Source organism: Variovorax sp. EL159 (assembly GCF_900100965.1).
Lineage (GTDB): Bacteria > Pseudomonadota > Gammaproteobacteria > Burkholderiales > Burkholderiaceae_C > Variovorax.
Genome location: NZ_FMUJ01000003.1, coordinates 674,270 through 875,325, shown reverse-complemented (window position 1 = coordinate 875,325; position 201,056 = coordinate 674,270). Strand labels below are relative to the sequence as shown.

Genomic DNA, 201,056 nt, shown 5'->3' with positions numbered 1-201,056 from the left:
TGTTTAAACTTGGTGCCCAGAAGAGGACTCGAACCTCCACGATGTTACTCGCTAGTACCTGAAACTAGTGCGTCTACCAATTCCGCCATCTGGGCCCACATAACTGCAGAAGCAGGTATGTTTTGAATTTCAGGAAAGAAGGAGATCATATCAAAAATAATGTCACTTCCAGCGGCTTGCTGGATGAAATCGAAGGCACTGTTCAAGGACATCGCGACGGACACGGCTTCGTGCAGCGCGATGACGGCGAGGCAGACATCTACCTGCCGCCGAACGAGATGCGGGCAGTGCTGCACAAGGACCGCGTCAAGGCACGCGTCGTGCGGCAAGACCGCCGCGGTCGTCCCGAAGGGCGCGTGGTCGAGATCGTCGAGCGCCCCGAGCAGCCCATCATCGGCCGCCTGTTGCACGAAGGTGGCATCTGGCTCGTTGCACCCGAAGACAAGCGCTACGGCCAGGACGTCCTGATTCCCAAGGGCGCGACCGGCCCCGCGAAGGTGGGGCAGGTTGTCGTTGTGCAGCTGACCGAACCCCCTGCGCTGTTTGGTCAGCCCGTGGGCCGCGTGAAAGAAGTGCTGGGCGAGATCGACGACCCCGGTATGGAAATCGAGATCGCCGTGCGCAAGTACGGCGTGCCGCATGAGTTTTCCGCGGAATGCCTGGCCGAGGCCAAGGCGCTTCCCGAGAAGGTCCGTCCCGCCGACAAGAAGGGGCGCGTCGACCTGACCGATATTCCGCTCGTCACCATCGACGGCGAAGACGCGCGCGACTTCGACGACGCCGTGTACTGCGAGCCTGCGAAGGTGGGTCGCGGCAAGGGTTGGCGCCTGCTGGTGGCCATCGCCGACGTCAGCGCCTACGTGAAGACAGGTTCGGGCATCGACATCGACGCCTACGACCGCGCCACCAGCGTCTACTTTCCGCGGCGCGTCATTCCGATGCTGCCCGAGAAGCTGTCGAACGGCCTGTGCTCGCTCAACCCCGAAGTCGAGCGCCTGTGCATGGTGTGCGACATGCTCGTCGCGGCCGATGGCGAGGTCTACGCCTACCAGTTCTATCCGGCCGTGATGTTCAGCCACGCGCGCTTCACGTACACCGAAGTGGCCGCGATCCTCGGCAACACGCGCGGGCCCGAAGCTGCCAAGCGCAAGGACCGCGTGAAGGACCTGCTGAACCTCGCCGACGTCTACAAGGCCCTGCTCAAGCAGCGAGGCAAGCGCGGTGCGGTCGACTTCGAAACCACCGAGACGCAGATCATCTGCGACGACGCCGGCCGCATCGAGAAGATCGTGCCGCGCACGCGCAACGAGGCGCACCGCCTGATCGAAGAAGCGATGCTCGCGGCCAACGTCTGCAGCGCCGACTTCATCGCCGAAGGCAAGCACCCGGGCCTGTACCGTGTGCACGAAGGTCCGACGCCCGAGAAGAAAGAAATCCTGCGCGGCTACCTCAAGGCCATGGGCGTGGGCCTGAGCATCACCGACGACCCCAAGCCGGGCGAGTTCCAGGCGATTGCCGAAGCCACGAAGGAGCGGCCCGACGCGCAGCAGATCCACACCATGCTGCTGCGCTCGATGCAGCAGGCGATCTACACGCCGATCAACAGCGGTCACTTCGGCCTGGCCTACGAGGCCTACACGCACTTCACCAGCCCGATCCGGCGCTATCCCGACTTGCTGGTGCATCGCGTGATCAAGGCGATCCTTACCAAGACGCGCTACCAGCTGCCGATGCTGCCGACGCCGGGCGAGGCGCACGCCAAGCTGGCCAAGCGGCTGGCCTCGCGCGTGAAGGCGCCCACGACCAAGCCGCAGAAGGCGACGGTCGCGCCCACCAAGGAAGTGCTGGCCTGGGAAGCCGCGGGCCTGCATTGCAGTGCCAACGAGCGCCGCGCCGACGAAGCCAGCCGCGACGTCGAGGCCTGGCTCAAGTGCAAGTACATGCGCGAGCACCTGGGCGAAGAGTACGGCGGCGTGGTCACCGCGGCCACGACCTTCGGCATCTTCGTCACGCTCGACGCGATGTACGTCGAGGGCCTGGTGCACATCACCGAACTCGGCGGCGAATACTTCAAGTTCGACGAGATGCGCCAGGAGCTGCGCGGCGAGCGCACCGGCATCCGCTACGCCATCGGAACGCGGGTGCGGGTGCAGGTGAGCCGCGTCGACCTGGACGGTCGCAAGATTGACTTTCGCCTTGTGCGCGAAGGCGAAGACCTGACGACCCGGGCCATGAAGGACAAGGGCGCCGTATCGTCCGGTGTGCCGGTGAAGGCGTCGGCCAAGCGCAGTTCGCGCCACAAGGCCGAGGCAAACAGCGAGCAGCGTTCGGACCGTGGTGCGGTCACCGCTGCGGCGGGGCCGCAGTCGGCCATGCAGGCCTTCAAATCGGCAGTCAAAAAGGCGGCCAACAAGATGAAGGGGCGCAAGCCCCGCCGCGGATGACCTGCAGGCATCACCTCACAAACGACAGACAAGCCACAGACAAGCAAGAAGGAGACATTGAGCATGAGTGCTGAGAGCAACAAAGGGCGCATCGCCATCGTCACGGGCGCGGGTTCGGGCATCGGCCGCGCAGCGGCATTGGCGCTGCTGGGCGATGGCTGGAGCGTGGCCCTGGCGGGCCGCCGCCTGGAGCCGCTGGAGCAGGTGGCCGAAGAATCGGGCGCCGGCGCGCGAGCCTTCGCCGTGCCTACCGACGTGGCGAATGCCGAGTCGGTGCAGGCGCTGTTCGCGGCCACGGTGGAGCGCTTCGGCCGCGTCGACCTGCTGTTCAACAACGCCGGCGTGGGCAACCCGCCCGGCCCGTTCGAAGACTGGACGCCCGAGCAGTGGAAGGGCGTGGTCGACATCAACCTGAGCGGCATGTTCTTCTGCATCCAGCAGGCGTTCCGCACGATGAAGGCGCAAACACCGATGGGCGGCCGCATCATCAACAACGGCTCCATCTCGGCCACCACGCCGCGGCCGAATTCGGCGGCCTACACGTCGACCAAGCATGCAGTCGAGGGCCTGACCAAGACGGCATCGCTCGACGGCCGCAAGTACGACATCGCCGTGGGGCAGGTCGATGTGGGCAATGCCATGACCGAACTGGCCTCGCGCATGGCCAAGGGCGTGCCGCAGGCCAATGGCGAACTGGCGATCGAGCCGCTGATCGACGTCAAGATCGTGGGGCAATCGGTGCTCTACATGGCGAACCTGCCGCTCGAAGCCAACGTGCTGTTCCACACCATCATGGCGACGAAGATGCCCTTCGTCGGGCGCGGCTAAAAGCCTCAGGCGGGCGCGCGGCGGGCCAGCGTGCCGGCCGTCAGCGGGGCCGCGTCGGCGGGCCATGTGTCGGCGATGTGGCCGTGCCGCCAGACGGCTTCTTGCGCCGCCTCGAAGGCCGACTGGCGGGCTGCCAGTGCGGCACCGATCATGCCGGCCAGCACGTCGCCCGTGCCGGCCGTGGCGAGCCGGGCATTGCCGGTCAGGTTGATGGCGGCGGGCCCATCGCCCGCGTCGGCAATCACGGTGCCCGAGCCTTTGAGCACGGCCACGACGCCGAAGCGCGAGGCAAGCTTGCGGGCTGCGGCCAGCCTGTCAGCCTGGACATCTGCGGCGGTGCAGCCCAGCAGCCGGGCGGCTTCCAGCGGATGCGGTGTGATCACCGTGGGGCGCCCGCGCTTCCCGCGCGATGCCAGTTGCGTTTGCAGCGCGCTGTCGGTCGCAATGGCATTGAGGGCGTCGGCATCGAGCACCAGGGTTGCTGCCGTTGCCAGCGCACGCGGCAGCAATTCGCGCACTGCGCTTCCTCCGCCGCAGCCGCAAACGGCGGTCGTGCCGGACAGGTCCAGCGTGCGGGCGTCGCGCAGCATCAATTCGGGCTGCGAGGTGTCGACCGGCGCAGCGCTCGGGTCGAGCAGCCCGACGAACACGCGACCCGCGCCGGCGTGCAGCGCCGCCGAGCCTGCGAGCAACGCGGCACCCGCCATGCCGGGGGCGCCACCGATCACCACCACGTCGCCGTAGATGCCCTTGTGCGATGCGTGCGCGCGCGGTTGCGTTCTTGGCGAGCCGGCAAGGCGCGCAACGGGCTGGTCGGTGAAGGCGCTGCAACCCAGGTCGTCGAACCAGACGGTGCCGGCCGCGTCGCGTCCTTGTGCCGTGAAGAGACCAGGCTTCAGGGTGAGAAAGGTGAGGCAGGCGCGGATCGGCTGCGCTTCTGCGGCAAGCGATTCGTCTGCGGGTGAAAGAACGCCCGTGTCCGCGTTCAATCCTGATGGCACATCGACACTCAGCACTGGTTGGGTTGTGGTCCGCATCTGCCGCAGCCATTCGGCCATCGTGCCTTCGGGCGGTCTGGACGCACCGATGCCGAGCAGCGCATCGATGGCTAGTTCGTACGTAGTGGGAGGCGTGGGTGCAAAGAAAGCGCCTGCATCGCGGGCACGCTGCAGCGAGGCCTTGGCATCCGGTGGCAGCCGGGCTTCATCGCCCACAAAAGTGACGACAGGAAAGAAGCCCCGGTGCCGCAGCTGCGCAGCCGCCTCGAACCCGTCGCCACCGTTGTTGCCCGGCCCGCAGGCGATCCAGATCGTGCGCGCATGCGGCGCGATGGCCATGGCAAGCCGCGCCACCGCCAAGCCCGCGCGCTGCATCAAGGTGTGGGCGGGCAGGGCGGCTGCGGCCGCTTGCTCGATGCGCCGCGTGGCTGCGATGTCGAACAGATCGGCGACGGTGGCGGACGTGATGCGTTGCATCGATCCATTGTGCCGCCGGGGCCGGTGCATGGGTGTTGCCACGCCACCTATCATCGCCCGATGAAATTCAAGGGCCTTGGCTGGCTGCTGCTCCTGCTGCTGGCGTGGTTTGTCTTCTTCGTGATCGCGACCTTGGCGTGGACGGCCGGCGTGGGTTGGGCGCTTGGCGTGCTGGGTGTCGTGTGGGGCACTTTCCTGCTGGCCGACGTGAAGCAGTGGGTGCCCTTGCGGGATCTGGCCTGGGCCGCAGGCGTCGGGTTCGGCCTGAGTGTCGTGCGTTGGCTCGAGGTGCCGATCGACAGCGTGTCCGGCATGGCGCGCTGGCTGGTGCTGGGCGGCTACGCGCTGTGCCTGGCATTCTTTGCGCTGATCGCGCCCGCGTTGCTGGGGCTGCTGGCCCAAAGGTTCAGGCCGCCAGCGGAGCCCGAGCCGCCGGCCGGTTTGCCAGTCGAAGCGCCGGCCAGTCCTGAAATGCTGCGCCGGTGGGACCCTAAAGACTGAGCCGCTCGACGCCCAGGCCTTCGAGGTCGACGCCCGGGTCTTGCCCGCCGATCAGGTCGCCAATCACGCGGGCGCTGCCACACGACAACGCCCAGCCGCTCGAGCCGTGGCCGAGGTTGAGCCATACGCCCGGGATGCCGCTGGGCCCCAGCACGGGCGGGCCGTCGGGCAGCATCGGCCGTGCGCCTTTCCATTGCTGCACGCCCGATTGCAGCGTGGCCGCACCCGGGAACCAGTCGTGCAGCACCTTGTAGAGCGTCTGCACGGCGGCGGGATTCATCGTGTCGAGCGAGCCGCCGATTTCTGCGCTGCCAGCCACGCGTACGCGTTGCCCGAGGCGCGAAATGGCGACCTTGTAGCGTTCGTCCATCACAGCGCTGCGCGGCGCGTTGAGCGGTTCGCGAATGGGGGCGCTGACGGAATGGCCGTAGATCGGCGCCATCGGAATGCGCAAACCCAGCGGCCGCAGCAGCGTGGCCGAAGCAAGGCCGGCGCACACGACGATCGCGTCGAAGCGGATGGCGTCTGAGCCGCTCGCCAGCGACAGCGAGGTGGGCGCCGCGCGGCTCAGCGGTGCGATGTCGCAGTTGAAGTGAAACTGCGCGCCGAGCGCCTCGGCCTCCCACTTCAGAAGCAATGCGAACTGGCGGCAGTTCGCGACTTCGTCTTCCGGCAGGTGGATGGCGCCGGCCAGTGGCGTGTCGGGGTTGAGGGCGGGCTCGATCAGCCGGGCCTCGTCGGCGTCGATTTCCTTGAACACGCTACCCGCAGCGCGCAATACGTCCAGGCCGGGCTGGATCAGCTTTTTCTCGCGCTTGGAGCGCAGCAGCACCAGGTAGCCGTCGCTGCGCTCGTAGCTCAGCTCGCGTGCTTCGGTCACCTCGTGCAGCCGGGTGCGGCTGTAGAAGGCCAGGCGCTGCATGCGGGCGCGGTTGGCCAGGTAGGTCTCGAGCTTGCAGTCCTTCTGCCAGCGCGACATCCAGCCGATGTCTCGTGTATTCAGCGGCCAGCGCAGCTTGATCGCGCCATGCGAGGAGAGCAGCGAGCGCAGCACCTTGCCGCGCATGCCGGGCGCAGCCCATGGCGTGACGTATCCGGGTGCGACCACGCCGGCGTTGGCGAAGCTGGCTTCTTCTGCGGCGGCGCCACGGCGCTCGAATACGGTCACTTCATGGCCGTCGGAAACCAGTTCCCAGGCGGTGGTGACGCCGATGATGCCGGCGCCCACGATCGCGATTTTCATTGAATGTTCTAGATAAAAGAGGCAGCTGACGCCCGCGGAATGGGCGTATGCAGCTATTGATTTTGCAGCGTGCGTTCGGCTTGCAGCGCAATCGCGAGCACGGCGTCGTCGTGCAGCGCGGCATGCCACAGCATCAGGCCGACCGGCAGTTCGCCGGGGTCATGGCAGGGCAGCGAGATGGCGCAGCCGTCGAGCATGTTGATGATCGACGGATTGCGCAGCAGCAGCGCGTTGACGCGGAAAAATTCTTCGTCGCGCTCGGCACCGGGGGCCACGCTCGCGATGGAGGGGGCGGTGATGGGCACGGTGGGCGACAGCACGGTGTCGAAGGGCGCTAGCGCTTTCTCCATGCGGGCGATCCAGTCGCGGCGGGCATGGATAAGGTCGATGTACTCGTGCGCCTTCATGCTGGCGCCGCGCAGGATGCGCTGGGCCACGCGCGGGTCGTAACCGGCGCCGCTGCGTTCCAGCAGCAACCGGTGCCATGCGTGCGACTCGGCGGCCGAGAAGCCGCCGGTGGCGTTGATGGACTGCAGGTCGGCCAGCTCGGGCAACTCGATTTCCTCGATGCGGGCGCCTGCGGCGGACAGCGCTTTCAGCGAACGCTCGAACGCGGCGGCCACGGTGGGCTCGATGCCGTCGAAGAAAACGTTCTTCACGACGGCCAGCCTGTAGGCGCCGATCGAGGCGGAGTCGGCCGTCACGGTCCGCGCGGCCAGGATTTCATGCGCGGTGACGGCGTCGCGCACCGAGCGCGTCATGGCGCAGACCGTGTCGAGCGTGGTCGACAGCGGCAGCGCGCCGGTGGACGGAACCAGGCGCGCAGTGTTCTTGAAGCCAACGATGCCGTTCAGCGCCGCGGGAATGCGGATCGAGCCGCCCGTATCGGAGCCAAGGCCGATGAACGCCGCGCCGCTGGCGACCGAGATCGCCGCGCCGGACGACGAGCCGCCCGGAATGCGCGGCGTGGTGGGGTCGCTCACGTTGGCGGGCGTGCCGTAGTGCGGGTTGACGCCAACGCCCGAAAACGCGAATTCGCTCATGTTGGTGCGGCCGGTCAGCGCGCCGCCCGCGGCGCGCAGCCGTGCGACCGCGACCGCATCGGCCTTGGCCGCCGGCGCATGGGACAGCACCACCGAGGCGGCGGGTGTCGGCTGGCCCGCCACGTCGAACAGGTCCTTGGAGGTGAAGGCCAGCCCGGCGAGCCTGCTTTCCGGCGCCGCCCCGACGGCCGCCTGGCGGGCCTCGTCGAACAGGGTTCGGGTGAAAACGTGGGCGCAGGCCGCGGACCCGGAGATGTCGATGGCGCGCTCTATTTCGGTGCGTGCATCGGAGCCGCCTGCCAGAAGCGCGAGACGGGTGGCGTGAAGGTCGTTCATGGGTGGCTGCTGCTGCCGCGTGGACGGCTCGGGTTCAGGAATGAGGGTGTCGGCCGTGCTATACTCTTTGGGTTTCGCTGGTCGAGCGACGGCTCCCGTTGCATCCAGTCAAACACATCCGCAAACCGGCCCAATCAAGGTGTTGTGACTCTATTCAAAAGAGCGCAAAACGGGCTGGATTTTAGACCCAACCTTTGGAGTAATTTCAATGTCTACCACCATGCGCGAAATGCTGGAAGCCGGTGTCCATTTCGGTCACCAAACCCGCTTCTGGAACCCCAAGATGGCTCCGTACATCTTCGGTCACCGCAACAAGATTCACATCATCAACCTGGAAAAGTCGCTCCCGATGTTCCAGGACGCGATGAAGTACGCCAAGCAGCTCACGGCCAACCGCGGCACGATCCTGATGGTCGGCACGAAGCGCCAGGCTCGTGAAATCGTGGCGGCTGAAGCCCGTCGCGCCGGCGTGCCTTTCGTCGACACCCGCTGGCTCGGCGGCATGCTGACCAACTTCAAGACCGTCAAGACCTCGATCAAGCGTCTGAAGGACATGAAGGCCCAGCAAGAAGCCGGTCTCGACAGCCTGAGCAAGAAAGAGCAGCTGACGTTCTCGCGCGAAATCGCGAAGCTCGAAAAGGACATCGGCGGCATCCAGGACATGGCTGCGCTGCCGGACGCCATCTTCGTGATCGACGTGGGCTTCCACAAGATCGCCGTGGCCGAAGCCAAGAAGCTCGGCATTCCGCTGATCGGCGTGGTTGACTCCAACCACTCGCCCGAAGGCATCGACTACGTGATCCCTGGCAACGACGACTCGTCGAAGGCTGTCACGCTGTACGCCCGCGGCATCGCCGACGCCATCATCGAAGGCCGCAACAGCGCCGGTGGTGACGTGGTCAAGGCCATCGCCGAAGGCAGCGACGAATTCGTCGAAGTCGAAGAAGGCGCTTCGGCCTGATTGGCGCGCCCGCGAGCCTGAAGAAGGGGCTTTGGTGCCCCTTTTTTTTAACCTGATTTTTGGATTTACGGAGATACACAAATGGCTGCAATCACCGCAAGCATGGTCGGCGAACTGCGCGCGAAGACCGACGCGCCCATGATGGAATGCAAGAAGGCCCTGACGGAGGCTGACGGCAACATGGAAAAGGCCGAAGAGCTGCTGCGCATCAAGCTCGGCAACAAGGCTGGCAAGGCATCGGGCCGCATCACCGCTGAAGGCGTGGTCACGGCTTTTGTCGACGGCGCTGCCGGCGGCATGATCGAAATCAACTGCGAAACCGACTTCGTCACCAAGAACGACAGCTTCCTGGCCATGGCCAATGCTGCCGCGATGCTGGTTGCCAAGAACAACCCTGCCGACATCGCTGCACTGGGCGCGCTGGCCTACGAGCAAGACGGTTTCGGCCCCACGCTCGAAGACGTGCGCAAGGGCCTGATCGGCAAGATCGGCGAGAACATGAGCTTCCGCCGCTTCAAGCACTTCACGGGCAACGGCAAGCTGGCTTCGTACCTGCACGGCACGCGCATCGGCGTGATGGTCGAGTTCGAAGGCGACGACACGTCGGCCAAGGACGTGGCAATGCACATTGCCGCCATGAAGCCGGTCGCGATCCAGGCATCGGACGTGCCCGCCGACCTGATCGAAAAAGAGCGCGCAGTTGCAGCCGGCAAAGCGGAAGAAGACCGCAAGACGGCCGAAGCCGAAGGCAAGAAGCCGCAGCCGGCCGACATCGTTGCCAAGCGCATCGAAGGCGGCGTGCAGAAGTACCTCAAGGAAGTCTCGCTGCACAACCAGCCGTTCGTGAAGAACGACAAGCAGACCGTCGAGCAGATGCTCAAGGCCGCCAACACCTCGATCAAGGGCTTCACCCTGTACGTGGTCGGCGAAGGCATCGAGAAGAAGGTCGACGACTTCGCTGCCGAAGTGGCTGCGCAAGTCGCTGCCGCCAAGGCTGCTGCCTGATCCAGCAGCCACATAAGCGGCGGTGCGCGAACGCGTGCCGCCGCTTTTTCACCGCTACGTTTTACACTCGCCCCCGCCAACTCAAGGAAATTGCCCATGTCTGATCCCCGCCCAGCCCACAAGCGAATCTTGTTGAAGCTGTCGGGAGAGGCATTGATGGGCGACGACGCCTTCGGCATCAACCGCGCCACCATCGTCCGCATGGTCGAGGAGATCGCGGAAGTGGTGAACATGGGGGTCGAGGTGGCCGTGGTCATCGGCGGCGGCAACATCTTCCGCGGTGTCGCGGGTGGTTCCGTCGGCATGGACCGTGCCACAGCCGACTACATGGGCATGCTGGCCACCGTGATGAATGCGCTGGCACTGGCCGACGCCATGGACAAGCAGGGGCTGGTGGCTCGCGTGATGTCCGCCATCGCCATCGAGCAGGTGGTCGAGCCCTATGTACGCCCCAAGGCCCTGCAGTACCTCGAAGAGGGCAAGGTCGTGGTGTTCGCGGCCGGCACCGGCAACCCGTTCTTCACCACCGACACGGCCGCTGCGCTGCGCGGTGCCGAAATCGGTGCCGAGCTGGTGCTCAAGGCCACCAAGGTCGACGGCGTCTACACCGCCGATCCCAAGACCAACCCCCAAGCAACGCGCTACGCCACGCTGACTTTCGACGAGGCGATCGCGCAAAATCTCGGCATCATGGACGCCACGGCCTTTGCGCTGTGCCGCGACCAGAAGCTGCCGATCAAGGTGTTCTCGATCTTCAAGAACGGTGCGCTCAAGCGCGTCGTGATGGGCGAGGACGAAGGCACGCTGGTGCATGCCTAGGAGTTTTTGAGATGACCATTGCAGACATCCGCAGTGCGACCGACGCGAAGATGAACCAGTCGCTCGCCGCATTCCAGAACAACCTCACTAAGATCCGTACGGGCCGTGCCAACTCGGCGCTGCTCGATTCGATCCACGTCGACTACTACGGCTCGCAGGTTCCGCTGAGCCAGGTGGCGAACGTGTCGGTGCTCGATTCGCGCACCATCAGCGTCCAGCCCTGGGAAAAGGGCATGGGCGCCAAGATCGAGAAGGCCATCCGCGAGAGCGACCTGGGCCTCAACCCGGCGTCGATGGGTGACCTGATCCGCGTGCCGCTGCCCGCCATGAGCGAAGAGCGCCGCAAGGAAATGACCAAGCTGGTCCGCAACGAAGGCGAAAGCGCCAAGATCGCCACGCGCAACCTGCGCCGCGACGCGAACGAATCGGTCAAGAAACTGGTCAAGGAAAAGCTGGCGTCCGAGGACGACCAGAAGCGCGCCGAAGCCGAGATCCAGAAGGTCACCGACCGCCACATCGCGGAAATCGATCGGCTGGTCACGGCCAAGGAAGCGGAGATCATGGCCGTTTGAGGCCTGCCATGGCCTCGTCATCGCCGCGCATTCCTCACCACGTTGCCATCGTCATGGACGGTAACGGCCGTTGGGCGACGCGGCGATTTCTGCCTCGCGTGGCGGGGCACAAGCAGGGTGTCGAATCGCTGCGGCGCTGCGTCAAGGCCTGCGCCGATCGCGGCGTGGGTGTGCTCACGGTCTTTGCGTTCTCGTCCGAGAACTGGAATCGTCCGGTCGAAGAGGTTTCGGGCCTGATGGAGCTCATGGTCGGCGCGCTCGGCCGCGAGGTGCCCCGGCTGAGCAGTGATGGCGTGCGGCTTCATTTCGTCGGCGAGCGGGCCGGCCTGTCGCCCAAGATGGTGAAGGGCCTGGTCGATGCCGAGGCGGCCACCGCGCACAACACGCGCATGGTGCTCAACGTCTGCTTCAACTACGGCGGCCGATGGGACATCGCGCAGGCCGCAGCCAAGCTGGCGGCCCAGGGTGAGGCGATCACCGAAGTCAGTCTCGACCGCGCCACGGCCCTGGCTCACGTGCCCGACCCCGATCTGTTCATCCGCACTGGCGGCGAGCAGCGGTTGTCCAATTTTCTGCTCTGGCAGAGCGCCTATGCCGAGCTTTTCTTCAGTGACAAGTTATGGCCTGAATTCGACGAGGCCGCGTTGGACGAGGCCATCGCCGCATTCCAGGCCCGCGAACGCCGCTTTGGCCAAACCTCGGCACAGGTCGCGGCCGTGACGGCCTGACCGATGGCCTGACAACCTCCCGCATGCTCAAACAACGCATCCTCACGGCGATCGTGCTGCTCGCGATCCTGTTGCCAGCGCTGTTCTATCGAAACCATATCCCCTTCGCCTGCGTGATGCTCGTGCTGATCGGCGCGGCGGCGTGGGAGTGGGGGCGCCTGAACGGCTATGGCCAGGGGGTGTCGCTCTTTCTGGGTGCCGAGACTGTGCTGCTGTGCGGGCTCTCGTGGTGGCTGGGCCTGCTCGAGCAGCCCTTGGTCCTGATGTGGACGCTGGCCAGCGCGGCTTGGGTGCTCGGCGGTGCGGCGCTTCTGCGCGTGGCGGCGCCGGGTTGGCCGCGCATTCCTCGCGGGCTGCGGCTGGTCGGCGGCCTGTTGGCGTTGTGGGTCGCATGGCTTGCCGCCGTGCAGGCGCGCATGGTCGGCATCAATTTCCTGTTGTCGATCCTGGTGCTGGTGTGGGTGGCCGATGTGTTCGCCTATTTCGCCGGCCGCGCCTTCGGCCTCAAGTTCACGCGGGCCAAGCTGGCGCCCGCGATCAGCCCGGGCAAGAGCTGGGAAGGCGTGTGGGGCGGCATGATCGGCGTGGTGGTGCTGGCTTTTGCCTGGGTCTGGGCCGACAAGGCTGCCGGTGCGACGGTTGCCAGCCTCTACACCCGCCTGAACGAACGCGGCTGGTGGCTGTTGCTGCTCGGTGCCATTTTTCTCGCTGCGATGAGTGTCGTGGGCGACCTCGTCGAATCCCTGATCAAGCGCAGCGCCGGCGCAAAGGACAGCAGCCGCCTGCTGCCCGGCCACGGCGGCGTGCTCGACCGGGTGGATGCTCTCTTGCCGGCGCTCCCCATTGCCATGATGCTGGCCTTCCTGTGAATACTCCCAAACAACGCGTGACGGTGCTCGGTTCGACCGGTTCGGTCGGTGTCAGCACGCTCGACGTCATTGCGCGGCACCCCGAGCGTTTCGAGGTGTTTGCGCTGTCCGCCGCTACGAAGGTGGACGAGCTGCTGGCTCAGTGCGCACAGTTCTCGCCGCGCTTTGCCGTGATGGCGAGCGCGCCGCATGCGGCGCTCCTTGCCGAAAAGATCAAGCAAAACGGGCTGAAGACGCGCGTTTTGACTGAGGTTGATGCTATTGAAAAGATAGCTTCCCATGAAGAGGTCGACGCCGTCATGGCCGCCATCGTCGGTGCGGCAGGGCTGGGCCCTTGTCTGGCAGCGGCGCGGGCAGGCAAGCGGCTGCTGCTGGCGAACAAGGAGGCCCTGGTTGTCGGTGGCGAACTTTTCATGCGCACGGTCCGCGAGGGCGGTGCCACGCTGCTGCCCATCGACAGCGAGCATTCGGCCATCTTCCAGTCGTTGCCTGAAGACTCTTCCACATGGTCGCGACGCATCGACAAGATCATCCTGACTGCCTCGGGTGGGCCGTTTCGCACGCGTGCACCCGAAACCTTGGGAGCGGTCACGCCCGAGCAGGCCTGCGCGCATCCGAACTGGGTCATGGGGCGCAAGATCTCGGTCGACTCGGCCACGATGATGAACAAGGCGCTCGAAGTGATCGAGGCGCGACACCTGTTTGGCGTCGCCCCTGAACAGATCGAAGTCGTCATTCATCCGCAGAGCGTGGTGCATTCGATGGTGCAGTTCACCGACGCCTCGGTCATTGCCCAGCTCGGCACCCCCGACATGCGGGTGCCGATCGCGGTGGGCCTGGCCTGGCCCGAGCGCATCGAGAGCGGTGCGGCACGTCTCGATTTCCGCCAGATGGCGTCCCTGAGCTTTGACGCGCCCGACGCTGCGCTCTTTCCAGGGCTGGGCCTGGCATGGCACGCGTTGCGTGCCGCACCGGGCACGACTGCCGTCCTGAACGCCGCCAACGAGGTCGCTGTCGAGGCTTTCCTGGACCGGCGCCTGCGTTTCGATCGCATTCATGCGGTGAACATGGAAACTTTGGAGACGGTCTCCCCCTCCAAGCCGGCATCGCTGGCCGACCTGCTGGCGCTCGATGCCAGCGCCCGCGCCGCGGCCAATGCCGCGGCACTGCGTTTCGCAGCCTGACTGACCTCCTACCAGCTCTCGAAGGTTCCTGATGCTCACTGTCATAGCCTTTGTGGTCGCGCTCGGTGTGCTGATCGCCGTGCACGAATACGGCCACTACCGTGTCGCGGTGGCATGCGGCGTCAAGGTCGAGCGTTTCTCTGTCGGCTTCGGTAAAACGCTGTTCCGCTGGCAGCCCAAACGCCAGCATCCGGGGCAGCAGACCGAGTTCGTCATCGGTGCATTTCCCCTGGGTGGCTATGTCAAGATGCTCGACGAGCGCGAAGGTCCGGTTGCGCCGGAAGAGCGCCATCGGGCCTTCAATACCCAGCCGTTGCGCTCGCGCGCGGCCATCGTCGCTGCCGGGCCGATTGCCAACCTGCTGCTCGCCGTGGTGCTTTACACGGCGGTCAACTGGATCGGCGTGCAGGAGCCTGTTGCCAAGCTGGCGCGGCCAGTGGCAGCTTCGCTCGCCGAAGCTGCGGGTTTGCGTGGTGGCGAGCAGATTACCCGGGCGGGCTTCGACGGCGATCTGTCGCCCGTCCAGTCTTTCGAGGACCTGCGCTGGCGCATGACGCGTGGCGCGCTCGACGGTCGTGACCTGACGCTCGAAGTGGCAGGCGAGGGCGGTCGCCCTGCGCACCAGTTGGTGCTGCCGTTGAGCCGCGTCGAGACCCGGGATGCCGATCCGCAGATGTTCCGCAAGATCGGCGTGCTTGCGCCGCTGACCCGGCCGGAGATCGGCGAGGTCATGGCGGACAGTGCGGCCGCGCGTGCGGGTCTTCGCAATGGCGACCTGGTGCGTGCAATCGGCAGCACCGCCATCATCGATGGCCAGCAGTTGCGCGAGGTGATTCGTGCGTCGATCGAGGGTGCTCAACCGCGGACGCAAGCCTGGCAGATCGAGCGCGGCGGCCGGCCGCTTGCGCTGGACGTGACGCCCGAAGTGCGGGAAGAAAACGGCGTCAAGGTCGGCCGGGTCGGTGCCTATGTGGGTGCTCCGCCTGAAATGGTGACGGTGCGGCAGGGCCTCGTCGACGGCGTCTGGCGCGGCGTGGTTCGTACCTGGGAGGTGTCTGCCCTCACGGTGCGGATGATGGCCAAGATGGTCATCGGCGAGGCTTCGATCAAGAACCTGAGCGGTCCGCTCACGATCGCGGACTATGCCGGCAAGTCGGCCAGCCTCGGTTTCACCCAGTATCTTGTCTTTCTTGCGCTCATCAGCGTGAGTCTGGGCGTGCTCAATCTCATGCCGCTGCCGGTCCTCGATGGGGGACACCTGATGTATTATCTTTGGGAGGGCCTGACCGGCAAAAGCGTCTCCGACGCCTGGATGGAACGGCTTCAGCGCGGCGGTGTCGCCTTGCTGCTGGTCATGATGTCGGTCGCACTCTTCAACGACGTCACGCGGCTCTTTGGTTAACTTTCTGCCGGCCCTTTCCGTGCCGGCTCAATTCACAGATGAACAAAAACTTCAGTCGCTTTCGCCTGCGTAGCGTTGCCGCGGTGGTTGCCAGCGCATTGGCAGCCACGGCAGCCTGGGCCGTCGAGCCCTTCACGGTACGCGACATTCGCGTCGAAGGCTTGCAGCGCGTCGAGGCCGGCACGATCTTCGCGTCGCTGCCCTTGCGCGTCGGCGATACCTACAGCGACGAGCGCGGTTCCGCCGCCATCCGCGCGCTGTTCGATCTGGGGTTGTTCAAGGATGTGCGCATCGACGTGAACGGCAACGTGCTGGTGGTGATCGTCGAAGAGCGACCCACCATCGCCGACGTCGATTTCGTGGGCACCAAGGAATTCGACAAGGCCGCGCTGCAAAAGGCGCTGCGCGAGATCGGTCTGACTGACGGGCGTCCATTCGACAAGGCGCTGGCCGATCGCGCCGAGCAGGAGCTCAAGCGCCAGTACGTGAGCCGCAGCCTCTACAACGCGCAGGTCGTGACCACCGTGACGCCCATCGAGCGCAACCGTGTCAACCTGACCTTCACCGTCACCGAAGGCGACTCGGCGCGCATCCGCGAAGTCCACGTGGTCGGCAACAAGGCCTTCAGCGAATCGACGCTGCTCAACCTGTTCGACCAGGACAGCGGCGGCTACCTGAGCTGGTACACCAAGTCCAACCAGTATTCGCGCGCCAAGCTCAACGCCGACCTTGAAACGCTGCGCTCGTACTACATCACGCGCGGCTACCTCGAATTCCGCATCGATTCGACCCAGGTCGCCATTTCTCCGGACCGCAAGGACCTGACGGTGACGGTCAACATCACCGAAGGCGAGAAGTTCGTGGTGGCCGGCGTCAAGCTCGACGGCAACTATCTCGGCCGCGACGACGAATTCAAGTCGCTGATCACGATCAAGCCAGGCGAGCCCTACAACGGCGAGCAGGTCACCGACACCACCAAGGCCTTCAACGACTATTTCAGCTCTTTCGGCTATGCGTTTGCCAAGGTGCAGGCGCGTCCCGAGATCGACCGCGTCAACAACCGCGTCACGCTGACGCTGCAGGCCGAGCCTTCGCGTCGCGTCTATGTGCGCCGTGTTTCCGTTGGTGGCAACAACAAGACGCGCGACGAAGTGATTCGCCGGGAGTTCCGGCAGTTCGAAGCGTCGTGGTACGACGGCGACAAGATCAAGCTGTCGCGCGATCGCGTGGACCGCCTTGGTTTCTTCACCGAAGTGAACGTCGAGACGCAGGAAGTGCCGGGCACACCCGACCAGGTGGATCTGGTCATCAACGTGACCGAAAAGCCGACCGGCAGCCTTCAGTTGGGTGCGGGTTACTCGAGCTCTGACAAGGTCGCCCTGACCTTCGGCATCTCGCAGGAGAACGTGTTCGGCTCGGGCAATTCCTTGGGCGTGCAGGTCAACACCAGCAAGTACAACCGGACGCTGTCGCTTAGCACGACCGATCCTTATTTCACCAAGGACGGCATCTCGCGCACGATCAGCGTCTATCACACGACGACCCGTCCGTACTCGACCAACATCGATGGCGACTACAAGCTGGTCAACCAGGGCGCGTCCATCCGCTTTGGTGTGCCGTTCAGCGAAGTCGATACGATCTTCTTCGGCGTCGGGCTTGAGCGGTATGCATTTAATCCGAACAAGTCAACGGCATTCGCCGGGCTCACAACACCGCGGTCTTACCTCAATTACTTTGGATGCCAGCTCAATACGGCCCCAATTCCCAACGGATTTCTTCCTTCAACGCCTGCCGGCTGGGCTGTGACCGGTTGCACGACTGACAGCGTCTGGGGTTTGCCGTTGACTGTGGGTTGGGGGCGCGACAGCCGCGACAGCGCGCTGGTCCCGACCAGTGGGGTGTTGCAGCGTGCCAATCTGGAGTTGGGGATTGGTGGCGACATGAAGTACATCAAGACCAACTACCAGTATCAGCAGTTCTTCCCAATCAACAAGCAGTACACCGTTGCAATCAATGGTGAGGTCGGTTACGCCAAGGCCCTTGGAGGCAAGGTTTTTCCGATCTTCAAGAACTTCTATGCCGGTGGTTTGGGGTCGGTTCGCGGCTTTGAACAGAACTCGCTGGGCCCACGCGATGTGCCGCTTTTTGGTCAAACCGAAGGGGCATCTTTGGGCGGTACCAAGAAAGCTATCTTCAGTGCCCAGCTCAGTACGCCGTTCCCGGGCGCTGGCAACGATCGCACGCTGCGCTTGTACAGTTTCTTTGACGTCGGCAATGTGTTCGGTTCGCGCGCTTCAGGCCTTACGGATGAACAGTGGAAGGCGCAGAAGAAGTTGCGAGCCTCGGTGGGTGTCGGTATCAGCTGGATTTCGCCTCTCGGCCCACTGAGCCTGGCTTACGCCTTCCCTGTCATGTACCAAAAGGAAGTGACGGACCCTGCCACGGGCTTCGTCTTGATCCCGAAGGATAGAATTCAGCGCCTCCAATTCCAGATCGGAACGTCTTTCTAAATGAAGCATTTGATTCGCGCCGCAGCAGGCGCGTTGTTGGTTCCCGCTTTCCTGCTCGCTGCTGTGCCTGCCCAGGCACAGACGCAGGAGACTTTCCGCATCGGCTTCGTGAATCCGGATCGCGTGCTGCGTGAAGCCCAGCCGGCCAAGGCTGCCCAGGCCAAGCTCGAAGCCGAGTTTCTCAAACGCGAGAAGGATCTGACGGCGCAAGGCGACGCACTGAAAACCGCTTCGGAGAAATTCGAGCGCGAGGCTTCGACCCTGACTGAAAGTCAGCGTGTTTCGCGTCAGCGTGCACTCGTCGACCAGGACCGCGATTTCCAGCGCAAGCGCCGTGAGTTCCAGGAAGACCTCAATGCCCGCAAGAACGAGGAACTCCAGCAGGTCTACGAGCGCGCCAACCGCGTGGTGAAGCAAGTGGCCGAAGCTGAAAAGTACGATGCCATCCTGCAAGAAGCGATCTACATCAACCCGAAGCACGACATCACCGACAAGGTGATCAAGGCGCTGAACGCGTCGGTCGGCTCTCCTGCGCCTGCGGCCGGCAAGTAACGCCGCGAACCGGCGTGTCGCTGCAGCTAGGAGCCATCGTTGACGCCCTCGGGGGCGAGCTTCACGGAGATGCCACGCTGTCCATCGAGCGACTTTCGCCGCTCCAGAATGCACAACCCGATGCGCTCAGTTTCCTGAGCCATCCCAAATACCAGCAGGAACTGGCGGCCTCGAAGGCCGCCTGTGTGATCGTCTCGCCTGCCATGCGCGAGGCGGCTGCTGCGCGTGGTGCGTTCATCGTCACGCCGGACCCCTATTTCTACTTCGCACGCCTGACGCAGCTCTGGAAGGCGCATCACGCGCGTCCGGACACCGATCGCATCCATCCCTCTGCGGTGATTCATGCCGAGGCACAGGTGGACCCGACGGCGCGCATCGGTGCGTTGTGCGTGGTGGAGCGGGGCGCGCGCATCGGCGCGGGGACCGTGCTCAAGTCGCGCGTGACGGTCAGCGAAGACTGCTCGCTTGGCGAGCGTTGCCTGTTGCACCCGGGCGTGGTCATCGGGGCCGATGGCTTCGGACTCGCGCTGCATGAAGGTCAGTGGGTCAAGATCGAGCAGCTGGGGGCGGTGCGCATCGGCAACGACGTCGAGATCGGTGCCAACACCTGCATCGACCGCGGCGCGCTCGACGACACGGTGATCGAAGACGGCGTGAAGCTCGACAACCTGATCCAGATCGGCCACAACGTGCGCATCGGCAAGAATACCGCCATGGCCGGCTGCGTGGGCGTGGCCGGCAGCGCGACCATCGGTGCCAACTGCACCTTCGGCGGTGGCGCCATCGTGCTGGGCCATCTGACGGTGGCCGATGGCGTGCACGTGTCCGCCGCCACCACGGTAACCCGTTCGATTCACAAGGCCGGCCAGTACACCGGTATGTTTCCCATCGATGACAATGCGAGCTGGGAAAAGAATGCGGCAACGCTCAAGCAGTTGCACAGCCTGCGCGAACGACTGAAGGCGCTGGAGAAAGCTCCCCCGAAAAAATGACGACGATGCAGGAACAGAACATCATGACGACGACGCTCGATATCCATCAAATTCTCAAGTTGCTGCCGCATCGCTACCCGTTCCTTCTGGTGGACCGGGTGCTCGACATGGAAAAGGGCAAGCGCATCACGGCATTGAAGAACGTGACGATGAACGAGCCTTTCTTCAATGGCCACTTCCCGCACCGCCCGGTGATGCCGGGTGTGCTGATGCTGGAAGCCATGGCGCAGGCGGCCGCGCTGCTGTCGTTCCATTCGCTGGACATCGTGCCGGACGACAACACCGTCTACTACTTTGCGGCCATCGACGGTGCGCGCTTCAAGCGGCCGGTGGAGCCGGGCGACCAGCTCACGCTCGAGGTCGAGATCGAGCGCATGAAGGCCGGCATCTCGAAGTTCAAGGGCTGGGCCCGGGTCGGCAGCGAGCTCGCCTGCGAGGCCACGCTGATGTGTGCCATGCGCCAGATCAACTGATCCGGCCGCAGTCAGTCACTTGCAAGGCATGACCCAGGTTCATTCGACAGCACTCGTCGACCCCAAGGCCGAGCTCGACGCCTCGGTGTCGGTCGGGCCCTATACCGTGATCGGTCCGCATGTGCGGATCGGCGCGGGCACCACCATCGGCGCGCATTGCGTGATCGAAGGGCGGACCACCATCGGCCGCGACAACCGGATCTTTCAGTTCTCGTCGCTTGGCGCCGTGCCGCAGGACAAGAAGTACGCGGGCGAGCCGACCGAACTGGTCATCGGCGACCGCAATGTCATTCGCGAGTTCTGCACTTTCAATCTCGGCGTGCCGGGGGCGGGCGGCGTGACGCGCGTGGGCCATGACAACTGGATCATGGCCTACACCCACATCGCGCACGACTGCCGTGTCGACAACCACACTACGCTGGCCAACCAGACGACGCTGGCTGGCCATGTGCACCTGGCCGACTGGGTCACGATCGGCGGGCTGACGGGCATTCACCAGTTCGTCTCGATCGGGGCCCACGCCATGGTCGGCTTCGCCAGCGCGGTGTCGCAAGACGTTCCGCCGTTCATGCTGGTCGACGGCAATCCGCTGGCGGTGCGCGGCTTCAACATCGTGGGGCTGCGCCGGCGCGACTTCTCGGCCCAGCGGCTCGCAGCGGTAAAGCAGATGCATCGCCTGCTGTATCGCCAGGGCAAGACGCTCGAAGAGGCGCGCGCGGGCATCGCCGCACTGGCCACCGAAATGCCGGAAGCCGCAGGCGATGTCGCGTTGATGGAATCCTTCATCGCCAGCTCGACGCGCGGCATTGCGCGCTGACGTGACCGCGATGCAGAAGGACGCTCAGCGACGCTTCGCGCTGGTCGCGGGCGAAGCCTCTGGCGACCTGCTCGCGGGCCTGCTGCTCGATGGCCTTCAGGCGCGATGGCCCAACCTTCAGACCGCCGGCATTGGCGGCCCTCGCATGCTGGCGCATGGCTTCCAGAGCTGGTGGCCGCAGGAAAAGCTCGCGGTTCGCGGCTACATCGAGGTGCTGCGCCACTACGCCGAGATCGCCGGCATCCGGCGTCAGCTCAAGGCCCGGCTGCTGCTGGAGCGCCCCGAGCTGTTCATCGGCGTCGATGCGCCCGATTTCAACCTCGATCTTGAGGCCGGGCTGCGCAGCCAGGGCATCAAGACCGTGCATTTCATCTGCCCGTCGATCTGGGCCTGGCGCCCCAGGCGCATTGAAAAGGTGAGGGCGGCGGCCGACCATGTGCTGTGCATCTTCCCGTTCGAGCCCGAACTGCTCGAAAAGCAGGGCGTTGCCGCGAGCTATGTGGGCCACCCGATTGCCAACGTGATCCCGATGGTTCCCGACCGTGCCGCAGCACGCGCCGCCATCGGCCTGGCGCCCGACGCACAGGTCGTCGCCTTGCTGCCCGGGAGCCGCCGCTCCGAGATCCGCTACCTGGCCGACCGCTTCTTCGCCGCCGCCGCGCTGATGCAGAAGGCACGGCCCGAACTCCAGTTCGTGGCCCCCATCATCCCGAGCCTGCGCACCGAGGTCGAGGCCTTGCTCCAGGCCAGTGGCATGGCAGGACGTGTGAAGCTGCTCGATGGCCAGTCGCATGCCGCACTGGCCGCCTGCGACGTCACGTTGATCGCCAGTGGCACGGCCACGCTCGAAGCCGCGCTGTTCAAGCGGCCGATGGTCATTGCGTACAACATGAATGCGCTCTCGTGGCGCCTCATGCAGCGCAAGCAGTTGCAACCCTGGGTCGGCCTGCCCAACATCCTGTGCCGCGAATTCGTGGTGCCCGAGTTGCTGCAGGAAGCCGCCACGCCGGAGGCGCTGGCCCAGTCCACGCTGGCCTGGCTTGACGCGCCGGAGAAGACGCGGGCACTGCAACAAAGATTTTCCGAGCTGCACTCGCAATTGCAGCGCGATACGCCGACACTTTGCGCCGATGCGATCCAGAAAGTTCTTGAAGGCTGAGCAGGCCCCGCTGGTGTGGGACGCGCCAGGCCTGCTTGCGGGCGTCGACGAAGCAGGACGCGGCCCGCTGGCCGGCCCGGTGGTGGCTGCGGCCGTGATCCTCGACGACCTGCGACCGATTCGCGGTCTGGCCGACTCCAAGACCCTCACGGCCCTGCAGCGCGAGCGCTTGTACGACCAGATCCTGGCCAAGGCGCTGTGCTGCTCGATCGCGCAGGCGAGCGTCGAGGAAATCGACACCCACAACATCCTGCAGGCCACGATGCTCGCGATGCGCCGTGCGGTTGAAGGGCTGCGCCTGAAGCCGGCGAAGGTGCTGGTCGACGGCAATCGCCTGCCGACGCTCGACGTGCTCGCTGAGGCCATCGTCAAGGGCGACTCGCTGGTCAAGGCGATTTCCGCGGCGTCGATCCTGGCCAAGGTGCACCGCGACCGGTTGTGCGAACAATTGCATGCCGAATACCCGGACTACGGTTTTGCCAGCCACAAGGGCTACGGTACGCGGGAGCACCTGGAGGCACTGCAGCGCCACGGGGCCTGTGTGCATCACCGCAAGTCGTTCAGCCCGGTGGCTGCAGCGCTGGCTCGAACGGCCGCTGCGGCGAGCGTTGCAGTGCCAGCCGGAGCAGGATCGCAAGCCATGGTCATCAGCGTCGCCGAGCCCGTGCGGCTCGACCTGCGCGCCGCACCCTGAATCAGCCATGACATCCGACACTGGCGCGAGCCACATCAGCTCGCGCGACAACCCGCTCCTCAAGGACTTGCGCAAGCTAGCCCAGGACCCGGGCGCGTACCGCAAGCTGGGCCGCATCTGGCTCGAGGGCGATCACCTGTGCCGAGCGGCGCTTGCCCGCGGCGTGAAGCCCGCAATCGCGGTGTTTTCGGAATCCTTCTGGCCGCAAGCGCCCGCCGAATGGTCGAGTGGTGCTATCAAAACGGTAGTGGTCGGCGACGATCTGCTGCGGGGCGTCAGCGGGCTGGAGTCGCCAGCGCCGATGGGTTTCGTGCTCGATCTGGTGGCGCGGCCCGAATTGCTCCCGGACGCGCCGAGCGTGGTGCTCGACCGCCTGCAGGACGCCGGCAACGCGGGTTCCATCCTGCGCAGCGCGGCCGCCTTCGGCTTTACCCAGGTGATCGCGCTCAAGGGCACGGCCGCGCTGTGGGCGCCCAAGGTGCTGCGCGCCGGCATGGGGGCCCACTTCGGCCTGCGGCTGATCGAAGGGGTGGAGGCAGACCTGCTCGACAGCCTGAAGGTGCCGCTCGTCGCGACCAGCTCCCATCGTGGCGAATGGCTGCACAAGGCCCGTCTGCCGCATCCTTGCGCTTGGCTGATGGGTCACGAGGGGCAGGGCGTTTCGCCCGCGCTCGAAGCTCGGGCGACCCATCACATCCGCATCGCCCAGCCTGGCGGCGAGGAGTCGCTGAACGTGGCTGCGGCCGCCGCCATCTGTCTTCACGCGAGCGGAGCAGCCCTCCAGGCCGGATAGGGCTTCAGTCCGGGCTACAATCGGGGGCTTACTCGCAAATAGCGTCGCCCGGCCGCCTTTAACGCCAAAATCCCCTTAAGCAGCAGTCCGCAGGCAACGCGCCTGGGGCTCCGGGCGACCGTAACCATCCGGAGAACCCAGTGCTTTTGTCTCTCAAGGGAAGTTTCCCGCCCGCCATCCTGGCGCTCGCAGACGGCACGGTCTTTCAAGGCAATTCGATCGGGGCCGCCGGCTCCACGACCGGTGAAGTGGTGTTCAACACCGCCATGACCGGTTACCAGGAAATCCTCACCGACCCGAGCTACTGCCAGCAGATCGTGACCCTCACGTATCCGCACATCGGCAACTACGGCGTCAACGGTGAAGACATCGAAGCCGACAAGATCCATGCCGCGGGCCTGATCATCAAGGACCTGCCTCTCGTCGCCTCCAACTTCCGCAAGACCGCCACGCTGAGCGAATACCTCGTGGCCGGCAAGACGGTGGCCATCGCGAACATCGACACCCGCAAGCTTACGCGCCATCTGCGAACCCATGGCGCGCAGAACGGCTGCATCCTGGGCCTGGCCGAAGGCGAAGCCGTCACGCAGGCGCTGATCGACAAGGCCATCGCCGCAGCCAAGGCCGCGCCGAGCATGGCCGGCCTCGACCTCGCCAAGGTGGTGTCGGTCACGCAGACCTACGAATGGACCGAGACCGAGTGGAAGCTCGGCGCGGGCTACGGCGTGCAGATCACGCCGCGCTTTCACGTCGTGGCCTTCGACTACGGCGTCAAGAAGAACATCCTGCGCATGATCGCGCAGCGCGGCGCGCGCATCACCGTGGTGCCAGCGCAGACGCCCGCGGCCGACGTGCTCAAGCTCAAGCCCGATGGCATCTTCCTGGCCAACGGCCCCGGCGACCCGGAGCCTTGCGACTACGCCATCAGCGCCGTCAAGGAACTGATCGAGACCGGCATTCCCACCTTCGGCATCTGCCTGGGCCACCAGATCATGGCGCTGGCTTCCGGCGCCAAGACCTTCAAGATGAAGTTCGGCCACCACGGCGCGAACCATCCGGTGAAGGACCTGGACAACGGCCGCGTGAGCATCACCAGCCAGAACCACGGCTTTGCGGTCGACGAGAAGTCGCTGCCGGCCAACCTGCGCCCCACGCACATCAGCCTGTTCGACAACACGCTGCAGGGCCTGGCGCGCACCGACAAGCCCGCGTTCTGCTTCCAGGGCCACCCGGAAGCCTCGCCGGGCCCGCACGACATCGGCTACCTGTTCGACCGTTTCACGGCACTCATGGAAAAGAACAAGACGGAAAAGACGGAGAGCAAGAATGCCTAAGCGCACAGACCTCAAATCGATCCTCATCATCGGCGCCGGCCCGATCATCATCGGCCAGGCCTGCGAGTTCGACTACTCCGGCGTGCAAGCCTGCAAGGCGCTGCGCGAAGAGGGCTACAAGGTCATCCTGATCAACAGCAACCCCGCGACGATCATGACCGACCCGGCCACGGCCGACGTCACCTACATCGAGCCGATCACCTGGCAGACCGTCGAGAAGATCATCGCCAAGGAACGCCCCGACGCGATCCTGCCGACCATGGGCGGCCAGACCGCGCTGAATTGCGCGCTCGATCTCTGGCGCAACGGCGTGCTCGACAAGTACACGGGCGCTTCCACCAACAAGCCGGTCGAGCTGATCGGTGCCACGCCCGAAGCCATCGACAAGGCCGAAGACCGCCTGAAGTTCAAGGACGCGATGACCAAGATCGGTCTTGGTTCTGCGCGTTCCGGCATCGCCCACTCGATGGACGAAGCCTGGGCTGTACAGCGCTCGGTCGGCTTCCCCACGGTGATCCGCCCCAGCTTCACGCTCGGCGGCACCGGCGGCGGCATCGCCTACAACCCCGAAGAGTTCGAGACCATCTGCAAGCGCGGCATCGAAGCCTCGCCCACCAACGAGCTGCTGATCGAAGAATCGCTGCTCGGCTGGAAAGAGTACGAGATGGAAGTCGTGCGCGACAAGGCCGACAACTGCATCATCGTCTGCTCGATCGAAAACCTCGACCCGATGGGCGTGCACACCGGCGACTCGATCACCGTGGCGCCGGCTCAGACGCTGAGCGACAAGGAATACCAGATCCTGCGCAACGCCTCGCTGGCCGTGCTGCGCGAGATCGGCGTCGACACCGGCGGCTCGAACGTTCAGTTCTCCATCAACCCGAAGGACGGCCGCATGGTCGTCATCGAGATGAACCCGCGCGTGTCGCGTTCGTCGGCGCTGGCCTCCAAGGCCACCGGCTTCCCGATCGCCAAGGTCGCGGCCAAGCTGGCCGTGGGCTACACGCTCGACGAGCTGCGCAACGAAATCACCGGCGGCGCCACGCCGGCGTCGTTCGAACCGTCGATCGACTACGTGGTCACCAAGATCCCGCGTTTCGCCTTCGAAAAATTCCCGCAGGCCGACTCGCGTCTCACGACGCAGATGAAGTCGGTGGGCGAGGTGATGGCCATGGGCCGCACCTTCCAGGAATCGTTCCAGAAGGCCCTGCGCGGCCTCGAAGTGGGCGTCGACGGCCTGAACGAGAAGACGCAAGACCGCGAAGTGCTCGAAAAGGAACTGGGCGAGCCCGGTCCCGAGCGCATCTGGTACGTGGGCGACGCCTTCGCCATGGGCCTGAGCGTCGATGAAGTGTTCGCGCTGACCAAGATCGACCCGTGGTTCCTGGTGCAGATCGAAGAGATCGTGAAGATCGAACTCGAGCTGGAAACCAAGTCGCTGGACGACATCGACAAGGACACGCTGCTTGCGCTGAAGAAGAAGGGCTTCTCCGACCGCCGCCTGGCGCGCCAGCTGAAGACCACCGACACCGCGATCCGCGAAAAGCGCCGCGCCCTCGGCGTGCGCCCGGTCTACAAGCGCGTGGACACCTGCGCGGCCGAGTTCGCGACCAACACCGCCTACATGTACTCGACCTACGAGGACGAGTGCGAAGCCGATCCGACGGACAAGAAGAAGATCATGGTGCTCGGCGGCGGTCCCAACCGCATCGGCCAGGGCATCGAGTTCGACTACTGCTGCGTGCACGCCGCACTCGCGATGCGCGAAGACGGCTACGAGACCATCATGGTCAACTGCAACCCCGAGACCGTGTCGACCGACTACGACACCTCCGACCGCCTGTACTTCGAGCCGCTGACGCTCGAAGACGTGCTGGAGATCGTCGACAAGGAAAAGCCGCTCGGCGTGATCGTGCAGTACGGTGGCCAGACGCCGCTGAAGCTCGCGCTCGACCTTGAAGCCAACGGCGTGCCGATCATCGGCACCACGCCCGACATGATCGACGCGGCCGAAGACCGCGAGCGCTTCCAGAAGCTGCTGCATGAGCTGGGCCTGCGCCAGCCGCCGAACGCCACCGCGCGCACCGAGCCCGAAGCGCTCGAAAAGGCTGCGGCCCTCGGTTATCCGCTGGTGGTGCGCCCGAGCTACGTGCTGGGCGGCCGCGCGATGGAGATCGTGCACGAACAACGCGACCTCGAGCGCTACATGCGCGAAGCGGTCAAGGTGAGCAACGACTCGCCCGTGCTGCTCGACCGCTTCCTGAACGACGCTGTCGAGTGCGATGTCGACTGCATCCGCGACGGCGAAGGCGCCACGCTGATCGGTGGCGTGATGGAGCACATCGAACAGGCCGGCGTGCACTCGGGCGACTCCGCCTGCTCGCTGCCGCCTTACAGCCTGAGCGCTGAAACCATCACCGAACTGAAGCGCCAGAGCGCCGCCATGGCCAAGGCCCTGAACGTGGTCGGCCTGATGAACGTGCAGTTCGCCATCCAGCAGAAAGAAGGCAAGGACGTCATCTACGTGCTCGAAGTGAACCCGCGTGCATCGCGCACCGTGCCTTACGTGAGCAAGGCCACTGGCATCCAGCTCGCCAAGGTGGCGGCTCGCTGCATGGCCGGCCAGTCGCTGGCATCGCAGGGCGTGACGAAGGAAGTCACGCCGCCGTACTTCAGCGTGAAGGAGGCCGTGTTCCCGTTCGTCAAGTTCCCGGGCGTGGACACCATCCTCGGCCCCGAGATGAAGTCGACCGGCGAAGTGATGGGCGTGGGCAAGACCTTCGGCGAAGCCTTCGTGAAGTCGCAACTGGGTGCCGGTACGCACCTGCCGAAGTCGGGCAAGGTCTTCATCTCGGTGAAGAACAACGACAAGGCACGCGCGGTCGAAGTGGCGCGTGGCCTCGTCAAGCTGGGCTTTGAAGTGATCGCGACCAAGGGCACCGCTGCCGCCATCAGCGCGGCAGGCATCGAGTGCGCGACGGTGAACAAGGTGACCGAAGGCCGCCCGCACATCGTGGACATGATCAAGAACAACGAGATTGCCCTGGTCATCAACACGGTGGAAGAGCGCCGCAACGCCATCACCGATTCGCGGCAGATCCGTACCTCGGCGCTGCTGGCCCGCGTGACGACGTTCACCACGATCTTCGGCGCCGAAGCCGCGGTCGAGGGCATGGGCTTCATGGACGAACTGGGCGTGATCTCGGTGCAGGAGATGCACGCGCAACTGGCTGCCGCCTGAGCGCCGTCATGGAAACCCAGCTCGTCGAACTGGACCTGCGCGACTGGAACGCGGCCACGCCCAACGAGGCGTGGATCGCGGAACTGGAAGCGGGCAAGGTGCTGTACTTTCCACGGCTGGGCTTCGAGCTGCTGTCCGAAGAGCGCAGCCTGCTGACGCCCAGCCTGCTGTCGCCCGACGTGCGCAACATCAGCCTCGATGCCAACGGCAAGCTCAAGGGCGCCGTGGGCGACGAGGCAGTGCAGCGCACTGCGGCCGCGATGGTGGGGCGGTTTCGCACCCAGGCGCAGCAGCTGATCCATGGCCTGCTGCCGCACTACACGCCGGCTTTGCGCCTCGCGCCCACGAGCTACCGGCCCGCGCAGGTCGAGACGCGCGTGCAGTCGTGGCGCGCGGACGATCGGCGCCTGCACGTCGATGCGTTTCCGTCGCGGCCGAACTATGGCGAGCGCATCCTGCGCGTGTTCACCAACGTCAATCCTGAAGGCGCACCGCGCGTGTGGCGCGTGGGCGAGCCCTTCGAGGACATCGCCAAGCGCTTCCTGCCGCGGGCCAAGCCCTATGCGCGCTGGCAGGCGAAGCTGCTGCAGGCGCTGCATGTGACCAAGTCGTTCCGCAGCGAGTACGACCACCTGATGCTGCAGCTGCACGACGGCATGAAGTCGGACATGGCGTACCAGGAAAGCTCACCGCAAGAGACGGCGAAATTCCCGCCCGGATCGGTGTGGGTGTGCTTCTCGGACCAGACCTCGCACGCCGTGATGGCGGGCCAATACATGCTCGAGCAGACCCTTCATCTGGCGGCGTCGAAGCAATACAATCCCGACTCGAGCCCGCTCGCCATCCTGAGCCGGCTGACCGGACGCACACTCGTCTGATCCTGTCCCTCATCGACCGCCGAACGGCAGCGTTCGGCGGTTTCGCTTTATGGAGAACCAACAACATGGCCACCATTCCCATCACCAAGCGCGGCGCTGAAAAACTGCGTGCGGAATTGCATCAGCTCAAGACGGTGGAGCGCCCCTGGGTCATCAACGCGATCTCGGAAGCACGTGCCCAGGGCGACCTGAGCGAGAACGCCGAGTACGAAGTCGCGAAAGACCGCCAGGGCTTCATCGAAGGCCGCATTCAGGAAGTCGAAGGCAAGCTGTCGGCCGCGCAGATCATCGATCCGAGCGAACTCGATGCCGGCGGCAAGGTCGTCTTCGGTTCGACCGTCGAACTTGAAGAAGAAGAGAGCGGCGAAGCAGTGAAGTACCAGATCGTCGGCGAAGACGAAGCCGACCTGAAGCTGGGCCTCATCAACATCTCCAGCCCGATCGCGCGTGCGCTCATCGGCAAGGAAGAGGGCGACACGGCCGAGGTGCAGGCGCCAGGCGGCCTGAAGCGCTACGAGATCGTGGCCGTCCGCTACCTCTGAGTGGGCATTCGATGAAAGACCGCATTGCGTTGATGCTGGCCGCCTTCTGGTGGGGCAGCCTCACCACTGTCGGCTTTCTGGTGGTGCCGATGCTGTTTGCCAGGCTCGGCAACCCTTCGGTGGCCGGCAACTTCGCCGGACAGCTGTTCGAGGCGCAAAGCTGGGTCGCGATTGCCTGCGGACTGATCCTGCTGATCCACTTCCGCAGCAAGGCCGACGAGCGCATGGATGGCCCCGCGTTGACGGCCATCTTCCTGATCCTGGGTGCGCTGCTGATGGCACTGCTTCAGCAATACGCCGTGGCACCCCGCATCCTGGCGCGGGAAAATCTCAAGCTGTGGCACCCCGTGGGCACGGGCATGTACTTTGTGCAGTGGGTGTGCGCCGGGGTGCTGCTCTGGCGCATGGGCGCTCGCCCATCGCACTGAGCGGTCGTGGCGGCGGCCTTGGAGGCCGCCAGCCAGGTCATTCTTTCCAGAACTTCGCGACCCAGCGCGCCGGCCGGATATAGCGGAAGGCGCGATTGCGTCGACCCGCCAGGGCATCGGGCGGGTTGCACTCGCCGTGGAACACCATGATGCGTGCGTCTTCGGGCACGAAGGGCTCTTCCCAGTAGTTGGTCGGCCAGGTCGGGATGCCGTGGTACTTGAAGCTCGGGCACCAGGCTTCGGGCCAATAGGCCAGCTTGCCCTGGTTATGGAGTACATCCGAGAGGTAGGCCTGCTCGTTGCGGTACTCGGCCTGGACCTTGTCCATGTTGGCGCGAAAGTACGCCAGCACGTCGGCATGGGCGCCCAGCTCGAAGCGGTAGACCGACGAGTTGCCCGTGATCCGGCCGCGCCGCCAGGGGCGGGCGTAGTCGTGAATGATCAGGAACTCGCCGGGCTGTTCGAAGAAGGCGTCCAGGCTGCCCACGATGACCACGTCGACGTCCAGGAACAGGGCGGTGCCGCGCAGGCCGTGGAGGTCCTGCTCGAAGGTCGTGAGCTTTTTCCAGGCCCCGTCGCGCTGGCCGGGAGCCAGCTGGAGGTTCAGCGGCGGAATCGGCAGGCAGGTCACCTCGGGGCGAATGCCGTTGCTGTCGTCCGTCAGGCACACGAACTTGAAGTCGCCGCTGAGGTTGCGGCGCACCATCGCGTAGAGGCGGTTGACGTATTCGGGGCCATACTTCGTGCCCCATTTCATGCAGAGGATATGGCGCTGCGCGCCTTGCGCTGCCGCCAAGTTCAGTCTGCCTGGTTGCGTTTCTTGGCCGACAGCGGCCGCTTGGCCTTGGCGCGCTTGATGGTGCCGCCCGGCGTGAGACGCTGGTTGCCGAGCACGCGCAAGGTCTTGATTTCGGGGCGTTGGCCGCCGCGCTTGCTGTACTTCAGGACCTTGACGTCGCGCGGGCCGGGCATGCGGTCTTCATCGACCACGCGCTCCTTTTCGGGCTTGGGACGCCAGAGCACCAGCAGCTTGCCGATGTGCTGGATCGGGGCGGCGTCGAGTTCGTCTGCCAGCGTTTGCAGCATGGCATCGCGGGCGAGGCGATCATCGGAGAACACGCGCACCTTGATCAGGCCGTGGGCCTTGAGGGCGGCGTCCGCCTCTTTTTTCACGGCAGGGGTGAGCCCGTCTCCACCGACCATGACGATCGGATCCAGGTGGTGAGCTTCGGCGCGGTGCACCTTGCGCTCGGCAGGGGTAAGTTGAATGGCGGGCATCCCCGTATTATCGAGGGTAGATAAGCACCCCATGAGCACTAAAGCAAAAAGCAAAAAAGTCAACAAAGCCTGGCTTCACGATCACATCAATGATCCGTACGTGAAATTGGCCACGCGAGAGGGGTATCGCGCACGCGCCGCCTACAAGCTCAAGGAGATCGACGAGTCGCTCGGATTGATCAAACCGGGCCAACTCGTGGTCGACCTGGGCTCCACGCCCGGGGCCTGGAGCCAGTACCTGCGGCGGCGCATGTCGCCCGACGGCGCCGCGGCCGGCGCCCTGAACGGCACGATCATCGCGCTGGACATCCTGCCGATGGAGCCCATCGAGGGGGTGACCTTCCTGCAGGGGGATTTTCGTGAGGCGGAGCTGCTGGAGCAGGTCCTGGGCGTGCTGGCGGGCCGCAAGGCCGATCTTGTGGTGTCGGACATGGCACCCAACCTGTCGGGCATCCATTCGGCCGATGCGGCCCGCGTGGCGCACCTGATCGAGCTTGCCATCGACTTTGCCCAGCACCACCTGAAGCCCGATGGCGCCCTGGTGGCCAAGCTTTTTCATGGCAGCGGCTACGACGAGCTGGTCAAGCTGTTCAAGGCAAATTTCCGCACCGTGAAGCCTTTCAAACCCAAGGCGTCACGGGACAAATCGTCCGAGACCTTCCTGGTCGGCATGGGCCTGAAGGCAACGGATACGCCTTGATACCTTGCCGTGGGGCGTGCGCTCAGGGCGCAAACCCCTGTCAGCCTATGGCTGCTTTAGGGAAATGCCCGCTTTTCGCAGCTTGAAAAGCCTAAAATGGGGCGCAATTGCGTACCCACAGCGCGTATTTCACATTCCCGTCACGCGCTTTCGACTGGAGCTTCGTTTGAACAATCAGTGGTTTTCCAAAGTTGCCGTATGGCTCGTCATTGCCATGGTGTTGTTCACTGTGTTCAAGCAGTTCGACACCCGCGGTGGCGTCGGCTCGGGAGCAGTCAGCTACTCCGAGTTCCTTGACCAGGTCCGGAACAACCAGATCAAGAGCGCCGTCATTCCCGAGGGCGCCGGCGGCGGCGAGATCATCGCCGTCACCAATGACGATCGCAAGATCCGCACGACCGCCACGGTGCTTGACCGCGGCCTTGTGGGCGACCTGATCGACCACAACGTCAAGTTCGACGTCAAGCCGCGTGAAGAGGGCTCGCTCCTCATGACGCTGCTGGTGAGCTGGGGCCCGATGCTGCTGCTGATCGGCGTCTGGATCTACTTCATGCGCCAGATGCAGGGCGGCGGCAAGGGCGGGGCGTTCAGCTTCGGCAAGAGCAAGGCCCGCATGATGGACGAGAACAACAACACGGTGACCTTCGCCGACGTCGCAGGCTGCGACGAGGCGAAAGAAGAAGTCCGTGAAGTCGTCGACTTCCTGAAAGACCCGCAGCGCTTCCAGAAACTCGGTGGCCGCATTCCGCGCGGTCTGCTGCTGGTCGGCCCGCCCGGCACCGGCAAGACGCTGCTGGCCAAGTCGATTGCCGGCGAAGCCAAGGTGCCTTTCTTCTCGATCTCCGGTTCCGACTTCGTTGAAATGTTCGTCGGCGTGGGCGCTGCCCGTGTCCGCGACATGTTCGAGAACGCCAAGAAGAACGCTCCCTGCATCATCTTCATCGACGAAATCGATGCGGTGGGTCGCCAGCGTGGCGCCGGCCTCGGCGGCGGCAACGACGAACGCGAGCAAACGCTCAACCAGATGCTGGTCGAGATGGACGGCTTCGAAACCAACCTCGGCGTGATCGTGGTGGCTGCCACCAACCGTCCCGACATCCTGGACGCCGCGCTGCTGCGCCCCGGTCGTTTCGACCGTCAGGTGTACGTCACGTTGCCCGACATCCGCGGCCGCGAACAGATCCTCGGCGTGCACATGCGCAAGGTCCCGCTGGGCCAGGACGTGAACCCGAGCGTCATCGCCCGCGGCACGCCCGGCATGTCCGGTGCCGACTTGGCCAACCTCTGCAACGAAGCTGCCCTGATGGCCGCACGCCGCAATGCACGCGTGGTCGAAATGCAGGACTTCGAGAAGGCCAAGGACAAGATCTTCATGGGCCCCGAGCGCAAGAGCATGGTCATGCCCGAGGAAGAGCGTCGCAACACGGCTTACCACGAGTCGGGCCACGCCCTCATCGGCAAGCTGCTGCCCAAGTGCGACCCGGTCCACAAGGTCACGATCATCCCGCGTGGCCGCGCCCTTGGCGTGACCATGAGCCTGCCGGCGCAAGACCGTTACAGCTACGACCGCGAATACATGCTGAACCAGATCAGCATGCTGTTCGGTGGCCGCATCGCCGAAGAAGTGTTCATGCACCAGATGACCACCGGCGCCAGCAACGACTTCGAGCGCGCGACCTCCATCGCTCGCGACATGGTCACGCGCTACGGCATGACCGATGCGCTGGGCCCGATGGTCTATGCCGAGAATGAAGGTGAAGTGTTCCTGGGCCGCTCGGTCACCAAGACCACGAACATGAGCGAGCAGACCATGGAAAAGGTCGACGGCGAAGTGCGCCGCATCATCGACGAGCAGTACGCCCTGGCGCGCCGCCTGATCGAAGAGAACAGCGACAAGATGCACGCGATGGCCAAAGCGCTGCTCGAGTGGGAAACCATCGACAGCGAACAGCTCGACGACATCATGGCCGGCCGCGCACCGCGTCCGCCCAAGGACTGGACGCCGCGCATTCCGCCTTCGGGCAGCGGCGGCAGCGGTGGCACGCCGGCAGTCAATCCCGACCCGGCGCCTACTGCGGCCTGAGGTGGGCTTGGCATCTAGCAGCAACGGGGCCTCTGGCCCCGTTTTCCATGGCGCAACCCCGAAGAAGGGGGCGGTCTGGCAGACCTCGCGCTTCGCAATCGATCTCGCGCAACCGCGCGTGATGGGGATCGTCAACGTCACGCCCGACTCCTTTTCCGATGGTGGCGCGCATGCGTCCACCAGCACCGCGCTGAAGCATTGCGAACAGCTGCTGAAAGAGGGGGCGGACATCCTCGACATCGGCGGTGAATCGACCCGCCCCGGCAGCCCGGCCGTGCCACTCGATGCCGAGTTGGCGCGCGTGCTGCCTGTGGTGCGCGAGGCCGTGAAGCTGAACGTGCCGCTCTCCATCGACACCTACAAGCCCGAAGTCATGCGCGCGGTGCTCGACCTGGGCGCGGACATCGTCAACGACATCTGGGCCCTGCGCCAGCCGGGTGCGCTGGAAGCCGTCGCCGCGCATCCTTCATGCGGCATCTGCCTGATGCACATGCACCGCGATCCACAGACCATGCAGGCCGCGCCCATGGATGGCGACGTGATCCCCGCAGTGCTGTCGTTCTGGGCCGAGCAGGTGGCGCGGCTTCGTGCATTGCGCATCGACCCCTCGCGCGTCACGCTCGATCCGGGCGTTGGCTTCGGCAAGACCGTGGCGCAGAATTTCGCGTTGCTGGCACGGCAGGGCGCGCTGCTCGAAGGTGGCTATCCGTTGCTGTTGGGCTGGTCGCGCAAGTCGTCCATCGGTGCCGTCACCGGGATCGGCGTGGCGCATGAGCGGATCGTGCCCAGCGTGGCTGCGGCGCTGCTGGCCGTCGAGCGTGGCGCGGCCGTCGTGCGCGTGCACGATGTGCACGACACGGTCGCAGCCATCGCGGTATGGCATGCCATGAGAGCGCAGGAATCACAACAACCACAAGAACATACCCAATCACCATGACCCGTAAATATTTCGGCACCGACGGCATCCGCGGCACTGTTGGCCAGGCGCCCATCACCCCTGACTTCGTGCTGCGCCTGGCGCATGCTGTCGGCCGCGTGCTCAAGAAAACCCAGCCTCGCCCCACGGTGCTCATCGGCAAGGACACCCGCATCTCCGGCTACATGCTCGAATCGGCGCTCGAATCGGGCTTCAATTCGGCGGGTGTCGACGTGGTGCTGCTGGGTCCGCTGCCCACGCCTGGCGTGGCCTACCTCACGCGCGCCCAGCGCGCGAGCCTCGGCGTGGTGATCAGCGCGAGCCACAACGCCTTCCCGGACAACGGCATCAAGTTCTTCAGTGCGCAGGGCACCAAGCTCGACGACGCATGGGAGCTGGCCGTCGAGGCCGCGCTCGAAGAAGCGCCGGTGTGGGCTGCCTCCGCCGATCTCGGCAAGGCCCGCCGCCTCAACGACGCGTCCGGCCGCTACATCGAGTTCTGCAAGAGCACCTTCGCGAACGACCTGACGCTGCGGGACATGAAGCTGGTGGTTGATGCAGCACACGGCGCGGCCTACCAGGTGGCGCCCAACGTGTTCCATGAACTGGGGGCCGAGGTCACCAGCATCGGTTGCGCGCCCGACGGGCTCAACATCAACAAGGGCTTCGGCGCCACGCATCCCGAGGCGCTGGTTGCCGCAGTGACTGCGCAGAAGGCCGACTACGGCATCGCGCTCGACGGCGACGCCGACCGCCTGCAATTGGTCGACGCGAGCGGGCGCCTGTTCAACGGCGACGAGCTGCTCTACCTGATGGTGGCTGAGCGCATCGCGCGTGGCGAAAAGCCCGTGGGCGTGGTCGGTACGCTGATGACCAACAAGGCCGTTGAAGTGGCGTTGCGCGGGCAGGGCATCGAGTTCGTGCGCGCCAAGGTCGGTGATCGCTATGTGCTCGAAGAACTCGACAAGCGCGGCTGGCTGCTCGGTGGCGAAGGCTCGGGGCATTTGCTCGCGCTCGACCGCCACACCACGGGCGACGGCATCGTGAGCGCGCTGCAGGTGCTGCAGGCTTGCGTGCGCAGCGGCAAGACGGTGGCGCAGTTGCTCGAAGGCGTCACGCTGTTCCCGCAGACGCTGATCAACGTGCGCCTCGCGCCGGACCAGGACTGGAAGAGCAACAAGGCGCTCGCCAGCGAAACGCAGCGCATCGAGGCCGAGCTCGGCGATGCGGGCCGCGTGCTGATCCGTGCGAGCGGCACCGAGCCGCTGGTGCGCGTGATGGTCGAGGCGCGCGATGCGGAGCAGTCCAGGTCGTGCGCGAAGCGTCTGGCGGCTACGCTGGAGGTGGCGCCGTGAGCATCGAAACCCTGGTCGCGAACTACCGCGACGCTGCGCAAGCCGCGGCCGTGGTCGACCTGCTCGACAGCTATGCGAGCGACCCTGCGGGCGGTGGCACACCACTCGACGCGGCCGTGCGCGAGCAACTGCCCGCTGCGCTGGCAGCGCGCCCGCAAGCCTTCAGCGTGCGGGCCTTCGACGGCGGCACGCCCGTGGGCCTCATCAACTGCATCGAAGGCTTTTCGACCTTCGCCTGCCAGCCGCTGGTGAATGTGCACGATGTGGTCGTGCTGGCCAGCCATCGCGGGCAGCGCGTGGCGCAGAAGATGTTTGCCGAAGTGGTGCAGGAAGCGCGCAGGCGCGGCGCCTGCAAGCTCACGCTCGAAGTGCTGTCGGGCAATGCGCCGGCGCTGCGCACTTACGAGCGCGAAGGCTTCACCAGCTACCAGCTCGACCCGGCCTTCGGGCACGCGGTTTTCCTGCAGAAGAAGCTCTGAAAGCAAAAAGGGCCGAGGCGAGTGCATCGCCGTCAGCCCTTGCCCCAACCCTCTCCGCGAGGGAGCGGAGGTAAGACAGATCAGAAGCGGGTGACAGGCATGTCGGCTTCGGTCTTGTCGGCCGAGTAACGGCCCAGTTCCCACTTCGCGATGGCATTGCGGTGCACTTCGTCCGGGCCGTCCGCAAAGCGCAGCGTGCGCGCGTGGGCGTAGGCGTTGGCCAGCGGGAAGTCGTCGCACATGCCGCCGCCGCCGTGCACTTGCATGGCCCAGTCGATCACCTGGCAGGCCATGCTCGGTGCCACCACCTTGATCATCGCGATCTCGTTCTTGGCGACCTTGTTGCCGGCCACGTCCATCAGCCATGCGGCCTTGAGCGTGAGCAGGCGGGCCATGTCGATCTTGCAGCGGGCTTCGGCGATGCGCTCCTGCGTCACGGTCTGCGACGCGACGGTCTTGCCGAAGGCCACGCGCGAAGAGGCGCGCTTGCACATCAGCTCCAACGCGCGCTCGGCCAGGCCGATCAGGCGCATGCAATGGTGGATGCGTCCGGGGCCAAGGCGGCCCTGGGCGATCTCGAAGCCGCGGCCTTCGCCGAGCAGGATGTTGCCCACCGGCACGCGCACGTTCTCGAAGTACATCTCGACGTGGCCGTGCGGCGCGTCGTCGTAGCCCATCACGTTCAGCGGGCGCACGATGCGGATGCCCTTGGCGTCCGCCGGCACGATGATCATGCTCTGCTGCGAATGGCGGGGTGCATCGGGGTCGGACTTGCCCATCGTGATGTACACCGCGCAGCGCGGGTCGGCCGCACCGGAGATCCACCACTTGTGGCCGTTGATCACGTACTCGTCGCCCTGGCGTTCGATGCGCGTCGAGATGTTGGTGGCGTCGCTGGAGGCCACTTCGGGTTCGGTCATCGCGAAGGCCGAGCGGATCTGGCCTTCGAGCAGCGGCTTGAGCCAGCGTGCCTTGATCTCTTCGGAGCCGTAGCGCGCGATGGTTTCCATGTTGCCGGTGTCGGGCGCCGAGCAATTGAAGGCTTCGCTCGCCCACGGCACCGCACCCATGATCTCGGCCAGCGGTGCGTATTCCTGGTTGGTCAAGCCTGCACCGGCGTAGCCGGAGGCCGAGGCGCTGTCGACCGGCAGGAACAGGTTCCACAGGCCCTGGGCCTTGGCCTTTTCCTTGACCTTCTCGACCGTCTTCAGTGCGGTCCAGCGCTTGCCGGCAGCCGTGTTGGCAGCCAGCTCGGCGCTGTACTCGGCTTCGGCCGGGTAGATGTTTTCATCCATGAACGCCTTGACGCGTTTCTGCAGATCTTTGGTTTTGGCCGAGTATTCGAAATCCATCTTCGTCTCCTGGTGGGTGTTGGGGCTGGTTACGCCTTTTGGGCAAACTGCCAGGCCATTTCGGCCATCGGACGCGCGCCGCGGGCAGAAGCCACGGCTTGTTCGCTCGATGCGGTACCGGCCTCGACCCGCTTGGCAATGCCTTGCAGGATCGCGGCCATGCGGAACAGGTTGTAGGCCTGGTAGAAATTCCAGTCGGGCGCCAGCGCCTCGGGTGTGCTGATGCGGGTGCGTTCGCAATAGCGGCGGATGTATTCGCTCTCGGTGGGGATGCCCAGCGAGGCGACGTCCACGCCCCCGATGCCGCGTCCCGTGGTGGGCGGCATGTGCCACGACATGCAGTGGTAGCTGAAGTCGGCCAGCGGATGGCCCAGCGTGGACAGCTCCCAGTCGAGCACCGCGATGATGCGCGGCTCGGTGGCGTGGAACATCACGTTGTCCAGGCGGTAGTCGCCATGGACGATCGACACCTTGGTTTCGTCGCGTGCGCTGGCCGGCATGTGAGCAGGCAGCCAGTCGATCAGCCGCTCCATGGCCTCGATGGGCTGCGACAGCTCGCCGGCACCATCGGCCGAGGCCTTGTACTGCTTGCTCCAGCGACCGATCTGGCGCTCGAAGTAATTACCGGGCTTACCGTAGTCGGCCAGGCCGCGGGCAGCGAAGTCGACCGTGTGCAGCGCCGCGATCACGCGGTTCATTTCGTCGTAATGGGCGGCGCGCTCGGCGTTGCTCATGCCGGGCAGCGACTGGTCCCACAGCACGCGGCCCTGCATGAACTCCATCACGTAGAAGGCGCGGCCGATGATGCTTTCGTCTTCGCACAGGCAGTGCATGCGCGGCACAGGCACGTCGGTGCCGGCCAGGCCGCTCATGACCTTGAATTCGCGTTCGACCGCATGGGCCGAAGGCAGCAGCTTGGCGACCGGGCCCGGCTTGGCACGCATCACATAGCTCTGCGAGGGCGTCACGAGCTTGTAGGTCGGGTTCGATTGCCCGCCCTTGAACATCTCGACCGTGAGCGGCCCCTTGAAACCGTCGAGGTTCTTTTCGAGCCAGGCTGCGAGCGCATCGACGTCGAAAGCGTGCTGTTGTGAAACGGCGCGGGTGCCGATGAAGTTGGAGAAGTCCTGGCTCATTTCAGCTTTCTAGCTTTCTGCTTCCGACACGCGCATCAAAGCCGCGCGATCCAAAACGACGAGGCCGCCCGGCTCGATCCGGATCGTGCCCTCGCGCTCCATGGTCTTGAGTTCCTGGTTGACCCGCTGGCGCGAGGCGCCCAGCAGCTGCGCGAGCTCTTCCTGCGCCAGTTGCAGGCCGATGCGCATCTGGCTGCCGTCTTCCAGGTTGGGCACGCCGTAGCTGCGCACCAGGTGAATGAGCTGCTTGGCCAGCCGCGCCCGCAGGGGCAGGGTGTTGAGGTCTTCCACCAGCCCGAACAACGTGCGGATGCGGCGTGCCTGCAGCCGCATCAGTGCTTCGTACAGCTCCACGTGCGAGGCGAGGATCTTCTGGAAGTCGGCCCGCGCCACGCAAAGAATCGTGCTGTCGCCGTGCGAGTAGGTGTCGTGCGTACGCCGGTCCCCGTCGAACATCGCCACGTCGCCGAACCAGATGCCCGGCTCCACGTAGGTCAGCGTCACCTGCTTGCCCGAGACGGCCGTCGAGCTGACGCGCACCGCGCCCTTGGCGCAGGCAATCCAGTGTTCGGGCGGGTCGCCGCGGGCAGCGATCAGGTCGCCGTCCTTGTAGCGTTTGACGAAAGCACATCGGAGGATGTCGTGCCGTAGCGATGGAGATAGGGAAGAAAACCAGCGACCACTGTTGATCGCTTCACGTTCTTCGATGGTAAGAATGGGGTCGTCCATTGGTCTGTCCTCTCGGCGACTGAAAAGCTGATGGGTGTCACGGGAGCGACGCCGTTTGGCGTTACTCGTACTGCGGCGGTTTCTTGTCGAGGAACGCGGCGATGCCGATGCCCGCGTTCGCATGGTGCAGGTTGCGCACGAAATGGTCGCGCTCCTGCGAAAGCTGCGAGGCCAGCGTGGCGCCCCGTGCCTCGCTCAGCAACTCCTTGATGCTGGCCAGCGAGTTCGGCGCGCGTGCGTTGAGCCTGGCAGCCAGCGCCAGTGCGCCCGCCAATGCCTGGCCGTTTTCCGTCAGCTCGTTCACCAGCCCGAGCGCGTGCAGGCGCGGTGCGCCGATGCGCTCGCCGTTCATCAGCCATTCGCTGGCCAGCTGGCGCGGCAGTTGCTGCCCCAGGTGCCAGCTGAGGCCACCGTCGGGCGACAGCGCCACGTTGCTGTACGAAGCCGCAAAGACCGCGTCGCGCGCGGCCACCACGAAGTCGCAGGCCAGCGCGAGCGAGAAGCCCGCGCCCGCCGCCGCGCCTTCGACTGCCGCAATGATCGGCTTGGGAAAGGTGCGGATCGAGTCGATCCAGTTGTGCAGGCCCTCGATGCTCTCGGCTTGCACCGAGCGGTCGAGCTCGCGGTTGGCCAGCAGCCGCTGCAGCGAGCCGCCGGCGCAGAACCATGCGCCTTCGCCCACGATGACGACACTGCGGATCTCGGCGCTGCCCTCGGCGCCGTTCAGCGCCTCGATGCCCGCGGCGTAGATCTCGGGGCCCAGCGCATTGCGCTGGGTCGGGTTGGCGATGGTCAGCACCATGGTGCTGCCTTCGCTGGTGCTCTTGAGTTCGGCGGTCATCGCTGTGTCGCGTTTCCTGTCGGTCGGTCGGTTGTTTGTCTGTTTATTCTTCTTCGTGCAGCAGGCTCAGGCCCAGCGCGCCGCGGCGGCGCAGCCACGGGCTGGGGCGATAGCGCGGATCGCCATACACGGTCTGCAGGTTGAACAGCACTTCGAGCATGTTGGTCGGGCCGTAGAGGTTGCCCATGGCGAGCGGGCCGCGCGGGTAGCCCAGGCCCAGCTGCACAGCCGTTTCAAGATCGGCCGGCGAGCACACGCGCTGCTGGCACATGTCGGTGGCGATGTTGACGATGGTGCCGATCACGCGCTGCGTGACGAAGCCGCCGCTGTCGCGGATCACGCTCACAGCCTTGCCGTCGCGCGCGAAGAGGGCGTGCGCAGCATCGCGGATGTCGCGGCGCGTGGCCGGGTTGGTGGCGAGCACGCGGCGCTTGGTGGCGGCGTCGTCGATGAGCATGTCGATGCCGATGGTGCGCGTGGCGTCCAGGCGCTCGACGGCGGCGACGGTGGTCACGTCGAAGCCCAGCGGTGCGACCAGGATCAGCGAATGCGGCGCGGCCGTGGCGCCGCTGTCGATCTGCGCGCCCAGCGTGTTCACGAGGCGCAGCAGTTCGGCGCGACGCGCGGCGCGCGGCGATACCCAGACCGATGCGGCCCCTTCCACCACGGGTACAGGCGCCTCGGGCGTCTGCTGCATCACGCCGTCGTTGTAGCGGTAGAAGCCTTCGTTGGTCTTGCGGCCCAGTGCGCCAGCTGCCAGGCGCTGCGCGGTGATCACGCTCGGGCGGAAGCGGGGCTCCTCGAAGTACTGGTGGTAGATCGACTCCATCACCGGATGCGAAACGTCGAGCGCCGTCAGGTCCATCAGCTCGAACGGGCCAAGGCGAAAGCCCGCCTGGTCTTTCAGGATGCGGTCGATGGTCGCGAAATCGGCCACGCCCTCGCCGACGATGCGCAACGCTTCGGTGCCGTAGCCGCGGCCGGCATGGTTGACGATGAAGCCGGGCGTGTCTTGCGCCTGCACGGCGCTGTGGCCCATCTGGGCGGCGTAGCCGGCGAGCTGCTTGCAGACCTCGGGCGCAGTCTTGAAGCCCGCGACCACCTCGACCACCTTCATGAGCGGCACGGGGTTGAAGAAGTGAAAGCCCGCGATGCGTTCCGGGTGCGCCAAGCCGGCCGCGATGGCCGTGACCGAAAGCGAGGAGGTGTTGGTGACCAGCGTGGCCGTCGGGGCCACCACGGTTTCGAGTTCGCGGAACAGCTTGCGCTTGACCTCAAGGTCTTCGACCACGGCCTCGATCACCAGATCGCAGCCGGTCAGGGCCTGGATGGAATCGACCGCCTTGACGCGGGCGATCTGGGCATCGCGCACGGCGGCGTCGATCTTGCCCTTCTCGTGCAGCTTGTTCCATTGGGCGACGAGGGCTTCGCGGCCGCGCTCGGCGGCGCCTGCAAAGCTGTCGAGCAGCAGCACCTCGCTGCCCGCCTGGGCGGCGATCTGGGCGATGCCGCGACCCATGGCGCCGGCGCCGATCACGCCGATTCGGGTGTAGTTCACTGTCATTGGATGAAGATTTTCGCTGGTTGGGTGGTATCCGTGGCTGCCGCGCGGGCGGGGAGCGAAGCGCGGCTGCAGGCTCCGATTTTGCAATTTCGCGCGGTCAGGGCGTGACGGGTCTTACGCGGGGGCGCGATTCGTGGCCGGCCGGTGGCTGCGGTCGATGGCCGTGCTCAGGGCAATGGCGACCAGCATCAGTGCAAAGCCGACCCAGTTCATCCAGGCGGCCGCGTCGTTGGCCAGCAGCCAGCCGCCGAGCGCCGCGCCCACCGCCTGGCCGGTATAGATGCCCGAGCTGTTCAGCGCGACGGAGCCCGGCGCAAGGGTGGGCGCCAGGCCCACGAGGCGCGCCTGCTGGGCCGAATTGGTGGCAAAGCAGCCCAGGCCCCAGGGCACGAGCACCACGGCCAGCCAGGCCAGCGTGGAGGCCATCGGCCACAGCAGCAGGCTCAGCGCGATCAGCATGGTTGTGACCAGCACCATGCGCCCGGCACCGATCCGGTCGATGAAACGGCTGACCACCATGTTGCCGACCAGCCCGCAGGCGCCGAACAACGCCCACATCACGCTCAGCGTGGTGGCGTCGGCACCGAAGCCCTGCTTGAGGATCGGGCCGAAATAGCTGAAGAGCACGAACTGGCCGGCCCCTTGCAGCGCCGTGACCGAGACGATGCCCATCAACACCGGGCTGCGGAGCACGCGCGACCATGCGGCGGCCGTCAGCGCGGCCGGGCGAATGCCCTGGGGAAGAGTGAGCCAGACCGAGGCCGCGCTCACGACGCTCAGCGCCGCGATCGCCAGGAAGGCCATCCGCCAGCCCAGGTGGCCACCGATGAGCGCTCCGATGGGCAAGCCCAGCACCGAGGCCATCGACCAGCCCAGAAAGACGAAGGTTACGGCGCGTCCGCGCTGTTCGGGCGGCACCAGCATGCCGGCGCAGGCGGCGGCCTGGGGCGTGAAGATCGCGGGCGCGATCACGGTGAGCATGCGTACCGGCAGCAGGGCGGCAAAGCTCGGCATCAGCGCCGAGAGTGCGTGCCCGGCGGCATACCAGAGCAGGGTGAGGGCCAGCAACTGGCGGCGGTCCCAGCCCGCGACGGCCGCGGCCAGCAGCGGGGCGCCGATGCACATCACCGCGGCGGCGGCTGTGATCAGTTGGCCCGCAGTCGCGACGTTGACGGCGAGCGATGTGCTGATTTCATTGAGCGTGCCGGGCACGACCATCACGCCCGTGCCGATCACGAAATTGCCGGCCAGCAGCGCCCAGAGGGCGCCCCGCGGCGCAGGCCGGGTCACTGAGTGCCCTCAGCCTTCGGCTGCGGTATTCGCCTTGGGGCGGCCCGGCGGCTCATAGGTTCACCGGCGAACCTGCAGCGCGCCTGGATTCACGATGTTCGTGGGGTTGCCGTTGATGTAGCTCACGACGTTGTCGAAAGCCTGGCCGAAATAGCTCTCGTAGCTTTCCTGCTCGACGTAGCCGATGTGCGGCGTGCAGATGCAGTTTTCGAGGCGCAGAAGGGCGTGGCCCTGCAGCGGCGGTTCGCTTTCGAACACGTCGATGGCCGCCAGCCCCGGGCGTCCACGGTTGAGCGCGGCCAGCAGGGCGTCGGCTTCGACCAGTTCGGCACGCGAGGTGTTGACGAACAGTGCCGTCGGCTTCATGCGCGAGAGGTCTTCCAGTGTGACGAGACCGTGGGTTTCTTCGTTGAGCCGCAGATGCACCGACAGCACGTCGGCCTGGGCAAAGAACTCGTGGCGGTTCTGCGCCACCTGGAAGCCGTCGGATCGGGCCTTGGCGCAGCTCGCCTCGCGACCCCAGATCACGACCTGCATGCCAAAAGCCTGCCCGTAGCGCGCGACCAGTTGGCCGATGCGGCCATAGCCCCAGATGCAGAGCGTCTTGCCCTTGAGGACCGACCCAAGCCCGAAGTTGGGCGGCATCGAGGCCGACTTGAGCCCCGACTGCTGCCACGCACCGTGCTTGAGGTTGCTGATGTACTGCGGCAGCCGGCGCATGGCGGCCATGATCAGCGCCCATGTGAGCTCGGCAGGTGCCTGCGGAGAGCCGGTGCCTTCGGCCACCGCCACGCCACGCTCGGTACAGGCCGTGACGTCGATGTGGCCGCCGACCCGCCCCGTCTGCGAAATGAGCTTGAGCTTGGGCAGCTTCTCGATGAGCTGGCGCGAGATCTGCGTGCGCTCGCGGATCAGCACGATCACGTCGGCATCCTTGAGGCGAACCGACAGTTGCCCGATGCCCTTCACCGTGTTGGTATAGACCTTGGCCGCGTACGCGTCCAGCTTGGCGGCGCAGCGCAATTTGCGCACGGCGTCCTGGTAATCGTCGAGGATCACAATGTTCATGGCGTGCCATTGTGCCTCGCAGCATTGGGATGTCGCCGCCGTGAACGTTTGGATACCCACCCCTGAGGGCGTTCACAGGGGCGTCGGGGCTCAGTGCAGGTGTGCGGAACGAGGTGCCGGGACCATGCTTTCCGCAGCCTCGAGCGCAGCAAGGCGGTCGAGTTCAGCGCACACGTCGGCCATCCGGCCCGAGATCACGACACGGTTGTTGGCGCGTTGCTGGCCGTGCCCATCGATCAGGCGAACCACACGCAGCGGTCGTGCCGGTGCGCTTGCTTGCGTCGTGGACGCCGAGCCATTGCCCGATCGGGCGGTGCAGGCGGGACGGACCGCAACGTAGCGCAGCCCGGCGGAAGCTTCGGCGTGGTCGAGCTTGTCGAGCCGGTGAGGGCGGCGGGCCGGGATCAGCCGGCTGGCGAGCGATTGCAGCGGCATCCAGAAATCAGCGATGGCGAGGAGGGCGATTCCCATGTGAACTCCAAAAAAGTATGAGGTTGAACACAGGCAGGATTTCTTGAATCGGCCGCGACAGGGTGATGGCGACTCTGCGCCATACGCCCGCCACCTGTTGCGGCCGGATGAGGTGCTGCTGCAAGCAGGCCGTGGGGCCTACATCAGCATGGTGTTGCGGATGAGGCCGACCGCCAGGCCCTCGATTTCGAAGGGCTCGCCGGGCTGGACGATGATGGTCGGGTAGTCGGGGTTTTCGGCGTGCAGCTCGATCACCTGCTTGTTGCGCTTCAGGCGCTTGACCGTGACTTCGTCACCCAGGCGGGCGACCACGATCTGTCCGTTGCGCGCTTCCTTGGTGGCTTGCACGGCGAGCAGGTCGCCGTCCATGATGCCGGCGTCGCGCATCGACATGCCGCGCACTTTCAGCAGGTAGTCGGGCTGGCGTTGGAACAGCGTGTTTTCGACGTAATAGGTCTGGTCGACGTGTTCTTGCGCCAGGATCGGCGAGCCGGCTGCGACGCGACCGATGAGCGGCAGCGCCAGTTGCGCCATGCCAGGCAGCGAGAGCGAGAACTGGCCGCCTTCGCGGTGGCGCGTTTCGTTGAGCGAACGCAGTGCGTCGCCCTTGAGGCGGATGCCGCGCGAGGTGCCGCTGACGAGTTCGATGACGCCCTTGCGGGCCAGCGCTTGCAGGTGCTCTTCGGCGGCGTTGGCCGACTTGAACCCCAGCTCGTTGGCGATTTCGGCGCGCGTTGGCGGCGCTCCGGTGCGAGCGATGGCGCTCTGGATCAAGTCCAGGATCTGCTGCTGGCGGGCTGTAAGCTTCACGGCGAACTGCATATGTGGTTCCTTGCGGCACTGGCTATTTATCCAGTGCCTGTATTTTTAACCAGTTTTTAGAAGTTGACAAGCCATGGCCAATGCCCCTTTGCCCGAGTTGCGTCGCGTGGTGGTTCTGGGCACCGGCGGAACCATTGCCGGGCGGGCTGCCAGCAGTGACGACAACATCGGCTACACCGCCGGACAGGTGGGTGTGTCCGACCTGTTGGGAGGCATCGAAGCGCCCGAAGGCGTGACGCTGGTGGCGGAGCAGGTGGCACAGGTCGACAGCAAGGACATGTCGTTCGACATCTGGCAGAAGCTCGCGCAGCGCTGCGTGCATTGGCTGGCACAGCCGGATGTAGTGGGCTTGGTGATCACGCATGGCACCGACACGCTGGAGGAGACGGCGTTCTTCCTGCATTCGGTGCTCGCGGCGGCCAAGCCTGTGGTGCTGACCTGCGCGATGCGTCCCGCCACAGCGCTGGCGCCCGACGGGCCGCAGAACCTGCGCGACGCGATGGCTGTGGCGGCCGCGGATGGTGCCCATGGCGTGACGGTGGTTTGCGCGGGCACGATCCACAGTGGCGTGGACATTCAGAAAGTGCACACCTACCGGCTGGATGCCTTTGCGTCGGGCGATGCGGGGCCGATCGGCTATGTGGAAGAGGGGGCGGTGCGCCTCGTCAGGGCATGGCCGGAGGGAGCGGCGAAGGCCTCGAAAGCCCTGGAGGTGGCTGCGGCCCGATGGCCGCGTGTCGAGATCGTCATGAGCCACGCCGGCGCAAGCGGCGCGATCGTCGACGCACTGCTGCTCGCGGGGGGCGCTGAGCCTGTGTGTGGACTGGTTCTGGCCGCGACCGGGAACGGCACGCTGCACCATGCGCTGGAGACGGCGGCGCTCAAGGCGCAAGACGAAGGGGTTGCCGTGCTGCGCGCCACGCGCTGCGCCAACGGGCGCATCCTGCCGAGGCCGGACGACCGGCTGCGCGATGCGGGCGCGCTCACGCCAGTCAAGGCGCGCGTGGCGCTGATGCTGGAATTGCTCGGCGTGTGAAGTAGCCGCCCCGGTGAAGGGCGGCTGCGTGAATCAGCTGCTCAACGCTGCGAGTGCGCGTTGCGTGATTTCGTCGACCGTGCCCACGCCCTTGATGGCGCGGTACTTCGGCGCTGCGCCCGGGTCGGTTTGGGCCCAGGCCGAGTAGTAGTCGACCAGGGGACGCGTTTGCTGGCTGTAGACGTCGAGCCGCTTGCGCACGGTTTCTTCCTTGTCGTCCTCGCGCTGGATCAGCTCTTCACCGGTCACGTCGTCCTTGCCCTCGACCTTGGGCGGATTGAACTTGACGTGGTAGGTGCGGCCCGAAGCAGGGTGCGAGCGGCGACCGCTCATGCGCTCGATGATGTCGCCGAAGGGCACGTCGATTTCAAGCACGTAGTCGAGCTTGACGCCTGCTGCCTTCATGGCATCGGCCTGGGGAATGGTGCGCGGGAAACCGTCAAACAGGAAGCCGCCGGCACAGTCGGCCTGCGCGATGCGTTCCTTCACGAGATTGATGATCAGGTCGTCGCTGACCAGGGCGCCGGCGTCCATGACGGCCTTGGCTTGGAGCCCCAGCGGCGTGCCGGCCTTGACGGCGGCGCGCAGCATGTCGCCGGTCGAGATTTGAGGGATGCTGTATTTCTGGCAGATGAAGGCCGCTTGCGTGCCTTTGCCCGCTCCGGGCGCGCCCAGCAAAATTAGTCTCATGGTGTCCTCGGACGGTTCTTAGATTTTGTGTCGCGCCAAGCGTCGGCCCCATGGCTGGGCAAGGCGGAGTTGCGTCGAGGATAGCACGCGTCCCGATGGGGATTTTCCCGCGTCTTCACTCGGGCGACACCCTGCCTCAGGGCTTGGGCTGCGCCGCAAAGACCGCGCGCACGCGTGCCAGGTCTTCGGGGGTATCGATGCCCGGTCCGGGCGCGACGTCGCTCACATGCACGGCGATGCGATGCCCGTGCCACAGCGCACGCAGCTGTTCAAGTGCTTCTGTCGCCTCGACGGGCGACGGCGGCAGCGACGGAAACTTGCGCACGAAGCCCGCGCGGTAGCCGTAGATGCCGATGTGGCGCAGGGGCGCCGGCGAAGGCAGCACGGTTGGTGCCGCACCCTGGCTGGAGCCGTCGCGCCACCACGGGATCGGTGCACGGCTGAAGTAGAGAGCGTGGCCCTGTGCATCGAGAACGGCCTTCACCACGTTCGGGTTCATGAAGTCGTCGACCGAATCGATTTCGTGGGCCGCGGTGCTCATGGCGGCCTGCGGATGCGCCGCCAGCTCCGACGCCACGGCGTCGATCAGCGCGGGGTCGATCAGCGGTTCGTCGCCTTGTACGTTGACGACGATGTCGTCGCCGTCAAGGCCCAGTTGCTCGCAGGCTTCGGCCAGCCGGTCGGTGCCGCTGGGGTGGTCCTGGCGCGTCAGGATGGCTTCGACGCCATGCGCCTTGCACGCCGAGATGATGGACGGATCGTCCCCGGCGACGACCACGCGCACCGCACCTGATTCGCTGGCGCGCTGGGCAACGCGCACCACCATGGGCACGCCGGCGATGTCGGCAAGGGGTTTGTTGGGCAGCCGTGTCGACGCCAGGCGCGCCGGCACGAGAACGGTGAAGCTCACAGCCCCAGCTCGTCGTCGGACAGCGTGCGGGCTTCGTTCTCGAGCAGCACCGGGATGCCGTCGCGCACCGGATAGGCCAGGCGCGCGCTGCGCGAGCAGAGCTCCTGCTTCTCCGGGTTCCAGGTCAGCGGGCCCTTGGTGACGGGGCAGACGAGCAGTTCAAGCAGCTTGGTATCCATCGAGCGATGATAGCTTTGCGTCGAGCGCGGTGAAGAATTCGGAAGAGGGTGCGAAGTGCAGCGGCACGGCCAATGCGTCGGGTGCCTGCCGCCACAGCTTGACCGCGTCTTTTTCCGTGCAGACGAGGGTGTACGCGGTGCCGGAGGGGCGCTGCCAGCCGTCGAAATTGTCGTGGTCGGGCAGGGCGATGGTCTCCGCGAGCGTGAGGCCGCGTGCGCGCAGCATCTCGAAGAACGCCTCGGGCCGCGCAATGGCTGCCAGGGCGATCACTGGCTTGCTCGCCAGGGCCTCCAGGGGAATGCGCTTTCCGTCACGGGTCACGGCCTCGGCCGCAAGGCTGCGGGTGGCGGTGTAGCCACCGGCGAAGGCAGGGCGTTCGCCACTGTGCAGGATCAGGTCGCAGCGGCGCGGCCAGGCTTCGCGCAACGGGCCGGCGGGCAGTCGCCAGCCATTGCCGATGCCGCGATCGTCGAACACGCAGATCTCGATGTCGCGCCCCAGGGCGAGATGCTGAAGGCCGTCGTCGCTGACGATGACCTGCGTGGCCGGATACCGGGCCAGCAGGGCGCGCGCTGCTTCGATACGTCGCCGGGCGACGAACACGGCTGCATTGGTCGCATGGCGGATCAGCGCAGGTTCGTCGCCGACATCGCGTGGGTCGCTGTCATCGCGCACCTCGCGGCAGTCGTCGGTCTGGCGGCCGTAGCCGCGCGACACCACGCCCACGCGTACACCCCGAGCCTGAAGGTGCCGCACGACCGCCATCACCACCGGCGTCTTGCCCGCGCCGCCCGCAATCACGTTGCCTACGACGATCAAGGGCACCGAGACGCGTTCGGTCCGAAGCAACCCCAGGCGATAGAGCCATCCCCGCAGCGCGAAGAGCGCAGCGTAGAGCAGCGACAACGGCCACAACAGGCAGGCAAGCAGACCGCGATGCAGCCAGGCGTCTTGCAGCCGCGAGGCCGAAGGGCCGGTGTTGCTGTTGCGGTCTTCCGAAGGCACTCAGTGCCCGGCTTGCGCCGTCGACTGGGCGGCGAAGGTGATCTGCATCAGGCCGGCACGCCGGGCCGCTTCCATCACCGTGACGACGGCCTGGTGCGGGCTGCTTGCGTCGGCGCTGATGATGACCACGCTGTCCTTGCCGCCGGTGGCTGCGGCGGCGAGTGCAGCGGCCACGGTTTCCACGTTGCGATCGGCCACCGCGGCCTTGTTGACCGAGTAACGGCCATCGGCCGAGACCGTCACGATGACTTCCTTCGGATAGTCGCGCTGCGCGTCGACGTCCGCCGTCGGCAGCCGCAGCTGCATCTCGGTGAACTTGCTGTAGGTGGTCGACAGCATCAGGAAGATCAGGATGACCAGCAGCACGTCGATGAACGGGATCAGGTTGATCTCCGGCTCGTCGCGCGCACCGTGGCGAAACTGCATGCGGGCGCGGGTCATTTGCGCAGTGCGTTCAGATGGCGCGCGAAGCGTTCACCCGACAGTTCGAGGTTCAGCAGATATTCGTCGACGCGGCTGCGAAAGTAGCGCCAGAAGATCAGCGTGGGAATCGCCACGATCAGTCCGAAGGCCGTGTTGTAGAGCGCGATCGAGATGCCGTGCGCCAGCTGCGCCGGGTTGCCCGAACCCACGGCACCGCTGCCTGGCGATTGCGAACCGAAGATTTCGATCATGCCGATCACGGTGCCCAGCAGGCCGAGCAGCGGCGCGGCGGACGCAATGGTGGCCAGTGCCGGCAGGTAGCGCTCCAGCCTGTGCGCGACCGTGCGGCCCGAGGCTTCCATGGCGGCGCGCAGGTCGTCTTCGGTGCAGCGGGGGTTGGCGTTGAGCGCCCGCAGGCCGGCGGCCAGCACCTGGCCGAGCATCGAGTTGCTTTCCAGCTTCGTCACGACATCGGGGCCGGGAATGGCGCCTCGCGACACAGTGATGGTTTCGTCCAGCAGCTTCGGTGGCAGTACCCTCACGGTCTTGAGACTTGTGAAACGTTCTATAACCAGCGCGAGCGCGATGACTGAACAGGCGAGCAATGGCCAGATGGGCCAACCCGCGGCAACAATGATGGAAAACAAGAAAATCCTCCGGCCCATAGACTGCAAATGCGCGGCGATTATCCACTGAGCCCACCATCGCCACGCGGCTTGTTTTGGTGTCGGCAAGGACGCACAGATTCTGTGGATAACTTTGTGATTAACCTGCTGCACAACGCGTCCGAACCCGCATGGGACGGGCTTTTTGCTAGATCGACTGAATTTTGAGCAGCACTTTTTTCAATGAAATCAATGGCTTGCACGAGAAACCGTGCACCTGTCCCGCTCCAGGGGCCGGAAACGGGCAAATTGCCGCCCGTTGTGGAAGAGTGGCATTGCGCCGAGCGTGCATTCCGTGAACTTGCGTGATGCGAATTCCGCGCCCGGGCCGCGCATCTGGGCCGTCGGCGCGTTGTGCCGCGCGGTTGCCGATGCGCTCGACGCGCGCTTCAATCCTGTCGCCGTGCGCGGCGAGATCTCTGGTTTCTCGCGGGCGGCAAGTGGACATTGTTACTTCTCGCTCAAGGACGAGTCTGGCCAATTGCGATGCGCGATGTTCCGTCGTGCCGCCGGCCTGCTCGACTTTTCGCCGCGCGACGGCGATCAGGTCGAGGTGCGCGGGCGCCTCGCCGTCTACGAGCCGCGCGGTGATCTGCAGCTCGTGGTCGAGAGCTTGCGGCGTGCGGGGCAGGGCGCCCTGTTCGAGCAGTTCATGCAACGCAAGGCGCGGCTGGAGGCAGAGGGGCTGTTCGATTCGGCGCGCAAGCGGGCGTTGCCGACCATGCCGCGTGCCGTGGGCGTCGTCACTTCGTTGGGTGCAGCGGCGCTGCACGACGTGGTCACGGCGCTGCGGCGGCGCGTGCCGCACATTCCGGTGGTGTTGGCCCCGGCGGCTGTGCAGGGCGCCAATGCGCCGGCCGAACTGGTGCGCGCCTTGCAATCCCTCTATGCGCTCGAGCCCGCGGTCGATGTGATTCTGCTGGTGCGCGGTGGCGGTTCCATCGAAGACCTCTGGGCCTTCAACGACGAGACGCTGGCGCGCACCATCGTGCAGAGCCCGGTGCCGCTGATCAGCGGCGTGGGGCACGAAACCGATTTCACCATCGCCGACTTCTGCGCCGACCTGCGTGCACCGACGCCGACCGCTGCGGCGGAGCTTGTCAGCGCGCCGCGCGACGTGTGGCTCGGCGCGCTCGACCTGCTCGAAGAACGGCTTGGCGATGCGCTGGGCGGTCGCCTCGATGCGTTGGGGCAGCGCCTCGACCAAGCCGCGGGGCGCCTCGGCCGGCCCTCGAGCCTCGTCGCGCGGCAACAGCTTCGGCTGGCACACCACGCGCAGCGGCTTCAGTACGCGGTGCTGTCGAGGCGGGAGCGACTGGCACAAACACCGCGTTCGATCGCGGCAGACTTTCCTTTGAAGTTCGAGCGAGCGCTGATGCAACGACGCGAACGGCTGGAGCGCGTGGCCCTGCGTCTGCGCCTGCTCGACCCATCCCTGGTCTTGCAGCGGGGGTATGCGTGGCTGACCGATACAGAGGGGCACGCGATCGTCAGCGCAGGGCAACTATCGGCGGGTGACGCTGTCGTCGCGCGGCTTGCGGATGGCGAAGTCGACCTGACCGTCACGCCCGGCGAAGCAACGGGAACGCGTCCGACGCGCCCTCAATAATTACTTCCTAGAATCCTTCATTCCCCACAACCAACCCACGAGAAAAAACCATGGAACATGTGCTCCCACCCCTGCCGTACGCCCTCGACGCGCTGGCGCCCGAGTATTCGAAGGAAACCCTCGAATACCACTACGGCAAGCACCACAACGCCTATGTCGTGAACCTGAACAACCTGCAAAAGGGCACCGAGTTCGAAGCCCTGACGCTGGAAGAGATCATCAAGAAGTCCAGCGGCGGCATCTACAACAACGCCGCGCAAATCTGTAACCACACCTTCTTCTGGAACTGCATGAAGCCGCAAGGCGGCGGCGCTCCTACCGGTGCGCTGGCCAAGGCCATCGATGCCAAGTGGGGCACTTTTGACGCCTTCAAGGAAGCGTTCGTGAAGTCGGCCGTGGGCAACTTCGGCTCGGGCTGGACCTGGCTGGTGAAGAAGCCTGACGGTTCGGTGGACATCGTGAACACCGGCGCCGCCGGCACGCCGCTGACCACCGCCGACACCGCGCTGCTGACCGTCGACGTCTGGGAGCACGCCTACTACATCGACTACCGCAACCTGCGCCCGAAGTTCGTCGAGACCTTCCTGGCCAAGCTGGTCAACTGGGACTTCGTCGCCAAGAACTTCGGCTGAAGCCGCGCTTCTCCATAGAAAAAGCCGACCCTCGGGTCGGCTTTTTTGTGGGCTTCAGCCAGCAGGACTTCAGCGTTTGGTGGCTGAGAACAACTCGCCGCCGAGCTTGGCGCCCTTCTTGATACTCTTCTTGGCGAACCAGCCCTGGTTCATTTCGAGCACGTAGCGCACGGGCTCGAGAGAGCAATGCGAGTTCTCGGTCATGGGCTGCATGTCGACGAGGTTGACGATGCGGCCATCGTCGGCCACGAATGCGGCAGTCAACGGCAAGATCGTGTTGCGCATCCAGAAGCATTGCGTTGCTGGTTGCTCGAACACGAAGATCATGCCTTCGGCCTGCGGCATCTCCTTGCGGAACATCAGGCCGATTTCTCGCTGCTGGGGTGTTTGCGCAATCTGCACGTCGATCTTGTACAGGCCGGCCGACAACTGCGTGCGTGCCAGATCGGTTTGGGGTTGCTGTTGGGCATGCGCCGGCATCACGAAGGACGCGGACAACAGGAGCAGGGCGGCGAGACGCTGAAACATCGGATAACTCTTTCAGGGCGGGGTCAGGGCCCGGCCCGTAACCAATAAAAATGCCCGCTGAAGCGGGCATTGCCGGTGAGCTGGAAAGCTTACACCTTCTTGGCAGCGGCCGTGTGGGCCTTGGCGACGTGGCGAACCTTGTGCTTCTTGGCTGCGTGCTTCTTCGAAGCGTGCTTGGCAACCTTGGGAGCGGCAGCAGGAGCAGCCGTGGTCGGTTCTGCTTGTTGAGCGAAGGCACCGGCAGCGAAGAGACCGGCGATCAGGGCTGCGAGCAGCTTGTTCATGAAAAATCCTTTGATGTCGTTGATTTGGATGGCCCTCCCCAGCGGAAGGTAGACATTCAACGGAGGTCGCTTCTGGCGGTTGACAACAAAGCAGCGACTGCCGACGAAAAAAAAGAGCGCTCCGTGGAGCGCTCTTTTTTGCGGGGGGGCAGGCCGACTTACTTGGCGGTCGGCATGTCGGGCGTGCCGCCTTGGGTCGACTTGCGCTTCACGCTGCCGTCCTTGTTGCGACGACGTTGGTCGCGGGTGCTGGCGCGCTTTTCGCCAGAAGCCGCAGCCTTGTCGGCACCGATGGCGCCGCCTTCGGGGGTCTTGGCTTCATCGCCAGCAGGACCAGCAACCTTGCCAGCGGGCTTGGCAGCCTTCTTGGCTTCAGCGCGTTCTTGCGACTTGCTGTTCGTGGCGTTCCCTTGTTCGGGCGACGTACCAGCCGGGTTTTGGGCGTAAGCGCCAGCGGCGAACAGGCCAGCGATCATGACTGCGAGAATTTTGCTCATTGATGATTCCTCTATCGAGAATTGGTTGGAAACGCCTCCCGGCGAGCAGAAGGTCAGCCACTAACGAGGCCATTGGCCCTATGGTTGACAAACGCCAGCTGATGGGTTGCGTCTAAAATGTACAGCGATTTGTTCATGGGCTGTACAGCGATTCCCCCTCGTGTCTGAATTCGCTGACAGTCGCCAAGATTACGCCACCCCCGGAGCCATTTCCCCCATGTCCAGCTACCAGCACATCAAAGTTCCGGCCGAGGGCCAGAAGATCACTGTCAACGCAGACAACTCGCTCAATGTGCCGGACCAGCCGATCATTCCGTTCATCGAAGGCGATGGAACCGGCCTGGACATCACCCCCGTGATGCTGAAGGTGGTGGACGCAGCCGTGGCCAAGGCCTACGGCGGCAAGAAGAAGATTCACTGGATGGAGGTTTTCGCCGGCGAGAAGTCGACCAAGGTCTACGGCCCCGACGTCTGGCTCCCCGAAGAAACGCTGCACGCCGTGCGCGACTACGTGATCTCCATCAAGGGCCCGCTGACCACGCCCGTTGGCGGCGGCATCCGCTCGCTGAACGTTGCGCTGCGCCAGGAGCTCGACCTGTACGTCTGCCTGCGTCCCATCCAGTACTTCGAAGGCGTGCCCAGCCCGGTGCGCGAGCCACACAAGACCAACATGGTCATCTTCCGCGAGAACTCGGAAGACATCTATGCCGGCATCGAGTTCGAAGCCGAGAGCGACAAGGCCAAGAAGCTCATCAAGTTCCTGCAAGACGAACTGGGTGTCAAGAAGATCCGCTTTCCCAATACCTCGGGCATCGGCGTCAAGCCGGTGTCGATCGAAGGCACCGAGCGCCTTGTGCGCAAGGCGCTGCAATACGCCATCGACAACGACAAGCCCAGCGTGACCATCGTGCACAAGGGCAACATCATGAAGTTCACCGAAGGTGGCTTCCGTGACTGGGCCTACAACCTCGCTGCCAAGGAGTTCGGTGCCGAGCTGATCGACGGCGGCCCGTGGATGAAGTTCAAGAGCCCGAAGACGGGCAAGGAAATCACTGTCAAGGACAGCATCGCCGATGCGTTCCTGCAGCAGATCCTGTTGCGTCCCGCCGAGTACAGCGTCATCGCCACGCTGAACCTCAATGGCGACTACGTGTCCGACGCATTGGCCGCGCAGGTCGGCGGCATCGGCATCGCACCGGGCGCGAACCTGAGCGACACCGTCGCCATGTTCGAGGCCACCCATGGCACCGCGCCCAAGTACGCCGGCAAGGACTACGTGAACCCCGGCTCCGAAATCCTCTCGGCTGAGATGATGCTGCGCCACATGGGCTGGACCGAAGCGGCCGACCTGATCATCAGCGCGATGGAGAAGTCGATTGCCAGCAAGAAGGTCACCTATGACTTCGCGCGCCTCATGGAAGGCGCAACGCAGGTGAGCTGCTCTGGCTTCGGTCAGGTCATGATCGATCACATGTAATTGCAGTCACTGACGCCTTCTGGCGTCGAGCATCAAAGCCCTTGAAGTTCCGAGAGGAATTCAAGGGCTTTTTTCTTGGCTGCCATCGCCCTCTTATTGAGTTGAATTACTACTTTAGTAAAAGACAAAACAGGCTGCATTGGGCAAATTGCACGCTTCAATCGCCTGCTTTTTAGGGGTAACTATTGGTAGAAACTGTGCTTGTCGCATGCCCGTGCATGGCCCCCAGAATCGCGCATTCATAAAGCACGGGGAGTGTTGGAGTGGGCAAGAAAATCGCAGAGAGTGGCGCGATGTGGGTGGGCGTCGCATGCAATGCCATTGAACAAATGGCATTGCATGCCGAGCTCTGGATCGCCCCATGACGATCTCCCGACGGGCGTTGTTCGGCAAGCTTGATCTCACTCTGTTTCGCGGCATCGAATCCGCGACAGCCTTTGCCAGATTGCGTGGCAATCCATACGTCGAATTGACTCACTGGATTCATCAGCTCTGGCAACTCAGCGACAGCGATCTGCATCGCGTCTGCCGCCATTACCAGATCGATTCGCAGGTCATCGAAAAAGACCTGACTGCCGCTCTGTCCGGATTGCCCTCAGGTGCCACGTCATTGGTCGATTTTTCGCATCACGTCGAGTTGGCGATCGAGCGCGCCTGGGTGTTGTCCAGCCTTGAATTCAACGACCGTTGCGTGCGCGGTGCCTGGTTGCTTGCTGCCCTGGTGCAGACGCCCGACCTGCGACGCGTATTGCTCGGCATCTCACCTGCATTCCAGCGGATTCCCGCAGATCAACTGACGGATGCCATCGCCGCGATCATTGCCGGATCTCCCGAAGACCAGGAAGGGCCGCACGCCGGTTCAGGCCTGCCGTCCGCCTTGCCAGGAGAAGCCAGTGGTGCCATCGCCGATCAGCCCGATCGCAAGTCAGCGCTGGCCAGGTACTGCACCGATCTGACGGAGCGTGCGCGCGATGGGCAGATCGATCCAGTGATCGGGCGTGAACACGAAATTCGCACGATGGTCGACATCCTGTTGCGCAGGCGGCAGAACAACCCCTTGCTCACCGGCGAGGCTGGCGTGGGCAAGACCGCCGTGGTCGAAGGGCTCGCCCTGGCAATTGCCAATGGCGAAGTGCCACCAAGTCTCAAAGAGGCGCGCTTGCTGAGTCTCGACGTGGGGGCGTTGCTGGCCGGAGCCAGCATGCGGGGCGAGTTCGAGTCGCGCCTGAAGTCACTTCTCGAAGAAGCGGGCAAGTCGATCCAGCCAGTCATTCTCTTCATCGACGAAGTGCACACCTTGGTCGGCGCGGGTGGACAGGCAGGTACGGGCGATGCCGCAAATTTGCTCAAGCCGGCTCTTGCCCGAGGCACCTTGCGGACCGTGGGAGCAACCACGTGGAGCGAATACAAGCGCCATATCGAGAAAGATCCCGCACTGACCCGGCGCTTCCAGACACTGCAGGTCATGGAGCCCGAAGAGGCTTCCGCCATTGAGATGGTGCGCGGCCTAGTGGCAACATTTGCCAAGCATCACGGCGTGACCGTTCTGGACGAAGCCGTGCAGGCCGCTGTCACGCTGTCGCATCGATACATTCCTGCGCGCCAGTTGCCAGACAAGGCCATCAGCCTGCTCGATACAGCCTGTGCGCGCGTCGCGATGTCGCTGCATACGCCACCTCCCGTGGTCGAGCAACTGCGCCGGCAAATCGCGGCACTCGACGTGGAGCTCGAGCTGCTGAATCAAGAGCGATGGGTTGCCCAGGGCCACGATGTCAGGTCGAAACGCATCGAGACCGCAACCGAGCGACGCGAGAACGCAAGCAACGAACTTGCAGCGCAAGAGATCCGATGGCATGAAGAACTCGCGATGGTTCGCCAGATTCATGCAACAAGAACAGAGGAGGGGGGGCAGAGAGGAGAGGCGGGCTGCGTCGAAGGCACATTGCCTTCGACGCAGCTGATCGCCCTCGAGCAAGGTCTTCTTGCGCGCCAGCAAGATGCGCCGCTGATTTTTCCTCAAGTCGACGAAGCCGTGGTGGCGGCCATCGTTGCGGACTGGACTGGCATTCCCGTCGGCCGCATGATGAAAGACGAGGTCGCGGCAGTCTTCAGTCTGCAAGCCACGCTCGATGAGCGCGTCATTGGCCAGAGCCACGCACTTGCTGCGATTGCGGAGCGTGTCCAGATCGCACGCGCCGGTCTTGCCGACCCGAACAAGCCCGTAGGCGTATTCCTGCTGGTGGGCCCTTCGGGCGTAGGCAAGACCGAAACCGCACTGGCACTTGCGGAGGCCATGTATGGCGGTGAACAGAACCTCATCACCATCAACATGAGCGAATTTCAGGAGCCGCACACCGTCTCGACACTGAAAGGCTCACCGCCCGGCTATGTCGGCTATGGCGAGGGTGGCGTCTTGACGGAGGCGGTGCGCCGCAAGCCTTACAGCGTGATCCTGCTCGACGAGATCGAAAAGGCCCATCCGGATGTCCACGAAGTTTTCTATCAGGTGTTCGACAAGGGCTGGATGGAGGATGGCGAGGGTCGTCACATCGACTTTCGCAACACCACGATTCTGTTGACGAGCAATACAGGTTCGGAGCTCATCGCGAGCCTTTGCGAAGACCCGGTGCTGACGCCTGAAGTCGAAGTCCTGCGCGAAGAATTGCAACCGCTCTTGCGAAAGGTTTTTCCTGCGGCATTCCTGGGGCGTCTGTCGGTCGTTCCCTATCTCCCACTGGGTGAGGGCGCATTGAGTCGCATCGTTGCATTGCATCTGGATCGCGTGGTCGACCGCATGAAGACGCAACACGGCATCGAACTGGTCTACATGCCCGCGCTGGCGGCCGACATCATCAAGCGAACCGGCAGGCACGAAACAGGCGTTCGTCGCCTGATCGGCTTCATCGAACAGAACCTGTTGCCTGTTCTGTCGCGCCAGTGGCTCGACGCCTTGCAGCAACGACGAAGGATCACCCGGATGTCCGTCGATGCAAGAAACCAAGGCGTCGCGAGCCAGGATTTGCAAGGAGGAGACGCCATCGTCTGCGACACCGAATACGCCTGATCCCCCGGGTCGTCACGCTTGGCCAGTCCTGGCGCTGAGGTTCGACTCTTGTTCCGCCGCTTTTTTCAGCAGGGAGTTTTCATGAGCACCAACAACAATAGCAGTCAGAAGTTCATTGCCCGCAATCGGGCGCCACGCGTGCAGATCGAGTACGACGTGGAAATCTATGGCTCGGAGAAAAAGATCGAGTTGCCCTTCGTCATGGGTGTGCTGGCCGATCTTTCCGGCAAGCCGACCCAGGCCTTGCCACCCGTCGCCGAGCGCAAGTTCCTCGACATCGATATCGACAACTTCGACGAACGCATGAAGGCGATCCAGCCGCGTGTCGCGTTCGCGGTGCCCAACACCTTGAGTGGGCAGGGGCAACTCATGGTCGACATCACGTTCGAGAGCATCGAAGACTTCTCGCCGGCCGCCGTGGCCCGCAAGGTCGAGCCGCTGAGTCGTTTGCTCGAAGCCCGCACCCAATTGGCAAATCTCCAGACCTACATGGATGGCAAGGCTGGTGCCGAAGGTCTGGTCAACAAGCTCCTGCAAGACCCTGCGCTCATGAAGTCGCTCGCACAGTCCCCCAAGCCCCGCGCCGTTGCCGGCAGCGAGGCCCCCATTGCCGATTCGGCCGCCTGAAACCCGTCGCAAGGAACCTGTCCATGAACACCACCAGCGATCCAGTGCGCTACGCGCCAGAGTCGGCGCAGTACACCAACCCTTCCGATTTCGCGTCCCTTTTGGACAAGGAGTTCAAGCCCAAGACCGACGAAGCCCGCGATGCCGTCGAGGCAGCTGTACGTACGCTGGCCGAGCAGGCGCTCGTCAATGCAGCGACCATGACGGACGATGCCTACAGCAGCATCGAGGCCATCATTGCGGAGATCGACCGCAAGTTGTCCGAGCAGATCAATCTCGTGCTGCACAAGGACGATTTCCAGAAGGTCGAGTCGGCATGGCGCGGCATGCATCATCTGGTCTACAACACGGAGACGGACGAGAAGCTCAAGATCCGCTTCATGGATGTGTCCAAGGACGAGGTGCGCCGCACCTTGCGCCGCCACAAGGGCATCGCGTGGGATCAAAGCCCCATCTTCAAGCGCATCTACGAAGAAGAGTACGGCCAGTTGGGCGGCGAGCCTTATGGCTGCCTGGTGGCCGACTACTACTTCGATCACACGCCACCTGACGTCGAGCTGCTCGGGGCCATCGCCAAGATCTCAGCGGCTTCGCATGCGCCCTTCATCGCGGGCTCCGCACCGTCGCTGCTCGGCATGGAGTCGTGGCAGGAACTCGCGAATCCGCGCGACCTTGCCAAGATCACATCGAACCTCGAGCACGCGCCGTGGAACTCGCTGCGCAGCACCGAAGACTCGCGCTACGTGGGGCTGGCAATGCCGCGCTTCCTCTCGCGTCTGCCTTATGGGGCAAAGACCAACCCGGTCGACGAGTTCGACTTCGAGGAAGAAACCGACGGCGCAGACCACCGGAACTACGTGTGGAGCAACGCGGCGTACGCCATGGCCGTCAATATCAACCGCAGCTTCAAGCTCTACGGCTGGTGCACCATGATCCGCGGCGTGGAGTCGGGCGGCACGGTCGAAAACCTTCCGTGCCACACCTTCCCGACCGACGACGGCGGCTTCGACATGAAGTGCCCGACCGAGATCGCAATTTCAGATCGCCGCGAGGCCGAGCTGGCCAAGGCCGGCTTGATTCCCCTGGTGCATCGCAAGAACACGGACCATGCCGCCTTCATTGGCGCCCAGTCGGTGCAGAAGCCGCAGGAGTACATGGACCCGGACGCCACGGCCAATGCCAATCTGTCGGCCCGCCTGCCATACCTGTTCGCGAGCACCCGTTTTGCGCACTACCTCAAGTGCATCGTGCGCGACAAGATCGGCTCGTTCAAGGAGCGGGACGACATGCAGCGTTGGCTCAACGAATGGATCATGCATTACGTCGATGCAGACCCCGCCAACTCATCGCAGGAAACCAAGGCTCGCAGGCCATTGGCCGCGGCCGAGGTCGTGGTGGAAGACGTCGAAGGCAATCCGGGCTACTACAGCGCCAAGTTCTTCCTTCGCCCGCACTTCCAGCTCGAAGGCCTGACTGTTTCGTTGCGGCTGGTGGCAAAGCTGCCGTCTCTCAAGGAAGCAGCCTGACCGGCAGCGCAGTGAGCTGCTCAAGGAAGTGGCGCGCAGACGCCACCTGAAGAAGTCGTTCGAAGCGCCAGAAAGAGCGCTCGAACATCTGTCACACATCGAAAAACCAAGTTCAGGGAATCAACATGGCTCAAGACATTTTTTTGAAGATCAACGGCATTGAAGGTGAATCGCAGGACACCGATCACAAAAACGAGATCGAGGTCCTCGCCTTCAACTGGAAAGCCTTCCAGGAATCCACCATGCACGCCGGCTCGGGCGGTGGCGCAGGCAAGGCCACGGTGGAAGACCTCGAGTTCGACCATTTCGTCGACCGGTCGAGCCCCAACCTGATGAAGTACTGCCTGACCGGCAAGCATGTTCAGGAAGCGAAGCTCACAGTCCGTAAGGCGGGTGGCAATCCGCTCGAGTACCTGAAGTTCACGTTCACTGACGTGATCATCACTTCCATCCAGCCCTTCGGCTCGAACTCCGACGAGATGCGGGTCAAGGAGCGCGTGCGCCTCTCGTTCTCGAAGATCAAGCAGGAGTACTCGGTGCAGAACGCGCAGGGCGGCAGCGGTGGTGCGGTGACCGCCGGCTACGACATCAAGGGCAACAAGGAGTCCTGACTTCACCGGCCCCAGGGCCGTGCGATGCGCGAAGGCGCGTCGCATGGCATGGGGTGCGCTTGTCCATAGCAAACATCACTCTTGCTCACCATGGCCTTCGATGTGTCCGGTCTTCGATGGACTGCCGTCTTGCGACGCATTTTTTCATCTCGCGCGGCACGCTGCCTTCTGCTCATGTGGGCCGTCGCGCAGTCTTCGCATGCGCAGTTCTCGTACCCAAGAGAGCAGACCAAACTCGAGATCACCGTTACTGCGGATGCCAGTGTCAATCCGGACGACAAGGGCAGGGCGGCGCCCATCCTCGTGCGTATCTATGAGCTCAAGTCCGAGGGTGTTTTTGAATCGGCCGATTACTTCTCGCTTTCCAGTAACGACAAGGCATTGATCGGCAGCGATCTGCTCGTTCGCGACGAGTTCATTCTCCGGCCGGGCGATGTCAAGACCATTCGCCGCAAGTCGCATCCCGACCTTGCTGCAATCGGCGTGGTCGCGGGCTATCGCGATCTGGCACAAGCCGATTGGCGCGCGATCCAGGAGATCGACCCCGCTCCCGAGGTCGCCTGGTACCGCTCGGTGATGCCGGCCAACAAGGTCAGGCTGCAGGTTGATCTGCAGGCCAAGGGCATCCAGCTCACCCCTCTCAAATAACCCACGGCGCGCAAGCAAACGATCGATTTCATGAGCTGGTACAACAAAGTCGCCTGGAGTGAAGGGCTCTTCCTGCGTCCTCAACTGTTTCAACAGCAGGAGCGTTACCTCGAGCACCTCGCGCACAAACGCGCCGCGTCGCTCAGCCCCTTCTATTGGGGCTTCAATCACTACAGCATCGATGTGGAGTCCTTGTCCCTGGGCAAGCTCGTGCTTGCCAGTGCCGCAGGCATCTTCTCCGACGGCACTCCTTTCGACGCGCCGGGCCAGACCCTGCCGCCTGCGCCACTCACGATCCTGCCGGAGCACCTCGACCAGGTCATTCATCTCGCAGTGCCCATCCGCACGCCCAACGGCGAAGAAACGACTTTCGAAGATGTGCCCGCAGCCATGGCATCGCTCGCCCGCTTCTCGGTGTTCGACACCGAACTGCGCGATGCAAACTCCGTCGGGCAGGGGCCGAAGACTGTGCAGCTCTCCCGCTTGCGCTTGCGCCTGCTGCCGCAGCGCGAGCTCACCGATGCCTGGATCGGCCTTCCGCTCGCCAAGGTCACGGTGTTGCGTTCCGATGGCAGCATTGCCATCGACCCTCATCTGATTCCGCCCGTTGCCGGCTACGGTGCCAGCCCGCTGCTGACGGACTGGATCACCAACCTGCACGGGCTCTGCCGGCTGCGCGCCCAATCCTTGGCGGGGCGACTGAGCGGCAACGATGGCAAGTCGAGCGAGTCGGCCGAAGTGTCCGACTTTCTGCTGCTTCAGATTCTCAATCGCTACGAGCCTCTGCTGGAGCATTGGCTGCGCGTGCGGGAAACTTCGCCAGAAGCGCTCTACACCGCATTGCGCACCTTGAGCGGCGAGCTTGCGACGTTCGTGCGCGCCAGCACGCGCCGACCTCCGTCGCATCCGGCCTACCAGCACCTCGATCCATACCTGTCCTTCAGGGAGTTGATGGCCGACGTGCAGGCATTGCTCAATGACGTGCTGGTGCGCAGTGCCCAGAGCATTCCCCTGGCCCAACGTGCCAATGGCGTGCGTGTGGCAAGCGTCGAGCCTTCTGAGCTGCAAGGCTTCTCCAGTCTGGTATTCGCCGTGGCCTCTCATACGCCGCCCGATGAGCTGGCTCATCAATTTCCGGCGCGCTGCAAGGTGGGGCCGAGCGATCGACTCGCCGAACTCATCCGCTCGCATCTGCCCGGTATTCCGCTGCAGACGCTGCCCGTGCCGCCGCGCCAGATTCCATTCAATGCGGGCTTCGTCTACTTCCAGATCGATCCGCGTGGCCCTCTGTGGGAGCACATGGTGAAGCACGGGGGGCTTGCATTGCATGTGGCGGGAGAGTTCCCCGGCCTGCGCATGGAGCTCTGGGGCGTACGCGAAAAGTGATTCGCCAGAGCCGCCCACGACCGCGTTCATTCCCGACCCGAACGGCTTTGCGTGCATGGCTCGACCGGTCCGTCTTTCACCGCGTTCCACCCATTCATCTTCATAGCGCTTTCATGCTTCACAAAGAAGAATTCGTCGATGCGCCTGACGGCCCTCGCAGCCCGGAGTCTCACGGTGAGCCGCAGGACGATCGCTTTGCGCCAGAGGATTCGACGCATGGCTTTCGGCTGGCGTCGGAGCCTTCCGTGCAAGAACGCCTGGCGGCGATCACCGCCGCGCAGAACCCTTTGCTCCACGCGGCCCAGCCTCTCTTGCGCGCATTGGCTGACATGCCTGCAACGCTCAGCGATGCAGGGGTGCAAGTACTCCATCGGCTGCTGGAGCGTGAGGTGGCGAGCTTTCAGTCGATCTGCAGCAGTGCGCAGATCCGGCACGAGCACGTGGTGGCCGCGAGTTATTCGCTGTGCACCGCGCTCGACGAGGCTGCCAACAGCACCACGTGGGGCGGTGGCAAGGGCGGAGAGGCCGGTATTTGGGCGGGACAGCAATTGGCCGCCAAGTTCCATGGCGACACGAAGGGGGGCGACAAGTTCTTCCTGCTGGTCGGCCGGCTGGCTGCCAGCCCGCAAGAGCACACGGATCTGCTCGAACTGATGTACCAGATCCTCGGGCTGGGTTTCGAAGGCCGCTTCAGCGCGGCAGCCAATGGGCGACGGCAACTGGAGACGGTTCGCCATCGGCTGTTCACCCTGTTGGGCACGGCGCGTGGCGATGTGCCGCACGAGCTTTCCCCGCACTGGCGGGGCGTGGGGGCCGGCAAATTCCGCATTCTGCGCAGCGTGCCGGTGTGGGTGACGGGGTCGTTGCTGGCGCTGATCCTGTTTGGCCTGTTCGCCTGGTACAAGTACCAGCTTCTTCGGATGAGCGCCGATGTGGAGCAACGCATTGCGGCCATCGGCCAGATGCGGCCACCGCCGGTGCCGCCCGTCAAGCCCTTGCGCCTGAAGGAGCTGCTGGCGCCGGAGATCGCCCGGGGCACGGTCAGCGTGGAAGAAGACGAGCGCCGCAGCGCCGTCACCTTCAAGGGGGACGACATGTTCGTGCCGGGCCAGGCGCGCTTGAACGCGAAGATCCTGCCCGTGCTGGGCAAGGTGGCTGACGAGATCAACCAGGTCTCGGGTTCCGTTCAGGTCATCGGCCATTCGGACAACCAACCCATCAAGACCCGTGAGTTTCCCAACAACCAGGTCCTGAGCGAGAAGCGCGCTGCAGCGGCGGCCGCCGTGCTGCTCGACAAGGGCGTGGAGCCTTCACGCGTACGCACCGAGGGGCGTGGCGACACGGTGCCGATCGCCGACAGCGCGACTGCCGCCGGGCGGGCCCGAAATCGCCGGGTCGACATCGTCGTCACGCAGGGCGAGGGCAGCGGTTCCGAACAGGTGTCGCAGCCTGTCGCGGGGCGCTAGAGGCAGGTCAGGGAGCTCTCATGCAATATTTCAAACAGTTCATCGCGTTCCTTTTCTCGAGGCAGATGTTGGCCTTCCTGGCCATGGTGCTGCTGGCATTGGCGATCTGGTTCATCGGCCCGTTGCTTGCGTTGGACGGCGCGCGGCCGCTGGCATCGGCCGGTGTGCGGGTCACGTTCATCGTGCTATTGCTGGTGCTTGGCATTCTCTGGTTGGTCTCGGGGCCGTACAGCCTGGTGGGGGTCGCCGCGCTGTGCTTGCTGGTGTGGCATGCGGGGCCGTTGCTGGCGATAGGCGCCGCCAAACCCCTGGCGCCGATCTGGGTCCGGGCGACGATCATTTGCGCGGTCCTTCTGGTGTATGCGCTGTATTGGCTCTACCGCTTGTGGCAGGCCCTGCGCAACAACGACGATCTGCTCGCCAGGTTCCTGAGTTTCGGACGGGAGTCGGGCAAGGACGAAACGGGCAAGGAAGAACTCAAGACCCTTTCGGCCGCGGTCCAGCGCGCCCTGGCACAGCTGAAGGGATTGCGTGGTCGTGGTGGCCTGCGTCGCATCTTCGAGGGCAAGCGCTACCTCTACGAGTTGCCCTGGTACATGATCCTGGGCAGCCCCGGCGCAGGCAAGACGACGGCATTGCTCAATGCCGGACTGCAGTTCCCGCTGGCGCGCCAGATGGGCAACGCATCGAAGAGCATGGTCTTCAGGTCGGAGGGCGGCACGCTGCACACCGATTGGTGGTTCACCAACGAGGCGGTGCTGATCGACACCGCTGGCCGCTATACCACCCAGGAAAGTGATCCCGTCACCGACCCCATCGAGTGGCGTGGCTTTCTCGGCCTGCTGCGCAAGCACCGCACGCGCGCGCCGCTCAATGGCGTGATCGTTGCGCTCAATGCCGCAGAGCTTCTGACCATGGCCGACGCGGAGCGCTCCGAGCATGCGAGCATGGTGCGTGACCGGCTGGCCGATCTGCGCCAGGAACTGGGCATCCGCTTTCCTGTGTACGTCATCGTCACCAAGATGGACCTGCTGCGTGGGTTCAACGAGTACTTCCAGTCGCTGACCAGCGAAGGACGAACCCAGGCGTGGGGATTCACGTTGCCGTTCCAGGGCATGAAGAGCAATCGCGCCGCCGCACAGGAGCGTGAAGCCCTGCGCACGCAAGTCGAGGCCCAGCTTGCTTTGCTCAAGGACCGGCTCGCCGCCGGTTTGCGTTCGCGATTGAACGAAGAGTTCGACGTCGACCGTCGCAAGCGCCTGTTCGCGTTGCCGCAAGAACTGGCTGGTCTTGCCGTGCCCCTTGTTCCGATGCTCGATGAGATATTTCTTGCCTCGCGTTTCGACAGCACGCAATTGCACGACACATTGCGCGGCGTCTACTTCACGAGCGGCGCTCAGACCGATGCGGACCTGCCAGCCGATCCGGGCACCTTGTTCCAGCGGCTGCAGCGCAGCCTCGGCCTGTCCTCAGGCGGCGGCAGTATTGCGGCAGCGGGCGATGGCGTACCACCGAGAACGGCGCCCAATCGCGGGCAGCAGGGGTTCTTCATCCAGGACCTGATGACGAAGGTCATCATCCCCGAGGCGCATCTGGTGCGGCCCAATTTGCGCTGGGAATTCCGGTTCCGGCTGCTGCGCCTGACGGGGCATGCGTTGGCCGTGGTGATCTTCCTGTGGCTGGCCGGTGCGCTGGCAATGAGCTTCGGCAACAACCGCCAGTACCTGAGCACCGTGGGCCAGCGCACCGATGTGCTCGCTGGCCAGGTGCGGGCGCTGTTCGCAAGCTTCAAATCGTCTGGCGTGCCCGAGGTTCTCAACGGTGCGCGGGAACTACCCGGTTATTCCGGGCTGGATATCGACAACCCGCCCGGTAGCTTTCTCTACGGCCTGTACACGGTGCCTCCCGTGTTGCACGTGACGCAGGAGACCTACGCCCACCTGCAGGACCACACCTTGCTGCCGACCATCCTGCGGCGGATGGAAACCGTGCTGACGCAAAGCATGAAGGAAGGCGATGCGAAGACGGCCTACGAGACGTTGCGCGTCTACAAGCTCCTGCACGACAAGGCGCGCTATCTGAACGGCGGCGCGCGCGACGTGCGCAACTGGGTGCTGAAGGATTGGGAGAAGGCCGACAGCGCCGCGGCCTTCGGTGGACGCGCATCGATGGTCGGGCATGTGACGGAACTGTTCTCCGGCGAGCGGCCGGTGCAGTCGGCCGCACTGCCCAACGATGCGCTGGTGCGCTCGGTGCAAGACTTCCTGAACGGCAACACCTCTACGCAACGTGTCTACGAACGCGCCAAGGCGGCCATGCTGCCCGAAGCGCCTCAGGAGTTCACGCTGGTGCGTGCCGTCGGACCGCAGGCCGGAACCGTGTTCTCGCGTGTGGGGGGATTGCCGCTCGAGAAGGGCGTGCCTGGTCTTTTCACTTACGACGGTTATCACGAGGTCTTCAACAAGCGCTTGCCCGAATTCGTGGGGCGTGCGCTCGACGACGACGCGTGGGTCATGGGGCGCGGTGTGGCGGCTGTCGGGTTTGCTGGCGATGCCCCAGCCGCCAGCCGGTTGGTGGACGAGGCGGCTCGCAAGCTGCAGAACGATCCCTTGCTCGACGATGTTCGACGCCAGTACCTCGCCGAGTACGCCCAGCACTGGGAGTCGTTTCTCGAATCGATTCGTACCGTCAGCGGCAGTGAAACCACGGGCGCGAGTCTGGGGTTCGACCTCAGCGTGCTGCGGCAGTTCGCCGCGCCCGATTCACCGCTGGCACGGCTGGCACGTGCCGCAGCGCGCGAGACTACCTTGTCGCGTCCGCTGGTCGTGCGTACCCAGGAAGAAAAGGGCTTTCTCGACAAGGCCAGCGACGAGCTCAACAAGCAGACGAGTGCGCTTGGCCGCAACCTCGGCATCCGGGCGGAAGAGCGGCTCGAGAAGCAAATCGTCGACAACCGCTTCGCGGCCCTGCGCGAGGTGGTCACGGGGCAGCCCGACATCGGTGCCGACAACGTGGGGGCGGCCGGTGCCAAGCCGGGGCTCGAATCGATCTCGGGGCTCATCAACGAGTTCTACACGGTGCTGGTCGTGGCCGACACGGCGCTCGCGGCCGGAAGCCTGCCGCCAGGGGGCACGGAGGTCGGTGCACGCCTGAAACTGGAGGCCGGCAAACTCCCGGCGCCATTTCGCGAGGTGTTGACAGCGCTGGCCACGAGCGGCGGCGACAAGGTCGTGCTCGGCTCAACGGGCATCTTGCGCAGCCAGGCGCAATTGCAGCTCGACCGCATCATGGGCCTGATGGCGATGCAGGTCAGCGAGCCTTGCAAGCGAGGCGTGGAAGGACGCTATCCGCTGGCGTCGGTGGCCCAAGACGCGTCTATCGAAGACTTCACGCTGGTGTTCTCCGTGGGCGGGGCTGCTGACGAGTTCTTCAACAAGCACTTGGCGTCGTACGTCGACACGAGCGTCCGTCCCTGGCGCTACAAGGACCCGAACACAGTCCATGCGATGGCAAGCATGGAGGGCGCTGCCCCCGGGGTGAACGCTGTTGCACCAGCGCCGGCATCCGCGCCTGTGGCGAAGGGGCCGACCTTGCTTGGCGAGTTGCTCAAGCTGCTGGCCCAGAACGGCCCCAACCTCGACGCCTTCTATCGGGCACAGCAGATCCGGGACTTGTTCTTTCGCGATGCAGGCGGCAAGAAGCTGGCCTGGAAGATGGACCTGCGAGTGCTGGAGCTCGAACCCAGCATCACCGATCTGATCATCGACATCGATGGCCAGGGCCAGCGCTACGTTCACGGCCCGGTGCAGGCCTTCAACATCAACTGGCCGGGGCCGCGCGGTGGTGCGATGGCTGAAATTACGGCCAACCCGCGCATCTCGGGCCCGACCTCGACCTTTCTGGCGAACGGGCCATGGGCATTGTTCCGCTTGCTCGAGCGAGGCCGCATCGTGAACACGGCGACACCGGGACGCCTGAGCGTCGAGTACAGCTTCGATGGCCGAAAGGCCCTCATCGACATCAATTCTGGCAGCCAGCCCAATCCGCTCAGCAGCGATGTGCTCAAGGGCTTTCGCTGCCCCGGTCGGGCGGCCTGACGCCATGTGGGAGCAACTGCGCTCGCCCTGGCGCGCTTCGCCACCCGCCATCTGGGGCAAGCTGCCAGGTCATGCGGACTTCGTGCGCAGCGGCATGCGTCACGGCGAGTCGGAGGCATGGATGCCCTGGCTCGCGCAGCAAAGCCGAAACGCCGGTGCTGATGCCACCGTGCGGGCGGTCGCGATCCCCGTGGCCTTCGTGCTGCCTCCAGGAACGCTGGAATTCGCGCGCCAGCGTTTCGTGCTGGGGGTCATCGCGCCATCCATCGACAAGGTAGGACGGCACCATCCTTTGGTGATCTACCAACAGGCGCACCCGCGTTGGGTGCAGGCCCATTTCAGGGGACAGCTCCAGCAGCCGCTGGATTGGCAGTTCTGGCTGGCACGCGCCGTGGCGCGCCACACGCGTGCGCGTGGGGCATCCGATCTTCGGGCGCTCGAACACACTGTGCGGGCGCTGTGGCGCGAGCAGATGCAGCCGCAGCCAACGGATGGCATCCCAAGGGGCGCGACCGAGGTGCAACACTGGCGGATGCAGGCAGCGCTCGATCATTGGGCGGGTGAGGCGCCGCTCAACGATCCGGCCGTGCAGTTGCATGGCGTTCGCTATCTTCCCTGGGCTGATTGGCCCGAGCGCCTGGATGGGCCGCGTGCGGAAAGCGCGTTCTGGCAGCAAGACGCTCAAGGGCGTTTCATCGGTGCGGCCAATAAGCTGCAAAAGCTCTGGGGAGGCGGGTCTTGACCGCCGAGGGCTTGCGCCCTGGCAGCGACACGGTGACTCCGTTGTGCCTCCGGCTCACCCACAGCGGCGGTGAGGTTCGCGACGGCACCATGCGGATTCCTGCCATCGGTGCGGGCATGGCCGATGCGCTCCAGCTGTGCGGCGAACGCCAGAGCGACGCGCAGTGGCGCGTCGCCAACATGTGTCGTATCGCATGGAACGACAGGACCAAAGCCTGGCAACTGACGAACAACAGCCAGACGTTGATGTGCGTGCGCAATGGCGAGCGTGTCAGGGGTGGGACTGCTGTTTCCATTGCGGTCGGCGACACACTCGAGTTGGGGCTGCTGCGCTTCGTGGTGACCTCGAAGAAGGGCGAGGCGGCTCATGGCCGGCCTGCCAAACCGAGTACGACGCCAGGCCGTGTTCCGATGGATGGCGCGTCTCGAATCCCAACGCTAGAGCTGTCGGCCGAGCACGATCCGCCTTCCTTCGACTTGCGCGACCTGGCCGTCAGCACCGACGACCACGCCAGTTCCGAATCCCGAACAGATGCCCTGGACGATCCTTTCGGTGTGCTGGGCATGGCAAGCGCAAAGTCTCGTTCCACCGCGGATGTTCTGGCCGAGTTGCTCGGCGAGATTCCGAAATCGGCGAGTGCGCCTTTGGCCCCGCCAGCTCCGCGCGCTTTCCCGGAACAGGGCCATTCCGCAGGCCTGATCGATGAACTGCATGACGAGTTTGTCCGCGTCGTCCAGGACCCGGGCCAACTCGCAGGCCGAACCGACTGGGACGGCTTTCTGGCATTCGGTGCCGAGCCCGCGCCCACATTGGACGAGCTGAGCAAGCAGGCCGAGACCTATCCCTTGCTTCGCGACATCCTGCAGCCTCGCGAGGGCATCGACCGGATCATTGATGGCTTCGAGCCGCTCGCACGGTCGGCGGTGCTCGATACCGAGCAGCCCGAAGATGTCCTGAGCTTGTTCGCGCCAGAACTGGCGCGCGACACAAAAACCGCATTGCCGAGCCTGACGCGACGGGAGCACCACGCGCTTTCTCCAGACAGCCACATTCACATGGGCGGGGCCCGACCCAGCGACGAAGACAAAGACGGCGAGGCCGCGGCTCGATGAAGCCAGACACGAGGGGCGATCTGCAGTCCATGCTCGGACGGCTGCGCCAGGCGCCATGGAAGTTCGGTTTTCTTGCGCTGCTGAGGCGCTTTGGCGCTTCGCACCCGCAGCAACCGTCCATCGGACTCGCCAGCCGACCGCAGCAGGAGCCGTTCCGTCTGGGGCAAGCGGCGGCACTGGTTTTCGCCCCACGCGAAATTGCCGACGTCGTCTTGCCCGGGGAGGTTGCCCCGCGGGTTCTGGGAAGTCCCAATCCGAGAACCGGCAACAACCCCGCGCTTCCATTGGTTCGGGTCTTCGGCCTGGGGCTGCTCGGGCCGAACGGTCCGCTTCCCTTGCACTACACGGAACTGGTGCGCGAGCGGGCGGAGAACCACAACGACAGCACGCTCGCCAACTTCCTGGACCTGTTCCATCACCGCTATCTCACCCACATGTACCGGGCGTGGGCCCAGAGCCAAGCTGCGGCGGGGCTCGATCGCGCCGAGGACGAGGCCTTCAGCCGCTACATCGCTCGCCTGACCGGACACGACCCGCTGGAAATCCGCGATTCCGTGTTGCCTGCGCACGCCCGCCTGGCAGCCTCCACGCATCTGGGGCGAGAGGCTCGCAACCCGGACGGATTGGCCGCGACCCTGGCGCGCTTCTTTGCGGTGCCCGTGCAGTTGCAGGAGTTCGTGCTGCACTGGATTCGCATCGATGAAGAAGACCAGAGCCATCTGGGCCAGGCGCGCACCTCCAGCGTCATGGGAGTCGGGGCCATCGCGGGGGAGGTTGTGGCCGATCGGCAGAACAAGTTTCGGCTCGTGCTCGGGCCGCTCAGTCTCGACCAGTACCTGCGCTTCACGCCGCAAGGGCGCGACCTGCCGTTGCTGATCGAATGGGTTCGCGGCTTTGTCGGCTACGAGTTCGTGTGGGAGGTCGAGCTGCGCGTGCGCAACGACAGCACGCCGCCGGCCCGGCTCGATGACACCGAAAAGCTGGGCTGGTCCACCTGGCTGGGGGGCTCCGAGGGCGCGGTTCAGCATTCCAGCCCGTCGGATCGTACCTCCGCGCACGCCGTCGACTACACCGTCGGAATGGTGTTCGAGCCCGAGCAATACATCGGTTCGCGCTATCGCAACGACGCTTGATCTGCTCTGTTGAGCCCATCTATTCATGACCCTCGCTTTCACTCCCTCCGTGCCATCCGTTTCGCCAGCTCCTTATTCCACCGACCTGAACGAGATGGGGCCAGATCGGCTGCAGCCTATCAGCGTTGCCGAGCCCTGTGGCCCCAGCCTCGAATACGACGCCGAATACGCAGTGCTGCTTTCCCGCATGTCTCCGCGCGGCGACGCGCAATATGGCCAGTTCGTCGGCACCCCGGAAATGCCCAACTGGGCAGAGATCGAGCGAGACTGCCGGCGCCTGTTGCTGCGAACCCGCGACATCAACCTGCTTGTCTGGCTGTGCAGGGCCCGCACCAGACTTGCGCAGGCAGCGGGGCTGGCCCAGTCCCTGGCGTTGCTGGCCGACGTACTGCAGACCTGGCCTGACGCGGTTCATCCGCAGCTGGTGGTCGAGGGAGAGCGCGATCCGGCCGTGCGCGCCAATGCCCTGGCGGCGCTGGCCGATCCCGAAGGCTTGCTGGGCGACGTGCGCGAGATCGTCGTGGCCGCCAATGCGGCCAGGCACCTGACCGTGCGCGAGGTCGAGCGTGCATGGACGGTGCCTCGTCCTGCCGATGCACCCAGCCCCGAATCGGTGGCGCAGCAACTGGCCGAACTGCACTGCGAGGCAGAGAGCGACGCGACCGCTGCGGTGCGCCTGCTGGCGGAGGCGTCGCAGTCCGCACAATGGATCGGCGGCTGGGCTGCGAGTCACCTCGGGCACGATGCGCCTCCGCTGCAGGCGCTCCTGCGATTGTTGAAACCGTTCGATCCGGTCGTGCCGATCATCGTGGCCGGGGCTGATTCGGCGGGTGAAGCGACCCGAGGCCTGCTTCCTGCGAGGTCGGCCGGCACTACCACGCGCGACGACATTCAAAGAAGCATTCGCACTGCGCGCGAGTGGTTCGAAGACCACGAGCCGAGCAGCCCGGTAGCAGTGCTACTCAGGCAGGCGGAGCGCATGGTCGGCAAGCGCTTCGCAGAAGTCGCCGATGCGATTCCCCTGGACCTGTTGCGCAAATGGGATGCCGAGGGAGAGCTGTCGCGATGACGGAAGCCCACCTCGGCTTCCTGATCGTCTGTCTTGTTGTCGGTGTCCTGGGGGCAGTGCTGGGTGCCTGGGCCTATTCGCACAGCCGTCAAGCGGAACTCGAGGCACAGAGCCATGCCTTCGAGCTGGCCCGGGAGAAGGCGAATCGGGATTGGCAACAGGCCTTGCTGTGCGTGCCGCAATGGATCCAGCAAAACATCCGGCTCGAGCTTGAAATCGTGGTGCGGCAACAAGCCGAGCGCTGGAAGGAGCAGCTTCGCGAGCAGCAACGCTGGCAGTCCGAGCAGGACGAGCTGAGGCAGGCGGAGTGGCGCGCACTGCTGTCTGGCTCGCCGCAGCGGCCGGGCAAGGCGCCAGTGCCCGTTGTTGCCACTGCACCAAAGCGGTCAGCTCCGATGCCCGAGCGTGCGTTCGTTCCAAGGCCGATACCGGCGCCACCGCCGTCTCACTCGCCGGAGCCGTCGGAGACCCCACGGCCTCAGCCCGTGCCGGTATACATGACGCAGGTCCCGGAGCGCGAACTCAGCGACGAAGAAATCGACGCCTTGCCACCCGATTTACCGACGCCGAACAGGCTCTCGGGTCGAAAATTGCCGGCACCCAAAGGGCCGGTCCTGCGCAATATCTGAAAAGACCGGCAGCCTGCCGGTTTTTTTATGCCAACTGGGCTGGCGCACACGACGCAAGCCCCTTGATTTGTCGAATACGCGCCACCAAGTCTGCTGGCGTCGGCACGGTGCTTGCACGCTCTATAGAATCTTTTTCATGGCAACGAGAATTCCCAAGACCCCCAGCACCCCTCCGGCGCAGAAACCGGGCGGGGATGACGGAGATTCGGTCGTCCTGGAGCGCCGGCCGCAGAAAACTGCGCCGCCCCAGATGTACCAGGTGGTGATGCTGAACGACGACTACACGCCGATGGAGTTCGTGATCGTCGTGCTGCAGGAATATTTCAGCAAAGACCGCGAAACCGCGACCCAGATCATGCTCAAGATTCACCTCGATGGCCGAGGCGTCTGTGGGGTTTATTCCCGCGACATGGCGGCCACCAAGGTCAACCAGGTGATGGAGGCTGCGCAGCAGGCCGGGCATCCGCTGCAATGTGTCAGCGAGCCTGTTGCATGAACCAGTTGAATTGCGCAAGCTCCAACCCATCTGAGAACTTATTTACAGCAAGGCAAAAGGAAATCACATGATTGCCCAGGAACTGGAAGTCAGCTTGCACATGGCCTTTGTCGAGGCCCGGCAGCAGCGCCACGAGTTCATCACCGTGGAGCATCTGTTGCTCGCTTTGCTGGACAACCCGAGCGCCGCGGAAGTTCTGCGCGCCTGCTCGGCGAACGTCGACGACCTGCGGGCGTCGCTCACCAACTTCATCAAGGACAACACGCCGCAGGTGGCGGGTTCCGACGATGTCGACACCCAGCCCACGCTGGGTTTCCAGCGCGTGATCCAGCGCGCCATCATGCATGTGCAGTCCACCGGCAACGGCAAGAAGGAAGTCACCGGCGCCAACGTGCTGGTCGCGATCTTCGGCGAGAAGGACTCGCACGCGGTGTACTACCTCCACCAGCAGGGCGTGACCCGCCTCGACGTGGTGAACTTCATCGCCCACGGCATCAAGAAGAGCGATCCGCCGGAAGCCGTCAAGGGCAGCGGTGAAGCCCCCTCGGGCGAAGGCGAAGAGGGCGGTGGCGAGCGCAACGAGAAGACTTCGCCGCTCGAGCAGTTCACGCAGAACCTCAACCAGCTCGCCAAGGACGGCAAGATCGATCCGCTGATCGGCCGTGAATACGAGGTCGAGCGCGTCATCCAGATCCTGTGCCGCCGGCGCAAGAACAACCCGCTGCTCGTGGGCGAAGCCGGTGTCGGCAAGACCGCGATCGCCGAGGGCCTGGCCTGGCGCATCACGCAGAACGACGTGCCCGAGATCCTCGCCGAGGCGCAGGTCTACTCGCTCGATATGGGCGCATTGCTGGCCGGCACCAAGTACCGCGGCGATTTCGAGCAGCGCCTGAAGGGTGTGCTCAAGTCGCTCAAGGACAAGCCGAACGCGATTTTGTTCATCGACGAAATCCACACGCTGATCGGCGCGGGCGCTGCCTCGGGCGGCACGCTCGATGCGTCGAACCTGCTCAAGCCGGCGCTCTCGAGCGGCCAGCTCAAGTGCATCGGCGCGACCACCTTCACCGAGTACCGCGGCATCTTCGAAAAAGACGCGGCCCTGTCGCGTCGCTTCCAGAAGGTCGACGTGGTCGAGCCGACGGTGCAGGAAACCGTCGACATCCTGAAGGGCCTGAAGTCGCGCTTCGAGGAACACCATGGCGTGAAGTACGCCGTGGCTGCCCTGCAGGCCGCCGCCGAGCTGAGCGCCAAGTACATCAATGACCGCCATCTGCCCGACAAGGCGATCGACGTCATCGACGAAGCCGGTGCCGCCCAGCGCATCCTGCCGCCGAGCAAGCGCAAGAAGACCATCAGCAAGGCCGAGGTCGAGGACATCGTCGCGAAGATCGCGCGCATTCCCCCGGCCAACGTCAGCAACGACGACCGCGGCAAGCTGCAGACCATCGAGCGCGACCTCAAGAGCGTGGTGTTCGGCCAGGACAAGGCACTCGAAGTGCTGGCCTCCGCGGTCAAGATGGCGCGTTCGGGCCTGGGCAAGGGCGACAAGCCGATCGGCTCGTTCCTGTTCTCCGGCCCCACGGGCGTCGGCAAGACCGAAGCCGCGAAGCAGCTCGCCTACATCATGGGCATCGAGCTGATCCGCTTCGACATGTCGGAGTACATGGAGCGTCACGCGGTGAGCCGCCTGATCGGCGCGCCTCCGGGCTACGTCGGTTTCGACCAGGGCGGTCTGCTGACCGAGGCCGTCACGAAGAAGCCGCACTCGGTGCTGCTGCTCGACGAAATCGAGAAGGCGCACCCGGACATCTTCAACGTGTTGCTGCAGGTGATGGACCATGGCACGCTGACCGACAACAACGGGCGCAAGGCCGACTTCCGCAACGTCATCATCATCATGACGACGAATGCGGGTGCCGAGACCATGAACAAGGCGACCATCGGCTTCACCAACCCGCGCCAGGCGGGCGACGAAATGGGCGACATCAAGCGTCTGTTCTCGCCTGAATTCCGCAACCGGCTGGATGCCATCGTCAACTTCAAGGCGCTCGATGAAAACATCATCCTGCGCGTGGTCGACAAGTTCCTGCTGCAGCTCGAAACGCAACTGGCCGAGAAGAAGGTCGAAGTCACCTTCAGCGACAAGCTGCGCAAGCACCTGGCCAAGAAGGGCTTCGATCCGCTGATGGGCGCACGGCCGATGCAGCGCCTGATCCAGGACACGATCCGTCGTGCACTGGCCGACGAGCTGCTGTTCGGTCGCCTGACCGACGGTGGCCGCCTCGAAGTCGACCTCGACGACAAGGACGAAGTGCTGCTGGACATCCAGCCTCTTCCCAAGAAGGAAGGCAAGTCCAAGCCAGAGGCTGAAGAAGCAGCCGCAGGTTGAGAAACCGGGCATTCCGTGGCCGATGAGGCCGCGGAACCGCCTCCAAAGGCCGGTAGCATCGCGCTGCCGGCCTTTTTCTTTGGGCCGGTCGAAACCACACAGCGTTCTTCGCCTTGATCCTCCCCGAACTCAGTCACGAATGGAAAACCGGCCTCTCCCTGGCGTGGAGCGGCTACATCGCCGTGCTGTCGGTCTGGATCGTGATGCAAAAGCGCGCGCCGGTGTCCACCATGAGCTGGATCCTGTCGCTGGCGCTGCTGCCGTTCGCGGGCTTCGTCATCTATTACTTCCTCGGGCCGCAGCGCTTGCGCAAGCAGCGGCTCAAGCGGCTGCGCAACCGCGCCAGCGCCTACGCCCAGGCTGACCTTGCGCGGCTGCGCGATGTGGCGCAAAGCGCGCCACCGGCCCTGCAGCAGATGGCGCGGCTGGGCACTGCGACCTGCGGGCTGCCGGTATCGAGCGCGGTCGGCGTCGAGCTGCTGTCGGGCGGAGCGCGCACCTTCGACGCGATCTTCGAGGCCGTACGCGCGGCGCGCAACCACATTCACCTCGAGTACTACATCTTCGAGCCCGACAAGATCGGCACTGCGCTGCGCGACCTGCTGATCGAGCGTGCGAAAGAGGGCGTGACCGTGCGCCTGCTGATCGACGCACTGGGCTCCAAGCGCATCGGCCGCGAGTTCATGGCGCCGATGCACGCCGCCGGCGTGAAGGTCGCGCTCTTTCACGACACCAAGATCGGCCGCCGCCTTAGGCCCGTGACCAACTACCGCACCCACCGCAAGATCGTGGTGTGCGACGGCCGCGTGGGCTTCACCGGCGGCGTGAACATCACCGACGAGGAAGACAAGCGCACCAACCCCGAGGCCTACCACGACGTGCACCTGCGCATCGAAGGCAGCGCGGTGCGCTGGCTGCAGACCACTTTTCTCGAAGACTGGACCTACGCCACCGGCGAAGACTCGCGCGGCATGGACGACACCATGGACGCCATGCTGCCGCAGCTGGAGGCCGGCGACATCCCCGTGCAGATCGTCACCAGCGGTCCCGACAACACGCTCGAGGCCATCCACCGCATGCACGTCGAGGCGATCCATTCGGCCACGACCCGCGCCTGGCTCACCACGCCGTACTTCGTGCCTGGCGAGCCTGCGCTGATGGCGCTGACCAGTGCCGCGCTGCGCGGTGTCGACGTGCGCCTGCTGGTGCCGCGCCGCAGCGACTCGGCCGTGGTGAGCGCCGCCGCGCGCTCTTACTTCGACGAGCTGATCGCTGCCGGCGTGAAGGTCTGGGAGTACAAGGCGCGCATGCTGCACTCCAAGACCTTGGTGGTCGACGACCATTGCGCGATGATCGGCACCGCGAATTTCGACAACCGCAGCTTCCGGCTCAACTTCGAGGTCTGCGCCGTGGTCTATGGTCCGGCCTTGGCCCGGCCGCTGGCGGCGCAGTTCGAGACCGACCTGCACAGTTCCGGCGCCGTGCGTGCCCATCGGCCCCAAAGTTTCTGGCGCCGCCTCGGCGATTCCGTTGCGCGCCTGTTTTCACCCTTGCTCTGAATGAACCACACCTTTCTCTGGCACGACTACGAAACCTTCGGCGCCGTGCCGCGCCGCGACCGGCCCTCGCAGTTCGCCGCCATCCGCACCGACGCCGAGTTGAACGAAGTCGGCGAGCCGCTCATGGTCTATTGCAAGCCCGCGCCAGACTACCTGCCCAGCCCCGAAGCCTGCCTCATCACCGGCATCACGCCGCAGGTGTGCCTGGAGCGCGGCATTCCCGAGCACGCGTTCGCCGCGCAGATCGAGCAGGCCTTCTCGCAGCCCGGCACCATCGGCGTGGGCTACAACACCATCCGCTTCGACGACGAGGTCACGCGCTTCATGTTCTGGCGCAACCTGATCGACCCCTATGCGCGCGAGTGGCAGAACGACTGCGGCCGCTGGGACCTGCTCGACGTGGTGCGCCTCACGTATGCGCTGCGCCCCGACGGCATCGAATGGCCGAAGAAGGAAGACGGCAAGCCCAGCTTCAAGCTCGAAGACCTGGCGCGCGCCAACGGCCTCTTGCACGAGTCGGCGCACGATGCGCTGTCGGACGTGCGGGCCACCATCGCGCTGGCCCGGCTCATCCGCGACAAGCAGCCCAAGCTGTTCGATTTCGCCTTCGGCCTGCACCGCAAGGACCGCGTGGCCAGCGAACTCGGCCTGCCCGCGACGCGCGAAACCGCCAAGCCCTTCCTGCACGTCTCGGGCATGTTCCCGGCCGAGCGCGGCTGCCTGGCCGTGATGTGGCCGCTCGCGAGCCATCCGACCAACAAGAACGAACTGCTCGCCTGGGATTTGTCTCACGACCCGAGCGAGCTGCGCGACATCGATGCCGACACGCTGCGCCTTCGCATGTTCACCCGCACCGCCGATCTGCCTGAAGGCATGGTGCGGTTGCCCGTGAAGGGCATTCACCTCAACAAGTCGCCGATGGTGGTGGGCAACCTGCGCACGCTGGCACCGGCCATGGCCGAGCGCTGGGGCGTCGATCTCGACACGGCCATGCGCCATGCCGCCATCGCACGCGACCTGCCCGACATGAGCGCCATCTGGTCGAAGGTGTATGCACGGCCGAAAGAGGCCACGCCCGACGTCGACGAAGACCTCTACGGCGGCTTCGTCGGCAACGCCGACCGGCGCCGCCTGAACCAGCTGCGCGCGTTGTCGCCGGAAGAACTCGCCAAGGACCGCACCGGCTTCGACGACGGCCGGCTCGACGAGATCCTGTTCCGCTACCGCGCGCGCAACTGGCCCGAGCTGCTGAGCGAGGACGAAACCGAGCGCTGGGAAGCCCTGCGCGTCGCAAAGCTCTTCAAGGGCGAGGGCGGGGCGCGCACCATCGAGATGCTGTTCAGCGAGGTCGACGCGCTCTCCGAGAACGCCGACGAGCGCGGGGAAGAGATCCTCGGCGCGCTCTACGAATACGCCGAGGCCATCGCGCCCGAGGCCTGACAGGCGCACCCCATGAGCCTGACGATCAACGCCGAACTCTCGAAGGGCCTTGAAAGCTACGGGCTCTTCATTTCGGAAGGCTCGCTGCTGCCGATGCCGTTCCGCTTCGAGACGCCGCTGCGCGTCTGGCATGCCGTGCAGATGCACGGCCGGTGCGCCGTGGGCGCGTATTCGAGCATCTCGCCCGGCGCGCTGCTCGTCGACGTGCACATGGGGCGCTATTGCTCCATCGGCGATGGCGTGCAGACCCTGTCGGACCATCCCGCCGACTGGTTCACGACACACATGCTGGCCTATGCGCCGAATTTTCCGGAACCCTACCGGCACCAGTCCGTCGGCCAGTTTCCGTCGCATTCGCCGGTGACCATCGGCAATGACGTGTGGATCGGCTCGCGGGTGAGCCTCAAGAGCGGCATCACCATCGGCGACGGTGCAGTGATCGGCGCGGGCGCGGTGGTGACGCGCGACGTGGCGCCCTTCACCGTCGTGGGCGGCGTGCCGGCCCGGGTGATCCGCCAGCGCTTTCCCGATGCGCTCGTCGAACGAATCCGCGCCTGCCCCTGGTGGGACTGGGACCTGCGCACGCTGGCGCTCGACTGGCAGCATCCGGAGGTGGCGCAGTCGACGCTGGAGGCGGCAGTTGCCGCGGGCAGCCTGTCGCGCTGGAATCCCGGCTGGCGCCTGCTCGATCGCGGTGAGCCGCCCGCCGAGGGGCAACCCGCGCCGCTGATCTTTCTGCCTGGTTGACGACGACGCACGGAGGTTTTTTCGCATGAAGACAACAGGCATCCCGTCTCTTGCCCGCACCGCGTGGGCGGCTGCCTTGGTGGCCGTGGCGCTGGCCGGATGCGGTGCCTTGCCGCCATCGGCGCCCGGTGGTGCCAAGGCCTGCGCCAGCGGCTTCGAACCCTTCGAGCGCGACACGCTGTTTTTCGGCCGGGCCATTCCCTCGGGTGGTCAGGTGTCGGATGCCGAGTGGACGGCGTTCCTCGATGCCACTGTGACGCCGGCCTTTCCGCAGGGCCTGACGGTGATCGATGCCGCCGGCCAGTGGCGCGGCGTGTCGGGCGAGGTGGTACGCGAGCGCTCCAAGCTGGTCGTGCTGCTGCATTCGCGCAGCGAGAAGGACGACGCCGCCATCGCGACCATCGTCGGGACCTACCGTCAGCGCTTCGCGCAGGAAGCCGTGTTGCAGGAAAGACAGGCCGTCTGTGTCCGCTTCTGAGGCTTCGCCGCAAGATCGCGACATCGTCCGCCAGTTGAACGCGGCCGACACGCAGGCCTATCGCGCCGTGATGCTCGATGCCTACGCCACGCACCCCAGCGCCTTCACCTCCACGGTGGAAGAACGCGCTGCCTTGCCGCTGAGCTGGTGGATGCAGCGCCTGGGAGCCGACGACGGCGGCGAGAGCATCGTCTACGGTGCCTTCGACGACTGCGGCGCGCTGGTCGGCGCGGCTGGCCTGAGTTTCGAGACGCGGCAGCGAACGAGCCACAAGGCCACGCTGTTCGGCATGTCGGTGACGGCCTCGGCGCGCCGTGCCGGTTTTGGCAGGCGACTGGTGCTGGCCTTGCTCGACCACGCACGCGCGCGCGGTCACCTGAGGCTCGTGCAACTCACCGTCACCGAAGGCAATGAAGCGGCGCAGAAACTCTATGAGGACTGCGGCTTTCGCGTCTTCGGCACCGAGCCTCTGGCCATCGCGGTCGGCGATGCCTTGCTGGCGAAGGTCCACATGTGGTGCGACCTCGAAGCACCCGGATCTTGATCCGGAGAGTTCAGGCCGGTTGCGTATCGACGGCCGGCAACCCACTCAGGTCTTCCGACCATGCCAGTGCCGAGCGGCACCATATCCGTCGGCGTGGAGGCAGCAGCGCGCGCTGCGCCAGGGGGCCGATGCGCAGCGAATAGCTGGTCGGGGCATCGCTGTCCGCGCTGGCGTGGATCGGTGTGCCGCAGTTCCCGCAGAAGCTCTGCCGCCGGCGCGCACCGCTGTCCGCCGTCTTCACATAGGTTCTCGGCATGCCGCTCAGGAGGCGGAAGCTGGAGGCCGGCACCGTCACCGACACGCGATAGGCGGTGCCCGAGAGCACCTGGCAGTCGGTGCAGTTGCACAGCCCGACCTTTTCCGGGTCGACTTCGGCTTCGTACCTGATCTCGCCGCAGTGACAGGCGCCTTGGACTTTCATGCGAACTCCTGGTGAGGTGACGCAGGCATCGTAGGAAGGGCTGCCCCGGGGCGCAATGGCTGCCGACCGACGCAGTGCCTTCGGTGCCGGCCATTTCCCCCTGGCCGCGCGGCTCGCGGCGAGGCCACGTATGCTCCCCGGATGGACGCCAATTCCGCCGCGCTCGCCGACTTCGCCACACGCCACCGCACGCTCTTCGTGCTCACCGGCGCAGGGTGCAGCACCGATTCGGGCATCCCCGACTACCGCGACGTCGATGGCGAATGGAAGCGCCCGTCGCCCGTCACTTACCAGGCCTTCATGGGTGAGGAGTCCACGCGCCGACGCTACTGGGCGCGCAGCCTGATCGGCTGGCCGACCATGGCCGGCGCCCGTCCGGGCGCGGCGCATCGCGCGCTGGCGCGACTCGGGGACGCAGGCCGCGTGGGCATGCTGCTGACGCAGAACGTCGATGGGTTGCACGAGGCAGCCGGTAGCCGGGGCGCCATCGATCTGCACGGCCGCATCGACACCGTACGGTGCATGGGCTGCGAACGGCGCACATCGCGCGCGGAGCTGCAGATCGAATTGCGGCAACGCAACCCGCGCTGGGCCGAGCTGGAGGCCCGCGTCGCTCCGGACGGCGATGCAGACCTGGAAGGCCGTGATTTCTCCACCTTCGACGTGCCCGCCTGCCCGCATTGCGGCGGCCTGCTCAAGCCGGATGTCGTGTTCTTCGGCGAGAGCGTCCCGAAGGAGCGCGTTACCGCCGCCTTCGCGGCGATGGAACAGGCCGATGCGGTGCTCGTGGCCGGTTCGTCGCTGATGGTGTATTCGGGCTTCCGCTTCGTGCAGGCGGCCGCTGCGGCAGGCAAGCCCGTGGCGGCGGTGAACCTGGGCCGCACGCGGGCCGACGCGCTGCTTTCGCTGAAGATCGAGCGCCCGGTGGGCGAGGCGTTGTCCGAACTCGCGCAGCAGCTGGCGCCCGAGCCGCAACCCGACGCTGCCTAGCTCCGGCTCGGCGCGCCGCGCAAGGCCAGGGGCTGGATGAACGCATCCACCGTCGCGGTGTATGCGCCTGGAAGCCCCAGTTCGGCGTTGATCTGCGCGTGCGACAGGTCTTGCGGCGCCACTTCCGCACGACCGCCGGTGGCGGCGATCCGCGCAGCGAACGCCCGGGCCTGGGTGCACGAGCCGTCGCGGCGCTGGGTCGAGCACACCAGCAGCATCGGCGGTGCGCCACGCGCGAGCGTGGCGGTGGGCGACACAGTGCGCCAGTAGGCGGGATCATTGCCGAAGACGCGGTCGTAGAAGGGCATGTGGCGACGCTGCATCAGCGCGGCTGTGTCCAGCGCGGCGCTGTCGAGTGCCACGGCGCCCAGCCATGGGCGGGCGCCTTGCTGCCGCGCGATGTCGGGCGAGGCGCTGAGCAGCGCGACGAGGTGCGCGCCGGCCGAATGGCCCATGAGCACGAAGCGGCCGGCATCGCCGCCCCAGGAAGGCGCGCTGGCCTGTGCGGTGGCCACCGCTCGCGCCACGTCCTGCGCCTGCTGCATCACATCGACCTGTGGCACGAAGCGGTAGCCCACCGACACGAGGATGAAGCCCTGGTCGCGCACCCAGTGTTCGACCTTCTGGCTCACCACCGAGGCGGCCTCCTTGCTGCCGAACATCCAGGCCCCGCCGTGGACCATCACGAGCACCGGGGCGCCTTGCGCATTGGGCGGCAGGTAGACGTCCATGCGCTGCCGAGCATCCGGACCGTAGGGCTGGTTGGCCAGCAGCCGCACACCACCGGGTGTCGCGGTCGCCTCGGCAGGCTGCTGCGCCATGACCGGCGAGAAGGCCAGCACGAGCAACCATGTCGCGCAGATTCGTGCAAGACGTTTCATGAGAGTGCTCCCGATGAACCGATGAGATTCGGGATTTTCACGCGGCAGCCCTTTCGGCGGGCTGACCGCTTCACTCAGTCAGCCGGCGTGCCTCGGCGCCATCCAGCTCGTCGAGGCCCCCCGACCCGCGAGATGCAGGCTGGCGGTGGCGGCGGGCGTCTCGGCCAGCAACCGCCCCTTGCGGAACACCTTGAGTCGCACGGCACGCAAACGGATCGCCTCGACCGGATCGCGCGCCTGCAGCAGCACGAAGCTGGCGTCGCAGCCGGCCGCGATGCCGTAGTTTTCCAGGTGCATCACGCGCGCGGCATTCGTCGTCACTGCCTCGAAGCACTGGCGGATGCCGGCCTGGCTGGTCATCTGCGCCACGTGCAGGCCCATGTGCGCCACCTCGAGCATGTCGCCCGAGCCCATGCCGTACCACGGGTCCATCACGCAGTCGTGGCCGAAGGCGACGTTCACGCCGGCGGCCATCAGCTCGGGCACGCGGGTCATGCCGCGCCGCTTGGGGTAGCTGTCGTGGCGGCCCTGCAGCGTGATGTTGATGAGCGGGTTCGAGATCACCGCCACGCCGCTCTGCGCGATCAGCGGCAACAGCTTGCTCACGTAGTAGTTGTCCATCGAGTGCATCGAGGTGCAGTGCGAGCCGGTCACGCGGCCCTGCATGCCCAGCCGCTGCGCTTCGAAAGCCAGCGTTTCGATGTGGCGCGAGAGCGGGTCGTCCGACTCGTCGCAGTGCATGTCGACCAGCTTGCCGCGCTCGGCCGCCATTTCGCACAGCAGCTTCACGCTCGCGGCGCCATCGGCCATGGTGCGCTCGAAATGCGGAATGCCGCCGACCACGTCCACGCCCTTGTCGAGCGCGCGCTCGATGTTCTCCACGCCGCCTGGCGAGCGCAGCACGCCATCTTGCGGAAAGGCGACGAGCTGCAGGTCGAGGTAGGGCGCGACCTGGCGCTTGACTTCGAGCAGCGCGTCGACAGCGAGCAGGCTCGCGTCGCTGGTGTCCACGTGCGAGCGCACCGCCAGCAGCCCCTTGGCCACGGCCCAGTCGCAGTACGCCAGCGCGCGTTCGATCAGCGCATCGGCCGTGAGCAGCGGCTTCAGCTCGCCCCACAACGCGATGCCTTCGAGCAGCGTGCCGCTTTCATTGACGCGCGGCAGGCCGTAGCTCAGCGTGGCGTCCATGTGGAAGTGCGGGTCGACGAAATGCGGCGCGAGCAGCAGGCCTTGTGCATCAAGCTTCTCGTGCGCCGGTGCATCGAGGCCTTCGGTGACTTCGGCGATGCGGCCGTCCTGCACGGCAATCGACATGCCGGTGCGGCCGTCGGGAAGGGTGGCGTTGGTGATGAGAAGGTCGAGCATCGTGTGGAGGTCTCTGGAGGACGGATGGGTGGGCGGTATTTTCCGCCGCGATGCCGCTGGAATGCGGGGCGGGCCGTGAAAATCCCGCGATGGCAAAGAAACCCGCGACCAAGACCGAGGCCGGCGGCGGCATGCCCGATCTCAGCGAGCGCGCCGACGGCCCTGCGCTGATCGCGTTGTGGGGCGACGATGACGCGGGCAACGAATTCCGCCTCGGCACGCGCGAATACGACTGGCACAGCCACTTGCGTGGACAGGTCTTCTGCGTTGAAAGCGGCCTCGTGCATGTGCGTACCGCGCACGGTTCGTGGTTGCTGCCGCCACACCGCGCGGGTTGGCTGCCGCCCGGCGAGGCGCACAAGGTCAGCATCAGCGGCGCGATGAGTGGCTGGAGCGTGCTGATCACCCCCCAAGCCAGCCGTGAGCTGCCCACGTGCCCCTGCGTCATCGGCATCAGCGAGCTGATGCGGGCGCTGGTGCGTCGCGCGGTCACCTGGACCGGGCAGGCGCAACTGGATGCCGAGCAGGAGCGAATGATCGCCGTGCTGCTCGACGAAATGCGCCGCGCGCCGCACGAGCCGCTGCACCTGCCGATGCCCATCGACCGCCGCCTGCTGCGCATCGCAACGGCCATCTACGCGCAGCCCGAGGACTGCCGCACGATGGACGAATGGGCACGATGGGCAGGTCTCTCCGCGCGCACATTGAGCCGCCTGTTCCTGGCCGAAACGTCCGTGAGCTTCGCGCAATGGCGCCAGCAGGCGCGGCTGGTGCATGCGCTGGAGCGGCTCGCGCGCGGCGAGGCGGTGGCCGACATTGCCGATGCGCTGGGCTATGCGACGCCGAGCAACTTCATCGCGATGTTCAGGCGCAGCTTCGGGGAGTCGCCGGCGCGGTACTTTGCGAACCGGGCTGCGCTGCGTTGAGTCTGAACGGTCAGCGCGCCCAGGTGTTGTTGCGGGTGTGAACGTAGATGTGAACGTTCTCGCTGCGGTCCCTGGCGATGCCGACCTCGCCCCAGGGGAAAGACGCGGGCGTGGCCGCGATGCCGATGGACCGGAGCCAGCGTGCGTGCACGCGTTGGCGGTCGTCGGCACTGTTGTAGAAATCGTCGCCGCTCAGGTTGCGAAGGCGCGGCGGGGTGAGGGTGATGAAGGCGCTGACCAGCAGGTCGTTTTCGAAGCGCAGCGTCAACTCTGCCGTCATGTTGTCGACGGTGCCGGTGGCACTAGCGAAGACGCAGCTGACCGGCCTGCCTTCGATGTTCGCGGCCTGGCATGTTTTCGAGAAGAGCGCGGGAAGGTCTTCGGCCTTGGTGTCGGCATCGATGGCGATGCCGAAGGCCGTGATGCGGCCATCCGCGGGAGCGATGCTGAAGACGGCGCTGGTCATCAGGAGCGGGCAGCGTTGCTTATCAACAGAGATTCCGTTCAACGAGTGCGCTGCGCCCGATACCGGTACTGCCCGGCCGCCGGCCCGACCTCGATCGTCACCCGCCGCAGCTTGTCGTCATGCCCTGAAGAGGCCTTGGCCGTGACCACAACGCCGCGCGGGGAGGCGCGGCAAGTGAGATCCGACAACGCGATCTCCGCATGGTCGTTGTCCAACTCGGCAATGGCGACGGTGTGCTCGGCCTGCAGGCTGCCGTTGGCATCGCGCCCCATCCACTGCACGTAGAGGAACGACTGCGCGAACTGCTCGGCATGCACCACGCGGTAGGTGCCCTGGTGGTCCTTGCCCCAGGTGCCGCACAGCTGCACCCAGTTGACCGTGTCCGGCGTCTTGAAGGTCTCGTAGCTGTAGTCGGCGCCCAGCGCCTGCGCGTTCGCGCCGCACAGCGCCAGCCATGCGGCCAGCAGGGCGCCGCGCGTGGGGAAGAGCGTTGTCTTCATCAGCGTTCTCCCTTGCGGTAGGGCTTCATCAGTGCCTGCGGATAGCTGGCCTTGCGCGCGACCAGCACCAGCGCCAGGATCGACAGCAGGTACGGCAGCATCAGGTAAAGCTGGTAGGGCAGCACGGCATCGCCCGATTGCTGCAGCCGCAGCTGCAGCGCGTCGAAGAATGCGAAGAGCAGGGCGCCCAACAAGGCCTTGCCGGGCCGCCACGAGGCAAACACCACCAGCGCCACGCAGATCCAGCCGCGCCCGTTCACCATGTTGAAGAAGAAGGCGTTGAAGGCCGACAGCGTGAGGAACGAGCCCGCCATGCCCATCAGCGCCGAGCCCGCGACGATGGCGCCGGTGCGCGTGGCCGCGACCGACACGCCCTGGCTTTCCGCGGCCTGCGGGTTCTCGCCGGCCATGCGCAGCGCAAGGCCCAGCGGCGTGCGGTAGAGCACCCAGCCAACCACCGGCACCAGCAGCAGCGCGAAGAGCGTGAGCGCGGTCTGCGCGCTCAGGATCGGGATGGGCAGCCAGTCCATCGGCGCGAAGGGCGTGATGGTCGGCGGCGTGTTGACCTTCGGAAAGCTCACGCGGTAGCCGAAGTAGCTGAGCGCGGTCGCAAGCAGGGTGATGCCCAGGCCCGACACGTGCTGCGACAGCGCAAGGCCCACGGTCAGGAAGGCATGCAGCAGCCCGAACACCATGCCCGTGAGCGCGGCCACGCCGACGCCCACCCACAGCGGCGCGCCGGCGTACACCGCGAGCCAGCCGGTGAAGGCGCCCGCGACCATGATCCCTTCGATGCCCAGGTTGAGCACGCCCGCGCGTTCGCACAGCAGCACGCCGAGCGTGCCGAGGATCAGCGGCGTGGCGATGCGCAGCACGGCGACCCAGAAGGCCGGGTTGGCAAGGATGTCGAGAAGGTCGGTCATGGGGTGTCTCTCCCTCTCCCGTCGGGAGAGGGTTGGGGTGGGGGCAGGCGGCGCTCGAAGTGGAGGCCGATGCCCCCATCCCAGCCTTCCCCCGGGAGGGGAAGGAGCAAGGCAGAAGAAGTCAGCGCTGCCGTCATTTCTTCATCCTCACCCGGTACTGCGTCAGCAAGGTCGCCACCAGCACCGCGATCAGCGACGCGGCCACGATCACGTCGGCGATGTACGTCGGCACGCCGACCGCGCGGCTCATGGTGTCCGCGCCGACCAGCACGCCGGCCACGAACACGCCAGCGGCGATCACCCCCAGTGGATGCAGCCCCGCGAGCATCGCGATCACGATGCCGGTGTAGCCGTAGCCCGGCGACATGTCGAGCGTGACGTAGCTGGTGCGGCCGGCCACCTCGATGGCGCCGGCCAGCCCGGCCAAGGCGCCCGAGAGCAGCGCCACCATGACCACGGTGCGCGTCACCGGCACGCCGGCAAAGGCGGCGGCGCGCGCGTTGGCGCCCACGGCGCGGATGTCGAAGCCCAGCACCGTGTATTTGAAGAGCGCCCAGACCATCACCGCGAGCGACACGGCCCACAGCAGCCCGGTGTGCACGCGGGTCTGCGCGATCAGCTTGCCGAGTTCGAGGTCGGACTGCAGCGACACGCTCTGCGGCCAGCCCATCGCGGTCGGGTCTTTCATCGGCCCGTCGAGCAGCGCGGACACGCCCAGCAGCACGATGAAGTTGATGAGCAGCGTGGTCACCACCTCGTCGACGCCGAGCTTGTTCTTCATCAGCGCCGGGCCCAGCAGCATCAGCGCGCCAGCCACCGCTGCCGCCAGCATCATCAGCGGGAACAGCAGCCAGGGCGACAGCTCGAAGCCCGTGCCGCCATGCATGCCGCCCACCGCCACGGCCGCCAGCGCGCCCGCGTAGAGCTGGCCTTCGGCCCCGATGTTGAACAGCCGCGCTTTAAAGGCGACCGTGGCCGCCAGGCCGGTAAGGATCAGCGGGATCGCGCGCGTCAGCGTTTCGCTCCACGCGAACACCGAGCCGAAGCCGCCCTGCAGCAGCAGCGCATAGGTGCGGCCGACCGGCGCGCCGGCCCACAGCACCAGCAGCGCGCTCACCACCATGGTGAAGACGACCGCGCCGATCGGTGCGAGCACCAGCGCGGCGCGCGAGGTCTCGTGGCGTCGTTCGAGCCGCATCATGACGAGGCTCCCGTGCGTTGCGGGGCGGCAGCAGTCGCGCCGGCCATGGCCAGGCCGATGGCTTCGCGTGTCCAGGCCGCGGCGGGGCGTGCTTCGCCCAGGTGGCCGCCATGCATCACGGCCACGCGGTCGCCCAGCGTGAGCACTTCGTCGAGGTCGTCGGAAATCACCAGCACCGCCGCGCCGGCATCGCGCGCGGCAATGAGCTGCTGCTGCACATAGGCGACCGCGCCGATGTCGAGGCCCCAGGTCGGTTGGTGCGCCACGATCAGGCGCGGCGCGCGTGTCGGGTACTTCTTGTTGTCGCTGCCCTTGGCCTCGTCGGGCTGCTCGGGCGCCAGCAATGCGCGCCCCAGAATCAATTTCTGCATGTTCCCGCCAGAGAGCGAGCGGGCCGGCGCCATCAGGCCGGCACCGCGCACGTCGAATGCTTTTTCGATGCGCCGGGCGTGCAGGCGCGCGGCCGCGCGCTTCACGATGAACGACCAGCGTGAGAAGACCGGGCTGCGCAGCCGCTCCGACACCGCGTTCTCCCACACCGGCAGGTCGCCGACCACGCCGACCGCGTGCCGGTCTTCCGGAATTCGCGCCACGCCGCGCTGCACCAGCCGCGCAGGCGAGGGCGGCAGTGCCCGACCCATCAACTGCGCGGAGCCCGAACTGGCCCGGCGCGTGCCGCACAGCAGCTCGGCCAGCGCCACCTGCCCGTTGCCCGACACGCCCGCGATGGCGGTGATTTCGCCCGCGCGCAGCGTCAGCGACACCTCGCGCAGCCGGTCCTGGCCGCCGTCCTTGCTGGCCGCGGTGCTCACATGGTCCAGCACGCAAATCGCATCGCCCACCGACTTCGCGGGCCGACGCTGCGGCGCCTCGACCGCATGGCCCACCATCCACAGCGCCAGCTGCGCCTGCGTGGTGTCGGCCGTGCGCGCCTCGGCCACCAGCTTGCCGCCGCGCAGAACGGCCACGCGGTGCGACACGCGCAGCACCTCGCCCAGCTTGTGGCTGATGAAGATGACCGACAGGCCCTGCGCCACCATCTGCGCGAGCGTGGCGAACAGCGCTTCGCTTTCCTGCGGCGTCAGCACGGCGGTCGGCTCGTCGAGGATCAGGATGCGGGCGCCGCGGTACAGCGCCTTGAGAATTTCGACGCGCTGGCGTTCACCGACCGACAGGCTGCCGATCTTCGCGTCGGGCTGCACCGGCAGGCCAAAGCGCTGCGCCACTTCCAGCAGCCGTTCGCGCGCGGCCGCGCGGCGCGACACCGGGCGCCACAGCGGCTCGGTGCCCATCATCACGTTGTCGAGCACGCTGAGGTTGTCGGCCAGCGTGAAGTGCTGGTGCACCATGCCGACACCGGCGGCGAGCGCAGCCTTGGGGTTGCCGGGCGGCAGCGGCGCACCGAACACTTCGATGTGGCCTTCGTCGGCGACATAGTGGCCGAACAGGATCGACATGAGCGTCGACTTGCCCGCGCCGTTCTCGCCGAGCAGCGCGAGCACCTCGCCGGCTTGCAGGTCGAGGGAAATGGCATCGTTGGCCACCAGTTCGCCGAAGCGCTTGGTGATGCCGTCTAGCCGGAGCACAGTGGGGTTCATGGTGTGGCGGGCTCGGGGTTGCCAAGCTCGCGGCAAAAGGTTTCGATGGCGCGGGCGGCGGCAACGGGCGCGGCCTGCAGCAGGCCGTGCGGCCCCTCCAGGCGCACGATGCGAAGGCTTGGCAGGGCGCGTTGCACGATACGAGCGGCCTGCTCGGGCACGATGCGGTCGTGCATGGCTTGCAGGTACATCGCGGGCACGCGCACCTGCGAGAGTTTGTCGATCACGTTCACGCGCTGCACTTCTTTCATGCGGCGCGTCATGACGGCGGCTGTCGCCTGCCGCAGTGAATCCTGCAGCGACGCCGCAAGACGCGGCGTGGCGAAGCGGCCCAGCAGCATGTGGCGCATGGGGCCACGCATCAGGCCGGAGTGGATGAACTTCATCGACATCTCGAGCAAACCGCCGCGCAACAGCGCCAGCCCCGGCTTGGGGCTGCGGGCAAAGCTGCAGCACAGGATCAGCCCGCGCAGCCCCGGTGGCGGGGATGCCGCGATCGAGATGGCCAGCGGGCCCGAGAAGGATTCGCCGAGCAGCACGAAAGGCTGGCTGGCGGGCAATTGCGCGCGCACCAGCCGTTCGAGTTCGTCATAGCCCAGCGCTTCGGTGCCGGGGTAGCGCACCACGTCGATGGTGTCGCATTGGCCCATGGCTTGCGCCAGGGGCTCGAAGAGATCGCCCGTGCCGTCCATGCCCGGAAGCAGAACAAGTCGAAGGGGACGAAGAACGGACGCCGCCGTCACTTCCAGGCGGCCAGGAACGCCAGCATGACCTTGGCGGAGTTGTCCGCCGCGATGCTCATGAAGGTGCCCATTTCGTTCTCTCCGTCGCCGCCGCCCGCGAGGTCGCTGAGCGAACGGAAGGCGATGTACGGCACGCCGTTGCTGTAGGCGACCATGCCCACGGCCGCAGTTTCCATGTCGAGCACGTTGGCCTGGAAGGTCTTGTAGGTGTATTCGCGGTACGCCTTGTTGTCCATGAAGGCCTGGCCCGAGACGCCGTTGCCGCCCACCACCAGTTGCGGCTTGCGCGCCAGGCACTTGCCCGCGCTGCAGTTCGCCAGGTCGACGTTGCGGATGCTGCGCGCCACCTCGAGCATCTTCGGGTCGGCCTCGAACCAGAACTTGCGCGCGATCTCCGGCTTGGCCGCCGAGCGCACTTCGACCGGACGCGGAAACATCATCCCGAAGTTGGGCAGCGTGGCGTCGGTGATGAAGGGCGGCGCGCTGTATTTGCCCGGCGCGGTTTCGCGCGCCATCAGTACTTCGAGGTACTGGCCCCATTGCGCCGGCACCGTGACGTCGCCCACGTGCAGCTGCGGGTTCACGCCGCCCGCGATGCCGCTGAACACGATGTTCGTGATGCGAAAGCGGTTGAGCACGAGCTGCGTGTTCATGGTCGCGTTCGTCATGCTGATGCCCGACAGGAACAGCACCACCGGCTTGCCTTCGAGCGTGCCGGTGGTGAACTCCACGCCGTTCACGCTGTGCTTCACCGGCCCTTGCAGGCGGGTCAGCAGCAGCTTCAGCTCGGGCTCGAAGGCCGAGAGCACCGCGATGCGCGGCGTGTCGTCCAGGCGCGTGCTGCTGTTGATGCTGACCACGTCGGACTTGCTGTAGACCCCGACGCAGCCCGTGAGCGCAAGCCCGACCACGGCGGCAACGAGCGGACCGCGCAGGCGCTGAAGCAGGGAAGTAGTGTTCGTCGTCATGGGTTCATTGCGTGAGTTGAGGGCGGTGCGCTGCGTCGGGCGTGGCGATCCAGGCCTGCAGCGACGCAACGCGTGCGTGCTTGGGCGACAGGCCGACGAAGGTGGTGTAGGCGGCCAGCGCCTTGGTGTCGTTGCCGGCCTGCAGGTACGCATCGCCGAGGTTCAGGTAGGCGAGCGCGCGGCTGCCGTCCATCTCGATGGCCTGCTCGAACCAGCGCGCGGCCTCAACCGGCTTGCCGCGCTTGAAGTACACAAAGCCCAGGTTGTTGGCCGCCAGCGCAAAGCGCGGCTGCAGCTTCAGCGATTCGGTGAAGGCGGCTTCGGCCTCGTCGTAGCGGCGCTCGCGGTACAGCTGCAGGCCACGGTCGTTGGCGCGCTGCGCGGCCACGCGTGGCGGGAGCGGCGCGGCGGCCGGCATGGTCAGCTTGGCATCGCCGCCTTCCAGGTTCTTCACCACCACCTCGATGGCCGGTGCACCGGCTGCTGCACCGGCCTTGGGCGGCGCGGCGGCATGCACGGCCTGCTCGTTGGCTTCGTCGATGCGCTTGTTGACCTGGCTGGCGGCTGCGTCGAGCTGCACGCTGTCGCCGCTGAGGCCTTCGCGGTCCACGGGCAGCTCGAACACGAATTCGCCGCCCTCCGAGCCCGGCAGGCTGCCGAAGGCCGGCGTCTGCCGCGCGATGGCCGAGACGGCCGGTGCCACGTAGGCCGCGAGCTCGGTGCCGGTGATGACGCCATCGCCATTCAGGTCGGCCTTGCCCGACAGCGCCTGCAGCACCGTCCAGGTAAAGACCGAATGGCCACCGGGGCCGTCGTCGGCCACCTGCTGGTCGGCACCGCCGGCGGTGATCATCTGGCGGCCGATGCGGCGCGCGTTGTCGCTCAGGAAGTTCTTGCTGCCGCGCGGCGCACCGCCGCGCGTGAGGCCCAGGCCCGAGTAGCAGGCGTCCACCAGAAAGAGCACGTGCTTGGCCGACAGCGCCTCGGCCACTTCCTGCAACTGAGGCATCGAGATGGCGTCGGAGGCGAGGTCGTCCAGCGCCGCATCGACCGGGATGATGTAGCCGACGTCGCGCCCGCTGGCGAGCTTGCGGGTGCTGCCGTGGCCGGCAAAGAACACCAGCACGCGGTCGTCGCGCTTCACGCGCTTGCTGTCGGTGAGCTTGTCGTTGAGCACGCGCAGGATGTTGGCGCGCGTGGCTTCGCCGTCGTACAGCGCCGTGACGTTCTCGGGCTTGAAGCCGAAGCGCGTGACGAGCAGCTGCTCCATCGCCTTGGCATCGGGCACCGCATGGTGCAGGCCGGGCCACTTGGCGTACTTGTCGATGCCGATCACGAGTGCGTGGCTCTCGCGATAGAGCGTGTCGCCGGCGGCAGCCACGCCGTCGTCGGGCGCCGCCTTCTTGGGGGCGTTGACGACGAACTTGCCGTCGCGCCAGGTGGCGAAGCGGTAGCCGTCGGCCACCAACTGGTCGAGCACCGTGGGCAGGGCCTGCACGGTGCGGCCCTGGATGTCGTGGAACAGGATCACGCCGCGCTTGGCCTTGTCGACCTCGGCCAGCACGCGGTCGGCAATCGACTTGGGCACCGGGTCGGCCCAGTCCATCGAGTCGACGGTCCAGAGCATGGAGCGCAGCTTGAGCGCCTCGACGGTGCTCAGCTTGTCTTCGTTGCGCGCGCCGTAGGGAAAGCGGAACAGGGTCGATTGCGGGCGGCCGGTGGCGTCGAGCAGGGCTTCGGTTTCGGTGGCCTCGTTGCGCACCGCGTCGTCGCTCATCTTGGCCATCATGCTGTGGCTGAAGCTGTGGTTGGCCAGCACGTGCCCGGCGGCCAGCACGCGCTTGGCCACCGCGCCATTGGCGCCGAGCTGCGCCTTGCCCTGCGCGTCGAGCTTGCCCAGGTTCTGGCCGAGCTCGAAGAAGATGGCCGGCGCGTCGTAGCGCTTCAAGATTTCCAGGATCTCGTCGGTGTGCTTGGCGTGCGGGCCGTCGTCGAAGGTCAGCACCACGGTCTTCGGGGGCAGCGAGGTGCCGAAGATCTCGCGCACGTCGCCGCCTTCCTTGTCCTTGGCACCGCCCGCGGGCTGGGTGTAGGGAACGATGGAGCCGAAGTCCTTCAGGATCTTGTCGCGCGAATACAGGCCCTGCAGCTTGGCCACGTAGTCGGCCCACTTCTCGCGCTGGGGCTCGATGCCGCGCTGCGCAAAGCGGCCGAACACGTCTTTCAGCTCGCGGTCGTAGGCCTGCTCGATCTCGGCGAGCACCGACAAGTCTTCGCTCGCGCGGCGGCCAAGCTTGAGGCCGGGCAGCGACTGCGCCTGCCCATAGCGCGTGCTCAGCTCGCCCAAAAACTCCTTGAACGCCAGGCGGTCGGCATCGAACCAGCTCGGCTCGCTTTCGATGCGGTCCAGCAGCGCGTTCAGGGCCGGCACCGTGGCCGGGTCGGCCATGTCGCCGGCCTGCGCGATCAGTGCGCGCTGGCGCTCCTGCATGTCATGAAACAGCAACTGGCCGACGGCCCCGACGGCGCGCTTCTCGGCCGCGCCGAGCGCGCGCTCGCCGGTCATCAGCACGATCATCTGCCGGTGCGCGGCGAGCAGGGCGTCGGCGCGTTCCTGCAACGCGGCCGGAATGCCGACCGGCACCGCGACCACAGGCGCCGCCGCCGCGGCCGAAGAGGCCGCAGCCACGGGCGGGGCGGCCGCTTCGGCCGGTGTTGCCGGCGCTGCCGTGCCCGCTGGCTCAGGTTTGCATGCGGCGAGCGAAACGGCCAACGCCGCAACAGCTACACCATGGATTGCGGTCCGCCATCGCGCACGGTTCATAGGTCTTGGAGATGCTTACTTCGCGGTGGACTTGGGCTGGCCGTCGTCCACCTTGACGGTGAACTTGCCCGCCAGGATGTCGGCCTGCTTGGCCTTCACCTTCGCGATGATGTCGGCCGGCACCTTCTTCTCGAAAGTGCCGAGCGGCGCGAGCTCGGAGCCCTTGTGCTTCATCTGCGCGTACACGCCGTAGTCTTCGGCCGCGAACTTGCCTTCCTTCACCAGCTTGATCGCGTGGTCGGCGGCGGGCTCGAAGTTCCACAGGGCCGAGGCGACCACCGTGTCGGGGTACTGGGCCTGGGTATCGATCACGTTGCCGATGGCGAGCTTGCCCTTTTCCTTGGCCGCGTCCGACACGCCGAAGCGCTCGGCGTACATCACGTCGGCGCCCTTGTCGATCATGGCGAAGGCGGCTTCCTTGGCCTTCGGCGGGTCGAACCAGCTGTTGATGAAGCTCACGCTGAACTCGACCTTCGGATTCGTTTCCTTGGCGCCCGCCATGAAGGCGTTCATCAGGCGATTGACCTCGGGAATCGGGAAGCCGCCGACCATGCCGATGCGGTTGCTCTTGGTCACGCCGCCGGCCACCATGCCGCTCAGGTAGGCGGGCTCCTGGATGTAGTTGTCGAACACGCTGAAGTTGGGCGCCTGCGGCTTGAGCGACGAGCCCATCAGGAACGCGACCTTCGGAAAGTCTTTCGCGACCTTGCGCGCCGCCGCTTCCACGCCGAACACTTCACCCAGGATCAGCTGGTTGCCACCGGTGGCGTACTCGCGCATCACGCGCTCGTAGTCGGCGTTGCTGACGTTCTCGGTGGCCTTGTATTCGATCTCGCCGCGCGCTTCAGCCGCCTTCAGCGCCTTGTGAATGCGGCCCACCCATTGCTGCTCGAAGGGCACGGTGTACACCGCCGCCACCTTCAGCTTGGCCTGCTGCGCAAGCGCCAGGCCGGGGGCGCCGGCCGCGAGTGCCGCGGCGATGGCGACGGAACGAATGATCAACTGACGGCGTGCTGCCATGGTCTTCTCCTCGAGGTGTGGAAATATTGTTCTGGGCTGTCCCATGGGCAGCCGGACGCCCCTCGGAGCCGGAGGGGGCGTCGGGTGGGGCGGTTTACTTGGTGCCGAAGATGCGGTCGCCGGCGTCGCCTAGGCCCGGAAGGATGTAGCCGTGGCTGTCGAGTTCGCGGTCGATGGCGGCCGTGTAGATCGGCACGTCCGGGTGCGCGGTCTGCATCGTCTTCACGCCTTCGGGGCAGGTCAGCAGGCAGACGAACTTGATCGACTTGGGGTTGAGCTCTTTCAGGCGCTCGACCGCGGCCACGGCCGAGTTGCCGGTGGCCAGCATCGGGTCGACCACGATCACGTCGCGGCTGTCCATTTCGCCGGGCATCTTGAAGTAGTACTCGACGGCCGTGAGGGTCTTGGGGTCGCGGTACAGGCCGATGTGGCCGACGCGGGCGCCCGGCACCACGGTCAGCATGCCGTCCAGGATGCCGGTGCCGGCACGAAGAATGGACACCAGCACCAGCTTCTTGCCGTCGATGACCTTGGCCTGCATGGTTTCGAGGGGTGTTTCGACCTCGATGTCCTGCATGGGCATGTCGCGGGTGACCTCGTAGGCCATCAGCATGCTGATTTCATTGAGGAGCCGGCGGAAGCTGTTGGTGGACGCATCCTTGCGGCGCATCAGCGTGAGCTTGTGCTGGACGAGGGGGTGATTGACGAGGTGGACGTTGCTCATTTGAATTTTTTCTGGCGTTGCTGAACCCGGGAGTCTAAAAGACGGTGCCGTCGCTCTCGATCAACAGGGGTGGCGCACCGTCTCGCAAGCGTTGTGCCAGCGCCCGGCCGGCCGCCCAGGTGCCGCCTTCGAGGATGCAGGCCAGCGGCAGTTCTTCGGCGGTGCGGTCGAGCACCTTGCGCACGCGCGGCGCCACTTCGTCGAGCAGCGCCACGGTCAGCGCGCGCCATTCGACGATGAATTCGTCGCTCGCCTTCCAGCGGCGGGTGAGGAAGGTCGGGTCCCTGGGCACGATCACGCCGCTGTCGATCAGGAGGCCGCCGTTGCGGTATTCGGGCAGGGCGGTGAGCGCATCGAGGTGCCGCACCTTCACGCCCGCCCACTCGAAGGGTTCGAGCAGCGAATAGGTGAGCCATTGCGACAGCTTGTGGAAGGGCATCCAGCCATTGGTGAGGCCAGGCCCGCGCACCGCGCTGTGGCGCCAGCAGTCGCCGAGCGCCAGCGCCGGATCGCCCGAGCCGATGCCGCCCGCGTTGTCGCTGCCGTCGGCCGCGATGCTGTCCACGGCATTGGCCGAGGGCCAGATGCGCGAGAGCGAATCGAGCAGCAGCGACAGGATCTGGTGCGCCGTGATCTCGGCGGTGGGCGGCGCGGCCGGGCCATAGGGGCCGACCAGCGCGTCGAACAGGCGGCCGGGCCGGCCGTCGTCGCCGAAGATCTCGGGCTGCTCGCTCATTGCCTCGCCCAGCCGGCGCAGCAGCGTGGCGCGGCCCGCCAGCCCGACCAGCGGATTGACTTCGCTGACCTGGAAGGCATCGCCCAACCGGTCGGTGACAAGGCCGCGCAAGCCGGCCGCATCGACCTGGTACGGGTGGTCGGGGTCCGAAGAGAACAGCCCGCCCATGAAGGCATGGAAGCTCGCCACGCCCAGGCCTTCGGAGCGCGTGAAGCGCTCGCCGGTGGCCGATTCGGTGTAGTGCCAGTCGGGGCCCGCGCCCGCATCGAGCAGCACGCTCACCAGCACGAGATCGATCTGCGCACGGGCGCGCTGCCGCGCATCGAGCCCGTTCAGCCGGGCGTTGAGCTCCTCGATGCGGTCGACCCCGCCGGCCTCGAAGTGGCGCCAGCGGCTGTGATAAGGGATGGTGTCCCAGGGATAGCGCTCGCGCGTGACCTCGGCCACGGTGCGCGCCGCGTCTTCCAGCGCATCGTCGCCGCCGATGCGGAACCACTGCGATTCGCCCCGGCGTGCGCGTGCCAGCAGGGCGCTTGCGCGCTGGCGGATGGCGGCGGTGGTGCGCAGCAGGCTCGCCGCGCCGGCCGGGTGGCCGGTGTCGGCGGCGAACTCGATCGATGGATCGACCTTGCCCGCGCCGCCGGGCGGCAGGCTGCCGGAGCCGTCGACGGGCATGTTGGGGTCGGTGTTGCGGCTGGTGGTCATTCAGTCAGTCCCCGGCCCTTGGCCTTCTTGAGTTCTTCGGCATCCGGCACCGGGCCGGGCGTGAAATAGCCGGCCGCCATCTTGGCGTCCATCTCGACGCGGGCGTCGGCCGGAATCAGTTCGTCGGGAATGTTCACGCGCTCGCCGATCTCGATGCCCGAGCCGGTGATCGCGTCGAACTTCATGTTGCTCATCGACACGAGGCGATGGATCTTCTTGATGCCGAGCCAGTGGAAGACGTCGGGCATCAGCTCCTGGAAGCGCATGTCCTGCACGCCGGCCACGCATTCGGTGCGCGCAAAATACTGGTCGGCCGTGTCGCCGCCCACTTGGCGCTTGCGGGCGTTGTAGACCAGGAACTTGGTCACCTCGCCGAGCGCGCGGCCCTCCTTGCGCGAGTAGGCGATCAGGCCCACGCCGCCGCGCTGGGCGCCCATGATGCATTCCTCGATGGCGTGCGTGAGGTAGGGGCGGCAGGTGCAGATGTCGGAGCCGAACACGTCGGAGCCGTTGCACTCGTCGTGGATGCGCGCGGTGAGCTCGACCTGCGGGTTCGCCAGGTCGCGCGGGTTGCCGAAGATGTACAGCGTCTGTCCGCCGATGGGCGGCAGGAACACTTCGAGGTCGGAGCGCGTGACCAGCTCGGGGTACATGCCACCGGTTTCCTCGAACAGGGTGCGGCGCAGGTCGGTCTCGGAGCAGCCGAAGCGGCGGGCCACCTCGGGCAGGTACCACACGGGTTCGATGGCCGCCTTGGTCACCATCGCGGCACCGCCCGCGGTGAGGAAGTGGCCGTCGGCCTTGAGCCGGCCGCTCTGCAGCGCCTCGATCACCTCGGGCAGGATCACGTGCGCCTTGGTGATCGCGATGGTCGGGCGGATGTCGTAGCCGGCCGCCAGCTCGGTCGAGAACACATCGGCCACCAGCGCGCCCCACGGGTCCATCGAGACGATGCGCCCCGGCTCGCTCCATTGCGGGTACGGCCCGATCACGTCGGTGGGCGCGGTGTTGGTCAGGTCGGCCTTGTGCTCGCGCTTGAGCGCGCCGGAGGCCACCGCCAGCGCGCGGTACACGCTGTACGAGCCGCTGTGCGTGCCGATGACGTTGCGGTGCGCGCGCTTGGTGGTGGTGCCGACGACCGGGCCGCGCTCGGCGGCGGTGGCTGCGCCCCACTGGATCGGCAGTGCGCCGAAGCCGCCGGCGTGCGATGTCAGCCGGATGTGGCCGGTCGACGAGGAGGGGTGGAGCGCAGGGGAGGGCGTGGTGCCGGTGGGTGGTTCGGCGGTCGCGAGCGGCGCGGCGAACGGGGTGGCAAGCGGCGTTGCAGAAGGGATCGTTGTGCTGTCGGCAGACATTGGTAGCCCTCAAAAAACACAATGTACCGATGGTGTGTGGTGCTTGCAAGCGGGCGGCTTCGGCACAATCGGCCGGAATCTTTTTTTCGACAAGGCTGTAACCAGCCAGCCCGATGGCACGAAACACCGTAGGCAGCAGGATGCAAACAAGCGACGCGGAAGCGGCGCTGCGGAGCCTGTTTCTTCGCGGCCTCGATGGCGACGCGACGGCCTACCGCGAATTCCTGCAGAAACTCAGCGCGCACCTGCGCGCCTTTCTGGGCAAGCGCCTGTTTGGCTGGCCCGATGAAGTGGAAGACCTCGTCCAGGAATGCCTGCTCGCCATGCACAACCAGCGCCACACCTACCAGAGCGACCAGCCGTTGACGGCGTGGGTGCACGCGATCGCGCGCTACAAGATGATCGACCTGCTGCGCGCCAAGTCGGTCCGCGAAGACCTGCATGACCCGCTGGACGACGACCTGGCTGTGTTCGCCGAATCGGCCACCGAGGCCAGCGATGCCAAACGCGACCTGGGCGGCCTGCTCGACAGCCTGCCCGAGCGCCAGCGCCTGCCGATCGTGCACGTGAAGATCGAGGGCCTGTCGGTGGCCGAGACGGCGAGCCTGACGGGCATGTCGGAGTCGGCCGTCAAGGTCGGCATCCACCGGGGCCTGAAGGCGCTGGCCGCCAGGTTCGGCAACAGCTGGGGTGGTGCCGCATGAAGACCGACGACCTCGTGGCGATGCTGGCCACCGGCCATGTGGCCGTGCCGCGGCGTGGCGCGGGCTGGCGCATCGGGCTGGCGGTGCTGGCCGGCCTGCCGCTGTCGTTCGCGATCCTCTTTGCCGAATACGGGCTGCGGCGCGACCTGATGCAGGCCCTGTCGTGGCCGATGTTCTGGGTCAAGGTGCTGTTTCCGCTGTGCATCGCGGCGGCAGCCTTCGTGATGGTGCAACGGCTGGCCCGTCCGGGCGTCGCCGTGCAACGGTCCTGGCTCGGCGCGGTGTTGCCGGTGTTCGCGATCTGGGCGTTGGCGGTGATCGCCTGGTTTGCCGTGCCGGTCGAGGAGCGCATGCCCTCGCTCATGGGGCAGTCGTGGCGCATCTGCGCGCTCAGCATCGGGTTCATGGCGCTGCCGATCTTCATGGCCACGCTGGTGGCCCTCAAGAACCTGGCGCCCACGCGGCCGGCGCTGGCGGGCGCGGCGGCCGGGGCGTTGGCGGGCGGCGTGGGTGCCGCGGTCTATGCGCTGCACTGCATGGAGCTGACAGCGCCGTTCCTGGCCGTCTGGTATGTGAGCGGGATCGCGGTGCCGGTGCTGGTGGGGGCCGTGCTGGGGCCCCGGCTCTTGCGCTGGTAGCGGGCAGGTCGAAGACTCAGCCTGCCGGATCGAACATCGCGGTGTAGCGGCGCTGCATCTCCTCGGGCGTCAGCTTCTCGATGCTGTGGCCCACGTTCCAGCGATGGCCGAAAGGGTCGCGGAAGACGCCGGAGCGCTCGCCGTAGAACTGGTCCTGCGGCGCCATGTCGAGCGTGGCGCCGGCCGCGACCGCACGTGCCACCACCGCATCGGCGTTGTCGACGTGCAGGTGCAGCGTGACGGCGCTGCCGCCCAGCGTCTTGGCGCTGTAGATGTTGCACTCGGCGAACTCGTCCGAAATCATCAGGATGGCGCCGTTGTGGAAGTCCAGCTCCGCGTGGCCGATGCGACCGCTGGGCTCGGTGAGACGGAAGATTTCCTTCACCTCGAACACGTTGCAATAGAAGTCGATGGCCGCGCCGGCGTCGTGCACGCACAGGTACGGAAACAGCTCGTGGATTGCCATGATGGGTTGCCTTTCAGGGAGGGGCTGCAGAGTCGTGGCGGCGATTCTGGCGCGCCGCGCCACTAGCGTCTTGAACGAATTTGACCTGCGGCCGGCACGTGCCTCGGCGACGTCGCGCCCGCCTGCCGCCAGGCCTGCGGCGACATGCCCGCCAACGCCGAGAACTCGCGGCTCAGGTGCGCCTGGTCGCTGTAGCCCGCGTCGAGCGCGATGTCGGTCCAGGCCCGGTCGGGGTCGGCCGCCAGCGCCAGTGCGCGGTCGAAACGCATCACGCGTGCGTATTCCTTGGGGCCGAGGCCGATGGCGCCGCGAAAGAGCGCGATGAAGCGGCGGTGGCTGTAGCCGGTGTGCGCCACCAGCGCGGCAATCGACGGGTTCTGGTGCGTGAGCGGGCCGAGCGTTGCCGCCACGGCCGGATGCAGGCCATGCAGGCCGGCCCGCAGCGCGGCGGCGAGACGTTGCGTCAGCAGGGCCTCGAACACCTGCAGTTGCAGCGCGGGGTCCCCGGCTTCATGGAGCCTTTCGAGCGCATCGGCCGTCAGCCGCTCGCCCCACACCGCGTCGAGCGGCGTGTGCTGACCGGCCAGTGCGTCTTCGGGCGCGCCGAGCAGGGCGCGGGCGGCGCCCGGCTGCAATTGCGCGCCGACCGAGCACGTGGCCACCGACACGTCTCGCAGGTAGAAGGCGGCACGCGCGCCGCCGACGATGGCGTAGCCGACCGTCTGGCCCTGGGCGTCGCCCGTGTGGCCGAACAATTTCAGCGGCGGTCCGGACAGGCGGAACACCAGGTGCATGCCGCCAGTGGGCAGCACGTGCTCGCGGGCACCGGGCCGTTCGGTGGGCGTGCCGTCGGGCGCCGAGGCCCACAGCTGCCGCACGAAAGGCTGCAGGTGCGGGGCGGGAGGCCGCGTCAGTTGCATGCGGCAGGGCCCGTGGGAGGCTGGCGGTGGCACATCGCCGCATTGTGCGCCGGGGCTTTGCCGGGCGGGCGGCTCACCAGTCGCGTGGCGCGATCAGCTCTTCGGTGTCGATGTCGAACCCGTAGGCCCTTGCAATGGTTTCGAAGTCCGCCGCGATGGCCTCGCGCGCGGCGGTTTCCAGTTCGCTGTCGTTTTCTTCGAACTCCTCGGCGATGGCGTTGAATTCTTCGGTGGCGGCGTGGGTCAGCCGCAGCAGACTGGCGTTGTCCGAAGGCTTCTGCGCTTCGATCGCCTCGCACAGGCGAACGAGGATCTGCTTGCACTTGTCCACCAGGAAGTCGGGAAAGTACGCGTCGCGGTACATGTCCTGGAGGAACGGGTGGCTCAGCAGTTGCGGGTTCGTGATCGGCATGAAACGGGCTCCTGGTTTCCGCGCGGCGCGCACGGCCGCGGCAGTCTAGGGCGAGGTGTTTTCCGGGATATGACGGCCGCGCTAGCATCGGTGCATGAGCAAGCCTTCTACAGCACTGATCCATCACCCCTACACCCCGCCCGACACATTCGCCGCGCCGCAGCCCGGCGTGTTCAAGGCGTCGACGGTGTTCTTCGCCGACGTGGCCGCCATGCGCGCGCGCGACTGGAAAACCAAGGCCGGCTACACCTACGGCCTGCACGGCACGCCGACCACCTTCATGCTCGAAGAACGCCTGGCCACGCTCGAGGGCGGCACCGAATGCCTGCTGGTGCCGAGCGGGCTGGCGGCCATCTCGCTGGTGGCGTTCGCCTTCCTGAAGACCGGCGACGAGGTGCTGATCCCCGACAACGCCTACGGCCCCAACAAGGCGCTGGCCACCGGCGAGCTGGCCAACTTCGGCATCACCCATCGCCTGTACGACGCGATGAACCCGTCCGACCTGGCGGCCAAGATCTCGCACCGGACGCGGCTGGTGTGGGTCGAGGCGGCGGGCTCGGTGACGATGGAGTTCCCCGATCTGCCGGCGCTCGTGAACGTCTGCCGCGCGCGCGGCGTGCTGACGGCGCTCGACAACACCTGGGGTGCCGGCCTTGCGTTCGCGCCCTTCGATTTCAACGACAGCGGGCAGGGCGTCGACATCTCGGTGCACGCGCTCACCAAGTACCCGAGCGGCGGCGGCGACGTGCTGATGGGCAGCGTGGTCACGCGCGACGAGCGGCTGCACCGCGCGCTCAAGCTCACGCACATGCGCATGGGCTTCGGCATCGGCGTGGGCGACGTCGAAACCCTGCTGCGCTCGCTGCCCAGCCTGTCGCTGCGCTATGCCGCGCACGATCGCGCGGCGCGCGAGCTGGCGGGCTGGCTCAACGGCTGCGAAGAAATCGCGCAGGTGCTGCACCCGGCGCTCGAGGATTCGCCGGGCCACATCCATTGGCGCGCGCTCTGCGGCGCCACCGACCTGGCCGCCGGCCTGTTCTCGGTCGTGTTCGACGAGCGCTACAGCACCGAGCAGGTCGACCGCTTCTGCGACAGCCTGCAGCTGTTCCGCCTGGGCTACTCGTGGGGCGGGCCGATCAGCCTCGTGGTGCCTTACGACATCGGCCTGATGCGCGACGCCAGCGTGGCGCGCTGGCCCTACAAGGGCACGCTCGTGCGTTTTTCGATCGGCCTGGAAGACGTGGACGATTTGCGGGCCGATCTGCAACAGGCCCTCGCGAGGATGTAAGAAAGCGCGTCGGCGGCCTTGGGAAGTCCGCCGCCGGGCGCTCTGAAGACGTACCGTTATCGCTTACAGTAGCCCAACGCGCAGTCACCGTGACTGCCTCGCCCCAAGGAGAAGCAGTGGCAACACCAAATTACGGCTACGAGAAGCGCCAGAAAGAACTGGCCAAGAAGAAGAAAAAGGAAGACAAGCTCCGAGAAAAGGCGAACCGCAAGCTCAGCCCGAGCAGCGATGGACTGGCTCCCGGAGACCCGGAGACCGACGTGGCATCGCTCGAGCGCGATCCCCCCACGGTGCCCGAGTTGCCCACCAAGAACGGTTGATCCGCTCCTGGCGTCCCCCTCAAGAAGCCGCCGCAGGCCTGAGCCTGCGGCGGCTTTTTCGTTGCCGGCGCCTGGCGTTATTTCGGCAGCAGCTTGCGCAGCTCGGGCCAGACGTTGTCGAGCAGTTGCGGCTGCGCCACCGCGGTGGGGTGGATGCGGTCGGCCTGGAACAGCGAGAGCGCGTCGGGCGCGTCGGCCACGCCCTTGAGCAGGAAGGGCACCAGCGCCGCCCGGGTCGTGCTTGCGACCTTCGAGAACACCGCCTCGAAGCGCCGCGTGTAGTCGGCGCCATAGTTCGGAGGCACCTGGATGCCCACGATCAGCACCTTGGCGCCGGCAGCCTGCGCGGCCTTGGTGATCTGCAGCAGGTTGTCTTCGGTGTTGGCGAGCGGCAGGCCGCGCAGCGCATCGTTGGCGCCCAGCTCCAGCACGACGTAGTTCGGCTTGTGCTGCCTAAGCAGGGCCGGAAAGCGGGCACGGCCGCCGGAGCTGGTGTCGCCGCTGATGCTGGCGTTGACCACGGTGGCCGCGATCTTCTGCTGCGCAAGCCTTTTTTCGAGCAAGGGTACCCAGCCTTCGCCGCGCTTGAGGCCGTACTCTGCACTCAGCGAATCCCCGAGCACCAGGATGACCGGCTTGCCTGCCGTCGCGGCCTGGGCTTGTGCCGCGGTCGTCCAAGTCCCCGCGCTGCCGAGCGCGGCGGTGGTCAAGATAAAGTCACGTCGATTCAAAACCAAAGCCTTTCCATGTCCCAACCCCCGTCTGATGCCATTGTCGCCGTCGAGCATGTCTTCAAATCCGTCACCGACTCGACCGGTACGCTGGACATTCTGCAGGACATCGATTTCACTCTCGGGGCACGGGAAACCGCCGCCATCGTCGGCGCCTCGGGCTCCGGCAAGAGCACCTTGTTGTCGATCATCGCGGGCCTGGACACGCCTACGCGCGGCACCGTCAAGCTCGCCGGCGACGACCTCTTTGCCATCGACGAGGACGAGCGCGCGGCCTTGCGCGCGCAGCGCGTGGGCTTCGTGTTCCAGAGCTTCCAGCTGCTGGGCAACCTGAGTGCCCTCGAAAACGTGATGCTCCCGCTGGAGCTGGCCAACCGCAAGGACGCCCGCAAGGCCGCCACCGAGATGCTCGGGCGCGTCGGGCTGGGCCAGCGGCTGGGCCACTATCCGAAGGTGCTGTCGGGTGGCGAGCAGCAGCGCGTGGCGCTGGCCCGTGCGTTCGTGGTGCAGCCGGCCTTGCTGCTGGCCGACGAGCCCACTGGCAGCCTCGACTTCGCCACGGGCGAGCAGGTGATGAAGCTGATGTTCGACCTCAACCGCGAACTGGGCACCACGCTCGTGCTCGTGACGCACGACCGCGGCATCGCGGCCCGTTGCGAGCGCCGCATCACCATCGAGGCCGGCCGCGTGGCGCTCAACGAGAAAACGCTCATTTCGATGGGCGAACCTGCGCTGTAAGCTATCAAATAAATAGCGGCCCCATCAATCAACGAGGAGGAGATGCCCGTGGACACGCTACCCCCCGAGGCCGTGCTCGCGCTGCGGCGCGGCCAGCTCATCGAGGCCATCAAGATCGTGCGCGAGAGCACGGGCATGGATCTCAAGTCCTCCAAGGACGCGGTCGATCGCTACGTCAAGCGGCTGCAGGACCAGCCAGGCTGGCAAGAGGCCGACGCCGGCCGCGAAGCACCCGATGCGGCCATGCAGGACAGGGGCTTCGCCTCGATGCCGTCCACCGCGCTCGCCGCCTTGGCACAGGGCAACAAGCTCGAGGCCGTCCGCCTCACGTGCGAGGCCACGGGGCTGGGCCTTGCCGCGGCCAAGCGGCTGGTCGAGAACCACGAGAACCCGCCGGTCGGCGCCATCGGGCATCTGCCGTCGGAAGTGCCGCGCAGTCCCATGGCCGAGCCCGGACGCGTGCGGCCTGTCGGCTACGACAAGTGGCTGCCCGTGGCCATCGTCTTGCTGGTCATGGCGATGGCCTGGATCTATTTCGGCGGAAAGGGCTGAGTCGATGATCGTTCCCCAATACTGGGCCGAAGGCCGCATTCAAGAGCAGGTGGCGGGCAAGCAGCTCACCGTGCGCCGCTACGGCTGGTCCGACGACAGCCCGCTCGCTGCGCAGGCGCATGCCGACCAGCGCACCCGCGAAGCCTTCGACCGCATCGCCAGTGGCGAGAAGCTCGACCGCCGCGAGCGCAAGCTGGCCTACAACGGCGCCAATGGCGTGCCGATCCGCGAGGAAATCGTCGAGCGCCAGGGCGACACCGTCATCACGCGCAACAGCTACGGCGCCCGCTGCCTGAATACGCCCGACGTGCTTTTTGTCGACATCGACTTCGACGAACCGCTGCGCGGCAGCCTGTTCCTCTTTGCGCTGTTTCCGGCGCTGATCGCCGGCGTGGTCGGCGGTTGGGCCGGCCGGACCTGGCTCGGCGGGCTGATCGCGTTCTTCATCGTCTTTGCCGTCGCCTACGGCATCGGCCGGCGCAAGAAGCGCGGCGAGCACACGGACAACCCGACGCCCGAGAAGCGCGCGGCCGAGCGCATCGGGCGCTTCGTTCACCAGCACCCCGACTGGCATCTGCGCATCTACCGCACGCCGGCCGGCTTTCGCGTGCTGGCGATGCACGATGTGTTCAACCCCGGCGATGCGGTCGTGGCCGACTGCTTCCAGCTGATGGGCGTCGACAAGATCTATGCGCGCATGTGCCGCAACCAGAACTGCTTTCGGGCCCGCCTGAGCGCCAAGCCCTGGCGCATCGGCATCGGCGAGCCGATGCGGCCGCGGCCCGGTGTCTGGCCGGTGTCGCCCGACAGGCTGCCGCAGCGCGACGCCTGGGTGGCGCGTTATGAAAAGGCCGCCGAAGACCATGCCGCCTGCCAGTACCTGGAAAGCGTCGGCAACACCGAGCGCCTGCACCCTCGCGCGCAGGCGGTGCAGGAACTGCACGACGAACGGACCCGCGCGACCAGCGGTTTTCCGCTGGCCTGAGGGCTCCGAATCGTTCGAGGCCCGGGGGTGGGGATAATCGGCGGATGTCTTCCCCCAAAGTGATCTTCGGCTTCCATGCCGTGGGCGTGCGCATCAAGACCGCGCCCAAATCGGTGCTCGAAGTGATGTTCGATGCCAGCCGGCGCGATGCGCGCATGAAACAGTTCATTGCGCGTGCGCAAGAAGCCGGCGTGCGGCTGGTCGAGGCCGACGGCCTGCGGCTCTCCAAGCTCAGCGGCAGCCACGGCCACCAGGGCGTGGTGGCGCGGGTCGAGCCTGCCGCGCAAATCCATTCGCTCGACGAACTGCTCGAAGGCCTCGAAGAGGCCGGCACCGTGCCGCTGCTGCTGGTGCTCGATGGCGTGACCGATCCGCACAACCTCGGCGCCTGCCTGCGCGTGGCCGACGGTGCCGGCGCGCATGCGGTGATCGCGCCCAAGGACCACGCGGCCGGCATCAACGCCACCGTGGCCAAGGTGGCGAGCGGCGCGGCCGAGACGGTGCCGTACTTCATGGTCACCAACCTTGCGCGCACGCTCAACGAACTCAAGGAACGCAACATCTGGTGCGTGGGCACCAGCGACGACGCGCCGGGCACCATCTACCAGAGCGACTTCAAGCGCCCACTGGCGCTGGTGCTGGGTGCCGAGGGCGAGGGTATGCGCCAGCTCACGCGCAAGACCTGCGACGAGCTGGTCAGCATTCCGATGGCTGGCGCGGTCGAGAGCCTGAACGTCTCGGTGGCCAGCGGCGTGTGCCTTTATGAAGCGATGCGCCAGCGCAGCCTCTGACGAGGCCTGAGCGCGCCGGGTAGCCGGTGGCCATGCCGTGGATCACCCGGCCGATGGCCCGCCCTTGCGGTGGAAGTAGATGAGTTCCGCCACGCGCCGCATCTGCGGCGTGCCCAGCAGGTGGTTGAACATCCAGTCGCTCTGGAAATTGTCGAAAGCCCAGCGCAGCGTGCGCTTGAGCAGAAAGCTCGGGTAGCTGCGCACGAACCACGTGGCCGGGTCGTCGGCCTCGCCGCGCACGAAGCGCGCCACCGCCTCGCCCGCGCGTTCGCCATGCTGCAGCGCCGTGTGGATGCCGCCGGCCGTGACCGGCGACACCATGCCGGCCGCGTCACCCACCAGCAAGGCCCGCTCGCGCGCGACCATCGGCAGCACGCCGCCGCAGGGGATCATGCCGGCGCGCACCGCCACCGGTGGCGCGTCGCCCGGCGTCACCACCGAGGCGATCTTGTGCAGCAGCGGGTCGAGCCGCAGCGCGCTCGCGTCATTGGGTCTCATGCGGCGTGCCAGCCCGATCTGGCTCACGCCCACGCCGTCGAGCGCCCAGCCGATGTAGCCGGGCGCCAGCTTGCGGTCGATGAAGCAATGCAGCAGGTCGGGCGCCATGCGCGCGCCCTGGTATTCGTGCTCGATGCCGTACAGAAAGCGCTTGTTGCGCGACAGGCCGAGTGCCTTGGCCACGCGTGAGTGCGGCCCGTCGGCGCCCACGAGGTAGGTGGCCGTGATGCAGGGGCCCTGCGTCACCGGCACTTCCCAGCGGCCGTTCAGCCACAGCGCCTGCTCGAAGAGCGTGCCCAGCCGCACGTCGACGCCGCAGTCGCGGGCCGACTTCACCATCCAGTCGAGCAGCGCGGGCGCATCGGTGGCCCAGAACCAGTAGCCGGGCGCGTGCAGGTCCACGTGGCGCATGTTGGGCGCATAGAGCCGCACGCCTTCGATGCGGCGCACGAGTTCGGGAGGAACCTCGCCCAGCCACGGCACGCTGTCGACCGCATCCTTGACGATGATGCCCGTGGTGTGAAGCTTGGAACCGGCGCTGGCTTTTTTCTCCAGCACCATCACGCGGAGCCCGGCAAGGGCGGCGGCGCGTGCGCAGGCCAGGCCCGCAAAGCTCGCCCCGACCACGAGAAGATCGACCTTGGTGTTGCCGGTGCCGTTCGCTGCCATGGGAGCGGGGGCGCAGCCGGATGCGGCGCGGGAAGAGGGGGCGAGAGGAGAAAAGAAACTGGAGGAAGTTGTCATGGAGCAGCTGACCGAAGTCGATGGGCACCGCGATCTGCGGTGCGCATGCGAAGTTAGCGACGCCATGTGCGCGCGGCGTGAAGCCTGTGTGAACTCCCGCGTCCAGCCCGCTGCCGCAATCAGGCGGGGCTGGCCACCAGCAGATAGCGGCAGGCGCCGCGCCCGAGCGCCTTGAAGACCAGCGGCCGGTCGACGCCGAAGTCGAGGCAGTCGCCGGGTGCCAGCTCGAAGCGCTCGTCGCCGTAGTCCACCCGCAGCGCGCCTTCGAGCATCCACAGGCATTGGCGGTAGGGCTTGCCGCTCCATCGCGGGTAGCTGACCTGCGCCGAGCGCGGCAGTTCGACCTCGACCAGTTCCACGCCGCCGCCCGCATGCCGCTCCGCGACCTGGCGCCGCAGGTAGCCCGCCTCGGGGTCGCGCCAGACTTCCTGCATGGCCCTGGTGCGTAGCCTTTGGGGCTGTTCCTTGTCTTCGGTGAGAAGCTGCGCGAGCGGCACGCCGAGCCCGGCGGCCAGGCGCCCGAGCAGCACGGCGGTGGGGCTGCTCTGCGCGCGCTCCACCTTCGAAATCATCGCCTTGCTGACGCCCGAACGTTCAGCCAGCTCGGCGAGGCTGAGGCCCTGCGCCTGCCGCAAGGCCAGCAGCCGGGCGGCGATGAGCGCGTCGATGTTGGTGGCCGGATCGCTCGGGGTAGGTGAGGTGTTTCTCATATGAGATTATTATTCTCCTATATTCAACGACTGGCCGGGCCGAAATTGCCGTCCGCGCCGCCCCGAAAGGAACACCATGCGTCTCGTCCCCTGCACCGAAGAAGCCCACTCGGGCGCCATCCTCGCCATCCTCAACGAGGCCATCGTCACCTCGACCGCGCTGTACGACTACAAGCCGCGCACGCCCGAGAACATGGTGGCGTGGTTCGCCACCAAGCGCGCCAACGGCTTTCCGGTGATCGGCGCGGTGGACGAAAGCGGCAAGCTGCTGGGCTTTGCGAGCTACGGCGCCTTTCGCGCCTTTCCGGCCTACAAGTACACGGTGGAGCACTCGGTGTACGTCGACAGCGCGCATCGCGGCTCCGGCCTGGGCCGCACGCTGATGGAGGCACTGATCGCCGAAGCCATCGCACGCGACGTGCACGTCATGGTCGGGGCCATCGACGCCGCGAACGCGGGCAGCATCGGACTGCACGAGCGCCTGGGCTTCGAGCACTCGGGCACGGTGCGGCAGGCCGGGTTCAAGTTCGGCCGCTGGCTCGACGTGGCCTTCTACCAGCGCATTCTTTCCACGCCGCTGAACCCCGTCGACGGCTGATCGCCGGCCATCGGCTGCCGCGCGGGCTTCAGCTTCGCACCAGCGTGCCCGATTCCGAGGTGCCCCACAGGTGGCTGGCCGGTGCCCCCGGAAACAGCCAGTACGGCGTGCATTCACTCGACGGCACGACATTGCTGAACGCGTGGCTGGCCGCGCTGCCGGCGATGGTCTTCTCGAGCACCATCGACAGGTACTGGTCGTTGCTGCTTTCCTGCGTGTTGCCGTTGAGGATGACTTCCGCCCCCGTGGCCTTCGCGAAACGGCGGATGCCGTTGTGCCGTGAGTTCGCGGGCGCCCAGCTGTCGGCCGCAACGCCGTTCTCGCTGCTCACGCGCAGGCCATCGGCCGTGCGCCACACCAGCGAGTGGTTGCCCTCGGTGTGCCCCGGCGTGTGAACCAGCGCAAGCCCCCGGCCGAGCTGCACGCTGCCGTCGAAGGCAATGATGCGCTCGGCCGGCATGCCATCGAGCCCCTGCGGGCAGTACCAGTCCGCCTGCACCGGCAGCAGGCCGCCCACGCTCGCCAGCTCTTGCCGGTGCACCAGCAGCCGCGCATTCGGGAACAGGCCCGGCTCGCGCGCGTTGCCCAGCCAGCGCCGCAGGTTCTGCGTGTGCAGGTGGTCGTAGCTGATGTAGTCGATGCATGCCGGGTCCAGGCCGATGCTCGCCAGTGCCTGTGGGACCGTCGAATGGATCGGCGCGATGGTGCTGTGCAGGAACCTGGGCGTCTGCTCGCTGAGCCGCTTGAAGTAGGGCGTTTCGCTGCCGGTCTCGAAGTCGGCCGGCGTGAAGAGCAGGTGGCGCAGCCGGCCGTCGAAGTCCTCGAACTGGACCAGCACGGTGCGCGCCAGCAGATGGACCATGTGCGGCTTGAGCAATTGCTGCGAGTACACGCCACTGAACGCATACCAGGCCGGATAGGGAATGCGCAGCAGGTCGAAGCTGCGCACGTACCGAACCGGTGGCTCGTCGAGAAAGCGTTCGCGAAACCCCAGCCCGCCGTGGCGCAGGGCGCGCAACCTGTCCTGCGGCATCGCATGCTGTCGCGCGCCGTCGAACTCGTTGATGGGCCGCAGGAGGGGCAGAGGCGGAATGGCGTCGCGCATCATGGCGGCCCTTCGCTCAGGCTGCAGCAGCGGCGCGTTCGGGGGCGGCGGTTGCGTCGGCGGCCGGCTGGCCGAGCAGCCCGCCGATCACCGTCGGCAGCATCGCGGCCGGCACGCCCACGAGCAGTTGCCTGAGCATCGTCAGCGTGTCGAAGTAGACGCGCTCGCACACCAGCCGCTCGCCCTCGAAGATGAAGAGCGCGATCATCCGGCAGCGAAAGGCGTTGCCCGTGGGCGGCAAGCCCTTGAGCGGGCCGCGGTGCGTGCCGAGCAGCCAGAACTCGACGATCACCGAGTCGTCGGCATGGCGCAGCTGGATGATCTCGTGGCGTTGGTCGGGGAAGGCGGTGCGCGTCTCGGTGTAGTACTGGCGCACGTTGGCGGTGCCGTCGTGCACCTCGCCGCTCGGAATCAGCTCGTAGTGCGGATGCGGGAAGGTGCCGAGCACGGCGGCGAAGTCCTGGCGGGTCTCGTCGGCGAAATGATCAAGCACGAGGCGTTCGCGGCGAGCCTGCAGGCCGGTGTCGGTGGTCATGGGGTTTTCTTTCTCCATCGTGGGTTGGGGTGCGCTGTGGCGGGGTCGGACGTACTATCGGCAACCCCCTCGACGCAGACTGTCCGGTGTTGGCAGTTGCGGCTCGGGACAAACCCGCAATGACCATTTCCGCCCCCGAGCCGATCGACGCCGACGACCGCATGCGCCTGCCCGATGCCGTGCAGCAGACGCTGCTCGACGTGGCGCATCGCAGGCGCCTTGCGCGCGGGGATTCGCTGTTTCTCAAGGGCTCGTCGCCCGATGCGCTGTTCGGCGTGGTCGCGGGTTCGCTGCGCGTGAGCGTGGTGGCGCCGGGCGGGCGCGAGGCGGTGATCGCGGTGCTGGAGCCCGGCCACTGGTTCGGCGAGGTCTCGCTGCTGGTGGGGCGCGAGCGCGTCTACGACACCTGCGCGGTCGAAGACACCGAGATGGTCGTGGTGCGCGCCGAAGACTTCCACCGGCTCGTCGCCGAGCGGCCCGACGTGCACATGGCCTTCACGCGGCTGGTCTGCCTGCGGCTGCGGCAGGCGCTCGCGTGGATCGACGATGCCATCCTGATGCCGCTGCCCGTGCGCCTTGCGCACCGGCTGCTGACCATCGACGTGCACCCCGCGTCCGCCGGCGAGGCAGCGATGCTCGCGGTGTCGCAGGAAGACCTGGCCTTCATGCTGGGCGTTTCGCGCCAGAGCGTGAACCGCCAGCTGAAGCTGTGGGAAGAAGAGGGCATGCTCCGCCTGCGTTACCGCGGCGTCGAGGTGCTCGACCGCGAGCGCCTCGCGGCGTGCGCGCAGCCGGCCGCCTGAGCGGCGCGGCGGGCGCTGCTAGACCAGCGCGAAGAAGCGCATCAGCACCTCGGCGGGGTGCCTGATGCCCGCACCGACGAACATGCGTTCGTTGATCCACTGGAGCGCGGGCGAGGTGGTCTCGAAGCGCGGGTTGCAGCGGAAATACACCTGCCCCGCATCGACCGGTTCGCCGCGCAGCAGCTTCGCCATCACCTCCGGCGCGGCCGAGCGAATGGCGCGGTTCTGCACATAGACGAGATCGCCCGCGTCGGTTTCGAGGCCGTAGCGCGCGTCGAGTTCGGAGAAGGTGTCGCTCGCGATCAATTGGAAGTCGCTGCCGCCCGGCAGCACGCGTGCGCGCCAGCCATGGCCGATGGCTTCGCCGCCGGTGATGGGCACGACACGGTGCAGCCCGCGCGGGCCGCTGCCGAACACCTGCGGCACGCCCACTTCGACGCGCAGGTCGACGAAATGTTCGAGCGCAGGCGCGGCGATCGAATCGAAGATGCTCATCGCTGGTGTCCGGTTGTCTGGCTCAGGCAGCCGCCGTTTCGGCGCTGGCGCGGTCGAGCATTCCGATGGTGCCCGCGTCGAGTTTGAGCTGCGTGGCCACCACGAGTTCTTCGAGCTGCGCGATCGACGTGGCGCTGGCGATGGGCGCCGTCACGCCCGGGCGGGCGATCTGCCAGGCGATGGCGACCTGGCCCGGCTTCGCGTTGTACTGCTGGGCCACGCGGTCGAGCGCATCGAGGATGCGCAGGCCGCGCGGGTTCAGGTACTTCTTGGTGGTGTTGGCACCGCGCGCGCTCTTGGAGGCATCGGCCTCGGTGCGGTACTTGCCGGTGAGGAAGCCGGCAGCCAGCGCGTAGAAGTTGATCACGCCCACTTCGCGCTTGAGGCACAGCGGTGCCAGGGCATCCTCGAACACCGCGCGGTCGTACAGGTTGTACAGGGGCTGCAGGCTTTCGTAGCGCGCGATGCCGAGCCGCTCCGACACGTCGAGCGCCTCGGCCAGCCGCGGCGCGGTGTAGTTGGAAGCGCCGATGGCGCGCACCTTGCCTTCCTTGATGAGCGCATCGAAGGCGCCGAGCGATTCTTCGAGCGGCGTGTTGGCGTCGTCGTCGTGCGACTGGTACAGGTCGATGTAGTCCGTCTGCAGGCGCTTGAGCGAGGCCTCGACCGCCTCGCGGATGTACTTGGGCGACAGCCCCACCTTGCCTTCGCCCATCGGCTTGCCGACCTTGGTGGCCAGCACCACGCGGTTGCGCTTGCCGCTTTGCTTGAGCCACTTGCCAATGATGGTCTCGGACTCGCCGCCGGTGTGGCCCGGCACCCAGGCCGAGTACACGTCGGCTGTGTCGACGAAGTTGAAGCCCGCGTCGAGCCATGCGTCGAGCAGCTTGAACGAGGCGGCCTCGTCCACCGTCCAGCCGAACACGTTGCCACCGAAGGCGAGCGGGGAAACCAGGAGGCCGGAGCGGCCGAGCGGGCGAAGTTGCGACATGAGGATGTGTTCCCGAAGAAGCGTTGAGAAAGAGAAAGGGTCAGACGAAACCGATGGCGCCCAGCACCGCACCGGCACCGAGCAGCCAGAGCAGGTGGATGCGCGTGCGCCAGACGATAAGCGCGGCCGCACCGGTCAGCAGCCACAGGTGCCACGCAGGCGCATTGCCGGCGTGGTTACCGGTGGCGAGCACCCAGCCGGTGGCGATGAGCAGGCCGACCACCACGGGCGCCATGCCCTGCTTGAAGGCGCGCACTTCGCGGCGGGTGCGATTGCGATGGCCCCAGCGCGTGGCGAAGTAGGTCAGCGTGGTGCTCGGCAGCATGATGCCCACCATGGTCACCAGCAGGCCGAAGAAGCCGAGCAGCCACGCGCCCGGCCCCGCGCCGATGCCGCCGCCGGCGTTGAGCCCGACGTTCCAGCCCATCAGCGCCACGAACAGCACGTTGGGGCCGGGCGCGGCCTGGGCGATGGCGACCGAGGAACTGAACTGCGCATCGGTGAGCCAGCCGTGCTGGGCCACCAGGAAGCGGTGCATGTCGGGCACGGTGGTGATGGCGCCGCTGATGGACAGCAGCGAAAGCAGCAGGTACTGCCCGAACAGGGCCAGCCAGTCGTGCCATTGCATTGCGATGGTCATGCGGGGATCTTTCGCCAGGTCCAGACACAGGCCAAGCCGCCCAGCACCAGCAGCACCCAGCCCAGCGGGATCTTGAACATCGTGATGGCAAGGAACACCAGCGCCATGATCGCCAGGCAGACCGCGAAGCCCAGCGGGTGCTTGCGCAACTGCGGCACCAGCTTGATGCCGGTGGCCGCGATCAGCCCGCCCGACACCGCGCCCATGCCGCGCAGCGCGGCCGCCACCTGCGGATTGCCGGCGTAGTGCGCATAGAGCACGGCCAGCGCGAGGATGACGACCAGCGGAATGGTCAGCATGCCAGCCACGGCGGCGAGCGCGCCGCGCAGGCCGAAGTAGCGGTCGCCGATCATCAGGCCGAGGTTGATGACGTTGGGCCCGGGCATCACCTGGGCCACGGCCCAGTCTTCGAGGAACTGCTCGGGCGTGAGCCACTTCTTTTTCTCGACCATCTCGCGCTGCACGATGGCCAGAACGCCACCGAAGCCCTGCAGCGCAAGCCAGGTGAATGACACGAACAGGTCGCGCGGCGACTGGGGCTGGGCGGGGATGGGTGGCGCCACCGCGCCGGAGGCTGGGGGAGACGTTTGCATGTGGAGCGATTATCGTAGGCGGGCCTGCAACATGCCGGGCACCGGGCCGGTGGGCCGCGGGCCATTCCACAGGGAGATTCCATGCTCACGCAAATCCGCGCACTCTTCGATCTCTGCCAACGCGCCGTCGCCTCCTGGTCGAACGACTATGCGCCCAGCATGGGGGCGGCGCTGGCCTACTACACGGTGTTTTCCATCGCACCGCTGCTGCTGATCGTGATCGCGGTGGCGGGCCTCGTGTTCGGACAGGAGGCGGCACGCGGCGAAATCTTCGCCCAGTTGTCGGGCCTGATGGGCGAGCAGGGCGCAACGGCGGTGCAGGGCATGCTGAAGGCGGTCAACAAGCCGGCCGAAGGCATCGTGGCCACGGTGATCGGCATCGGCCTGCTGGTGGTGGGCGCGACCACCGTCTTCGGTGAACTGCAGGACGCGCTCGACCGCATCTGGCGTGCGCCGGCCCGCGAGAAGAACAAGGGCCTGTTCAACATGCTGCGCGTGCGGCTGCTGTCGTTCAGCATGATCATGGGCATCGGCTTCCTGCTCATGGTGTCGCTGGTGGCGAGCGCCGCGCTGGCGGCGCTGGGCAAATGGTGGTCGCCCATCTTCGGCGCGTGGGAGACGCTGGCGCAGGCGGTGAACTTCATCTTCAGCTTCGGGATGGTCACCGTGATCTTCGCGATGATCTACAAGATCATGCCGCGCGCCAAGGTGCAGTGGCGCGACGTGTGGGTGGGGGCCGCCGTCACGGCGCTGCTGTTTACCGTCGGCAAGCACCTGATCGGCTTGTACATCGGCAAGAGCAGCGTGGCCTCGGGCTATGGCGCGGCGGGCTCGCTGGTGGTGGTGCTGGTGTGGGTGTACTACTCGGCGCAGATCTTCTTGCTGGGGGCGGAGTTCACCTGGGTCTATGCGCGCACCTATGGCTCGATGAAGGACTCGAAGGGCACGGCCGATCTGAACCCCTCACCGACGCGCGACGTGCCGCTGGCGCACAACGACGCGTGAGCCATTCGACGGCCGCTCAGCCGGCGAAGCCGCCTTCGTCGAGAAACTTCTGCTCCTCGGCCGTGGACTCGCGGCCCAACAGCTTGTTGCGATGCGGGAAGCGCCCGAAGCGCGCCACGATGTCCCGGTGCAGCACGGCGAAGCGCTGGGTGTCGCTGTCGAGCGCGGCATTGAGTTCGACCGAACGCTCCTGCTCGGCCAGCACTTCGGAGTGCATGAAGGGCAGGTAGAAGAAACGCCTCAGTGCCGGCTCGGGCTGCAGGTCGAAGCCCGCGGCAACGGCCGCCTTGGCCACGGCCAGCGCCTTGCCGTCGGTGGCGAGCATGTGCGGGTTGTTGCGCCAGGTGTTGCGCGGGAACTGGTCGAGCAGCACCAGCAGCGCGAGCGTGCCTTCGGCATCGGCCAGCCAGTGGTCGAGTTCGCCACGGGCGGCGGCCTGGTGGGCAAGCGAGAAGCGGGCGGCAAAGTCGGCGTCGAAGGCTTCGTTCTTGGCAAACCAGCGGTCGGGGCCGGCTTCGCGCCAGAAATCGACGACGGCGCGGGCGGCAGGGAGGGCATTGGAAGTCATCGTTGCATTCTCTTTCAGCCTTGTCAGCCCCGCCTTGCCCTGGCGACCAAAGTCGGGGTGGTGGCCGACAAGACATCGCTTCAGGGCTGCCTATGCTGGCATGTTCTTATAACCAGGAGATAACGCTCATGAACCGATATGGCACTCTTTTGCGCGCAGCCCTCGTGACCGGCGTGGCCGCGGCTGCACTGGCCGGCTGCGGAATGATGTCGAAGTCGAACGTCGCTAGCTTCAGCGGCGCGATGAACGCCGCCAGCGAAGTCCCGCCGAACATGACGCGCGGCAGCGGCATGGCCGAAGCCTGGCTCAACCGCGACACCAACGTACTCAAGTACAAGATCACCTACACCGGCCTGAGCGGCCCGGCCACCATGGCGCACTTCCACGGCCCTGCGGCCGCGGGCGCCAACGCGGGCGTGGTGCTGCCCTTTGCGAATCCGATGAGCCCGATCGAGGGGCAGGCCACGCTCACGCCTGCGCAGGCCGCCGACCTCGTTGCCGGCAAGTGGTATGCCAACGTGCATACCGCAGCCAACCCGGGTGGCGAGATCCGTGGGCAGTTGCTGCCGAAGATGTGAAATCGTTCCAGGGGTGAACAACCCCTGGTCAGGTTGGTGTCGCACGGCTGGTGTCAAATGAACGCATGACGACACCAACGAAGAAGAAACCCCGTGCCGCATCCCAACCCCTCAACCCTTTCGCATCACGCCGCGAAGACATGCGCAGTGCCCGCAAGGCACTCGTGCTGCAGGGCGGTGGGGCGTTGGGTGCCTACCAGGCGGGCGTGTACGCGGCGCTCAGCGAAACCGACCTGCAGCCGCACTGGATCGCAGGCGTTTCCATCGGTGCCATCAATGCGGCGCTGATCGCGGGCAATGCGCCCGAGCGGCGGGTCGACCGGCTGCGCGAGTTCTGGCACCTGGTGTCTTCGGGGCCTTCGCAGCGCCTGCCGTCGTGGCTGGGCGACCGGGCCACGCAGAACCAGTGGAGCGCCACGATGGCCTCGCTGGTGGGCATTCCGGGCTTCTTCGAGCCGCGCTATTCGCCGGCCTTGCTGATGGGCGGCGCGGCACCGCTGCTGAGCTACTACGACACCTCCGCGCTCAAGACCACGCTCGAGCGTCTCGTCGACTTCGACCGCATCAACGCCTGCGAAGCGCGCTTCAGCGTGGGCGCGGTCAATGTGCGCACCGGCAACTCGGTGTACTTCGACAACACGCGCCAGCGCATCGGCCCCGAGCACATCATGGCCAGCGGTGCGCTGCCGCCGGGCTTTGCGCCCATTACCATCGACGGCGACGACTACTGGGACGGCGGCATCGTCTCCAACACGCCGCTGCAGTACGTGCTCGACATGCACCCGCGCTCCGAGCCGCTGGTGGTGCTGCAGGTCGACCTGTTCAATGCGCGCGGCGAAATGCCCCGCACCATGGCGGGCGTGATGGAGCGGCAGAAGGACATCACCTATTCGAGCCGCACCCGCATGAACACCGACGCGATGGCCGCCAACATGAACCTGCAACAGGCCATTGCCGACTTGATCAGCAAGCTGCCGGCCCATCTGCGCAAAGACCCGAGCGTGCTCGAGGTGCAGTCGCAGCTCACGCACGAGCCCATCGACATCTTTCACCTGATCTACCGCGACAAGCCCTACGAACTCGAATCGAAAGACTACGAGTTCTCGCGCGCCGCGGTCGAAGAACACTGGGAGTCGGGCGCGCGTGACATGCGTGTGACGCTGGCCCACCCCGAGACGCTGCGCGCCGATGCCACCGTCAACGGTGTCACCACCTTCGACCTGGGCGAGCATGGCGCGGGGCGCGTCAAGCGTCCAGGCCTGTCGCGCTGAGCGACGCAGCAGGTTCAGTTTCAACTAAGAAACCAGCGCCAGACTGGTCGGCCACTTCAACAGGAGGAAATGTTCATGAACATTGAAGATGTGCGGCGCCAAGCCTTTGCGATGCCGTTGACCAGCCCCGCCTTTCCGCCCGGACCTTATCGCTTCGTCCGGCGCGAATTTCTCATCATCACGTACCGCACCGACATGGACGCCCTGCGCGCCGTGGTGCCCGAGCCGCTCGAAGTGGTCGAGCCGCTGGTCAAGTACGAATTCATCCGCATGCCCGACTCCACCGGCTTCGGCGACTACACCGAGTCGGGCCAGGTGATTCCCGTGCAGCTGCGCACCGACAAGGGCGTGGAGAAGGGCGCGTACGTTCACGCGATGTACCTCAACGACCATCCGCCGATTGCCGGCGGACGCGAGTTATGGGGCTTTCCGAAGAAGCTCGCCTCGCCGGTGCTCGACTACGAGACCGACGTGGTCGTCGGCACGCTCGACTACGGCAAGGTGCGCGTGGCCAAGGCCACCATGGGCTTCAAGCACCGCACGCTCGACCCCGCGCCGATCCTTGCGGGCATTGCACAGCCCAACTTCCTGCTCAAGATCATTCCGCACGTCGATGGCACGGCCCGCATCTGCGAACTGGTGCGCTATCACATGGTCGACGTGACGCTGCACGGCGCATGGGGCGGGCCAGGTTCGCTCGAACTGCATCCGCACGCGCTGGCACCGGTGGCCGACCTGCCGGTGCTGAAGGTCGAATCGGCCGTTCACTACATCGCCGACATGACGCTGGCGCTCGGCACGGTCGAACACGACTATCTCGCCTGATTCCTGTCGATACCTTTCAACTCCACTCTCAAGGAACATTCCCATGCAACTCAAGGACAAGGTCGCCTACATCACCGGCTCGGCCAGCGGCATCGGCAAGGAAATCGCCATTCTTTTCGCACAGGAAGGCGCGAAGATCATCATTGCCGACCTCAACAAAGAGGCCGCGGACGCCACCGCGGCCGAACTGAAGGCCACGGGCGCACAGGCCATCGGCGTGGGCGTCGACGTGACCAACGAAGACCAGGTCAATGCGTCGGTGGAAGAGGGCGCTGCGGCCTTCGGCGGCATCGACATCCTGATCAGCAACGCTGGCATCCAGATCGTGCATCCGGTCGAAGAGTTCAGCTTCGCCGACTGGAAGAAGATGCTCGCCATTCACCTCGACGGCGCGTTCCTCACCACCAAGGCGTGCCTCAAGCACATGTATGCGCAAGGCCGTGGCGGCAGCGTGATCTACATGGGCTCGGTGCACTCCAAAGAGGCTTCGCTGCTGAAGGCGCCTTACGTCACGGCCAAGCACGGCCTGATCGGCCTGGCCAAGACGGTCGCGAAGGAAGGCGCCAAGCATGGCGTGCGCGCCAACGTGATCTGCCCAGGCTTCGTGCGCACGCCGCTGGTCGAAAAGCAGATTCCCGAGCAGGCCAAGACGCTGGGCATCAGCGAGGAAGAGGTCATCAAGAACGTGATGCTCAAGGAAACGGTCGACGGCGAATTCACCACGACCGAAGACGTGGCGCGCGTGGCGCTGCTGTTCGCCGGCTTCCCGACGAATGCGCTGACCGGCCAGTCGCTCGTGGTGAGCCACGGCTGGTTCATGCAGTAAGTTTTTTCTTTCTCTCTCCCCTTACGGGGGAGGGTTGGGGTGGGGCTCGACGGCCTCCATTTCCAACGCTCTGCCTGCCCCCATCCCTGCCTTCCCCCAGAGGGGGAAGGAGCAAGGCAAGGCCGGCGTGGCGCTACAGCTTCAATTCCCAGGTCTCTCCCACGAGCGGTTCGCCGTAGCCCTCGTGCGGTTCCGAATGCGTCAGTTTGAAGCCGCGTGTGGCGTAGATGCCGCGCGCAGCCAGCAGGACGCTGTTGGTCCACAGCACGATCTTCTTGTAGCCCTTGCGCCGCGCAAAGGCGATGCACTCGTCGACGAGGCGGCCGCCCAGGCCCAGCCCGCGCGCAGCGGGCGCAAGGATCAGCAGGCGCAGTTGCGCCACCGTGGCCGATTTGCGCACCACGAAGATCGCCCCCACGCGCTCGCCGTTGAGCTCGGCGATCCAGCAGCGCTCCCACTCGGGCTGGAACTTGAGCAGGAATTCGCTCGCGATACCCGCCACCAGCGCCTCGAACTTGCTGCCCCAGCCGTATTCGCGCGCATAGATTTCGCCGTGCTGCTGCACCACCCAGCCGATGTCGCCCGGCGCCGGGTCGCGCAGCACGGCTGCCTGCGGCCGGGCCGGGGCGGCTTCGGGGTCGAGCAGCGACTGCATCGTGCCCATGGCCTGCACCAGTTGCTGGCGTTGCGCCGGTGCGAGCGGCGCCAGCAGGGCCGCAGCCTCGTCGCGCGATTTCTGTTGCAGGGGTGCAAAAGCGGCATGGCCGGCATCGGTCAGGCGCAGCACGCTTTGCCGCGCGTCGCGAGCGTCTGGCGCGCGCGTGAGCCAGCCTTCGGTCTCGAAGCGGCGCAGGATGCGGCTCATGTAGCCCGCGTCGAGCCCGAGGTCGCGGCCGATCTCGCTGGCGACGGGCGTTTCGCGATGCGCCAGCTCGTACAGCACGCGGACATCGGTCAGGGACATGGGGCTGCCCAGGTAGGGGTCGAGGGCGCCGATGCGGCGGGTATAGAAGCGGTTGAACTGCCGGATCGCCTTGACGGCGGCGGTATCGACGGTGGGTGATGGCGTAGACATGGTTGCCATTGTCATTCAATTGATTGACTTTAGCAATCAATTGATGGGCGGGCAACGCCCCGGTCACTGGATGTTTGTCGCGACAGGGATGCTGGAAAACCCTAAAATCAAGGGTTGCCCACAACAGCGCGCCCTTGGCGCTGTCAACTCCCACCGATGAACGCCCCCGTCGACGTCTCCTTTTTCGCGCGTGCCGCCAAGCCGCTGACCAGCTACCGCAAGTACTGGGCGGCCCGCTTCGGCACGGCCAAGTTCCTGCCGACCACGCGCAAGGAGATGGACGCCCTCGGCTGGGACAGCTGCGACATCATCGTGGTCACTGGCGACGCCTACGTCGACCACCCCAGCTTCGGCATGTCGGTCATCGGCCGCATGCTGGAGGCGCAGGGCTTCCGCGTCGGCATCATTGCGCAGCCTGACTGGCAGAGCGCCGAGCCCTTCAAGGCACTGGGCAAACCGAACCTGTTCTTCGGCGTCACGGCCGGCAACATGGATTCGATGATCAACCGCTACACGGCCGACCGGAAGATCCGCAGCGACGATGCCTACACGCCCGGCGACGTCGGCGGCTCGCGCCCCGACCGCGCGGCCATCGTCTATTCGCAGCGCTGCAAGGAAGCCTGGAACGACGTGCCGATCATTCTTGGCGGCATCGAAGGCAGCCTGCGCCGCATCGCCCACTACGACTACTGGTCGGACAAGGTCCGCCGCTCCATCGTGGTCGATTCGAAGTGCGACCTGCTGCTGTACGGCAACGCCGAGCGCGCCATCGTCGAGATCGCGCACCGCCTGGCCGCCAAGGAGCCGGTGCAGCAGATCACCGACGTGCGCGGCACCGCCTATGTGCGCCGCGAAACGCCCGAAGGCTGGTTCGAGATCAACTCCACCAGCGTGGACGAGCCGGGCCGCGTCGAGGCACACGTCAACCCGTACCTGATGGTGTCGGAGCAGGCCAAGGCCAACGGCGCCACCTGCGCGAAGGAAGACGAGGCGAACGACGTGGCCAAGGCGGCGGAAGCGGCTGGTTCGCCGGCGCTCCAGTCGGTGGTCAACCCCGCGATCAAGCCGCTGACCTTCATGCCGAATCCGGCGCTGCAAAGCCGGGGCAAGATCAGCGTGCCACCGCGCGACCGCTCGGTGATCCGCCTGCCTTCGTACGAACAGGTGCGCAGCGACCCGGTGCTCTACGCCCACGCCAACCGCGTGCTGCATCTCGAAACCAACCCCGGCAATGCCCGCGCACTGGTGCAGGCGCACGGCGAAGGCACCACGGCGCGCGACGTGTGGATCAACCCGCCGCCCATTCCGCTCACGACGGCGGAAATGGACTACGTGTTCGACCTGCCGTATGCGCGCAGCCCGCATCCGCGCTACGCCGACGAAAAAGGCAGCCACGACGGCGCGACGAAGATTCCCGCGTGGGAAATGATCCGCTTCAGCGTGAACATCATGCGCGGCTGCTTCGGCGGCTGCACCTTCTGCTCGATCACCGAGCACGAGGGCCGCATCATCCAGAGCCGCTCGGAAGATTCGATCATCAAGGAGGTCGAGGCCATCCGCGATTCGGTCAGCGGCTTCACCGGCACCATTTCCGACCTCGGCGGCCCGACCGCCAACATGTACCGCCTGGGCTGCAAGAGCCCCGAGATCGAAGCAGCCTGCCGCAAGCCCAGCTGCGTGTACCCGGGCATCTGCCCGAACCTGGGCACCAACCACGATCCGCTCATCAAGATCTACCGCCGCGCGCGTGCGCTGCGGGGCATCAAGAAAATCCTGATCGGCTCGGGCTTGCGCTACGACCTGGCCGTGCAATCGCCCGAGTACGTGAAGGAGCTGGTGCAGCACCATGTCGGCGGCTATCTCAAGATCGCGCCCGAGCACACCGAGCAGGGCCCGCTCACGAAGATGATGAAGCCCGGCATCGGCAGCTACGACAAGTTCAAGCAGATGTTCGAGAAGTTCTCGGCCGAGGCGGGCAAGAAGCAGTACCTCATTCCGTACTTCATCGCCGCGCATCCGGGCACCAGCGACGAGGACATGATGAACCTCGCGATCTGGCTCAAGAAGAACGGCTTTCGCGCCGACCAGGTGCAGACCTTCTACCCGTCGCCCATGGCCACCGCGACGACGATGTACCACACCAACAAGAACCCGCTGCGCAAGATCACGCGCGAGAGCGAGACGGTGGACATCGTGCGCGGCGACAAGCGCCGCCGCCTGCACAAGGCCTTTTTGCGCTATCACGATGCCAACAACTGGCCGCTGTTGCGCGAGGCGCTGAAGAGCATGGGCCGCGCCGACCTGATCGGCAACGGCAAGCACCACCTGATCCCGACGTGGCAGCCACTGACCGATGGCGGCTACACGAGCGCGCGCCGCAAGAACTCGACGGCCGTGCCCGCCAAGGCTTCGGCGCCGGTCAAGCTGACGCCGGTGAAGCCCTCGAAGGGCCGCATCCTGACGCAGCACACCGGCCTGCCGCCGCGCGACAACGGCTCGGCGCCGCGCAAGGCGTCGTCCGGCCCGGTGCGCGGCAGCATTCGCAAGCCGCGCTGAGCCCCACGCCGAAAGGCTGGCCGGCTGGCATGCGCCCCGCCAGTCCGGCAGGGGCCACTACGCGTACTGCATTTCCCCGTTGCCGAACGACCAGTTTTCCTTTGCGACCTCGACGAGGTTGATGAAGACATCCTCGCGCCGGATGCCCAACTGGCCGTGCAGGTCGTCGGCCACGCGCCGGTAGAAGGCCTTCTTGAGGTCGATCGAGCGGCCATGGTTCAGCGTCACCTGGATCATCACCAGCCCCGCCGAGTATTCGATGCCCAGGTAGCTGGCCGGGCGAACCAGCTCGCCGGCGGCGTGCCGCGTGACGATCTGGAACTTGTCGTCTGCCGGCACGTTGATGGTGTCCCTCATGGCCTGGTAGATCAGCTCGCCGATGGCGGTGCCCAGCGTCTCGGGGCTGTCGTTGGAAAGATCGATTCGAACGAGTGGCATGTGTGTTTTTCCTTGAAGGGATGGGGTGAGGGTAGGAGCATCCCGGGGCCATAGTCTGCGCCCAAGCGCCTAAGATCGCCGCCATGGCTCTGTACCGTTCTCCCCCTCCGTCGACCCGCAGCTGACGCGCGCCTTGTGCCGCGCTCAGACCCGCAAGTGGTCGCCGCCGTCCGCCTTCTTCGCGAAGGCCGGATGACGGCCGGATGGTCGTGCCCGCCCTCTGCAAAGAGACAGAAGCGGCGGGCCTCATGGAGAACTTTCAACAATGAACGCAAGAATGTCTGCCGCCCTGGCTTGGGGCGGTGTGTTGCTGGCCGGCGCGCTGTGGGGCGGCGGCGCGCTGGTGGCGCAATTCCTGATCGATGGCGGCATCGCGCCGCAAAGCCTGTCGCTGGCGCGCTTCGCGCTGGGGCTGCCACTGCTCTGGTGGCTGTACTGGCGCACGCCCGCGCAGCCCGATGCGCGTTGGGCCGATCTGTCGGGGCGGGAGCGCTTCCAGATCGTCGCCACGGGCGCGGCCATGGCGCTCAACGTGAGCTGCTGGTTCGCGGGCATCGCGCACCTGGGGGCGGCGTTGCCGACGGTCATCTCGATCTGCTGTGCGCCCGTGATCGTCGCGCTGGTGTCCGTGCTGCGCGGTTACGAGCGCTTCGGCGCGCGCCTGCTTGCGGGGCTGCTGCTCGCGCTGTCGGGCGTGCTGCTGCTCGTGATGCCAGCCGAAGGCTGGGGGCCGTTGGCGCCGGGGCACATGGCGGGGCTGGCCTGGTCGTTCGGCTCCGCGTTCTGCTACGCGCTGGTGGTGCTCGGCAACGCGCGCATGCCGGTGCGGGTGCCTGCGGTCACGGCGTCAGCCTGGGGCATGACGGTGGCGGCGCTGTGCATGCTCGCGATCACGTGGCCCGGCGGTATCACCTGGCCGGCAAATGCGGCGCAATGGCTGGGCGTGGGCTACACGGGCGTGGTGACGACCTCGGTGGCGTACCTTGCATTTGCCTGGGGTGCACGGCGGCTGTCCCCGACGGCCGCCGTGGTCGGCACGCTGATCGAGCCGCTGGTGGCGGCCGTGCTGGCGGCAATGCTGCTTGCACAGCCGATGGCGCCGCGCCAGTGGGCTGGGGCCGTGCTGCTGGCCGCGGCGATGGTTCTTTTGGTCGGACGCCAGGGAACTACGGGAGCGGCCTGAGCGCAAACTGAGGCACTCCGTTGTATGGTGTGACCCCATGAGTCATTCGCTCCGTACGCCGGCCCCATGGATGCGCACCCTGGCGGGCGCCGTGCTGTTCGCCGCTGCATTGCCGGTGCTGGCAGCGTCGCCCGAGGCCGCGCCGGCTGCGTCGGCCACGCCCGCCCAGACCTTGCGCGCCGCCCATCAGCGCATGAGCGACAAGCTCGATCACAGCAGCTTCGGGCGGCCCGTGCAGCTCGACTCGGAGGAGACGCCCGGTGGCCTGCAGGGCGACGTCTATGCGGTGGTCGACCATTCGCTCTCGGAGATCACCTCGACGCTGAAGGGGGCCACACGCTGGTGCGACGTGCTGGAACTGCACATCAACAATCGCCGTTGCCGCACGGGCACATCGCCGCAGGGGCGCGAGACGCTCACGCTCTACGTGGTGCGGCGCTACGACAAGCCGGTCGACCAGGCCTTCGAGCTGCCCTTCGTCTACCGGATCGTGAATGCCGCGCCCGAGCACCTGTCGGTCGAGATGACGGCGGCCAGCGGCCCGCTGGGCACGAGCAACTACCGCGTCACGCTCGAAGCCGTGGCGCTGGACGAGCGCAAGAGCTTCCTGCACTTCAGCTACAGCTACGACCACAACATGATGGTCCGGCTCGGCACCCAGGCCTACCTGGCGACCTTCGGCCGCGACAAGGTGGGCTTCACGCCGGTCGGCAAGGGCCCGGACGGCCAGCCGGAGTACATCCGGGGCCTGCGCGGGCTGGTGGAGCGCAATGCGATGCGCTACTTCCTCACGCTCGACGCCTTCCTGGCGGCGCCGGCGCAAGACCAGGCCGAGCGCCGCGAGCGCTACTGGTTCGCGGCGGCCGAACAGTATCCGCGGCAGCTGCACGAGGTCGATCTCGACACGTACCTCGCACTCAAGCGGGAAGACCGCAAGCGCGAAGGCCCCGCCCGCTGACCGGCCCGGCTGTGCTGCAGCGGATCAGTCGGCCAGCGTGAGCAGCGGCACGTCGCGCTCGCGGCTCATTGCGTCCAGCTCGGCACGGGTGCGCGCGGCCAGCCACGCGGCCAGCGCCTCGTGCGTGGCCGGTGCCAGCATGTCGCGCGACGTCACGCCTGCCGCTTCGCAAAGGCGTGCCGCGAAATGCGGCTCCAGCGCCGCGACCGCCACGCGCCCATCGGCACAGCGATAGATGCGGTAGCCCGCATGCGCGCCGCCTACCGCGCCCGAGGGCTGCGTCAGGCCCCAGGTGCGCGGCAGCGCGAGCCAGTCGGCGGAGGCGTTCAGTGCGACTTCGAGGTACACGCCGCCGGGCTTGTGGTTGCCGCCCGTGCCGGCGCGGGCGCGCAGCAGCATGGCCTTCAGCACCGCCTCGCTCGCGAGCAGGGCACCGCCCATGTCGGCGTAGAGCGTGGGCGGCAGTTCGGTGCCGGTGACGAGGCCGCTTTCGGCCAGGTAGGTGAGGTCGTGGCCCGGCTCTTCGGCCCGCTCGCCCGGCGCGCCGACGATGGCCACCTGCGACAGCGACGGGTGGCGCGCCTGCAGCGCGGGCCAGTCCAGGCCCAGCTTGCGCAAGGCCGAGGGGCGGAAGGAGGTGAGCAGCACGTCCGTCTTCGCCAGTTCGGCGTGCAGCTGCTGCTGCCCTGCCTCGGTCTTCAGGTCCGCGGCCTGGACGGTGATGCCTTCGTGCAGCGCGGCATACGCGGGCCGGTTGTAGAGCCCCATCGGATCGCCGCCCGGCGGTTCGAGCTTCAGGCAATCGGCGCCCATTTCGCGGCAACGCAAGAGCGCGGCGGGGCCGGGCAGGTTGAGCGCAAGGCTCAGGACGCGCACGCCCGCGAGTGGCAACAGGGAAGGGGCTGATTGGCTTGGCATGGGCGTGTATCCAGAAGCAGGTGGCTGTCGAATGGCAGCGATTCTCCCTCGGGCGCCCAAGCCCGAGGGAGCCAGATTCCGCAAGCCAGCGCACCGGGTGCGCGCGTAGCATGCGGCATGGCGGCGCTCTTTCCTGCCGCTGCCGCAACGACAAGGAGATGAACATGTTCGAAGCTTCCCTCATGAGCGGCCAGCGCATCCTCGTGACCGGTGGCGGCACCGGTCTCGGTCGCGCGATGGCCGAGCGCTTCCTGAGCTTGGGTGCCGATGTCGCCATCTGCGGACGGCGCCAGTCGGTCTGCGAGGAAACGGCCGCCGAGTGGCGCCAGCAGTTCCCGGCGCGGCGCATCGACACCTTCGGCGTCGACATCCGCGTGGCGCAGGCGGTCGACGAAATGGTCGATAGCCTGTTCCAGAGCGGCGGCCTTACCGGGCTGGTCAACAACGCGGCGGGCAACTTCGTGTCGCCGACCGAAGCCCTCTCGCCACGCGCCTTCGACGCCGTCGCCAACATCGTCTTCCATGGCAGCTTCTACGTGACGCAGGCCGTGGGCAAGCGCTGGGTGGCGCAGTCCAAGGCGGGCGAATGGAAGCAGGGCGATGCCTTCCGCAGCGTCATGAGCATCATCACGACCTGGGTCGACAACGGCAGCCCCTACGTGGTGCCCTCGGCCATGAGCAAGGCCGGGATCGACGTGATGACCAAGTCGCTCGCGGTCGAATGGGCGCGGCACGGCATCCGCCTGAATGCCGTGGGCCCCGGCGAGATTCCGACCGAAGGCATGAGCAAGCGCCTGAACCCCGGCGAAGAGCCCGGCGCGCGCAGCAAGCAGAACAACCCGATGGCGCGCACCGGCCGCATGAGCGAGCTGCAGAACCTCGCGGCCTTCCTCATGGCCCCGGGCCAGTGCGACTGGCTCACCGGCCAGAGCATCATGATGGACGGCGGCAATGCACTGGCCACCGGCGGCAACTTCTACGAGCTGCGCCAGTGGAGCGACGCCGACTGGCTGGCCGCGCGCGAACGCATCGAGGCGCAGAACCAGAAGGACAAGGCGCAGCGCTGACGGCTGCACGGCTGCGCGGTTACTTGCGCGGCAGCTTCGCGGCGTGCACGGTGACGTGCTTGTTCACGGGGCTCGACAGCACCAGCGAGGTGGTCACCGCGCCGTCTACCGCCAGGGCGTCCACCACGCGCTGCAGGTCGGCCGGCTCCGCGATCGCGCAGCGCACGATGAAGCAGTCTTCGCCGGTCACGCGGTCGGCGCTCAGCACTTCGGGCATGGCGTCGAACAGCTTCAGGGACTTGGCGATGCCCGCATGCGTGGTCTCGATGCGGATGATGGCCTGCAGCCCCACGCCCAGTGCGCGCAGGTTGACGCGGGCGCCGTAGCCTTCAATCACGCCTGCATCCTCGAGCTTGCGCACGCGCTCGCTCATGGCCGGTTGCGAAAGGCCGATGCGCTTGCCCAGCGCGGCCAGGCTCTGGCGGGCATCGGCTTGCAGGGCTTCGAGGATCAGGCGGTCCTTCTTGTCGATGTTCATGTGTGCGCTCGGGCAGGTGTGGCGGTGGCCGATGGTTGATCGGTTTGCGGCCCCGATTTTCGATGGATTGCCATTCGGCGCGGGCACGGTGGCCGGTATCGTGGCGCTCCTTCTTCAGGAGAAACAATGCAACTCGTCGGCATGCTCGACTCACCCTTCGTGCGGCGCGCCGCCATTTCGCTGCGGCTGCTCGGCGTTCCCTTCGTGCACCGGTCGATCTCGGTGTTCAGCACCTTCGAGCAGTTCCGCCAGATCAACCCGGTGGTGAAGGCGCCTACGCTGGTGTGCGACGACGGCACCGTGCTGATGGATTCGGCGCTCATCATCGACCACGCCGAAGCCACCTGCAGCCGCAGCCTCATGCCGCGCGATGCGGCCGAACGGCTGCGTGCGACGCGCGTGGTGGGCCTCGCGCTGGCCGCGTGCGAGAAGACGGTGCAGATCGTCTACGAGCGCAACCTGCGCCCGGCCGAGAAGCAGCACCAGCCGTGGATCGACCGGGTGCACGGCCAGCTCATCGCGGCTTACGCGGCGCTCGAAGAGGCGGTGGCTGCGCATCCGCTTGCGGCCGAAGAGTCGGTGATGACGCAAGCCGACGTATCGACCGCCGTGGCCTGGGCGTTCACGCAACTGGTGTTGCCCGATGCCGTTGCGCCTGGCGACTTTCCGGTGCTGGCCGCGTACTCGGCGCAGGCGGAAAGCCTGCCGGTGTTTCTTTCCGCGCCGCAGGTCTGAATCAATTCGCGATGTCGGCGCCGCGCTCGGCCAGCAGGGCGCGCAGCACCGAGCGGTGGCAGTGCGATTCGTCCTCGCAGTAGCAGCCGACCGCGAGCGACGTGCCGTGCGACAGCGCGGCGAGCAGGTCGAGGCTGCGGCTCGCGTCGGCCTCGGCCATCTCGGCCTTGAACTTGCGCACGAAGGCGTTCCATTGCGCGGGCGTTTCCGCTTCTTGCGCCTGCTTCATGGTCTCGACCGAGGGCGCGAGATTCGGGTACCACACGTCATACCAGTTCTGCGACGCGAACTCCGTCTTCGGAACGCCGCGCGGCGGGCGCCTGACGGTGCCGATGCGCAGGCCTTCGCCGGTTGCGCGCGGGGTGCCGAGGCGAACGATGCGGATGCTCATGACATGGTCCTTCTGTTGTCTTGTCTCGTGAGGGATGTGATGCGATGCGCTCAGGTGCCGACGATACCGCCGTCGCGCCGCCGGATCGCCAGCGTGGCCGAGCGGGGGCGCACGCTGCCCGGCGCCGTGCCGTCGGGCCATGCGCTGTTCGGTGTGGCGCTGCCGTCGTCGCGCGCCTCGCCCGGATGCTGGATGTTCACGAACAGCGTGCGCCGGTCGGGCGTGACCACGCAACCGGTGATCTCGCAGCCGTTCGGCCCCGTAAGAAAGCGCTGGATGCGGCCGGTGGCGGGGTCGGCGCACAGCATCTGGTTGTTGCCCAGCGATGCATAGGGCGGCTTGCCGATGACCTGGCCGCTCATGTCGGTCTGGATCCAGAGCAGGCCGCCGCTGTCGAAGTGCAGGCCGTCGGGGCTGCCGAACATGTCGGCATCGGCCGAGGGGTAGCGCGCACCGCTGCCCGGTTGCGCGGGGTCGCCCGCCAGCGCGAAGTGGTCCCATGCGAAGCCGGTGCTGGCGGCGTCGCCACCGTCCTCGCGCCAGCGCAGGATGCCGCCGAAGAGGTTGTTGGCGCGCGGGTTGGCCGCATCGGGCGCGGGCTTGCCGGCATCGCCGCGCTGGCTGTTGTTGGTGAGGGTGACGTACACCTCGCCGCTTTGCGGATGCACCGCGATCCATTCGGGGCGGTCCATCTTCGTGCCGCCGACGGCGTCGCCTGCAAGGCGTGCGTGGATCAGCACGTCGGCCTGGTCGGCAAAGCCCTTGCCAGCGTCGAGCCCATCGCGGCCGTGCGCGAGTTCGAGCCACTGGCCGCGGCCACCCGCGTCGTAGCGCGCAACGTACAGCGTGCCTTCGTCCAAGAGGTGCCGGTTGGCGGTGCGCGCGGCCGCATCGGTACCGGGGCGCACCTTGTCGCGGCTGACGAACTTGTAGATGTATTCGAAGCGCGAGTCGTCGCCCATGTAGACGACCACGCGGCCGTCCTTGGCGAGCGTGCAGGTGGCGCTTTCCTGCCGCTTGCGGCCCAGGGCGGTGCGCTTGATGGGCGTGGAGGTCGGATCGAAGGGATCGATCTCGACCACCCAGCCGAAGCGATGTGCCTCGTTCGGATGCCGGCTCAGGTCGAAGCGTTCGTCGAAGCGCCAGTACTCGACCCATTGCGAGCCTGGCACTGTGCCGTAGCGGCGCTGCGCGTCCGTCACGCCTTTCGCAGCTTCCTTCGGTCCACCGAAGTAGCCGTGGAAGTTTTCTTCGCAGGTCAGGTAAGTGCCCCACGGCGTAACGCCCATGGCGCAGTTGGCGAAGGTGCCGAAGACCGCATCGCCGGCTGGGTTGGCGGCGGTGCGCATGCGCGGCGTGCCAGCGGCCGGGCCGGTAATGCGCATGGGGGTGTTGCCGTGCACGCGGCGTGCGAAAGGCGAGGGCAGCACCTGCTGCCAGCCGATCGGGGTGCGGCGGATCTCGATCACCGAGACGCCCATCGCGTGCAGCGACTTGCGGACCTTGTCCGCTGTCCAGGCCTTGATGCCGTCGGTGTGCAGCAGCTGCTCGTCGGTGTATTCGTGGTTCATCACGAGCAGGCCGCGCTCGCCGCTTGCATCGAGCGCAAAGAAGTGCATGCCGTCGTGGTGCATGCCGGCCTGCACCGCCTGGTCGGCGGCGCTGTTGCTGGCGTCGGGTGCGAAGGCCGGCATGTGGCCGGCAACGCCGGTCGGCGTGCCCCAGGGGTAGAGCACCTGCCACTCGTATTCGGGCGGCACCACGACGGCGTCGCGCAAGGAGGCGGGCACGCTGGTGAAGCTGGGTGCGCCGCTCTGGCGTGGGGTGGCGGGTGATGCGCAGCCTTGTCCGAACAGCGCGACCACGGCGGCGGCGGAGCCCGATTGAAGAAGAAAGCTGCGGCGGTCCAGTGGCATGGCGAAGGTGTTGTGTAGGCGACAGCCGCCATCATCGCCCAGCGCCATGCCGGGCGATACTGGCCACCAGAACCGCCCAGGAGACACGCCCCATGACCGACCGCCGAATCGAATGGACCCGCCACCCCGATGGCGTGGTGGAACTGCAGCTCGCACGCGCCGACAAGATGAACGCGCTCGATCCGGCGATGTTCGATGCGCTGATCGAGTCCGGCGAGGCGCTGCGCGGAGACGCCACGGTGCGCGCGGTCGTGATCTCCGGCCGCGGCAAGGCTTTCTGCGCGGGGCTCGACATGGCCTCCTTCGAGCGCATGCAGCAGCAGGGCGGTGCCGCCGATGTCTTGGGCGCGGGCGCTGCAGGAACCGACCTGCTCAAGCGCACGCACGGCATCTCGAATGCGGCGCAGCAGGTCGCGATGGTCTGGCGCGAAGTGCCGGTGCCGGTCATTGCGGCCGTGCACGGCGTGGCCTTTGGCGGCGGCCTTCAGGTGGCGCTGGGTGCCGACGTTCGCATCGTGGCGCCCGACACCAAGCTGTCGGTCATGGAGATCAAGTGGGGCCTGGTGCCCGACATGGCCGGCATGGTGCTGATGCGCGAGCTGGCCCGCAGCGACGTGGTGCGCGAACTCACATTCACCGGCCGCATCTTTTCGGGCGAAGAGGCCTTGCAGATCGGCTTTGCCACGCGCCTTTCGGCCGACCCGCTGACCGAGGCCCTGCAGATGGCGCACGAGATCGCGGGCAAGAGCCCCGACGCCATCCGTGCCGGCAAGCGCCTGCTCAATGCCGCGCTGGCGCAGAGCGCGGCACAACTGCTGATGGCCGAATCGGTCGAGCAGCAGGCATTGATCGGCAGCCCGAACCAGATCGAAGCCGTCAAGGCCAACATCGAACGCCGCGCACCGCGCTTCAACCCGGCTGCCTGACGGCGCTTCGGCAGCGTTCCGGCGGCGGGTGCCGCGACATCGGCGCACGGGGTCTGCAGGCACGCATGCAGCCCTTGGTGTTGCGTGCCCTGCACACGGCTGGGTGGGTATTCCCGGAGATGGCTTGCCGCAGCGCCGGCTCTGCGTGCACGCTCGCACACTTCCTCTTTGTTCTTCCTTGCAAGCGCCACATCGGTGCTTGCTTCCCCGAATTCGGGAGCATTTCGCGCTACCAACGCTCGAAAAACGCTGAAAAGTGCACTTGGAGTGCCCTTGTGTAAGAATAAAGTAGTTGTTTTAAGGGGAAGATGGGTGAAAATGGAGACAATTTGTGTGCAGAAGGTCACGTCTTCCCGTGAGACAGGCCTTAAGGAGGATGGCTCCTGACGTCACAGTCATCAACAATCGAACACTTTGCCTAGCGACGGCGATCCTGCATGTCGACGACCACGTTTTTCTGTAACCTCAGCGTGCCCATCCTGGTGGGCGAGGATCGCTACAAGTACGTCCCCATCGTTGGGGTCTTTCGCAGTATTCCGTTCGATCAAGTGGATGAATGGGTGATGCACCCCGATGGCCGGCCGCGCAGCGACCGCGAATTGGCGGCTGAAGTTCTTGTCGAGATCCGCAAGCCACTCGGTTCGAGTGGACGCACCGCCCCGCACGCCTTCGACGTGGGAGACATCCTGCAGCTCGATCGCGCCGCCGCGATCGTCGTGTCGACCTATCTTGCGGCGTTGCCGCGCATCTGAGCCTTGCGCTCGATCACTTCGTCTTCATCATCCAGGCGAAAAAGCGCGCCGCTGCCCGGCACGCTCCGGATGGTCTCTCTTCAAGACGCGACCGCGCCCACTGCCCAGTAGAAAGTCGGCCTTGCTCCGTTGAGCAGATGGTCGCCCACCACCCGCCCTTTGTAGATCGTCGGGTTGTGCGAAGCCAGCGTGCGCGCATTGCGCCAGTGGCGATCGAGCCGACGGTCTTCCTGCAGCGCTGAAGCGCCCCCGATATCGAACAGCCGCGTGCCGGCCTGCAGCACCGCATCGACGATGCCCGCCTGCGCCTTGGCGGTGTTGAGTTCGACCTCGAACAGAAGGCTTTCGGGCACGGTCTCACCGCGTTGGAGAAAGCGGTCGATCTCGCCGAGGCCGCGCGCCACCGCCTGCACGGTCGACGCCGCAATGAACGCGGTGCTCGCCAGTTGGCCGATGACCTGCTGCACCAGCGGATCTTCACGCGGCGTGTCGCCGCTACCGTGGCTGTAGACGCGCTTGCGCGGCTGCACGAAGGCCACCGCGTCGCGCACGATGGCACGCGCGATGCCCGCCAGCGTCGCAAGGTGCGTGAGCTGGAAGTGCGCGGTCAGCGGCGTGGGTTGGTCGCGCACGTACAGCAGCACGTTCTCGGGCTTCACGCGCACGTTGCGAAAGCGCGTGGTGCCCGATGCGCTCAGGCGTTGGCCGAAACCGCGCCAGTCGTCAACGCGCTCCACGCCGACCGCCTCCGAGGGCACGAGGGCGATCACGCGCTCGCTGCCGCCGTCGTCGTTCAGGCGCTGGGCCGAGACCGAGATCCAGTCGGCATAGAGCGTGCCGGTGCTGTAGTACTTGTCGCCGTCGAGCCGCCACGCATCGCCGTCGCGCTTCAGCGTGGTCTGCAGGGTGCTCAGCGAGCCTTCGCCGAGTTCGGTGGTGGCGTTGCCGAAGATCACGCCTTCGGCGGCAAGACGCATCCACGGGCCGTGCAGTGCGGGGTCGATCTCGGCGAACAGGCGCTCGATGAAGCCGAAGTGCGCGCGCAGGATCTGCGGCAGGTTGGAGTCTGCTTCTCCCAGTTCGATGAGCAAATCGTAGAGCTGCTCGACCGAGGCACCGAGGCCGCCGTATTCGACCGGCACGCGCAGCGCGCCGAAGCGTTCGGCGTTGAGCCAGGCCACGGGCTCGTAGGCCAGCTCGCGTTCGTTCTCGCGCTGCGCGGCGCGTTCGGCGATGCGATGGAAGATCGGGCGAAAGCGCTCGGCGAGTTGCTGCGAAGTGAAAGGGGATGCGGGCTTTGCCGCATGACGCGGCCTTGCCGCCTGTGCCGCGAGGTCGGCCGTTTCTTGGATGGATGCCATGGAGACCGGACGGCTCTGGAGCCGTCCGCGAAAAGAGAGACAGGCGCCGACTGTGCCGCTGCGATGCCCGCCTTGTGAAATACGCTTTTCGAGTTTCCTTATGCCGGTCGGCGCCTACCGCTTGCCGCGCGCGTCCACCGGCCAGATGGCGACCAGCGTGTCGCCATCGACCACGTGGTAGCTGTCATGCAGATTGACCGTCGGGTCGCAATGCGGCGTGACGAATTCGACGCGGGCGCCGAGTTCGGGCCGGGGTCCTGGCGGAAGCATCAGCTTGCCGTGCTCGTCGCCGAAGAAGGCATAGCGGCTCGACGGGTCGACGCCATGCGCCACCAGCGGTACGCCGCTGTCGGTCGAGAAGCACTTGCTGCCGCCATCGACCGTCACCCATTCCGCCGCATTGGTGCTGACCACCGCGGTCTGCACCAGCAGCGAGACCTCGAAGGGCGAGGGCTGCGTGCCGCTGGCCAGCACGCGCGTGTATTCGGCGTCCATGAAAACGTAGGAGCCGGCCTGCAGTTCGGTGAACGCGTTCTCTTGCGAGTCGAGGTCGTGCGTGCCAGTGCCCGCGCCGGTGACGATCTCGAAGTGAATGCCCTTGGCCTTCGCCGCAGCGACGATGCCCGCCACCGTCTCGCGCAGACCCGCAGCCGCAGCGCTGCGCCGGTCGCGCTCCACGATGTGCTGAAGGTTGCCGGCATAGGCCTGCAGGCCGCGCAGCCGCAGGCGCGGCTCGGCTGCGACCTGTGCCGCCAGTTCGAGCACTTGCGCCTCGGTGGCGGTGCCGGTGCGGTTGTAGCCGGCGCCGTAGTCGACCAGCACGTCGAGCGGATGCGCGAGTTCGCTGGCGGCCTGCGCCAGGTCGGCCAGGTTGCGCGGGTGGTCGACCACCACCATCACGTCGCCAGGGCGCGCGCGCTGTGCGAGCTTCATCAGCCGCGCGATCTTGCTCGGCGTGACGGCCGGCGATGTGATCAGCACGCCGGGGATGCCGCCCTCGACCATGATCTCCGCCTCGCCCAGCGTGACGCAGCTCACGCCGATGGCGCCGGCCGCCACCTGCCGCCGGGCAATCTCGACCGACTTGTGCGTCTTCACATGCGGGCGCAGCCCGATGCCGCGCGCCTTGGCAAAGGCGGCCATGCGTTCGATGTTGCGCGTCATCGCGGGCAGGTCGATCAGCAGGGCGGGTGTGTCGAGCAACTGGCGGCCGCCAGGAACGCCGATCAGCGGCGCGTTGACTTGGAGTTCAGTGGGCATGGGCGAAGCCTTGGTTCTTGAAGATGACGGTGCGATGCAGGGAGCGCCGCGCTGTGAAATGATCGCATCGAAATGCGTGCACCACCCCTTGTTTGCGAAATGGCAGGCCCGCGATGAAGGCCCTCGACATCGAGGCGGTGCAGGCCTTCGTGCGCGTGGCCGACCTCAAGAGCTTCACGCGCGCGGCAGAAGCCATGGACAGCGCGCAGTCGGCCGTGAGCCTCAAGATCAAGCGGCTCGAAGAGGTGCTGGGGCGACGCCTGCTCGAACGCACGCCGCGCTCGGTGAGGCTTTCGGCGGAGGGGTTGGCCTTCTTGCCATCGGCACGCCATTTGCTGGCCGCGCACAGCGGCGCGCTCGAATCCTTCGGCGTGCAGCCGCGCCGCCTGGTCGTCGGCATCAGCCACCACGTCGTGGGGGCGGAGCTTCCCTTGCTGCTGCGGCAGATGAAGGACGCGGAGCCCCGCGTGGTGATGGAGGTTCGCGTCGCGACCTCGCGCGAACTGCTCGATGCCTTCGACCGTGGGCTGATCGATGCCGTCGTCATCCTGCGGCACGACAGCCGGCGGCTCGATGGCGAGTTGCTGCTCGAAGAGAAATTCGGTTGGATGGCCGCACCCGATTTCGTGCACCGCTCGGGCGAGCCGTTGCGGTTGGCCACACAGGCCGAGCCGTGCAGCGTGCGCAGCATGGCGGTTGCCGCGCTGGCTGAAGGCAAGGTGCCGTGGACCGAGGTGTTCGTGGGCGGCGGCGTGCTCACGGTGGGCGCTGCGGTTTCGGCAGGGCTGGCGGTGGCTGCCCTGGGGCGGCGCGTGGCGCCGCCGGGGACCATCGACGTCGGGCCGGCGCTGGGCCTGCCGCCATTGCCGTCGCGCGAGGTGGTGCTGCACACCGGCGTGTCCGATCCGCAGGGGCGCAGTGCGCTGCGCTCGCTGTCGGCGGCGATTCGTTCGACGGCGGTGTAGCCGCTGCGCAAAGGCACGCGGCTACGTCGACAGCAGGCGATGCACCGCCATCGCCGCCAGCGCGGCAAGCCCGCAGATCGATGCGGCAGCGACGCCCAGGCTTGCGAGATGACCCAGCAGCATTTCCGTGCGGCGGGATGAGCGGTCGTGGGTCATTCGAGTTGGCCGATGCCCGGCTTCGCAAGGTGCAGCACTTCGTAGGTCGTGGCGCCGTCGACATGCGCTGGCGCGCGGGTCGAGAGCGTGAAGCGGACCAGCTGCCAGCTCGCAAGATCGAGTGCCGTCCAGACGGCGACGGTGTCGGGCCGTGCAGCCCGTTCGCAGTTGCCTTCGGCTTCCGTCGCTTGAAAGGCGATGCGGTCCATTGCCGCATCGAGCACGCGTTCCTCGCGAAGGAGCGAATGCGCCTGCTGGGCGCTAGCGGTGCCGGCGCGCGCATCAAGCGGCAGCCAGGTCTCCACGCGCGGCCGTCCGAAGGAATCGATCACGCTCTGGAAGCGCTCACCCATGAGAAAGCGCACTGCCGCCGCCGGATCGAGCCAGAGATAGACCGAGGCATAGAGGTGCCCCGTGGCGCCGTGCCGGCCGCGCTCCTGCGCGACGAAGGCCTTGAAGGCGAGGCCTTCCGTGTCGTCCCACAACGGGCCTCGGCGCGCCGCGCGCTGGCGGATCGTCTGCATGTCGTAGTCGGCCGGCAGCCTGTGCGAATACTGCATCGCGAACATCGTGTCGCTCCTTGTCGTGAATGGAGCAGACAAGCTTGCGCGCGTGCGCGCACCGGGAGAAGAGGGCGCGCGATATAGCTGTGATTCGCTGGCGCAATGGCTGGCGTAGCCGGCCAGGGGCGCGCGCCTTGTCCCCGCTGCGCGTGTCCGGCTATGCCGAGTGCGACGGCACGCGATGCACCTGCCGGCGTCGACGCAGCGCCAGCCACCACAGGAGCGCCGCATTGATCGCCCAACTGCCGGCAAGCAGCAGCAGCGCCGTGTGCGCCACGCCGGGCGACAGCCCCAGGGTCAGCAGGCTGAGTGACCACGGAAGGCCACCCAAAATGGCGATGAGCATGCCCACGTCGCTTTCCGGCACGAGGGCGCAGGCCACGATGCAAACGACGCCCACGACCGTGTAGATCGACGCTGCAAGGCGCCATCCGGAGAGCTGGAACGACCGTGAATTCGCGGTGGGCATACCGCAAGCTTCGCCGATTGCGCGATTCGGTGTGAAGGCCTTCAGCGCGTAGGGATGTAGTGCTTTGGCGATGGTTGTCGGGGTGAGCCCGGCAACCGGTTTTCAGGCGTGTTTCTTTCTTCTGCCTGTCACTTGAAGGCGCCACCATCCGCGCATGACAGGCCAACTGATCTCCATCGCCCTGACCGTGGACCAGCACGACGGCGGCGATTATTTCTGGGTATTGCTCGAATCCTTCGACCACTCGATGGAGTTCGAGCCGCTGCTGGAAGCGGCAGCAGGTTTCTCCACTTACGCCGACGCCTTGCAGGCCGGTTATGCGGTGCTGAAGGGCTTGTCGGAAGACCTGAACATCGGCCCTCGGGAAGAGCGCGACGATCCGGTCGAGGCCGCCGACGACAGCGCTTTTCTGTAGCACGCAGCTTGGGTTGGGGCTGTACGTGCGGTGATCGCCGTGCGGCGGCCGGTGCCATGTGCGGGGCGGGCTATGCTCGCGGCAGTTTTTGCGCCACCGGACTGCCTGCCATGAAGAAATCCAAGCCCCCGAAGAAGACGAGCACCTACGACATCAAGAAGCAGTGGCATTGGGGCCGTGCCATGCGGGAGCTTCGCATTGCCGATTTCCTGAAGGACGGCCGGCTCCTCGTTCCCGGCGAGTACACCGGGGAGGGCCCCGCCACCGACGACGGGACTGGCGCACTTCGGACCGTGGGAGGCATCCAGGTCGGCGCCGCCGATTACGCGACGGGAATGATGTGGGTCGGCCGCAAGCTGCGAGAGGGCGATCTGCCCGCGAAGCCGGCCTCGCAGGCATAGGGTAAGTCCTCGCGATTTTTGTCTCCTGCAGGTCTATGTTGGGTTCGTGACCCACTGCAGGAGACGATCATGCTGATGGTTACGAAAGTGGTTGCCGCGGGGGTGACCGCCCTCGCATTTGGCGGCGCGCCTTCTCCGAACAACCGCGTTGCCGACCAGTACCGTCCCGCCGAGCCGGTCGTTGCCGCGCAGGCCCACCCAGACGCGCAGTGCCCGAATGGATGCAATGTCTGGCGCCTGATTTACGACGGGCGCTGACGCTCGCCGGCGTTCGATCGAAAGCGGTTCGTTGCCGCGTGGGGCTGCGTTGGCTTGCAATCGCTTGGCAGCGGCATCGAATGGCGGTGTCGGGGCAACGACCAGGGCGCGGAAGTGGGTAGAATCCGGCCTTCCCCGGTTTGCAGAAACAGCGGCTAAGTCGTTGATTTGCTTGGAATGTCGCCCTGCATTGGGAACAGACGGCCGAAAGCTCGAATGCTTTCGCACCCGGCCAGGCAAGCCTCTCCAGCTTTCGCTTGCAGCTTCTCTGTCCAACCCGGAATCTGCCCGTAGCTCAGTTGGATAGAGCACCTGCCTTCTAAGCAGGTTGTCGGGGGTTCGATCCCCTCCGGGCAGGCCAATTCAATGCCAATGTGAGACGCGGTTTGCCGTCAATCGTCAGGCCCTGCACGCCCTTCGAAGACATGCGCATCGTCGGCACAGCCAGCCACGAATCACGAAGCGCCGGAAAGAAAATCAGACCCCGAAAAGCAAAATGCCTGCAACGACATGAGTCATTGCAGGCATTCACTTTTTTTGGTCGGGGCGAAAGGATTCGAACCTTCGACCCTCTGGTCCCAAACCAGATGCGCTACCAGGCTGCGCTACACCCCGACAAGCCTTCTATTCTAGCCCGGATATTGACCCGATTCAGCGTTTCTCGTACTGAGTCTTGCCGAAAAGAATCTCGCGCTCCTTGTCGCCGGTGATCGGCTGGCGCAAATCGGCCAGCACTTTCACTCCGCGCTGCACGGCTGGGCGCGCGGCGATGCCGTCGAACCAGGCCTTCAGGTGCGGGAAGTCGGTGAGGGTGATGCCCTGGTTTTCCCAGCTGCGCAGCCAGGGGAAGATGGCGATGTCGGCAATCGAATAGGTCTTGCCGGCGATGAACCTGTTCTTCGACAGCTGCTTGTCGATCACACCGTAGAGGCGGCGCGCCTCGTTGGTGTAGCGGTCGATCGCATAGGCGATCTTCTCGGGCGCGTACATGCGGAAGTGGTGCGCCTGGCCGAGCATCGGGCCGACGCCGCCCATCTGGAACATGAGCCACTGCAGCACGTCGTAGCGCTCGCGGTCGCCGGTGGGCAGCAGCTGGCCGGTCTTGCCGGCGAGGTAGACGAGGATGGCGCCCGATTCAAAGAGCGAGATCGGCTTGCCGTCCGGACCGTCGGGGTCGGTGATGGCGGGGATCTTGTTGTTGGGGCTGATCTGCAGGAACTCGGGCGCGAACTGGTCGCCCTTGCCGATGTTCACGGGATGCGCGCGGTAGGGCAGGCCGCACTCCTCCAGCATGATGTGAATCTTGTGGCCGTTCGGCGTGGGCCATGAATAGACCTCGATGGGCGATGCGGACATGTCGCGGGCTCCGGTGGGTGTGGATGTGATGCGAGCGCGCAGCATATACGCGCGAATCCACCCGCGTGCAGGCGCGGGAATTGGCCCTTCGCAAGCCTTTTCAGCCGACCTGTTTCTCGTGCGCGTTGCACCACATCCAGGCTTCACCGGGCTCGATGGACTGGATCACCGGATGCCCTTCGGCCTTCGAGTGCCGGGTCGCGTGGCGGTTCTTCGACGAGTCGCAGCAGCCCACGTGGCCACAGTGCACGCACACGCGCAGATGAACCCAGGTGTCGCCCGTCTTCAGGCAGTCTTCGCAGCCCTTCAGGGTGTGGGGCTGGGCAATGGTCGCAGGCACGTGGTCGCAGGCTTTGATGGGCACCGGAAGGCTCCTTGTTGCAGGGATGTGTGGGAGACGAATGAATAAACGGCTTCAGGCAACCGCCGATGCCGAAGACAGATGCTGATGGATCAGCGCGACCGCCGCAGCGCCTTCGCCGATGGCGCCACCCACGCGCTTGACCGAGCCCGAGCGTACGTCGCCCACGGCAAAAACGCCCGGCACGCTCGATTCGAGCGCGGTGGCCGGCCGCGCCGGAAAGCCGCTGCTGGCCTCGGTGCCGGTCAGCACGAAGCCGTGCTTGTCGACCGAGACGCCGCAGCCGTCGAGCCACGAGGTCTCGGGTTCCGCGCCGACGAACAGGAAGATGTTGCGTGCCGGGCAGTCGTGCTCGTTGTCCGTCGAGTGGCAGCGCCATGTCGCACCTGTAAGGCCTTCGTCCGAACCGCCATGCAGGCGCACGAGTTCGGTGTGAGGCTGCAGCGAGATGTTGGGCGTGGCCTCGATGCGATCGATCAGGTAGCGCGACATGCTGGCCGCCAGCGACGGTCCGCGCACCAGCACGTTGACCTTGGCCGCGTGGTGCGACAGGAACACCGCCGCTTGGCCGGCCGAGTTGCCGCCGCCGACCAGCGCCACTTCCTGGTTCGCGCAGATCTTCGCCTCGATGGCCGATGCCCAATACCAGATGCCGCGGCCTTCAAATTCGGCCAGCCGCGGCACGCCGGGACGCCGGTAGCGCGCGCCACTGGCAATGACCACCGTGCGTGCGTTGATCGTGCGGCCATCGGCCAGCGCAACGGACAGGCTGCCGAGCGCGTTGTTGCGCGAGCAGTCCAGCGACACGACCTTGGCCGGGATCAGCATCTCGACGCCGAACTTCTGCGCCTGCACGAAGGCGCGGCCCGCCAGGGCCTGGCCGGAGATGCCGGTCGGAAAACCCAGGTAGTTCTCGATGCGCGCGCTGGCGCCGGCCTGGCCGCCGAAGGCGCGGCAGTCGAGCACGATCACGCGCAGCCCTTCGGAGGCGGCGTACACGGCGGTCGCCAGGCCGGCCGGACCGGCGCCGACCACGGCCACGTCGAACAGTTCGTCGTGCGCCACGGTATCGACCATGCCGAGGCAGCGCGCCAGCGCGTCGTCGCCTGGGTTCACCAGCACCGAGCCGTCGGGGCAGACCACGAGCAACTGGCTCGCGCCGTACTGCGCCAGCAGCGCGGCGGCATCGGGGTCTTCGACCGCATCGACCACGTGATAGGGATAGCCGTTGCGGCGCAGGAAGTTCTCGAGCCGCGCCATGTCGGGCGACTGCGGCGGGCCGATCAGCACCGGGCCGCTGGCGCCCGATTCAATGAGCGCCACCCGGCGCAGGATCAGTGCGCGCGTGATGCGTTCGCCCAGGTCGGCTTCGGCCACCAGCAGCGCGCGCAATTGCGCGGGTGACACCAGCAGTGCCTCGACGTCTTCGTCGGCGTGGCCGTCGACCAGGGCAGGGCGGCCGCTCAATTGCCCGACTTCGGCCAGGAACTCGCCCGGCCCCTGCCGAACGATCGGCACCACATGGCCCAGGCCGTCGCGTTGCGTGACAGCCACGATGCCTTTGAGCAGCACGAACATGCCGGGGCCGGTTTCGCCGGCGGTAAACAACCGCTCGCCGCGCGCAAAGCGCTGCACGCTGCCAAAGCGTGCGATGCGCGCAATCTCGGTGTCACTGAGGACCGGAAAGGTCTGGTGAAGGCGGCTGTTGCCGGTGTTGCTGATGTCGATAGGCATGGGCTGACACTCCGTTTCGCGAATCCAGCGCATTAGACGCCGAAGCCGTGCCGACGCGTTGTAACACCGTCATGTGGCTGCAATGTTCCTGACATGCCGGCTTCATCGCAGGTGCGGAGACTCCCTCGGCAGAAAGGGTTCCCCATGAAAGAACTGCCCAACCCGACGTTTCCGCTTTCGCAGATCGGGCTGCGCGCGGCCTTGTGGCCCGCTCCTGCAACCGGCGCCTCGACGGCAGCCCGCACGTCGGTGCCCCAGGCCCCGGCCGTCATTCTTCCGCCGGTCATCGAGTCCAAGCAAGGCATCACGGTGGGCTGGGCCCGCCACCTCGACGACGTGCGCGCCGCCCAGCGCCTGCGCTACGACGTGTTCGTCGGCGAGATGGGCGCCCGGGTCTCGTCGCCGCTGGCCGGCCACGACATCGACCTGTTCGACGACTTCTGCGAACACCTGCTGGTGCGCGACGAACTGACGCAACAGGTGATCGGCACCTACCGCGTGCTCACGCCGGCACAGGCGCGCCGCGTCGGCAGCACCTACAGCGACACCGAATTCGACCTGACCCGGCTGCGCGACCTGCGCGAACGCATGGTCGAACTGGGTCGCAGCTGCGTCCACCCGGACCATCGCCAGGGCGGCGTGATCCTGGCGTTGTGGGGTGCACTGGCCGGTTTCATGCACCGCAACAAACTGGACACCATGATCGGCTGCGCGAGCATCCCGATGTCACACAACGGCGTGACGAACGGCGATGCGGCCGCCAGCATCTGGCGCCAGGTGTCGGCCAAGCACATGGCGCCTATTCAATATCAGGTGCAGCCCCGCCTGCCGCTGCCGGTCGAACGGCTCGACAGCACGCTCGACGTGGAGCCGCCGGCGCTCATCAAGGGTTACCTGCGCCTGGGCGCCAAGGTGCTGGGCGCACCGGCCTGGGACCCGGACTTCAACGCCGCCGACCTGCCGATGCTGATGCGCATCGACGATCTGCCGGCGCGCTACCGCAAGCACTTCCTGGGCGCATGAAGCCAGCGGCCGCCCGGCCCGACACCGGGCCGCTTGCTTCTTCCCCGGCGGGCGCCAGGCCGTCATCGGCCGGCACAGGGGCGTCACACGAATGTCATGCAACTGTCACAAGCGAGGCTGACACTGTCATATTTCAGCCTACGTGTTCTCCCGTGCCGCTTGCATCAGAATCAGTGCCCATGCCATCCGCCCCCGCAGACCTGTCGCCCGACGTCGCGGCGCCCACGTTCACGCTGCTGGACCGCGATCACAGCATCCTGTCATTCAATGAGCGGGTGCTCGACTGGGCCCATCGCCCCGAAGTCCCGCTGATCGAGCGCCTTCGCTACCTGTGCATCGTCTCGTCGAACCTCGACGAATTCTTCGAAGTGCGCGCTGCGCCGCACCTGATTGCGGGCAGCGCCGGTGACCACAAGGGCACCTACACCGTCGAGTCTTTCGAACGCCTGGCCGAGGCGGCCCATACGCTCGTGGCGCGCCAGTACGCGCTCTACAACGACGAGCTGATGCCGACCTTTGCCAAGCACGGCATCCACATCATTTCGCACGGCGAGCGCAACCCCGCGCAGCGCAAGTGGGTCAGCGAGTATTTCGAGCGCGAAGTGCGCCCGCTGCTGATCCCGGTCGGGCTGGACCCGGCGCACCCGTTCCCGCAGGTGGCGAACAAGTCGCTCAACTTCATCGTGCGGCTGGGCGGCAAGGATGCGTTCGGGCGAGAGAACCCGATCCAGATCGTCAAGCTGCCGCGCGTGCTGCCGCGCCTGATCCGCATGCCGGCCAAGGTATCGGACGGCAAGACGCTGTTCGTGGCGCTGTCGAGCGTGGTGCGGGCGCACCTGTCGAGCATGTTCCCGGGCCGCGAGGTGGGCGACTTCTCGCAGTTCCGCGTGACGCGCCACTCCGACCTCGCGGTCGACGAGGAAGACGTCAAGAACCTGCGCACCGCGCTGCGCCAGGGCCTGCAGCATCGTCACTACGGGCAGGCCGTGCGCCTCGAGGTGTCGGCCAGTTGCGCCGAATCGCTCGCCAGCTTCCTGCTGGCGCAGTTCAACCTGCCGCCGGAGGCCCTGTACCGCGTGCACGGGCCAGTGAACCTCGCGCGCCTCACGCAACTGATCGACCTGATCGACGAGCCGCAACTGCGCTTTCCGCCGTACCCGGCGTCGTATCCCGTCACGCTGTCGCCGGCCCAGTCGTTCTTCGAGCGGCTGCAGCGCGGCGACGTGCTGATCCACCAGCCCTTCGAGAGCTTCGATGGCGTGCTCGCCTTTTTGCGCGAAGCCGTGCTCGACCCGCAGGTGCTGGCGATCAAGCAGACCATCTACCGTACCGGCGCCGACTCGGAGCTGATGGACCTGCTGCGCGAAGCCGTGCGCCGCGGCAAGGAAGTCACCGTGGTGGTGGAGCTGAAGGCGCGCTTCGATGAAGAGGCCAACATCAACTGGGCCGAAATGCTCGAGTCGATCGGCGCGCAGGTGGTGTATGGCGTGGTGGGCCTGAAGACCCACGCCAAGATGCTGCTGGTGACGCGCCGCGAGGGCAAGCAGATGCGCCGCTATGGCCACCTGTCGACCGGCAACTACAACCCGCGCACCGCACGCCTGTACACCGACATCAGCCACCTCACGGCCGATCCGATGCTGACGGCCGACATGGAGGCCGTGTTCGTCCATCTGGCAAGCCAGAGCCGGCTGCCCAAGCTCAACCGCATGTGGCTGGCTCCGTTCGACCTGCACAAGAACCTCGTCACGCAGATCGATGCGCTGGGCGTGGCGGCCGCGAGCGGCCAGCCGACCCGCATCGTCGCCAAGATGAATGCGCTGACCGATGACGAGATCATCGGTGCGCTGGTCCGCGCGGGGCAGAAGGGCGTGAAGATCGACCTCATCGTGCGTGGTGCCTGCACGCTGCCGGCGCAGGTGCCGGGGCTGACCGACAACATCCGCGTGCGCTCGGTGATCGGCCGCTTCCTCGAGCACTCGCGGGTCTTCTACTTCCGCAACGGTGAAGACGAGTCGCTCTACCTGTCGAGCGCCGACTGGATGAACCGCAACATGATGCGGCGCGTCGAACTCGCCTGGCCCGTGACCGACCCCGGGCTGCGCCAGCGCCTGATCGACGAATGCCTGGTGGCCTACCTGCACGACGGGCGCGATGCCTGGGACCTGGGCGGCGACGGCATCTACACGCGCGTCAACCACGACACGCATGCGGGCGAGGCGGGCGCTTCGCCTGTCGTCGAGGCGCATGGCGCACAGGCTGCCCTCATGAACCGCTATGCATCGCGAGGGCATCATCGTGATGCAAGCAGCAACTGAAGACCGAAAGACGATGACCATGGACTTGATCTTCTGGCGTCATGCCGAAGCCGAGGACTGGACCGAGGGCTGCGACGACATGCAGCGCTCGCTCACCGCACGCGGCGAGAAGCAGGCCAAGCGCATGGCCAGCTGGCTGGACCGCCAACTGCCCGATGGCACGCGCATCATCTGCAGCCCCGCGCGGCGCTGCGAGCAGACCGCGCTGGCACTGGGCCGCAAGTACAAGGTGCGCTCCGAGCTGTCGCCCGAGACCACGGCCGAGGCGCTGCTCGGCGCGGCCGGCTGGCCCAACGGCAAGTCGGTGGTGCTGATGATCGGCCACCAGCCTTCGGTGGGGCAGGCGATCTCGCTGCTGCTCGGCCTGAAGCAGGACAGCTGCCCGGTGCGCAAGGGCGCGCTGTGGTGGATCCGCACCCGCGAGCGCGACGGCGACGTGCAGACCGTCGTGGTGACGGTGCAGTCGCCCGAGCTGCTCTAGCGCGTTGCCTTAACCTTCGCTCAGCTCCACGCGCCAGTTGCTGGTCTTCTGCCAGGCCAGCACTTCTTCGCGCAGCAGGTGCGCCGACTGCGGATAGGCCTCGGCCCAATCCGGCGCGCAGGCGATCGTGAAGGCCCGGGCGCCCAGCGCCGCAAGGTGCAGGGCTTGCGGGTCGGGGTCGCGGCGCGCATGGCACAGGATCACCGCCAGGCGCAGCGCGAGCAGTTGCATCACGAAGGTTTCGTCGTCCAGTGCCACCTCGAGCTTGCGCAGCTTGCCGCGCTGGCCCAGCACGAGCTGGCCGAGCGCATGCATCTCGTTGACGGCGAAGCCGGGCGCGTCGGTGTTGTCCAGGATGTAGGCGCCGTGCTTGTGATAGTCGCTGTGCGAGATCTGCGTGCCGATCTCGTGCAGTTGCGCGGCCCAGCCCAGCTTGCGCAGGGCGCGGCCGGCACGGCTCGATGTATTGCCGCCGCGCGCCGCGGGAGACAGCTGCAGGAACAGGGTCGCGGCCGTTTCGCCGACGCGCTTGGCCTGCGCCGCGTCGACGGCGAAGCGATTGGCCAGCCGCGCGACCGTCGCGGTGCGCATGTCGGCCACGCTGTCGTCGCGCTCCAGCAGTTCGTAGAGCACGCCGTGGCGCAGGGCGCCCTGGGCCACTTTCATCTCGGTGATGCCGAGCAGGTCGAACACCGCGCGCAGCACGCTCACGCCGCCGCCGATCACGGCCTTGCGGTCTTCGCGCATGCCGTCGATGCGCAGTTTGTCGGCGCTGCCGGCCTTGAGCAGGCGGTCGAGCAGCCAGTCGAGGCCTTCGCGCGTGACGAGGCCGGGTTCGGCTCCGGCAGCGGCCAGCACGTCGCCGACCGCGCCGATGGTGCCGGAGGCGCCGTAGGCCACGTCCCACTGGTCGCGCGTGTAGCTGGCCAGTGCGTCGTCGAGCACGGCCTTGGCCGCGACCTCGGCGGCGCGGAAGGCGGGCAGGGTGAAGAGGCCTTCGCCGAAGTGCTTCATCGACCAGGCGACGCTGCCGACGCGGTACGACTCCATCCGCTCGGCCTCCAGTGCGTGGCCGATGATCATTTCGGTGGAGCGCCCGCCGATGTCGATCACCAGCCGGCGTTCGCGGTCGGAGGCGTCGGTGTGCGGGAGCATGTGCGCCACGCCCTGGTAGATCAGGCGGGCTTCTTCCCGGCCCGGGATCACGTCGATGCCGAAACCCAGGATGGTGCGCGCGCGCAACAGAAATTCTTCGCGGTTGCGGGCCTCACGCAACGTCTGCGTGGCCACGGCGCGTACCTGCGAGCGCTTGAAGCCGGCCAGCCGCTCGCCGAAACGCGCCAGGGCGTCCCAGCCGCGCTGCATCGCCTCGGGCGTGAGGTTGCGCGCGCTGTCCAGGCCGTTGCCCTGGCGCACGGTTTCCTTGAGGTACTCGGTGCGGTGAATCTGACCATGGTCGACCTGTCCGATTTCCAGCCTGAAGCTGTTCGAACCCAGATCGACCGCTGCGAGGCGAGTGCCGTTTTGCATTGTGTAGTGAGGAGGGCGGTTCTCTGATCGTAGCGCCGTGACAGAACGCGCCGTCGCCCAAGTGTCATCACGGGGAGGGTTGGAGACTAGGTGCGACGCATGACGGTTGTGTGACAGCGTCACACAAACCGATGGCGAGAAGACGGCATTTTCCCTCGACAGAGGGGTGTCATATGGATGTCACAGAAGCTTTTTAGAGTCCGTCCCAAGCCCGAAAGGGACTACTTCTTACTTCTAAAGGAAGCTTTATGAAAACGACGTTCAAATTTGCTGCAGCCGGCCTGATCGCCGCTGCTTTCGCCCAAGCTCCCGCTTTCGCACAAGATGTGACGGGCGCCGGTGCCAGCTTCCCGGCACCGCTGTACGCCAAGTGGGCTTCCGACTTCAACAAGGCCACCGGCGTCAAGATCAACTACCAGTCGGTCGGTTCGGGCGCTGGCATCAAGCAGATCGAAGCCAAGACCGTCGACTTCGGCGCATCGGACGCTCCACTGAAGGACGACGAGCTGCAAGCCAAGGGCCTGATGCAGTTCCCCACTGTCATCGGTGGCGTGATCCCCGTGGTCAACATCCCTGGCATCAAGCCCGGCGAGCTGAAGCTCAACGGCCAGGTCCTGGGCGACATCTACCTGGGCAAGATCACCAAGTGGAACGACCCCGCCATCAAGGCACTGAATGCATCGCTGGCCCTGCCGGACGCCGCCATCGCGCCGGTTCGCCGCGCCGACGGTTCGGGCACCAGCTTCCTGTTCACCAACTACCTGAGCAAGGTCAACGCCGAGTGGAAGTCGAAGGTCGGCGAAGGCACGGCCGTCAACTGGCCCACCGGTGCGGGTGGCAAGGGCAATGAAGGCGTTGCCGCTTTCGTGAGCCGCCTGCCGAACTCGATCGGCTACGTCGAGTACGCCTACGTCAAGCAGAACAAGATGACGTATGCACAGATGCAGAACGCTGCTGGCACCTTCGTGTCGCCTGACGACACCGCCTTCAAGGCCGCTGCCGCCGGCGCCGAATGGAGCAAGAGCTTCTACCAGGTGCTGACCAACCAGGCTGGCAAGGACGCATGGCCCATCACCGGCGCCACCTTCATCCTGATGCACAAGGTGCAGGACAAGCCCGCCAACGCGACCACCGTGCTCAAGTTCTTCGACTGGGCCTACAAGAGCGGCGACAAGACTGCCGACGACCTCGACTACGTGCCGATGCCTGACGCCGTGAAGGCCACCATCGCCAAGTCGTGGGGTGAAGTGAAGGACGCGTCGGGCAAGGCCGTCGCGTACAAGTAAACCCACCCATCAGTCCAGGACGGCGCGCCCATGAGCATTTCATCGCTCGAGGACGCGCCGATTTCGTCTTTGCCGGAGCGACCCTTGTCATCCACCTTTCCTGCCGCCGCCGCCACGCTCGACCTCGCGGCCGAGCGCGGTCGTGCCACCGCCCCTCCGCCTCCCGCCAAGGCACCGCGTTCCGGCCCCATGGCCGACCGGCTGTTCGGCTGGGCCGCCAAGGGCGCCGCGCTGCTGACGCTCGCGATGCTCATCGGCATCCTGTTGTCACTGGTGATCGGCGCCTGGCCTGCCATTTCCAAGTACGGCCTCGGCTTTCTCACGAGCAGCGTGTGGGACCCGGTGAAGGACGAGTACGGCGGCCTGGTGATGATCTACGGCACGCTGGCCACCTCGTTCATCGCCCTGGTGATCGCGGTGCCGGTGAGCTTCGGCATTGCGCTCTTCCTGACAGAACTTTCGCCCAACTGGCTCAAGCGCCCGTTGGGCACGGCCATTGAACTGCTGGCGGCGGTGCCTTCCATCGTCTACGGCATGTGGGGCCTGCTGGTCTTCGGCCCGATCCTCTCGACCTGGGTGCAACAGCCGCTGCAGAAGCTGCTGACCGGCGTGCCGTACCTTGGCGCGCTGGTGTCCGGCCCGCCCGTGGGCATCGGCATTCTTTCGGCCGGCATCATCCTGGCGATCATGATCATCCCGTTCATCGCCTCGGTGATGCGCGACGTGTTCGAAGTGACGCCGCCGCTGCTCAAGGAGTCGGCCTACGGCCTGGGCTCCACCACCTGGGAAGTCGTGTCCAAGGTCGTGCTGCCCTACACCAAGGCCGGCGTGATCGGCGGCATCATGCTCGGCCTGGGCCGGGCGCTGGGCGAAACGATGGCGGTCACCTTCGTGATCGGCAACATGAACCAGCTCAACTCGCTGTCGGTGTTCGAGGCTGCCAACAGCATCACCTCGGCACTTGCCAATGAATTCGCGGAAGCCGGTGCGGGCCTGCACCAGGCTGCGCTGATGTACCTGGGCCTCGTGCTGTTCTTCATCACCTTCGTCGTGCTGTCGCTCTCGAAGATGCTGCTGACCCGGATGAAGAAGAGCGAAGGAACGAAGTCGTGAGCACCGCACAAAACCTGCTGAGCGCCAAGGCGCTCGCCGAAACGCGCCAGGCGAAGTTCGCCTCGCGCAACCGCGTCAACAAGATCGCCCTCACGCTGTCGCTCGCCGCGATGGCGTTCGGCGTGTTCTGGCTCGTGTGGATCCTCTGGGAAACGCTGCGCCAGGGCGTCGGCGGCCTGGCGATCGCCACCTTCACCGAAATGACGCCGCCGCCGAACGAGGCGGGCGGTATTGCCAACGCCATCTTCGGCTCGTTCGTGATGGTGATGCTGGCCACCTTCGTGGGCACGCCGATCGGCATCATGGCCGGTATCTACCTGGCCGAATACAACCCCAAGGGCTGGCTCGCCTCGGTCACGCGCTTCGTCAACGACATCCTGCTGTCGGCGCCGTCGATCGTGATCGGCCTGTTCGTCTACGCTGTGGTGGTGGCCTACTTCAAGACCTTCTCGGGCCTGGCCGGTGCGCTGGCGCTCGCGCTGATCGTGATTCCGGTGGTGATCCGTACCACCGAGAACATGCTGCAGTTGGTGCCGCCGGGCCTGCGCGAAGCGGCCTACGCCCTGGGCACGCCGAAGTGGAAGGTGATCCTGAGCATCACGCTGCGTGCTGCGCGCGCCGGTGTGGTCACGGGTGTGCTGCTGGCCGTGGCGCGCATTGCCGGCGAAACCGCGCCGCTGCTCTTCACCGCGCTGAACAACCAGTTCTGGACCGCCGACGTGAGCCAGCCGATGGCCAGCCTGCCGGTCACGATTTTCAAGTTTGCGATGAGCCCGTACGAGAACTGGCAGAAGCTGGCATGGGCCGGCGTGTTCCTGATCACCGTCGCCGTGCTCGCCCTCAATATCCTGGCGCGGGTCCTCACGCGCACCAAACACTGACTGAAGAAGAAGATCACCCATGGCAAATACCGTCGCACAACCGTCGCGTTCGAAGATCTCGGTCAAGGACCTGAACTTCTACTACGGCAAATTCCACGCGCTCAAGGGCATCAACCTCGAGATCCCCGAGAACAAGGTCACGGCCTTCATCGGCCCGTCGGGCTGCGGCAAGTCGACCCTGCTGCGCACCTTCAACCGCATGTTCGAGCTTTACCCCGAGCAGCGCGCCGAGGGCACGATTGCCCTGGACGGCGAGAACCTGCTCACCTCCAAGCAGGACGTGGCGCTCATCCGCGCCAAGGTCGGCATGGTGTTCCAGAAGCCCACGCCGTTCCCGATGTCGATCTACGACAACATCGCCTTCGGCGTGAAGCTGTTCGAGAACCTCTCGGCCAGCGAGATGGACGACCGCGTCGAGTGGGCCCTGAAGAAGGCGGCCCTCTGGACCGAAGTGCGCGACAAGCTGCAGCAAAGCGGCTCGGGCCTCTCGGGCGGCCAGCAGCAGCGCCTGTGCATTGCGCGCGGCATTGCGATCAAGCCCGAAGTGCTGCTGCTCGACGAGCCGTGCTCCGCGCTCGACCCGATTTCGACCGCCAAGATCGAAGAACTGATCGCCGAACTCAAGAACGAGTACACGGTCGTCATCGTCACGCATAACATGCAGCAGGCCGCCCGCTGCAGCGACTACACCGCCTACATGTACCTTGGCGACCTCATCGAGTTCGGCGCGACCGAACAGATGTTCTTCAAGCCGCAGCGCAAGGAGACCGAGGACTACATCACCGGCCGTTTCGGTTGATCCCCAGGAGACACCATGACTGAAAAACACCTCTCCAGCCAGTTCGACAGCGAACTCAACGGCGTTTCGTCGCGCGTGATGGAACTCGGCGGCATGGTCGAGTCGCAGATCCACCAGGCGGTGTACGCGCTGCTGCAGTTCGACCCCGAGGCGGCCGACCGCGTGATGGAAACCGAGCACCGCGTCAACGCGATGGAAATCGACATCGACCGCGAGCTGTCGTCGATCATCGCGCGCCGCCAGCCGACCGCGCGCGACCTGCGCCTGTTGATCGCCATCTCGAAGACCACGGCCAACCTAGAGCGTGTGGGCGACGAGGCCAACAAGATCGCGCGCATGGTCAAGTCGATCATCGAGAGCGGTTCGGCACGCGCGTTGCCCACCACCGAGCTGCGCATCGCGGCCGACTTGGCGTCGAGCCTGCTGCGCACCGCGCTGGACGCCTTCGCGCGCCTGGACACGGCCGCGGCGCTGTCGATCCTGAAGGACGACGACCTGATCGACAAGGAGTTCGACGGCTTCGTGCGCAAGCTGGTCACCTACATGATGGAAGACCCGCGCACCATCTCCGCCAGCCTCGACCTGCTGTTTCTGGCCAAGGCCATCGAACGCATCGGCGACCACGCCAAGAACATCGCCGAGTTCATCATCTACATCGTCAAGGGTGCCGATGTGCGGCACACTTCGATGCAAGAAATCGAGTCCGCGCTGCAGTAAGCGCGGCAAAAGACTCCCAAAGAAAGCATGAAGAAACCCCGAGTCCTGATCGTCGAAGACGAGTCCTCGATCGCCGAGCTGATCGCCGTCAACCTGCGCCACAACGGCTTCGAGCCGATCTGGTCGGAAGACGGTGCCGCAGCACAGCGAGAGATCGACGCCTTCCTGCCGGATCTGATCCTGCTCGACTGGATGCTGCCGGGCCAGAGCGGCCTGCAGCTCGCGCGCCAGTGGCGCAAGGACCCGCGCACCAAGGCCATCCCGATCCTGATGCTGACTGCGCGCGGCGACGAACCCGACAAGGTGGCGGGCCTCGATGCAGGTGCCGACGACTACATCACCAAGCCTTTCTCCACGCAGGAAATGCTGGCCCGCATCCGTGCGGTGCTGCGCCGCCGTGCACCCGAAGTGGTGACCGAGCGCGTCGAGATCGGCGAGCTGGCACTCGACACCTCCACCCACCGCGTGACGTGGCAGGGCGGTGCACTCAAGGTCGGGCCGACCGAATTCAAGCTGCTGGCCTACCTGATGCAGCACGCCGAGCGCGTGCACAGCCGGGCGCAACTGCTCGACAAGGTGTGGGGCGACCACGTCTACATCGAAGAGCGCACGGTCGACGTGCACGTCAAGCGCCTGCGCGAGTCGCTGGGTGCGGCCGCGCCGATGGTGGAAACCGTCCGGGGAGCGGGCTATCGCCTGACCGCCCAAGTCACGGTTTGAACGCCGTGACGTCCCTTGGCTGCGGGCGCGGATAATCGCCCGCCATGCCCTTTCGAATCGCTACATTTTTAATAGCGTCCCTCGTAATAGGAGCGGGCGCTGTCGGCCTTTTCGGCTGGAAGTTCGCCTGGCTCGGTGCCTGGCTGGGCGCCGTGCTGTGGCTGGGGCTCGACGCCTGGCGCGCCGAACGGCTGCTGCAGGTGCTGCGCAACGACGCCCTGGGCCTGCCGGCACGTGGCCCTGGCGTGTGGGGTGAGCTCTCCGAACGCATCCGCAAGCTGCTGCGCGACCGCGAGCAGCAGACCCGCCAGGCCGAAGACCGGCTGCAGGAGTTTCTGGCTGCGATCCAGGCGTCGCCCAACGGCGTGGTGCTGCTCGACGAGCAGGGCCGCATCGAGTGGTGCAACGAGACGGCGGCAGGCCAGTTCGGCATCGATGCCGAGCGCGACCTTGCGCAGCATCTGGCGAACCTCGTGCGCGACCCGGCCTTCGTGGCTTACCTGGCTTCGTGGAACTACAGCCGCGACGTGATCATCGATGCCTCCGGGCCGGGCCATGCGCACCTGCGCAGCCATCCTGTGCGGTTGTCGGTGCAGGTGCACCCCTACGCGGGCAACCGCCGGATGCTGCTCACGCGAGACATCACCGCGCTCGAACAGGCCGAGGCGATGCGGCGCGATTTCGTCGCCAATGTCTCGCATGAAATCCGCACGCCATTGACCGTGCTGGCCGGCTTTGTCGAGACCCTGCAGAACCTGCCGCTCGATGCGGACGAGCGCACGCGCTACCTCGCATTGATGGGGCAGCAGTCGCACCGCATGGAAACGCTGGTGAACGACCTGCTCACGCTGTCGCGCCTCGAAGGCAGCGCGGCGCCTTCAGGCAACCAGTGGATTCGCACCCGTGCCTTGCTGGCGCAGTGCGAGGACGAAGGCCGTGGCTTGTCGGGACGGCTGGCGCCACTGGGGCATCGGCTGTCGTTCACCATCGATGCCGAGTCCGAGGTGTCGGGTGCGCCCACCGAACTGCAAAGCGCGATGTCGAACCTGTTGAGCAACGCAATCCGCTACACGCCCGGTGGTGGCGAGGTGGCCGTGAGCTGGAAGGTGCTGCCGGATGGCCGTGGCGAGTACGCGGTGCGCGACACCGGCCCGGGCATTGCGGCCGAGCACATTCCACGGCTGACCGAGCGCTTCTACCGCATCGACCGCAGCCGCTCGCGCGAGACCGGCGGCACCGGGCTGGGCCTTGCGATCGTGAAGCACATCGCGCAACGCCACGGCGCCGAGCTGCGCATCGAGAGCACGGTCGGCAAGGGTTCCCGCTTTGCGCTGCTGTTTCCGGCGGCACGCGTGCGGGAAGCACGCGTACTCGCGAAGTAAGCGGCTGGCGGGTCGGGCGACTCAGGCCGCCCGCTTCGCCATCGTCCAGCGCAGCAGTGCGCCGAACAGCAGGGCAGTCAGTGCCAGTGCCGCTGCACTCATGATCCAGAACGCCAGCGGCGACTGAATGGCCTCCCAGGGGCCGAGCCCGTGGTACGCCAGCAGGTAGCTGCCACCGAGGCCCAGGCCCCAGAGCATCGTGCAATAGATGACCAGCGGCGCCAGCGTGACCCGGTAGCAGCGCAGCACGAACACGCAGAGCGTCTGCATCGCATCGGCCAGGTGGAATGCGGCCACCGGCAGCATCAGCGCCGCGGCCAGCGCAATGACGGCGGGGTTGTCTGAATACACATTGGCCAACGGAAAGCGCAGCGTGACCAGCGCCGTCGCGAAGAGCAGGGCGCACAGCACCGCCAGCTCGAAGCCCAGGCGACAGCTGTGCCGCGCCTTGGCGGCATCGCCCGCGCCGAGCCAGAAGCTCACGCGCGCGCTGGTGGCGATCGAGAGCGACAGCGGCACCATGTAGGCCACCGCCATCAGGTTCGCGGCGATCTGGTGGGCTGCCGCCGCGGCGGTGCCCAGGCGCGCGATGAACAGCGCCATCAGCGTGAACGAGGTCACCTCGACCAGCACCGCAAGGCCGCCGGGCACGCCCAGTCGTGCGAACTGCCGGATCTGGTTCCAGTCGGGCTTCTCGATGCGCTCCCAGAGCCGGTAGTTCCGGTAGAAGGGGCTGCTGCGCAGCAGCCACACCGCACAGGCGAGCATGGCCCAGTTCACGCACAGCGTCGCCCAGCCGCAACCCACGAGGCCCATCGCCGGCAGGCCCGCACCGCCGAAGGTGAACCAGATCGACAGCGGGAGCTTGACCAGCAGCGAGCCCAGCTGCAGCCAGGTCACGAGTTGAGGCTTGCCCAGGCTCTGGTTCAGGGTGCTGAAAAGGCGAAACAGCAGGGAAGGCGCGAGGGCGAAGGCCAGCACGCTCAGGTACATCTCCACTTCGCCGCGCATTTCCGCAGGCACTTGCGTCAGCCGCAGCACGGCGCCAGGCGACAGCAGCGCCGCCATGCCGACCACGATGGCAATGGCGGCAAGGTACAGCGATTGCCGCACCGAGCGGCCCACTTCGCTGCTGCGGCCGCCGCCGTGCAGTTCGGCCCAGATCGGCAGCAACGCCTGCAGCACGCCCATCAGCGAGACATACACGCTGATGAAGATGGCGGCACCGACCGAGAGCGCGGCCAGCGCGTTCTCGGAATAGCGGCCGGCGATGATGGTGTCGGTGACGCCGAAGGCCATCACCGCCAACTGGCCGACCAGCACGGTGCCTGCGTGCCGCGCGATCAGGCCCCGTTCGCCTTTCACTGCGGCGGGATCTTCTGATACAGCAACAGGTCGTCGGCCGGGCTGCTGGGACGGCGCAGGGTGCCGCTGAACCGCCATTGATCGAAGGGGATGATCGTGTGCAGCCGCCCGATCGTGTCGGGGCTCACCAGCAGCCAGGGGCAGTCGGTGCCCAGCAGCAGCGGCTGCAGGTTGAAGTTGCCGTGGTGGCGCAGCGCGGCGATGTGCTGCCGGCTCAGGGCCAGTTCGGCAATGCAGCGGGGCTGTCCGACCCGCTCGGCCACGGCGCGCACCTGCGGCACGTAGCTGCGCGCGTAGTCGATGGGGGGCAGCCAGAGCGTCATCAGCAGCATCCAGCACAGCGCGGTGCCGCCGGCTGGCAGCACCAGCGTCTTCCAGAGCGCGGCGCGGTGCCGCCCGGTGCGCCAGCGCACCAGCCAGCACCAGGCGATGGTCGCGGCCAGCGCGAGCACGAAGGCGATCGGAGAGAACTCGGGCACGAAGCCGGGCACCAGCCGGGCCACGCTGGCCGCGGGCTTCGGCGGCACGCCGGTCAGCATGGCGATCCAGTACATCCAGCCCAGCGCGGCGAGGCTGCTGAACAGGAGCACGTTGAACCAGTCGATCAAGGCCAGCGCGCTGCGGCGGAAGGTGGGCAGGGCAAAGGCGGCCAGGGTGGCGAAGGCCGGAAGCGCCAGCAGCAGCGAGCGGTCGGAGAAGTCGGTGGTCCAGGTGGCGGCCAGCGGAACCAGCGCGAACCAGAGCGGCAGCGCCACATGGCGCGCGGAGAGCTGGCGGCGCCAGCGCCACAGCGTCCAGAGCGCGAACGGCCAGACCGGCCACGTGAACCACAGCAGCAGCTTGGCCTGGCTGCGGATGTCGCCAAACAGCGAGTTGCCGATCAGCGTGATCTTCCACTGCTGCAGGCCCAGGCCGAAGACCAGCGCGGCCGCAAGAAGGACGACGCAGACCATCGTGATCAGCGCGCCGCGGGTGTAGCCCGGGCCGTCGTCGGGACTGGCATCGGCGCCGAGCTTTGCCGTGCGGCGGCGCTCGTAGGCGATGTACAGCGCACCGCCGGTGGCCAGTGCAAGGCCGACCGTCGGCGCGCCGCTCAGCGTGATGCCAAGTGTGCCCACGATCAACCCGATCACCGGACCGGCGCGTCGGTACGGAAGTGCCGCCACGCCGTAGAACAGGTGCGAGGCAAAGTACAGCTGGGCCAATGCCGGCGTGGTCTCGTGGCCAAGCTGGGCCAGGCCCATGCAGGCGATCAGCGCCAGCAGGCCGCCATCGGCGATGGCGCGTGCGTAATCGGTGGGGCGGGCCTCGCCGCCGAAGGCGAACGCGACAGGCTGTGCGCGGGCTGTGCGGGCGAGGTAATAGACGGCGTACCAGGTCGCGGTGAAGGTACCCCAGAGCAGCAGCGCGAAGGCGATGCGCACGGCCAGGTCGGGGTTCAGCCACGAGGGAGAAATCTTGATGGCCCAGGCGCCGATCCAGTAGGGGATCAGCGCGGGCGTTTCCGGGCGCATGCCCAGCAGCATCGGATCGAACCAGCGGGAGATGCCCTCGGTGGTCCGCGCCAGTTCGGCCATGTAGCCGAAGGCCGTGATGTCCGCGCTCTTCCAGGGGCCCCGGCCCACCAGACCCGGCAGCAGATAGGCCGCGCACAGCAACAGCAGCGCGATGCGCGGCAGCCGGCGCACGGCGTTCTGGGCAACGATTGCGGGAGTGGGTTGGTTCAAGAGACGGAGAGCCGGGTTCGGAAAGAAAAAGGGCAGCGCGGTAAACCGGGCTGCCCTCGACGCAAAAGCGCGTGCCTTACTTCGAGGCGGCGCCGGTGGTCTTGCCGAAGCGGTTGCGGAACTTCTCGACGCGACCGCCCATGTTGTCGACCGACTTTTGCGTGCCGGTGTAGAAGGGGTGCGATTCGCTCGTGGTGTCGAGCTTGAACAGGGGCAGCTCGCGACCGTCATCGGTCGTGCCCATTTCCTTGGTGTTCGCGCACGAACGGGTCACGAACTTGAAACCGTTCGACATGTCGACGAACAGGATTTCGCGGTAATTGGGGTGGATGCCTTCTTTTGCCATGGTCTTTCCTTTTGCGCTGTTGGAATCAATGCGCGGTCGATGCGAGAGCCACCGGTGTGCCAGCAATCTGGCGCGCCGTCCTCAAGTGAATTGAGAAAGCTGGGCGACGCTGCCCAGCCGCACTTTTCGCGGAGCCCATGATTATCGCATACTGGCCCATTTTCGAACAAACCCGGCCCTCCCATGACCTCCACACCCCTGCGCGCCGGCCTCGTCGGCTACGGTTTTGCCGGCCAGACCTTCCACGCGCCGGTGCTTTCCGCCGTGCCAGGGCTCGAGCTGGCGGCCGTGGCGAGTTCGCAGCCCGACAAGGTCCGGGTCGATTGGCCGGGCGTCGCGGTGGTGCCCGACGTGTCGGCGCTGGTGGCGCGGGCGGACATCGATCTTGTCGTGGTCGCCACGCCCAATGCCCAGCACTACCCGGTCGCGAAAGCCGCGCTGGAGGCCGGAAAGCACGTGGTGGTGGACAAGCCCTTCACCCTCGATGTGACGGAGGCCAGGGCGCTTGAAGTGTTGTCAAAACGCAACAATCGCGTGCTGGCGGTTTACCAGAACCGGCGTTTCGACGCCGATTTCCTGACGCTCAAGGACGTGCTGGCAAGCGGCGAGCTGGGCCGGCCGGTGTATCTGGAGTCGCATTTCGACCGATTCCGACCCGAAGTGCGCGAGCGTTGGCGTGAGCAGGCCGTGCCGGGATCGGGCCTTTGGGTGGACTTGGGTGCCCATCTGGTCGATCAGGCGATGCAGCTGTTCGGCCGGCCCGATACGTTGCAGCTCGACACCGCCGCCCTGCGCGATGGCGCTGTGGTCGAAGATTACTTTCATGCCGTTTTGCGCTACGAGCGCGGCGCCCACGCGCCGCTGCGCGTCGTCTTGCACGCCACCGCACTCGCGGCCGAGGCTGCGCCGCGCTACATCGTCCACGGCACGCGGGGCAGCTACATCAAGCACGGTGTCGATACGCAAGAAGATGCGCTGCGCGCCGGACAACGGCCGCCAGCGGCAGGGTGGGGCGTCGATCCGCTCGATGGCGAAATCACCGTGATCGGCAGCGACGGCGTGCCGCAGCGGCGTGCCTTGCCGACCCGGGCGGGCAACTACGTCGACTACTACGCCGCGGTGCGCGACGCGATCCTTGGCAATGGCCCCAATCCCGTGCCGCCCGAGCAGGCCGTCGCGTTGATGGAACTGCTCGACATCGGCCGCCAGAGCGCCCTCGAAGGCCGCGCGATCCATACGTCGCGCCCATGAAAAAAGCGCGTCGACCCGCAAGGGCCAACGCGCTTTTGCGACAGAGCCTGGAGCTCAGCCGCCGCGACGCATCATGTCGAAGAACTCGACATTGGTCTTCGTCGCCTTCATGTTCTTGAGCATCAGCTCCATCGACTCGATCTCGTCCATGTTGTACATGAGCTGACGAAGAATGCGGGTCTTCTGCAGGATCTCGGGTGCCAGCAGCAACTCTTCACGGCGGGTGCCGCTGCGGTTGAGCTGGATCGAGGGGAACACGCGCTTTTCGTACAGGCGGCGGTCGAGGTGGATTTCGGAGTTGCCGGTGCCCTTGAACTCTTCGAAGATCACTTCGTCCATGCGGCTGCCGGTGTCGATCAGCGCCGTGCCGATGATGGTCAGCGAGCCGCCTTCTTCCACGTTGCGCGCGGCGCCCAGGAAGCGCTTGGGGCGCTGCAGTGCGTTGGAATCGACACCGCCGGTCAACACCTTGCCCGACGAAGGAACGACGTTGTTGTAGGCGCGGGCCAGACGCGTGATCGAGTCCAGCAGGATCACCACGTCCTTCTTGAGTTCGACCAGGCGCTTGGCGCGCTCGATCACCATTTCGGCGACGTGCACGTGGCGCGCTGCGGGCTCGTCGAAGGTCGAAGCAATGACTTCGCCCTTCACCGTGCGCTGCATTTCGGTCACTTCTTCAGGGCGCTCGTCCACGAGCAGCACCATCATGTGGACGTCGGGGTAGTTGGCACTGATCGCGTGGGCGATGTGTTGCATCATCACCGTCTTGCCGCTCTTGGGCGGCGCCACGAGCAGAGCGCGCTGGCCTTTGCCGATGGGCGCGATGATGTCGATGATGCGGCCGGTGATGTTCTCTTCGCCCTTGATGCCGTCGCGCTCGAGCTTCATCTGCTCCTTGGGGAACAGCGGCGTCAGGTTCTCGAACATCACCTTGTGCTTGTTCTGCTCGGGCGGGCCGTCGTTGACCTTGTCGAGCTTCGTCAGCGCGAAGTAACGCTCGCCGTCCTTGGGCGTGCGCACTTCGCCTTCGATCATGTCGCCGGTGTGCAGGTTGAAACGCCGCACCTGGCTGGGCGAGATGTAGATGTCGTCGGTACTGGCGGTGAAGCTGGTGTCCGGGCTGCGCAGAAAGCCGAAGCCGTCGGGCAGGATTTCGAGCACGCCGTCGGCAAAGACCTGTTCGCCAGCCTTCGCGCGCTTCTTGATGATCGCGAACATCAGCTCCTGCTTGCGCATGCGGCCGACGTTTTCGATCTCAAGCGCTTCAGCCTGCTTGAGGACTTCAGACACGTGGAGTGCCTTGAGTTCGTTTAAGTGCATGGAATGACCCCTCGCGGGGCAATCGAACGGAAAACGGGGGGAGGTTTGATGTGAAGCGAGAACTGCTTCACTAACCGGGGAACTCGAACCGGTTGCCAGAAAGGGCCGGTGATCTGTGGGAGATTATGACAGTAAAAAAGCGCTCCGGCCAACGCATTGCGCGTCGGCCGGGTCAAATGTCGCTCAGGCGAGTTGCTGGTCGATGAAGGCCGTGAGTTGCGCCTTGCTCATTGCACCGACCTTGGTGGCGGCCAGTTGGCCGTCCTTGAACAGCATCAGCGTGGGGATGCCGCGAATGCCAAACTTGGCGGGGATGTCGCGGTTCTCGTCGACGTTCAGCTTGGCGATCTGCAGCTTGCCTTCGTAGGTGGCCGAGACTTCGTCCAGGATCGGGGCGATCATCTTGCAAGGGCCGCACCATTCGGCCCAGTAGTCGACCAGCACCGGCTGGCTGGACTTGAGCACGTCGGCCTCGAAGGAGGAATCGGAGATGTGTTTGATGAGTTCGCTGGCCATGTAATGGGTCCTTGTGCGCAGAGAGTTTCGGTGCAGCTAAAGTGCAGGTCATTGTGACAGAAACCAAGGGGTGGCGCGCCATGCGCAGACGCTATGGCACCGATAGCCAAAGCCCTTTGCGGGTCACCTCCAAGCGCTCTCCAACCCCTCGATAGAACATGAACGAAGGCCACCCTGTACAGGCCCTGTGGTGCGATCCCGCCGACGGCGTCGTCGCGCGGATCGTCCGCGCGCTCGAGCAGCGTCAGCTGCATGCGGCGCGCACTGTCGTGCTGGTGCCTTATGCGCAACTGATGGGTGTGGCGCGCAGCATGTGGGCGCGGTGCGGCAGCCCCGGCTTCGTTCCGCGCTTCGAGACCACGCACAACTGGGCGCGCAGCGCGGGCGGTTTCGTGCCGACCGGCTACGACATCGCGCACGACATGGCCCGCGATCTCGTGACGGCACAGGCGTTGCTGTCGCAGGCCGGCTTCAGCGCCGAACGCTTTGCCCTGGCGGGGCGCGTGGTCGAGTTGGTCTACCAACTGGTGCCGCTTGCGGCCGCCGTGCAACCGGAAGAGCGGGGCGCCGAATGGGCGCAGCGCGCGTCGGCGGTGGCCGAGGCCGGCAGCGAGTCCGAATGGTTCCGCACCGAAAGCGCGCTGATCCGCATCGCCGTCGCGTGGGCCGCGAACTCCGGCTTCGCCACCGATGTGCTGCTGCGCGACAGCACGCGCGATCAGGTCGATGCATTGATCGTGCTCGATGGCTTCCAGACCGACCCTTTGACGCATGCACTCTGCAACCTGTGGGGCGACCGCGCCCTGCATCTTTCGTTGGTGCCTCTCGATGCACCGACCGAGGTTGCGGCTTCGCACGTCGCCCTCGACCCCGAAGACGAAGCCGAACTGGCGGCCGCCTGCGTGCTGCGCCACCTTGCCGAAGACCGTGCGCCGGTCGCGCTGGTCGCCACCGACCGCGCGCTCACGCGCCGCATCAGCGCCCAGCTGAAGGCACAGGGCATCGTCACGCACGACGAGACCGGCTGGAAGCTCTCGACCACCCGCGCTGCCGCAGCATTGATGAGCGCGCTGCGCGCCTGTGCGCATGACGCCGGCAGCGACCAGGTCCTCGAGTGGCTCAAGAGCGGCGCCGGTGGCGACGCGCTGGCCGTCCAGTCGCTCGAAATTCGCCTTCGACGCGAGGGCTTGCGTGACTGGTCAGCCTGGTGTGCCCTGGTGGCTCGCACCGGCGAAATGAAGGACCCGACGCTGCTGCCCTTCACCGAAGCCATCGAGGCACGCCGTGCGCCGATGGCCCGCTCACGCTCGCTGGCCGATTGGCTGCGTGCCCTGCGCGAGTTGCTGGAAGCGAGCGAGCAATGGGAGCCGCTCGCCGACGACCTTGCCGGTGGCAAGGTGATCGCCGCGCTGTGGCTCGATGCCGACGCCCACGGCGATGACGGCGATTTTCCCGGTGGCCGCCACACGCTCGCCGAGTTCACCGCCTGGGTGCGCGACGTACTCGAAGACGCGAGCTTTGTGCCGCCCGCGGGCGACCAGGCGCCCAAGGTCGTGGTCCTGCCGCTCTATCAGCTGCTGGGTCGTGCATTCGGCGCCGTGGTCATCCCTGGTTGCGACGATCGGCGCCTGCCGGCATCGCCCGAACCCCCCGGCAACTGGAGCGCAGCCCAGCGTGCCGAGCTGGGCCTGCCTTCGCGCGACACGCTCGAGGCCGCGCAGCGCGCCGCCTGGAGCGCGGCGCTGCACAACCCCTCCTGCGAGATCGTCTGGCGCCAGTCCGATGCCACCGGCGAGCCGGTACGCCCGAGCCCGCTGGTGCAGGCGCTGCATCTCGACCACGCCTTGCAGTCCGCCGCCGACCCGCGCATGGAACGCGAAGTTGCCGTGCAGCCCACCGCGTGCCCCGCGCCGTCCGGTGCCTTGTTGCCCTTGCTGAACATCTCGACCAGCGTGTACGAGGACCTGCGCCGCTGCCCCTATCGCTTCTTTGCGCTGCGGCAGTTGGGCCTGCGCAGCGCTGACGAGCTCGATGCCGAGATCGACAAGCGCGATTTCGGCAACTGGCTGCACGCCGTGCTGGGGCATTTCCATGAGGCAATGCTCGAAGCGCCGACGCAAGATGCACAGGCGCGCATCGCACTCATCGAAAGCGCGGCGCAGCGCGCAACGCAGGAACTCGGGCTGTCCGAGGCCGAGTTCCTGCCGTTCGCTGCCGCGTGGCCGGCCGTGCGCGAGGGCTACCTCGAATGGCTCGTCGGGCACGAGGCGAGCGGGGCGGTCTTCATCGAGGCCGAACCCTGGAAGGAGCAGCCGCTGGGCGACCTGCGGCTGATCGGCCGGCTCGACCGCATCGACCGCACAACCGACGGCAAGGCCTTCGTGATCGACTACAAGACCGAGTCCACCACCGTTTCCAGGGAGCGCGTGAAAGACCCGACCGAAGACACGCAGCTCGCGTTCTATGCCGCCCTGGTGGCCGACGACACCCTGCGCGCGGCCTACGTGAACGTGGGCGAAAAATCTTCCGGCACGCAGACCGTCGAGCAACCCGCCGTGGTCGAAGCAAGGGACGCACTGGTGGCCGGCATCATCAGCGACTTCACCCGCATCGCGCAGGGCGCGGCATTGCCGCCGCTGGGGGAGGGCGCGGTCTGCGACTACTGCGCTGCGCGTGGCCTTTGCCGCAAGGACTTCTGGAGCGACGAGGCGCTTCGGCCTACGGTTCCCGAAGAGCGGGCGCCGTCCCTTCAGGGTGTCCCGACAGTCGGAGGCGATGCGAAATGAGCGGCGCAGCCTACGAACACAACGGCAAGCACGTCACCCGCGAGGCGTTCTACACCGTCGCCTGCGATCCGCGCCGCTCGGTCGCGGTCGAAGCCTGCGCCGGCGCGGGCAAGACCTGGATGCTGGTGTCGCGCATCGTGCGCGCGTTGCTCGAAGAGGGCGACTCGGCCTGCGAGCCGCACGAGATCCTGGCCATCACCTTCACCAAGAAGGCCGCTGGCGAAATGCGCGAGCGGCTCGACCAGTGGCTCGAACAGTTCGCTGAACAGGCCCCCGAAGAGCTGGTGAAGCAGCTCGTGATGCGCGGGGTCGAACCCGCGGCGGCGCTGTCCGCCGTGCCGCGTCTGCAGGGCCTCTATCGACGCCTGCTCGAAGGCGGCAGGCCGGTGCAGTTCCGTACCTTTCATGCCTGGTTCGCGGGGCTGTTGCGCAATGCGCCGCTGGCGGTGCTGCGCGAGCTGGGCTTGCCGTCCAACTACGAACTGCTCGAAGATGATGCCGAGGCGCGCAGCCACACCTGGCGGCCGTTCTTCGAGGCCGTCACGGCCGACAAGAGCGCGCTGGCCGACTACTACGCCGTCGTCGCCACGCACGGCCGCTCGCAGACAGCCAAGGCCTTGAGCGAAGCGCTGTCCAAGCGCGTCGAGTTCTCGCTCGCCGATGCGGAGAACGCGGTCCAGCACTTCAGCGTGCTCCATTCATCGCTGGCCGGCATGGACCAGCCGACCGACGCCTTGCGCGGCGAACCGGTCCGTCGCCGCTGGCTCGACCGCGCCGCCGCGCTAGGCCGCGAAAGCAACAAGACGCCGCAGAAGGCGGCCGAGGCCATCATCGACGTGTTCGGTGTCGGCGAGCCCGAGAGCGAATCGCGGGTGGCTGCACTGGCGCACCTGCGCAAGAATTTCTTCGTTGCGAGCGAAGACCGCCTCAACAAGAACCTGCAGAAATTCCCCGCGGCCCAGGAGGCCGAAGCCGAGCTGCAGGTGTTGTGCGCTGCACAGGCGCAGCACGCGGCATGGCTCTATCAGCAGCGCATGACGCGGCTCACGCGCATCCTGATTGCCGCCTTTGCCGAGGTGAAGCGCGCGCACGGCTGGGTCGACATGAACGACGTCGAACAGGCCGCGCAGTTGCTGCTTGGCCAGTCGGCGCTGTCGGGGTGGGTGCAGGAGCGGCTCGACGCGCGCATCGCGCACCTGCTGATCGACGAGTTCCAGGACACCAACCCGCTGCAATGGCAGGCGCTTTACGGCTGGCTCAGCGCCTACACCGGTGCGCAGGGCCGTGCGCCGCGCGTCTTCATCGTGGGCGATCCGAAGCAGAGCATCTACCGTTTTCGCCGTGCCGAGCCACAAGTGTTCATTGCCGCCAAGAAGTTCGTGCGCGAAGGGCTCGACGGCGAGCTGCTCAATTGCGATCACACCCATCGCAACGCACGCGGGGTCGTCGGGTTGGTCAATGCGGCAATGCTGGCTGCGCAAGAGGCTGGTGAGTTCGACGGCTACCGCGCTCACACCACCGAGCGCGGCGACGATGGCGAGCTGCTCAAGCTGCCGCCCATCGACCGCGATGCAGTCGGTTCGGCCGCCGAAGCAGCGCCCGCGGACGACGGCATGCTGCATTGGCGCGACAGCCTCGTCACGCCGCGCGTGCTGCCCGAAGAGCAACTGCTGCAGAAAGAATGCGAGCAGGCCGCGCGCTGGGTCGCGCAGCGCATCGCCGACGGCACGCCGCCGCGGCAGATCATGGTGCTGGCGCGCCGGCGCAGTCGCCTGTCCGCCATGCAGGACGCACTGCGGCAGCGCCACATCCCCGTGCAGCAGCCCGAAAAGAACGAGCTGCATGACGCACCTGAAGTGCAGGACGTGGTCGCGCTGATCGACGCGCTGGTTTCGCCCGCGCACGATCTTTCGCTGGCGCAGGCGCTCAAGTCGCCGCTGTTCGGCATCGATGACGAGGCACTGGTGCAATTGGCGTTGCGCCAGCGTGAGCGCCCTTCAGCCAGCTGGTTCGGCCTGATCCAGAAGGGCGAGGGCTTGCCGCCGGTGCTGGTTGAGGCGGGCGCCAGGCTCAGGAAGTGGCAGCGCTGGTTGATGTCGCTGCCGCCTCACGACGCGCTCGATGCGATCTTTCATGACGGCGATGTGCTGGCGAAGTTCGGCGCCGCAGTGCCCGCCGCCATGCGGCAAAGCGCGCTGGCCAACCTGCGCGGCTTGCTGTCGGCGTCGCTCGATATCGAAGGCGCGCGTTTCGCCACGCCTTATGCGTTGGTGCGCGCCCTGCGTGCCGGCGGCGTGCGTGCGCCATCCGTCGCCGCACCCGATGCGGTGCAACTGCTGACCGTGCACGGTGCAAAGGGGCTGGAGGCGGACACCGTCCTGATGCTCGATTGCGATGCCGCACCACCGCGCGCGCAAACCATGGGCGTGCTGGTCGAATGGAAGGGCAGCGACAGTGCTCCGACGCGTTTCGTGTTTCTCGCGAGCGAGAAGACGCCGCCTGCCTGCGCAGCGACCTTGCTCGAGGATGAGCAGCGCGCGCGCCGTCGCGAAGAACTCAATGGCCTGTACGTTGCAACCACGCGGGCGCGCGAACGGCTCGTGCTGTCTTCGGTGCGGCCGGCGCGCGCCAACGAAGGCAGTTGGTGGACGCGGTTGGAGCCGCTGTGCGAGCCCACCGAGGCCGATGAGCCGCTGGTCGCGCTGCCCGTCGAGACCAGCGTCGCCAGCTTCTCGATGAAGCGGATGCCGGTTCTCCCCGTCGCTGCTGAACAGCCCTCCGCCAAGAAGGCTGCGGATGCCACGGTCGATGCGCGCGCTGCAGCCTTCGGCCAGGCCATGCACCGGCTGCTCGAATGGGCCGTGCCCGGCGAGCCGCTGCCGCCGGCCCACGTGCGTGCCGCGGCGCGGGAATTCATGCTCGATGCGCAGCAGGCGCGCGGCGCCGCGACACTGGCCGAGCGCATCCGCGCGGGAGCCGGCGCCTGGGTGTGGGACGATCGCCGGGTCGACTGGCATGGCAACGAAGTCACGCTGGTCCATGAAGGGGAGACCTTGCGCATCGACCGGCTGGTGCGTGAGCGCGCCAGCGGTGCCTGGTGGATCCTCGACTACAAATCTGCCGCGCGCCCTGAACGGGACGCGGCGTTGATCGCACAGATGCAGCGCTATCGCGCGGCAGTGCAACATGCCTACCCTGGTGCCACGGTCCGCGTCGCGTTCCTCACCGGGCAGGGCGAACTGGTAAATCTCGAATGACTGTTTCTCCTGTCGTCGCCGTGATCGGCGGCGGACCCGCCGGCCTGATGGCGGCTGAAGTTCTCAGCGCGTCCGGTGCGCAAGTGCATGTGTACGACGCCATGCCCTCGGTGGGGCGCAAGTTTCTGCTGGCTGGCCGTGGCGGCCTGAACCTCACGCATTCGGAGCCTTTCGACGTTTTCATGAGCCGCTTCGGCGAACGCCGCGCGCAGCTCGAACCGATGCTCGCCCAGTTCGGACCGCAGCAAGTGCGCGAATGGGCAGCGGGCCTGGGCGTCGAGACCTTCGTCGGTACGTCGGGCCGGGTGTTTCCGACCGACATGAAGGCTGCGCCGCTGCTGCGCGCGTGGCTGCAGCGGTTGCGCGCGGCGGGCGTGCAGTTCCACATGCGCCATCGGTGGCTGGGCGGCGAGCACATCGATGCAGCGGCATTGCGATTTGCAACGGCGGCAGGCGAGGTCACGGCAAAGGCCGACGCCGCGGTGCTGGCGTTGGGCGGCGCCAGTTGGGTGCGGCTGGGCTCCGATGGCGCGTGGGCGCCGTGGCTGGAGGCCTGCGGCGTAGGTGTCGCGCCGCTGCTGCCCGCCAACTGCGGGTTCGACGGCGCCGGCTGGAGCGAGCATTTCTCCAGCCGCTTTGCGGGACAGCCTTTCAAGTCGGTCGCGATTTCTTTCACCGACAGCCAGGGGCGCCGCTTTGCACGCAAGGGTGAATTCGTTGCGACGGCCACGGGCATCGAGGGCAGCCTGATCTACGCCGCGTCCGCGCTGTTGCGAGACGAGATCGCCGCGAATGGCAGTGCGACGCTGTTGCTGGACCTGCTGCCCGATCGCAGCGCAGAGCAGGTGCTGGCTGCGGTGAAGCATCCGCGCGGCGCGCGTTCCCTGAGCAGCCACCTCAAGAGCCGCCTCGGACTGGAAGGCATCAAGGCAGGTGTGCTGCACGAGGCATTGAGCCGCGAAGCGATGCAAGACCCGGTGCAACTGGCGGCAACGATCAAGGCCGTGCCGTTGAGGCTGGTTGCAACTCGACCCATCGATGAAGCGATCAGCACGGCCGGTGGCGTGCGCTTCGATGCGCTCGACGAGCAGCTCATGGCGAGCGCGTTGCCTGGCGTGTTCGTCGCAGGGGAGATGCTGGACTGGGAAGCGCCGACCGGCGGCTATCTGCTGACGGCCTCGATGGCCAGCGGCGCGGCGGCCGCGCGCGGCGCGATCCAGCGGCTGGGCCTGTGAGGGCCTTTTGCCGGTGGATGTTCTGTCGCTGAGTGTGTTTGCAAACCTCGTTTTATTTCGCATTGGAATGAAACGAGGCCGCTGAAGAGGTTGACGAGCCTTACCCCTGGCACTGACTACGCAGTTAGGGCTGCTTGGTTCCCCACCTGACCCGGTTGGCCACTTCACCATGCAGGGAGGCCCGTCAGCGGGGATTGTAACCCGCCGGGGTGTGCCCACTCCGTATCGCTTCTCCTTCTCCTGCCGGGGCCACAGCAGCAGCCCGGCAGAGGCGGTTCCGTGGTGCTCTGCAAAGGATGCAAGCCTTTTTTCATTGCAGTGCGGGTTCGAGGACCGTCGCCGCGCCTTTTAGAATGCCCGCAATGTCTTATCTCGTGCTCGCTCGCAAGTTCCGTCCGAAAACCTTCGGTGAGATGGTCGGCCAGGGGCATGTGGTCCAGGCGCTCGAGAACGCGCTGACCACGCAGCGCCTGCATCACGCCTATCTTTTCACCGGCACGCGGGGCGTGGGCAAGACCACGGTCTCGCGCATCCTGGCGAAGTCGCTCAACTGCCAGGGCCCGGACGGGCAGGGCGGCATCACCGCCACGCCGTGTGGTGTCTGCCAGGCCTGCCGCGACATCGATTCGGGTCGCTTCGTCGACTACACCGAGCTCGACGCGGCCTCCAACCGCGGTGTGGACGAAGTCCAGTCGCTGCTCGAACAAGCCGTCTACAAGCCGGTGCAAGGGCGCTTCAAGGTCTTCATGATCGACGAAGTGCACATGCTGACCAACACCGCGTTCAACGCGATGCTGAAGACGCTCGAAGAGCCGCCCGAGTACCTCAAGTTCGTGCTGGCCACGACCGATCCGCAGAAGGTGCCGGTCACGGTGCTGTCGCGTTGCCTGCAGTTCAACCTGCGGCCGATGGCACCCGAGACGGTGCTAGAGCACCTGACCAGCGTGCTGCAGACCGAGCAGGTACCCGCCGAGCCGCAAGCACTGCGCCTGCTGGCACGCGCCGCACGCGGTTCGATGCGCGATGCGCTCTCGCTGACCGATCAGGCCATTGCATTCGGCAATGGCGAACTGCTCGAAGCCGGTGTGCGACAGATGCTCGGCAGCGTCGATCGCGGTCACGTGTTCCGCCTGATCGAAGCGCTGGCCCAGGGCGATGGCAAGACGGTGGTCGATACCTCCGAGGCGCTGCGCCGCGACGGCATGTCCGCCGCCTCCACGCTCGAGGAAATGACGGCGGTGCTGCAGGCCATGGCCGTGCTTCAGGCCGTGCCTTCGCGGGTCGAGTCCGCCGATTCGGCGACCGACCCCGACGCGGCGGACACCGCGCGGCTTGCATCGCTGATGCCGGCCGACGAAACCCAGTTGCTCTACAGCCTGTGCCTGCACGGCCGTGGCGAGCTGGGCCTGGCGCCCGACGAATACGCTGCGCTGACCATGGTGTTGCTGCGGCTCCTGGCCTTCAAGCCTTCCAATGCGGCTGCTGCGACAGCCTCCCCGGAAAAAAAAACTCTGAATGAAGCCGCGGTCGCGGCGCCGACGGCTCAGCCGCGCATCGCGCCCCCCGTTCCGGCACCTGCGCCTGCGGCTGAATTCCCGGCTGCGCCCGCCCCGACACCCCCAAGACCGGCCCCGGCACCAGCCGCGCAGTCGGTTCTGGCCCCCGCAGGACAGCGCCTTTCGGTGGTCGACGAGCCCTTGCGGCAGCCCGCACCCCGGAGCGAGAGCGCAGCGGAGGCCCCGGCCAAGGTCGTCGGCGTTCCTATCCGCGTGCAGCCGCCACCCGGTGCGCGCGATGCGCCCCGCGCCGAAGAATCGCGCAGCACCTACACCCCCATCCCGACCAGCGAAGACGGCGACTTCTGGTACGCCACGGTCACGCAGCTGGTTGCCGCCGAAGCCGTCGCGGCCCTGGCCCGCGAGCTGGCCCTGCAGTCGCAACTGGTGGCGCGCGACACCGACCAGTGGATGCTGCGCATCGAGCGCGAAACGCTCAACCAGCCGTCCAGCCGCGAAAAGCTGACCGCCGCATTGAATGCGCTCGGCCACGACGTCAAGCTGGTCATCGAAATCGGTGGGGTGGTCGATAGCCCCGCGCGCCGCAACAAGCAGGCCGCCGACGAGCGCCAACGCGTGGCCGAAGAGGCCATCCACAACGACCCCGAGGTGCAGGCGCTGATGCGCGACTTCGATGCGAAGATCGTGCCCGGAACGCTCAAGCCGGCCTGATCCGCGAGCGGCAACAATCTTGGGTCGGCCCTTGCGGTACTTCAGCCCGGCCACCATCTCTCTTATCCTTCTTCCACTTTCCAACCAATCAGGACCAACGATGTTCAACAAAGGACAACTGGCCGGCCTCATGAAGCAGGCGCAGGCAATGCAGGACAACCTCAAGAAGGCCCAGGAAGAACTGGCGCACATCGAGGTCGAAGGCGAATCCGGCGCCGGCCTCGTCAAGGTCGTCATGACCTGCAAGCACGACGTCAAGCGCATCACCATCGACCCCAGCCTGCTGGCCGACGACAAGGACATGCTCGAAGACCTCGTGGCTGCGGCCTTCAACGCCGCCGTGCGCAAGGCGGAAGAAACCAGCGAGCAGAAGATGGGCAAGCTCACTGCTGGCATGCCGGGCCTCCCGCCGGGCATGAAGCTGCCGTTCTGAGCCATTGATGGCAGACGCCAGTTCGCTCGACGCGCTGGTCGATGCGCTGCGTCGCCTGCCCGGCGTCGGCGTCAAGTCGGCTTCGCGCATGGCCTTCCACCTGCTGCAGCACGACCGCGAGGGTGCGCAGCTGCTTGCACGCGCATTGCAGCAGGCCGCCGGCAACGTGCGGCATTGCGAGCTTTGCAACACCTTCACCGAAGCGCCGATCTGCAGTGTCTGCATGGACTCGCGGCGCGACGGAACCAAGCTTTGCGTGGTCGAGACGCCGGCCGACCAGGCCGCGCTCGAGCGCACCGGTGCGTTCCGTGGCTATTACTTCGTGCTGATGGGCAAGCTCAGTCCGCTCGACGGCATCGGGCCCAACGACATCGGCCTGAAGAAGCTCTTCGAGCGTGCGCTCGACGGCACGGTGAGCGAGGTGATCCTTGCCACCAACTTCACCGCGGAAGGCGAAGCCACCGCGCACGTGATCGGTGAAACGCTCAAGCAGCGCGGGCTCAACGTGACGCGCCTTGCGCGTGGCGTGCCGGCCGGCAGCGAGCTCGAATACGTGGACCTCGGCACCATCGCGCACGCACTGGTCGACCGCCGGTAAAAAAGCCCTGACGGGGCACTGCGCGCCGCGCAACGGAGACAAATCGACATGACTTTTTCATTGCTCACGGTAGCCTACTGGTGCGTGTTCATTGCCTGCGGATTGCCGTACCTGGCCGCATGGATCGCCAAGGCCGGCAGCTTCGGTCCGCGCGACAACCTGCACCCGCGCGACTGGGCCGCAAAGCAGAGCGGCTGGCGTGCACGTGCCAACAGCGCGCAGGCCAACAGCTTCGAGGGCTTGCCGTTCTTCATCGGCGCGGTGGTCATCGCGCATCAACTCGGTGTGGCGCAGGCGCGGCTCGACATGCTCGCGGTGGCTTACGTGGTGCTGCGCGTGATCTATCTGGGCCTTTACATCAAGGGCATCGGCGCTGCGCGCAGTGCGGTCTGGTCCCTCGCGTTCATCGTCAACATCGCGATCCTTTTTCTCGCGCGATAGACGCGCATCGCAGGCCTGCGAGAGGCCTTCGTGCTTACGTAAAAACCCGCACGGGATGACCCCGATGCAGGCGCATGAGGGCGCCCCTAAGCTCGATTCAGTTCACAGGAATCACAGAGCCCTCAGGCACCGTTCATGCTCCATCGCCGCACCCTTATTTCTGCTTCCGCCATTGCCGCCGCAACGATCGCATTGCCGCGTGTCTTTGCGCAGCAGGCGAAGCTGGAGAAGACCAAGGTCTCCATCGCGGTCGGTGGCAAGGCGGCGTTCTATTACCTGCCGCTCACCATCTCCGAGCAGCTCGGCTACTTCAAGGCCGAAGGCCTCGAAGTGGAGATCTCCGACTTTGCAGGCGGCGCACGCGCGCTGCAGGCCGTGGTCGGTGGCTCGGCCGACGTGTGCTCGGGCGCCTACGAACACACCATCAACCTGCAGGCCAAGAACCAGTTCTTCCAGGCCTTCGTGCTCCAGGGCCGTGCACCGCAGATCGCAGTGGGCGTGTCGACCAAGAACATGGCGGGCTACACTGGCATCGCCGATCTCAAGGGCAAGAAGATCGGTGTCTCGGCACCGGGCTCATCGACCAACATGGTGGCCAACCTCGTGCTCTCGCGCGGCGGCCTGAAGGCGAGCGATGTGAGCTACATCGGCGTGGGCGTGGCGGCCGGTGCGCTCACGGCATTGCGCTCGGGCCAGATCGACGCCATCAGCAACACCGACCCGGTGATGACGATGCTCGAGCAGAAGGGCGACGTGAAGATCATCAGCGACACGCGCACGCTCAAGGGCACGCAGCAGGTGTTCGGTGGCACGATGCCCGCGGCCTGCCTCTACGCATCGACCGAGTTCATCCAAAAGAATCCCAACACCTGCCAGGCGCTGGCCAATGCCATCGTGCACGGGCTCAAGTGGCTGCAGACGGCGGGGCCGGGCGACATCATCAAGACCGTGCCCGAGACCTACCTGCTGGGCGACCGCGCGCTGTACCTCGCGTCGTTCGACAAGGTGCGCGAATCGATCGCCACCGACGGCCTCGTGCCGACCGACGGGCCCAAGACGGCGCTCACGGCCATCGCGAGCTTCGACACTTCCGTGAAGGCCGACAAGATCGACCTCTCCAAGACCTACACCAACGATTTTGCAAGGCGCGCGAAAGACAGGTTCAAAGCCTGACTGCGAACGTCCCGCGACCCGGCCCAGGCCGGGTTTTTTATGCCATGTCCGACTACGCCCTCGAACTTCTCTCCATCAGTTGCACCTTTCACTCGAAGGACGATCCGGGTCAGCGCTACACGGCCGTGGCCGACACCACGCTGCGCATCCGGGCCGGGGAGTTCGTCTCGGTGGTCGGGCCCACGGGCTGCGGCAAGTCGACACTGCTGAACGTGGGAGCCGGCCTGCTTGAACCGTCTTCCGGCACGGTGAATATCTTCGGAAAGACGCTCTCGGGCGTCAATGCACGCGCCGGCTATATGTTCCAGACCGAGGCGCTGATGCCGTGGCGCAGCGCCATCGACAACGTGATGGTGGGCCTGCAGTACCGCGGCGTGCCCGATGCCGAAGCACGCAAGCAGGCCGAGGCGTGGCTGTCGCGCGTGGGGCTTTCGGGCTTCGGCGACCGCTACCCGCACCAGCTCTCGGGCGGGATGCGCAAGCGCGTGGCACTGGCGCAGACGCTGGTGCTCGACCCCGACATCATCCTCATGGACGAGCCCTTCAGCGCACTCGACATCCAGACGCGCCAGTTGATGGAAAACGAGGTGCTGGAACTCTGGAGCGCGAAGAAGAAGGCCGTGCTGTTCATCACGCACGACCTCGACGAGGCGATTGCAATGAGCGACCGCGTGGTGGTGTTGTCGGCCGGCCCGGCGACGCATCCGATCGGCGAGTTCGCCATCGACCTTGCGCGCCCGCGCGACGTGGCAGAGGTTCGCACGCAGCCGCGCTTCGTCGAACTGCACACCCAGATCTGGGAAGTACTGCGCGACGAGGTGCTCAAGGGCTACGCGCAGCAACTGAAGAAGGCCGCGTGATGTCGCGCCTCAATGAACGCAACGCGCGCATCTGGCAACTGGCATTGCTGGTGGTGATCCTGGTGGCGTGGCACCTGGCTTCACGCAATCAGCAGTTCGCCTTCTTCGTCGGCGAGCCGATCCAGGTGGCGGGGCGCATCTGGAGCTGGTTCCTGCCGTTCGAGGTGTCACCCAACGCGCTGTTTCCCGAAGGGCTGAAGGGCAACGCCGACATCTACCTGCACCTGGGCACCACGCTGCTCGAGACGGTGCTGGCCTTCGGCATCGGCACCGTGCTGGGGCTGGCCTGCGGGCTCTGGCTGGCGCTCGCGCCCACGGCGAGCATGATCCTCGACCCTTACATCAAGGCCGCCAACTCGATGCCGCGCGTGATCCTGGCGCCCATCTTCGCGCTGTGGTTCGGCCTGGGCATCTGGAGCAAGGTGGCGCTGGCGGTCACGCTGGTGTTCTTCATCGTGTTCTTCAACGTCTACCAAGGCGTGCGCGAAGTCAGCCCGGTGGTGCTGGCCAACGCGAAGATGCTGGGTGCCAACCAGCGGCAGTTGCTGCGCACGGTGTACCTGCCGAGCGCGACGAGCTGGGTGTTCTCGAGCCTGCACACCTCCGTCGGCCTGGCCTTCGTGGGCGCGGTGGTGGGCGAGTACCTGGGCTCGGCGCGGGGCGTGGGCTACCTGATCCTGCAGGCCGAAGGGACCTTCGACGTCAACACTGTGTTCGCCGGCATCGTGGTGCTCACGGCCTTTGCGCTGGTGCTCGATGGCGTCGTCGGTCTGATCGAAAAGCGCCTCATGAAGTGGCAGCCCAAGACGGGCGAAACCGAGAAGTTGTAGCGCCCGGGCGTATCGGCCCAGAGCCCTCACCGTGCGATGATCGCGCCCGCGCCGGGGGGCGCAACAACGACTTATGGGGGTGAATCTTGAAACACAACAAGAATGAACGCGCGAGCACCTTGCGCAGGCGTGGCGAGTCGGCCAGGGTCTTGAACGAAGAGCTTTTCTTCGATCTGGTCTATGCGTTTTCAGTCACGCAACTGTCCCACTACCTGCTGGACCACCTGACGCTGCTTGGCGCGCTTCAGACGCTGGTGATGTGGTTCGCGGTCTGGCTCGGCTGGCAGTACACGGCCTGGGCGACCAACTGGTTCAACCCCGGCACGCTGCGCATCCGGGGCGTCCTGTTCGGAATCATGCTGCTGGCATTGGCGATGGCTTCGGCCCTGCCCGGTGCCTTCGCCGAACGAGGCTTGGTCTTTGCGCTGTGCTTCGCGGGCATCCAGGTCGGCCGCACGCTCTGCATGCTGATCGCGGTCGGGCGCAACCACGCGTTGGCACCCAACTTCCGGCGCCTGCTGGCCTGGAACTGCGTGGCCGCGGTGTTCTGGATCGCAGGTGGCTTTGCGGAAGGGCAGACGCGCCTGGCCCTGTGGTTCGGCGGCGTGCTGTGCGAATACATCGCGCCGATGATCGGGCTGCGGTTTCCGGGGCTGGGGCGTTCGTCGACGGCCGACTGGACGATCGACGGCGGCCATCTGGCCGAGCGTTGCCAGCTGTTCGTGATCGTGGCGCTGGGCGAATCGGTGCTGGCCACCGGCATCGCATTCGGGCATCACGCCGAATGGCATTCGATGGATCTGTTCGCGCTGCTAGTGAGCTTCGCGGGCAGCCTGGCCATGTGGTGGATGTACTTCGACACCAGCGCGAAAGAGGCCACGCACGTCATCGAGCACTCGAGCGACCCCGGTGGCGTCGGTGCCAAGTTTCACTACACGCACGTGATCCTGGTGGCCGGCATCATCGTGTCGGCGGTGGCCGATGAACTGGTGATCGGCGAGGGGTCGCACCACGCGGAGTGGAAGTACCTCGGAGCCCTGCTCGGCGGGCCGGCGCTCTACCTGTTCGGCAACGCGCTGTTCAAGCGGGTGGTGCGTGGCTTCTTGCCGCAGTCGCACCTCTACGGGCTGGCCTTGCTTGCGGTGCTGGCGATCTTCGCGCCGCACCTGTCGATGCTGGTGGTGGGCACGCTCACGACGGTGGTGATGATCGCCGTGGCGGCACTGGAGGCCGTGGTGCGTCGCCGGGCGTGGGCTGCGGAGTCGCACCCGCAGCACTGAATGTCGTCCGATGCCTGCCAGGGCTGTGCCCGGCAGGTTTTTCGCGTCAGTGCTTCTTCTTCGCCGGCGTCTTGACTGGCGTGCCGCCGCGCTTTTCGCGCACGACCTGCTGCTTGCTGCTGGCGGGCACCTTCACGATCTGGCCGCCACGCGAGGCGGCTGCCTTCGCCGGCGCCGCGCCACCGCGCTTGGCGGGAGGTGCCGCCGTGTGGCCGCCGCGGGCAGCCACCGACACGCCGGCACCCGCACGGGCCGCGACCGTCGCACGAACCGGCAGATACACCACCACGCTGTAGCCACGCTTGAAGGCATGGTTCGGCTTCACGTCGTTCCATTCGGCGACGTTGGTGGGCTTGAGGTTGTAGCGGCGCGCGATGCTTGCCACGTTGTCGTTGCGTCCGGCCTTGACGGTCGTGCGGCGGTTGACGATCTCGGGTTGGAAGCTCAGGTGGCCCTCGTCGGCCACCACGGCGGCCACGTCTTCCTTGACGCGGGCGCCGCGCGGCACGATGAGTGTCGAGCCCGCCTTGATGAGCATGCGCGGCGGCACGTTGTTGATTGCGCGCAGGTCGCTCTCGCTCATGCCCGAGCGCTGGGCCGCGTCGGCGACCGTCATGGTGGTGGGCACCACCCAGGCCGTCCAGCTGGCGTACTGGCCTTGCGCATAGGCATCGAAGTTGCGCTGGAACACGGCCGCGTTGTCCCACGGCAGCAGGATCTGCGGTGTGCCGGCGGCGATCAGCACCGGCTTGTGCGCGGCCGGGTTGAGCGCGCGGAAGTCTTCGAGCCGCACGTCGGCCAGCTTGGCCGCCAGTTCGACGTCGAGGTCGCGCGTGAGCGTGACGGTCTGGAAGTAGGGGTGGTTGGCGATCAGCGGCAGTTCGGTGTTGAACGCCTGCGGATTGGCCACGATGTTCTTCACCGCCTGCAGCTTGGGCACGTACATGCGCGTCTCGGCGGGCATGGTGAGGTCGCTGTAGGTGGTGGGCAGGCCCAAGCGCTGGTTCTTGGCGATGGCGCGGCTCACGCTGCCTTCGCCCCAGTTGTAGGCGGCCAGGGCGAGTTGCCAGTCGCCGAACATGCCGTAGAGCTTTTGCAGGTAGTCGAGCGCGGCGCGCGTCGAGGCCAGCACGTCGCGGCGGTCGTCGCGGAAGATGTTCTGCTTCAGGTCGAAGTCGGTGCCGGTGGCGGGCATGAACTGCCACATGCCGGCGGCGCGCGCGCTCGAGATGGCCTGCGGATTGAATGCGCTCTCGATGTAGGGCAGCAGGGCCAGTTCGGTCGGCATGTTGCGCCGCTCGAGTTCCTCGACGATGTGGAAGATGTACTTGTTCGAGCGCTCGGTCATGCGCTGGATGTAGTCGGGCCGGCTGGCATACCACTGCTCGCGATCACGCACCATGTCGTTGTCGAGGTTGGGCATCTTGAAGCCACGGCGGATGCGGTCCCACATGTCGACCGGCGGCGCGAGCGTGACCACGCTCTGCGAATGAGCCTGGCTGCTCGAAAGGGGGGTGAGGGCGTCGCGCGGGTAGACCGGAGAGGTGCTGCCTGCGGCTTGGGGAGAGGTCGAAGAGGGTGTGGAGCTGTTGTTCGTGGTCGCGCAGCCCGCGAGCACCAGTGAACCTGCAAGGCAGGTGGCAGCGATAAATTTCATCGGAAGTCGTTTTTCCATTGGCGCAGTGCGGCAAACACATCGGCTTCGCCTGCATCGGCAGAAAGCTCGGCATGGGCACGCACCGCTCGAAGGACGGTGGCTTCGCGGCTGCGAAGAAAGGGGTTGATCCGGCGTTCAGTCGCCAGTTGCGACGGCAGTGTGGGCTGCCCCTGTGCGCGCAGGCTTTCGCAGCGCGCGTTGTAGTGAGTCAGATCGTCGTTGGCGGGTTCCACCGCACGAGCGAAACGCAGGTTAGCAAGTGTGTATTCGTGGGCACAGCACACGCGCGTGTCGCCCGGCAGCGCCGCGAGCGCATCGAGCGAGGCCAGCATCTGCGCGGGCGTGCCCTCGAACAGGCGGCCGCAGCCGCCGGAGAACAGCGTGTCGCCGCAGAACAGCAGTGGCGCCTGTCCCGCCGTTGCCGGCAGGAAGTAGGCGATGTGGCCGGCCGTGTGGCCCGGCACGTCGATGACCTGGAAGCGCAGGCCGAGCACCTCGGCGGTGTCGCCTTGCGAAAGCGGCGTGAAGGGCTCCGGGATGCGTTCGCGTGCGGGGCCCCACACCGGTGCGCCCGTGGCGGCGTGCAGCGCGGCCACGCCGCCGGTGTGATCGGCATGGTGGTGCGTGACTAGAATCGCGGCCAGCTGCAGCTTGTGGCGCGCCAGCGCGTCGAACACCGGTTGGGCATCGCCCGGGTCCACCACGATTGCGTTGGGTCCGTCGTGCAGCATCCAGATGTAGTTGTCAGCGAAGGCGGGCAGCGGAACGAGGGTCATGAGCGGTCAAATTATAGGTTTGCAGGATTGGTTCGCGACCCCCCCCGGCCGCTACCTGCTGGCGTGGGAGCAGGCCCAGTTCGACCAGGCGGTGGCCGATGTGTTCGGCTACCACGCGCTGCAGCTGGGCGCGGCGGAGGTCGATGGCCTGCGCGCCAACCGCATGCCGCACCGCTGGCTGGCGCTGGACGACTCGGCCCGGGCCGGCAAGGCGACGCTGCTGGCCGACTTCGCGGCGCTGCCGTTCGCGGCCAACAGCCTCGACCTGGTGGTGATGCCGCATGCGCTGGAGCTGAGCCCCGACCCGCACGCCACGCTGCGCGAGGTCGAGCGGGTGCTGGTGCCGGAGGGCCGCGTGGTGATCTGCGGGCTGAACCCGACCAGCCTCTGGGGCATGCGGCAGCGCCGCGCGCACATCTACCGCAAGCTCGGTATCGGCGACCTGTTCCTGCCGGAAGGCGGGGAGTTCATCGGCTACTGGCGCATGCGCGACTGGCTGCGGCTGCTGAGCTTCGAGGTGGAATCGGGCCGCTTCGGCATCTACCGGCCGGCCGTGCGCAGCGAAGCCTGGCTGGAGCGTTCGCGCTGGATGGACGCGGCCGGCGAGCGCTGGTGGCCGATCTTTGGCGCGGCGTACTTCCTGGTTGCGGTCAAGCGGGTGCGCGGCATGCGCCTGCTGAGCGCCGACTGGCGCCGCGCCGGCGCCCGCGCAACGGCCCCCGTGCCCATCGCCGGCAAGGTGCATCGCCATGAGGCCGGCAAGAATTGAAGACGAATGAATTGAATGAATGATCGAATCGAAAGCAGAAGGAAAAGCCAGTTTGAATGAAGTCGTGATCTACACCGATGGCGCGTGCAAGGGCAATCCGGGCCCGGGAGGCTGGGGCGCATGGCTCAAGTCGGGCGCCACCGAAAAGGACCTGTTCGGCGGTGAACTCAACACCACCAACAACCGCATGGAGCTGACGGCCGTCATCGAGGGCCTTGCCGCCCTCAAGCGGCCCTGCAAGGTGCTGCTGTACCTGGACAGCCAGTACGTGCGCAAGGGCATCACCGAATGGATTCGCGGCTGGAAGGCCAAGGGCTGGATGACCGCCGGCAAGCAGCCCGTGAAGAACGTCGAGCTCTGGCAGCGGCTCGACAAGCTGGTGGCCGAGGGCGGTCACCAGATCGAATGGCGCTGGGTCAAGGGCCATTCGGGCGATCCGGGCAACGAGCGCGCCGACATGCTGGCCAACAAGGGCGTTGACAAGGCATTGGGACGCATCTGATCGATTGAGCCCTGGCTCGTTCGTGGAACACCGCGGAACCGGCTCTGCCGGACCGCGGGTGTTGCCCCCGGCGAGGGGGTTGGCGAAGCGACACGAAGTGCGCGAAGCCTGGGGGAGTACCTAGATACAGCCGTCGAACATCATCACGTCCACCTCGTCGCCCGCCGCGACGGGGCCCTGGTCGTGATGCAGCACCACGAGCCCGTTGGCTTCGAGCATCGAGCTCAAGACGCCCGAGCCCTGGTTGCCCGCAACGCACACCTCGGGCAATGCGCCCGCCACCGCCTTGACGAATCCGCGCTGGTACTCGGTGCGGCCCGGCTTCTTGCGGATCGCGCTTGCGCTGCGTGCCCGCAGCAACGGCGGCGGTGCGGCTGCGGCCTCGTGGCAGCCCATCATGCGCAGCAGCGCCGGCCGCACGAAGGCCAGGAAGGTCACCATCACCGCGACCGGGTTGCCGGGCAGGCCGAACAGCACCGCTGGCTGCTGTGACGGGGCTTCATCGCGCGGAATCAACCCCACGGCCAGCGGCCGTCCGGGCCGCATCGCCACGCGCCAGAAGGCCATGTCGCCCAATTGCTGCATCACGTCGCGCGTGTGGTCGGCCGCGCCGGCGCTGACGCCACCGCTGGTGATGATGGCGTCGGCCTCGCGTGCGGCGCGTTGCAGCGTGGCGGCCAGCGTGGCGGGGTCGTCGCGCACGAGGCCGAGGTCGATCACTTCGCAGCCCAGCCGCGCCAGCAGGCCGAACACGGTGTAGCGGTTGCTGTCGTACACGGCGCCTTCGCGCGGCGCATCGCCAAGGCTCAGGATTTCGTCGCCGGTCGAGAAGCAGGCAACGCGCAGCCGCCGCAGCACGGGCACGCTGGCCAGGCCCAGGCTGGCGACCATGCCGAGCGCGGCGGGCGAGAGCCGCTCGCCGCGGCGCAGTGCGGCCTGGCCTTTCATCAGGTCTTCGCCGGTGAAGCGGCGGTTGTCGCCGCGGCGCAGCACCTTGGCCGGAAAGCTCACGCGGTCGTCTTCGACGTTGCAGAACTCCTGCGGGATCACGGTGTCGAGGCCGGGCGGCATCATCGCGCCGGTCATGATGCGGACCGCATCGTGGGCGCCGAGCGCGCCGCGCCAGGCCGAGCCGGCCAGCGCCGTGCCCGCCACGCGCAGGCAGATCGAGGCATCGATCGGTGCATCCTGCGGCAGCATCGCGCCATCGAAGGCGTAGCCGTCCATGGCGGAGTTGTCGTGCGGCGGCACGCTGATGGGCGAGACGATGTCTTCGGCCAGCACGCGGCCCAGGGCCTCGAAGAGCGGAACGCTTTCGCGCTGCGTCACGGCTGCCGATGCGGTCAGCTCCGAAAGAAAGGCCTGCACCGCATCGACGCTGAGGTCGGCGGCGTCATAGGCCGGCAGGGCGGCGGCAATGTCTGCGATGCGGCTCATCGGTTTTCGAGGGCTTGCAGTTCAGCCAGGGTGTTGGCGTTGAAAAAGGCGTCGGGCGCATCGCCGGGCCGGTCGAAGGGCACGGCCACGGTGCGGTGCTGGGCGGTCCATGCGTGGACTTTGCGGCCGCCGGCTTCGGTGAAGCGGCGCAGGCTGTCGTGCAGGTCGGCGCGCAGAAGACAGAAGACGGGCTGGGGGCGCAGCAAAGGCGGCGTGGCGTTGTCGGCTGCTGCTTCGGGTGCGCTGGCCATGGCGATCTCGGCGCTGGCGGCGGCGGCCGTTTCGGCGAGGCGGGCCACCAGGTCGAGCGGAAACAGCGGCGTGTCGCAAGGCACGGTCAGCAGCCAGGGCGTGGTGCAGTGCGCAAGACCAGTCAGAAAGCCCGCGAGCGGGCCCGGATAGTCGGCCACGCTGTCGGGCCATACCGGCACGCCGAAGGCCTCGTAATCGGCCAGGTTGCGGTTGGCATTGACCATGAGCGGCCCGACCTGCGGGACCAGCCGCCGCATCGCATGCAGCGCCAGCGGCTCGCCGTTGAAAAGCTGCAGGCCCTTGTCGACGCCGCCCATGCGCGAACCGCGTCCGCCGGCCAGCAGCAGGCCGGTAATGTCGGCGGGTGCGATGGCATGCGCAGGCATGGCTACCGCCTGCGTCATCCGCCGATGTAGCTCATCTCGACGCGGCGCGGTGCCTTGTCGTTGGCATTGCTGCTGTCGTCGTGGTGGTTGTCCGGGCCGCGCAGCGCGCGAAGCTCGGAGTAGCGGTCGGCACGGCCCTGCCAGATGTGGCCGATGGCGGACGCAATCTCGTCGTCGCTGGCGGTGCCGCGCAGCAGCGGGCGCAGGTCGTGGCCGGCGCTGGCGAAGAGGCACAGGTACAGCTTGCCCTCGGTCGACAGGCGCGCGCGGCTGCAGTCGTGGCAGAAGGCCTGGGTCACGCTGCTGATCACGCCGACTTCGCCGCCACCGTCCGCGTAGGCCCAGCGCTGGGCGGTTTCGCCGGGCGTGCTGGCTTCGAGCGGCACGAGCGGGAATTCGGCGGCGATGCGCGCGATGACATCGGCCGAGGGCAGCACCTCGTCCATGCGCCAGCCGTTGGTGGCGCCCACGTCCATGTATTCGATGAAGCGCAGCACCACGCTGCCGCCGTGGTGCTCGCGGAAGTAGCGCGCCATCGGCAGGATCTCCTGGTCGTTGGCGCCGCGCTTGACCACCATGTTGACCTTGATCGGCCCGAGGCCGGCGGCCCGTGCGGCGTCGATGCCGGCCAGCACGTCGGCCACCGGAAAGTCGACGTCGTTCATGTGGCGGAACACGGCGTCGTCGAGGCTGTCCAGGCTCACCGTCACGCGCCGCAGGCCGGCGGCCTTCAGGGCAGCGGCCTTGCGCGCGAGCAGCGATCCGTTGGTGGTGAGCGTGAGTTCCAGCGGCTCGCCGCCGGGTGTGCGGAGTTCGGCGAGCTGTTCGATCAGCCCCTCGATGTTCTTGCGCAAGAGCGGCTCGCCGCCGGTCAGGCGGATCTTGCGCACGCCGTGCGCCGCGAACAGGCGGGCCAGGCGCGTCATTTCCTCGAAGCTCAGCAGCGCGCTGTGCGGCAGGTACTTGTAGTCCTTGTCGAACACGTCCTTCGGCATGCAGTAGCTGCAGCGGAAGTTGCAGCGGTCGGTCACGCTGATGCGCAGGTCGGTCAGGGGACGGCCGAGGCGGTCGAGCAGCAGGCCGGTGGCCGGCACGGCCACCTCGGGCACCGCGACGGCGGGGCGCAAATGGCCGACCTCGGTGATCGGGATGACGGTGCTGCTGCTGTTCTTCATGGTGGAGACGAACGCCGATTTTGCGCCATCGACCAAGGGCCGGCGCGCCGCGGGCTACTTGAGCATGGCCGCGTACACCATGTCGCGCGTGAGGCTGCGGTAGTGCGTGCGGTACTTGGGTGACTGCAGCATGAGCACGACGAACATCTCGTTCTTCGGATCGACCCACATGTAGGTGCCGCCCGCGCCGCCCCAGTTGTATTCGCCGCCGGCGGCCGGGTAGGGCGCCTCGCCGTCGTTGCGGCGCACGGCAAAGCCCAGGCCGAAGCCGTAGCCGGGGCCCGGCAGGTAGAGCGGGCCGGGCACGATGCCGGCCCCGGCGTTGGAGTGGTCGGCCGTCATCAGCGCCAGGGTGCGCGGGCCGAGGTAGCGCTTGCCGTCGAGCGAGCCGCCGTTGAGCAGCATCTGCAGAAAGCGTGCGTAGTCGCCCGCCGTCGACACCAGCCCGCCGCCGCCCGATTCGAGCTTGCGCACCACGCGCGGGTCGTTGAAGTCGGCCCCCACGCCGAAGCTGCGGTCATTGGCCAGCGGCTCGGCGATGCGCGGCTGGCGTGCCGCCTCGGGCACGTAGTAGCTGGTGTCCTTCATGCCCAACGGATCGAGCAGGCGGCTTTTCTCGAATTGGTAGAGCGACTGGCCCGACACCACCTCGACCACGCGGCCGAGGATGTCGGTGGAGTGGCTGTATTCCCAGGTCGTGCCGGGCTGGTAGGCCAGCGGCAGCTTGGCCAGCCGTTGCGAGAACTCGGCGTTGGTCGGATCGTCCACGCCCAGGTTGGCCGCGTTGTAGGCCTGCTTGACGAGGCCCGGGCCGAAGAAGCCGTAGGTCAGGCCCGAGGTGTGGCGCATGAGGTCTTGCACGGTGATCGGGCGGCGCGCGGGCACGGTGTCGAGCACCGGCTTGCCGTCGGGCCCCGGCTTCTCGACGCCGACGGTCATGCGGGCGAACTCGGGGAGGTACGTGGCGATCGGGTCGTCGAGCTTCAGGCGGCCGTCTTCCACCAGCATCATCGCGGCGACGGTGGTGATGGGCTTGCTCATCGAGTAGATGCGGAAGATGCCGTCGCGCGGCATGGCCGTGCCGCTGGCGGGGTCGAGCTTGCCGACCGGCTCGAACCAGGCGACCTTGCCCTGGCGTGCCACCAGCAGCACCGCGCCGGGGATCTTGCCGGCCGCCACGTCGGCCTTGAGCACGTCGCTGAGCATCTGCAGGCGCGGGGTGGACAGGCCGACCTGCTCGGGCGTTGCCGTGGGCAGCGACTGCGCCGCGGCGAGCAGGGGAAGGGCCAGGCCGAGCACGGCGGCGCAGAGGCTGCGCTGGAAGAACTTCATGGTGTTGTCTCCGTCTTGTTGCGAATGGAAATTCGGCACGGCGGTCTTGGGTGCCGCCTGTTGCCCTGCGCGGGCGATCGGCGAGGCTATCCGCGGCAGAGCTTCAGGTTCGTGCGCGTGGCGCGGACCACGGGCAGGAAGATTTCCGCATCGGCGGGCGGATAGTTTTCCTTGATGCCGTCGTCGGTGCGGGCGGCGTCCTCGGCCAGCGGTTGCAGGGTCCTGAGGCAGGCCGCGCGGTCGTTGAGCTTGAACTGCGTCAGCGCGACGTCGTTGCGCATCCAGCCCTTGGTGATCCAGTCGAGGGTCTTGTCGCACTCCGAAAGCACGGGGGACAGGGTGGCCAGGGCGATGGCGTAGTCCTTCGCGTCGTACTGGCGCTTGAAGGACTTGCGGGAGTTCGCCACGGCCTTGTCGGTGCAGGCCGGGGTGGGGCGGGTGTAGGTGCCTTCGAAGCCGGCGCGCATGCCGCAGTTTTCGCGGCACTGGTCCGCACCGTTGGTGCTGACCTGGACCTTGTCAGCACTGGTCGCGAAGTTCACCACGCAGTTCGTGTCGCCGAGCTTGGCCTTGCCGCGCACGATGGTGCCGTCGAGTGCGCAGGTGTGGGCGTTGCTGCCGATGGTGGTGATGTCGAAGCGCCCGTCGGGCTTGACGCGCAACGCGCCGCTGCCGCCCTCGTAGATGTACTCGCCGGCCGGCGGTGTGGCGGTCTGTGCGAAAGCGAGGCCCGCGCAAAGCAGCAGGGCGAGGGGCAGGGCACTTTTCTTGAGCTTCATCGTGACGGGCTGGTCTGCGAGACGCATGGTGTATCTCCCAAAAAGGAGGCCGCGTGCAGTGTATCGAGCGTCGCCATCGGTACCGATGGTTTGGCTTGTTTGAACCATCGGAAGGTTGTATGTCTTGACATAGACAATGCGAATTACTATCATCTGGATGCCTGAGTACGCAGCACGTCGACAACGCAAAGGGCTCTTCAACCAAGGAGCTTTCGAACCGTGCCGTACACCCTCCCAGCCTTGCCCTATGCCTTCGATGCGCTCGAACCCCACATCGACGCGCAGACGATGGAAATCCATCACAGCAAGCACCACCAGGCCTATGTGAACAACCTCAATGCGGCCCTGAAGGACACGCCGCACGAGGGCTTGCCGGTCGAAGAGCTGATCGTCGGCGTCGAGAAGCTGCCCGAGGCGCTGCGCGCGCCGGTGCGCAACAACGGCGGCGGCCATGCCAACCACAGCCTGTTCTGGACCGTGATGGCGCCCGCTGGCCAGGGCGGGGGCGGCGTTCCCATGGGGGCGCTGGCCAAGGCCATCGACACCGACCTGGGTGGCTTCGACGCCTTCAAGGAAGCCTTCACCAAGGCCGCGCTCGCGCGCTTCGGCAGCGGCTGGGCATGGCTATCGGTTGCCAGGGGCGGCAAGCTCGCCGTCGAGAGCAGCGGCAACCAGGACAGCCCGCTGATGCAGGGCATCGGCTCCGGCAACACGCCGATCCTTGGGCTCGATGTGTGGGAGCACGCGTACTACCTCAAGTACCAGAACCGCCGTCCCGACTACATCGCGGCCTTCTACAACGTGGTGAACTGGACCGAAGTGGCGCGGCGCTACGCCGCAGCCACCGGCGGCTGAAGGGCAAACCCATGAACGACGAGACGCAGCAACAGCCGCAGGTTCTGGCCGTGCCGGCACGGCCAAGGGCAGCCGCCGCCCGTTCGGTGCGCGAGCGGATCGGGCTGGCCATCGTCGGCGCCGGCGTGCTGGTGCTCGTGTCGCAGTTCTGGCAGTTCGTGCGCGCCGATCCGATCGTCTGGAACGCCTTGCTCGGCGGTTCGGTGGCCGCGCTGGCCACCGCGCTCGGCACGCTGCCGGTGGTGTTCTCTCAGAAGCTGCCTGAGCGGTTGCAGGACACGCTGTTCGGTTTCGGCTCCGGCGTCATGCTGGCGGCCAGCGCCTTCTCGCTGATCATCCCCGGGCTCGAGGCGGCGAAGAACGTGGGCGTCTTCGGCGGTGGCCCGTGGGCCGCGGGCGGCACGATCGGCTCGGCCATCCTGCTGGGTGGCCTTGTGCTCATGGTGATGGACCGCGTGCTGCCGCACGAGCACTTCATCAAGGGGCGCGAGGGGCAGTCGGCCAGGCAGTTGCGCCGGACGTGGCTCTTCGTGTTCGCGATCGCGCTGCACAACGTGCCCGAGGGGCTGGCCATCGGCGTCGGCTACGCGGCCAACAACGGCTTGCGGGCCGATGCGCTCGCCACCGGCATCGCGATCCAGGACGTGCCCGAAGGGCTGGTCGTGGCGGTGGCGCTGCTGGCCGCCGGCTACAGCCGGATGTTCGCCGTGCTGATCGGCATGGCGTCAGGGCTGGTCGAGCCGCTGGGTGCCGTGCTGGGCGCGGCCGTGGTCGGCCATTCGGCGATGCTGCTGCCCTGGGGCCTGGGCTTTGCGGCGGGCGCGATGCTGTTCGTGATCAGCCACGAGATCATTCCCGAATCGCACCGCAAGGGGCACGAAGCCTTTGCCACCAGCGGGCTGATGATTGGCTTCGTGCTGATGATGCTGCTGGACACCGCGCTGGGGTAAGACGCTCCCTGTGCCTTTCGTGGGCCGCTGGCGTCGCCCCCGGCGAGGGGGTTGGCAAAGCGACACGAAGTGCGCGCAGCCTCGGGGAGAGCCAGTTGCTAGCCGTGCTTGACGGCAACCGTCTTCAGCGTAGTGAAGCCATACAGCGCCTCGAAGCCCTTCTCGCGGCCATAGCCTGAAGACTTCACGCCGCCGAAGGGCAGCTCGACGCCACCGCCCGCACCGTAGTTGTTGATGAACACCTGCCCGCTGCGCACGCGCTTGGCCATGCGGAACTGGCGTGATCCGTCGGCCGTCCACACGCCGGCCACGAGGCCGAACTGGGTGGCGTTGGCAAGGGCCACGGCCTCGTCTTCATCGGCGAACTGCATCGCTGCCAGCACCGGGCCGAACACTTCTTCTTGCGCCAGGCGGTGGTTCACGGGCACATCGCGCAGCAGCGTGGGGGCCTGGTAGAAGCCGGTTTCGGGCGCTTCCTCGACCACGATGCCCTGCGCCACCATCGGGATGCCGGCATGCTGCGCATCGCTCAGGAAGTCCCACACGCGCTGCTGCTGCGTCTGGCGGATCAGCGGGCCGACATCGAGGTCCATTGCAGCAGGACCGACGCGCAGGGCCTCGAAGGCGTGGCCGAGGCGTTCGAGCAGCGGCTCGTAGATGTCGCGCTGGATCAGCACGCGCGAGCCGGCCGAGCAGGTCTGGCCGGCGTTCTGCACGATGGCGTTGATGATCACGGGGATGGCCGCATCCAGGTCGGCATCGGCAAAGATGATCTGCGGGCTCTTGCCGCCCAGCTCCAGCGTGACGGGGCAATGCCGCTCGGCCGCCACCTGCTGGATAAGCGTGCCGATCTTCGGGCTGCCGGTGAAGCTGATGTGGTCGATGCCTTCGTGCCGCGCAAGCGCATCGCCCACTTCATGACCGTAGCCCGTCACGATGTTGAGCGCGCCCGCCGGAAAGCCGACCTCGGCCGCCAGCTGCGCCACGCGGATCAGCGAAAGGCAGGCGTCTTCGGCCGGCTTGACCACGCACACGTTGCCCGCCGCCAGCGCGCCGCCCACGCTGCGCCCGAAGATCTGCATCGGGTAGTTCCACGGAATGATGTGGCCGGTCACGCCGTGCGGCTCGCGCCAGGTGAAGACGCTGTAGCCATCCTGGTAGGGGATGGTCTCGCCGTGCAGCTTGTCGCAGGCACCGGCATAGAACTCGAAGTAGCGCACCAGCGCCACCGCATCGGCGCGCGCCTGCTTCACGGGCTTGCCGCAGTCGCGCTGCTCGATCAGCGCGAGCTCGTCGACATGCTCGGCGATCTTCTGCGAGAGCTTGAACAGCAGGCGGCCCCGGTCGGCGGCGCTGACCTTGTGCCAGACGCCCTCGAAGCAGTCGCGGGCGGCGCGCACGGCCGAGTCGATGTCGGCGGCGTTGCTGCGCTGGATTTCGTCGAAAGGCTGACCGTCGGAAGGGTCGATGACCGGCAGGGTGCGGCCGGAGGAGGACGGAACGTCCGCGTTGGCGATGTAGTTGAGCTGCATGGGACCCGATTTTGCGCGAAGCACGCCGAAACCGTGGCCGCCGGGCCGGCTGTCCTTACTTCGCCGCCGTGGCCTTCGGCAGCGCCCGCACTGCGTTCAGCATGCGCTCCACATGCTTGTCGGGGTTCAGGTTCTGGTAGTAGTAGGCGACCTTGCCATCCGGCGCGATCACGTACGACAGGCGGTTGGCAAAATCCGGCCGCGTCTGCATCAGTGCATCGAAGCCTTGGATCACGGCTTTCGATTCGTCCGACGCCACGGGAAAGCGGCTCTGGCAGGACTTGACCGAGAACTTCGCCAGGGTGCCGATGTCGTCCGCCGACACGCCGATCACGCTGGCGCCCAGTGCGGCGAACTGGTCGACGGCCTCGGCGAAGGCATGGGCCTCGATCGAGCAGTCGTTGGAGTCGGCCGCCGGAAAGAAGTACACCACCACCGGCCCCTTGGAGAGCGCATCGGCCAGCGAATAGCGGAAGGTCTTGCCGCCCAGTGCGGCGTTGGCGGTGAACCGGGGCACCGGGTCGCCGATGTCCAGCGCAGCCCAGGCGGGATGGGCGAGGGCTGCAAAAACCGTCATCAGGGCGATGCGCGAAAAGGTCGATCGGGCCATGATGTAACTCCGAAGCGGTGTGGGGCGAATTCTAGGCTCCGCACCGTCCGAAGGGGCATGTGAAACCGGCCCCGGGCGGCAGGCGTATTCAAGGCAACGGCTGGCAAAACAAGGCAACGGAAACATCCTCATGAACGCCTCGATGATTGTTCTTCTGCGCATGGCGCTGGCAGGCGCGCTGGTCGCGGCGCTCGGTGCCTGCGGCTCCTTGCCTCCGGCGCGCGAGCGGCCCGCCGAGCAGGCCGCGCCAGCCGACCCATCGACCCCGCTGGCGAAGATCGCCGCCGCCTCCACGCCGCCCGGCGAGCACTCGGGTTTTCGCCTGATGCCGCTGGGCGTGTATTCGCTGGACGCGCGCATCCAACTGGCGCAGCGCGCCCAGCGCTCCCTGGTGGTGCAGTACTACCAGCTTGAAAACGATGCCGTCGGCCGCCTGCTGCTGCGCACGCTGCGCGAGGCCGCGGCCCGGGGCGTCAAGGTGCGGGTGCTGGTGGACGACCTGTACACCGTCAAGAGCCAGCTGCTGCTGCTGGCGCTGTCCGAAACGCCCAACGTCGAGGTGCGGTTGTTCAACCCTTTCTGTTGCGGCCGTGACGGACTTCTCTCGCGCTTCGTGGCTTCGCCGTTCGAGATCAACCGGCTCAACCACCGCATGCACAACAAGCTCTTCATTGCCGACGGCGTGATGGCCGTGGTGGGCGGGCGCAACATCGCCGAAGAATATTTCGTGCTGAGCGAGGCCCAGAATTTCATCGACATGGACGCGCTGGTGGTCGGCAAGGTGGTGCCGCAGCTCGAATCGATCTTCGACGCCTACTGGAACAGCGTGCAGGTCTGGCCCATTGCCGACATCGTGACGGGCGAGGGCGGCCACAAGCCCGGCGCCGACGACTTCGACAGCTGGGTCGGCATGGCCGCGCCGCCGCCGAAGATCGTGCTGCCGCCGTCCGACATCCTGGGCTATGGCCCCATCGCCGAAGAGCTCGACGGCGGCCGCATGGGCCTGCTGTGGGGCGAGGCCCGCGCCATTGCCGACCCGCCCTCCAAGCCGGCGACCATGACGGCCGACGAGGCCATCGCCACCAGCGTGACGATGAAGGTGTGGGCCCTGCTGCTCGACGCTAAGACCGAGGTCGACATGACCTCGCCCTACCTCGTGCCGGGCGAGCGCGGCATGGCGGCTTTCGAGGATCTGTCCCGGCGCAAGATCAAGGTCACGCTGCTGACCAACTCGCTGGCCGCCAACGACGAGCCGCTGGTGCACACCGGTTATGCGCGCTACCGCGAGCGGCTGCTGCAGGGCGGCGCCGACCTGTACGAGCTGAGCCCGCAGCGCACCAGTGCGGGCGAGCGCTTCGGCATGTTCGGCAAGTCGCTCGGCCGGCTGCATGCAAAGACCGCCGCCATCGACAAGGAGCGCATCTTCATCGGCTCGATGAACCTCGATCCGCGCTCGGCCAGCCAGAACACAGAGATGGGGCTGGTGGTCGACAGCCCGCAACTGGCGCGCGAGATGCTGCGCGTCATCAACATCAGCAAGCTGCAGAACTCGTACCGGCTGCGGCTGGCCAAGGACACCGGCACGCTGCAATGGCTCACCAACGACGGCGAGAAAGAGGTGATCCTGACCGCCGAACCCGAGTCGGGTTTCTTCAAGCGCTTCTACAACATGCTCATCGCGCCGATCGTTCCCGAGATGCTGTTGTAGCCTTGGGGGATGGCACAGACTTTTACATCGTTGTCCGTCCTGCAGGTCATGCTGTGGGGCGTGCTTTTTTTCGGGGGCATCTACTTCGGTTTCGGCGGCATCTTCTGGCTGCTGACGAAGCGGGTGCTGCCGGCGCTCGGCATCGGGCGTGCGCTCGATCCGCGCCCGTTGCAGCCGGGGCAATTGCGGCGCGAAATAGGGCAGTCGAGTATCTCGGTGCTGATCTTCGGGCTCGGCATGGTGTTTCCGTGGGGCTTGCTGCAGCTGGGCTGGGCTCGGCTCGACGCCGATGCGGGCGGGTGGCAGATCGCGATTGAAGTCCTCATGCTGGCAGTCTGGAACGACGTGCATTTCTGGATCAACCACCGCCTGCTGCACACGCGATTGCTGCGGCGCTTTCATGGGCCGCATCACCGCTCGTTCGTGACCACGCCGTGGTCCACGTACAGCTTTCATCCCCTCGAGGCGCTGATGTTGGGCAACGTGATCCTGCTGCCGATGGTGGTGCACGACTTCAGCTTCTGGGCGCTCGCGGCGGTGCCGGTGTTCAGCCTGTTCTTCAATTGCGTCGGGCACTCGAACTACGATTTCTTCAGGCGGGTGTCGTACAACCACTGGTTTGCCGCGAGCCGCCGTCATCATCTGCACCATGCCGTTCACAACGGCAACTATGGCTTCCAGTTCACCTTCATGGACCGGCTGTTCCGCACCCGCATCGCGGCCGATGCCGCTGAGCCGCTTTTCCAGGCCTTCCGCGACAAGCAACTGCAAAGGCAACAGCAGCAACCCCAACCAGAGCAGCATGGCGCGACCGCCTGACGTGCGCCGCCGCTTGCCACGCCTGAGACACTGGCGCGACTGGCAGAGCCTGGCCTACCTCGTGGCGCTGCCCGCGCTTGCGGCGTGGCAGTGGGTGCATGGCTTCAACGTGCTGCTCTACGCGCTGATGCTGTTCCTCACGCTCGGCATCGGCGTGATCCACCACAACCACGTGCACCTGCGCATGTGGCGCGGGCGGCGCATGAACCGGCTGACCGACTTCTGGATCACGCTGCTGCAGGGGCACCCGACCTTCGTGTTCTGGCCCGCGCACGTGGCCAACCACCATCGCTACCGGCACGGTCCGAAGGACGTGGCGCGCACCTACCGTTTCGGTGGCGACACGAACCATCTGTGGGGCTACCTGCTGCACCCGTTCCAGGCGGTGTGGGTGCTGATGCCTGTGTTCTTCGACTGGCTCGCGAGGCTGCGCAAGCACCAGCCGGGCGCCTGGCGTTATTGCATGGCGCAGTACGCGCTGTGGCTGGCGAGCTGGGCCGTGCTGCTGGCGCTCGACTGGCGCAAGGCGCTGCTGTTCGTGATCGTGCCGCAGCTGCATGGCCTGCACTGGCTGCTGGCGACCAACTACCTGCAGCACGCGCACGCCGACGGCCGCAAGACGCCGCGCAAGGAGAAAGAGGCGCTGGGCGATACCCACGGGAGCGGACTGAACTACGCGCGCAATTTCGAGGGGCTGGTCAACCCCTTGCTGTTCAACATCGGCCTGCACACCGCACATCACGAGAACCCGCATGCCCATTGGTCCGAGCTCACGCACCTGCATCACACGCGCTACCGCGCGCGGGTCGCGCCCGTGCTCAACGAGGGCGGGCTGGTGCCGTACATGCTGCGGGTGTTCGTGCTGGGGGCCGTGTGGCCGCGCTTTCGCAGCCGCTCGCTGATGCCTCCCGATTCTTCAATCCACTGATCCCATGCCTGTTCCATTTCAACGCGTCTACCTTGAAAGCGCCGGCTACTTCATGCCGGGCGAACCCATTCCCAACGAGCGCATGGATGCGTACATCGCACCGCTCAACCGCATGTCGGAGCGCATCAAGCGGCGCATCCTGGTGGAGAACGGCATCCTCACCCGGCACTACGCCATCGACGCCGAAGGCGTGACGCAGCACACCAATGCGCAACTGGCCGCCGGTGCGATCCGCGACTGCCTGCGGCGCGGCGGGGCCGAGCTGTCGCGCGTGTCGCTGCTGGCCAGCGGGTCGTCGGGCGGCGATGCGCTGATGCCCGGCTTTGCCAACATGATCCAGGGCGAGCTTGCGGCGCAGCCGATGGAAACGCATTCGGTGCACGGCATCTGCGCCGCGGGCGTTTCGGCGATCCAGACGGCCGCGCAGGGCATCGAGCTGGGCGCACACCGCACGGCGATGGCAGTGGCGAGCGAGATGCCGTCGCGGCTTTTCAAGCGCTCGCGCTTTGCGGCACGCGGCTACGAGACCGACTTCGACTCGCACTTCCTGCGCTGGATGCTGTCCGATGGCGCGGGTGCCTTGCTGCTGTCCGACGGTTCGCCGGCACTGGCCGGGGTGCCGGGGCTGCGCCTGCGGCTGAAGTGGGTGCACCAGCGCGCCTTTTCGGGCGACTACCCGGTCTGCATGCAGCTCGGCCTGACCGAAGACCGCGCGCGCGGCCACCTCGACTTCGGCTCCTGGGCCGAGGCGGAAGCCGCCGGTGCGCTGTCGCTGCGGCAAGACATCCGCCTGCTGCCGCACCTGTTCGACGTCGGCATCCACGAATACGCAGGGCTGGTGCGCGACGGCTGGGTCGATCCGAAGCGGGTCGATCACTTCCTGTGCCACTACTCGTCGGAAAGATTCATTCCGGTGGTCGAGGACCTGATGGCAAAGGCCGATCTGTCGATTCCGCGCGAACGCTGGTGGAGCAACCTGGCGTGGCGCGGCAACACGGGCGCGGCGTCGATCCTTGTGATGCTGGCCGAATTCCTGCACACCAAGACGCTGAAGCCCGGCGAGCAGATCTTCTGCTACGTGCCCGAGTCGGGCCGTTTCATGGCGGCGTACATGCTGCTCGAAGTCGAGGCGGTCGATGCAGCGCCGGCCGCCGTTGCGCCCCGTGCAACGGTACCGGCGGTGCCCGACGACGACCTCGTCATCGCGCCCCCGCACGATCCGGCCGCCGCGCCCGAAGGCCTCGGTGCCTTGCTGACGGAGCTGGCCTCGATCTGGCACGACTACCGCTCGCGCGTCTGGCGCACGTCGCTGATCCGCCAGATCCGCGAGCGCCGCTTCGCCTTGCCTGACTACCTGAACTGGATGGAGCAGTGGGTGCCGCAGGTGCGCGAAGGCAGCAAGTGGATGCGTGAGGGCGCGGCCTCGCTGAGCGAGCCCTACCAGATGCTTGCGTCGCTGATCGACGTGCACGCAGGCGAGGAGCAGAACGACTTCAACATCCTGTTCGACGACTACAAGAAGGCCGGTGGTACGGTCAGGCAGATCGACGAGCTGCGCCGCAACCCCGGTGGCGAGGCGCTCAATGCCTACCTGCACGGGCTGGCCGCCACGCGCGACCCGATCGGCCTGCTGGGCGCCATCTACATCATCGAGGGCACGGGCCAGCGCATCGTGCCGGCGCTGTTGCCGCTCATCAAGGCCGGCCTGAAGCTGCCGCCCGATGCCTTCCGCTTTCTCGAGTACCACGGCCACAACGACGAGAACCACCTGAACCGTTGGCTCGCCGCGGTCGAGATGGTCATGGCCGTGGAAGGGCAGGCGCGCGCGGCCCGCCAGATCATCGACACGGCGCGCCATACGGCCGCGCTGTATCTGATGCAGTTCCAGCACATCACGGAGCGAATGACCCATGAGCCGAACGCCTGAATTCCTGACCCAGGCACACGACGAGCGCGACCCCAGCCCGTGGCTGGCGCTTTACCTCGACCAGAGCACGCCGCTGCCGGACAACGTCAAGTCGGCGTGGCTGGCCGATTCGAGCTCGGGGTCGCGGCAGTACCTGTTGCCCTTTTTGCGGCCGTTGGCGCGGCTGACGATCATCCTGATCCAGATCGTCAAGGTGTTCGTGCCGCGCAACTGGTCGCACTCGAAGCTGCTGCACCGCTTCCTGGCCTGGGGGCTGACGCGCTTCGTGTCGCCCGAGGCCAACTGGCTGATCCTGCGGCACTTTCACCTGGGCTCGCAGGTGCTGGCCTTCATCGGCCGCAATTCGCCGGCGCCCGTGGCCACGAACCCGCTGGAGCCGGCCGACATCGACGCGCTGAAGGACGAGATGTTCCTCAAGCACGACCTGAATCTCTTCAATTTCGTGATCCGCCTGAACACGGCGCTGCGCGAGAAGGGGCTGGCGCTGTGCAAGGCCGAAAAGGTCGATTTCTCGATGATCAAGGAGCCGGGGCTGCGGCTGGAAGACATGCCGAACGGCAGGCTGAACTTTCTCGACCTGCAAAGCGCGATCGAGCTTTTCACGCCGCTCTACCAGCTGATGCTGACCGACAACGATTTCTGGCGTGCGGCCAACTCCTTGCAACTGGACGAAACCATCGGCATCTACACGGCGACCCTGCTGAACGCGCCCGAGCACCTGATCCTGGTCAACAACAAGCACCCGCTGGTGCCGTTGTCGACCCTGCGCGCGGGGCACCGGCTGGTGATCCACGGGTTGTCGACCGAGATGCTCCACAGCCTGCTCCAGCGGATGCAGGCGGCGCAGAAAGCGGGGGAAGCCGAGACATCCCTGTACGAGCAGCCACTTGCATAGGCGTATGCTGCCCCCAGATGCAAACCATGAACACGACCCGAAATCCGTCGCCCAAGACCGATCTGGCAGTGACCCACGTGCTGGCTCAACTGCTGGAAAAGCTCGAGCACAGCCCCGTGCCCGTCGGCGCCGAGCAGTACCGCTCGGTGGTCGAGCACCTTGTCCACGAGTTCGAGGATGTCGAACAGGGCGCCGACCTCGGCCGGCTGCTCGATGCCTATCCGGCCGCCTCCGAGGTCTACGAAAATCTCAACTATCAACACGCCGGGCTGTGCCGCTCGGCGCTGGACGTTTCCCTTGCGGCTGAGGCCAGCGCCAGGGAAGCCATTGCACGCGCGATGCGCCGTGCCGAACCGAACAACAAGGACAAGACGCATGGCGAAGGGTGAAGTGAAGACGGCAGTGGTGGCGGACGGCCTGCGCTACAAGACCAAGACGCCGGGCTCGCCGTTCCGCGCCTCGGCATCGTTCAGCGGCGCGACCATGTCCTGCTTCATGTGCGGCAAGCACCGCGTTCGCTCGCAGTTGCGTACGCGCCAGGTGCTCGGAAAATCCCAGACCGTTTGCGCGCCTTCGTGCAAGGCGCTCGACGAGGCATTGGCGGCGGAATAAAACAGCGTCTCCCCGCTACCACGGTGGGGAGACGTTTTGGCGACATTTCCGCGCGAGCTTGTCGCTGATTGGCTTCCACATCGGGCCCAATCGATATACAGTTGGAAACAAATGATGCATCGATTTGCATTTATTCAAAAGTTCTAATCTGTAGTCGATTTCCAATGAATTTGCAGCAAAGCCATTGGCGCTCCGCACCGGGCGCGGATTTCAACGCTCGCAAAGGGGTTCAGCCATGAGCAAGCCGCGCCATGTGGTCATGCAGGTGGTCAAGCGCTCGTCCGGCAGCGCCACGCACCACGTCGAATTCCTGATGGACGACAACTTCGCCGAGCGACTGCGCCAGCTGCGTTCGCTCGTTCCGCCCCTGGGCAGCCTCAACAAGCAGCGCGACCTCGTGATCGACAAGGTCCGGGTGCGCCTGCCCAACGCCATCTGGCGCTCGGGCAACGAGATCGACGTGGATGGCGGCGTGGACGGCTCCTGCATCGTCATCGCCGCCGAAGGCTCGTTCAACTGCGGCGGCAAGGACCGCAAGACGCGCGAGAAGCTTGTGACGTACAACTTCTCGATCGCGCGCCTGATCGAGCTCCACGGCGAGCGCCCCGAAGGCGAAACCCTCTACATCCGCGACGGCGTGTTCGCCAACGACGAACCGGCCGAATCGCCGGCCGGCCGCTGGGTGACGTCGATGCACGAACTCGAAGTGGTGATGCGCGTGCCCGACGCCCCGTCGGACTTCGACACGCTGCACGACCTCACGCTGCGCCCCGAGCACCAGCAGGCTGGCAGCGGCGGCCCGCACCGCGCCACCTTTTACTGATTCATCGAGCGGCGGCCGCCTCGGGCGCCGCGCCCACGGGCGTGTATTGCGCGCGGTTGTCCACCAGCCAGCGCGTCGACAGGCTGCTGTCCTGCTGTGCCGGATGGAAATCCGCGCGCAGGTAGCTGCGCCAGCCGCTCAGGTTGCCGCGCAACAGGCCATCGCGGCTTAGCAGGATGCGCGCGGCGCTCTTCCAGGTCGACCATTTCCACAACTGCTTTTCGTGGCGCAGGTTGTCGATGGTCTGGTGCATCAGGTCGCCGAGGAACATCATCGTCACGCGGCGGAACCAGCGCTTGCGCCAGGCCTCGGAGCCGTCCGCGGCCTTGTAGATGTCGAAGGCGACGCTCTTGTGCTCCAGCTCCTCGGCGCTGTGCCACAGCCACATGGTGCGCAGGCGCGGCTCGGCGCCGTCGAGTATCCCGGGGTGGGCCAGCAGCCATTCGGCAAACATCGCGGTGAAGTGCTCGGTGGCCGCGGTAACCGCCAGCGCGTGGCGCGGATCGGCGCCTTCCATCAAGGTCATGCGCTTGCCGGCGCGCGCGGTCCAGCCGTCCACCAGGCCCTGGCTTTCGAGGTGGGCGTTGAACAGCGAATGGATGCGGCGGTGCGTGGCCTCCTGGCCGATGAAGCCGCGCACGTCGGCGCGGTACTTTTCCTGGACCTCGGGGGGCAGGGTGGCCACCGCGTCGCGCACGGCATCGATGAAAAACTGCTCTCCGAACGGGAAGCTCATCGACAGCGCGTTGAAGAAAGCGGTCGAGAATGCATCGCCGCCGCACCAGTCGCGGGCAAATGGCGATTGCAGATCGATCAGAAGGCGGCGAACAACGAGTTCAGTCATGAAAACAATCCTCGAAAAAGCACGGGAAGCGTGGGATGGGCGATTGGTACAACTGCGTACCGAATGCCGCCATGGTGCAATCGCAGGCTGGTACTGTCAAGTACCGAGACGTAGGAAAATGTGCCATTCATGAGCGCAACCATCGAAAAGACAGCCGTTGCCAAGCCTGCCGAAGGCCCGGTCAACGAACACTACGCCCGGCTGCTCCAGGGCATGGCGCATGCCGTGGCGGCCAAGGGCTACGCCGAAACCACCATTGCCGACATCGTGCGCGAGGCCGCCGTCTCGCGCCGCACTTTCTACGAGCATTTCAGCACCAAGACCGAGTGCCTGATCGCGCTCTACGAAACCGCGAGCCGGCTGGCGCTGCAGGCGGTGAGCGAGGCGTTCGATCCGGTGCAGCCCTGGCATGCGCAGGTCGAGCAGGCAATGACCGCGTACTTCGACTACCTTGCGCAAGACCCGGTGCTGCTGCGCACGCTCTTCGTCGAGATCCTGGGGCTGGGCATGCCGGGCCTTGTGGTGCGGCGCCGGGTGAACGACGAGATCGCCAACTTCATCCAGATCGCGATCAACAGCAGCGGTGGCGCGGAAGACCCCGCGGTGCACCTGACGAACGAGATGGCGATGACGGTGGTCGGCGGCATCAATGAACTGGTGCTGCAGTCGATCGAGCAGGACCGCGCGGGCGATCTGCGTGAACTGGTCGGCCCGGCCACGCGGCTGGTGCGCGCGGTGGCCGCCGAGAGCCAGCGCTAGAGACGTTTCTTGTCGGCGGCGCGCGGCGTGGCGGCGAGCCACAGCGTCAGCAGCCCCGCAAACGTCAGCGACAGCAGCACGCCCAAGTAGGGCAGCACGTCATGCAGCGGCGCGCCCATCTGGTTGAGGCGCAAGGAAGCCTGAATGCCCGAGGTACTCGGGAAAATCCAGCGCAACCCCTGCAGCGGCCCGGGCAGGGCTTCGACCGGCCATGAGAAGCCCGAGAGAAAAGCCATCGGCAATGCAGTGAACAGCAGCACCTGCAAGGCCCGCTCCCGATCGCGGAACCAGCAGCCCAGCAGCAGGCCCAGCGTGCAGATCGCGGGCACGTAGAACACCAGCAGCACCAGCGCCCCCCACGGATTGCCGCCGCGCGGGTAGTCCTGCAGGAAGAACACCCAGCCGAAATAGAAAAGGCCGCTGAGAACCCCGAACACCGACAGCGCGCCCAGGCGCCCCAGCCACGCACTCGTGGACGCACGCAGCCGCCCGGCCTCGGCCCAGGTGCCGGCCAGCATTGCGGCACCCATCAGCAGCGTCTGTTGCAGGATCAGCAGCGCCACCGCCGGCACCACGTAGCTGCCGTAGCCTTCGGTCGGGTTGAACAGCGCCACGAGCTGCGTGCTGAGCGGGCTGCGGCTGCGTGCCGCCTGAATGGCGCTCTGGCCGCCGGCCTGCAGCTTGCGAATCTCGACACCCGCCGAGACCGTGCCGACCGCCTCCGAAAAACCGTACAGCACCGCTTTGTTGAGCAGCGCATAGGCGCCGTTGCCCTCGATCGTGACCACCGCCGACGTGCCGCGCAGCACGTTGCGCTTGAGATCGGCCGGCAGCAGCGCATAGCCCTCGATATCGCCGC

General features: G+C 66.4%; 199 protein-coding genes, 3 tRNA genes and 1 other RNA gene (1 of these 203 cut by a window edge). 118 read left to right on the top strand and 85 right to left on the bottom strand.

All coding sequences use genetic code 11. The features are described 5' to 3' along the window. Positions 1-10 precede the first annotated feature (10 nt). Positions 11-95 (bottom strand) — tRNA-Leu (locus tag BLQ28_RS16220). An 81-nt stretch (positions 96-176) separates the two neighbouring features. On the opposite strand from BLQ28_RS16220, the gene rnr reads away from it, so the two are divergent. Both rnr and BLQ28_RS16210 read left to right on the top strand, forming a co-directional pair. Continuing rightward, on the top strand, positions 177-2,444 hold the full coding sequence (gene rnr / locus BLQ28_RS16215; RefSeq protein WP_371126672.1) for a ribonuclease R: 2,268 nt from the start codon (positions 177-179) through the stop codon (positions 2,442-2,444). Between the two features lie 63 nt (positions 2,445-2,507). Further along, positions 2,508-3,272: an SDR family oxidoreductase gene (locus tag BLQ28_RS16210; RefSeq protein ID WP_093241193.1), complete on the top strand. Its 765-nt coding sequence runs from the start codon at positions 2,508-2,510 to the stop codon at positions 3,270-3,272. A gap of 5 nt (positions 3,273-3,277) precedes the next feature. Here BLQ28_RS16210 and BLQ28_RS16205 read toward each other — a convergent pair whose 3' ends face one another. Next, the gene (locus BLQ28_RS16205; protein WP_093241190.1) at positions 3,278-4,747 is read right to left on the bottom strand and encodes an NAD(P)H-hydrate dehydratase; all 1,470 of its coding nucleotides are present in this window, start codon (positions 4,745-4,747) and stop codon (positions 3,278-3,280) included. 60 nt (positions 4,748-4,807) lie between these two features. Here BLQ28_RS16205 and BLQ28_RS16200 point away from each other — a divergent pair, with 60 nt between their 5' ends. Then, positions 4,808-5,248 (top strand): hypothetical protein, encoded by a 441-nt coding sequence (locus BLQ28_RS16200; protein WP_093241186.1) that lies wholly within the window; start codon positions 4,808-4,810, stop codon positions 5,246-5,248. On the opposite strand, the gene BLQ28_RS16195 is transcribed toward BLQ28_RS16200, so the two are convergent. Together BLQ28_RS16195 and BLQ28_RS16190 are read right to left on the bottom strand one after the other, a co-directional pair. Beyond that, a complete protein-coding gene (locus BLQ28_RS16195; RefSeq protein ID WP_093241183.1) occupies positions 5,238-6,491 on the bottom strand; it encodes a D-amino acid dehydrogenase in 1,254 nt (417 codons plus the stop codon). The two genes, BLQ28_RS16200 and BLQ28_RS16195, sit on opposite strands and share 11 nt — an antisense overlap. A gap of 53 nt (positions 6,492-6,544) precedes the next feature. Further along, positions 6,545-7,870: an amidase gene (locus BLQ28_RS16190; RefSeq protein WP_093241180.1), complete on the bottom strand. Its 1,326-nt coding sequence runs from the start codon at positions 7,868-7,870 to the stop codon at positions 6,545-6,547. A 208-nt stretch (positions 7,871-8,078) separates the two neighbouring features. Between BLQ28_RS16190 and rpsB the strand changes: the two genes are divergently transcribed. The 21 genes from rpsB (at position 8,079) to BLQ28_RS16085 (ending at position 29,823) form a co-directional block, all read left to right on the top strand. Then, positions 8,079-8,831 (top strand): 30S ribosomal protein S2, encoded by a 753-nt coding sequence (rpsB, locus tag BLQ28_RS16185; RefSeq protein ID WP_093241177.1) that lies wholly within the window; start codon positions 8,079-8,081, stop codon positions 8,829-8,831. A gap of 81 nt (positions 8,832-8,912) precedes the next feature. Continuing rightward, complete coding sequence (gene tsf / locus BLQ28_RS16180; RefSeq protein ID WP_093241175.1) at positions 8,913-9,836, top strand: translation elongation factor Ts; 924 nt, start codon at positions 8,913-8,915, stop codon at positions 9,834-9,836. 96 nt (positions 9,837-9,932) lie between these two features. After that, positions 9,933-10,655, top strand: coding sequence for a UMP kinase (gene pyrH / locus BLQ28_RS16175; RefSeq protein WP_093241172.1), 723 nt, complete (start codon positions 9,933-9,935; stop codon positions 10,653-10,655). An 11-nt stretch (positions 10,656-10,666) separates the two neighbouring features. Then, positions 10,667-11,227 carry a ribosome recycling factor gene (gene frr / locus BLQ28_RS16170; protein ID WP_093241170.1) on the top strand — a complete coding sequence of 187 codons (561 nt, stop codon included), beginning with the start codon at positions 10,667-10,669 and terminating at the stop codon, positions 11,225-11,227. Positions 11,228-11,235: 8 nt separating this feature from the next. Then, a complete protein-coding gene (uppS, locus tag BLQ28_RS16165; protein WP_093241168.1) occupies positions 11,236-11,955 on the top strand; it encodes a polyprenyl diphosphate synthase in 720 nt (239 codons plus the stop codon). A gap of 23 nt (positions 11,956-11,978) precedes the next feature. Continuing rightward, on the top strand, positions 11,979-12,824 hold the full coding sequence (locus BLQ28_RS16160) for a phosphatidate cytidylyltransferase (protein WP_093241166.1): 846 nt from the start codon (positions 11,979-11,981) through the stop codon (positions 12,822-12,824). After that, the gene (gene ispC / locus BLQ28_RS16155) at positions 12,821-14,008 is read left to right on the top strand and encodes a 1-deoxy-D-xylulose-5-phosphate reductoisomerase (protein ID WP_093241164.1); all 1,188 of its coding nucleotides are present in this window, start codon (positions 12,821-12,823) and stop codon (positions 14,006-14,008) included. The genes BLQ28_RS16160 and ispC overlap by 4 nt, the downstream gene beginning before the upstream one ends. Before the next feature lie 28 nt (positions 14,009-14,036). Continuing rightward, positions 14,037-15,410 (top strand): RIP metalloprotease RseP, encoded by a 1,374-nt coding sequence (rseP, locus tag BLQ28_RS16150; protein ID WP_093241162.1) that lies wholly within the window; start codon positions 14,037-14,039, stop codon positions 15,408-15,410. A gap of 38 nt (positions 15,411-15,448) precedes the next feature. Further along, on the top strand, positions 15,449-17,920 hold the full coding sequence (bamA, locus tag BLQ28_RS16145; protein WP_093241160.1) for an outer membrane protein assembly factor BamA: 2,472 nt from the start codon (positions 15,449-15,451) through the stop codon (positions 17,918-17,920). Continuing rightward, positions 17,921-18,472 carry an OmpH/Skp family outer membrane protein gene (locus BLQ28_RS16140; RefSeq protein ID WP_093241158.1) on the top strand — a complete coding sequence of 184 codons (552 nt, stop codon included), beginning with the start codon at positions 17,921-17,923 and terminating at the stop codon, positions 18,470-18,472. It begins immediately after the preceding gene. A 14-nt stretch (positions 18,473-18,486) separates the two neighbouring features. Then, on the top strand, positions 18,487-19,464 hold the full coding sequence (lpxD, locus tag BLQ28_RS16135; protein ID WP_093241156.1) for a UDP-3-O-(3-hydroxymyristoyl)glucosamine N-acyltransferase: 978 nt from the start codon (positions 18,487-18,489) through the stop codon (positions 19,462-19,464). 23 nt (positions 19,465-19,487) lie between these two features. Continuing rightward, positions 19,488-19,937 carry a 3-hydroxyacyl-ACP dehydratase FabZ gene (fabZ, locus tag BLQ28_RS16130; protein WP_093241752.1) on the top strand — a complete coding sequence of 150 codons (450 nt, stop codon included), beginning with the start codon at positions 19,488-19,490 and terminating at the stop codon, positions 19,935-19,937. Between the two features lie 28 nt (positions 19,938-19,965). Then, positions 19,966-20,754, top strand: a complete 789-nt coding sequence (lpxA, locus tag BLQ28_RS16125; protein WP_093241153.1) for an acyl-ACP--UDP-N-acetylglucosamine O-acyltransferase — start codon at positions 19,966-19,968, stop codon at positions 20,752-20,754. A gap of 10 nt (positions 20,755-20,764) precedes the next feature. Next, positions 20,765-21,913: a lipid-A-disaccharide synthase gene (lpxB, locus tag BLQ28_RS16120; protein WP_093241749.1), complete on the top strand. Its 1,149-nt coding sequence runs from the start codon at positions 20,765-20,767 to the stop codon at positions 21,911-21,913. After that, on the top strand, positions 21,885-22,607 hold the full coding sequence (gene rnhB / locus BLQ28_RS16115; protein WP_093241150.1) for a ribonuclease HII: 723 nt from the start codon (positions 21,885-21,887) through the stop codon (positions 22,605-22,607). The genes lpxB and rnhB overlap by 29 nt, the downstream gene beginning before the upstream one ends. 7 nt (positions 22,608-22,614) lie before the next feature. After that, positions 22,615-23,400 (top strand): TrmH family RNA methyltransferase, encoded by a 786-nt coding sequence (locus BLQ28_RS16110; protein ID WP_093241147.1) that lies wholly within the window; start codon positions 22,615-22,617, stop codon positions 23,398-23,400. Positions 23,401-23,540: 140 nt separating this feature from the next. Next, complete coding sequence (gene carA, locus BLQ28_RS16105) at positions 23,541-24,734, top strand: glutamine-hydrolyzing carbamoyl-phosphate synthase small subunit (RefSeq protein ID WP_093241144.1); 1,194 nt, start codon at positions 23,541-23,543, stop codon at positions 24,732-24,734. Continuing rightward, positions 24,727-27,975, top strand: a complete 3,249-nt coding sequence (carB, locus tag BLQ28_RS16100; protein WP_093241141.1) for a carbamoyl-phosphate synthase large subunit — start codon at positions 24,727-24,729, stop codon at positions 27,973-27,975. The genes carA and carB overlap by 8 nt, the downstream gene beginning before the upstream one ends. Positions 27,976-27,983: 8 nt before the next feature. Beyond that, positions 27,984-28,853 (top strand): Kdo hydroxylase KdoO, encoded by an 870-nt coding sequence (locus BLQ28_RS16095; protein WP_093241138.1) that lies wholly within the window; start codon positions 27,984-27,986, stop codon positions 28,851-28,853. A gap of 65 nt (positions 28,854-28,918) precedes the next feature. After that, positions 28,919-29,395, top strand: a complete 477-nt coding sequence (greA, locus tag BLQ28_RS16090; RefSeq protein ID WP_013541721.1) for a transcription elongation factor GreA — start codon at positions 28,919-28,921, stop codon at positions 29,393-29,395. A gap of 11 nt (positions 29,396-29,406) precedes the next feature. After that, a complete protein-coding gene (locus BLQ28_RS16085) occupies positions 29,407-29,823 on the top strand; it encodes a DUF4149 domain-containing protein (protein WP_093241135.1) in 417 nt (138 codons plus the stop codon). A gap of 37 nt (positions 29,824-29,860) precedes the next feature. Here BLQ28_RS16085 and BLQ28_RS16080 read toward each other — a convergent pair whose 3' ends face one another. After that, complete coding sequence (locus tag BLQ28_RS16080) at positions 29,861-30,580, bottom strand: glycosyltransferase (protein WP_256327322.1); 720 nt, start codon at positions 30,578-30,580, stop codon at positions 29,861-29,863. 41 nt (positions 30,581-30,621) lie between these two features. Further along, positions 30,622-31,101: a YhbY family RNA-binding protein gene (locus BLQ28_RS16075; protein ID WP_093241129.1), complete on the bottom strand. Its 480-nt coding sequence runs from the start codon at positions 31,099-31,101 to the stop codon at positions 30,622-30,624. Positions 31,102-31,132: 31 nt separating this feature from the next. On the opposite strand from BLQ28_RS16075, the gene BLQ28_RS16070 reads away from it, so the two are divergent. The 5 genes from BLQ28_RS16070 (at position 31,133) to BLQ28_RS16050 (ending at position 36,634) form a co-directional block, all read left to right on the top strand. Further along, positions 31,133-31,801: an RlmE family RNA methyltransferase gene (locus BLQ28_RS16070; RefSeq protein ID WP_093241126.1), complete on the top strand. Its 669-nt coding sequence runs from the start codon at positions 31,133-31,135 to the stop codon at positions 31,799-31,801. 166 nt (positions 31,802-31,967) lie between these two features. Next, positions 31,968-33,884, top strand: coding sequence for an ATP-dependent zinc metalloprotease FtsH (ftsH, locus tag BLQ28_RS16065; protein WP_093241123.1), 1,917 nt, complete (start codon positions 31,968-31,970; stop codon positions 33,882-33,884). Positions 33,885-34,005: 121 nt separating this feature from the next. Next, the gene (gene folP / locus BLQ28_RS16060) at positions 34,006-34,821 is read left to right on the top strand and encodes a dihydropteroate synthase (protein WP_093241120.1); all 816 of its coding nucleotides are present in this window, start codon (positions 34,006-34,008) and stop codon (positions 34,819-34,821) included. Next, positions 34,818-36,155 (top strand): phosphoglucosamine mutase, encoded by a 1,338-nt coding sequence (glmM, locus tag BLQ28_RS16055; RefSeq protein WP_093241117.1) that lies wholly within the window; start codon positions 34,818-34,820, stop codon positions 36,153-36,155. The genes folP and glmM overlap by 4 nt, the downstream gene beginning before the upstream one ends. After that, positions 36,152-36,634: a GNAT family N-acetyltransferase gene (locus BLQ28_RS16050; RefSeq protein ID WP_093241114.1), complete on the top strand. Its 483-nt coding sequence runs from the start codon at positions 36,152-36,154 to the stop codon at positions 36,632-36,634. Before glmM ends, BLQ28_RS16050 begins: the two co-directional genes overlap by 4 nt. Positions 36,635-36,714: 80 nt before the next feature. Here the strand turns inward: BLQ28_RS16050 and BLQ28_RS16045 are convergent, their stop codons facing one another. The 9 genes from BLQ28_RS16045 to lexA form a co-directional block, all read right to left on the bottom strand. Next, positions 36,715-37,986: an acyl-CoA dehydrogenase family protein gene (locus BLQ28_RS16045; protein WP_093241111.1), complete on the bottom strand. Its 1,272-nt coding sequence runs from the start codon at positions 37,984-37,986 to the stop codon at positions 36,715-36,717. A 29-nt stretch (positions 37,987-38,015) separates the two neighbouring features. Next, entirely contained in the window at positions 38,016-39,122 is a 1,107-nt protein-coding gene (locus BLQ28_RS16040) for a phosphotransferase (RefSeq protein ID WP_093241108.1), read from the bottom strand. A gap of 9 nt (positions 39,123-39,131) precedes the next feature. Further along, a complete protein-coding gene (locus BLQ28_RS16035) occupies positions 39,132-39,851 on the bottom strand; it encodes a Crp/Fnr family transcriptional regulator (RefSeq protein WP_093241105.1) in 720 nt (239 codons plus the stop codon). Positions 39,852-39,912: 61 nt separating this feature from the next. Next, on the bottom strand, positions 39,913-40,692 hold the full coding sequence (locus BLQ28_RS16030; protein WP_093241102.1) for an oxepin-CoA hydrolase, alternative type: 780 nt from the start codon (positions 40,690-40,692) through the stop codon (positions 39,913-39,915). A 43-nt stretch (positions 40,693-40,735) separates the two neighbouring features. After that, positions 40,736-42,256 carry a 3-hydroxyacyl-CoA dehydrogenase gene (locus tag BLQ28_RS16025; RefSeq protein ID WP_093241099.1) on the bottom strand — a complete coding sequence of 507 codons (1,521 nt, stop codon included), beginning with the start codon at positions 42,254-42,256 and terminating at the stop codon, positions 40,736-40,738. Between the two features lie 114 nt (positions 42,257-42,370). Beyond that, on the bottom strand, positions 42,371-43,546 hold the full coding sequence (locus BLQ28_RS16020) for an MFS transporter (RefSeq protein ID WP_093241096.1): 1,176 nt from the start codon (positions 43,544-43,546) through the stop codon (positions 42,371-42,373). 60 nt (positions 43,547-43,606) lie between these two features. After that, entirely contained in the window at positions 43,607-44,614 is a 1,008-nt protein-coding gene (locus BLQ28_RS16015; RefSeq protein WP_093241093.1) for a D-2-hydroxyacid dehydrogenase family protein, read from the bottom strand. A 90-nt stretch (positions 44,615-44,704) separates the two neighbouring features. Further along, positions 44,705-45,085, bottom strand: coding sequence for a hypothetical protein (locus BLQ28_RS16010; RefSeq protein WP_093241090.1), 381 nt, complete (start codon positions 45,083-45,085; stop codon positions 44,705-44,707). A gap of 138 nt (positions 45,086-45,223) precedes the next feature. Further along, positions 45,224-45,907, bottom strand: coding sequence for a transcriptional repressor LexA (lexA, locus tag BLQ28_RS16005; protein ID WP_013541704.1), 684 nt, complete (start codon positions 45,905-45,907; stop codon positions 45,224-45,226). 73 nt (positions 45,908-45,980) lie between these two features. Between lexA and BLQ28_RS16000 the strand changes: the two genes are divergently transcribed. Continuing rightward, entirely contained in the window at positions 45,981-46,943 is a 963-nt protein-coding gene (locus BLQ28_RS16000; RefSeq protein ID WP_093241087.1) for an asparaginase, read from the top strand. A gap of 33 nt (positions 46,944-46,976) precedes the next feature. Here the strand turns inward: BLQ28_RS16000 and adk are convergent, their stop codons facing one another. The 6 genes from adk to BLQ28_RS15970 form a co-directional block, all read right to left on the bottom strand. Next, entirely contained in the window at positions 46,977-47,633 is a 657-nt protein-coding gene (gene adk / locus BLQ28_RS15995; RefSeq protein ID WP_093241084.1) for an adenylate kinase, read from the bottom strand. A gap of 136 nt (positions 47,634-47,769) precedes the next feature. Next, positions 47,770-48,543: a 3-deoxy-manno-octulosonate cytidylyltransferase gene (gene kdsB / locus BLQ28_RS15990; RefSeq protein ID WP_093241082.1), complete on the bottom strand. Its 774-nt coding sequence runs from the start codon at positions 48,541-48,543 to the stop codon at positions 47,770-47,772. Continuing rightward, entirely contained in the window at positions 48,540-48,722 is a 183-nt protein-coding gene (locus BLQ28_RS15985) for a Trm112 family protein (protein ID WP_057596378.1), read from the bottom strand. Before BLQ28_RS15985 ends, kdsB begins: the two co-directional genes overlap by 4 nt. Further along, positions 48,703-49,728, bottom strand: a complete 1,026-nt coding sequence (gene lpxK, locus BLQ28_RS15980; RefSeq protein WP_093241079.1) for a tetraacyldisaccharide 4'-kinase — start codon at positions 49,726-49,728, stop codon at positions 48,703-48,705. Before lpxK ends, BLQ28_RS15985 begins: the two co-directional genes overlap by 20 nt. Next, on the bottom strand, positions 49,729-50,154 hold the full coding sequence (locus BLQ28_RS15975; RefSeq protein WP_371126682.1) for an ExbD/TolR family protein: 426 nt from the start codon (positions 50,152-50,154) through the stop codon (positions 49,729-49,731). Between the two features lie 11 nt (positions 50,155-50,165). Further along, a complete protein-coding gene (locus BLQ28_RS15970) occupies positions 50,166-50,798 on the bottom strand; it encodes a MotA/TolQ/ExbB proton channel family protein (RefSeq protein WP_093241076.1) in 633 nt (210 codons plus the stop codon). A gap of 313 nt (positions 50,799-51,111) precedes the next feature. On the opposite strand from BLQ28_RS15970, the gene xseA reads away from it, so the two are divergent. Further along, positions 51,112-52,425, top strand: a complete 1,314-nt coding sequence (gene xseA / locus BLQ28_RS15965) for an exodeoxyribonuclease VII large subunit (protein WP_093241746.1) — start codon at positions 51,112-51,114, stop codon at positions 52,423-52,425. Positions 52,426-52,475: 50 nt separating this feature from the next. After that, on the top strand, positions 52,476-53,057 hold the full coding sequence (locus BLQ28_RS15960; protein ID WP_093241073.1) for a superoxide dismutase: 582 nt from the start codon (positions 52,476-52,478) through the stop codon (positions 53,055-53,057). A 69-nt stretch (positions 53,058-53,126) separates the two neighbouring features. On the opposite strand, the gene BLQ28_RS15955 is transcribed toward BLQ28_RS15960, so the two are convergent. From BLQ28_RS15955 to BLQ28_RS15945, 3 genes are all read right to left on the bottom strand, one after another. Continuing rightward, positions 53,127-53,585 carry a DUF192 domain-containing protein gene (locus BLQ28_RS15955; protein WP_093241070.1) on the bottom strand — a complete coding sequence of 153 codons (459 nt, stop codon included), beginning with the start codon at positions 53,583-53,585 and terminating at the stop codon, positions 53,127-53,129. Positions 53,586-53,674: 89 nt separating this feature from the next. Continuing rightward, on the bottom strand, positions 53,675-53,869 hold the full coding sequence (locus BLQ28_RS15950; RefSeq protein WP_093241743.1) for a hypothetical protein: 195 nt from the start codon (positions 53,867-53,869) through the stop codon (positions 53,675-53,677). Positions 53,870-54,027: 158 nt separating this feature from the next. Further along, positions 54,028-54,366 (bottom strand): cell envelope biogenesis protein TolA, encoded by a 339-nt coding sequence (locus tag BLQ28_RS15945; RefSeq protein WP_093241067.1) that lies wholly within the window; start codon positions 54,364-54,366, stop codon positions 54,028-54,030. 217 nt (positions 54,367-54,583) lie between these two features. Between BLQ28_RS15945 and icd the strand changes: the two genes are divergently transcribed. The 21 genes from icd to BLQ28_RS15840 all read left to right on the top strand — a co-directional run bounded on the left by icd (position 54,584) and on the right by BLQ28_RS15840 (position 81,606). Beyond that, a complete protein-coding gene (icd, locus tag BLQ28_RS15940) occupies positions 54,584-55,843 on the top strand; it encodes an NADP-dependent isocitrate dehydrogenase (RefSeq protein WP_093241064.1) in 1,260 nt (419 codons plus the stop codon). Positions 55,844-56,204: 361 nt separating this feature from the next. Beyond that, positions 56,205-58,907 (top strand): type VI secretion system ATPase TssH, encoded by a 2,703-nt coding sequence (gene tssH, locus BLQ28_RS15935; RefSeq protein WP_093241061.1) that lies wholly within the window; start codon positions 56,205-56,207, stop codon positions 58,905-58,907. An 81-nt stretch (positions 58,908-58,988) separates the two neighbouring features. After that, complete coding sequence (gene tssB, locus BLQ28_RS15930) at positions 58,989-59,534, top strand: type VI secretion system contractile sheath small subunit (RefSeq protein ID WP_093241058.1); 546 nt, start codon at positions 58,989-58,991, stop codon at positions 59,532-59,534. 23 nt (positions 59,535-59,557) lie between these two features. Continuing rightward, positions 59,558-61,060, top strand: coding sequence for a type VI secretion system contractile sheath large subunit (gene tssC / locus BLQ28_RS15925; RefSeq protein ID WP_093241055.1), 1,503 nt, complete (start codon positions 59,558-59,560; stop codon positions 61,058-61,060). Between the two features lie 125 nt (positions 61,061-61,185). Further along, positions 61,186-61,671 (top strand): Hcp family type VI secretion system effector, encoded by a 486-nt coding sequence (locus tag BLQ28_RS15920; protein WP_093241052.1) that lies wholly within the window; start codon positions 61,186-61,188, stop codon positions 61,669-61,671. A 90-nt stretch (positions 61,672-61,761) separates the two neighbouring features. Beyond that, the gene (gene tssJ / locus BLQ28_RS15915) at positions 61,762-62,319 is read left to right on the top strand and encodes a type VI secretion system lipoprotein TssJ (protein ID WP_093241740.1); all 558 of its coding nucleotides are present in this window, start codon (positions 61,762-61,764) and stop codon (positions 62,317-62,319) included. A gap of 30 nt (positions 62,320-62,349) precedes the next feature. Then, on the top strand, positions 62,350-63,705 hold the full coding sequence (gene tssK / locus BLQ28_RS15910) for a type VI secretion system baseplate subunit TssK (protein ID WP_093241049.1): 1,356 nt from the start codon (positions 62,350-62,352) through the stop codon (positions 63,703-63,705). A 47-nt stretch (positions 63,706-63,752) separates the two neighbouring features. Then, positions 63,753-65,171: a type VI secretion system protein TssL, long form gene (gene tssL, locus BLQ28_RS15905; protein ID WP_256327321.1), complete on the top strand. Its 1,419-nt coding sequence runs from the start codon at positions 63,753-63,755 to the stop codon at positions 65,169-65,171. Positions 65,172-65,191: 20 nt separating this feature from the next. After that, the gene (tssM, locus tag BLQ28_RS15900) at positions 65,192-69,268 is read left to right on the top strand and encodes a type VI secretion system membrane subunit TssM (RefSeq protein ID WP_093241043.1); all 4,077 of its coding nucleotides are present in this window, start codon (positions 65,192-65,194) and stop codon (positions 69,266-69,268) included. Between the two features lie 4 nt (positions 69,269-69,272). Then, entirely contained in the window at positions 69,273-70,010 is a 738-nt protein-coding gene (gene tagF, locus BLQ28_RS15895; RefSeq protein ID WP_176801130.1) for a type VI secretion system-associated protein TagF, read from the top strand. Continuing rightward, on the top strand, positions 70,007-71,122 hold the full coding sequence (locus BLQ28_RS15890; RefSeq protein ID WP_093241037.1) for a TagK domain-containing protein: 1,116 nt from the start codon (positions 70,007-70,009) through the stop codon (positions 71,120-71,122). The genes tagF and BLQ28_RS15890 overlap by 4 nt, the downstream gene beginning before the upstream one ends. Then, positions 71,119-72,255: a type VI secretion system baseplate subunit TssG gene (gene tssG / locus BLQ28_RS15885; protein ID WP_093241034.1), complete on the top strand. Its 1,137-nt coding sequence runs from the start codon at positions 71,119-71,121 to the stop codon at positions 72,253-72,255. Before BLQ28_RS15890 ends, tssG begins: the two co-directional genes overlap by 4 nt. 25 nt (positions 72,256-72,280) lie before the next feature. Beyond that, a complete protein-coding gene (locus tag BLQ28_RS15880) occupies positions 72,281-73,324 on the top strand; it encodes a type VI secretion system protein TssA (RefSeq protein ID WP_256327315.1) in 1,044 nt (347 codons plus the stop codon). Beyond that, positions 73,321-73,953, top strand: a complete 633-nt coding sequence (locus BLQ28_RS15875) for a hypothetical protein (protein WP_093241031.1) — start codon at positions 73,321-73,323, stop codon at positions 73,951-73,953. The genes BLQ28_RS15880 and BLQ28_RS15875 overlap by 4 nt, the downstream gene beginning before the upstream one ends. Positions 73,954-74,089: 136 nt before the next feature. After that, complete coding sequence (gene clpS, locus BLQ28_RS15870) at positions 74,090-74,449, top strand: ATP-dependent Clp protease adapter ClpS (RefSeq protein WP_093241028.1); 360 nt, start codon at positions 74,090-74,092, stop codon at positions 74,447-74,449. 67 nt (positions 74,450-74,516) lie between these two features. Beyond that, the gene (gene clpA, locus BLQ28_RS15865) at positions 74,517-76,838 is read left to right on the top strand and encodes an ATP-dependent Clp protease ATP-binding subunit ClpA (RefSeq protein WP_093241025.1); all 2,322 of its coding nucleotides are present in this window, start codon (positions 74,517-74,519) and stop codon (positions 76,836-76,838) included. A 113-nt stretch (positions 76,839-76,951) separates the two neighbouring features. Continuing rightward, positions 76,952-78,397, top strand: coding sequence for a cardiolipin synthase (cls, locus tag BLQ28_RS15860; RefSeq protein WP_093241022.1), 1,446 nt, complete (start codon positions 76,952-76,954; stop codon positions 78,395-78,397). Beyond that, positions 78,398-79,837, top strand: a complete 1,440-nt coding sequence (gene sbcB / locus BLQ28_RS15855; protein ID WP_093241019.1) for an exodeoxyribonuclease I — start codon at positions 78,398-78,400, stop codon at positions 79,835-79,837. A 12-nt stretch (positions 79,838-79,849) separates the two neighbouring features. Beyond that, a complete protein-coding gene (locus BLQ28_RS15850; protein WP_218121937.1) occupies positions 79,850-80,584 on the top strand; it encodes a CatB-related O-acetyltransferase in 735 nt (244 codons plus the stop codon). 25 nt (positions 80,585-80,609) lie between these two features. Next, a complete protein-coding gene (locus tag BLQ28_RS15845) occupies positions 80,610-81,062 on the top strand; it encodes a DUF3574 domain-containing protein (protein ID WP_093241017.1) in 453 nt (150 codons plus the stop codon). Then, positions 81,049-81,606: a GNAT family N-acetyltransferase gene (locus BLQ28_RS15840; protein ID WP_218121936.1), complete on the top strand. Its 558-nt coding sequence runs from the start codon at positions 81,049-81,051 to the stop codon at positions 81,604-81,606. Before BLQ28_RS15845 ends, BLQ28_RS15840 begins: the two co-directional genes overlap by 14 nt. A 10-nt stretch (positions 81,607-81,616) precedes the next feature. On the opposite strand, the gene BLQ28_RS15835 is transcribed toward BLQ28_RS15840, so the two are convergent. Continuing rightward, positions 81,617-82,027: a GFA family protein gene (locus BLQ28_RS15835; RefSeq protein WP_093241014.1), complete on the bottom strand. Its 411-nt coding sequence runs from the start codon at positions 82,025-82,027 to the stop codon at positions 81,617-81,619. A gap of 141 nt (positions 82,028-82,168) precedes the next feature. Here BLQ28_RS15835 and BLQ28_RS15830 point away from each other — a divergent pair, with 141 nt between their 5' ends. Next, positions 82,169-83,017 (top strand): NAD-dependent protein deacetylase, encoded by an 849-nt coding sequence (locus BLQ28_RS15830; protein WP_093241011.1) that lies wholly within the window; start codon positions 82,169-82,171, stop codon positions 83,015-83,017. Here BLQ28_RS15830 and BLQ28_RS15825 read toward each other — a convergent pair. Both BLQ28_RS15825 and BLQ28_RS15820 read right to left on the bottom strand, forming a co-directional pair. Then, positions 83,014-83,898, bottom strand: a complete 885-nt coding sequence (locus BLQ28_RS15825) for an alpha/beta hydrolase (protein ID WP_093241008.1) — start codon at positions 83,896-83,898, stop codon at positions 83,014-83,016. The genes BLQ28_RS15830 and BLQ28_RS15825 overlap by 4 nt on opposite strands. 78 nt (positions 83,899-83,976) lie before the next feature. Next, a complete protein-coding gene (locus tag BLQ28_RS15820) occupies positions 83,977-85,263 on the bottom strand; it encodes an amidohydrolase family protein (RefSeq protein WP_093241005.1) in 1,287 nt (428 codons plus the stop codon). A gap of 89 nt (positions 85,264-85,352) precedes the next feature. Here BLQ28_RS15820 and BLQ28_RS15815 point away from each other — a divergent pair, with 89 nt between their 5' ends. Then, a complete protein-coding gene (locus BLQ28_RS15815) occupies positions 85,353-86,189 on the top strand; it encodes an AraC family transcriptional regulator (RefSeq protein ID WP_256327314.1) in 837 nt (278 codons plus the stop codon). Positions 86,190-86,199: 10 nt separating this feature from the next. On the opposite strand, the gene BLQ28_RS15810 is transcribed toward BLQ28_RS15815, so the two are convergent. From BLQ28_RS15810 to BLQ28_RS15755, 12 genes are all read right to left on the bottom strand, one after another. Further along, positions 86,200-86,655 (bottom strand): hypothetical protein, encoded by a 456-nt coding sequence (locus BLQ28_RS15810; RefSeq protein ID WP_093241003.1) that lies wholly within the window; start codon positions 86,653-86,655, stop codon positions 86,200-86,202. A 38-nt stretch (positions 86,656-86,693) separates the two neighbouring features. Further along, a complete protein-coding gene (locus BLQ28_RS15805) occupies positions 86,694-87,155 on the bottom strand; it encodes a hypothetical protein (protein WP_093241000.1) in 462 nt (153 codons plus the stop codon). Then, entirely contained in the window at positions 87,155-88,078 is a 924-nt protein-coding gene (locus BLQ28_RS15800) for an ABC transporter permease (protein WP_093240997.1), read from the bottom strand. The genes BLQ28_RS15805 and BLQ28_RS15800 overlap by 1 nt, the downstream gene beginning before the upstream one ends. 133 nt (positions 88,079-88,211) lie before the next feature. Then, a complete protein-coding gene (locus BLQ28_RS15795) occupies positions 88,212-89,276 on the bottom strand; it encodes an ABC transporter permease (RefSeq protein ID WP_176801148.1) in 1,065 nt (354 codons plus the stop codon). Further along, complete coding sequence (locus BLQ28_RS15790; RefSeq protein ID WP_093240992.1) at positions 89,276-90,877, bottom strand: ABC transporter ATP-binding protein; 1,602 nt, start codon at positions 90,875-90,877, stop codon at positions 89,276-89,278. The genes BLQ28_RS15795 and BLQ28_RS15790 overlap by 1 nt, the downstream gene beginning before the upstream one ends. After that, positions 90,874-91,569: an alpha/beta fold hydrolase gene (locus tag BLQ28_RS15785; RefSeq protein ID WP_093240990.1), complete on the bottom strand. Its 696-nt coding sequence runs from the start codon at positions 91,567-91,569 to the stop codon at positions 90,874-90,876. Before BLQ28_RS15785 ends, BLQ28_RS15790 begins: the two co-directional genes overlap by 4 nt. Positions 91,570-91,616: 47 nt before the next feature. Next, entirely contained in the window at positions 91,617-92,588 is a 972-nt protein-coding gene (locus BLQ28_RS15780; protein WP_093240987.1) for a 5'-methylthioadenosine/S-adenosylhomocysteine nucleosidase, read from the bottom strand. 4 nt (positions 92,589-92,592) lie between these two features. After that, complete coding sequence (locus BLQ28_RS15775; RefSeq protein WP_256327312.1) at positions 92,593-95,277, bottom strand: polysaccharide deacetylase family protein; 2,685 nt, start codon at positions 95,275-95,277, stop codon at positions 92,593-92,595. Positions 95,278-95,427: 150 nt separating this feature from the next. Continuing rightward, positions 95,428-96,432 (bottom strand): BMP family protein, encoded by a 1,005-nt coding sequence (locus tag BLQ28_RS15770; RefSeq protein WP_093240981.1) that lies wholly within the window; start codon positions 96,430-96,432, stop codon positions 95,428-95,430. Positions 96,433-96,526: 94 nt separating this feature from the next. Continuing rightward, positions 96,527-97,156, bottom strand: coding sequence for a uracil phosphoribosyltransferase (gene upp / locus BLQ28_RS15765; RefSeq protein WP_093240978.1), 630 nt, complete (start codon positions 97,154-97,156; stop codon positions 96,527-96,529). A gap of 34 nt (positions 97,157-97,190) precedes the next feature. After that, on the bottom strand, positions 97,191-98,597 hold the full coding sequence (locus BLQ28_RS15760) for a URC4/urg3 family protein (protein WP_093240975.1): 1,407 nt from the start codon (positions 98,595-98,597) through the stop codon (positions 97,191-97,193). Beyond that, positions 98,594-99,952, bottom strand: a complete 1,359-nt coding sequence (locus tag BLQ28_RS15755) for a GTP cyclohydrolase II (protein ID WP_093240973.1) — start codon at positions 99,950-99,952, stop codon at positions 98,594-98,596. The genes BLQ28_RS15760 and BLQ28_RS15755 overlap by 4 nt, the downstream gene beginning before the upstream one ends. Before the next feature lie 113 nt (positions 99,953-100,065). Here BLQ28_RS15755 and BLQ28_RS15750 point away from each other — a divergent pair, with 113 nt between their 5' ends. Together BLQ28_RS15750 and BLQ28_RS15745 are read left to right on the top strand one after the other, a co-directional pair. Further along, positions 100,066-100,656, top strand: a complete 591-nt coding sequence (locus BLQ28_RS15750) for a sigma-70 family RNA polymerase sigma factor (protein ID WP_093240970.1) — start codon at positions 100,066-100,068, stop codon at positions 100,654-100,656. Then, a complete protein-coding gene (locus tag BLQ28_RS15745; RefSeq protein WP_093240967.1) occupies positions 100,653-101,294 on the top strand; it encodes an NrsF family protein in 642 nt (213 codons plus the stop codon). Before BLQ28_RS15750 ends, BLQ28_RS15745 begins: the two co-directional genes overlap by 4 nt. 16 nt (positions 101,295-101,310) lie before the next feature. Here BLQ28_RS15745 and BLQ28_RS15740 read toward each other — a convergent pair whose 3' ends face one another. From BLQ28_RS15740 to BLQ28_RS15730, 3 genes are all read right to left on the bottom strand, one after another. Continuing rightward, complete coding sequence (locus tag BLQ28_RS15740) at positions 101,311-101,760, bottom strand: VOC family protein (protein WP_093240965.1); 450 nt, start codon at positions 101,758-101,760, stop codon at positions 101,311-101,313. 62 nt (positions 101,761-101,822) lie between these two features. Beyond that, positions 101,823-102,680: a helix-turn-helix domain-containing protein gene (locus tag BLQ28_RS15735; RefSeq protein ID WP_093240962.1), complete on the bottom strand. Its 858-nt coding sequence runs from the start codon at positions 102,678-102,680 to the stop codon at positions 101,823-101,825. A gap of 73 nt (positions 102,681-102,753) precedes the next feature. Further along, on the bottom strand, positions 102,754-103,092 hold the full coding sequence (locus BLQ28_RS15730) for a DUF5713 family protein (protein ID WP_093240960.1): 339 nt from the start codon (positions 103,090-103,092) through the stop codon (positions 102,754-102,756). A 94-nt stretch (positions 103,093-103,186) separates the two neighbouring features. On the opposite strand from BLQ28_RS15730, the gene BLQ28_RS15725 reads away from it, so the two are divergent. Both BLQ28_RS15725 and BLQ28_RS15720 read left to right on the top strand, forming a co-directional pair. Next, entirely contained in the window at positions 103,187-104,380 is a 1,194-nt protein-coding gene (locus tag BLQ28_RS15725; protein WP_093240957.1) for a PLP-dependent transferase, read from the top strand. A gap of 116 nt (positions 104,381-104,496) precedes the next feature. Next, positions 104,497-104,700 carry a hypothetical protein gene (locus tag BLQ28_RS15720; protein ID WP_056521727.1) on the top strand — a complete coding sequence of 68 codons (204 nt, stop codon included), beginning with the start codon at positions 104,497-104,499 and terminating at the stop codon, positions 104,698-104,700. 77 nt (positions 104,701-104,777) lie between these two features. Here BLQ28_RS15720 and BLQ28_RS15715 read toward each other — a convergent pair whose 3' ends face one another. Continuing rightward, on the bottom strand, positions 104,778-105,410 hold the full coding sequence (locus BLQ28_RS15715; protein WP_176801129.1) for an arylesterase: 633 nt from the start codon (positions 105,408-105,410) through the stop codon (positions 104,778-104,780). A 36-nt stretch (positions 105,411-105,446) separates the two neighbouring features. On the opposite strand from BLQ28_RS15715, the gene BLQ28_RS15710 reads away from it, so the two are divergent. The 4 genes from BLQ28_RS15710 to rlmB are packed head-to-tail and all read left to right on the top strand — an operon-like array spanning position 105,447 to position 108,497. Then, complete coding sequence (locus BLQ28_RS15710; RefSeq protein WP_093240955.1) at positions 105,447-106,169, top strand: ABC transporter ATP-binding protein; 723 nt, start codon at positions 105,447-105,449, stop codon at positions 106,167-106,169. 42 nt (positions 106,170-106,211) lie between these two features. After that, on the top strand, positions 106,212-106,721 hold the full coding sequence (locus BLQ28_RS15705; RefSeq protein WP_093240952.1) for a hypothetical protein: 510 nt from the start codon (positions 106,212-106,214) through the stop codon (positions 106,719-106,721). Between the two features lie 4 nt (positions 106,722-106,725). Then, positions 106,726-107,706, top strand: a complete 981-nt coding sequence (locus BLQ28_RS15700) for a hypothetical protein (RefSeq protein ID WP_093240949.1) — start codon at positions 106,726-106,728, stop codon at positions 107,704-107,706. Positions 107,707-107,750: 44 nt separating this feature from the next. Next, a complete protein-coding gene (gene rlmB / locus BLQ28_RS15695; RefSeq protein ID WP_093240947.1) occupies positions 107,751-108,497 on the top strand; it encodes a 23S rRNA (guanosine(2251)-2'-O)-methyltransferase RlmB in 747 nt (248 codons plus the stop codon). Between the two features lie 42 nt (positions 108,498-108,539). On the opposite strand, the gene BLQ28_RS15690 is transcribed toward rlmB, so the two are convergent. Together BLQ28_RS15690 and BLQ28_RS15685 are read right to left on the bottom strand one after the other, a co-directional pair. Next, positions 108,540-109,664 carry an NAD(P)/FAD-dependent oxidoreductase gene (locus BLQ28_RS15690; RefSeq protein WP_371126666.1) on the bottom strand — a complete coding sequence of 375 codons (1,125 nt, stop codon included), beginning with the start codon at positions 109,662-109,664 and terminating at the stop codon, positions 108,540-108,542. Between the two features lie 194 nt (positions 109,665-109,858). Then, positions 109,859-110,449, bottom strand: a complete 591-nt coding sequence (locus tag BLQ28_RS15685) for a helix-turn-helix domain-containing protein (protein ID WP_093240941.1) — start codon at positions 110,447-110,449, stop codon at positions 109,859-109,861. A gap of 76 nt (positions 110,450-110,525) precedes the next feature. Between BLQ28_RS15685 and BLQ28_RS15680 the strand changes: the two genes are divergently transcribed. Further along, positions 110,526-111,047, top strand: coding sequence for a GNAT family N-acetyltransferase (locus BLQ28_RS15680; RefSeq protein WP_093240938.1), 522 nt, complete (start codon positions 110,526-110,528; stop codon positions 111,045-111,047). A 28-nt stretch (positions 111,048-111,075) separates the two neighbouring features. On the opposite strand, the gene BLQ28_RS15675 is transcribed toward BLQ28_RS15680, so the two are convergent. Continuing rightward, complete coding sequence (locus BLQ28_RS15675) at positions 111,076-112,155, bottom strand: MBL fold metallo-hydrolase (RefSeq protein ID WP_093240934.1); 1,080 nt, start codon at positions 112,153-112,155, stop codon at positions 111,076-111,078. Between the two features lie 13 nt (positions 112,156-112,168). Continuing rightward, positions 112,169-112,687, bottom strand: a complete 519-nt coding sequence (locus BLQ28_RS15670; RefSeq protein WP_093240932.1) for an ester cyclase — start codon at positions 112,685-112,687, stop codon at positions 112,169-112,171. Between the two features lie 119 nt (positions 112,688-112,806). Between BLQ28_RS15670 and BLQ28_RS15665 the strand changes: the two genes are divergently transcribed. Continuing rightward, the gene (locus BLQ28_RS15665) at positions 112,807-113,490 is read left to right on the top strand and encodes a Crp/Fnr family transcriptional regulator (RefSeq protein ID WP_093240929.1); all 684 of its coding nucleotides are present in this window, start codon (positions 112,807-112,809) and stop codon (positions 113,488-113,490) included. Between the two features lie 18 nt (positions 113,491-113,508). Here BLQ28_RS15665 and BLQ28_RS15660 read toward each other — a convergent pair whose 3' ends face one another. Genes BLQ28_RS15660 through BLQ28_RS15645 form a run of 4 tightly spaced genes read right to left on the bottom strand, consistent with a single transcriptional unit; the run spans position 113,509 to position 116,209 of the window. After that, positions 113,509-113,985: a DUF3237 domain-containing protein gene (locus BLQ28_RS15660; RefSeq protein ID WP_093240927.1), complete on the bottom strand. Its 477-nt coding sequence runs from the start codon at positions 113,983-113,985 to the stop codon at positions 113,509-113,511. Between the two features lie 22 nt (positions 113,986-114,007). Next, positions 114,008-114,976, bottom strand: a complete 969-nt coding sequence (locus BLQ28_RS15655; RefSeq protein WP_093240924.1) for an aldo/keto reductase — start codon at positions 114,974-114,976, stop codon at positions 114,008-114,010. A 40-nt stretch (positions 114,977-115,016) separates the two neighbouring features. After that, positions 115,017-115,616 (bottom strand): chromate transporter, encoded by a 600-nt coding sequence (locus tag BLQ28_RS15650; protein ID WP_093240922.1) that lies wholly within the window; start codon positions 115,614-115,616, stop codon positions 115,017-115,019. Continuing rightward, on the bottom strand, positions 115,613-116,209 hold the full coding sequence (locus tag BLQ28_RS15645) for a chromate transporter (protein WP_093240919.1): 597 nt from the start codon (positions 116,207-116,209) through the stop codon (positions 115,613-115,615). The genes BLQ28_RS15650 and BLQ28_RS15645 overlap by 4 nt, the downstream gene beginning before the upstream one ends. A gap of 81 nt (positions 116,210-116,290) precedes the next feature. On the opposite strand from BLQ28_RS15645, the gene BLQ28_RS15640 reads away from it, so the two are divergent. Then, entirely contained in the window at positions 116,291-117,214 is a 924-nt protein-coding gene (locus BLQ28_RS15640) for a YihY/virulence factor BrkB family protein (protein WP_093240916.1), read from the top strand. A 16-nt stretch (positions 117,215-117,230) separates the two neighbouring features. Here the strand turns inward: BLQ28_RS15640 and BLQ28_RS15635 are convergent, their stop codons facing one another. Continuing rightward, on the bottom strand, positions 117,231-117,782 hold the full coding sequence (locus BLQ28_RS15635; RefSeq protein ID WP_093240914.1) for a DUF924 family protein: 552 nt from the start codon (positions 117,780-117,782) through the stop codon (positions 117,231-117,233). Positions 117,783-117,910: 128 nt separating this feature from the next. Between BLQ28_RS15635 and BLQ28_RS15630 the strand changes: the two genes are divergently transcribed. From BLQ28_RS15630 to BLQ28_RS15615, 4 genes are all read left to right on the top strand, one after another. Next, entirely contained in the window at positions 117,911-118,360 is a 450-nt protein-coding gene (locus BLQ28_RS15630; RefSeq protein ID WP_093240911.1) for a CHRD domain-containing protein, read from the top strand. A gap of 65 nt (positions 118,361-118,425) precedes the next feature. Next, the gene (locus tag BLQ28_RS15625; RefSeq protein ID WP_093240908.1) at positions 118,426-119,631 is read left to right on the top strand and encodes a patatin-like phospholipase family protein; all 1,206 of its coding nucleotides are present in this window, start codon (positions 118,426-118,428) and stop codon (positions 119,629-119,631) included. 75 nt (positions 119,632-119,706) lie between these two features. After that, positions 119,707-120,456 (top strand): acetoacetate decarboxylase, encoded by a 750-nt coding sequence (locus BLQ28_RS15620; protein ID WP_093241726.1) that lies wholly within the window; start codon positions 119,707-119,709, stop codon positions 120,454-120,456. Between the two features lie 43 nt (positions 120,457-120,499). Then, a complete protein-coding gene (locus BLQ28_RS15615) occupies positions 120,500-121,282 on the top strand; it encodes a 3-hydroxybutyrate dehydrogenase (protein WP_093240906.1) in 783 nt (260 codons plus the stop codon). 133 nt (positions 121,283-121,415) lie between these two features. On the opposite strand, the gene BLQ28_RS15610 is transcribed toward BLQ28_RS15615, so the two are convergent. Then, positions 121,416-122,357, bottom strand: coding sequence for a bifunctional helix-turn-helix transcriptional regulator/GNAT family N-acetyltransferase (locus BLQ28_RS15610; protein WP_371126664.1), 942 nt, complete (start codon positions 122,355-122,357; stop codon positions 121,416-121,418). Between BLQ28_RS15610 and BLQ28_RS32995 the strand changes: the two genes are divergently transcribed. Together BLQ28_RS32995 and BLQ28_RS15605 are read left to right on the top strand one after the other, a co-directional pair. Continuing rightward, complete coding sequence (locus BLQ28_RS32995; protein ID WP_176801128.1) at positions 122,356-122,517, top strand: hypothetical protein; 162 nt, start codon at positions 122,356-122,358, stop codon at positions 122,515-122,517. The genes BLQ28_RS15610 and BLQ28_RS32995 overlap by 2 nt on opposite strands. Further along, on the top strand, positions 122,514-124,913 hold the full coding sequence (locus BLQ28_RS15605; protein ID WP_093240901.1) for a YgiQ family radical SAM protein: 2,400 nt from the start codon (positions 122,514-122,516) through the stop codon (positions 124,911-124,913). The genes BLQ28_RS32995 and BLQ28_RS15605 overlap by 4 nt, the downstream gene beginning before the upstream one ends. A 57-nt stretch (positions 124,914-124,970) precedes the next feature. Here the strand turns inward: BLQ28_RS15605 and BLQ28_RS15600 are convergent, their stop codons facing one another. Continuing rightward, positions 124,971-125,351, bottom strand: a complete 381-nt coding sequence (locus tag BLQ28_RS15600; RefSeq protein ID WP_093240898.1) for a tautomerase family protein — start codon at positions 125,349-125,351, stop codon at positions 124,971-124,973. Between the two features lie 277 nt (positions 125,352-125,628). Between BLQ28_RS15600 and BLQ28_RS15595 the strand changes: the two genes are divergently transcribed. Both BLQ28_RS15595 and BLQ28_RS15590 read left to right on the top strand, forming a co-directional pair. Continuing rightward, complete coding sequence (locus tag BLQ28_RS15595; RefSeq protein WP_256327311.1) at positions 125,629-126,534, top strand: DMT family transporter; 906 nt, start codon at positions 125,629-125,631, stop codon at positions 126,532-126,534. A 37-nt stretch (positions 126,535-126,571) separates the two neighbouring features. After that, on the top strand, positions 126,572-127,492 hold the full coding sequence (locus BLQ28_RS15590) for a hypothetical protein (RefSeq protein ID WP_093240893.1): 921 nt from the start codon (positions 126,572-126,574) through the stop codon (positions 127,490-127,492). 24 nt (positions 127,493-127,516) lie between these two features. On the opposite strand, the gene BLQ28_RS15585 is transcribed toward BLQ28_RS15590, so the two are convergent. Continuing rightward, positions 127,517-128,410 (bottom strand): CoA transferase, encoded by an 894-nt coding sequence (locus BLQ28_RS15585; protein WP_093240891.1) that lies wholly within the window; start codon positions 128,408-128,410, stop codon positions 127,517-127,519. A 164-nt stretch (positions 128,411-128,574) separates the two neighbouring features. Between BLQ28_RS15585 and BLQ28_RS15580 the strand changes: the two genes are divergently transcribed. Beyond that, a complete protein-coding gene (locus BLQ28_RS15580; RefSeq protein WP_093241724.1) occupies positions 128,575-129,477 on the top strand; it encodes an SDR family oxidoreductase in 903 nt (300 codons plus the stop codon). Positions 129,478-129,496: 19 nt separating this feature from the next. On the opposite strand, the gene BLQ28_RS15575 is transcribed toward BLQ28_RS15580, so the two are convergent. Beyond that, positions 129,497-129,955 (bottom strand): Lrp/AsnC family transcriptional regulator, encoded by a 459-nt coding sequence (locus tag BLQ28_RS15575; protein ID WP_093240888.1) that lies wholly within the window; start codon positions 129,953-129,955, stop codon positions 129,497-129,499. A 126-nt stretch (positions 129,956-130,081) separates the two neighbouring features. Between BLQ28_RS15575 and BLQ28_RS15570 the strand changes: the two genes are divergently transcribed. Then, positions 130,082-130,690 (top strand): glutathione S-transferase, encoded by a 609-nt coding sequence (locus BLQ28_RS15570; RefSeq protein ID WP_093240886.1) that lies wholly within the window; start codon positions 130,082-130,084, stop codon positions 130,688-130,690. 1 nt (position 130,691) lies between these two features. Here the strand turns inward: BLQ28_RS15570 and BLQ28_RS15565 are convergent, their stop codons facing one another. Both BLQ28_RS15565 and BLQ28_RS15560 read right to left on the bottom strand, forming a co-directional pair. Next, positions 130,692-131,081: a DUF488 domain-containing protein gene (locus tag BLQ28_RS15565; protein ID WP_093240883.1), complete on the bottom strand. Its 390-nt coding sequence runs from the start codon at positions 131,079-131,081 to the stop codon at positions 130,692-130,694. A gap of 50 nt (positions 131,082-131,131) precedes the next feature. Further along, a complete protein-coding gene (locus BLQ28_RS15560) occupies positions 131,132-132,997 on the bottom strand; it encodes a PhoX family protein (RefSeq protein WP_093240880.1) in 1,866 nt (621 codons plus the stop codon). A 92-nt stretch (positions 132,998-133,089) separates the two neighbouring features. Here BLQ28_RS15560 and BLQ28_RS15555 point away from each other — a divergent pair, with 92 nt between their 5' ends. Both BLQ28_RS15555 and BLQ28_RS15550 read left to right on the top strand, forming a co-directional pair. Further along, positions 133,090-133,923 carry a crotonase/enoyl-CoA hydratase family protein gene (locus BLQ28_RS15555; protein ID WP_093240877.1) on the top strand — a complete coding sequence of 278 codons (834 nt, stop codon included), beginning with the start codon at positions 133,090-133,092 and terminating at the stop codon, positions 133,921-133,923. Between the two features lie 437 nt (positions 133,924-134,360). Further along, positions 134,361-134,675 carry a hypothetical protein gene (locus BLQ28_RS15550; protein WP_093240874.1) on the top strand — a complete coding sequence of 105 codons (315 nt, stop codon included), beginning with the start codon at positions 134,361-134,363 and terminating at the stop codon, positions 134,673-134,675. An 80-nt stretch (positions 134,676-134,755) separates the two neighbouring features. Here the strand turns inward: BLQ28_RS15550 and BLQ28_RS15545 are convergent, their stop codons facing one another. Next, complete coding sequence (locus BLQ28_RS15545; protein WP_093240872.1) at positions 134,756-136,036, bottom strand: acyl-CoA dehydrogenase family protein; 1,281 nt, start codon at positions 136,034-136,036, stop codon at positions 134,756-134,758. 114 nt (positions 136,037-136,150) lie between these two features. Beyond that, positions 136,151-137,296, bottom strand: coding sequence for a DSD1 family PLP-dependent enzyme (locus BLQ28_RS15540; RefSeq protein ID WP_093240869.1), 1,146 nt, complete (start codon positions 137,294-137,296; stop codon positions 136,151-136,153). 113 nt (positions 137,297-137,409) lie between these two features. On the opposite strand from BLQ28_RS15540, the gene BLQ28_RS15535 reads away from it, so the two are divergent. Then, positions 137,410-138,261, top strand: a complete 852-nt coding sequence (locus BLQ28_RS15535) for a LysR family transcriptional regulator (RefSeq protein ID WP_093240867.1) — start codon at positions 137,410-137,412, stop codon at positions 138,259-138,261. A 21-nt stretch (positions 138,262-138,282) separates the two neighbouring features. Here BLQ28_RS15535 and BLQ28_RS33285 read toward each other — a convergent pair whose 3' ends face one another. The 3 genes from BLQ28_RS33285 to BLQ28_RS15525 all read right to left on the bottom strand — a co-directional run bounded on the left by BLQ28_RS33285 (position 138,283) and on the right by BLQ28_RS15525 (position 139,449). Beyond that, positions 138,283-138,417 (bottom strand): hypothetical protein, encoded by a 135-nt coding sequence (locus BLQ28_RS33285; protein WP_256327309.1) that lies wholly within the window; start codon positions 138,415-138,417, stop codon positions 138,283-138,285. Further along, complete coding sequence (locus BLQ28_RS15530) at positions 138,414-138,986, bottom strand: DUF4865 family protein (RefSeq protein WP_093240864.1); 573 nt, start codon at positions 138,984-138,986, stop codon at positions 138,414-138,416. Before BLQ28_RS15530 ends, BLQ28_RS33285 begins: the two co-directional genes overlap by 4 nt. A gap of 151 nt (positions 138,987-139,137) precedes the next feature. Beyond that, entirely contained in the window at positions 139,138-139,449 is a 312-nt protein-coding gene (locus BLQ28_RS15525) for a hypothetical protein (protein WP_093240861.1), read from the bottom strand. Between the two features lie 154 nt (positions 139,450-139,603). On the opposite strand from BLQ28_RS15525, the gene BLQ28_RS15520 reads away from it, so the two are divergent. The 4 genes from BLQ28_RS15520 to BLQ28_RS15505 all read left to right on the top strand — a co-directional run bounded on the left by BLQ28_RS15520 (position 139,604) and on the right by BLQ28_RS15505 (position 140,884). Continuing rightward, the gene (locus BLQ28_RS15520) at positions 139,604-139,864 is read left to right on the top strand and encodes a hypothetical protein (protein WP_093240859.1); all 261 of its coding nucleotides are present in this window, start codon (positions 139,604-139,606) and stop codon (positions 139,862-139,864) included. Between the two features lie 110 nt (positions 139,865-139,974). Beyond that, positions 139,975-140,265 (top strand): hypothetical protein, encoded by a 291-nt coding sequence (locus BLQ28_RS15515; RefSeq protein WP_093240857.1) that lies wholly within the window; start codon positions 139,975-139,977, stop codon positions 140,263-140,265. Between the two features lie 69 nt (positions 140,266-140,334). Then, a complete protein-coding gene (locus tag BLQ28_RS15510; RefSeq protein WP_093240855.1) occupies positions 140,335-140,523 on the top strand; it encodes a hypothetical protein in 189 nt (62 codons plus the stop codon). A 284-nt stretch (positions 140,524-140,807) separates the two neighbouring features. Then, positions 140,808-140,884, top strand: a tRNA-Arg gene (locus tag BLQ28_RS15505). Between the two features lie 177 nt (positions 140,885-141,061). Here BLQ28_RS15505 and BLQ28_RS15500 read toward each other — a convergent pair. The 4 genes from BLQ28_RS15500 to BLQ28_RS15485 form a co-directional block, all read right to left on the bottom strand. Continuing rightward, positions 141,062-141,138 (bottom strand) — tRNA-Pro (locus BLQ28_RS15500). A gap of 36 nt (positions 141,139-141,174) precedes the next feature. Further along, entirely contained in the window at positions 141,175-141,879 is a 705-nt protein-coding gene (locus BLQ28_RS15495; RefSeq protein ID WP_093240853.1) for a glutathione binding-like protein, read from the bottom strand. A gap of 100 nt (positions 141,880-141,979) precedes the next feature. Further along, complete coding sequence (locus tag BLQ28_RS15490; protein ID WP_093240850.1) at positions 141,980-142,243, bottom strand: UBP-type zinc finger domain-containing protein; 264 nt, start codon at positions 142,241-142,243, stop codon at positions 141,980-141,982. A gap of 51 nt (positions 142,244-142,294) precedes the next feature. Further along, positions 142,295-143,974, bottom strand: a complete 1,680-nt coding sequence (locus BLQ28_RS15485) for an FAD-dependent oxidoreductase (protein WP_093240848.1) — start codon at positions 143,972-143,974, stop codon at positions 142,295-142,297. A gap of 144 nt (positions 143,975-144,118) precedes the next feature. Here BLQ28_RS15485 and BLQ28_RS15480 point away from each other — a divergent pair, with 144 nt between their 5' ends. The 3 genes from BLQ28_RS15480 (at position 144,119) to BLQ28_RS15470 (ending at position 147,796) form a co-directional block, all read left to right on the top strand. Further along, on the top strand, positions 144,119-144,997 hold the full coding sequence (locus tag BLQ28_RS15480; protein ID WP_093240846.1) for a GNAT family N-acetyltransferase: 879 nt from the start codon (positions 144,119-144,121) through the stop codon (positions 144,995-144,997). Positions 144,998-145,176: 179 nt separating this feature from the next. After that, positions 145,177-147,315, top strand: coding sequence for a polyphosphate kinase 1 (ppk1, locus tag BLQ28_RS15475; protein WP_256327308.1), 2,139 nt, complete (start codon positions 145,177-145,179; stop codon positions 147,313-147,315). 19 nt (positions 147,316-147,334) lie between these two features. After that, on the top strand, positions 147,335-147,796 hold the full coding sequence (locus BLQ28_RS15470; protein WP_176801147.1) for a SixA phosphatase family protein: 462 nt from the start codon (positions 147,335-147,337) through the stop codon (positions 147,794-147,796). A gap of 9 nt (positions 147,797-147,805) precedes the next feature. Here the strand turns inward: BLQ28_RS15470 and BLQ28_RS15465 are convergent, their stop codons facing one another. Continuing rightward, the gene (locus BLQ28_RS15465) at positions 147,806-149,326 is read right to left on the bottom strand and encodes a Ppx/GppA phosphatase family protein (protein WP_093240840.1); all 1,521 of its coding nucleotides are present in this window, start codon (positions 149,324-149,326) and stop codon (positions 147,806-147,808) included. A gap of 248 nt (positions 149,327-149,574) precedes the next feature. Here BLQ28_RS15465 and pstS point away from each other — a divergent pair, with 248 nt between their 5' ends. From pstS to phoR, 7 genes are read left to right on the top strand one after another with little or no spacing between them, the layout of a single operon-like run. Then, on the top strand, positions 149,575-150,612 hold the full coding sequence (gene pstS / locus BLQ28_RS15460) for a phosphate ABC transporter substrate-binding protein PstS (RefSeq protein ID WP_093240837.1): 1,038 nt from the start codon (positions 149,575-149,577) through the stop codon (positions 150,610-150,612). Positions 150,613-150,642: 30 nt separating this feature from the next. Further along, positions 150,643-151,725, top strand: a complete 1,083-nt coding sequence (gene pstC, locus BLQ28_RS15455) for a phosphate ABC transporter permease subunit PstC (protein WP_093240835.1) — start codon at positions 150,643-150,645, stop codon at positions 151,723-151,725. Further along, the gene (gene pstA / locus BLQ28_RS15450; protein ID WP_093240832.1) at positions 151,722-152,606 is read left to right on the top strand and encodes a phosphate ABC transporter permease PstA; all 885 of its coding nucleotides are present in this window, start codon (positions 151,722-151,724) and stop codon (positions 152,604-152,606) included. Before pstC ends, pstA begins: the two co-directional genes overlap by 4 nt. Before the next feature lie 19 nt (positions 152,607-152,625). After that, positions 152,626-153,405 (top strand): phosphate ABC transporter ATP-binding protein PstB, encoded by a 780-nt coding sequence (pstB, locus tag BLQ28_RS15445; protein ID WP_093240829.1) that lies wholly within the window; start codon positions 152,626-152,628, stop codon positions 153,403-153,405. 15 nt (positions 153,406-153,420) lie between these two features. Continuing rightward, on the top strand, positions 153,421-154,122 hold the full coding sequence (phoU, locus tag BLQ28_RS15440) for a phosphate signaling complex protein PhoU (RefSeq protein WP_093240827.1): 702 nt from the start codon (positions 153,421-153,423) through the stop codon (positions 154,120-154,122). Positions 154,123-154,149: 27 nt separating this feature from the next. Further along, entirely contained in the window at positions 154,150-154,842 is a 693-nt protein-coding gene (gene phoB, locus BLQ28_RS15435) for a phosphate regulon transcriptional regulator PhoB (protein ID WP_007836652.1), read from the top strand. Positions 154,843-154,886: 44 nt separating this feature from the next. Next, positions 154,887-156,224, top strand: a complete 1,338-nt coding sequence (gene phoR, locus BLQ28_RS15430) for a phosphate regulon sensor histidine kinase PhoR (protein ID WP_093240824.1) — start codon at positions 154,887-154,889, stop codon at positions 156,222-156,224. A gap of 21 nt (positions 156,225-156,245) precedes the next feature. Here the strand turns inward: phoR and BLQ28_RS15425 are convergent, their stop codons facing one another. The 3 genes from BLQ28_RS15425 to BLQ28_RS15415 form a co-directional block, all read right to left on the bottom strand. After that, entirely contained in the window at positions 156,246-157,589 is a 1,344-nt protein-coding gene (locus BLQ28_RS15425; RefSeq protein ID WP_093240822.1) for an MATE family efflux transporter, read from the bottom strand. Continuing rightward, positions 157,586-159,316 carry a hypothetical protein gene (locus tag BLQ28_RS15420; protein WP_093240819.1) on the bottom strand — a complete coding sequence of 577 codons (1,731 nt, stop codon included), beginning with the start codon at positions 159,314-159,316 and terminating at the stop codon, positions 157,586-157,588. Before BLQ28_RS15420 ends, BLQ28_RS15425 begins: the two co-directional genes overlap by 4 nt. A gap of 76 nt (positions 159,317-159,392) precedes the next feature. Then, a complete protein-coding gene (locus tag BLQ28_RS15415) occupies positions 159,393-159,662 on the bottom strand; it encodes a type B 50S ribosomal protein L31 (protein WP_093240817.1) in 270 nt (89 codons plus the stop codon). 183 nt (positions 159,663-159,845) lie between these two features. Between BLQ28_RS15415 and BLQ28_RS15410 the strand changes: the two genes are divergently transcribed. Then, positions 159,846-160,913: an oxidoreductase gene (locus BLQ28_RS15410; RefSeq protein WP_093240814.1), complete on the top strand. Its 1,068-nt coding sequence runs from the start codon at positions 159,846-159,848 to the stop codon at positions 160,911-160,913. 54 nt (positions 160,914-160,967) lie between these two features. Here BLQ28_RS15410 and rho read toward each other — a convergent pair whose 3' ends face one another. Then, positions 160,968-162,233 carry a transcription termination factor Rho gene (rho, locus tag BLQ28_RS15405; RefSeq protein WP_081266259.1) on the bottom strand — a complete coding sequence of 422 codons (1,266 nt, stop codon included), beginning with the start codon at positions 162,231-162,233 and terminating at the stop codon, positions 160,968-160,970. Positions 162,234-162,416: 183 nt separating this feature from the next. Further along, positions 162,417-162,749 carry a thioredoxin TrxA gene (gene trxA, locus BLQ28_RS15400; RefSeq protein WP_042578306.1) on the bottom strand — a complete coding sequence of 111 codons (333 nt, stop codon included), beginning with the start codon at positions 162,747-162,749 and terminating at the stop codon, positions 162,417-162,419. Between the two features lie 158 nt (positions 162,750-162,907). Between trxA and BLQ28_RS15395 the strand changes: the two genes are divergently transcribed. From BLQ28_RS15395 to BLQ28_RS15385, 3 genes are read left to right on the top strand one after another with little or no spacing between them, the layout of a single operon-like run. Further along, positions 162,908-165,535, top strand: a complete 2,628-nt coding sequence (locus BLQ28_RS15395) for a PD-(D/E)XK nuclease family protein (protein WP_093240813.1) — start codon at positions 162,908-162,910, stop codon at positions 165,533-165,535. Next, on the top strand, positions 165,532-168,792 hold the full coding sequence (locus tag BLQ28_RS15390) for a UvrD-helicase domain-containing protein (protein ID WP_093240809.1): 3,261 nt from the start codon (positions 165,532-165,534) through the stop codon (positions 168,790-168,792). The genes BLQ28_RS15395 and BLQ28_RS15390 overlap by 4 nt, the downstream gene beginning before the upstream one ends. Continuing rightward, a complete protein-coding gene (locus BLQ28_RS15385; RefSeq protein ID WP_093240806.1) occupies positions 168,789-170,027 on the top strand; it encodes a TIGR03862 family flavoprotein in 1,239 nt (412 codons plus the stop codon). Before BLQ28_RS15390 ends, BLQ28_RS15385 begins: the two co-directional genes overlap by 4 nt. A gap of 89 nt (positions 170,028-170,116) precedes the next feature. Here the strand turns inward: BLQ28_RS15385 and ffs are convergent. Beyond that, an RNA gene (gene ffs, locus BLQ28_RS15380) (signal recognition particle sRNA small type) lies at positions 170,117-170,213 on the bottom strand. A gap of 176 nt (positions 170,214-170,389) precedes the next feature. Here ffs and dnaX point away from each other — a divergent pair. From dnaX to BLQ28_RS15340, 8 genes are all read left to right on the top strand, one after another. Then, a complete protein-coding gene (dnaX, locus tag BLQ28_RS15375; protein ID WP_093240801.1) occupies positions 170,390-172,255 on the top strand; it encodes a DNA polymerase III subunit gamma/tau in 1,866 nt (621 codons plus the stop codon). A 100-nt stretch (positions 172,256-172,355) separates the two neighbouring features. Next, on the top strand, positions 172,356-172,688 hold the full coding sequence (locus BLQ28_RS15370) for a YbaB/EbfC family nucleoid-associated protein (RefSeq protein WP_007836669.1): 333 nt from the start codon (positions 172,356-172,358) through the stop codon (positions 172,686-172,688). 7 nt (positions 172,689-172,695) lie between these two features. Continuing rightward, positions 172,696-173,286, top strand: coding sequence for a recombination mediator RecR (recR, locus tag BLQ28_RS15365; RefSeq protein WP_093240798.1), 591 nt, complete (start codon positions 172,696-172,698; stop codon positions 173,284-173,286). Positions 173,287-173,334: 48 nt separating this feature from the next. After that, entirely contained in the window at positions 173,335-173,727 is a 393-nt protein-coding gene (locus BLQ28_RS15360) for an MAPEG family protein (RefSeq protein WP_093240795.1), read from the top strand. A gap of 135 nt (positions 173,728-173,862) precedes the next feature. Further along, complete coding sequence (locus BLQ28_RS15355; RefSeq protein WP_093240793.1) at positions 173,863-174,900, top strand: ABC transporter substrate-binding protein; 1,038 nt, start codon at positions 173,863-173,865, stop codon at positions 174,898-174,900. 44 nt (positions 174,901-174,944) lie between these two features. Continuing rightward, a complete protein-coding gene (locus BLQ28_RS15350; protein ID WP_093240791.1) occupies positions 174,945-175,760 on the top strand; it encodes an ABC transporter ATP-binding protein in 816 nt (271 codons plus the stop codon). After that, positions 175,760-176,590, top strand: a complete 831-nt coding sequence (locus BLQ28_RS15345; protein WP_093240788.1) for an ABC transporter permease — start codon at positions 175,760-175,762, stop codon at positions 176,588-176,590. Before BLQ28_RS15350 ends, BLQ28_RS15345 begins: the two co-directional genes overlap by 1 nt. An 86-nt stretch (positions 176,591-176,676) precedes the next feature. Continuing rightward, the gene (locus tag BLQ28_RS15340) at positions 176,677-177,870 is read left to right on the top strand and encodes a low temperature requirement protein A (RefSeq protein WP_093240787.1); all 1,194 of its coding nucleotides are present in this window, start codon (positions 176,677-176,679) and stop codon (positions 177,868-177,870) included. A gap of 46 nt (positions 177,871-177,916) precedes the next feature. Here the strand turns inward: BLQ28_RS15340 and BLQ28_RS15335 are convergent, their stop codons facing one another. Together BLQ28_RS15335 and gloB are read right to left on the bottom strand one after the other, a co-directional pair. Further along, positions 177,917-179,527 (bottom strand): transglycosylase SLT domain-containing protein, encoded by a 1,611-nt coding sequence (locus BLQ28_RS15335; protein WP_093240785.1) that lies wholly within the window; start codon positions 179,525-179,527, stop codon positions 177,917-177,919. Next, complete coding sequence (gene gloB / locus BLQ28_RS15330; RefSeq protein WP_093240783.1) at positions 179,524-180,303, bottom strand: hydroxyacylglutathione hydrolase; 780 nt, start codon at positions 180,301-180,303, stop codon at positions 179,524-179,526. Before gloB ends, BLQ28_RS15335 begins: the two co-directional genes overlap by 4 nt. Here gloB and BLQ28_RS15325 point away from each other — a divergent pair. Together BLQ28_RS15325 and rnhA are read left to right on the top strand one after the other, a co-directional pair. Continuing rightward, positions 180,302-181,072, top strand: a complete 771-nt coding sequence (locus BLQ28_RS15325; protein WP_256327307.1) for a class I SAM-dependent methyltransferase — start codon at positions 180,302-180,304, stop codon at positions 181,070-181,072. The genes gloB and BLQ28_RS15325 overlap by 2 nt on opposite strands. Positions 181,073-181,124: 52 nt before the next feature. Beyond that, positions 181,125-181,574, top strand: coding sequence for a ribonuclease HI (gene rnhA / locus BLQ28_RS15320; protein ID WP_093241719.1), 450 nt, complete (start codon positions 181,125-181,127; stop codon positions 181,572-181,574). 120 nt (positions 181,575-181,694) lie between these two features. Here the strand turns inward: rnhA and glp are convergent, their stop codons facing one another. The 5 genes from glp to BLQ28_RS15295 form a co-directional block, all read right to left on the bottom strand. Further along, positions 181,695-183,011 (bottom strand): molybdopterin molybdotransferase MoeA, encoded by a 1,317-nt coding sequence (gene glp, locus BLQ28_RS15315; protein ID WP_093240779.1) that lies wholly within the window; start codon positions 183,009-183,011, stop codon positions 181,695-181,697. Next, positions 183,008-183,649 (bottom strand): molybdenum cofactor guanylyltransferase MobA, encoded by a 642-nt coding sequence (mobA, locus tag BLQ28_RS15310; protein ID WP_256327306.1) that lies wholly within the window; start codon positions 183,647-183,649, stop codon positions 183,008-183,010. The genes glp and mobA overlap by 4 nt, the downstream gene beginning before the upstream one ends. A gap of 14 nt (positions 183,650-183,663) precedes the next feature. Next, complete coding sequence (moaA, locus tag BLQ28_RS15305; RefSeq protein ID WP_093240775.1) at positions 183,664-184,824, bottom strand: GTP 3',8-cyclase MoaA; 1,161 nt, start codon at positions 184,822-184,824, stop codon at positions 183,664-183,666. Between the two features lie 54 nt (positions 184,825-184,878). After that, positions 184,879-186,156: a serine hydrolase domain-containing protein gene (locus BLQ28_RS15300; protein WP_093240772.1), complete on the bottom strand. Its 1,278-nt coding sequence runs from the start codon at positions 186,154-186,156 to the stop codon at positions 184,879-184,881. A gap of 86 nt (positions 186,157-186,242) precedes the next feature. Next, on the bottom strand, positions 186,243-186,962 hold the full coding sequence (locus BLQ28_RS15295; protein ID WP_256327305.1) for a hypothetical protein: 720 nt from the start codon (positions 186,960-186,962) through the stop codon (positions 186,243-186,245). Positions 186,963-187,154: 192 nt separating this feature from the next. Between BLQ28_RS15295 and BLQ28_RS15290 the strand changes: the two genes are divergently transcribed. Further along, positions 187,155-187,790: a superoxide dismutase gene (locus BLQ28_RS15290; RefSeq protein WP_093240768.1), complete on the top strand. Its 636-nt coding sequence runs from the start codon at positions 187,155-187,157 to the stop codon at positions 187,788-187,790. 11 nt (positions 187,791-187,801) lie between these two features. Beyond that, the gene (locus BLQ28_RS15285; RefSeq protein WP_256327304.1) at positions 187,802-188,740 is read left to right on the top strand and encodes a ZIP family metal transporter; all 939 of its coding nucleotides are present in this window, start codon (positions 187,802-187,804) and stop codon (positions 188,738-188,740) included. A 98-nt stretch (positions 188,741-188,838) separates the two neighbouring features. Here BLQ28_RS15285 and BLQ28_RS15280 read toward each other — a convergent pair whose 3' ends face one another. Then, entirely contained in the window at positions 188,839-190,272 is a 1,434-nt protein-coding gene (locus BLQ28_RS15280; protein WP_093240765.1) for an aldehyde dehydrogenase family protein, read from the bottom strand. A gap of 55 nt (positions 190,273-190,327) precedes the next feature. Next, complete coding sequence (locus tag BLQ28_RS15275) at positions 190,328-190,882, bottom strand: peroxiredoxin (protein WP_093240764.1); 555 nt, start codon at positions 190,880-190,882, stop codon at positions 190,328-190,330. Positions 190,883-191,012: 130 nt separating this feature from the next. On the opposite strand from BLQ28_RS15275, the gene BLQ28_RS15270 reads away from it, so the two are divergent. The 8 genes from BLQ28_RS15270 (at position 191,013) to BLQ28_RS15235 (ending at position 198,594) form a co-directional block, all read left to right on the top strand. Then, complete coding sequence (locus BLQ28_RS15270; protein ID WP_093240761.1) at positions 191,013-192,590, top strand: phospholipase D family protein; 1,578 nt, start codon at positions 191,013-191,015, stop codon at positions 192,588-192,590. Between the two features lie 9 nt (positions 192,591-192,599). Continuing rightward, positions 192,600-193,409 (top strand): sterol desaturase family protein, encoded by an 810-nt coding sequence (locus tag BLQ28_RS15265; protein WP_093240759.1) that lies wholly within the window; start codon positions 192,600-192,602, stop codon positions 193,407-193,409. Next, positions 193,393-194,337, top strand: a complete 945-nt coding sequence (locus BLQ28_RS15260; protein WP_093240757.1) for a fatty acid desaturase family protein — start codon at positions 193,393-193,395, stop codon at positions 194,335-194,337. The genes BLQ28_RS15265 and BLQ28_RS15260 overlap by 17 nt, the downstream gene beginning before the upstream one ends. Positions 194,338-194,341: 4 nt before the next feature. Then, on the top strand, positions 194,342-196,264 hold the full coding sequence (locus tag BLQ28_RS15255) for a StlD/DarB family beta-ketosynthase (RefSeq protein WP_093240755.1): 1,923 nt from the start codon (positions 194,342-194,344) through the stop codon (positions 196,262-196,264). Then, positions 196,248-197,159 carry a DUF6999 family protein gene (locus BLQ28_RS15250; protein WP_093240753.1) on the top strand — a complete coding sequence of 304 codons (912 nt, stop codon included), beginning with the start codon at positions 196,248-196,250 and terminating at the stop codon, positions 197,157-197,159. The genes BLQ28_RS15255 and BLQ28_RS15250 overlap by 17 nt, the downstream gene beginning before the upstream one ends. A 17-nt stretch (positions 197,160-197,176) precedes the next feature. Further along, positions 197,177-197,548 carry a hypothetical protein gene (locus BLQ28_RS15245; RefSeq protein ID WP_093240751.1) on the top strand — a complete coding sequence of 124 codons (372 nt, stop codon included), beginning with the start codon at positions 197,177-197,179 and terminating at the stop codon, positions 197,546-197,548. Beyond that, entirely contained in the window at positions 197,535-197,771 is a 237-nt protein-coding gene (locus BLQ28_RS15240; RefSeq protein WP_093240749.1) for a hypothetical protein, read from the top strand. Before BLQ28_RS15245 ends, BLQ28_RS15240 begins: the two co-directional genes overlap by 14 nt. A gap of 235 nt (positions 197,772-198,006) precedes the next feature. Beyond that, positions 198,007-198,594, top strand: a complete 588-nt coding sequence (locus BLQ28_RS15235; RefSeq protein WP_093240747.1) for a hypothetical protein — start codon at positions 198,007-198,009, stop codon at positions 198,592-198,594. A 1-nt stretch (position 198,595) separates the two neighbouring features. Here the strand turns inward: BLQ28_RS15235 and BLQ28_RS15230 are convergent, their stop codons facing one another. Then, positions 198,596-199,438 (bottom strand): metal-dependent hydrolase, encoded by an 843-nt coding sequence (locus tag BLQ28_RS15230; RefSeq protein WP_093240746.1) that lies wholly within the window; start codon positions 199,436-199,438, stop codon positions 198,596-198,598. A 129-nt stretch (positions 199,439-199,567) separates the two neighbouring features. Between BLQ28_RS15230 and BLQ28_RS15225 the strand changes: the two genes are divergently transcribed. Then, positions 199,568-200,197 (top strand): TetR/AcrR family transcriptional regulator, encoded by a 630-nt coding sequence (locus BLQ28_RS15225; protein ID WP_093240743.1) that lies wholly within the window; start codon positions 199,568-199,570, stop codon positions 200,195-200,197. Here the strand turns inward: BLQ28_RS15225 and BLQ28_RS15220 are convergent. Next, positions 200,194-201,056: the 3' portion of an ABC transporter permease gene (locus BLQ28_RS15220; RefSeq protein ID WP_093240740.1), read on the bottom strand. It continues 292 nt past the right edge of the window; only the last 863 of its 1,155 coding nucleotides appear in the window; its start codon lies beyond the right edge, outside the window — the gene reads right to left on this strand; its stop codon occupies positions 200,194-200,196. The genes BLQ28_RS15225 and BLQ28_RS15220 overlap by 4 nt on opposite strands.

Bases quoted from the DNA above. Each gene is read 5' to 3' on its own strand.
- BLQ28_RS16210 (WP_093241193.1), top strand. From the start codon at position 2,508: ATGAGTGCTGAGAGCAACAAAGGGCGCATCGCCATCGTCACGGGCGCG.
- BLQ28_RS16205 (WP_093241190.1), bottom strand. From the start codon at position 4,747: ATGCAACGCATCACGTCCGCCACCGTCGCCGATCTGTTCGACATCGCA.
- BLQ28_RS16200 (WP_093241186.1), top strand. From the start codon at position 4,808: ATGAAATTCAAGGGCCTTGGCTGGCTGCTGCTCCTGCTGCTGGCGTGG.
- BLQ28_RS16195 (WP_093241183.1), bottom strand. From the start codon at position 6,491: ATGAAAATCGCGATCGTGGGCGCCGGCATCATCGGCGTCACCACCGCC.
- BLQ28_RS16190 (WP_093241180.1), bottom strand. From the start codon at position 7,870: ATGAACGACCTTCACGCCACCCGTCTCGCGCTTCTGGCAGGCGGCTCC.
- rpsB (WP_093241177.1), top strand. From the start codon at position 8,079: ATGTCTACCACCATGCGCGAAATGCTGGAAGCCGGTGTCCATTTCGGT.
- tsf (WP_093241175.1), top strand. From the start codon at position 8,913: ATGGCTGCAATCACCGCAAGCATGGTCGGCGAACTGCGCGCGAAGACC.
- pyrH (WP_093241172.1), top strand. From the start codon at position 9,933: ATGTCTGATCCCCGCCCAGCCCACAAGCGAATCTTGTTGAAGCTGTCG.
- frr (WP_093241170.1), top strand. From the start codon at position 10,667: ATGACCATTGCAGACATCCGCAGTGCGACCGACGCGAAGATGAACCAG.
- uppS (WP_093241168.1), top strand. From the start codon at position 11,236: ATGGCCTCGTCATCGCCGCGCATTCCTCACCACGTTGCCATCGTCATG.
- BLQ28_RS16160 (WP_093241166.1), top strand. From the start codon at position 11,979: ATGCTCAAACAACGCATCCTCACGGCGATCGTGCTGCTCGCGATCCTG.
- bamA (WP_093241160.1), top strand. From the start codon at position 15,449: ATGAACAAAAACTTCAGTCGCTTTCGCCTGCGTAGCGTTGCCGCGGTG.
- BLQ28_RS16140 (WP_093241158.1), top strand. From the start codon at position 17,921: ATGAAGCATTTGATTCGCGCCGCAGCAGGCGCGTTGTTGGTTCCCGCT.
- fabZ (WP_093241752.1), top strand. From the start codon at position 19,488: ATGACGACGACGCTCGATATCCATCAAATTCTCAAGTTGCTGCCGCAT.
- lpxA (WP_093241153.1), top strand. From the start codon at position 19,966: ATGACCCAGGTTCATTCGACAGCACTCGTCGACCCCAAGGCCGAGCTC.
- lpxB (WP_093241749.1), top strand. From the start codon at position 20,765: ATGCAGAAGGACGCTCAGCGACGCTTCGCGCTGGTCGCGGGCGAAGCC.
- rnhB (WP_093241150.1), top strand. From the start codon at position 21,885: ATGCGATCCAGAAAGTTCTTGAAGGCTGAGCAGGCCCCGCTGGTGTGG.
- BLQ28_RS16110 (WP_093241147.1), top strand. From the start codon at position 22,615: ATGACATCCGACACTGGCGCGAGCCACATCAGCTCGCGCGACAACCCG.
- carB (WP_093241141.1), top strand. From the start codon at position 24,727: ATGCCTAAGCGCACAGACCTCAAATCGATCCTCATCATCGGCGCCGGC.
- BLQ28_RS16095 (WP_093241138.1), top strand. From the start codon at position 27,984: ATGGAAACCCAGCTCGTCGAACTGGACCTGCGCGACTGGAACGCGGCC.
- greA (WP_013541721.1), top strand. From the start codon at position 28,919: ATGGCCACCATTCCCATCACCAAGCGCGGCGCTGAAAAACTGCGTGCG.
- BLQ28_RS16085 (WP_093241135.1), top strand. From the start codon at position 29,407: ATGAAAGACCGCATTGCGTTGATGCTGGCCGCCTTCTGGTGGGGCAGC.
- BLQ28_RS16080 (WP_256327322.1), bottom strand. From the start codon at position 30,580: ATGAAATGGGGCACGAAGTATGGCCCCGAATACGTCAACCGCCTCTAC.
- BLQ28_RS16075 (WP_093241129.1), bottom strand. From the start codon at position 31,101: ATGCCCGCCATTCAACTTACCCCTGCCGAGCGCAAGGTGCACCGCGCC.
- BLQ28_RS16070 (WP_093241126.1), top strand. From the start codon at position 31,133: ATGAGCACTAAAGCAAAAAGCAAAAAAGTCAACAAAGCCTGGCTTCAC.
- folP (WP_093241120.1), top strand. From the start codon at position 34,006: ATGGGGATCGTCAACGTCACGCCCGACTCCTTTTCCGATGGTGGCGCG.
- glmM (WP_093241117.1), top strand. From the start codon at position 34,818: ATGACCCGTAAATATTTCGGCACCGACGGCATCCGCGGCACTGTTGGC.
- BLQ28_RS16045 (WP_093241111.1), bottom strand. From the start codon at position 37,986: ATGGATTTCGAATACTCGGCCAAAACCAAAGATCTGCAGAAACGCGTC.
- BLQ28_RS16040 (WP_093241108.1), bottom strand. From the start codon at position 39,122: ATGAGCCAGGACTTCTCCAACTTCATCGGCACCCGCGCCGTTTCACAA.
- BLQ28_RS16035 (WP_093241105.1), bottom strand. From the start codon at position 39,851: ATGGACGACCCCATTCTTACCATCGAAGAACGTGAAGCGATCAACAGT.
- BLQ28_RS16030 (WP_093241102.1), bottom strand. From the start codon at position 40,692: ATGACCGCCGAACTCAAGAGCACCAGCGAAGGCAGCACCATGGTGCTG.
- BLQ28_RS16025 (WP_093241099.1), bottom strand. From the start codon at position 42,256: ATGACAGTGAACTACACCCGAATCGGCGTGATCGGCGCCGGCGCCATG.
- BLQ28_RS16015 (WP_093241093.1), bottom strand. From the start codon at position 44,614: ATGAACATTGTGATCCTCGACGATTACCAGGACGCCGTGCGCAAATTG.
- BLQ28_RS16010 (WP_093241090.1), bottom strand. From the start codon at position 45,085: ATGGGAATCGCCCTCCTCGCCATCGCTGATTTCTGGATGCCGCTGCAA.
- lexA (WP_013541704.1), bottom strand. From the start codon at position 45,907: ATGCAGTTCGCCGTGAAGCTTACAGCCCGCCAGCAGCAGATCCTGGAC.
- BLQ28_RS16000 (WP_093241087.1), top strand. From the start codon at position 45,981: ATGGCCAATGCCCCTTTGCCCGAGTTGCGTCGCGTGGTGGTTCTGGGC.
- adk (WP_093241084.1), bottom strand. From the start codon at position 47,633: ATGAGACTAATTTTGCTGGGCGCGCCCGGAGCGGGCAAAGGCACGCAA.
- BLQ28_RS15985 (WP_057596378.1), bottom strand. From the start codon at position 48,722: ATGGATACCAAGCTGCTTGAACTGCTCGTCTGCCCCGTCACCAAGGGC.
- BLQ28_RS15975 (WP_371126682.1), bottom strand. From the start codon at position 50,154: ATGCAGTTTCGCCACGGTGCGCGCGACGAGCCGGAGATCAACCTGATC.
- BLQ28_RS15960 (WP_093241073.1), top strand. From the start codon at position 52,476: ATGGAACATGTGCTCCCACCCCTGCCGTACGCCCTCGACGCGCTGGCG.
- BLQ28_RS15955 (WP_093241070.1), bottom strand. From the start codon at position 53,585: ATGTTTCAGCGTCTCGCCGCCCTGCTCCTGTTGTCCGCGTCCTTCGTG.
- BLQ28_RS15950 (WP_093241743.1), bottom strand. From the start codon at position 53,869: ATGAACAAGCTGCTCGCAGCCCTGATCGCCGGTCTCTTCGCTGCCGGT.
- BLQ28_RS15945 (WP_093241067.1), bottom strand. From the start codon at position 54,366: ATGAGCAAAATTCTCGCAGTCATGATCGCTGGCCTGTTCGCCGCTGGC.
- icd (WP_093241064.1), top strand. From the start codon at position 54,584: ATGTCCAGCTACCAGCACATCAAAGTTCCGGCCGAGGGCCAGAAGATC.
- tssH (WP_093241061.1), top strand. From the start codon at position 56,205: ATGACGATCTCCCGACGGGCGTTGTTCGGCAAGCTTGATCTCACTCTG.
- tssB (WP_093241058.1), top strand. From the start codon at position 58,989: ATGAGCACCAACAACAATAGCAGTCAGAAGTTCATTGCCCGCAATCGG.
- tssC (WP_093241055.1), top strand. From the start codon at position 59,558: ATGAACACCACCAGCGATCCAGTGCGCTACGCGCCAGAGTCGGCGCAG.
- BLQ28_RS15920 (WP_093241052.1), top strand. From the start codon at position 61,186: ATGGCTCAAGACATTTTTTTGAAGATCAACGGCATTGAAGGTGAATCG.
- tssJ (WP_093241740.1), top strand. From the start codon at position 61,762: ATGGCCTTCGATGTGTCCGGTCTTCGATGGACTGCCGTCTTGCGACGC.
- tssK (WP_093241049.1), top strand. From the start codon at position 62,350: ATGAGCTGGTACAACAAAGTCGCCTGGAGTGAAGGGCTCTTCCTGCGT.
- tssM (WP_093241043.1), top strand. From the start codon at position 65,192: ATGCAATATTTCAAACAGTTCATCGCGTTCCTTTTCTCGAGGCAGATG.
- tagF (WP_176801130.1), top strand. From the start codon at position 69,273: ATGTGGGAGCAACTGCGCTCGCCCTGGCGCGCTTCGCCACCCGCCATC.
- tssG (WP_093241034.1), top strand. From the start codon at position 71,119: ATGAAGCCAGACACGAGGGGCGATCTGCAGTCCATGCTCGGACGGCTG.
- BLQ28_RS15880 (WP_256327315.1), top strand. From the start codon at position 72,281: ATGACCCTCGCTTTCACTCCCTCCGTGCCATCCGTTTCGCCAGCTCCT.
- BLQ28_RS15875 (WP_093241031.1), top strand. From the start codon at position 73,321: ATGACGGAAGCCCACCTCGGCTTCCTGATCGTCTGTCTTGTTGTCGGT.
- clpS (WP_093241028.1), top strand. From the start codon at position 74,090: ATGGCAACGAGAATTCCCAAGACCCCCAGCACCCCTCCGGCGCAGAAA.
- clpA (WP_093241025.1), top strand. From the start codon at position 74,517: ATGATTGCCCAGGAACTGGAAGTCAGCTTGCACATGGCCTTTGTCGAG.
- sbcB (WP_093241019.1), top strand. From the start codon at position 78,398: ATGAACCACACCTTTCTCTGGCACGACTACGAAACCTTCGGCGCCGTG.
- BLQ28_RS15850 (WP_218121937.1), top strand. From the start codon at position 79,850: ATGAGCCTGACGATCAACGCCGAACTCTCGAAGGGCCTTGAAAGCTAC.
- BLQ28_RS15845 (WP_093241017.1), top strand. From the start codon at position 80,610: ATGAAGACAACAGGCATCCCGTCTCTTGCCCGCACCGCGTGGGCGGCT.
- BLQ28_RS15835 (WP_093241014.1), bottom strand. From the start codon at position 82,027: ATGAAAGTCCAAGGCGCCTGTCACTGCGGCGAGATCAGGTACGAAGCC.
- BLQ28_RS15830 (WP_093241011.1), top strand. From the start codon at position 82,169: ATGGACGCCAATTCCGCCGCGCTCGCCGACTTCGCCACACGCCACCGC.
- BLQ28_RS15825 (WP_093241008.1), bottom strand. From the start codon at position 83,898: ATGAAACGTCTTGCACGAATCTGCGCGACATGGTTGCTCGTGCTGGCC.
- BLQ28_RS15820 (WP_093241005.1), bottom strand. From the start codon at position 85,263: ATGCTCGACCTTCTCATCACCAACGCCACCCTTCCCGACGGCCGCACC.
- BLQ28_RS15815 (WP_256327314.1), top strand. From the start codon at position 85,353: ATGGCAAAGAAACCCGCGACCAAGACCGAGGCCGGCGGCGGCATGCCC.
- BLQ28_RS15810 (WP_093241003.1), bottom strand. From the start codon at position 86,655: ATGACCAGCGCCGTCTTCAGCATCGCTCCCGCGGATGGCCGCATCACG.
- BLQ28_RS15805 (WP_093241000.1), bottom strand. From the start codon at position 87,155: ATGAAGACAACGCTCTTCCCCACGCGCGGCGCCCTGCTGGCCGCATGG.
- BLQ28_RS15800 (WP_093240997.1), bottom strand. From the start codon at position 88,078: ATGACCGACCTTCTCGACATCCTTGCCAACCCGGCCTTCTGGGTCGCC.
- BLQ28_RS15795 (WP_176801148.1), bottom strand. From the start codon at position 89,276: ATGCGGCTCGAACGACGCCACGAGACCTCGCGCGCCGCGCTGGTGCTC.
- BLQ28_RS15790 (WP_093240992.1), bottom strand. From the start codon at position 90,877: ATGAACCCCACTGTGCTCCGGCTAGACGGCATCACCAAGCGCTTCGGC.
- BLQ28_RS15785 (WP_093240990.1), bottom strand. From the start codon at position 91,569: ATGGACGGCACGGGCGATCTCTTCGAGCCCCTGGCGCAAGCCATGGGC.
- BLQ28_RS15780 (WP_093240987.1), bottom strand. From the start codon at position 92,588: ATGACGACGAACACTACTTCCCTGCTTCAGCGCCTGCGCGGTCCGCTC.
- BLQ28_RS15770 (WP_093240981.1), bottom strand. From the start codon at position 96,432: ATGGCAGCACGCCGTCAGTTGATCATTCGTTCCGTCGCCATCGCCGCG.
- upp (WP_093240978.1), bottom strand. From the start codon at position 97,156: ATGAGCAACGTCCACCTCGTCAATCACCCCCTCGTCCAGCACAAGCTC.
- BLQ28_RS15760 (WP_093240975.1), bottom strand. From the start codon at position 98,597: ATGACCACCAGCCGCAACACCGACCCCAACATGCCCGTCGACGGCTCC.
- BLQ28_RS15755 (WP_093240973.1), bottom strand. From the start codon at position 99,952: ATGTCTGCCGACAGCACAACGATCCCTTCTGCAACGCCGCTTGCCACC.
- BLQ28_RS15750 (WP_093240970.1), top strand. From the start codon at position 100,066: ATGGCACGAAACACCGTAGGCAGCAGGATGCAAACAAGCGACGCGGAA.
- BLQ28_RS15745 (WP_093240967.1), top strand. From the start codon at position 100,653: ATGAAGACCGACGACCTCGTGGCGATGCTGGCCACCGGCCATGTGGCC.
- BLQ28_RS15740 (WP_093240965.1), bottom strand. From the start codon at position 101,760: ATGGCAATCCACGAGCTGTTTCCGTACCTGTGCGTGCACGACGCCGGC.
- BLQ28_RS15735 (WP_093240962.1), bottom strand. From the start codon at position 102,680: ATGCAACTGACGCGGCCTCCCGCCCCGCACCTGCAGCCTTTCGTGCGG.
- BLQ28_RS15730 (WP_093240960.1), bottom strand. From the start codon at position 103,092: ATGCCGATCACGAACCCGCAACTGCTGAGCCACCCGTTCCTCCAGGAC.
- BLQ28_RS15725 (WP_093240957.1), top strand. From the start codon at position 103,187: ATGAGCAAGCCTTCTACAGCACTGATCCATCACCCCTACACCCCGCCC.
- BLQ28_RS15710 (WP_093240955.1), top strand. From the start codon at position 105,447: ATGTCCCAACCCCCGTCTGATGCCATTGTCGCCGTCGAGCATGTCTTC.
- BLQ28_RS15705 (WP_093240952.1), top strand. From the start codon at position 106,212: ATGCCCGTGGACACGCTACCCCCCGAGGCCGTGCTCGCGCTGCGGCGC.
- BLQ28_RS15700 (WP_093240949.1), top strand. From the start codon at position 106,726: ATGATCGTTCCCCAATACTGGGCCGAAGGCCGCATTCAAGAGCAGGTG.
- rlmB (WP_093240947.1), top strand. From the start codon at position 107,751: ATGTCTTCCCCCAAAGTGATCTTCGGCTTCCATGCCGTGGGCGTGCGC.
- BLQ28_RS15690 (WP_371126666.1), bottom strand. From the start codon at position 109,664: ATGGCAGCGAACGGCACCGGCAACACCAAGGTCGATCTTCTCGTGGTC.
- BLQ28_RS15685 (WP_093240941.1), bottom strand. From the start codon at position 110,449: ATGAGAAACACCTCACCTACCCCGAGCGATCCGGCCACCAACATCGAC.
- BLQ28_RS15680 (WP_093240938.1), top strand. From the start codon at position 110,526: ATGCGTCTCGTCCCCTGCACCGAAGAAGCCCACTCGGGCGCCATCCTC.
- BLQ28_RS15675 (WP_093240934.1), bottom strand. From the start codon at position 112,155: ATGATGCGCGACGCCATTCCGCCTCTGCCCCTCCTGCGGCCCATCAAC.
- BLQ28_RS15670 (WP_093240932.1), bottom strand. From the start codon at position 112,687: ATGACCACCGACACCGGCCTGCAGGCTCGCCGCGAACGCCTCGTGCTT.
- BLQ28_RS15665 (WP_093240929.1), top strand. From the start codon at position 112,807: ATGACCATTTCCGCCCCCGAGCCGATCGACGCCGACGACCGCATGCGC.
- BLQ28_RS15660 (WP_093240927.1), bottom strand. From the start codon at position 113,985: ATGAGCATCTTCGATTCGATCGCCGCGCCTGCGCTCGAACATTTCGTC.
- BLQ28_RS15655 (WP_093240924.1), bottom strand. From the start codon at position 114,976: ATGTCGCAACTTCGCCCGCTCGGCCGCTCCGGCCTCCTGGTTTCCCCG.
- BLQ28_RS15650 (WP_093240922.1), bottom strand. From the start codon at position 115,616: ATGACCATCGCAATGCAATGGCACGACTGGCTGGCCCTGTTCGGGCAG.
- BLQ28_RS15645 (WP_093240919.1), bottom strand. From the start codon at position 116,209: ATGCAAACGTCTCCCCCAGCCTCCGGCGCGGTGGCGCCACCCATCCCC.
- BLQ28_RS15640 (WP_093240916.1), top strand. From the start codon at position 116,291: ATGCTCACGCAAATCCGCGCACTCTTCGATCTCTGCCAACGCGCCGTC.
- BLQ28_RS15635 (WP_093240914.1), bottom strand. From the start codon at position 117,782: ATGACTTCCAATGCCCTCCCTGCCGCCCGCGCCGTCGTCGATTTCTGG.
- BLQ28_RS15630 (WP_093240911.1), top strand. From the start codon at position 117,911: ATGAACCGATATGGCACTCTTTTGCGCGCAGCCCTCGTGACCGGCGTG.
- BLQ28_RS15625 (WP_093240908.1), top strand. From the start codon at position 118,426: ATGACGACACCAACGAAGAAGAAACCCCGTGCCGCATCCCAACCCCTC.
- BLQ28_RS15620 (WP_093241726.1), top strand. From the start codon at position 119,707: ATGAACATTGAAGATGTGCGGCGCCAAGCCTTTGCGATGCCGTTGACC.
- BLQ28_RS15615 (WP_093240906.1), top strand. From the start codon at position 120,500: ATGCAACTCAAGGACAAGGTCGCCTACATCACCGGCTCGGCCAGCGGC.
- BLQ28_RS32995 (WP_176801128.1), top strand. From the start codon at position 122,356: ATGGTTGCCATTGTCATTCAATTGATTGACTTTAGCAATCAATTGATG.
- BLQ28_RS15610 (WP_371126664.1), bottom strand. From the start codon at position 122,357: ATGTCTACGCCATCACCCACCGTCGATACCGCCGCCGTCAAGGCGATC.
- BLQ28_RS15605 (WP_093240901.1), top strand. From the start codon at position 122,514: ATGAACGCCCCCGTCGACGTCTCCTTTTTCGCGCGTGCCGCCAAGCCG.
- BLQ28_RS15600 (WP_093240898.1), bottom strand. From the start codon at position 125,351: ATGCCACTCGTTCGAATCGATCTTTCCAACGACAGCCCCGAGACGCTG.
- BLQ28_RS15595 (WP_256327311.1), top strand. From the start codon at position 125,629: ATGTCTGCCGCCCTGGCTTGGGGCGGTGTGTTGCTGGCCGGCGCGCTG.
- BLQ28_RS15590 (WP_093240893.1), top strand. From the start codon at position 126,572: ATGAGTCATTCGCTCCGTACGCCGGCCCCATGGATGCGCACCCTGGCG.
- BLQ28_RS15585 (WP_093240891.1), bottom strand. From the start codon at position 128,410: ATGCCAAGCCAATCAGCCCCTTCCCTGTTGCCACTCGCGGGCGTGCGC.
- BLQ28_RS15580 (WP_093241724.1), top strand. From the start codon at position 128,575: ATGTTCGAAGCTTCCCTCATGAGCGGCCAGCGCATCCTCGTGACCGGT.
- BLQ28_RS15575 (WP_093240888.1), bottom strand. From the start codon at position 129,955: ATGAACATCGACAAGAAGGACCGCCTGATCCTCGAAGCCCTGCAAGCC.
- BLQ28_RS15570 (WP_093240886.1), top strand. From the start codon at position 130,082: ATGCAACTCGTCGGCATGCTCGACTCACCCTTCGTGCGGCGCGCCGCC.
- BLQ28_RS15565 (WP_093240883.1), bottom strand. From the start codon at position 131,081: ATGAGCATCCGCATCGTTCGCCTCGGCACCCCGCGCGCAACCGGCGAA.
- BLQ28_RS15560 (WP_093240880.1), bottom strand. From the start codon at position 132,997: ATGCCACTGGACCGCCGCAGCTTTCTTCTTCAATCGGGCTCCGCCGCC.
- BLQ28_RS15555 (WP_093240877.1), top strand. From the start codon at position 133,090: ATGACCGACCGCCGAATCGAATGGACCCGCCACCCCGATGGCGTGGTG.
- BLQ28_RS15550 (WP_093240874.1), top strand. From the start codon at position 134,361: ATGTCGACGACCACGTTTTTCTGTAACCTCAGCGTGCCCATCCTGGTG.
- BLQ28_RS15545 (WP_093240872.1), bottom strand. From the start codon at position 136,036: ATGGCATCCATCCAAGAAACGGCCGACCTCGCGGCACAGGCGGCAAGG.
- BLQ28_RS15540 (WP_093240869.1), bottom strand. From the start codon at position 137,296: ATGCCCACTGAACTCCAAGTCAACGCGCCGCTGATCGGCGTTCCTGGC.
- BLQ28_RS15535 (WP_093240867.1), top strand. From the start codon at position 137,410: ATGAAGGCCCTCGACATCGAGGCGGTGCAGGCCTTCGTGCGCGTGGCC.
- BLQ28_RS33285 (WP_256327309.1), bottom strand. From the start codon at position 138,417: ATGACCCACGACCGCTCATCCCGCCGCACGGAAATGCTGCTGGGTCAT.
- BLQ28_RS15530 (WP_093240864.1), bottom strand. From the start codon at position 138,986: ATGTTCGCGATGCAGTATTCGCACAGGCTGCCGGCCGACTACGACATG.
- BLQ28_RS15525 (WP_093240861.1), bottom strand. From the start codon at position 139,449: ATGCCCACCGCGAATTCACGGTCGTTCCAGCTCTCCGGATGGCGCCTT.
- BLQ28_RS15520 (WP_093240859.1), top strand. From the start codon at position 139,604: ATGACAGGCCAACTGATCTCCATCGCCCTGACCGTGGACCAGCACGAC.
- BLQ28_RS15515 (WP_093240857.1), top strand. From the start codon at position 139,975: ATGAAGAAATCCAAGCCCCCGAAGAAGACGAGCACCTACGACATCAAG.
- BLQ28_RS15510 (WP_093240855.1), top strand. From the start codon at position 140,335: ATGCTGATGGTTACGAAAGTGGTTGCCGCGGGGGTGACCGCCCTCGCA.
- BLQ28_RS15495 (WP_093240853.1), bottom strand. From the start codon at position 141,879: ATGTCCGCATCGCCCATCGAGGTCTATTCATGGCCCACGCCGAACGGC.
- BLQ28_RS15485 (WP_093240848.1), bottom strand. From the start codon at position 143,974: ATGCCTATCGACATCAGCAACACCGGCAACAGCCGCCTTCACCAGACC.
- BLQ28_RS15480 (WP_093240846.1), top strand. From the start codon at position 144,119: ATGAAAGAACTGCCCAACCCGACGTTTCCGCTTTCGCAGATCGGGCTG.
- ppk1 (WP_256327308.1), top strand. From the start codon at position 145,177: ATGCCATCCGCCCCCGCAGACCTGTCGCCCGACGTCGCGGCGCCCACG.
- BLQ28_RS15470 (WP_176801147.1), top strand. From the start codon at position 147,335: ATGGACTTGATCTTCTGGCGTCATGCCGAAGCCGAGGACTGGACCGAG.
- BLQ28_RS15465 (WP_093240840.1), bottom strand. From the start codon at position 149,326: ATGCAAAACGGCACTCGCCTCGCAGCGGTCGATCTGGGTTCGAACAGC.
- pstS (WP_093240837.1), top strand. From the start codon at position 149,575: ATGAAAACGACGTTCAAATTTGCTGCAGCCGGCCTGATCGCCGCTGCT.
- pstC (WP_093240835.1), top strand. From the start codon at position 150,643: ATGAGCATTTCATCGCTCGAGGACGCGCCGATTTCGTCTTTGCCGGAG.
- pstB (WP_093240829.1), top strand. From the start codon at position 152,626: ATGGCAAATACCGTCGCACAACCGTCGCGTTCGAAGATCTCGGTCAAG.
- phoU (WP_093240827.1), top strand. From the start codon at position 153,421: ATGACTGAAAAACACCTCTCCAGCCAGTTCGACAGCGAACTCAACGGC.
- phoB (WP_007836652.1), top strand. From the start codon at position 154,150: ATGAAGAAACCCCGAGTCCTGATCGTCGAAGACGAGTCCTCGATCGCC.
- phoR (WP_093240824.1), top strand. From the start codon at position 154,887: ATGCCCTTTCGAATCGCTACATTTTTAATAGCGTCCCTCGTAATAGGA.
- BLQ28_RS15415 (WP_093240817.1), bottom strand. From the start codon at position 159,662: ATGGCAAAAGAAGGCATCCACCCCAATTACCGCGAAATCCTGTTCGTC.
- BLQ28_RS15410 (WP_093240814.1), top strand. From the start codon at position 159,846: ATGACCTCCACACCCCTGCGCGCCGGCCTCGTCGGCTACGGTTTTGCC.
- rho (WP_081266259.1), bottom strand. From the start codon at position 162,233: ATGCACTTAAACGAACTCAAGGCACTCCACGTGTCTGAAGTCCTCAAG.
- trxA (WP_042578306.1), bottom strand. From the start codon at position 162,749: ATGGCCAGCGAACTCATCAAACACATCTCCGATTCCTCCTTCGAGGCC.
- BLQ28_RS15395 (WP_093240813.1), top strand. From the start codon at position 162,908: ATGAACGAAGGCCACCCTGTACAGGCCCTGTGGTGCGATCCCGCCGAC.
- BLQ28_RS15390 (WP_093240809.1), top strand. From the start codon at position 165,532: ATGAGCGGCGCAGCCTACGAACACAACGGCAAGCACGTCACCCGCGAG.
- BLQ28_RS15385 (WP_093240806.1), top strand. From the start codon at position 168,789: ATGACTGTTTCTCCTGTCGTCGCCGTGATCGGCGGCGGACCCGCCGGC.
- dnaX (WP_093240801.1), top strand. From the start codon at position 170,390: ATGTCTTATCTCGTGCTCGCTCGCAAGTTCCGTCCGAAAACCTTCGGT.
- BLQ28_RS15370 (WP_007836669.1), top strand. From the start codon at position 172,356: ATGTTCAACAAAGGACAACTGGCCGGCCTCATGAAGCAGGCGCAGGCA.
- recR (WP_093240798.1), top strand. From the start codon at position 172,696: ATGGCAGACGCCAGTTCGCTCGACGCGCTGGTCGATGCGCTGCGTCGC.
- BLQ28_RS15360 (WP_093240795.1), top strand. From the start codon at position 173,335: ATGACTTTTTCATTGCTCACGGTAGCCTACTGGTGCGTGTTCATTGCC.
- BLQ28_RS15355 (WP_093240793.1), top strand. From the start codon at position 173,863: ATGCTCCATCGCCGCACCCTTATTTCTGCTTCCGCCATTGCCGCCGCA.
- BLQ28_RS15350 (WP_093240791.1), top strand. From the start codon at position 174,945: ATGTCCGACTACGCCCTCGAACTTCTCTCCATCAGTTGCACCTTTCAC.
- BLQ28_RS15345 (WP_093240788.1), top strand. From the start codon at position 175,760: ATGTCGCGCCTCAATGAACGCAACGCGCGCATCTGGCAACTGGCATTG.
- BLQ28_RS15335 (WP_093240785.1), bottom strand. From the start codon at position 179,527: ATGAAATTTATCGCTGCCACCTGCCTTGCAGGTTCACTGGTGCTCGCG.
- BLQ28_RS15325 (WP_256327307.1), top strand. From the start codon at position 180,302: ATGAGCGGTCAAATTATAGGTTTGCAGGATTGGTTCGCGACCCCCCCC.
- gloB (WP_093240783.1), bottom strand. From the start codon at position 180,303: ATGACCCTCGTTCCGCTGCCCGCCTTCGCTGACAACTACATCTGGATG.
- glp (WP_093240779.1), bottom strand. From the start codon at position 183,011: ATGAGCCGCATCGCAGACATTGCCGCCGCCCTGCCGGCCTATGACGCC.
- mobA (WP_256327306.1), bottom strand. From the start codon at position 183,649: ATGCCTGCGCATGCCATCGCACCCGCCGACATTACCGGCCTGCTGCTG.
- moaA (WP_093240775.1), bottom strand. From the start codon at position 184,824: ATGAAGAACAGCAGCAGCACCGTCATCCCGATCACCGAGGTCGGCCAT.
- BLQ28_RS15300 (WP_093240772.1), bottom strand. From the start codon at position 186,156: ATGAAGTTCTTCCAGCGCAGCCTCTGCGCCGCCGTGCTCGGCCTGGCC.
- BLQ28_RS15295 (WP_256327305.1), bottom strand. From the start codon at position 186,962: ATGCGTCTCGCAGACCAGCCCGTCACGATGAAGCTCAAGAAAAGTGCC.
- BLQ28_RS15285 (WP_256327304.1), top strand. From the start codon at position 187,802: ATGAACGACGAGACGCAGCAACAGCCGCAGGTTCTGGCCGTGCCGGCA.
- BLQ28_RS15280 (WP_093240765.1), bottom strand. From the start codon at position 190,272: ATGCAGCTCAACTACATCGCCAACGCGGACGTTCCGTCCTCCTCCGGC.
- BLQ28_RS15275 (WP_093240764.1), bottom strand. From the start codon at position 190,882: ATGGCCCGATCGACCTTTTCGCGCATCGCCCTGATGACGGTTTTTGCA.
- BLQ28_RS15270 (WP_093240761.1), top strand. From the start codon at position 191,013: ATGAACGCCTCGATGATTGTTCTTCTGCGCATGGCGCTGGCAGGCGCG.
- BLQ28_RS15265 (WP_093240759.1), top strand. From the start codon at position 192,600: ATGGCACAGACTTTTACATCGTTGTCCGTCCTGCAGGTCATGCTGTGG.
- BLQ28_RS15260 (WP_093240757.1), top strand. From the start codon at position 193,393: ATGGCGCGACCGCCTGACGTGCGCCGCCGCTTGCCACGCCTGAGACAC.
- BLQ28_RS15255 (WP_093240755.1), top strand. From the start codon at position 194,342: ATGCCTGTTCCATTTCAACGCGTCTACCTTGAAAGCGCCGGCTACTTC.
- BLQ28_RS15250 (WP_093240753.1), top strand. From the start codon at position 196,248: ATGAGCCGAACGCCTGAATTCCTGACCCAGGCACACGACGAGCGCGAC.
- BLQ28_RS15245 (WP_093240751.1), top strand. From the start codon at position 197,177: ATGCAAACCATGAACACGACCCGAAATCCGTCGCCCAAGACCGATCTG.
- BLQ28_RS15240 (WP_093240749.1), top strand. From the start codon at position 197,535: ATGGCGAAGGGTGAAGTGAAGACGGCAGTGGTGGCGGACGGCCTGCGC.
- BLQ28_RS15235 (WP_093240747.1), top strand. From the start codon at position 198,007: ATGAGCAAGCCGCGCCATGTGGTCATGCAGGTGGTCAAGCGCTCGTCC.
- BLQ28_RS15230 (WP_093240746.1), bottom strand. From the start codon at position 199,438: ATGACTGAACTCGTTGTTCGCCGCCTTCTGATCGATCTGCAATCGCCA.
- BLQ28_RS15225 (WP_093240743.1), top strand. From the start codon at position 199,568: ATGAGCGCAACCATCGAAAAGACAGCCGTTGCCAAGCCTGCCGAAGGC.